Here is a 230,686-nt window from a genome sequence, read left to right on the forward strand (position 1 = left end):
GGAACCAATATCCAATCATGATGATCTATTTTAGATTAAATTACCATGATTCAAAACAAATACAAATTATTCTTGAACAATGATTGATTTTTTCCCTTTTGGCAAAAGGCGTTGAAATATTGTCAATGACAACCGATGCATACCAAAAAGTCTATTGGTTTCTTATGCTCAAATCCAGGGGCCCTGTTTGGTGACAGGAATAAAGGATTCCCCTTCCAGTCGATAAAGTCCGCCTCCACCGCCGACCCAGAATCTGCCTTTTGAATCTTCAAATATCGTTTGAACGGCTTTTATACCCAGTCCTTGCTTTTCACCATAATTCTTAAACGAATTTCCATCGTAACGGTAAACACCAAAACCTTCGGAACTTAGCCAGATATTTCCCCGCTTATCTTCATAGATGACACAAACTTCATTATTCCTTATACTATCCTGAGCAGTATAATTAGTGTAGGATCTGCCATCGTACCGACTTACGCCTCCATCCCGTGTTCCAAACCAGATATTGCCCTTACTGTCTTCCATAATATTATCTACATGTTTATTTGTCAGGCCATCTTTTTCGGCATATCGGGTAAAGGTCCGGCCATCGTATTTGAAAGCGCCAAATCCGTTGGTGGAAAACCAAATATTTCCGGCCCGGTCTTCCGTTATGGACCAGGACGTTGCTTTGGTGATGAATTCTCCGGACACCTCTTCGGGATAAGGAAGCTTGAAAGGGGCCCATTTGCCACCGTCAAATCGAAAGATTCCTGTCGCCGAACCGGCCCAGATTATCCCTTGCCGGTCTGCTAATATGCTCCAGAAATGATGTCCTCCGAAAAAGGAAGTATCCGAATAGTTGATAAATTTTTTTCCACCGTCATCCGTGGCTGACCAGTCGTATTTTACTACACCCTGATCGGTGGCGAACCAGATGTTTTTTTCCCGATCTTCAGCAATTCCTGTGATTTGCTGCCCGGCGAAACCTTGGTCATTGGAGTACCACGAGACCCTTTTTCCATCGTAGTGCGCCACGCCATATCCATTGGTACCAAACCACAGGTTACCGTTCTTATCTTCCAGTATATTGCGGATATATTCGGCTATTTGTGGCCCTTGAGGTGTATCCGGTGGTGTTTGAGGTTCCCCGGTCTGAATGACAGGTGTAGGTTTTTCCTGTCGGCTGCAGGCGGTGAACAATAAAATGGCACCTATTAGTGCAATAAAATACTTACTGTAAGAGGTTTTCATCGCTCTTTTTTTCTAGACTATAAAATTATTTGCAGGATCCTTTTTTACACCTGAACAGATGTAAACAGATGTAAACGGACTGTAAAGATTTGATGAGCTTGCGGTAATGTATAGTGGCGTTTGCCAAAAAGCTATTACCTGTCTAACATATAATTCAGTTCAGTGACCCCGGAAGCGAATTGTTGTGTATTTAAAAGGTTGAGTTTGACCTTCTCTTTGATGTCCGTAAACAAAGGGATGCCTTGCCCGAGAACAACCGGATTGACGAATAGCCAGTAACCATCAATTAAGCCGTGTTGTTGCAGGGCATGGGTGGCAGTCGGACTTCCGAAGAGCAAAATGTCGTCGCTCCCTTCATAACTGGTATTTTTTATTTCGTTGATGCTGTCTGTAAGATTATTACTTATAATCGTGGTATTTGACAAATTCTCTGCACGGATGGTTCTGGATAATACCACTTTATGAACGTTGTTGTACCACTTGGAATGCTCGATATCATGTTTGGTTGCCGACGGCCTTTTGCCTGCTTCAGGCCAGTAATTTTCCATCATCTGATACGTTACCCGTCCGTACAGTGCAGCGCCGGTTTTGCCTATCCTCTGACCAACGTGGTCAAAAAGTTGTTGATCAAGTTGAACCCAGTTGAGTTCGCCATGTGGCCCGGCTACAAACCCGTCGAGGGAGATGTGCATAAATGAAATAATGTTTTTCATTATCCTGGTTAAAGTCTTAAATTATTAAATGCTCCCGGTATGCAATCAGGAATTCCAATTGCGTTGAGCCGGTCAATGGTTTTCTCCTCACTTTATTATTGTTCTGTTCTTTCGGTAGGAATTCTTGATGGCTATTTTACCATGTTTAAATGTAAACAAATCACAGCCGGTGACTTCAACTTTGGTCCCATCTCTTTTTGTTCCCGAGAATGTCCATTCTGTCAGACCCCGGTCCCCGGAAATAATATGCCTTGGGTTGGCCCATTGAGCATCCGGGAATGTGTTAAAGACATCTTCAAATGCTTTTCTCACAGCCAGTTGTCCGACGAATTTCTCTCCGTCTGCATCCGGGCCTGCGGATGCCTCAAAAATACAGTCTTCAGTCATGTGGGACATAATTGCGTCCAGGTCATGCGCATTAAAGGCATCGGCAAAGGATTGTAGAAATTGGGTGCTGACTTCAGTGACAGATTGTGCCATAAGCGTACATTGAATCATGATCAGGGAGAAAAGCATTAATCTTTTCATAAAAAAGGTGTTGTCTGGAAGAATTCCGGTTATTAATGGTGCGTAAGGAAGGTTGCAAGGTTTTGTATTTCACCATGGAAAGTTAGTCCTAAAGCCAGTCTTCAGCAAGTGTTTTTTAGTGAGCTCAAAGAGCAGCCCTGGTTGTTTCCTTACCCCAAAAATTTATGGATTGCTTGGTACCGGGTGGAAAAAATTTGAACTTACCATTGTAAATCAGTAGAAGCAGATATGGATAATAGTACGAAACTACATGAAAGAAGGAAATCGGTGGTACCGCGAGGGGTTGGAGTATTTAACCCGGCTACGGCAGTTTCTGCCAAAAATGCCATCGTAGTCGATGCCGATGGCAGGGAGCTTATTGACTTTGCCGGAGGTATCGGTGTGCAGAATGCCGGCCATTGTCCTGAACCGGTGGTTGCAGCGATCTGTGAACAGGCCCAGAAACTCATCCATACCTGTTTCAATGTAGCAACCTATGATGTGTACATGGAGTTGGCAGAGGAACTCATATCCTTATTTCCGCACGGGGAACATACCAAAGTCATGTTGACCACCACCGGAGCAGAATCCGTGGAAAATGCAGTTAAAATAGCCCGTCAGCACACAGGCAGGAGCGCCATTGTAGCATTTACTGACGGCTTTCACGGACGCAGCATGATGGCCATGACGCTGACTTCCAAGGTTTCCTATAAGCTGGGCTGCGGTCCCTTTGCACCTGAGGTATATCATCTGCCATATCCCAACTATAACCGGTATAATGATGGTCTGGATATGGATCAATTTGTGGAGCGGGAAACACGCCGTTTGCGGGAAAGCCTGATCAACCGGATAGCCCCGAATAATGTAGCCGCGGTGATCATTGAATTGGTCCAGGGGGAAGGAGGATTTGTGGTAGCTCCGGTTGAGTATGTGCGGGAATTACGGAAAATATGTGACGAATTTGGCATCGTACTGATCATTGACGAAGTTCAATCGGGTTTTGGGCGCACCGGTAAATGGGGTGCATACCAGCACTACAACATAACTCCTGACATCTCCGTCTGGGCCAAATCGATGGGAGCCGGCATGCCGATAGGTTGTGTGATGGGTCGCGCAGACATTATGGACAGCGCGCTGCCCGGCACGATCGGGGGTACCTATCTGGGCAACCCGGTCTGTGCCGCCGCTGCCCTCGCCAATATCCGGTTTATGCAATCAATCGACATCAATGCCAGGGCCAGGCATGTTGGTGAAATTGTTCGCACCAGGTTTGAAGACATGAATTCCAGAATTCCGGCCATTGGAGATATCCGCGGATTGGGCGCGATGCTGGCATTTTCTCTCGTCAAAAACAAAAATCCGCAGGAGCCCGATGCAGACCTGACCCGTAGGTTGGTGCTGGCATGTCTGGACCGGGGCCTGATCCTTATCAGTGCCGGTGTTTATGGAAATGTCATCCGAATACTGAGTCCACTCACCATTTCCGATGATCACCTTAAGCGTGGGTTGGATATCCTGGACGAGGAGCTGGTGCGTTTGTCGGCTTGAGTTTTTTATGTCACCCCTGCGGGGTTCGATGACATATTGAAAATAGCAATGTGTTTCACCCATTTCTAAGGTGATCGCGCGCCTTCAGGGCTATCCTGGATGGCAATGTCACCCCCCTCGTAGTTTACTCTTATGGATGACTATCCACGCAAAGCCCTGAAGGGGCGACATTGGTTAGCATGGGGAACCACCCCATGCATTTATGATTCATCGGAGACAATAACCCGAGCTCTGAAAGGGCGTCATCCAGGAGCATGGGGAACCATCCTATGCAACCAATATTCATTGGAAATTCGGGCCCTGCAGGGGCGACATAAATGATGAATTATTAAGGATAAATGAATCGGAATGGTGATTTAATGATATGAATCCTGTTTGGCAACAGGTGTATGCATTCAATTTTCTATGTCACCCCTGCGGGGTTCGATGACATATTGATAATGGCAATGGGTTTCACCCATTGCTGATGTGATGACACCCCTTCGGGGTTATAAAATCATGTCTTAAACTAGTTACCAAGAGCCCTGAAAGGGCGTCATCCAGGAGCATGGGGAACCACCCCATGCATTAATTATTCAATGGAAAACCGAGTCCTGTAGGGGCGACATAAATGATGAATTATTAAGGATAAATGAATCGGAATGGTGATTTAATGATGCTAATTCTCCCTGGTGCCGTGTGTATTCATAAATTTTCTATGTCACCCCTGCGGGGTTCGACGTTACATTGAAAATGGCAATGGGTTTCACCCATTGCTGATGTGATGACACCCCTTCGGGGTTATAAAATCCCGTCTTAAACTAGTTGCCAAGAGCCCTGAAAGGGCGTCATCCAGGAGCATGGGGAACCATCCTATGCAACCAATATTCATTGGAAATTCGGGCCCTGCAGGGGCGACATAAATGATGAATTATTAAGGATAAATGAATCGGAATGGTGATTTAATGATGCTAATCCTCCTTGGTGCCGTGTGTATTCATAAAATTTTCTATGTCACCCATGCGGGGTTCGATGTTACATTGATAATGGCAATGGGTTTCACCCATTGCTGATGTGATGACACCCCTTCGGGGTTATAAAATCCTGTCTTAAACTAGTTGCCAAGAGCCCTGAAAGGGCGTCATCCAGGAGCATGGGGAACCACCCCATGCAACCAATATTCATTGGAAAACCGAGCCCTGCAGGGGCGACATAAATGATGAATTATTTATCCCAATTAAATCGGATTGGTGACATGACGGCCCTTCGGGGTTATCATGCCATCACTTTTTCCTGAGTATCAAAATAAGACGTGATCAGGAAAACAAGAATGGATGCGGTGATACCAAAAACTATTGGATCCAAACCAAATGGCAGATCTATCTTAGCTATAATCAGAATGATGGTGGTGGCGCCACCGCTGATCATCGATAATATGGCTGCCAGGGATGAGTGTTTTTTATTGATTAATAGCATTAATACCGGCACAAATATTCCGGAGACCATGAACGCATATGAATAAAGCATGATTTCCAGCACCTGCTGCATCTGCAGGGCTATGACGATGGCGATGACTCCAATAATTAACGTAAACAATTGAGATGCCCTGATGCTGTCGCCCAATTTGCTGTGAAAAGGCCGGATGATATCCGTCATGAGATTACCGGAAGCGGCCATCAAACAACTGTCCGCCGTTGACATGATCGCAGAAAAGTACGCCGACATGACCAGGCCCATCAACCCGATCGGCAGGATATGTCTCAGAAATACCGGCAAGGCAATCTCACTGTCAATGTCCCCGACCGAACTATAACCCATCCCGGCCAGAAGTCCCTGCTCCAAGGCTACGCGACCAAACAATCCCAGCAAAGTGCCCAGGAAAGCCATCACCGGCCACTCAAACAAGCCAGCAATGAGCCATGCCTTCTTGGCAGTCTTCTCATCCTTGCAGGCATAGATCCGCTGGTAGAGGGTCATGCCGATAAACCAGATGGGAACGATGGTGACCATCCAATTGATTACTTGCACGAACGAGATGTTGGTCAGGCTGAAAAAACGTGGAGGCAGGTATTTTGCAATCCCTTCCCAACCACCCAGATGGAAGTAACCGAATGGAATGCCAATCAGGATTAATCCGGACATCAGGATGATCCACTGGACCGTATCCGTGTAGACCACTGCTTTCAGCCCGCCCGCCACCGTATACACAATCGCTATAATGCCAATAATCAACACGGCTTCTGTCACCGTGATGGTCTGAAACGTAGCAGATGCCAGTTTTGCTCCGGCGAGCACCTGAGAACTGGTAAAGCCTACATACCCGATAAATGAGATTATCCCGGCGATGAATGCCGGTCTTTTGTCATAATAGTGTTCAAGCAGCTGCGGGAAGCTGAGGAAATTATGATTTTTACCATGATGGTAGACTTTTGGGATCAGAAATACTGCACTCAGCCATGCACCGATGATGCCGGTAAATAGCATCCAGCTTCCGGAAATTCCCAGTATAAAACCCAGTCCTCCCAATCCAATCGAGAATCCACCCCCCACATCGGTGGCTACTACCGACAATCCGATATGACCCGCAGACATTTCGCGTTTTCCCACATAGTAGTCCTCTTTTGATTCATTTTTACTGTAAAAGAAGAACCCTATTCCGAGCATTGAAATCAAATAAATGATGAAGATCGTAAGGTCAATCCAATGAATTTCCATAAGTCGTATCCGGCTGATTTCAAAACTGGTGAAGTTTTAAATGTATAATTTTAATTTTATTATATTGCCTCAAGTGTTAGGGATAGTACGGTGTAATATTTATTATCGGTGTTGAAGGAGCTCGTTTTCTGCGACAATATTATTCATCCTGGTAAATCCGGATTTCAATGAGTAGCCACTGCATTCAGCCTCTGCTGAATAAAAAATACCTGAAGGCAGTATCGGCTTCAGGTGTTTTCATTTATGATGAAAATGGTAAGGGTTATCTGGACGGATCTTCGGGGCCTGTGGCCTCATCCCTTGGGCATACTCACCCGGGGATGGCAGAGCATATCATCAGGCAACTCGGTAAAATTCAATTCGTCTACAGGACCCAGTTTGGGACAGAAGAAGCCGAGCAGCTGGCCTGGAAACTCGCCGAAATTTCTCCTGGCAAGCAATACGATCATACCTTTTTTGTAAACAGCGGCTCGGAGGCAACCGAAACAGCGCTGAAAATAGCAATCCAATACTGGCGCGAAAGAGGTAGAAACTCGAAGATCCAGTTCATCTCCAGGCAAAAGAGCTATCATGGGATTACCATGGGATCCCTTGCGGTATCCGGACATCAGATCAGGCGTCAGCAGTTTGAAAAAGTGCTGTGGCACAGCCCGGAGAAGTTAACCAGGGATCTGGAAACAGACTCTCTTGAGAAGCATCTGGTCGAAGTGGAAGCTATCATTCGTAAGACAGGCGCCGATCATATTGCCGGCCTGATCCTGGAGCCTATTATTGGAGCGGCAGGTACTGTTCTGGTCCCACCGGATGGCTATTACCAGGCTATGAAACAAATCTGCCGGGAACATGAAATACTTTTCATGGCGGATGAAGTGATGACCGGTCTGGGCAGGACGGGTAAGTACTTTGGACTCGACCATTGGGACACCTATGCAGATATCGTAACCATCGGTAAAAGCCTGGGGGCCGGTTATGCTCCGATAGCGGCGACCATGATGACGGATGCGATCCTGGATCCTATCCGTAAAGGAAGTGGCCTGATCATGAGTGGACATACCTACAGTGCCCATCCTCTTTCCTGTGCCACCGCGTTACAGGTGCTTAACATCATCGAACAGGATAATTTAGTGGAAAATGTAAATCGGATGGGCGGAATTCTTAAGATGGGACTTCATGCGATTAAAGACAAATTTGGTCTGGTTCAGACAGTGAGAGGGAAAGGCCTCCTGCTGGGGATGGAGTTGGATCCTGCCGTTCCGGGTCTGCAGGGAAAAATCATAGAACGTTGTTTTGAAAACGGATTGCTGGTGTATCCTTCTATGGGTGGTAAAGACGGCAATGCAGAAAACGGGTTGCTGATAGCTCCGCCTTATATCATATCTGAATCAGAAACAGAACAATTGCTGGATCTGTTGGACACATCAATCAGCCAGGTGGCTCAATCACTCTGACATGGACACTTTTAACAAAGTAGCGGATTACCAGGATGTCCAACCATTATTTTTTGACGGGATGACCCTGCTGTTTGGTGGTTTCGGAGGTGTGGGCACCCCACCTACGCTGGTGGATTGTCTGATTGAATCAGGTGTAAAAGATGTTCATTTAATTGGTAATGACGCCGGATTTCCCTGGATCGGTATCGGTAAATTTGTTTGCCTTAAGCGGGCTGTATCCCTGATCGCTTCCCATATTGGATCGAATCCCGTGGCCGGTCAGCTCATGCACGATGGAGCATTAAATGTGGAATTTTCGCCTCAGGGAATATTGAATGAAAGGATCCGCTCCGGAGGAGTTGGCCTCAATGGGTTTCTGACAGAGATCGGAAAGGGGACGGTCCTGGCGGAAAACAAGCCCATTGTAAACATCGATGGCAAGGAATATCTGTATGAATCTCCACTCACCGGAGATGTAGGAATTATCTACGCCAGGAAAGCCGATACATTCGGAAATCTGGTATTTGACAAAACAGCTCGCAATAACAACCCTCTGATTGCCATGGCTGCCAAAATCACCATCGCAGAAGTGGAGGAAATTGTCGAGATGGGAGCGCTCGACCCGGAAGAAATCATTGTTCCCGGGGCATATGTGAAATATGTCGTTCCTACCAAAGGCATCAACTGGAAATGGATATGGGAGATTCAAGGCAAATAATTGCAAAAAGAGCGGCTCAGGAAATTGTAACCGGTATGACCGTCAATCTGGGAATTGGTATCCCATCCCTGATTCCCGACTACATTGATCCGTCCACCAAAGTGTTTTTTCATGCTGAAAACGGCCTGCTCGGATTGGGTCCGACCCCGGCTGAAAATCCGGACTGGGCTCTAAGCAATGCGGCCGGGTATCCCGTCAGTATCGTGAATGGAGGAAGTTATTTTGATAGTGCCTTATCCTTTGGCATGATCAGAAGCGGACGAATCGACCTGGCTGTACTCGGCTCTCTCCAGGTCAGCCGTGATGGTGACCTGGCCAATTGGATCGTGCCGGGTAAACGCGTGCCTGGTGTGGGAGGGGCAATGGAACTGGCCTTTGGCGCGAAAAGGTTGATCGCGCTCATGCAGCACTGCGAAAAGAACGGTAAACCCAAAATTGTAACAACGTGTACGCTTCCCTTGACGGCAACCGGCTGTGTCAAACGCGTGATCACCGAAATGGCGGTTTTTGACATCGATAAAAGCGGCCTCACACTGATCGAGGTCATGCCAGGATTTACAGTTTCCGACATTCGCAATCATACAGAAGCTGATTTTAACATTGCAGAAAAAATAAAAGAGACAAATGACTGACCAGCAGAAAGTGGAAGCGTATATCGATGCCCACAAGGATGAAGCATTCGAACTCCTGGCCAGAATGGTCCAACAACCAAGTATCCAGTTGCACGAAGCAGGCGCTCAGGATGTAGTGATCAAAAAACTGCAACAGCTCGGCCTTGAGGTTGATGTGTGGGATCCGGATATCAGCGAATTGAAGAAAAACCCCTATTTCGTCTCAGCCAGGAAAAATTTTACGAATAGCCCCAATGTAGTAGGCTTAATGAAAGGGCAGGGGGGTGGACGGTCTCTGATCCTCAATGGTCATATCGACGTGGTACCGGAGGGTGATGTGACCAAATGGAAAGACGATCCCTATTCGGGAAAAATTGAAAATGGTAAAATGTATGGACGAGGCACGACCGATATGAAGGGCGGGAATGTCTCCCTGATCCTGGCTATGGAAGCCATCAAGCAGTCAGGTATCAATCTGAAAGGGGATGTGCTATTTCAGTCGGTCATTGAGGAGGAATCGGGAGGTGCTGGAACGCTGGCTACGGTGCTTCGCGGTTACCAGGCAGATGCTGCCATCATTCCTGAACCCACCAATCTCAAGTTGTTCATCAAGCAGCAGGGATCACTTTGGTTCAGGGTCACCATCGAAGGTATCTCCGCCCATGGTGGTACCCGGTACGAAGGCATTTCAGCAATTGAAAAAGCCTGGATCGTACATCAGCAGATTCTGGACCTGGAACAGCAAAGGAATGCCCGGATCAATGATCCCCTCTATGCAAAACTTCCGATACCGCTGCCCATTAACGTTGGCACGATCCATGGCGGCACCTGGCCTTCCTCAGTACCTGACCTGGTAACCATCGAAGGCAGGATCGGCGTGGGCCCCGAGGAATCCATTGAGGCTGTCAAGCAGGAATTGCAAGATTGCATCAACCGGCTCACCGAAGCGGATGAATGGTTTGGAGGCCATCCGGCCAAACTTGAATTTTTCGGAGCGCAGTGGATCCCAAACAGTGTGGCCATTGAACATCAGATTGCGGAAATCATTGAAGAAAACCACCTGCAGTTGTTTGGGAAATCCGTGATCGTAGAGGCTTCCCCCTGGGGAACAGATGCCGGTATACTTGGTGTAGTGGGAGGAATTCCGGCCATTGTCATCGGTCCGGGAGAAACCAGTGTGGCTCATTACCCCAATGAATTCATTGAGCTGGAAAAAGTTGTGAAGGCATCCAAGTTATTTGCATTAACCATCCTCAAATGGTGCGGAACGGCATAAGATGAGCCCTACTTATCAGGAGATAAATCGCCCGGATCTAACTGTGGTCTTCTGTCTTGATCCCTATAACAGGAGAGTCCGGGTGGATGAATTGCATGGTGATCTGCGATCCGGATTGGAACTTATTTTGCAGCAATCACCGGATTGGGCCGACAAGATCATCTTAAAGGCCCGCCAGGAACAAGTCGATTATTTTATTCGTCACGGGTGGACTCAGGAAGCGGGGATTCCGGGTTATTTTAACGGTGAGGACTTGTTTTTCCTGGTGCACTACAGACACAATCTCCGTTCCCATACCGAACATGCGGAAGTTGAGCTTTCAATTGCCAGGAAGATCCTGGAGATGCAAAGAAGTCCGGTACTATCAGGAGGTGAAAAAATAAAGCGATCGAACTTGGAGGATGCTGAGAAACTGGCCCTCCTTTATGATATTGTTTTTGATATTTATCCTACCCCGTTGAGCGACCCTTTCTACCTCCGCAAAACGATGGAACACGGGACAGTGTATGTGCATATGGAGCAAGAAGGCAATGTGCTGAGCGCAGCATCGGCTGAAGTAAACCGCAAGTTTGCAAATGCCGAATTGACCGACTGCGCTACCCTCCCCGCTGAAGAGGGGAAAGGTCATATGGCCGCACTATTGGCGCGACTTGAGGACATCCTTACAGATCAGGAAGTCAAATGCCTTTATACGATCTGTCGCGCGCAGTCCTTCGGGATGAACAAGGTTTTTTATAATTTGGGATTTGACTACACCGGCTGTCTGGTCAATAACTGCAATATTTATTCGGGTTTGGAAAATATGAACGTCTGGTATAAAATGGTAAAATGATGGGAGGGTTCAGGGATTTATTGATTGTATTATTCATGATTATCAGCGGCAATCTGGTCGGACAGCGGGTTCCGGTATTGCCGCAAATTGAACTGCCTCACGATTACTATTTCCGGGAATTATACCTGCCTCAACTGATGAGCGGCCCTGCTTCGCCGGACTGGTCCCCGGATGGAAAGCAGCTGGTCTTTGCGATGGGCGGAAGTCTCTGGAGGCAAGAGATCGGAAGCCAGACAGCCTGGCAGCTCACAGATGGCGAGGGTTACGATTACCAGCCCGATTGGTCTCCGGATGGTAAAGAAATCCTTTTTGCCCGCTACGATGGCAGGTCCGTGGAACTTATGCTCCTGGATGTTAATTCCGGAGTGGAAACTCCATTGACGGACAATGGTGCGGTGAACCTGGAACCCAGATGGTCACCGGATGGTAAAGCGATCGCTTATGTATCGACCGTAGGGACAGGTCATTTCCTGCTCCACAAAGCAACCATCGAAAACGGAAAACTGCAGAGCATAACCATCCTCACTCCCGACCGGGTCAGTGCCATTAAGCGTTACTATTACAGCGAATACGACCATGCCATTAATCCTGCCTGGTCACCGGATGGCAGCAGGATCCTGTTTATTTCCAACCGGGAGATAGCTCATGGCACGGGCAATATTGTATCTCTTTCTGTCAATAACCCCGGGGAGATCACCACCATCCACCAGGAAGAAACCGCCTGGAAGACGACTCCGGATATCTCGCCGGATGGCAGCAGGATGGTCTACAGCAGCTATCTGGGACGGAATTGGCAGCAGTTGTGGATCCTGCCGGCAGCGGGAGGATATCCGATTCAGATCACCTATGGAGATTTCGACAATACAGCTCCCAGGTGGTCTCCGGATGGTAAAAATATTGCCTTTATTTCTAACCGGACCGGAAATACCTCCCTGTGGATTCTGGACAGCTATTTTGGCAAACAGACACAAGTTGTTGCCTCCGATTTGCATTACCTGAAGCCAAGAAAAGAAATCGTCATCAAAACGGTGGATGAGTCCGGGGATTTCATTCCTTCGAGGGTGAGTGTCCTGGATAGCCGTGGAAAATTCTATGCTCCCCGCAATGCCTGGATACATGGTGATGATTCCAATTACCCGGACACCCAAAAGTTTGAAAGCCATTATTTTCATTCATCCGGAATAGCCCTGGTTTCATTTCCGGCTGTTGATCACCCGTCCATAACTGCCCAGAAAGGTCCTGATTTCAAAATAGAAACCCGTCAGCTTACCGCCAGTGAGGGCCTGTCTGACACAATCACATTAACACTCAAGCGATGGACGATTCCGGAGACCTTTGGAAAGTGGTGGTCCGGTGACCTGCATGTGCACATGAATTATACGGGTAACTACCGGAATACACCGCGGATCCTCCGGGAACAGGCCCAGGCTGAAAACCTGGATTTTATTTATAATTTGATTGTGAATAAAGAGCAGCGCATCCCGGATATCGATTACTATATCCCTCCGAACGGATCCAAAGTAGAAAAGGATGTGATGATCCTTCAGGGGCAGGAATACCACTCCAGTTTCTGGGGACATCTGGGACTGCTTAATTTGACCGATCACTACCTGATCCCGGATTATGTGGGGTATCCTTACACGGCGTTGGCGAGTATTTTCCCGCATAACAGCCAGATAGCGGATGCGGTGCATGCCCAAAAAGGTCTGGTCGGCTACGTGCATCCCTTCTATGACTTTCAGCTCTTCCCGAAACAGTCAGCCACGTTAACCAATGCACTTCCCATCGATGCCGCCCTGGGGAATGTGGATTATTATGAGGTGGTTGGTTTTGCCCATCACAAGGCATCAGCGGCAGTTTGGTATATGCTGTTGAATTGCGGGATCAGGATACCGGCGGGAGCAGGTACCGATGCCATGGCCAATTATTCAAGTTTGAGAGGTCCGGTAGGACTGAACCGGGTTTATGTGAAAGCAAAAGACGATTTCACCAGTGACCACATCATCGAACAGATTAAGCATGGGCGGAGCTTTGTGACCAACGGAGCCCTGCTGGATCTTAAGGTGAATGGATCAGGGCCCGGGGATACCATCGAGATCGCAGATAAAGCCACCACCCTGGACTTCCAGGCATTTATTCGCAGCTCGGTCGCGGTAGATCACCTGGAAGTTATCTGGAACGGAGAGGTCGTAAAGGAATACCAATTCAGTGGAGACCGAAATTCAGCGGATTTTAATGGAAAAATTGATGTGCAGGGCCCTGGTTGGCTTTTGTTAAGAGCCTGGAATGATAATGCCCATCCGGACATTCCGGATTACTATCCTTATGCTACGACCAGCCCCATTTATGTTACCTCATCAGGTAAGGAACTCAGGTCTCGCTCATCTGCGGTATTTTTTCTGGAATGGATCGACCGCATCGAGAAGATAGTCTCATCCCATGATGCGTACAGGACCGTAGAAGAGAAAAATTTGATCTTAAAGGATATAGCAACTGCCCGGAAATTTTATGAGAACTGTCTGAACAACCCAACTATGGAATAGGGTTATGGGGTTTTGAAATTAATAGAAATAATACCTTCTCAAAAGCAGCAACCCCACTGCAACGATGAATGCAACCAGTCCGGTTATTTGCCATTTTGTGGAAGAAGAACTGTACCGGGAAATTTCATCTTCTGTAGGATAAAGACCCAGTATTGGTTTTAATTTATACCAATCCCACGCGATTAAAATGATGCCTGCAAACAGCATCAACATCGTAATCACCCAGGTCCCCGTAAAATGCAGGCTAATGGTTATCGTGAATATGTTCATAATAATTCCAATAAAAAACAACGCACCTAATGTTGCGAATCGTTGGGTAAAAAGCAATAAGGCTGTAAGTAACTGACAAAATCCCAGAAAATTCCAGTACAGGCCTGATTGATACAGCGCATCAAAAAAGTAGCCTATTGGCGTTTCAGGACCCAGTTGGGTAAATCGTTCTCCGATTAACTTGACCAACCCGGATGGAATAAATGCAAATCCGATTAAAAACCGGATCCCAATGATCAGTAATCCGGCAATTTTATTTGTTCTTAATTTGTCATACATAAATAAGATACCTGGTGACTCTGTTTTCAGATACTAATTTATATCTGAAAATTCTGAATAATTTCAACATTTATGGTATTGGTTTCCGGATTAAAGTTTAACGAGCTTGACCTAATCTTCTTCCTTACTTACCTGCTGCAGGATTGATATTTTAACATCATCTATTTCATTTATCAGGTCTCGCAAAAGCCGGATGGATTTTAGTTCTGAAAAATTCATCCAGCCCTGGATGGCTTCCAGTGTCAATATAATTTCATTTTTGTTTTTTTCCAGATTTAAGGCTTCTTTAAGGCTTTTTTGGTTGTTTAGTCTTTTTTCCAAATCTTGTGCACCCATCAGAATACTCAGGTGCTCCGTCACATCACTTTTAGCTTTATTGTCCAGGCTTTCATCACTGGTTACTTTTTGTTGATGTCTTCTTAGATCGAGTAGTTTGTTTCTCAATTCAGGAGGTAGAAGTACTATTTCTCCACTATTCTGTAGCGACTCGAGCGTACTAATGTTGAAATTTATGGCATATGATTCTAAATTGAGAGCAAGGAGATCATTATACATTGCATTTCTTGTGTATCCAGAGTTGTCAAATCCTTCAATGTATTTATTGTAGGCTGTACGCTGCTTTTCAAATTTACTGATGATGAATTGGGCATATGCCTTGTCTTCATTCAGATCATCCAGTAATTGTTGATAATATACCTGGGTTCTTGCCTCTTGCTTTCTGCTCTCATTCCAGTTGTTTATCTGTAAGGCAATTAATATCCCTATCACGACAAGAATAATTTCACCCAAAGCATAAAATAAATAATTACTCAATCTATTTTCTGCGAAAAGCCTGCGTCTGATTGTTCTAAACAGTTTAATCATGATGGTGCCAGATGAATACAACAAATAATTGCAATGGTTGTGGGGTTGGGATTAACTAGAGTTATAATCCGGACTACACAGCACAAGCGTAGTGTGTATTTTTGACATGGTCATATATGGCTGTATTCATTATCACAGCCAGCCTTGCTTATATAGTAAACCCAATTTATTCACCGGTAAAATCTATTTTGGCCGAAATAGCTGCGAATGGGCCGTTTCATTGCATTTCCCTTTGATCACCTCAAAGATATGCTTATCCCACGAAATGGCAGTTTTCTTGCTCTTTCAGCCCTTTTTAGAAACCCTGATGAATAAATTGGGATAAACATTAACCGCCATCTTGCATCAGACCTGGATGCCGGGAATTAAAATAATTAAGCATCACAGGACTAGAGCAATCCTGCAGAAATGTAGCCGTCATATTGCAAGCCTGGTTATTGTTTTTTAATCATGTACCCGGCGGCGAATTAAAATCATTTTTCAGCGTCTGCCAACTTCTTGGTATCCACATATTGCTGAAAGGCGATTACTTTTCCTTGATTATCGAGCGTCCAAAGATGTGCGACTTGAGCATTGTATGACTTCCCGGTAGCCTTCACTTTTGCATCGTATCGCAAAGTAGCCAGGATCATGTTGTCATTCATGCCATGAATTTGAATATCCTTTAATGCAAAGTATTCGTGGTTAGCCCCAAGACGGGCAAATACACCTTGTAATACTGCATCTGGCCCTATATATGGATTGCCATCTGCGAGGGAATTGCTTTCTGCTTCGTTCCATTCGATTTCTGGGTCCATAGCTCCTAATACAGCTGGTATATCCCCATTGGCGAAGGCATTGTAGAGGGAGTCAATAATTTTAATGTTTTGTTCAGTTGTCATGATTGGTGTTTTGGTAAGTTATTAAAATCTAAATATAGTCTTATTTGGTGCCTGGATGAGCTTATTTTCAAATAAAGTTGCATTAACTGGGATCTCGTCCAAATGAAATTCATTGAATCAAGTGTATGTATACGCACCGCTGTTATACCGTTTCCTGCTACCTGATAATGTTCATGGATTTCTATTGTGATTTTCTTTTCTTGCTGGCTGTATGTCAGGTGAAGTCAATGGTGATGTGTTTATCCATCAACCTTGAATTACTGAAAGTAAAGCAGTATTAGAATATTTACCGGGATTCAACGATTGAATAACAGGAAAATACCCTGGAACAGTATAAAGGCAGTAACTCCAATTACGATGCTTTGGACGATATTTAACCGGTGAACCACCCGCACGGAGAGGGGAAAAAAGATCAGGAACAACAGGGTGTACAGCGTATATGAAATCCAGAGGAGGGTCCGGTAGATGGTCGGTTCATTCATGGCTACCTCATGCTGACTGGCATTGATGACACCGGTTGCACTGAGAAAGCTCATTGGCAGATCGTGGATCAGGCTTCCCCACATGGCCAGGCTGATGCTCAAAGCTAATACTGAAAGGGTCTGCTCGAATGTGCCGGTTCCCCGCAGAAACCTGGCTGTGATCTGGATGAAAGAAACCGCAACGACCCATCCCATTAAAATGCTGGGAGCCAGTAAGTAACGATTGATCGCATAATAATATTCTTTGGGAATATTCAGCCATGGGGTAAACACGGAAGGTGCTCCATGCGCTGCCGTCAGAAAAATGTAGACGAGCAGGTAGCCTAAAATTGGCAGTGTAATGTAAATAAAGCCACGCTGGAAATAAAGATCATTTCTCAGCAAAGCTTCCATGGATTGTTTAGGATGTAGAAGGGTCATCCAATAGTTTGGTTTTGAATTTTCCATGATCTGCATTACAGGATTTGGTTGCCGATATCATAATGTATGCCGGTTATTTCAAGCTCAAGCCAGGTCCATAATTCGTGGTCTATTCGCCAGCTGACAGACATTTTGACCGGCACCCTGATTCCATTCATGGTTTTGGACTCCAGGACATCAATAATCCATTCGAGGGGCTCTGCATTATCGTCTACATCTTTATAGCGCATGGCAGTGAATCGTTTGAATTCACCCTGGTCGGAAAAAGTAAAAGTTCCGGATCCGGTCATTCCCTGGTAAGACATGGTTGCCTGTGCTGTATGATCATCCACGGACGTCCAGGAAATACAGGGACCCCTGACAGCCCACGGAAACCACACGATTTCAGCCAGGTAGCGCTGCATGGAAGCCTGGTTGAGTTTTGGGATATTGCTGACCGAAACAATGGGTATGACTGAGCCTGCCTTAATCAGCATATCGCCCTGGCCTTTGGAAAATTGATCTCGCCCCGATAAGGAAATGATAGGATTTAATGCTATTTCTACCGCCCAGTGGAAAGCCGGAGGATCCAGCGTAAAATATTGGTCTGCGTTTCCCTGATACCACCCAGACTGACCCGGTTTTGATTTCATCCGCACTTGTTGGGTTAGATAAACCGTCTGGACCGGTTGCCGGTCTTCAATACCAGTGTATTTCAGCCATTTCTTTACCGGGTCTGGTAACTCATCTGGTATTTGCGGTGCGGATAACCTTTCTTGCACTGCAAGTAATTGCGATCTTTCTTTTTGAATCTTTAAAGCCAATTGGTGGTGAGCATAGCCGGTGATGGAGGCTATGAGGAGGATGACATTGGCCACGGTCCCGAACTTCGCATCCTGCCAGTACTGGATGATCAGGACCTGAGATACCAGCACCGCGCCCGTACCAGGTAGCCACCAGTAGTCCGGCGCGACCCACCGTAGGATTACAGCAGCGATAAACAATAAACCGGCAAGCAGCCACCAAATACCTGATATCCTGGATATGGGAAGTGTAAGCGCAGGAAATGATCCCAGCTCAAATGCTTTAAAAAATCCCATCAGGTGAATCAATCCATGGATAGTTATCAGGATGGAAAGTAAAGTTTTCATGGTCATCTGATCCGGGAGCAAATTTAGCTTGCGTGGGATGGTGAAATGCTACTATGGGTAAGTCCAACCTGTGATCTAAGTCATTGCTTTACAGGGATGTAATTCTGATTTTAATTCGATAATCAAATCATATTTAAATACTTGGATGGCTAATATCCCTTTTGTTATCAGAGATTAGGCTTTCTTTTTGAATACGATGGAATTAGTGGCTCTACCCTAATTAGAAATATTAATGATTTTATAAGCCTGCCGGAGGGTCGTTGACGTTAAAATCAAATAATAGAATCCGGAAGGGATGTCATCGGTGTTCCACACATATTCCTGGCCCGGATTTATGGATATTTTCTTTAGGATCACCCCTGACCCGGATACCAGGTTTATTTCACAAGCGTGCTCAGTGCCGGCATCCAGCTTCAGATTAATAGATTGATTAAAAGGATTGGGATAATAGCTGAATGCAGGAGTTTGTCTGAGAGGTAATATGGCGGTAAGTTCGCTTTTAAAGATCATAACCCCCGGATAGGTAGGGACGAATAACTGATTATCTGCAATAATGGGTTGCCTTAAAAAAATACGTGAGGTGTCTTCAAAGCGCAGTGTCCCGTCATAAATGTCAAATCCCTTGAGAACCGATGGAGCTCCACCGCTCACATAGACAATGCCATTGGCCCCAGCCGGATTGGAGAAGTCCCGGGAATTTGACTGGTATTCCCACAATTTTTCTCCATTGTTGGTATTAATAGCTAACAGCACTCCAACGTTTTCCTGCTTATTCAATGCCGTGAATATTAATACACTGTCCGCAAGTATGGCATTACCACCTGGAAAAAACAGGGATTGTATCCCCTCCGGTAAGGAGTAACACCAGTTTTTGTAGGCATCAAAATAATAGGAACATACAGTCGTATCATTGCAAGCGAAAATTCCTGATGGGTTGACTAATATCTGCGTGCAGGATGCATTTTGATTACGGGCCCAATTGGTCTCTCCGCTTGTTGCATCACCGGATATTATTTGTTCACTATTACCATAAAAAAGGTCACCGCCAAATAGCGTGGGAGTGCTGAAATTTCCGGTTGTACTCCAGATCGTGGTACCGTCGTATGCATTAAGGCAAAACAGGCTGTCGGTGATAATATACACTTTACCTTCTCCATCAGGGATGGGACTGTGATTGTAAAGTTCTCCTATTTCACGGGACCACCTTATTTCACCGGTGAAGCGATCCAGTGCATACAAGGCATCACCAAGTTGTCCGCCGGTATAGATCAGGTCTTCAAATATTGCCGGAACGAATCCGGCTGATCCGCCACCTTCGGGCAGGGTGAAGTGCCAGAGCTCCTGGTCCGTATCCAATGCATAAGCGTGTAGTCTGATAGAATCACCCTCGCTCATGTAGAAGAGTACGTCTTCCGCTACGATCATGGAGCTGGGAATTGCGTTCAGATCGATTAATTTATCTATTTGCAAGGGTGGTAATAAAATTTCTTCGTCCGTCAAATAGCCTGTCCGCTGAGGGTTCTGATTGATCATTGGCCAATCCTGAGCGAATAAAATGCCGTTAATCACCATCAATACGATACACATCAAATGCTTTTTCATGACTCGTGGTTTTAATTGAATGAACACGATCCAATAAAACCTTCGATAACCGCGGGTGAAGTTTTGTAATGCAGGCCGGAATTGTCATTAACCAAAAAGAGCAAATAAATACAATGATAATAATCATGGTTGATCCTGATAATAGCCTAACGGAGATGCATAAAACAGGGCTGCTATTTATCGGGCTAATCAGGGCTTGTTATTTCGCCGCATCCATGTGCCTGCTGATCAATCCGGCGAATTCGGCCCAAAGTGGTTGCGGAAAACCATGCCCCATGCCGGGATAAATGTGCAACCGGGCTCCCGGGATTGCTGCAGCGGTGGCACGTCCCCCGCTGACATCGATCATCTTATCATCGGCTCCATGAATGACCAGGGTGGGTATCCGGAGCTGACGCAATTTGCTGGTGCGATCACCGGATTTTAAAACGGCAGTCGTTTGGCGCAGTATTGCCACCGGATCTCGATCCCGGTCCCATGCCAACCCGGCATTTTCGGCAGCGGCTTTCTCATCGATGGGATAACCGGGTGATCCAACTGCCCGCAGGGAACGAATCCGCCATGCGATGTATGCCTCACGGTCATGGTAGGGTGGGCTGCCCAATCCGCTGAATACGGCAAGATCCGTTTGTCCTACATCCGGAGCACCAGTCGTGGACATGATGGAGGTGAGGCTCCGGATGCGTTCAGGGTATTCAATGGCGATGGTCTGCGCGATCATTCCGCCCATGGATGCTCCGACCAGGTGTATGCGATCCAATCCGAGCGCATCGGCAAGTCCTATGGTGTCAGCAGCCATATCGGAGAGGGTGTACGAGACCGTAGAATAATCACCGGTGAGGACAGCCGGAAAATCGGGAACCGGAGCCCCGTGCATATGGGTGGACAGTCCGGCATCACGATTATCGAAGCGGATGACGTAAAAACCGGCATCAGCCAGGAGTTCGCATAAACCCACCGGCCAGTTGATCATCTGTGCACCGGCGCCCATGATAAGCAAGACAGCCGGATTTACCGGATCGCCAAATCGTTCAAAGGCGATTTCGAGCTGATCAGGTCCTGCAATTTGAAGTTTTTCGGTTTGTATCATAACTGTGAAATTTGAATAATGGACGACCATAATCAGGGTGCATTATTTGGCGGGAGCTGTAAAGGAGCTTTAAATCACTGCGATTGTACTTTGCAATAAATGCCTCCGATTGCAAACTGCTGCAAATAGGTAAAAAATAGAATGAGTTACCAGGCGCGTCGTCATGGGTTATTAACCGCGACAAATAGGATCTGTCCCTGATCGATATTTTATAAAATAAAGTACCGGAAAGCCCTGTTGTTATCCAGTCAATTTTATCGATCGTGTTGGTGTCAGGTACGATTTTGAGGGCCTTTTGAGCTATAGATTTTTTTGAATCAGAAATCATCGTTTGCGGCAAATATTTTGGAGCGATGCAGCCAAAAGTATTGACGGTAATTGATTATTTCCTTCATTTATTACTATATTTTTTTCGTTGCAATACCGCTTGCCATCGCTGCGTTATACTCATGACAGGAAATACTTTCCGAATGTCTATTCCGCCTAAAAAATGCCTGCAAATCACTTATCTGGAAATTATTGGATTCCATTTTTTGTTACCACATTTTCCTGTTAATCTGTTGAGGCTATAGTTGATTTAATTCCCTGGCGTTCGTTTAAACGATCTGCTCATCTGGTCTTATCAGATGCTAAATCCGGCTTGCCATTGTTGCAGTTGAACAGCTAAATTAGAATTGGTTTTGCGTGGTACGCCTTCTGTGAATGAAGTGCAAGAAGACTTAATCCTTCTCCGGGGTGAAGGTCAGAAAAGCCATGATCACTTCCCTCAGCCAGGTACGATCCGGCTCCAGGCTGAAACTCTCCAGGGCTAGACTGATGCGTTCATGGCCTATCCGCTCGGAACGGTGGGTGAAGACAGCCTGATCGTAGGCTTTGGAGAATTCGGGATGCCCCTGGACACAGAAAAATTGATTACCGATCTGATACATTCCTACCGGACAATATTCATTCCCGGCAAGCACATCAGCACCCTCCGGTATAAGCTGTACCTGGTCCTGGCATAACATCAGCATGTGGAAGGAAGCTTTTTTATGCGGAATCCAGGGGGCATGTTGCAGCATGTGAAAGGTGTGCACTCCGATGAGATAACCTGCTTTGGCTTTTGCCACCCGACCACCCAGCGCCTCGGCGATAAGCTGATGTCCAAAACAGACGCCAATGCATTTTTTGCCAGAGGATTGAATACCCCGCACAAAAACTTTCAGGTCCTGGATCCAGGGAATATCGTCGTAAACGGAATATTTGGAACCGGTTATTACAAAGACATCGTAATCTCTGATGTCCGGAAAGTGGCCGTCACAAACATACCAGGAATCCATATTCAGATCGGGCAGTAATCGAGCAAACATCATCGGGTAATCCCCATGTTCCGGCACCAAATCCGGAAGAACATGATCACAAACCAGTAGGGCGGTTTTCATGATGTACGGATTTTGAGGTGGTAAGACTTGGGCCGTGTCAGATGTTCATATCCCAGTGGTGATAATGTGCATCCATAACCGGAGTCTTTGATCCCGGTCCAGGCCAGTTCAGGATCCAGGTAATCACACCGATTCATAAACCAGGTACCGGTAGCGATGCGTTCGCCGATGGAAAGGGCACGATCATGATCACGAGTCCAGATGGAGGCGGTGAGGCCGTAAGGGCTGTCGTTCATCAGCCGGATGGCTTCTTCTTCATTCTGGACCGGCATAATACCAATCACCGGGGCAAAACTCTCTTCGCGCATAATGTCCATGCTATGGCTGACACTGGTAAATACCTGAGGCGCAAGGTAAGGTAACGGCAGGGCAGGGAAGTCACCCGGAAGTATGTGGGGCCGGGCTCCCATGCGGATTGCTGCTTCCATCTGGTCCAATGCTCGCCGGGCATTGCTGATGCGTACCATCGGACCCAGGGTAGTGGCAGGATCAAGCGGGTCACCCAGGTGATATTTTTTTGTCAGGGCTACAAAATCATGCACAAAGTCAGCATAAACCTCCTGCTGGACATAGATGCGCTCGATGGCACAGCAGGATTGGCCGGAATTAAAAAATACGCCGTCGACCACATTTTCTACCGTATAATCCCATTCCGCGTCGGCACAGATGTAGGCAGGGTCTTTTCCGCCCAGTTCAAGCCCGGCCGTGATAAACCGCTTTCCGGCGGCAGCCTGGATGGCGTATCCTCCTGCTACCGATCCGGTGAAGGCCACATGGTCTATGGTTGGGTCGGCAATTATTTCCGCAACCTGGTCGTGAGTCAGGTGCAGGTATTGAAAAACGCCTGCAGGAAGTCCTGCTGCCTGAAAGGCTTCAAGATACCGCTCGGCGCACAGAGCTGTTTGCTCGGCGTGTTTCAGGATAACGGTATTGCCGGCCAGCAAGGCAGGGATGATGACGTTAACAGAGGTGAGGTAGGGGTAATTCCAGGGCGCCAGAACGAGTACCGTACCCAGAGCTTCCCGCCGGATGAATCGTTGAAATCCGTCTTTCTCCCGTGCCGGTACATCCAGCAGGGCTGATGGAGCCATCGCAATCATAGTCCGGGCGCGTTCCTGCATGCCTCCCCTTATTTCATTGGGTGTATAGCGGATGGGACGCCCCATCATCCTGGTCAGCTCCTCACCCCAGGCATCGGCATGTTCAACGAAGTAATCGATGGCGCGTATGCAAATGGCCATGCGTTCCGGCAAGGGAGTCTGACGCCAGGATTGGCGTGCTTGCTGTGCTCCATGCAAAGCCTGCCGGATCTCCGGAGCTGTAGCGTAATGCCGCTCGGCAAAGAGCATACCGTCACCGGGACTGATGATGTGAAATCCTTCTGCTCCAGCCATTATTCTGGAGTTACATAGGCGGCGGTGATGCCCCCATCGATCAATAATTCGGCGCCGGTCATGAAGGAGGAATCATCGGATGCCAGGAATAGGGCTGCTTTGGCGATTTCTTCGGCTTCACCGAATCGGCCCATTGGGATGTGAACCAACCTCCGCTGTTTCTTGGCTTCAGTGTTCAGGAATTTCATCAGTAATTCCGTGCGTAACGGACCTGGGCAAAGGGCGTTGACCCTGATGTTTTCTCGGGCATGGATAACCGCCAGCTCCCGGGTCATGGAAAGCACGGCACCTTTGCTCGTGGTGTAGGCCAGCTGAGCCGTGGCGGCACCCAGCTTAGCCACAAAAGAGGCGACATTGATGATGGATCCTCCGCCGGCGCGCCTCAGAGCAGGGATGCCATATTTGCAACCGAGCCATACGCCTTTCACATTGATGTTCATGGTGCGGTCCCAGGTCGAGACCGAAGTGGTTTCTGCGGTGTCGTCCTGGCTATCCATGATACCGGCATTGTTGAAGAGGATATCCAGTTTTCCAAATATTTCTTCGGCGGCCGCAATCATATTTTCACAGTCCTGAGGCTGGGAGACATCAGCCTTTACAAATGCAGCCTGTCCTCCTTGTTGCCGGATGACATCCACCAGTGCTTCCCCGCCGGGGGTATCGATATCGGCGATCATTACCTGCGCTCCTTCCTCAGCAAACAGGAGAGATGCGGCTTTTCCGATTCCACTGCTGCCTCCGGTGATCAGGGCTACTTTATTTTGCAATCTCATGATTTCAGTTGGCTTTGTTGGTTCTGGCTTAGTTACAAATTTAACAGATGGAACAGAAGTGGTAGATTAATTTTTTGCATCAAGGTATCAAGGTGTCGAGGTATCAGAGTGTCAGCTTCTGGATTTGTTAAAATCTGAAAACTGGAATCAAATAATCTGAAATCAATCCCGAAGCACCTGTTTTTGATATAGCCGGAGGCACAATTGAACAATTTTCCTGATTAATCTATTAGATTTGAAGTATGGCTCAGTTGATGCGAAAGATCGGTTCGCTTTTTTTGCTGTTGGTGTTCCTGTATCCGACAGTGGCTGAAGCCGTTCACACCCTTGAGCATCTTGATGATAAGCATTGTGTCGAACACAATGTGATACACGTTGAGAGCATCGAACACCACTGTTTCATATGTGATTTCGTACCGGCTCCGGTTATGAAACCCACAACCTGTGAACTGGTCGTGGTTGTGAATCATTTCACCCCGCGGGTGGTTGCTACCAATTACCACTATTTTGCTGAGACCGACTACCTGCCTGCTGATTTAAGAGGTCCACCTGTTGTTTGCTGACATTTCCGGTACTGGTTTACCAGTAAAAATGAACACAAAGCAACATCAGTAACATCTCTTAAAATCAAACGATCATGAAGCATTTAGTGCTTTACCTTTTTACAAGTATTTATTCTGTTTTGTCATTGGGAGGGACCGATGCGGTAACCTTGCAGGGAAAAGTCACCGATAAAAAAACGGGTGAGCCACTGCCAGGCGTTGAGATCTATTTTCCGGACCTGAAAAAAGGAACCACGACCGACATCGACGGCACCTATGTCATTGATAATTTGCCGGCGACAAAAGCCCTGGTTCAGGTCAGTTATATCGGCTATAAGTTAATCGCGGAGACCATTGACCTGGCTGCCACAACGACAAAAGACTTCATGCTGGAAGAAGCAGTCATGGAGTTGAATGAAGTGGTGGTGACCGGGCTGTCGAAATCCGCTGAGAAAAGACGTACTCCTACTCCGATCACGACCATTTCGCCGGCTGAACTCAAACAGTTGAATGCCTCGAATATCATTGATGCCATTGCTTCCCGTCCCGGTATCGACCAGGTGACGACCGGACCGGGTATTTCCAAACCGGTGATCCGGGGATTGGGGTACAACCGGGTTGTGGTGGTCAATGACGGGATCCGGCAGGAAGGTCAGCAATGGGGCGATGAGCACGGTATAGAAATTGACGAATACGGTGTTAACCGGGTAGAGATCCTGAAAGGGCCGGCAAGTCTGGCCTTCGGATCGGATGCCATGGCCGGTGTGATCAATTTTTTACCAGCACCGACGCTACCGAAGGGAAAGATCTCGGGTAATTTAATAGCTAATTACCAGACCAACGCCGGGCTGATCGGAGGGTCCGCTAACCTGGCTGGCAACCTGAACGATTACATCTGGGATGTGCGTTACAGTGCGAAGGAAGCGCATGCATATCAGAATGCTTACGATGGTTATGTGTTCAATTCCGGATTCAAGGAAAACAATCTCAGCGGTATACTCGGGACGATCAAATCCTGGGGTTATTCCAACATTCATTTCAGTCTGTACGATATGACACCGGGCATCGTGGAAGGGGAGCGGGACAGCGCTACCGGCCTGTTCATCAAACCGGTTGCAATCGGGGGAGAGGAGGGAGACGCTATTGTGACGGACGCAGACTTTAAGCAGTATGCCCCACAAGTGCCGTATCAGAAGATTCATCACTATAAAGCAGTTTCCAGCAGCAGTTTCGTGATGGGCAATGGTAGCCTGAAAACCATCCTGGGGTGGCAACAAAACCGCCGGCAGGAATATGGAGAGATCCTGACACCGGATCAGTACGGATTGTATTTTTTGCTGAACACGATTAATTACGATGTCCGCTATAATTTGCCCGAGCTGAATAAATGGAATATTTCGGTAGGCGCCAACGGGATGTATCAGAATTCACAGAATAAGGGCACCGAATTTCTAATTCCGGATTACCACTTGTTTGATTTCGGGATGTTTGCCCTGGCCAGAAAGACATTTGATAAATTGGACGTAGGCGGTGGATTGCGTTTCGATACCCGCAGTGAGATGGCCGATGCGTTATATCTGGACGCTTTTGGAGAACGCACCGATCACCCGGATGGAAATTCTTTTTTGCAATTTTCAGCCATTGATGCGCAATTCCAGGGTTTTTCCGGTAGCGTGGGCGCTACCTACCAAATGAACGACCAGGTATTTTCCAAGCTTAATTTATCGAAAGGATTCCGGGCGCCCAATATTGCAGAAATATCAGCAAACGGAGTTCATGAAGGAACGGTGAACTACATCATTGGTGACCCTGCGCTTAAGGCAGAAAGCAGTTGGCAGTGGGACTATGCGCTGGGCGTTAATTCGCACTACATCACCGCGGAGCTGGATTTATTTTACAACCACATCAATAATTACATTTACCTCGAAAAACTGAATAGTACGATCGGTGGCGACAGTCTGATCGACGGCTATACCACCTATAAATACACCTCTGGGGATGCACATCTTTACGGAGGCGAGCTGAGCATTGACGTGCATCCGGCACCGGTCGACTGGCTGCATTTTGAAAATGGATTTTCATGGGTTCGTGCCGTACAAGCCGACCAGCCGGACTCGACCCGTTATTTACCGTTTACTCCGGCGCCGAAACTGACATCCGAATTAAAAGCGAACGTCAAAAAACTAGGAAATAACCTGGTAAACGGATTTTTCATGATCGGCGTGGATAACTATTTTAAGCAGGACCACTTTTACTCTGCTTATGGCACCGAAACGGCTACACCCGGATATACCTTGCTTAATGTCGGGATGGGCGCTGATTTTGTTTCCAATAACCGGACATTATTTTCCCTGTTTATCAATGCCAGTAATATCACGGATGTGGCTTACCAGAATCACCTGAGCCGCCTGAAGTATGAAGCGGTCAATAATGTGACAGGCCGGATGGGCGTGTACAATATGGGCCGGAATGTCAGCCTGAAATTGATGGTTCCGATCCAGGTGAAGGGGTGAAAGGTAAAAGGTAAAAGGTAAAAGGTGAAAGGTAATAGGTACCCTCTGACCCCCTAAATAGATGGAGAAAATGCGCTTAATTTTATAACCATAAAAAAGAGTGCAAATGACTCGTCACAGAAGGAGCTTCACGGTAGCTCAGAAATTAGAAATCATACAATTTAGCAAGCGACATGGGGTAACACGAGCACGCCGGGAATATGAATTGTCGGATAGTGTGTTACGTCGGTGGATTGACCGTTATGAAAAGGATGGCTCCATCGGACTGGAGAATCGATCACCAGTGGTAAAGACCGATTTAGAAGTTGAGAATGAGCAGTTGAAACGAGAGTTAAAAGCGTATAAAGAGATGCTGGCGGAAAAAGAGCTGGCCTTGCGGATCAAAGAAGAGCTGCTAAAAAAAAGCCAAATACGCTTGAAGAACGATTGATGGTCGCAGAAATGTTCATAGCAGAGGGGCATCCGGTGCGTCTAGTATTGAAGTACACCGGTGTTGCATCGAGTACTTACTACGGCAGGAAAGCACGTAGAAATACGAACGGTAAACGTGGATGTCGGGCATCGGAACACACGATGACCTATTCGGGACAATGGGTCTGGAATGAACAGGTCGTAGAAGACATCAAATGGATCCTGGATCAAGAGTTTGTGGATTATGGATACCGAAAAGTCACGCGATGGCTGCAACAGTCCAGGCATTACATGATCAACGAAAAGAAGGTATACCGTTTGATGAAGGAGCATCAATTGGTCAACAAGAAGAAAAGGCAAGCAAGGCCCAGGGACAGGGAATGGGTCAAGGATCTGTTACCACCATGCCGTATCAGTCTGGAGTATCTGGAAATAGATATCAAATATGGCTATGTCCACGGGCAGCGTCGCAATGGATTAACGGTTACCGTGATCGATGTAGAATCCCGTTGGGTGCTGGGTCATTATATGGCCTGGTCGATTCAGAAGAGAGATATTATTAAACTGTTTGAACAGATCTTTTCGCTGTATTCACTTCCGAAGAAAATCTATGTTCGCAACGATAATGGATCCCAATTTATAGCCGCAGAAGTGCGTCAGTATTTTGCCAACCAGCAGGTCAGTCAAGAATTTATCAAACCAGCTACGCCAGAACAGAATGCTCATATTGAATCGTACCACAGCATCGTAGAAAAACTGATCTGGCAGTCTTATGATTTTGAAGACCTCGGACAGGCTTCACAAACGTATGATCGATTTATCCAGTTTTACAATTATGAGCGTATCCATTCTGGTATTGGATACACTTCACCGTACCGGTATTTGACGAAAAAGAAGATTGACTTACCGGAAAAAAACTTATTGTTGCGTACCGCTTTGTGTTGCCGAAACTTGTCCTGTGATGTAGTAGGACACCGAACGCTAAGAAGCACATTTGATTGACAATGCCCACTTAAGGTTCCGTTCGGTGGGTTTGGCAATCAAAGGTGCTGATCAAGAATCATTGCTGCCAACTAGTAAATGTCCAAACGTGGACCAACATAAAATTTTAATAAGTGTATCGTCTCCCATTTATAGGGGGTTAACCCAGGTATGGGGTATTAGGTAATGGGGTATGAGGTATGGGGTGTGAGGTATGAGATATTTTATAAAGTGTAGTGGTTTGGTATTTAATATATTACGTCTAACCTCTTTTATCTGGCACATTAAATTCTTTCAAAGTAGCGCTGGCGTTCCCAGTCGGTGACGGCGCGCCGGAAGGCTTCCAGTTCGGTTTGGTAAAAATGGGCATAATGGCTTACTACTTCATTGCCGAAGGCTTCGCGGGCAAAGGAACTTGTTTTGAATTGCTCCAGTGCGGTTTCTAAATTGCCGGGGACGGCAGGAAGGTCTTTTGCGGCATAGACATCTCCGGTAAAGCAATCCGGTGGAGCTATTTTGTCACGGATACCGCGCAGTCCGCTGGCCAGAGAGGCAGCAAATGCCAGGTAAGGGTTGCAGTCGGCGCCAGGTATCCGGCATTCGATGCGCAAGCCCGGACCTTGTCCCACCACCCGGAATCCGGCGGTGCGGTTATCGTGGCTCCAGGCCAGACGCGTAGGGGCCCAGGAAGCATCGACATACCGCTTGTACGAATTGATAGTAGGGGCGTAAAAGACCATCACTTCCGGCGCATAGTGGATCCAGCCTCCCAGGAACCAGCCAAATAATTCCGAAGCTTCTACCGGTCCGTATTTTTTCTTCCCGACGAAAGCATTGTGGCCATTCTGCCACAGACTGATGTGAATGTGACAGCTGGAACCGGCCCGGTCCTGGTGGTATTTCGCCATGAAGGTCACCGAGAGACCCATCTGGTCGGCCAGTTCCTTCAGACATTGTTTGTAAACGATGTGACGGTCAGCCATCTCCAGAATTTCGGCATAGCGGACATTGAGTTCGTGCTGTCCCAGCCCCCATTCACCCTTGGAGTTTTCCACCGGAACACCTGAGTTTTTCAAATGGCGACGGGCAGCCCCGGTGAATGCCTCGGTCCGGGAGCCCTGCATGATGTGGTAATCTTCCAGGTAATATCCGGCAGGTTTAAGATCCTGGAAATGGGTTTCAGCGGCACTCCGGTAATCGTCTTCAAAGAGGTAGTATTCCAGTTCGGAGGCAGCCATCACCGTAAATCCGGCGCTGGCGGCATGCTCGATCTGCCGGGTAAGTATGGAGCGAGGCGCTTCCTCAACCTGGTGATGTGACTTATCTGAAACGACCTGGCACAACACCAGGGCAGTGCGCTCCAGCCAGTCCGCTTGACGCATCGTCTTCAGGTCAGGAACCAGATGGAAGTCACCGTAACCCAGGGCCCAGTTGGCAAAGGCATAACCAGGGACGGGCTCCATCTCCATATCGGTGGTCAATAGATAATCGCACGCATGGGTGCCGTCGGTGAGGGCATGATCCACGAAGAATTCTGCGTCGAAACGCTTACCCATCAGGCGTCCGTAATGATCGGTGAATGCCACGATCACCGTCTCCACATCTCCCAGGGATACCATTTCTTTCAGTGCTTCAACGGTCAGCATTCCTTTAATTTTCATGATTCGCTTCTTTGTACCTGAAGGTAAACCAAATGTAGGCGACCAGCAAGATCCCTGCATAAATGAGCGCCAGCCAATGGTTGTAAATGGTTACCGATATCAGAGCAACCAGGCTGATCACCAGAGCTATAACCGGTGAAGCCGGATAAAAAGGTACCCGGAATGGGCGGACCAGGTCCGGTTGCTTCTGCCGTAACCGGATCATGGAGATCATCGAGAGGACATAAAGTGTCAGGGCGCCAAAGCAGGCAATGGTGATGATTTCGGCAGTCTTTCCGGTGAGGAGAGCGATGATTCCGATGGCGGTATTGATCAGTAAGGCATTGGCCGGAGTCTTGAACCGGGGATGGATCTTTCCAAAAACAGCCGGGGCAAAGCCCATCCGGCCAAATTCATAGGTAGCCCTGCCGGCGGCCAGGATGATGCCATGGAAGGAAGCCACCAGGCCGGAGATGCCTATGAAACTGATGATCCGATAGACCCAGTGTCCGTGTCCCATCAGATGACTGAGGGCAAGTGGAAGCGGAGAGTCCGAAACCTGGCCGGTAGAAGTATCGTAAACAACCGTTTCCCATCCGTTCACGCCGATTGAAAGGGCAAAGGTGACAATGCACAGGACCACTAGGGTCAGCAATGCCGATCCAAATCCTACCAGGATGTTTCGTTGTGGGTTGATTGTTTCTTCCGCGACATTGGCAACTCCTTCGATCGCCAGGAAAAACCAGATGGCAAAAGGTATGGCGGCAAAGACGCCGGTCCAGCCGTGTGGCAGGGCGTTGATTTTAAGATGATCCCATGAAAAGGAAGGTCCGGTGGCAAAGAAGAACAGGATAAGTCCCAACACGGCCAGGATGGTGATAAAGAGCTCAAAGGTTGCGGCGGCCTGGATGCCGTAGACATTTAGGGCGGTGAACACCAGGTATGCAATGATCGCTATGGTTAGTATTGACACCGAAGGCAGAAACAGATGCAGGTAAGCACCAATGGCGAAAGCGATGGCGGGAGGTGCAAAGATGAACTCGATGTTTTGTGCCATGCCGGCAAAAAAAGCGCCTTGTTTGCCCAGGGCCTGGTAGGCATAGTCGAAGGCTCCTCCGGCTTTGGGGATGGCACAGGCCATCTCCGTATAGCTGAAGGTGAAAGTCAGATACATGATGATCACGAAAGCGGTGGCGATGGCCAGCCCTAAGGTGCCGCCCTGTTCCAGTCCCAGGTTCCAGCCGAAATACATGCCTGAGATAACATAGCCGACGCCCAGCCCCCACAGCATGACGGGGCCCAGTTTACGTTCGAGATGAGGCGTGGTGGTTGGTGATTGCGATTCCATACCAGTAAACTAAGGAATCTGCTGGAAAATCCGGGTAATCCCCGTGTTACCAATCCATCAAATTAATACAGAACCCAAAATAGCCCCAGGCTGATGTTCAATTCTTTGTTGCGGAAGGGGTAAGGATAGGTGGGATCTCCCTGCAGTTTACCGAACAGAATCATGGTTTCCAGGGATACATGGTGGCTGAATTCAATCCCGGCACCCAGGTTATAAAGTGGCCCTTTGCCGGCCAATTGTCCGCGACGTACGCTGGCATTGTAATAACCTGCGCCGGCATGTAGGGCAAATTCAGCATGTTTATCCGGGTAAATGGCCAGGGCTCCACCCGTATACATGGAGTGGTAATAGGACAGCGTCGAGTTTCCGGGTGAATATTTGGCCGTGCCATAGATCACCAGCTGGTCATTCAATCCCCATCCACCCCGGGCATCAAAAGTGAATGCCCGGAAACCGGTATAGGTATTCCGCACACCCTGCTCGACCGTGACGTAGCTGGCGGCGTGGAGCGAATAACCGGCAAAATATCCCAGTGCACCATAAAATCCCTGATGATGGTCATTCTGCGCCAGAGGTGATGTTTTGGTGTCGAAAATATTGTCAGGTCCATTGCGGTCCTGAGCTTCCAGGCTGGAAGTAGTCAGGGTAAAAAAAATAAGCCCAATCAGGATGTCAAGGGTTGTTCTCTTCATGACAGCGATTCTGTGAAAATGCGTTCGGGGCTATTTGTCCGGCAAAATTAAAGCCTTTTGTCTAATAAATCTTCGGTGAGGTGACAATATGTCGGTTTACCTCTAGTTAACGTCTAAAGCCGGATAAATGTGTCATTACTTCATCAAGTCTTAAAAACCGGTGTGTCTTGCGATCAGGATGGCAATCGCTGCCAATACCATGATGATGAGAATTTTACGGTAGATAAACGCAAACCATTTATTATAGGAAATGCCCGCTATGGCGATGATGGCCATTAAGGTTCCATTGGTGGGTAGGATCAGATCCATCATGACGGCACCGTATTGGTATGCAAGAATGCAGACTTGCCGGGAGATGTGCAGCAGATCCGATAAAGGGATCAGAATAGGCATGGTCAGGATCGCCTGTCCTGAATAACTGGGAACCGGAAAGTGCAGGGCCGACTGCGCCAGCATCATTCCGATAGCCGACATATCGGAAGGCAGATACTTCAACGGAGTGAATAAACCGTACACGATGGTGTCGATGACCGTTCCATCCTTGAGCACTAAAGATATGCTGTTGGCGACCCCTACGACCATGCAGGCAAAGGTCATGTCTTTAAACCCCTGGATATACGCTTCACTGGTACCATTGATGCCCAGTCCTCCGATCAATCCGGCAAGAATGCCAACAAAGAAAAATTCGGCTGACATTTCCTCAAAACCCCAGTCAAGTTTGAGGAAGCCAAATACGAGCAACGCAAAGGCAATGGGTATGAGCACCAGGATCAACAGGTGGCGGTTCGATAATTTAGAAGATTGTAATACTTCCGAATCCGCTTCCGTTGCAACGGTTTTATTGCGAATGGCATACCGGATGCCGATCCACGTCCACAGGCCAAAAGCCACAATCAGGATCAGGAACCGGTAGCCGAACCCGGACAGGAAGGGCAGGTCCGCAACTTCCTGGGCGATGACTACCGAAAACGGATTCATCGGGCTGAAGGCAGCCCCGACCACGGCGGAACCGAAACTGACGGATAACATGGCCAGCGCATTGTAATTCAATTTCCGGCCCAACAGCAGGATGACGGGAATCATACCAATCAGCTCTTCCTGCATGCCCTCCACAACGCCACCAAACGTAAACACACCACTCAATGCCACCAGGGCCGCCCACTCTTTTCCGGCCACTTTTCCAGCCAGGAAGTCAATACCGGCGGCAAGGGCACCTGTCTTATCAATGACCACAAAAGCACCGCCGATGAGAAAGATGAGTACGATCAGATCGGCCCTTCCTTCGATCCCACGGGGTATGGTCAGCAAAATGTCAAATGGAGATAAGCGGTCTGCCTCGACCTGATGATAGGACCCTTCCACCACCATTTCGCGTCCTGATTCTTCATCCTTAACCCGGTCAAATTCACCCTGGGGTATCACGTAGGTCAGGATACCCGCGAACAAGACAAAACCAACGATGATAGCCAGCGCATTGGGGAATTTCATGGTTTGGAAAGTTATGGCGTTTTATTTGATCCATTTAATGTACGGTAATTCAGGGACGGTGGCAGCAATTAAGATGGAATTTAGTCTGGGGCCTGTAGTTGGAGACTTCATGGATCGGCTTGAAATCCGTGTGTTGTCCAGGAAGGACGGTTTAATTCAAAGGGTATGGTATAAAATGAAAAAGGGTTCCAGACTGTGCTGAAACCCCTTTCGATTTTTTCTATGGCCAGAAGGCCGTGTTATGTCATTCGTACTACGAGGTGTGTATGCGCGGGCGGGTTAGTGCCCGCCGCCGCCGGCAGACAAAGCAAAGTTACCGCCGCCGCCAGCACTCAAGGCTAAATTTCCACCTCCACCACCAGCGCCATCAAGTAGAGCGAAGGTGAGCAGGACCATCAGGATCCACGCTGAGATTGGTTTGGTTTTCATAGGCCAACGATTTGATTAAGCAAATAATTAAATTTACCAGGGATAACCTGATGCATTTATATAACGAGGTATTTGAATATTTGGTTCCTTGGGCAAGTTCCTGCCTGGGTTTAGCATAACGTAAAAAACAAAAAAGCACCCCGAAGAGTGCTTTAGTAGCGTGGGGGAGACTTGAACTCCCGACCTCCCGTACGGGCGCACTACCCGGTAGTATTGAGATTTAGAGAAAAATTGCTATCTAAAATACCCTTGGATACAAGCAATTGTTTTAGTGCACTACCCCCTTCAAGCGATTTAGACCAACTTTCTCTGGCCATTGCCTCTTGTTTGGAATCAAAGGATTCAAGATGGATAAGGACGAGGGGTCTTCGAAATCTGGTAGAATTTACCCCGCCGTTGAAATGTTTCAATAGTCTGAAAGGAATATCTCCGGAAAAGCCCTTGTAGAGTTTATGGTCATTCAGGCTGTATAGGACATAGAAGAAGTACATGAGCAGAAATATAAACAAAAAAAGAATCTCAAGGAGAGCTAAGTAACATGTGGCCTGATAGTTATCGGGATGAACTCCCGACCTCCCGTACGGACGCACTACGCGGCAGTATTGAGCACAGTGAATAAAACAAAAAAAGCACCCCGAGGAGTGCTTTAGTAGCGTGGGGGAGACTTGAACTCCCGACCTCCCGTACGGGCGAACTACGCGGCAGTATTGAGTACAATGTATAAAACAAAAAAGCACCCCGAAGAGTGCTTTAGTAGCGTGGGGGAGACTTGAACTCCCGACCTCCCGTACGGGCGCACTACCCGGCAGTATTGAGCACAATGCATAAAATAAAAAAGCACCCCGAGGAGTGCTTGAAATAGCGTGGGGGAGACTTGAACTCCCGACCTCCCGTACGGGCGCACAACCCGGCAGTATTGAGCACAATGAATAAAACAAAAAAGCACCCCGAAGAGTACTTAATCAGCGTGGGGGAGACTTGAACTCCCGAGCTCCCGTACGGACGCACAACCCGGCAGTATTGAGCACAATGAATAAAACAAAAAAGCACCCCGAAGAGTACTTAATCAGCGTGGGGGAGACTTGAACTCCCGAGCTCCCATACGGACGCACAACCCGGCAGTATTGAGCACAATGAATAAAACAAAAAAAGCACCCCGAAGAGTGCTTGAAGTAGCGTGGGGGAGACTTGAACTCCCGACCTCCCGTACGGGCGCACTACCCGGCAGTATTGAGCACAGTGAATAAAACAAAAAAGCACCCCGAAGAGTGCTTGAAGTAGCGTGGGGAGACTTGAACTCCCGACCTCCCGTACGGGGCGCACTACCCGGCAGTATTGAGCACAGTGAATAAAACAAAAAAAGCACCCCGAAGAGTGCTTGAAGTAGCGTGGGGGAGACTTGAACTCCCGACCTCCCGTACGGGCGCACTACCCGGCAGTATTGAGCACAGTGAATAAAACAAAAAAAGCACCCCGAAGAGTGCTTGAAGTAGCGTGGGGGAGACTTGAACTCCCGACCTCCCGTACGGGCGCACTACCCGGCAGTATTGAGCACAGTGAATAAAACAAAAAAAGCACCCCGAAGAGTGCTTGAAGTAGCGTGGGGGAGACTTGAATTCCCGACCTCCCGTACGGGCGCACTACCCGGCAGTATTGAGCACAGTGAATAAAACAAAAAAAGCACCCCGAAGAGTGCTTTAGTAGCGTGGGGGAGACTTGAACTCCCGACCTCAGGATTATGAATCCTGCGCTCTAACCTGCTGAGCTACCACGCCGTGCAACAAGTGGTGGCGAAGCGCCTGTCCCGACAGCTATCGTCGGGAAGCTACCACGCCGTAAAATTGGATCGCAAATATACACCTAATTTCTAACTTACAACCCCATTCAGCATTCAAAATTCAACCCTCAACATTCATTTCATCACCTCCCTTCCACGCGGTTTATTCCCGCCTTAGCTTTCTGGTGGAGGCCGGTCTTGTAGCTGTCGGGTTCCATGGTCAGGCAGCGTTCGTAGTAGGTGCGGGCTTCATCCCATTTTCTCTCCTGTTCGGCGATCTGACCAAGCAATAATGCGGCATTGCAGGCAAAGTATTTACCGGAGTGCGCTCCCAGCTCCAGCGTCTGCAGGTAATCTTTCCGGGCGGCTTCGACATTCCCCATGGCATGATAAATGCGGCCGCTGCGGTAGGTCTTTTCCAGCAGGAATTCGGCAGGTTGATCCGGCGCTTCCTGCACAGCTTTCAGGGCCCGCAAATAATAACCTCCGTCAAATAGCAGCTGAGCACGCAGCAGGTCAGTCTCCGGCCATTCGTTCGATCTGGCTTCCTGGTAGGCATTGGCGTCTTCATCCAGGAGTGTTGATCCCTGAGCCAGACAGGCCTGGCGATACGATTGCTGCTGTTGGGTTTGGTGATGCAGCAGGGCGTACCAGCTCAGTTTCTGGTAGGCCTCCTTGATGTACAGACGGCCGTGAAACCGGTTGACAAACTTAAGCAATGGCTGATCAGCGTCTGCATCCAGTCGGCGCAGCTTGGCCAGGCCAAGGATGAAGTCCAGGTAGTAAAAGGGGAAATAGGCAGCATCCGTGGGCTTCTTTTCCAGGAGCGCGATGGCCTCGTCGTTGCGGCCGGTATGCATGGCGATGGACGCTTTGACAAAGATCAGGAGCGGATTGGTGGTCACCCCATCCAGTCGCGTTTCCAGCAGGTTCCAGGCTTCCTCTCCTTCATTTTTCAGGTGCAGCAGGAGAAAAGCGTACTCTACCAGGGTTTCCTCCCTGAAGATGAACTGCTCTTTTTCCGAGTAGGCAAGCACTTGTTCGATCTCTTCCCGACCCTGGCGAATGGTGCCGTGCATGCCACTGAAAAAACTGAAGAGGCCCTTGAAACGGTCAGGTACCGTACCCACCAGGGCATGCAGGATGCCCAGGCTTTTCAGGTTGGCAATGAACCCCGGAAATTGTCGCTGATTGCGCTCCAGAAGGCGGTAGGCGCGCCGCACTTCGGTATAGGCGGGATAATATTCTTCGAATTTCAGACGGACAATAGCCCACTGCAGCAGCACTTCCGCCTGAATGAACTGGTGGTAGGCCGAGGCAGCATCGCCTTTGGCCAGCCGGTCCAGGCGTGCCTCCAGATGCTGGCTTCTCAGCCGGTAATCCTGGTAATCCTCCGAGATGAAAAGCGTGAAAAAATCAATGTAATTATCCAGGTAGTCAATGATGAGGTTATCCGGGTCGTCTCTTTTGATTTGTTCGAGCATTCGCTGGCCTTCCGTGAGCCGCAAGGTGGTGATGAGGTGGTAGGCCTTCTCCAGTGGCGGGGTGAAGCGGTAATCCAGGCTGCTGCCAAATCCGGCAGATGGCAGTAAAAATCCCAGCAGGAAGGGCAGTAAATACCAGCGGTATGGTTCCCAAAGGTGGTGCATTATGCGAATGTAATCCAAATAAGGCAATGGAACTCACCCGGATCCGAATTGTCCTGGATGAATGCACAGAATTCACCTTTGGTATAAGGCATAGCTTATCCGTACAAAGTTATCCTGCAAAAAATGCGGTGAGAATGGTGCTTAACCGGCAAGGTGCCCGGTAAATTACTTGACCAGTGTTTCTGCTTCTACCTCGTTGATGATCTCGTCGTCGACCAGTACGCGGCCACAATGTTCGCAAGCGATGATCTTTTTGCGCTGTCCGATCTCCAATTGAACCTGGGGCGGAATGACATTGAAGCAGCCACCGCAGGCATTACGGCGTACCGGTACGACAGCCAGACCGTTGCGGTAGGTAACGCGGATCTTCTGATAAGCGCGCAGCAGGCGGTCCTCGATGTGCTCTTTGGCATCATTGGATAATTTGGCCAGTTCTTTCTCCTCTTTCTCCGTCTTCTCAATGATCTTCTCGAGTTCAACCTTTTTTTCATCCAGGGCTTTCTGCTTCTGCTTGATGACCTCCTGAGCCTGAACCAGCATTTCCTCTTTGGCTACCAGATTTTTCTGGGTGTCTCCGATCTTCTTCTCCGATAGCTGGATTTCCAGTTTCTGCATCTCGATCTCCTTGGTCAGGGCATCGTATTCCCGGTTATTTTTTACCGTTTCCAGTTGTTTGTCGTAGCGCTGAATGAGCCCTTCCGAGTCTTTGATGTTCGCACGGTGCTGGTTCGCCTCCTTCTTGATGTCGTTGATGTTATCCTGGAGGCGGTTGATGCGGGTCTGTAAACCGGCGATTTCATCTTCCAGGTCACGTACTTCTATCGGAAGCTCTCCTTTGAAGATTTCGATCTCATCGATTTGTGAATCAATGGTTTGTAAGCGGTAGAGAAGTTTCAGTTTGTCGGCGATGGATTGCTCTTGAACTGCCATATTATATGTAGTAATTTACTGGATTCGTAATATGCTTCGTACAACGGACCGCAAAATTAGTAAATTTCTCGGTAATAATTTCGTGCAATAATTCGATCGTAAATTGTTCACTTTCAAAGTGTCCGATGTCAGCGATGACGATCTGACCATCGGCATCAAAGAATTCATGGTATTTAAAATCGGCGGTGACCAGGAAGTCGGCCTTTTCAGCTATCGCCTGCTCCAGTAGAAATCCTCCGGAGCCGCCACAGACGACAACGGTCCTTACCGGCTTATTCCGCAATTTGGTGTGACGAATGCACCGGGTCTGCATATTGGTTTTCACCTGGTCCAGGAACACAGTTTCATCCGTGGCTACTGGCAACATGCCAATCATGCCGGCGCCCACCAGAGGATCGTCAGGGCTTTTGGGAGCCAGAATGCGGGTGTCTTTCAGGCCCAGCTTTTGGGCGATCCTGGAGTTGACGCCCTGATGGTACATGTGGTCCAGATTGGTGTGGATGGCGTAAATGGCGATGTGATGCCGGATGGCCTTGAGCAGCGTTCGCTCCACATAATTCGATCCGGTCAGACTTTTGATACCCCGGAATAGGATGGGATGATGAGCAACCACCACATTGTATCCCAATGCAATGGCTTCGTCAATGACGGGTTCGATGGCATCCAGGCAGGTCAGGACCCCGGTGATCTCCTGGCCCGGATCTCCGGTGATCAGCCCGGAATTGTCGTAAGATTCCTGGTAGTGGGGAGGCGCTATGGATTCAAGGTGGTGTATCAGCGTTCTTAACTCCATCAGTCGTTCATTTTTTGTGCAATTCCGGTGGTCGAAAAGCCTGGTTGAAATGGAATGACCACTACTTCTCCACCGTATGCAGCCAGTACCTCCGCTCCGACGATCTTATCCGGCTGGTAATCACCGCCCTTAACCAGGATGTCCGGTTGCAGCAGGCGGATCAGTTCCAGCGGGGTGTCCTGACTGAACTCCACCAGTAAATCTACGGGCTCCAGGGCGCTGAGGATATATATACGGGACTGTCGGTCCAGAATAGGCCGGTTGGGTCCTTTTAATTTGCGGATGCTTTCCGGCGTGTTTACCGCCAGGATAAGCTTATCACCCAGGGCCTTAGCCCGGGTCAGCAGGTAAATGTGTCCGTAGTGCAGCAAGTCATAACAGCCATTGGTCAATACAATCCGCAGTCCCTGTCTTTTCCAGGTTTTAACCACCTCCAGGGCATGATCCCAGTCAGCCCATTTAGGAGGGTTTATGTTCGGTTTGCTGTGCTCCAATCGGCGTACGATTAATGATTGGTAATAAAAATACGGCGAGCAGTCCGAATCCTAAATTACAAATGATGCTGATGGTAAACCAAATGATGTTGGCAATAGCCAGGCCAACGGATTCACTGATGCCAAATAATAATAGTCCGGTCTGGATAAAAAACTGGTAACTGCCCATGCCTCCCGGTGTCGGAACAACCATCCCAAAGGCGCCAAACACAAATACTACAATGGTTTGGTCCCAGGTGATGTGTGCCGTAGGTGCAAATCCTTTGAAACAAAAATAGGTCATCGAGATGTACAGCAACCAGATGACCAGACTGTGGATGATCAGCCATCCCGGTTTCCTGATCTTCAGGATGCTGATCAGGCCGTCCCGGAGTCCCAGATACATGCCTTTCAGTCGGATGGCCAGATGATGTGTGCTATTGAGTATCCAGCGAATGAGTATCCAGGCTATGGCTATTCCCACCACACCGATGACCGCCAGGGGTAAGAATTGATTGCCCAGGTGATCCAGGGAGGTCAGCTCCATCAGTTTATCGAGCAACAGCCTCCCTTTTAAAACAAACCCGAGCGCCATGATGATGAACAAGCTGAGAAAATCCAGTAACCGGTCGGTCACGGTGGTGCCGACGGTACTCTCGATTGGAATTTTTTCATACCGGGTAAGTGACGCAGGCCGCAACAATTCTCCGGAACGGGGTATGCCCATATTGGCCAGATAGCCGATCATGACGGCGAGAAATGAATTGACCAGGCGCGGCTGATACCCCAGTGGTTGAAGCAGCATATTCCAGCGTACCGCACGGCTGAGGTTGCTGAGCATGAATGCCAGGCAACATAGCACCAGCCAGATGACGGGTACCGAGCGAAAATCTTCTATCGTTTCCTGGATGGTTGCCCCATTGGACCGGAAAACCCAAAACAGGATGGCAAAGCCAACCAGAAAGGACAGGGCAGATTGCAGGATAGCTTTGCGTTGGATCGCCAAAGTTTAATCGTTTAGTTGGTTCTTTTCATCCGGAAAGACAGTAGCCGGTTTGTACGTACGCGCTTCTTCGGGCGTCATCCAGGCATATGAAATGATGATGACGATATCACCAATCTCCGCTTTGCGGGCTGCGGCCCCGTTCAGACAGATCTTTCCACTACCCCGCTCACCTTTGATCACATAGGTTTCCAGCCGTTCACCATTGTTGTTGTTCACGATCTGGACGCGCTCCCCTTCCAGCAGCTGGGCGGCCTCCATGAGTGCTTCGTCGATGGTGATGCTACCCACATAGTTCAGGTTGGCTTCGGTGACCCGGGCCCGGTGAATTTTGGATTTGAATATCTGTAAGAACATGGCGGTGCAAAATTAAAGAAACCAGGGACATTCCCATAAGGGTGTCTGCGTTACTAAACAGTTAAGTAGTGGGGAAAGGTTCTGGTGGAGAGTTAATGAGTTAATGAGGGGATCAGTTTATGGGTTGAGATTTTGAATTTGGTAAGCTAACTTGATTCTAACTCTAAATTTTAATTCAGAGGTGTGCAGATTCAGCTGGTTTAGTGTCGAATATTAGTTAGGTTGGTGATCACAGTGTGCCTCTTCAAACTCCCAAATACTATCTTCCTCAGCTTTTTGCAATATGTCGTAAACCTCAATCACATTGGTTGATTTTGGAATATCAATTGAATAATATTTATCACTGGCTTGTTCATACGTGCAGCCTATGGCTTCAAGATGACCCCAAAACTTTCGAAATGCTTGTCTATTTAATGGCTCGAGTAAAAAAATACGATAGGTTGAGTGACCGGACCGTGAAACAACTGAATCGAAAATTAACTCTGCATTCTCTCCGGTTTTTACACTTACAATATCCTTAAAACTCACACCATATGCATAGAAAGGAGAGTTCTCTAGGAGATAGTTATTGTCTGAAAGTTTGGTTGCCCATAAGGATTCTGTACCGCCGTCGGGCAATTTGAACCAGATTTTTGAATCAGCTTCCAAAATAAAATAAGTTAAACATTAAAGATTCAGATAAAGGTTGTCGATGAGTCTTACATCTCCTGCCCAGGCGGCGACGCAAATGACCAGTCTTTTCGATGGTCTGGCCGGATGGGCTGCCTGCAGGGTATATCCATCGGCGATCTGAAAATATTCCGGCTCCAGTCCGGCGGCCAGGATGGTGTCTTTCGCTTCTTTTTCCAGCTGCCGGTAATCCTTATTTCCTTCCATGATCGACTCCAGGCAAGTACTCAGTGTTTGGTACAGGATGGTGGCTTTCTGACGGAATTCTGAGGTCAGGCGGCGGTTCCGCGAGCTCATGGCCAGACCGTCCGGTTCGCGTACCGTCGTACACATGACCAGTTCAATGGGTAATTGCAGCTGTTCCAGCATACTGTGGATGATCGTCCATTGCTGGTAGTCCTTTTGTCCCATGTAGAGCCGGTCCGGGCGGATAATATTCAGCAGGCGGTAGACGACCTGGGCGACACCGGCGAAATGGCCCGGACGGAATGCGCCTTCCATAACATTCGTGAGTCCTTCGAAGTCCAGCTCCGGGGTCTGGATGCCATCCGGTGGGTAGATCTCGGTGACGGTGGGTAAGAAAACCACGTCACAGGCATGATCGTACAGCAGGTCAAGGTCCTCTGCCACGGTGCGGGGGTATTTTTCCAGATCGGCAGGATCGTTGAATTGGGTGGGGTTGACGAATATGGAGCAAATGGTAATATCATTCTGCTGTTTGCTGTCATGGATCAGGGACATGTGACCGGGGTGCAGTGCTCCCATCGTAGGAGCAAACCCGATGGTCAGGCCATTGGCGCGGGCCTGGCTCAGGTATTTGTGAAGATCGATGATGCGTTTGAAATACTGCATGGACACTGACTTTGGATGCCAAGCTACAAAATAGAGCTCAGACCCATCAGGGTTGATACCAGCGGGTAATCACGTTTTGGGCAATTTTCCCCTGTGGCGTATAATCCTTATCCAGGTGGCGGTGGTGACTGTTGATCTGGGGATACCATTTCCACAGAAATCCCCCCTGCCAGTAAGGTTCCTGAGACCAGACGGTGTAGAGGGCTTCGTACGCATTGGCCTGGGCCAACTCGTTGGACCGGCAGTCGGGAAGTCGGTCTTCCAGTTCCCACGTGTTGTACGCACAGCCGTCGACACTGAGGTAGCCGTATTCGGTAAACACCACTGGTTTGCCCGTTTTCGCAGCCCAGCTGTTGATTTTCTTCCGGTAGGGTTTCCAGGCTTTGATCAGGGCGTCAACGGACGGGTTCTCGTCTCGAATGAGCGGAAAATAGGCATTGATGCCCACCAAATCCAGTGAATCCCAGAAAGGTACCCGATCGAAGTCATCCCAGTTGGCAGCATAGGTTATCGATCCATGGTAGACCTGACGTATCTGGCTGATCAGGGTTATCCAGAAGTCAGGACGGGCTGCGATGGCTTTGCGGAACTCTGTTCCCATACAAAAAAGGTCTACCTGCAGTGAGTCTGCAAGCCGCGCGAAAGTCAGAATGAAGTCGGCATACGACTGTTCCCAGGATTGCCATTGCTCCTCCTGCTTAAATTCCAGATCTCCTGTCCACATTCCGCGAATCCACAATTGTGGTTTGAGCATGACTTTTAAGTTGCGGTTGTGGGCATGTACGATGGTCTCCCGCACGCCGGCGGTGCGTTCTCCCCACCACTGGCGGTCGCTGTTGAACTGGACCTGAGCCGATTCCTGGCGGGTGAAGCCAAATGGAATGATGGCAATCCAGTTGGCATTGACCTGGGTAATCTCCGTGAGGGGACTATCCGGTGTCGGGCGGGGAGGTGCCTCGAGGGTGACCCCTTTGATGCGGATAGACCTGGGTTCACCTAAAGGAGGCACAGAGCTCTGTGAGCCCAGCCACAACCAGGCCCCTGCGATGAGAGAGATCGATAACAAGCCAATGCGATGATGCAGCGTCATACTCCTAAGGTAAAGGTTTTCTGCTTGCCATACCAATTGAAAAAATCTCAAAAATGCGGCTGTAAATTTAGTCTGTGATTACAATTGAGGCAATTATTGTTTAAATAGTTTAGAATATTATAAAAATATCAGGATATTCTTTAAATAATTTGCACGAAAAATAGCAATTGCTTTAAATTTGCATCATCAGATAAAGATCTGAAATCGGAAAGGCTATGTAAATGAAGTTGAGTCGTTGATCTTTGGCCAGATTGGAATAGTGAAGTTAATACGTAAGCCAAACTAATCAATGCATCAACACTCAACTCCATTACTTTGACACTGTAAAATGGTTAAGAAAGCAGCAGGAATTCCAGGGTAAGTATGGATGACCTGGGTGCTTAACCAGCTTGCCGTCAGGCGGGATACAATACTGTGAGGTGATGAAACTGGCAGCCATGCCCTCTTGTCTCGGGGGTGGAGACCAGCGACAAAGCGATCCTCCATGAAACAGTTCGGGAGTGCAATTCAAGCAGCTCCTGCACTCTTAACATTATTTCATGAATGATTGCCTAAGCCCTTCGTGAAGGTTCGAATCCTTCCCTCACAGCCTCTTTGAAATGATTAAATGGTTCGCCGTTAAGCTTTCAAGGTGCCTGCCGGTTGATGAACTCAACAGGCAGGTTCCGGCTTAATGGCAATTTGCCGTCAGGCAGGAACCCATTACCACACTGTGAGGTGATGAAATTGGCAGCCATGCCCTCTTGTCTCGGGGGTGAGGACCAGCAACAAACGCGAGATAGACCGAGGACAGACTTGTCTGCCGGTAGGCAGGGTTGACCACTCTCCAATTTGTCTCGTGGCTAAGCCCCTCGTGGAGGTTCGAGTCCTCCCTTCACAGCACTTTTTCCACAACTACTTTCTTTCCGGCATTCACCGGATTCCAGCGTGATCATCCATTCTCCGAAAACAACAGGTCTCTGTCCGGGTATAAGATCATTTTATAAGCCACAGGTTCTATCTTTGTTACATGGAATCACACCGCTCCGGATTTGTAAACATCATTGGTAAGCCTAACGTAGGTAAGTCGACCCTCATGAATGCATTGGTGGATGAAAAATTGTCCATCATTACTTCCAAGCCACAGACTACCAGACATCGTATTCTATCCATCCTTAGCGGAGATGATTTTCAAATCGTATTTTCCGATACCCCCGGATTGGTTGATGATCCAAATTATGGGTTACACCGGATGATGAATGCATTTTCATTGTCCACCTTCGATGATGCCGATATCATGGTACTGGTGACCGATCCCTATGATGGATATCAGGCTGAAGATCCGTTGATCCCCCTGCTGCAAAAGCTGGAAGTGCCTAAATTGCTGATCGTTAACAAGCTGGACCTGGTCCCAGCGGAGCGGATCCAGCAGGTCGTGGATAAATGGACGGAATGGGTAACCTTTGACGGCGTTTTCAGGATCTCAGCACTGGACAAGACAGGTTTGCCGGATTTGCTGGAAAAAATTAAATCACTGCTACCTGAGGGTCCCGTCTATTATCCCAAAGACCAGCTTTCCGACCGTCATGACCGTTTTTTTGTCGCAGAAATGATACGTGGGCAGATCCTTCAGTTGTATTCCAAAGAAATACCCTACGCCTGCGAAGTACAGATCGAAGCTTATGAAGAAGGTGAAACGCTGGACCGGATCCGTGCCATCATTTATGTCGCCCGGCGGACACAAAAAGCCATCGTCATCGGCAAGGATGGAGCCGCGATTAAGAAATTAGGTATTGCCGCCAGGCAGGACATTGAAGCTTATCTCGGAAAACAAGTCTACCTGGAGTTGTACGTCAAGGTGCGGGAGGACTGGCGGGATGATGAAAAGAGCCTGAAGGGTTTTGGCTACGACAACAACTGATCTATCGCTGATTCATCCTTTTTCTCCAACAGAATCCGCCGGTACTGGCCCCAGAATTCTGCCGGTGAGTCCTCGATCAGGATTATTTCATCTACCTGTGCTTCCAGCTTCTCGAACTGACAAGTCATGACACTGAAGAAAAAATTCACTGGAATGTGAGCCAGCCGGCGCACCCAGTTGATTTTCTTATTACGGGGCACCAATACATCAAAAACGGAAATCTTTCCCTGCGGTTTCAGTACGCGCACCGCCTCTCGGAGCAATTGTACCGGATCGGGGACGACGGTGACCACCAGGTGCAGAATGACGGCATCAAAGGTTTGGTCCGCGAAAGTCATCTGTTGTCCATCCATCCGCATGACCGATCCTTGGAGGCCCAGTCGAAGCATCCGAGCCTTCGTCCTGTTTAACATCGGCAGAGCCAGATCGATGGCTGTGAGGTTTACATTTTTAGGCATCCATTCCAGGTCCAGTCCGGTGCCGGCGCCAATCAGTAAAACCTTCTGGCCCGGTCTCAGGCCCAGGCTCTGGATGGCTTTACGGCGGGACCGGGTAAAGAGGCGCCCGGCCAGATCATAGACAGGTGCATAAAATCCATAGCGGATTTGATTCCAGCGGTTAAGATCCACAGCGGTGTCCAATTTTTATATTCAGCATAAAGAGATAAAGATATCTAAAGGGGAAAGGTTGTACCTTGGCGCCCGGGATTTGGAATCAAGTAACTATGATCAGTTATCGTTTGGATGATCAGCCGGCGACTTATGAGCAAATTCTGAAATTGCAGGCAATCAATGCACGTGAGTCCACGACACCGGAGGTCTGGAAAGATCAGGGATTTGTAACGGCCAGACACACACCGGAATTATTGGATCAGATCCATGGCGGCTACGGGCATCTGGTTGCATTCGCAGATGACCGGGTCGTGGGGTATGCGCTGGTGATGTTACCACAATTTGCAGAAATGATACCAGTCCTGACTCCTATGTTTGTACGCATCGAAAAAATCGCAGAAGCACAAGGGAATCCGGACTGGATGCCCTATGTAGCGATGGGGCAGGTTTGTGTGGCGGAATCCCACCGGGGCCAGGGAGTATTCCAGGGTTTGTACGATCATTACAGATTGAATCTGCAGCGGAATTTCCGGTCGGTGATCACTGAAGTCTCCTCGGAGAATCCGCGTTCGTTACGGGCGCACTACCGGCAGGGATTTGTCGTTATGGAAACCAGAACCGGCTCCAACGGAGTCTGGCAACTGGTACGCTGGGACTTTTAAATCATTCTATTTTATCCAATGAATGCTGGATATCACCCAAACCAATAGTAAAAATCACTTTTAAATCGCCCGCGGGACGGTTAGTTTCGCAAAATATTTAGCCTTTAACCAAATTGTAATTCATGGAACAAGAAGATAAAAAAAAGGAAGGGTTGCGAAAAGCAGCGCTTCATTACCACGAACACACCCGTCGTGGTAAGATAGAAGTCGTTCCTACCAAACCCTGTGTGACCCAGGAAGATCTTTCACTGGCGTATACTCCGGGGGTTGCTGAACCTTGCCTGGAGATCGCCAAAGATCCTGCATTGGCCAGAAAATATACTTCCAAGGGAAACCTTGTGGCTGTAGTCAGTAACGGTACTGCAGTCCTGGGCCTGGGAAATATTGGGGCACTGGCCGGTAAGCCGGTCATGGAAGGTAAAGGTGTCCTGTTTAAGCGGTTTGCGGACATTGACGTCTTTGATATCGAAGTAGGGTCAGAGGATCCGGAAGAAGTGATCCGTACAGTTCGCAATATAGCTCCAACCTTTGGAGGTATAAACCTGGAGGACATCAAGGCTCCGGAATGTTTCTACATTGAAGAAACCCTGAAAAAAGAACTTGACATCCCGGTATTTCATGATGACCAGCATGGTACGGCGATCATTTCCGGGGCAGCCCTGCTCAATGCGGTAGAACTGGCAGGCAAGCAAATGGCCGATGTCCGATTGGTCGTCAGTGGCGCGGGAGCAGCCGGTATTGCCTGCGCTAATTTTTACATCTCGCTGGGCGTCCGCCTGGAAAATATTCTGATGACCGACAGCAAGGGTGTCCTGTGGACAGGACGCGGTGACGAAGACCGGAATCAGTACAAGCAAAAATTTTTCCGGCAAACCGATGCCCGTGATCTGGCGGATGCCATGCGTGGCGCGGATGTCTTCTGTGGCGTCTCACAAAAAAACATTCTGACTGCGGAAATGGTCCGTACGATGGCTGATACGCCGATCATTTTTGCCATGGCGAATCCGGATCCGGAGATCAGCTATCCGCTGGCAAAAGGCACCCGTCCGGATGCCATCGTGGCAACCGGACGCAGTGACTATCCGAACCAGGTCAACAATGTCCTGGGTTTTCCATTCATCTTCCGCGGTGCACTGGACGTAGAGGCGACCACGATCAATGAAGAGATGAAACGGGCTGCTGCACAGGCACTGGCAGCGCTGGCCAAGGAAGAAGTCCCGGATAATGTCAAGCGTGCCTACAACGATTCGACGCTGACCTTCGGTCCGGAATACATCATCCCGAAACCTTTTGACCATCGGGTTCTGGTGTGGGCATCATCAGCAGTGGCAGAGGCTGCGATCCGCACCGGTGTGGCTAAGAATAAGATCAATCTGGAAGCCTACCGTGAATCATTGCGCGATAAAGTGGATTGGTCCAGGGAATTCATGCGTAATATTTACACCACGGCACAACGCAATCCCAAAAGAATTGTCTTTCCGGAAGGGGATGATCCCAAGATCATCTGGGCTGCCTGTGAGATCCTGCAGGAAGGTTATGCCAAGCCCATTCTCCTGACCGATAATAAAGAAAAGCTGATCGCTCACTTCGATGAGTTAAACCACGATGTCGAGGGCATTGAGATCATCGAACCGGAGAAATGGCCCTATCGTGACGATTACATCAAAGAATATTACCGGTTGCGCCAGCGGAAAGGAAAATCATTGCCCGGTGCCGAGATGAGTATGCGGAACAGCTTCTACTTTGCTACCATGATGGTTCATATGGGGCATGCCGACGGTATGGTCGCCGGAGAGACGGTGAGCTATCCGGAAGTTTTACGTCCTGCACTGAAGATCATTGGCCCAAAACCGGATCACAATCTGGTTGCCGGCATGTATATGCTTCAACATGAAAGACGTAACTATTTCTTCGCCGATGCCGCCGTCAACATCAATCCTACCGGTGAGGAACTTGCCCTGATCACCGTTATGGCTGCCGAAGAGATGGAACGACTGCATATGGAACCGCGGGTGGCCATGCTATCGTTCTCCAGCTTTGGCACCGTGCGCGCGCCGGAAACCGAAAAAATCAACCGGGCTGTGGAACTGGTACGGGAGATGAAACCGGGTATGCCGGTGGATGGACCGATCCAGCCTGACCTGGCACTCGATCAGGAAGCTATTTCCCAGCTTTATCCTTTTGCAGACCTGCACCGTCGTCCCAATCTGCTGATATTTCCCAATCTGGATTCCGGAAACATCAGTCTTAGATTGCTGCGTTCACTCAGTCAGGCCAAATCGATCGGGCCTTTGATTATCGGTCTCAATAAGCCCATCCATTTATTGCCACGTGGGACGGAAGTGAATAATATAGTCAACCTGGCGGCTATTGCTTGTGTGGATGCGCAGCACGTGGAAGAGGCTGCCTTGGCGAAGTCCTGATTAGCAATTATTTTGTGATGAGGAGACTAGTTTATTTGCCGTAACAATGAGCGGGTGAGACAGGTTGGACCTCCGCCCCCTTTGATGCTTATCTCGTTACCGGCATAGGTAATCACGTTGCATCCGGCGTCCGCCATTAGTTGTTGCGTGACCGGATGTCCGGCCACCATCAGGCAGATGCGGGGTGACAGCGCCAGTACGTTGCAGCCAATCCGGTTGAATTCTGTCTCGGGTACTTCAATCAAATGATAACCAATATCAAGCAGGGTCTCCCGGAAAGCAATGGGCATTAAAGGAGAGTAGACAACAGCCAGGTCTTCGGCTACGGGGCTGAGGATGGACATCAGGTGAAACACATCAGAAGGTCCCCGGAAATGAGGCAGACTGGCGACGATTACCTGTACGCCACAAGGCTCGAGCATTGATTTTAATTGCCGGATACCTTCTTCGTTGGTACGGTAAGTGCGTCCGACAGCCAGCGTGGATGGATTCAGCCACGCGACATCTCCTCCTTCCAGCGTACCAGCGCCCTCAATCCGTCCAAGGATGGGAATACCCAGAGCTGAAAATAAATTGGCTTCAGCTTCCGGTTCTCCTGACCGGGATGCTTTACCCATACGACACAGGATAGCCCCATGATCGGTCATGATTGCAGCATCGCGGCAATACATGGAATCCATTGTCAGCAAGGGGTCAGGAGGCAAATGATGGATCTCAATGTTCCATTCCGTCAGTACGGATTCAAAGGATTGATATTCGTCAAGGGCTACTATCCGGTCAGGGGGGCCCAGGAAGTTCAGTGCTTTCCATTCTTCACCGATCTTTTGATCGCTGATCAGGGCATTTGCCGCCGGTTTGATGACCACAGACTGCAATGTCCCGGTCTCTGACTGATACGTCGTTTTCACACTTTATGGATTGGATCTGGTCGCGCGGTAACGTATGTAGATGTAAAATGGGATGCCTGCCATCAGCAGGATAAAGCCCCAATAAACGGCTTCCATACCAGAGCCTGAAACAGCCCAAAGGGAATAAGCAAAGCCCAGGGTAGGAAGGATGAGGTGAAGGCTTTTGGGTCCACCAGGGTTCCATTTGCCCTGAAGGACAAACAGCGCGTAAGCTGCTGCCGCAAAAAGGTAGGGTACCAGTACAGTGGTTGTGGTAACCAGGATCAGAAACTCAAATGCCTTGACCAAACCACGTGAATAATTCATCAGCATCACCAGGGTGATTATGATGCTACCGATCATGATCGCAGCGCTGGGCATGTCAAACCGGTTGGTGCGTTTGAAGAGCGGTGGAAACAGATTATCGCGAGCAGCTGCAAAAGGGACTTGTCCCTGCACCAGGATCCATCCGTTAAGGGCTCCAAAGGTGGAGACGACAACACCCGCAGCAACCAGGTAGCGACCCGGGGCTCCCCAGATCCGTGCTGCGGCATCGGCGAAAGGGGCCTTGGATTGAGCCAGTTCTTCGGGCGACACGATACCCATAACCGCGATGGTGCCCAACAAATAAACGGCTACGGTGATCAGGGTTCCCCAGATGGTAGCCTGTGGTATGACCTTTTCCGCATTGTCAATTTTTTCAGCGGGGACGGTTGCCGACTCAAAACCCAGGAAGGCAAAGAGCGTGAGGGCTGCCGTTGCCGAGATAGCCTGAAAATTACTGCTGTCACTGACATTGAATGGGGTGAAATAATCCAGGTTGATGTAGAAAATGCCCACCAATGACATCAGTAGTAGTGGGGCAAGCTTTAAGGTAGTTGTAACCACCTGAAATCTACCGGCATTGCGTACCGGCCTGGTATTGACCCAGGTTAAAAAAGCAATGGCGAGAACACCAGCCATAGCACCGGCAAATGGATTGGTGCCCAGAACGGGGATAAAAACGCTGAGGTAGCTGACAAATGCTACGGTGATCGCCGCATTGGCAGCCCAGACACTGAGAATGTATCCCCAGGCCACTAAAAACCCGGGAAAATCACCCAGGCTTGCATGGGTATATGCATATGGACCACCCGATACATTGCGAACGATAAGACTAAGCCGGCTAAAGATGAGCGCCAGAATCAATGCCCCCGTGGAAGTAAATACCCAGCCCATGATACTGATTCCACCGTAGGCACCCAATGTCGATGGAAGGAAAAAAATGCCGGATCCGATCATGTTGCCTATAACCAATGACATGGCCATCCAGAGGCCGAGCTTGTTACCTTTACTCTTCATCCTGGTAAAATACAATAATTCATCATTTAGCCTGGCAATCCTGACAGTCACCAGCTCTGGTGATACCGGTATTTAGTACAGAGGTTTTAGGGAATCTCCCAGCTCCAGGATGGACTTCACCAGGAGATCAAAGTCTTCTTTTGTACTTCGGTGGTTGGCTATCGCAACGCGAATGCAATACAGGTCTCCAAGGGTCGTATAGCCGGGAGCTGCTGTGCCTTTTTCTTCCAGTTGCAATTTGATCTCCTGGTTCAGAGCATTCAGTGCCTCCAGAGTCATGCCGCCGGGATTGTACCGGAAGCAGACAATGTCAAGTCCTATCGGTGCAACCAGTTCCAGGTGAGGATTTTCATCGATCATCTGGCCGAGGTACCGGGCCTGATGGATGTTCTTGGTGATCATGCGTCCAAAAGCCTCAGCTCCGTGTTCTTTTAAAGACATCCAAACCTTGAGGGCACGGAAACGACGTGACAGTTGAATGCCGTATTCACTGAACCAGAGATTTCCTGCAGCCAGTCCACGGGTATTCCGGGCAAGGTAATCGGGGATCAGAGAGAATGCACCGCGGTGGTCGCGGTCATTGCGTACCAGAGTACAGGCGACTTCAAATGGCATATGCAACCATTTGTGCAGGTCGATGGTCACCGAATCTGCCCGGTCGATTCCCTTTAAGAGTGGTTTAATCAGGGGAGAAAGCATTGCAATCGAACCAATAGCCCCATCAACATGAAACCAGAGTCCTTCGGTCTTGCAGATGTCGGCGAGTGCATCGAGGTCGTCAATCGCACCGGTATTGATGGTACCTGCGGTACCGATGACTGCTATGGGGTGCAGGCCTGCTTCCCGGTCCTCCTTAATGTTATTTTGTAAGGCCTGGAGATCCATGGTGTAATCCGCCTTGACCGGTACTTTATGCAGATACTTTGATCCCATGCCCATCAGTTCGATGGCTTTCTGTACAGAAGAATGGACTTCTGAGGAGGCATATACCACCATCGGCTTGGCTCCGCTCATTCCTTCTTTTCGAATGTCAAATCCTGCCTGATGGTACCTTGCCACCGTGATCCCGACCAGGTTGGCCATCGAACCTCCGCTGACCAGCAGGCCGCTTGCATCCGGTGGGTAATTCATGATTTCCTTAAGCCAGTCGATGACCTGTGCTTCAACCAGATTGGCCGAATGATTGCCGCCACCAAGGTTCGGGTTCATGACCGAGGTCCAGAAGTCTCCGATCACCCCGGACACGGAACCGGCACCCATGTACCAGGACCAAAACCGGGGATGCACATTTCCCATGGTATAGGGCAGGATGTGTGTTTTCAGTTCCTCATCGATACGATCCGTATCCTCCGGCGCGAGGGGAAGATTGCGCTTGAAAACACGTTGACTTTCTTCCGGCATTGGTTGCCAGACCGGTCGATCTGATAAGGTGGAAAGGTAATTGATGGCATCATCTACCATCTGGTACATACGCTTTCGTGCTGCTGACCAATCGGAAGGATCCAGATTTTCGTGATCCTGCCATTCTTCGGATTGCTTCATAGCCAAGTTGTTTTGCTGGTTCTTAAATGACTCTGGTAAAAGTCTTAAAAAAGATTCGCATCTAATATTCCGTAAAGTCATACTTCCGTCAAATCCTTGTTCGATCACATGAAAGCGATAAAAGAGGAGCCGGATACGATTATTAGCGCTGCGGTCCCGGCTGCAGGTGGTCAACATTATACCCGTAGGTCTTCAATATGTACAGCTTGTACAATCGTTTAGGATTTCAAATAATTGATATTCATGCAGGCTTGTTTCTATTTCGTTTGAATTTTCTAATTTAATAGTGTACTTCTTTTCTAAAATTAACTACCCATGCGGATCCACTTATATTATGTTTATATACTTACCAATATTGGAAAAACAGTTCTGTATACAGGTGTAACCAATAATTTATCCATCCGATTAAAGCAACATGCTGCTCCTCCTGGTAATAGCGAAAAGGGCAGAGCATTTACTCATCGGTATGGGTGTAAATATTTGATATATTATGAGACATTTAAATATATAAATAATGCCATTGCCCGCGAAAAAGAAATTAAGGGCTGGCGTCGAAATCGCAAGCTGGAATTGATCCGGACAATTAACCCTGAATATCGTTTTCTCAATTATGAATTTGAATGAATTTCCTGTTATGGAGCGTTATGCTTGTACGGATTCTTCACGACGCACCGCTGGAGCATTGCTGTGCAGAATGACAGGGGATAAGGACAACACTGGGAGTCATTGTCATGCTGAGCGACCAGCGAAGCATCGGTCGGGACACGTGAACGTATTCGGATGAATAACGAAGATTGAGGCATCATCACGGTCGAACATTTAGAGGAGCATTATGCTTGTACGGATTCTTCACGACGCACCGCTGGAGCGTTGCTGTTCAGAATGACAAAGGGTGGTGAGACCACTGTTGTGTAATTAGAGGAGCGTTATGCTAATACGGATTCTTCACTATGCACCGCTGGAGTGTTGCTGTTCGGAATGACAGGGGGAAAGGACAACACCGGGAGTCATTGTCATGCTGAGCGATCAGCGAAGCATCGGTCGGGACATGTGAACGTATTCGAATGAATAACGAAGATTGAGGCAACATCACGGTCGATCATTGAGAGGAGGTTATGCTTGTACGGATTCTTTACGATGCAACACTTGAGGTGTTGCTGTTCAGAATGACAAAGGGTGTTGAGACCACTGTTGTGTAATGAGGAGCGTTATGATTGTACGGATTCTTCACGACGCACGCTGGAGCGTTGCTGTTCAGAATGACAGGGGGAAAGGACAACACTGGGAGTCATTGTCATGCTGAGCAACCAGCGAGGTATCGGTCGGGACACGTGTACGTATTCGGATGAATAACGAAGATTGAGGCATCATCACGGTCGAACATTGAGAGGAGCGTTATGCTTGTACGGATTCTTCACGATGCACCGCTGGAGTGCTGCTGTTCAGAATGACAGGGGGAAAGGACAACACCGGGAGTCATTGTCATGCTGAGCGACCAGCGAAGCATCGGTCGGGACACGTGAACGTATTCGGATGAATAACGAAGATTGAGGCATCATCACGGTCGAACATTTAGAGGAGCATTATGCTTGTACGGATTCTTCACGACGCACCGCTGGAGCGTTGCTGTTCAGAATGACAAAGGGTGGTGAGACCACTGTTGTGTAATTAGAGGAGCGTTATGCTAATACGGATTCTTCACTATGCACCGCTGGAGTGTTGCTGTTCGGAATGACAGGGGGAAAGGACAACACCGGGAGTCATTGTCATGCTGAGCGATCAGCGAAGCATCGGTCGGGACATGTGAACGTATTCGAATGAATAACGAAGATTGAGGCAACATCACGGTCGATCATTGAGAGGAGGTTATGCTTGTACGGATTCTTTACGATGCAACACTTGAGGTGTTGCTGTTCAGAATGACAAAGGGTGTTGAGACCACTGTTGTGTAATGAGGAGCGTTATGATTGTACGGATTCTTCACGACGCACGCTGGAGCGTTGCTGTTCAGAATGACAGGGGGAAAGGACAACACTGGGAGTCATTGTCATGCTGAGCAACCAGCGAGGTATCGGTCGGGACACGTGTACGTATTCGGATGAATAACGAAGATTGAGGCATCATCACGGTCGAACATTGAGAGGAGCGTTATGCTTGTACGGATTCTTCACGATGCACCGCTGGAGTGCTGCTGTTCAGAATGACAGGGGGAAAGGACAACACCGGGAGTCATTGTCATGCTGAGCGACCAGCGAAGCATCGGTCGGGACACGTGAACGTATTCGGATGAATAACGAAGATTGAGGCATCATCACGGTCGAACATTGAGAGGAGCGTTATGCTAATACGGATTCTTCACTATGCACCGCTGGAGTGCTGCTGTTCATAATGACAGGGGAAAAGGACAACACTGGGAGTCATTGTCATGCTGAGCGACCAGCGAAGCATTGGTCGGGACACGTGAACGTATTCGGATGAATAGCGAAGATTGAGGCATCATCACGGTCGGACATTGAGAGGAGCGCCGGAGCGTTGCTGTTCAGAATGACAGGGGGAAGAAAGAGCACCACTCGGTTACTCGGGGAGGTTGGTAACTCCAATATAAGTTAACCCTACCTGGATAAGCAGCAGGATCAGTATAATTAAGAAAACACTGAGGGTGTTACGGGGCCGGTACGCGCTGTTCCTGCCGATCTGCATATCCCATAGTCCCAGGATCAGCATCCCACCGATGAAATTTAATACCATATTACTCCATATTTCATTTCTGAGTGAGAGTCCTCCCGAAAAACGGGCACCCAGGATTTGATATAGGACAGCACCCAACATGGTCGGGAAAATAAATCTGCGCTGATTAACGCGGTATAAATTGATTGAATAAAGGATTGCTCCGAATGCAGTTAAAGTGATGAGTGTTATGATCATGATAGAAGACTTGCTGTATAATTCCGGTAGCTTTTCCTCCTCGATGGGATCCATCCTGTACTCGTTTTAGCGCAAGAAACAAAATTTCAGCTTTTCGGACCGGCTAATCCAAAATTTTCTGAAAGCAGCGCCGGCGTTTATGCTGCTGGTATTCGTAGTTCTTCCACAACGCCTGAACCTGACTATTGGTTTCCAGTTCGGGATTGGATTCCACCTGCCGGATGCCCTGATCAATGAACCCCTGCATGATTTTTTCAAACAGAAGGGCGGTAATTCCCTTATTGCGGTATTCATCCTTGACACCGATCAGATACAGATCCGCTCGATCGTTCTTTCTGCTGGCACGCAGAATATGCCAGATGCCGAAAGGGTAAAGTCGACCCCTGGCGCGTTGAAATGCTTTGGACATGGAAGGTATGGAAATGCCATATCCGACCATATGCTCCTGCTCATCCAAAACAATGCATATGAGATCTTTATTGATCAGGGGAAAATACTTATCCAGATAGGCGGTCGCTTTTTTCTCATCAAAAAGTACGAATCCATGCAGGTGACGGTGGGTTTCATTGATCAGGCGGAAGAGCTCCTGCCCGTAAGGTCGTAGCTCAGCAGCCTTGCGGATCTGTAAGGTTTTGACCCCATACCGTTTTTGAATGATACCGGATAATTGGGTCAGTTTCTCCGGTACTTTCTCCGGTACCGTCAGTTTATTTTCTATCCAGTCGATGGCCTTCTCATAGCCCAATTGTTCGACCCGGACCGGATAATAGGGTGGGTTATACAATTCCACAATGGTTGGCAACGCATCAAATCCTTTGATCAGCATCCCAGCCTTATCCAGGTTGGAGAACCCAAGCGGACCCTGCACGACCTGGGCATGCAATTCCCTGGCCCATGATTCGATGTTGCCCAGCAAGGACTGAAACACTGCCGGGTCATCGATGGCTTCCAGCCAGCCCCAGCGAACCCGGAGGAGGTTCCCGGCAACGTAATCGTCCGGGATCGCCATGCCAACAACCCGACCCACAATTTTTTTCCCTTGATAAGCCAGTAAAAAGCGGGTTTTTACTTGACCTTCTTCTTTCCATCTGGGATACAAAGTATTCCATTCATCCAGATCGAGAGGAGGAACCCAGATCGGGTCGTGCCGGTACAACTGATGGGGCCACCGGATGAATGTCTTCAATTCGGCTTTCGTTTGGACACACCTGACAGCACATCGCATGGCATCTTGTTAGCTCTGTAAATGTAAGGTATCCGGGACACGGAAGTTCACGGAATCGGATGATCTTATCATTTGATTCGACGAATCAGCAGACTGGATTTTCGTTCCCGATTATCGGCGTACCTTTGGCGTTAACTAAGCCGTCTATTTCATGAAGAAGTGGTTTATTTTATTACTCATTCCGTTAGCAGTGGGCCCCATCTTTAGCCAGGATCTGCGGGTAATGACCTTTAACATACGATTCGATTATCTGCCGGATACTGCCAATGCCTGGACCCGCCGGGGGCCTGACGTAGCCCGGACCATTGAGGAAGCCCATCCGGATGTGGTAGGGATGCAGGAGGTATTGCATTATCAGCTCCTTGATATCCTGAAAGAATTGCCGGGATATCAACATCTCGGGCATGGAAGGGACGATGGCCAGGAGGCGGGAGAATACAGTCCCGTCCTGTACCGGACAGACCGTTTTCAATTGATCGATCAGAATCAATTCTGGTTGTCCGAGCACCCCAATGTTCCCGGAAGCATGAGCTGGGGAACGGCCTGCACGCGCATCGCCACCTGGGCTTTACTTTTGGATCGGCAAAGTTCGGATACGGTATTGGTCATTAATACACATTTTGATCACATAAGCGAAGAAGCCAGGCAACACGGTGCCATGATGATCGATTCATTCCTGCGGCAACAGGAGGTACGTGATGTGTGGTGTATGGGAGATTTTAATGCCACGCTGTCCGATGGCGCACTTCAACCCCTGGAAAAAGATTACCAGGAAGCGCGGCAGACAGCTGCGGTTACTGAAGGACCCAGTTTTACTTTTCATGGGTTCACCGGCGCCGGTAAAGAAGGGAATATCATTGATCACATCTTTTTCCGGTGTCCGGACTGGGTGATCGAAGAATACAAAGTCATCACCCGTATGTACAAGGGAATCTACCCCAGCGATCATTTTCCAGTCCTCGCGGTATTTCGCCACCTATGAGTCAGGATCGTTACCTAACCGAATACGGCAAGTTTGTGCATGGCTATTTCCGGGCGTATGCTTCCTTCCTGATTATTGCACTGGCAGCAGCGGTGGTGATCGGAGTGGTCTGGGAACATCCGGCAGCCTTTGGTCTGAGTGGCGCCCTCGTTGCGCTGTGGCTCATTGGGTTGTTGCGGTGTATCGCATCACTCCAACGGGAGGGTAAGCATTGCCGCACATTTCCGGACCAGCTGGATCAGGATCAGATTCATCGTGAGTCGGAATACCTGAAGACCTTACGAGGGAAGATCAGGTGGGAAAAGAACTTTTTTCAATCGCTTTTCCTGGCAGGGTTAACTGGTCTGGTCGTGTTGTTATTAACCGGTCATAAAGATGGTTTGACTGGTGTTGCCCTTGGGATAGTCCTGACGACGTCGATAGAACAGATCGCCCTGGTTCTTTACGACCATGGATTGCAGGAGTTCGCCTATCAATTGGAGAAGAGAAGCTGAAACCGCATAGAATGCGGATTATTGGACCAGGGATTCACCAAAGCCTAAGGGTTCGGTGGCGTTAAGTTACGGTTAAGGTAAAGGTTGTGGTTCACAGGCCTTGATTCTGCACGTTCATAAGGAAGTACGGGTATCGGTACCGGGCGTTATTCCGTCGAAAAAATCAGTTCGTTGATGGAAGTGGCGTAACTTATTACCCTGCTTAATCGCATTTTAGCAAAGATTCAGCAAGATCTATGAAGAATAGCATTTTACTTCTGCTTAGTTTATGTTCTCCGCTCCTGATCTTCGGTCAGGGTATCCAGGGAAAAATCACCGATCACCATGGGAGTGAGTTACCATTCGCCACCATCTACGTGATAAAGTTACAGCGCGGAACTGCTTCCAATGAGGAAGGCCGTTATCAATTGGCCTTACCACGAGGTACCTATGAAGTACGTTTTCAGTTTTTAGGCTACACCACGAAGACCATGACCGTACAGGTAGGTAATGCCTGGGAACAGGTCAATGTACAGCTGGCTGAAGAGCCGATCGAACTGCAAACGATAGAGGTCCTGGACAATCGGGAGGATCCAGCCTACACGATCATGCGACGCGCCATCGGCAAGGCAAGTTACCACGCCCAGCAGTTGGATGCCTACACAGCCATCAGTTATATCAAGGGTTCCGGACGACTAAAAGGGCTACCCGGGTTATTCCGGAAGCAGATCGAAAAAGGCCTCCGTGAAGAAGGTATTGATACTTCCACCGCTTTCGTTACCGAGAGTGTCAGTGAGATTTCCTATCAAAGACCCAATCAGTTTTCGGAAAAAGTTATTTCAGTTCGTACCATCGGAGATGATAATAATACCGATCCCAACAACTTCATTAACTCCAGTTTTTACCAACCGGAAGTGAATGGTGCCGTTTCGCCCTTGTCGCCGAAGGCCTTTGCCTATTACAAATTCGAGTACCTGGGATTTTTTGCCGACCATGGTATGACGATTGACAAGATCAAGGTTACGCCCCGGAGTGCCGGCGATAAAGTATTTGAAGGCACGCTGTACATTGTAGACCAGGAATGGAGTATCCACAGTCTCGACCTGACCACCTATATCTGGGGAATCAAGTTCAACATAAACCAGGTCTACCAGCCCATTCAGGAGCACCTGTGGCTACCGGTGGATCACACTTTTTTTGTTTCCGGTTCCGTCTTTGGCTTTGACTTTGAATACACCTACTTTGCCCATATCCAGGACTATAATGTTACGCTGAATCCGGACTTGCCTGCTGAAGTGGTGGTCCTGGACGACAAAATCGAAAAGGCCAAATCCGAAGAAGCGGATAAAGCATTCCAGAAGAAAGACACCGATTCGTCCCTTGCCGCCCTCGCCTCCGGCAAAGACATCAGCCGTAAAGAATTACGCAAACTCCTGAGGGATTACGAAAAGGAAGAAATGAAAGAAGAGATGGATGAAATCCGCGACACCACGGAGGTTGACGTGGTCCAGGTTACGTCCTACACCATCGATTCCAATGCGTATAAACGCGATTCCACCTACTGGGACAATATCCGGCCCATCCCTCTCACCGATTATGAAGTTAAGGGCTATGCCCGTATGGATAGCATTTCATTGGTTGAAGCTGAGAAAAACGAAAACCAGGACAGCGTGAGCTTAACGATAGGAACCTCAGGTACAAGCTTAACGAAAAAGAAAAAGAGCACGTTTCAATTGCAGGATATCTTATTTGGGGGAAGTTATAAGGCTGGAAAAAAAGTTCGCTGGGGATGGGACTCGCCGTTGACTACACTGCATTTTAATACGGTTGAAGGATATCATCTGGCTGCTCCGTTTTTTATTCAAAATTCAAGCAAATCTTTTCGCTGGAAAATTGCCCCAACGGTCGCTTACAGCTTCGCACGTAATCGCTGGAATGGCAATCTCTCCACCACCTGGTCCGCGGGAGATCCGGCACATGCCGGCACCTTGAGAATTGAAGGTGGCCGGATGACCCGTGCATACAATCCGGATGCCATCTCACCCATCATCAATGACTTCGCCAGCCTCCTTTTTGAACGAAATTATCTCAAAGTTTACGAGCAAACCTATCTGGAAGGCCAATGGAGCAAGCGTATTAACTCCAAACATGCACTGGAGATCACCGGAGCCATCGCGGAACGAAGAGGCCTGGAGAACCAGACCCTGCAATCCTACTTTGATTCTCCGAAAAGGGCTTACACCTCCAATTTTCCGGAAAATGCGGAGTTAGGCAATACCGCTTTTGACACTTCTGCTGTAGCCACTTTCGGTATCAGCTGGAAGATGGAGCCCTGGTTAAAATACCGCCTCAGGAACAACCGTACGGAACGCATTGAGAACTCGTCCCCGCTGATCACCTTGTCCTACCGGACCGGATTGCCTGGCCTTTTCGAAGAAGGTGCCAGTTATCACCATTTTGATGTTCAGCTTGAACATGTCTGGCCGGGCATCCGTGGAGATCTGTCCTTAAAAGCCAATGTTGGGGCATTTATCAATCCACAGCATATGACCATCGTGGACCTGAAACATTTTCCCGGCAACCGCACCATATTTACGAATGCTGACCCGGTGGCGTCTTACCGGCTGCTCAATTATTACACCTTAAGCACTCAATCGGCTTATGCTGCCGTGTACACGCATTACCAATTCCGTAAACTACTGGTGACCCAGCTCCCACTCGTCCGACTGGCAGGTATCAAGGAAGCGGCATTTGTCAATGCCCTGGAGTCGAAAGGTGCCCGTCATTATGTGGAGGTAGGCTATGGCATCAACTACATCCTGCGTGTTTTCCGCATTGAAGCAGCCGCCAGTTTTCAGGATGGAAAATACCAGGACTGGGGCATCCGGATCGGGATAGCCTCCAATCTGGAGAACCTGTTTAATTGATGGCTGTCAGGCATTTAATTTAGCCTTTTGCAACTTTTCGCTTCAGGATGAGTGCACTCACCAATGCAACGATCAGCCCTACCGGCAATACTTCCAGGTAGGTCATCACCGCCACCATGAGCGGGCTGTCATACATTGACTTAAATTGATTCATTTGTTCCGTGCGGCTGGCAAGTTCAGCATCGGACGTATGACTCAGTACATGAGTGACGTAAACATCCAGGAAATCTGGAACAAACAGGTAATAATAGAACAGCCAGACTACCACATATAAGGTACAACCAAGCAATGCGATCCATATTCCGGTGGTAAGCGCTTTACCAAAGGAGATCACCCCTCCCAGGTGCTTGTTCCGGAAATCCCGCACCCCAAAAAAGATCATGGAAAACATGACCACCATCAGCGTGTAGCCTAAGACATCGTTGCCCTTAAATTCCGGGTTTGTATACATCTGATGCACCATTACGAACATATTGATGCAGAGGATGACTCCCAGGATCAAACCAAATACGATAACAGCTCTCTTCATAAATGTTTGTTTTTGTGTCGGACCAAAGTAGGTTAATGGCAAAATATCCGGTTCATACTTTGGTACCAAACAGTACGGTATTCCCGGATTTCGTACTTAAGGCTGAGCGAATGGCACAACTATACGGAGTCGTTGAGCTTTCTCGATGGCTTGGGTTCTGCTTTTGACATCCATTTTATTAAAAAGATTGGATGCATGGGTTTTGATGGTGCTTAATGACAGGCATAACTCCTGGGCGATCCGGGCATTAGAGTATCCTCGTGACATATGTTGCAGGACTTCATATTCCCGGGTGCTGAGATTAAATTTCTGAAGTTCAGCCTCATTGATAAAATTGGTGTTGTCAGGTTCGATGTAAACCTTTTTCTCAACAACGATTTTTTGAACCCGTGGAGTGTTTAATTTTCCGGCGATCCAGATTCCCAGGGCAGTGAAGAATAGAGCGATGAGTCCGATGTAAATTTCGATGGCATGATCCATGATCAGAAACTTCCATTGCAACCACTTCAGCGTGAATATCAGCAGGGTCATCAGCAGTGCATATTTGAATATGTACCGGATTTGCCCCATCAGGTTTTCGTTGAAAGTCATGGATTTGATTTTTAATTGCGACCTAGGCTTGTTTTAATTTACGGGATTTACCCAAAGCATACCCCAATGCTCCAAAGATCAGAACGATGCCGGCAAGATAAAACCAGGTCGGAGTTTTTTTGCTGGCCGGTGACTCAGTAATATTCAATAGCTGATTGGCTGCGACATCCGTAAGCATTTGCTGGTTTCCGCCGGTCCATTTAACCAGTATGGTATCGGCCTTCAGGGCATTGCCCAGGCCGAAATGTGCAATGGTAGAGTTTTGCGAGAGATGACTGGATCCGCCACCATCAATCTCGCGGATCATGTGCTGGGCTTCGGCTACCATTTCGATTCGTGAACCCAATCCATTCTTATCTGCTTGAACACCCTGTAATTTGATTTTAATCCAGTTGCCGCTGGCGCTGTCGTTCCGAAATAAGCGGGTGTACGATTCTGCCTCATAGGGCATGACCGGTACCTGATTTACCACTAAGAGGTCCAGATCTCCATCATTATCCATGTCAAAAGTGACGGAGCCCCGGCCGATGCCAGGGTCGTTTAATCCGGACCATCGGGATGATTCGGTGAAATGCCCATGATCGTTGATGAAATAAAAGTCAGGCAATGGCTGGCAGTTCGGATTGAGATCGCCATTGGAAACAAACAAATCGACATCACCATCCTGGTCGAAATCGGCAAAATTGGCTCCCCAGCTAATGGTGACATAAGAAAGGCCCAGTTCCTTGGTCAGATTTATAAACGGTTTGCCGGCACCCTGGTTAACCATCATGGCATTCAGCCGGATATTGGTGAAATAATAGTCCATCCATCCGTCGCCATTAATGTCACCAGCGGCAGTACCCATTGCATTTATTTGCAGGTTCATTGCAAGACTCTTAGCCCGATCCAGGAACCGTCGCTTGGGGTATTCATTTTCAAGTAATAGATTAGGAGTTGATTTAAAACCGAAGTCGTGGTTAATGATCAAATCCAAATCACCATCGTTATCAAAATCAGTAGGTAAACCACCGAACCCGAACCCTTTGTAATCCAGACCATAATCCTTAAACCGGTTGACCAGCTTTTTACCTTTTTGGTTGATGAGCAGATATCCCGGTGCAGTGGTATTGGACGCTACGATAACCGCGTCGTTGATTGCACTGAGTTTTCCCTCATAGCTTAAAAAATAATTGGCTACATAAAGATCCGGATAGCCGTCTTCATTGAAGTCACCGAAGCTTGGTCCGGTACTGAAGGAATACATTTGATCAAGGCCATATTCTGCGGTTATCTCACGAAATGTGCCATCACCGTTGTTTAAGAACAACAGGTTGATAGCCCTCGGAATGATATTGTTGATGCTGGAATCGTTCGAGTTAATGGTTGTGATGAAAAGATCCACCCAGCCATCACGATTAATATCAGCTCCACTAACACCCTGCGTGATGTATTTGTTAGTTAATTCCAGTCCAGAGCCTGCAAATGCATTTCTGAAAGTGCCATTCCTTTCATTATGGTAAAGCACATCTTCCAGGCGCCCGGAGGTGATGTACAGGTCTTCGTAGCCATCCTGATCATAATCCAATACGCAGGCACCTCCGCCAAGCAGCCCTTCGAAGACTTTAAACCGATGATCTATGCCGCTGCTTTTTGTAATGTCGGTAAATGGTTTCTGGGCACTCAGCATGCTGGCAATACTCAGGTAAAAGCTGGTGAACAGGGCCATATGACGAGTTGATACACCCGTTGGAAATGGCTTGAGGTTACTTTCCATATTCACTCTTTTTCCAGTGCAGGTGATTTACATTATTGGCTATGATGGCTCCCTGCTCCAATCCGGTATTGTTGTCCTGGGGGGTATGGATTCCTCCGTAAAACCGCGAATCAGCCGTTTCGATGGCTACCTGCCAGAAGCTGTCGAAGGCTTGTGGAACAAAAGCTGTTTGTCTCAATTCATCGAATGGCCGGCCATAATGCGAGCTGTCGATAAAATGAAACCGGGGACCATACAGGGTCTTGAGTATGGTCGCTGCGGTGCCGGCATTGATGGCGTGTCCGGAAGGAAAGGCCGGGAATGGCGGGTCCGGCCAAAAGGATACAAAATCCGGATCGATGTATTTCGGGATAAAGGTATTAGGCCGCTCGGAGAAATAATGGTACTTCCATTTCCAGCAATTGATAAATGCATCGGCAACGGCAATTCCTACCTGGGCAAATGTCTCCGCACAAACGATGAGTTCCGGATTCTTTGCTTTCACCACCTTGTAGGCGATGTAATACGAATGACCGGGAGGTGTAAACGTCACATCCGGATCATCGCCCCACCAGAGAGCCTGTTCTTTTTCCTGCTGGTTCAGGGCTTTATCCTGTTCATAGACCGCCAGATATTGGTTGTAATAGGGCGAGCCCGCTGTCGTATCGTAAGGGATCATGTAAGGGACGGGTAATTCACCATCCTGCTTCAGGAAAGTCCGGTTTTCGCCCCAGTGCGGATGCAGGGGGTAGTGGCTGATGGCCTGCCCGTAAAGCGGCGGCTTCCATCCTCCGGGGCGTTCAGGAAATACCATGGTCTTATCGAAGTTATGGAGGTAACCACGGTGTCCGCCATCGGTTTGCGACCAGGCAAAGATGGCGTCAGCTATTGCTTTACCATAAGCTGAAGATCGCGGACCGATGGTCTCATCATCAAGGTCAGAGGCGAAGGCATCGTACATGGTTTGCTCCAATGCATCGATTCTGGCTTTATTGGAGTCGGAGGTCTGAATGTAAATGGTACGCAGTATTTCCGCTTGCCCGGCATTCAGGGCTAACACCCAGTCATAGGTCTTTCCTGACTCTGGAAGTGGCAGGCTGTCCAACCCGTTCAGCTGGCCCGCCAGGGAATTGTATTCCGGGTAGCCATGAACAATGGATTCATACATGGTCAGGCCAATATAACCCAGGACGCGGGAGGCAAAGGTAGGCGTATTGGCAGGTGTCTTTTTAGTAATGTATAGCGTCAGATCGGCCCAGCTTAACGCCGCTTCCTGAGGCGTATAGGACCGGCTTGGCCTGGTACACATGGACCAGGTCAGAACCAGGGAAATCATCCCAGTCAAAATTCCTCCGAACCACCGGGTTTTCATAATGCTTTTTGCTTTGAATGTTTCTGATAGGTGATCACCGGCCCTCCGTTAAGTCCGAAGAGGATACGGTCGTCCAGTTGGATCACACTGCGAACATCCCCCTGAATCTTAAATCCCGATAATTCCTGGGGGACGTAGGTGAAATCACCGCTTCCGTTGCCCTGCAGGAGTACCCCATAATTGGCATCCATTTGCCCCAGCCTCAACTTTACATGGTGGTTGTTTCCTGTCAGAAGCACATCCTGATGACCATCTTGATTATAATCCAGCACCGTGATGGCATGGACCGGTGCAAACTGAACCTCGGGCGGCAGGGAAACAGCTTTTAATTTTCCGTCCGGCTGACTAAGGAAAAATGTCGTTTCTGCATGGTCCGCAACCAGATGTCCGGCAGCAGACAACTCTTCGGGTTTGAAGATCTGCTCAATGGTCACATCTGCAAAACTGGCGTAGGTGGTGAAGCGGGCCCTGAGAAAGGCCAGCTGACGTAATAATTCATCACGGGTGACATAGGGGAAGGACTGGTGCTGGATGTAAGTGCACAGGACCGGGTCCACGGATCCATTCTGATCAAAATCCCGGTAATACAATTGGGCAGGTTCTTTCACCGACATTTTTATCTGACTGTTGGTACCCCAGTTCCCGGCCAGGATGTCAGGTTTGCCATCTTCGTTTACGTCGGCAACCTGGATCGTATTCCACCATCCCCGGTACGAATCCTCGAGGTATTGGCTGGTCACCTCTTCGAGATGGCCCTGGGTCCAGTGGTAAATGGAAACGGGCATCCATTCTCCGGCCAGGATCAGCTCGTATATTTGATCACCATCAAGGTCAGCCCATGCGGCGCTGGTGACCATACCCACTTCGGCCAGGTTTGGAGCCAGTTCCGAAGTAGCATCTGTAAACATACCGTGACCGTCATTAAGTAACAAATAGCTCCGGGGCGCTTCCGGATACCTTCCCGGAACGACCCGTCCGCCAACAAACAGATCGGGATGGCCGTCCGCATTGGCATCCACTACTGTGACACATCCCGTACTGACCGGGATGGTGGGCAATGCATCTTTGCGGCAGGTAAATTTGCCGTGACCATCATTGAAATAAAGACGGTCCTGAAGATCAGTGCTGCCCGGTTCGTACAAATTGTATCCTCCGGAAGCAACATACAGGTCCGGAGCCTTATCGCCATTGGCATCAAAGAATATGGCCTCTGCGTCAATATAGTTCCGGTCGGTGATAAGGTCCGGTTCTTTGGGTTGTGCGAAACGCCCGCTCGCCTCCTGCAGAAATAGTGCACCACTTTGTCCTTCACCGCCGCCGACAAACAGATCGGTTCTTCCGTCACCATTGACATCGGCAGAAGCCATACACGGTCCTATATAGGAAGGGCTGAAGGTCAGTAAGGGCTGGCGGTCAAAGTCATTGATGGTTTGCTGATGATGTTCGAACGGAATCGGTGAAGCGGTTTCCTCATACCAGGAGGTGGGGGGCTGGTAGGGTTGTGTAGTCCTGTCAGCGGACTGCTCCTCCAGGGTAATGCGCTGATCTGGCGTAACACCGGTCAGGATTTGCATCTTTCCCGAATTCCATTGGATGGTCAGGGTGTCGATATAGGTTGCATTGCCCAGACCAAAATGGATGATGGGAGAAATGCTGCTTAAATAACCGCGGGTAGGCATCTGCTCGACGGACTGGGTACGCCCTCCGTATTGAAGCGTCACCCGGCTGCCAATACCCTGCGGGTTTTTACCCATCCCGTGCAACTCGATCTGCAGGTAATGATGATCGGGTAGATCCTGCGCGTTGTTGCGATAAATGAACGCCGGCTGATTGATGTTATTGACCACCAGGTCCAGGTCCCCGTCATTATCCAGGTCCGCATAGACGGCACCATTGCTGTTAGAGGTCTGACCCATACCCCATTGGCTGGTCTGATTGTTGAAGCGAAGGCCTCCATCGTTGGCGTACAGATAATTGGTCACATTCGATGCCGGCATATGGTTGATGATGCCGATGACATCTTCACGCAGCAGTCGTCCTTTTTCTTTGACATAGGCATCCATGTAATTGATGAAATCCAGGTTGGTATAGTCCCGCAGGTATCCATTGGTGACGAACAGGTCCTTCCATCCGTCATTGTCGTAGTCTGCCAGGAGTGCTGACCAGCTCCAGTCGGTGTTCGAAATACCGGCGATTTGGCCTATTTCACTGAAGGTGCCGTTGCCGTTGTTGAGTTGCAACATATTGCGCATATACTGGAAATGGAATCCTGAGCGGACATTCAGATCAAATTTTGCGTAGTTGTCCGGCGCCATGAGCAATTTCTGGCGATGATTGTCTTCCGGGAGCATATCCAGTGTCATGATATCTGTCCATCCGTCGTTATTGATATCCGCGATATCATTACCCATGGAAAACTGGCTGTTATGACCAATGACGTCGCCTATTTTATTGGAGAAGGTGCCATTACGGTTATTGATGTACAGGTAGTCGGGGACCGCATAGTCGTTGGATACATAAAAATCAGGCCATCCGTCCCGGTTGATATCGGTAATGCCCAGACCCAATCCATAGGTTAAGGCTGAACCACTGATACCGGTACGGGTGGTGACATCGGTAAAATGACCATTCTCCTGTTGCAAGAGCCGCACTCCCCGGTTGGGATCATCCTTTTTCAGAAACTCGGCTGTGCTTACTTCATTCAGGATGGGCAGGTTCTTTGGATTATGGTTCAGCAATAAGGCATCCAGGTCGCCATCACGGTCGTAATCAAAAAAGTAAGCCTGGTTGCTGAATGCCTGACTGGCAAGGCCATAGGCAGCCGCTTCTTCACTGAACTGCGGGATGCCCTGTTCGTTGTTGCCGGTATTGATGTAGAGTTCATTGACGCGCTTCTCGTCGGGTAAAGCCCCGGAGTAGCTCACATAGAGGTCCATCCTTCCGTCTCCGTTGATATCGACTGCAGCAACTCCCGTTTTCCACGGTCCTGGTCTCCCGGCCACTCCTGCCAGATCGGTAACCGCTTCAAATTTCCACTGGCCGCGGTTCAGGTAGAGGGCATTATCATGCATGTTGCCACTGAAATAGAGGTCAAGCATCCCATCGCCATTAAAGTCAGCGCAGGCAACCCCACCACCGTTGTAGAAGTACTCGTACATCAGGATATTGGTGTTCAATCCTTCATCCAGTTTATTTTGAAAATCCACACCGGTCTCAGCGGGAGTCAGGAGGGTAAAAAGTGTCACACCGGCTGCCGGTTTTTCTTCGGGAACACCGGTGGCTGAGTCTTTTTGTTTACAAGCGAAAAGTCCTGTCAGTACAAAGAAAGGGAGCCATTTAGCAATTTGTCGTATCACGATCTGGTGCCATGTGTTGGTGTAAAAATAAAAAAATCTATCCCCGGGGCCGGGGATAGATTTTTTATCCATTCGACGGTCCGGGATGGTTTAGTATCCCGGGTTCTGTATCAATTTATCGTTACGGTTGACTTCATCCCGGCTGATGGGGCGGAAGTACATTTTGTCGGCCCAGGTACGGGTCTCATTGGACGTGTTACTCACCACGGTATACGTGTAATCGTACACCGATTCGTCATGCCGGTAAGGCACCAAGGGCGACTTGCCTGGTTTTAACGTGGCTCTGATATCAACCTGATGGATACCGCGGCCCAACGTGGAAGGCGCAATCAGCCAGCGACGTGCATCGTGGTACCGGTGTTCTTCGTAAGCCAGTTCTACACGCCGTTCATTGCGCAAACGATCCATCAGGGCATCTCCGGCATCGGTGATGGCAGGCATACCGGCGCGGAAACGGATACGATTGATCCAGGTCCGGGCCTCATCTTCCTCACCCAGCTCGATACATGCTTCTGCATAACTCAATACCATTTCGGTATAGCGGATGAATGGCCAGGGAATCACCTGTGCATGGGACTGATCATCCGGTAAAGCAGGGTCGGCGTCAATGAATTTACGTACATAATAGTGCGTGCGGCTACCATTCCAGTTTTCGATGGGGGACTCGCGGGTATCGATTCCATTGAGGAATCCACCGCTGCCATCGTCGTAAATACCGGTCTGGATCTGATTGACCGGATCCAGTGCCGTTACGTCAGAAGGACGTGGTTTCCAACCGGCGCCATCAAAGAGGACGGTTGAATAAAAGCGTGGATCACGATTGGAGAAAGGATGTGCTGCCTCCTCCGGATTGTTCCAGTCAAAACTGGAGCCATCCATCATTTCGTAGTCGTCTACCAGCTCCTGGATCGGTGTGTTACCAGCCCAGTTGTGATAACCGTTCGGGCCATTGTTGATCCCGAAGTGAATACCACCCAAGGGCCAGTTATCCTCTACGGTGTACAGGGATGTGTGCGTACGCTGGAACAATAATTCAACGGCAGCTCCGGCATCACCGACAGCGCTACCGCCGCCCATTGCTATATTCAGATAATTGGCGCTTCCTGCTTCTGCAGTTACGGGTTCGGTCAGGTCAAGCTTATAGCCCTGTCCGGCATCCAGGACCGCTTTGGCGGCTGCTTTGGCAGCTTGCCAACGGGATTGCTGGGAACCGGAGGTATAGGCAAACAACTCCTTGTTGGCATAGGATCCCAGGACACTGGATGCTGCTGATGCTTTGGAAGCATCGTGTAAATCACTGGCGGCATACAGTAATACCCGGGCTTTCAAAGCCATAGCGGCAATTTTTGAGGTGCGCCCGGCCGTTTCCGGCTGACCGTCCAGGAAGTTGATGGCCTGATCCAGGTCGGATACAATAAAGTTGACACATTCTTCCCAGCTGTTACGGGCTACAGAATAATCATCATCCAAACCATATGGTTTGTCGATAATAGGCACTGCACCGTAATAGCGGATCAGCTGATGGTAATAATAAGCTCTCAGGAAGTGTGCCTCACCCAATAACCTGTTGCGAAGGTTATCATCCGTGAAGGTGGATGTAGGCAACCGGTCCAGGGCAATGTTTGCCTGCCGGATGGCCAGATACATGGTTCCCCACTCATACGTACCGCTGACCCAGGCCAGGTTAGACGGAGTCTCTGAACCTTCGGTGAAGGTGTTGATATTCCGACCGGCGTGTGTAAACATCGCTTCGTCTGTTAAAGCTGCCAGGGCTTGTTCTTCAAAGCCCCCATAACCCAGGAAGGAATAGATGTTAAAGATAAAGGCCTCAGACAGAGGACCGTCCCCCCAGGTGGCCTCACTGGAAATCTTGTCCAGTGGCTGTGTATTCAGAAAGTCCTTGTTGCACGAAGTTGGCATGATCAGTGCAACCAGGAACACCATTATTATGATTTTTAATGATTTCATTAGAGGCTTGTTTTAGAATGTTAAACTGGCACCAATATTCAATACCCTTTGCTGTGGATAATACTGTCCACTCTGGGATGTCGTCTCCGGATCATAAACATCATTTGCGGTGATTGTGAACAGGTTTAATGCATTCGCATATACCCGCAAATTGCTGATGTTCGCTTTGTTGAGCAATTCATTGGTGATGGTATAACCTATTTCCAGGTTTTTCAGACGGATGTAATTTTTGCTGAACAGATAATAGGTGTTGTTACCAAAATTACCTCCCGTATAATACGTATCACCCCGGCTGGCCAGGCGTGGATCGATACTGCTGGGGTTGTCTATTGACCAGCGGTGGTCGTAGCTGTATTTCAGGAAGTTACCGATATCACCAGATTCCGTTTGGATACGGATCGATGCTCCGGTAGCGCCTTGCAGCAATGCCGACAGATCGAAATTCTTGTAGGAAAGATAGGCGTTGGCTCCAAAGTTGAACGTCGGGGTGATGCTCTCATCCAGACGTACCTGGTCGTCAGCATCAATCTTGCCGTCCCCGTTATAATCCACGAATTTCATATCACCGGGGATGAGTTTACCCGTTACACCACTGTAGTCGATCTTGTTGGCTTCAATTTCTGCCTGATCTTTGAAGACGCCATCGGATTGGTAAACCAGGTAGGCTCCGATCGGTTTTCCGGTCTGATACTGGTATTCAGGAGCTCCTTTAACTTCATCCATAAAGACAATCTTGTTTTTGGCATATCCGGCATTGATTCCGGCTTGCAGACGTACACGGTTAGAGGCCGGATTGTTGTAGTTTACGGTAAACTCAAAACCTTTGTTGTCAACCTTCCCGGCATTGACCGGAGGCAACAGTGAACTGATACCTGAAGATGCTGGCGTAGAACCGGTCTTCTGGATCAGGATCTGGTCCCGCTTGTTGTAAAAGTATTCCAGAGAAACGTCGAACATGTTGTTCAGGATGGTAGCATCCAGGCCTATGTTCATGTTATTGGCACGTTCCCAGGTAAAGCTTGGGTTGGCCAGAATGGTTTCCCGCAAGGTGGTTACGACCTTACCGTCGATCGGATAACTGCCAAATCCGTATGTAGACAGATACGCATACTCTTGCAGCTGGTTATTAAAGTAAACCTGGTCGTTACCCATTTGTCCGTACGAAGCGCGCAGTTTCAGGTAATCGATGCCTGGAACATTGAAGAAATCTTCGTTGGAGATGTTCCAACCCAGCAAAAGTCCAGGGAAGAATCCGAATCGATCGGACTCAGGGAATATGTAGGAACCGTCATAACGCCAGATGAATTCTGCCAGGTATTTTTCACGGAAGTTGTATTGAACACGACCGTAATAACCCAGGCGGGCGCGTTCGTAGGCGCTACCTCCGGTATTTTGTTCCAGTGATCCTCCGGCAAAGAGCTGATCCACTGCAGCCGAGATGTAGTTTCTTCTGAACGCAAAGTAATCTGAGCCGGTGAACGTCTCACGGGTAACCCCGGCCAGCACATTCAATGAATGGTCGGTGCCCCAGCTTTTATCGTAATTCAACAATGCGGTCATGTTTGTATTGAGTGCAGTACGGTATTGCTGACGCAAACGCGGATCCTTAAAATTGGAACGTACGGCACCCACCAGCAACGGATCTCCATCCGGACCATAGGTCTGGCGGTCCCAATAGTACAACATCCATGGTGTCTGCCAGGTCTTGGTGGTACGGCTGGAATTATCGACGGATGCACTCAGGGTCAGCTTCAGGCCAGCAACCCAGGGGTTGGTGATGTCAACACCACCGTTTGCCTGGATGTAGTCGGTTGGGTCTTTAACGTATCCTGTTGCATTGGTGGTGATAACGTAAGGATTCTGACCGTTTTCGATGTCCGGTCCGGGCATTCCGTTGGGCCAGACTTCCGGTTCTGTAGGACGTCCGCGCATCAGCATCCGGAAGATAGCGCCGGCGCCTTCCGTTGGGAAGTTACGGTCTTCACGGCGTACCATGATGCCCACATTGGGCTTGATGTAGTCGCTGATGTTGGCATCCAGGTTCATCCGGAAATTGTACTGATTGTAGTACGTAGCCGAATTTTTGTAGATGGCGTCCTGGTGTACGTAACCCAGAGAGGTCATGTACCGGATTTTATCTGTTCCTCCGGAGAGTTGCAGATTGTGTCGTGACTGGGGAGCCCAGGTCCGGAACGCATCCCCAAACCAGTCCGTATCCGGATAGCCCCATTTATCAGATCCTTCACCATATAGCCTTACGGCTTCCGGGCTGTAATTCGCATTGATAGTAGCAACTCCGTCGGTGGGGGAATCATAGGTACCGGTGGTTTTCAGAGCCTGCCATGCGGCTTGCCATTCACCTTGCGGTACGTTTTTATAAATCCCGATTTCGTTCATGATGTTGGCATACTCCACCGCATTGGACATATTCGGAACAATCGTTGGCTGTGTAAAGCCCTGATTGAAATCATAAGTCAGGGTCGGCTTACCGGATGTGCCACGTTTGGTGGTGATCAGTATGGCACCGTTTGCCGCCCGGGCTCCGTAGATGGCTGCAGAGGCATCCTTAAGGACGGAGATGGACTCGATGTCCGCCGGATTAAGGCGGCCGAGACCTCCGGCGCGATCCGGAATACCATCGATAACGATCAGCGGACTGGAGTTACCGAGGGTGTTGGTACCGCGGATGGTCACGGTAGCGCCATCGTAACCGGGTTCACCGCTGGTCTGGATGACCACAACCCCGGGTAGACGGCCTGCCAGAGAGTTTGACATGTCCACCGCTGGTGACTTAACCAAATCTTTCCCCGGTAATGCGACCACGGCTCCGGTCACGGTGACTTTCTTTTGCACTCCGTAGGCTACTACCACGACTTCTTCAAGTGCTTTACCCTCTTCGAGAACCACATTGATGGTCGATGAAGTCCCAACGGTAATTTCCTGTGAGTCAAAACCGGTATAGGAAAATACCAGTACGTCGCCCATGTTGGCTTGAAGTGAATAATTGCCGTCCAGGTCGGAAGTAGTCCCGCTGGACGTGCCTTTGATCAGGATGTTCACCCCGATCAGCGGTTCTCCGTTAGAACCGGTGACTGTCCCGCTGATGTTTTGCTGACTGTACGCGGCCGTACAGAATAGCACTCCAACCAGCAGCAGCGCATTCCTTAGAACACTTTTTAGCTTCATATCCCGCATTTTGGTTTAAATTGTTGAGAAAAGTTAAATGTAAAATTTACAATTATAAGGAGCAAATAATTACGGCTGTTTCGTTCTTTTCTTGAGCATTTTTTCCATCAATGAATATAGGCTGAGTTGCAAGTACAGATAACGCCTTGAACATTATCCTTATAGTGAATATACAAAATATATATTGGCATCAAAGAAATGGGTAAAATATTTTCCTGAACCTGGTTTAGGATGACAGATTAAGTTTGGATATTAAAAAGTGGGTTCCTGGTCTGGTGGTATGCGGAGTTATCGAACCAGGGTGATATCACCGCCGGCGATGCGGATATCATCATCCAGAAAGCGAACCTGGGCGGTCCACACATAGACACCGGGCTGGGCATAGGATCCGTCTTTCACACGCCCATCCCATCCCTGGGAAGCATCGTTGATCGAAAGGCCCCTGCGTTCATAAACGATATTTCCCCAGCGATCAAAAATGCGGAATGCCTCCACCTGGTCAACACCCTTTCCAAACAGGTAGAATACATCATTATTACCATCCCCGTTAGGACTGAAGGCATTGGGAGCCAGGATATCCTTAACCTTGTTGACGCGGATCTCCAGTGAATCCATGGCGGTACATCCTGCTGCATTGGTGACGGTGAGGCGCAAGGTGGCGTCAAAAAGTGGCCGGATGGTTACATCAGCACACGTTCTGCATAAGGGAAAAGCCTTCTGGGTAGTAGCGGTCCATTCATTTACAAAGTCAATGGATGAATTCACATCCGGGATGACATGGGCTTCTTCACCCAGATCCACGACCAGGTTGTCGCCCAGATCTACAGAGATGGGAGGAGAAAACGTTACCTCTATGGTGTCGTAAAGGGTGGCACATCCGGTCTCGGCTTTCACCCAATACGTTCCCGGTTGAGAAACCGCATAGGTTGGTCCGGTAGAGGCATCATTCCACAGATAATTCACCCCGTTTTGATTACCCAGCAACAACAGAGTCTCCCCGGGGCACAGCTGTTTATTTTGATTTTCCAGATCCAGTACAAATGGGACCACATCCAGAAAGGTAGAATCTTCCGGCTTCAGGGTGGTCGGGTCATCGGATAAGGTCTGGGTGCCCAGATTGACTGCGAGACGGCTCAGCAATGCCTGATTGCCCCGGTGGCCGACCGTATTCTGGCCGACATACACTTCGATTTTTAAGGAGTCAATACCAGGGGGAACGACCATATTCTCAACGATCAACCGGTCTGGTCCTTCTGCGGAAAGCACGTCACCGCCAAATGGGTTGTCGAGGATCCGGTTGATGGTGAAATTCTGGGGTAACTGATCTTCGAGCCGAATGCCTGACTGGGTAAACCCGGTCGAATTGGCGACGATGAATGTGTATTCTACCATCGAGCACGGTACGGTTTCGCGCGGGCTGACGGTTTTTTGCAATTTCAGAGTAAACGGGCAGGAACAGGCATCGCTGCGGTTCGCTTCTTCACCATGTGTGAGGAATTCCACAATACCTTTTTCTTTATCAATCTTAAACAGGGTGTTCTGAATGCCAAATGTTTGGCCAATGGAACCGTATCCGTATAAATTGCCGAAGGCATCAAAAAATACAGAGGCTATGGAAGACGCAATCTGCCGCGTACGGCTTACAGACTGGATCTCGAAAGTCTTGAAGTTTATCGTGATCACGCGTTGATTCTGACTGTCATATCCATAGGCAATGCCTGTGAATGGATCAAAGGCAAAGTCGTAAATGGAAGCGGTAAAATTTACATTGTGAACGGTCACCGGATAAGCTGGATTTGTCAGGTCGATGAAGGCCACATAATTGGAATACACACTGAAGGGACTGCCGCCGATCAGGATCAGGTAGTGCCCGTCCGGGGTCACGTCACCTGCCGGATATTGGCCGTTAAACAACTCATCAATGACCCGTAACTCCTGGGCGGTGCCATTTTTACCGATGCGAATCAGTGTTCTGGTATCCTGCTCCAGTGTATAAATGAAATTATCGGTGGACCGGTATCCCATCCCGTTGATGTGGTATTTGGGAGGGAATCCGGGAATCGGCCGGAACCGGACTTCTTCGGTGACCGGGTCGATGATCACCTGGTTCATATTGCTGATTAAGCCGGGTCTCAGTGTCAGGTAATATTCTCCGGAACATACGAATGGCTCAATCTGGCCATAGCCTTTCATGATACCAAGGAAGGACACCGCCGCTATGGTTAACAGGATATGATGTAGCCATTTATTCAAGGTACCCTCATGATTCGTTTCTTCCACAAATAAGGTAAAGTAATATCGCTTTTATCACGAACAAAATCTACTCAACTGGTCAATTCGTCCACTGAACCTCTATTTCTACCAACAATCTGAATAGAATTGGAGTTGCTTTAAGAAGCATGTTCATGTTAAGATGTACTTACTCTTTAACAAAGAAATGCCCGAAAGGCCTCTGGATACCAGCTTCTTAACATGATGTTAAGGTTTCTGGAGAAAGAATTCTATAAAAAATTGATCAATTTCGCCATCTGAAATTTACATACATGATTCCTGTCTTAAGACTTATGTCTAAATGGTTTATTCCCGTATTCAGTTTTATGCTGCTTATGTCCTGTGGCAGTGATGAGGAAGTACCCAGTGCAGCGCCGGCTCCTACCTTTGCTCCACCAAGTGCACAGGCCATGACGGTGGAAGGATTTGTTGTCAAACCACAAACCATACAGCGGACCCTGGAGGCCACCGGCAGTCTTCTGCCCAATGAAGCGGTGCCCATCCAGTTTGAACGCAGCGGCCGGCTGGAAAAGCTTTATTTCCAGGAAGGAGCCAATGTAAAAGAAGGGCAATTACTGGCGGAGATTGATGATTCGGAGCTTTTGGCCCAGAAAAGAAAATTGGAGGTAAGCCTTGACCTGGCGGAAAAACAAGTGGCACGCGGAAAAGAGCTGGTTTCCATTCAGGCTATGAGTCAGGAAGAATACGACCGACTGCTCAATTCCATCGAATCCATCAAAGCGGATCTGGCCCTGAATGAAATACTGATCGCCAAATCGAAAATTTACGCTCCTTTCAGCGGTACACTGGGATTAAGGCAGATCAGCGAAGGTGCCTACATCGGACCCAACGATGTGATCATCGACCTCTATCAGATCCATCCCATTAAACTGGAATTTGACGTACCTGAACGATTTCTGCCGGAAATGAAAACCGGTCAGAATCTTACCTTCACGGTCGTCGGACAAACGACGCCCTACGAAGCCAGAGTTTATGCAATCGGGACAGAACTGAATCCCGATACCCGCACCGTAAAAGTCAGAGGGATCGCCAACAATCCGCAACAAGTGCTCAAACCGGGTCAGTTTGCCAAAGTGCAATTGGTGACCAGTGTGACCAAGGCCGCGGTTCTGGTACCCACGGATGCCATCGTTCCCATCCTGGACGGAAAAGAGATTTTCGTAGCCAGGGGAGGCATGGCACAGGCTGTGAATGTACGGACGGGAGAGCGGCGTGATGCTTACATCGAAGTACTTAATGGCATACAAATAGGCGATACGGTTCTCGTCAGCGGTTTGATGTCGGTCACGAATGGATCCAAGATTATCATCAACCGTTTTGTCCAACCCTAAAAATTAGTCCTTCCATGAGTCTGGCTTCCGTTTCCATTACCAGGCCCGTCCTGGCCACCGTAATTTCAATCACCATTATCTTATTTGGTGTCATCGGCTATACATACCTGGGGTTGCGCGATTATCCGGTGGTAGACCCTCCGGTCATTTCCGTCTCAACAAGTTATGTTGGTGCCAATGCGGAAATTATTGAATCACAGATCACGGAAGTGGTTGAGGAGGCAGTTAACGGTATTGCAGGTATACGCTCACTCTCTTCCACCAGCGCCGATGGCCGGAGCACCATTACCGTTGAGTTTGAGATCGGCACCAACCTCGAAGCAGCCGCAAATGACGTACGCGATAAGGTGTCCGGCGTTCAGCGCCAGCTGCCTCAGGATGCTGACCCTCCTTCCGTAACAAAAAATGATGCCAATGCCTCGACCATCCTGGCCCTGACGATTCAAAGCGACCGTCGGGACCTGATGACCCTGTCAGAAATGGCCAACAATATTTTCAAGGAGAGACTGCAGACCATCCCCGGCGTTTCCAACATCCGTATCTGGGGTGAGAAAAAATATGCGATCCGCATCCAGATGGATCCGGCCAAATTATCCGCTTACGGGCTTACGCCACTGGATGTGCGGGTAGCCCTGCAGGAACAAAACCTGGAGTTACCTTCCGGCAAGATCGAAGGAGACCGGACTGAATTGACGATCCGCACCTTCGGAAGGTTGAATACCCCGGAGGAGTTTGCCGATATGGTCATCCGTGAACAGAACGGGGTTATTGTACAATTGAAAGACATTGCCGCCGTGGAAATGCAGCCACGCAATCTGAATACGATCCTGCGTGGTTCCGGTGTCATTCCAATGGTAGGCTGTGCCATTACGCCCCTTCCCGGTGCCAATTACATTGAAATTGCAGATGAGGCTTATAAGCGGGTTGATCAGCTGAAGAAAGATCTTCCGCCGGATATTCTGGTAGGTTATGCGTTTGACCAAACCTTGTCCATCCGGAAAGCCGTCAATGAAGTTCAGGATACCATTTTGATTGCTTTCATCCTCGTGGTGATCATTATTTTTATGTTTTTGCGGGACTGGCGGACTACGTTGATCCCGATCCTGGCTATTCCGATTTCACTGATCGGTACCTTCTTTGTCATGTACATTTTCGGTTTTTCGATCAATATCCTGACGTTGCTTGGAATTGTGCTGGCCACCGGTCTGGTGGTTGACGATGCCATTGTGATGATGGAAAACATCTATCGAAGGATTGAGGACGGCGAGGAACCCCTACATGCCGGTATAGAAGGATCGAAGGAAATTTATTTTGCCATCATTGCGACGAGTATTACGCTGGTTGCGGTGTTCCTGCCCATCATCTTCCTGCAGGGTTTGACCGGTCGCTTGTTCCGGGAGTTCGGTATTGTGGTTGCCGGAGCCATCGTCATCTCGACCGTCGTTTCACTGACCCTGACACCCATGCTAAGTTCGCGGATTCTCCGGAAGAAAAAGCGGGAGTCCCTGTTGTTCCGTATGACCGAAGGATTTTTCCGGGGAATGACCAATGGTTACAATACAGGTGTAAAACATTTCGTCAAAGCACGGTGGCTGGTGGTTCCGATCCTGGCTATTTCCGGATACGGTATCTTTTACCTGGGTACCCATTTGCGGTCGGAGCTGGCACCTATGGAAGACAAAAGCGGATTTCGTATTATGTCCACCGCTCCGGAAGGAACGTCCTACGAGATGATGGACAAATATCAGCTTGAACTGCTTTCCATCGTGGACACCATACCGGAGAAACGCGCCTACATCGCAGTGACATCGCCCGGATTCGGATCCACAGCTTCGGCTAACTCGGCCTTCATTTTCTTCTCACTGGTAGACCCGAGCAAGCGGACCAGGACCCAGGACCAGATCGCTAAAATGCTGTACGGGAAGTTCAATAACCTGCCCTTTGCGCGGACCTTTGTATCCCAGGAGCAAACCATATCGGTGGGCCGTACCCTGCGGGGCATGCCGGTCCAGTACGTCATCCAGAGTCCGAATTTTGCCAAGCTGAAGGAGGCCATTCCAAAATTTATGGATGAAGTCAACAAGCGTCCTGAATTTTCCGTCACCGACCTTGATCTGAAATTCAATAAACCCGAATTGCATATCCAGATCGATCGCGATCGTGCCCGGAGTTTGGGCGTAACGGTAAGAGACATCGCCGAGACGCTGCAACTGTATTACAGCCAGCAACGCTTCGGCTATTTCATTCGCGACGGTAAACAATATGAAGTGATCGGCGAAGCTCCCCGAAGTGACCGTAATGACCCGGGCGACTTGTCCGACATCTATGTACGGAATAATAAAGGAGAACTGATCCAGATGAGTAATCTGGTCAATCAGACCGAACAATCCAACCCTCCGACACTATACCGCTATAACCGGTACATTTCCGCCACCGTATCAGCCGACCTCGCAGAAGGATACACGATTGGTGACGGAATTGCCGCCATGGACGCGGTGAAGGCCCAGGTTCTGGACGAATCCTTCAGCTCTGCATTGTCGGGTTCATCCAAAGACTTCGTGGAAAGTTCCGGAGGTTTGTATTTTGCTTTCATGCTGGCATTGGCATTGATCTATCTGGCCCTTTCTGCCCAGTTTGAAAGCTTCCTGGATCCATTGATCATCATGTTCACGGTGCCCCTGGCTCTTTTCGGAGCATTGCTGGCCCTGTGGATAGGTGGTCATACCATCAACATCTTCAGCCAGATCGGTATCATTGTTCTGGTTGGAATTGTGACAAAGAACGGGATCCTGATCGTCGAGTTTGCCAACCAGCGAAGGGAAGCCGGGCTGGATAAGTTCGCTGCGGTTATCGAAGCGGCGACCCTGCGTCTCCGTCCGATCCTGATGACCAGTATGGCCACGGTGCTGGGCGTTTTACCCATCGCGCTGGCCCTGGGTTCCGCAGCCACCTCCCGTATTTCAATGGGTGTGGCCATCATCGGCGGTCTTCTGTTTTCACTGGTATTGACATTGTTTGTCATTCCTGCCGCCTACACATTCTTTAAGCGTAAATAACATCATGGATATTCTGTTAAAAGTAAGGTTGGTTGTTTTATTCGGATTAATGGGCGGTTTGGCCTGGTCTCAACCCGTGCTTTCCCTGGAAGAAGCTGTTCAGATCGCATTGGAGAATAATTTTCAGGTTCAGATCCTGCGCAATAATGAAACGATTGCAGCTAACAGCAATACCTATGGAAATGCCGGGTACCTGCCCACGGTAAGTACCACGGGATCCGTGACCTACTCTTCGAACAATACCGAGCAGAAGTTTTTCAGTGGCGATACGCGCACTGGGGTTGGCGCCGGAAACACCTCCGCCCGGGCCGGACTGGAAGCTACCTGGACGGCATTTGACGGGTTCCGGATGTTCGCTACCAAAGAAAGGCTGGACATGCTGGAATCCAGATCTCATGTGTTGACCCAGCAGGAATTGCATGGTATTGCCACCGATGTACAATTAGCCTATTTTGAGCTGATTCGACTGCAGCAGCAGATCGGCATTACCGAGACCTCCATTGAACTCAATCAATCCTTACGCCGGCTGGCTTCGGACAAATTGCGCCTGGGCGCCAGCACGGAGCTGGAAGTACTGCAGGCCACCAATGCAGTCAATGCGGACAGCTCTGCATTGCTGAACCGGCAGGAGCAGCTCCGGCAAGCTAAAATGGCTTTTAACCTGTTGCTGGGCCGTGAATCCACCATCGCATTCCGGGTGCCAGAGACCATCGACCCGGTTGCCATGCCTACACTGGATGCTCTCACCCAGCAAGCTCTGGATCACAACTATCAGTTGAGTTTGTTAAATGTGGATGAGCGTCTGGCTGCCGTGACCATCAAAGAAGCCAAGGCGGACCTTTATCCCCGCCTTAACCTAAACCTGGGATACAGTTTTAGTTACTCCCGGGCGGAAGTGGGCTTTTTATTATCCAACCGGACTTTTGGACCGACCGGAGGTATATCGCTAAGCTACGATTTGTTTACCGGCCACAATCTGAAAAAGGATATTGCCAACGCCAACATCTATCAGGATAACATCCAGCTATCCCGCAAAGACCTGACCCTGAACATCCGTTCTACCATGTCCCAGCTGTTCCAGCAATACCAGAGTCTGCTGGAGGTTCGCGATCTGGAACTCCGTAATGTGGAGACCTCAACCCGCAATACCGAACTGGCGCGCCAGCTGTATCAGGCGGGACGGGCGACCGATTATGCGGTCCGTGAAGCCATCCTGCTGGAGACTCAGGTGAAAGACCGGTTATCCGACTATTCCTACCGGATGAAAATGGCTGAACTGCAAATGAAGAGCCTGGCCGGTATGCCCATGTATGGGGAATAATGTGTCTACGTGTTGATGTATTTACGTTTTGACGTTGTACAAGTTAGTCAGCCAATGGTCAGGCAGCATCTTCCACAATAAAGATGGCATTGTTATTCAGGTCGTAGAATCCGAATTCATGCGTTCCCCACTGCGTATTCATCCGCAATCGATCCGGTGCTACCGTGTCTCTGGCGACAAATTCGTTGAAATAGGTTTGAATATCCTGGACAAAGATACGGATCACGGATCCTCCGAGTAGCGGATCATCCGGTGTGTCGGCGTGCCATTGCAAATGAAAGGTTTGCCGGTCCCGTTTCAGGATCGCATACATCGAATCTGCCCATACCCTGACGAATCCGGTTTTTTCTTCGTACCAGGCCAGATCCCGGGCGATGTCCTGGCTTGGCAATACCGGAACCATGTCCAGCAATAAGGGTTCTTTCATACTAATGTTACTTGTTTTTTCAAGAACAGTTTTACCGGAACAATGTAATCGTGCCATGATCCACCTGCTTTCTGTCGAGGGCATTACTATCCAGGAAGTGCAGGATTACCCGATAGGAATAGACCCCCGGTGGAGATTCCATGCCGCGGAAGGTGCCATCCCATCCATCGTTTTCGTTCCGGCTGCTAAATACCATATTGCCCCAGCGGTCCATCACGGCTAATTCAAAGGCGGTGATCTGACAGCGCGGGTACACCATGAAATAGTCGTTTGATCCGTCGCCATCCGGGCTGAATGCAGTAGGCAAAAAAACCGGACAGAGTGTTTCCTCAACACCCTGGCCATTTCCGTTGGATTGACCATTGCTTCCGCCCTGGCCATTTGAGCCGTTTCCGTAAACATCACTACAATTGATGGTTGGCTGCGTGCCCGAACTAGTTTTTACAAGGGATACGCTGTCGATCATGATGTAGTTGAGGTCGTAGGATTCATCCGCAATGTCGGCCTGCAGGCGCAAAAACCGCTCCCCACAGTTGGCTTTGAAGCGGATGTTGTACGGTTGCCAGTTCTGATGATTGATGATGACCGACTGCCAGAGTAATCGGCTTTCATCACATGGTTGATTGCCAATGTAAATCCTCAATTTTGCCGACCCGATCGGGAGGGGTGCCGAGGGCTTGTGGTTCGGGTCATACATCAGGTAGATGCGGATCCGGTAATCCTGGCCCGGGATCAGCGAGTCGGCCAGTTCCTGGTATACGGCTTCCACGGTGCCATTCCATTCCGGCCTTCCTTCGGTGCGGACCCGTGCCACCAGCCCCAGATAGGTGCTGCCGGCATAGGCAGGCCGGTCACTGCTGATTGGCTGGATATCCGGCGTGCTCACGGAGTCGCATACCTGCCATTGCAGGGGTATGTGGCCATAAAACGGATCAAGCCCTTCGAAGGAACCATTGCGAATGAGGCTTTGCGCCTTCATGCCAGCAGGCATACCGGAAAACAGGACAAGGCCGACTGTCAGGAACCACCAGTGAACGATCCGTATTATCATCGTTACATTAAGGTAGCTGGAAGTGCGGACAAAAGCAAGGTTAGGCAAATTGTAGAACGGTAAATGGAGAGGAATAAAGTCACCTGAAAAAATGGGCCGTACTTACGACACTTATGAAAGATTGCATGGTGGCAGGTGAATGGAAAACCACCTCCACAGGATCGTACGCTACCAATGGCTCCAAGTGTTGTCCATTTGATGAAATTTTACAGGGCTTACATGATTGGATTATATGCGCTGACTGAAAAGACTACCCAGGAAGGAGTACTTTGGGCACGGCGCATTAAAATAAGGGTACTTACAGCTATAAAGATCACTGGCTATGATGATCAGACTCGTCAAATACAGTGGATGAGCTGATCTGCCATTTCATTATCTTTAAGGAAAGCAAAAATCCAGTGCGATGAAACATCTTGCCATAACCCTGTTAACCCTTATGCTGCTTTGGGCCGGGTGTACCCAGCCTGCAACCCATGAATCCATACCGTCCTCAGATCCTGTTCCCTCCTTTGCCGGTGCAACCGTGGCTTTGTACACCACGGCAGCCGAAACCGGTGAACGGCTGGCTTTGGGCGGTGCTGTTACTTTTGCTGAAACTCCCCAGCCACTCGAAACGGAAATAGCCGTATTTGTAGATCCATCCAAGACCTATCAGACCATGCAGGGCATCGGAGGTGCCTTAACAGATGCTTCTGCCGAAGTATTTGCCAAACTGCCGGCCGCCAAGCAGGAAGAGCTGCTACAAGCTTATTACGATCCGGAAAAAGGGATCGGGTATACGCTGGCCCGTACCAATATCCACAGCTGCGACTTCTCTTCCGAGAGCTATACCTATGTCACGGATGAAGATAAGGCACTGGGCACATTTGATATTTCCCATGACCGGCAATACCGCATTCCGATGATCAAACGGGCCATCGCTGCGGCGGGAGGCAAACTGCAGCTATTCGTCAGCCCCTGGAGTCCGCCGGCCTTTATGAAGACCAATCACGACATGTTGCATGGTGGCAAGCTGATACCAGAATACTATGATGCCTGGGCTTTGTATTACACAAAATTCATCAAAGCCTATGAAGCGGAAGGTATCCCGGTATGGGGCCTATCCATTCAAAATGAACCGATGGCAACGCAAACCTGGGAGTCCTGCATTTACACGGCTGAGGAAGAGCGTGATTTCCTTAAGGCTCACCTGGGACCTGCGTTGGATCGCGAAGGAATGGGGGATAAAAAAGTCATCGTATGGGATCATAACCGTGACTTGCTGCCACACCGTGCTTTTACCATTCTGGAGGATCCCGAAGCAGCCAAATATGTGTGGGGTGTTGGGTTCCACTGGTACGAAGTCTGGGCCGGTGGCGATCCGATGTTTGCCAATGAAGGGATCGTCAAACAAGCCTTCCCGGACAAAGAGCTGATCTTCACCGAAGGGTGTGCCGAGAGCTTTGATTCCACCCACTATCAGTACTGGCCAAATGCGGAGCGGTATGGCCGGGCGATGATCAATGATTTCAACCAGGGAACGGCCGGTTGGACCGATTGGAATGTCCTGCTTGATGAGATGGGAGGCCCAAATCATGTGGGTAACTTCTGCTTTGCACCGGTCCATGCCGATACGCGCACCGGCGCATTGATTTATACGCCGTCTTATTATTACATCGGCCACTTCTCCAAATTTATACGTCCGGGCGCAGTACGGGTGAGTACTGCAAGCAGCCGGAGTGTGTTACAAGCCACGACTTTCCGCAACACCGACGGAACCTATGTGACCGTGGTGATGAATAATACCGGTACAGCTATTGATTTTAAATTGCAGATCCTTAACCAGGCCATTATAATGTCTATCCCGGCACATGGCATGCAGAGTATAATTTATAGTGCGAAATAAATTTCAGGTAATTTTTCGGTCCCCCTGGTGTACACGCTTTTAACAGGGATGCGATGGAGATAAATGGCAATAAATGGCAATAAATCGGGTGTGATAACTTCCAGTGATTCACTTCATGCTGGCTGTTCAGCAGATTTACTGTAATTTTCAAATTCAATTCTGTTATTAATCCATACCGGACCTGACCTGGCAAAATAAATATGGAAATCAGACGAGCATCCATTGAAACCGACCTTGATGCAGTTTGGGAAATTTTTAAGAAAGTCATTTCAACCGGGGATACCTATGTATTTTCTCCCGATACGCCCAAAGATCAATTGCCTCATTATTGGTTTGCCGACCATATGGACACGTTCGTAGCAGTGAATCACGGAGAAATAGTCGGTACTTATTTTATCAAACCCAATCAAATCGGCCTGGGAAATCATATTGCAAATTGTGGTTATATGGTGAACCCAAAACACCATGGGCAAGGGACAGGTAAAGTGCTTTGTGATCACTCCATCCGATACGCAAGGGAAAAAGGTTATTCAGGCATCCAGTTCAATATGGTGGTGAGCACAAATGTAACTGCGGTCACGTTGTGGCAGAAATTTGGATTTGAGATTATCGGAACAACCCCGAATGGGTTTCGGCATATGGAACTCGGGTTTGTTGACACGTATATGATGTTTAAAGACCTGACAACGGATGATTGAAATGCATACAATCATAGAGTTCACAGATAGCCCGGATGCAAAACACGTTGTAACATTTCTTAAATTTAGAAATTGTTGCTGCTCCGGAGCCTACTGCTCAGGATGATGCCAATAAGCAATTCGTGGCCCGGGCATGCAATCGAATATTAAATAGAAAGAAATTATGAACCGGATTTCAATTTTCACACTTATCTCCAAAATGGTATTGATCGGTATCGTGTTCCTGGATCCATCGAGGGTTTTTTCTCAGGATATGAAAAAACACGAGCCCATCATCGACGTCCATGTACACGCCATGAAGATGAATCCGGGATTTGCCGGTGACTTGTGCCCGTGGTTTCTGGCCAATATGCCAGGTGGTGATCCCAATCTGCCTCCACCATCCTTTATGAGCAGTGATTGCGTTGATCCGCTGAAAGCGGCAACTTCCGACCAGGAAATGCAGGATGCCCTGGTGGACGTGTGTAAGCGCCTCAATATTACCATGGTTGCCAGCGGCGATGCGGAGGTCCTGCACCGGTGGCATGCGGCAGCGCCAGACCATTTTATTCCATCGCTATCCTTTAGTTCTGCCGGCGAGATGACCGTGGAAGCTTTTGAAGACTCTCTTTCCAATGGATTTTATAAAGTGATGGGTGAGGTGGCTCCGCAATACCAGGGTATGTCACCCAGTGACCTGTCCCTGGATGCGTATTTTGGAGTCGCAGAGAAACTGGGTATTCCGGTTGGTATCCACATGGGGACCGGAGGCAATGGCATGGCGAATATTACTGCACCCAAATACCGTGCTTCCCTGGGCAGACCCTTTTTGCTGGAAGACATGCTGGCCCGCCATCCCAAGCTTAAGATCTGGGTGATGCATGCGGGCTATCCGATGATCGATGAAATGATCGCCCTGATGGGTGCCAACGCCTACGTATATGTAGATGTGGCCGGTTTTATCTGGAGTTACCCGCTTGCGGAAGTGAATGCGTACATTCAGCGACTGGTCCAGGCTGGTTTCGGTAAGCGTATTCTCTACGGCACCGACCTGATGATCTGGCCCAAACTACTGGAGACCTCTATAGGGGTTATCCAGAATGCCGATTACCTGTCCTACGACCAGAAGAGGGATATCCTGTTTAACAATGCTGTGCGGTTTTTTAACCTCGATCCCAAGAAATTTGAATAAGAGCGGATTTACTTATTCAACATTAGCCCAAAGCATGCAAGAGAATTTTTCTATGCAATGCATTAAGAATATCCTGATTTACAGTCACTTGAATTCTTAATGTATATTAAATGAAAGGGTCTATTGCATGAGTTGGGATTAATGAGGTATCCTCCAGGAACAACCGAAGGCAAAATAATTGTAGGATGACATTAAACTAAAACCCAGGGAAAAATCCAACTGCACATTGGGAGAAACCAGGCAGGTCAGCCCGGTATCCCAGGCATGAATGTCACCCAGCGTACCAAAGGGTTCCAGGTAATATCCCAGCTTTTCTGTCAGGTTCATACTCACCGATAAGGAATAATTGTATTGTGGAGACCGGCCTTTGAGGACCTCCAAGCCTACGTTGCAGCCCACGTTAAGATAGGGGCCCAGATCGTGCGCCCAGAGTACTTTCCAGAACGCACCTACCCGGGAATCATCATCACTGGTCGGCAGGATGATGTGGGTCAACAAGGCCATGGGTGTCTTTCCCCGGACAAATTGATATTTTAACCCGACCTCCAGATCGTCAAATCCGGACTGAGGTACTTTCGTTTCATTTGGGCTGAAGTGCAGCCCCGACACGAGTCTTGCCTCCAGATGCGGTACTGGGGCATATCGCCACACGTTTTGCAGTACATTCAATGTCAGGTTGTTTCCCGTGGAAGACAGGGCGGCCCCGGTTTCGATTTGCAGCGCGTTATGCGGCACGGTCCAGGCTGACTCTGTTTGATCAGGCCGGTCCGTATTGAGGCCCTGGGCAGCAAGCGGCACACATAGCATACTTATAGCGACAATGTAAAGGCTTCGCATAACCAACGATTTAGATAAAACTAAATAAAAAATTAGACACGTCTAAATTAATTTTTAGACGTGTTGTTGAATTTGATAATGTGCCAGGTGAGTTTGGTGGCAAGCAATAGGTTACCAAACGGACAGAATACCCTATTTTTAAAGACCAATTCATGACCATGCAACGATTTACTTTTCAGCTTTTATCTACCGGGTTCGCGCTCGCCTTGTTTGTGATACCCGCTTGCCGGCAAGTACCGCAAGAGGCTGCTTCCCCTGCACTTATCCACTCTCTCCGAGAATACATTGTAGAACACGATTCTGCCTCCTGGGAGGTGGTGGACACCATACAGGGTGAGGGACAGACCACCTATGTGCTGAGGCTGGTATCCCAGCAGTGGCTGACAGAAGCTGAAGTCAAAGACCCCACCTGGTGGCACTGGATCCCTGTGGTGGTACCGGACAGTTTGCAGAGTTCTACCGCGATGCTTTTCATTGATGGAGGTACCCGTGAAGAGAAGCAGCCTGATGGAGCCGGGGAAGGATTCGTTGCGATGGCCCTGAACAGTCATTCCATCGTGGCGGACCTGCGCAATGTGCCCAACCAGCCGGTACAATTTGTGGGTGATACCTTTGGTCCGCGGGTAGAGGATGAACTGATCGCTTACGGATGGCGTAAATTTCTGGAAGGCGGTGCCAGGGATGAGGATATCCGTTGGCTGGCACGGATGCCGATGACCACGGCAGCTGTAAGGGCCATGGATGCCATCCAGGCCTTCAGCCGGAGCCTGAATAAACCGGTTCAAAAATTTGTGGTGGCCGGAGCTTCCAAGCGTGGCTGGACGACGTGGACTACCGCCATGACCGATGACCGGGTGGTGGCCATTGTTCCCATCGTGATCGACCTGCTCAATCTACAGCCTTCCTTTCAGCACCACTGGCAGGTGTATGGCCGCTGGGCCCCGGCAGTCGGCAATTATGACCAGGAAGGGATCATGGAGTGGCAGGGATCGCGCGAATATGCCCGGATGCTTGCATTGACCGAACCTTATTCCCTGCGTCATGAGCGCATCATTCCCAAACTACTCATCAATGCCACCGGAGATCAGTTCTTTTTGCCCGACTCGTGGCGATTTTACTGGGACAGCCTGCCCGGAGAAAAATATTTACGGTACGTACCAAACTCGGAGCATTCCATGCGCGAGACCGATGCATGGTCTACATTGATGGCCTATTACCGTATGATCGTTGAAGAGCAACCCAGACCGCAATTCACCTGGTCGGTCGATCAGGGCACTATCCATATCGAAACGGTACCAGGACAGGAGCCCGTGTCCTTGACGTTATGGTCCGCCCATAATCCCCGGGACCGGAATTTTCAGGTGGATAGCATTGGACGGGCGTATCAGCCTACGGCGATACCACTGCGACCCGACGGTAAATACAACATCCGGGTGGAAGCACCCCAAAAGGGTTACAGCGCTTTCTTTGTGGAATTAACGTTTGCCGCGTTCGAGAATTTACCCCTCAAGGTGACTACGGGCGTGGTCGTTACGCCGGATACCTATCCTTATGAGCCTTTCGTGAGTAAGGCGCCGCAAGGGACCAGGTGATGACAGCTTCTGCCAGCTGCAAGATTAACCACTAAGGTACAGAGATTACCAAGGAGGATGTAAGCTGTTAGTTGTTAGTTGTTAGTTGTTTGTTGTACGCACGTAAATACCTGATACGTCAACACCTCAATACGTCACATTCAGCTTCATCTCACCGACGCCGATACCTCCATCCTTGCTGCGTACCACCACCTGAATCACATAGTCACCCCGCTCGTCGGAGTGTTGATAAGTGGTGTCGAGTTTGCCGCCGGTAACCGAAAGCTGGGGATTCCAGTACGCGACTGGTCCAAGCTCAGGCGTTACCTGATCGGGGATTGCAGGTGGAATGAAGGAATTATGGGGTAACAGTCCGGAGACATTAAAAACGTCTTCCTCGTCATCCTTGGGAAGGGTTATATCCGGCAGATTGGTGTGGATGTAGACCACACCGTTGTTACCCATCAGATTGAACATTTGGCGCAGGCTTCTGGCCACATAAAACAGCTCTACCGTCTGGACAGGCTCGAGGTTAAATCGTGCAATAAAATCTGCATCGCGCGTTACTTTGCCATCGATGATGAACAGGGGATCACCTCGTAATTGTTCCCAGGCATAGACACTAACCCCGGGGTTGTACAAGCTGGCGACATAGGTCTTGCCACTTTGTTTGAAGGTCAGTGAGGTAGTGATTTCTTTGAAAAAAGCCCCGATCGTGGCGAAAGCCTGGTAGTCTTTCACTTTGTAGGTGTAATCCGGTTTCAGGACATTGGCTTCCGGTTTGGGCAAAGTGTCCGGCGCCGGATCAAAGAGTCCAAAATACTGAGCGATTTTTTTCCGTTCGCGGGATTGATCCAGATAGGAAAGGATCGCTTCAGAGTAGGGCAATGGAATGGAATCCGGAATAAATACCGGATCATTGAATACGACATGAAAATTCTTCTTGTTATCGTAAGGATGCCCGATGAACTGGAAGGACATGGAGTTGTAATAATCAGGAACGGCGATGGAAAACAATCCGGAAGTTCCCGGTGTCGCATAATAGAACGAGTTCAAAGGACGCGCGAATGCGCCCAGTGCCTCCACCGTAGAGATCATACGCCCGCTGCTCAATTGCAATTCGCCCTGCAGTAAGATGTCTGTCGCTGCATCCCGCAAGGGGGCATCCTGCGGTAAAGCCGCCTGATGGATGTTCGAGAACCGGAGATCGGTATGGGGAATCTGATTAGGGTCGAATACCGAAATGGAAAGGTCACCATCCAGCGGACGGCCATAGGAGTCTTTGATTTCAATGTGGAGGGGTATTTGATCTCCGGGATGAGGTGCTGTAGCGGTTGAACTTACGCTGACCGTTAGGTTTTGGGATGACAATTCTGCCGGTTCGCCCTTCAGGTCCTGCAGCTTGATCTTCGTGACATCCAGTTTCTCAAGGTCATTGTAAACCGGAAATGAAGCCGTGATCAACGGAATAAGATCTATCGAAAAATTATTTACAGCATAAAATGCCAGGCGGACCGGACCTGTGGTGGCATCAAATGGTATGGCATAATAGCCGCCGACCATGGATTGTCCTTCAGAACGCAGGTAATAATCATCCATAATTTCACCTTTGGCATTGACTGCGAACACTTTCAGGACATAGGACTTATCCTGTAGTTCCTGAGGCAGATACAGACTGTACCAGATCTTTTCGCCAGACACATAAAATGCTTTGTCAGTATGGAGCAAAATGTTCTGTTGAGCATCAGCAACGAACACCAGAAAAGTGCTCAGAACCAGGCTCAATAGCGTTTTATAGGTTGCATTCATCTTTTTCAAGTAAAGCGTTAAAATGAATTTCATAGGTTTCATTTATTCCAGTAGCGTGGTTTGTTATCTAAGGATTTAGGGTCTCGAGTACAATCACAACAGGATTGAGGACACGGATCCTGGATAGGTCCGGCAGGAATAAACGGGCAGCGGGTCAGCGGATTTCCCACCTCATCCGGATCAATATACCTGCGGAGTGTATCCTGCTGCGTAGCATAAAAGAAGCCAAATACGTCTTCCTGGGGATCGTCCACCCGGTGGATATTACTGCGTAGTTTGCCTACCGGCTGTTCGAACATATTGCCGGTACGGTTATTTACTGTGCTCAGATTTGCCCAATAATCATAAGCCGCGGGGGAAAGCACTTCCTGGATGGAGGTAATGTATGCACCTTCGGCGAATTGGTTGGAGACTGCCGGTTCATAGATGCGGTAATCAGCTTCCAGGGTTTTTATTGCCGTTCCATCAAGGATGCGGACGCGATTATCATTGATAAAGGTCTCAAGATAACAGACACTCCCATTGTCGTCCGAAAATGCGGACGTGTGGATGACATCCCACCGCAGGCGTACCGGACGTCTGGTTTTCGGATCCGTAGTAGGTGTGTGCGTATCAAAAAGCACATAATCCTGAAAACTTTTCGAACCGTCCTTGAAGAACAGCTCACGTGTTTCAAGTGCCAGCGACATTTTTGTCTGCACCGGTGGTGTTTCCATGGTGTCGAGCTCGGATTCGTATACATCCCCGTTTTTGCGGATGAGGCGAATGCCGTATCCTTTTCCGGCTTCTACGTGGAAGAAGGGATGATTAGCCGGGATCTTCAATTCGTAGCGGCCGATTCCTCCCGCCTCCAGTGCAATATTCTCTCCATCACTATTGAAGAGTTCAACACTTTTCAGATCCAGGGGTTCCGTAGGGGTAGGATCGTAATCCACCACACGGCCAGCGGTAATGGTGACAATGGACGGGTTGCCTTTGACCAGTTTACCATTGACGACTAGATTGCTGATCACGTCACTGGCAATATTCAAGTCGATGGAATCCACGCACTGCATCGATAGCATCCAGGTCATCAAAAAGAGTAGTAAAGGAAATTTCAGGTTTGTTTTCATTCTTTCCAGTAGTAAGGTTTAGTTGTCGTAGAACTTTGGTCCTTGCTGCAGTCACAACAATAGCTGATACAACTGCTATTCTGTCCCGATGAAGCACAATAGGGACTTATCGGATCAAAACTTGCAGGGTCAATATAAACCCGGATGGTATCCGTCTCAGTGGCGTAGAAAAATCCGAATACATCTTCTTCGGGGTCATCGATATTCCTGATGTTGCTGCGGACCTTGCCGGCAGGAATTTCAAACATGTTGCCACTGCGTGCCAGTATGGTACGGATCGATTTCCAGTATTCGTACGCTTCTGCAGATATGGACTCCTGAATGACGTGGAGATAGGATCCATGAGCATAGGATGAATAGAGGGATGATTCATAGATGGGAATGCTGGCCTGATCCGTTTTGTATTCGTAAGCATTCAGGATCCGGATCGCATTGTCATTGATAGACTGTGTCCGGTAACAAATGTGTGCTTTGGCGTCATTGAATTTGCTGGTTAGTTCGATTTGCCAATGCAGGAATGCCGGTTCTCCGGAGGTGGGATTTAAAATGTTGGTGTTCAGGTAAAAGTTGATGTAGGGCACACTGAAAAAATATCCTGCAGGATCAAGAACACTCCTGGTGGAAGCTTCATAGGTTAATCCGGTGGGAGCAGGTACAGGCTTGATGTCTTCAAGAGAAGACATGTAAACCTTGCCATTATTGGTTTCCAGCCGGATCCCGTAGGACTTGCCTGGCCTTATCTGCAGGTCAGGATCATTGGAGAGCAGGGTTTTGGCGTATTTGCTGATGCCTGTCTCAGGGATCTCCACTTCATTTCCCTGCTCATCAAACAGGTAAACGGTTTTTAAATCCACCCCGTCCGTGGGTGTAGGGTTGTAATCAAGTACCCGGCTGGCCGCAATCGTTATGGTGGATGGGTTGCTGTACACCAGTTTGCCACTTACGGTCAGGCTGCTGATCACATCGCTTTTCGGGTGAAAATCGATGGGTTCCACGCAGGAAACCAGGCTCGCAAGAATGGTTATTGTTACGAACCCTTGACAGCGTTGACTGGTGTTAAGCGGGTTCATGGATGCCAGTAATAAGGTTTAACAGTAGTGGAAGCCGGGTCGATCCTGCAATCCTGACAATAGTATATATAGGAATCCCCATTTTGGCCTGACCCGATGCAATAAGGGGTGATTCCCGGCGGAAGATCCATTGGATCCACAAAGACCCGTATGGTGTCCGCTTCGGTAGCATAGAAAAAACCAAAAATATCTTCTTCAGGGTCATCTACATTGCTTATGTTACTCCGCACCTTGCCGACAGGGTCTTCAAACATATTCCCGTTACGTGCAATCACCTTTTGAATGGATTGATAAAACGAATAGGCATTTTCAGGCAGCGACTCCTGGATCACGTGGATGTAGGAATCTCCGCTGAATCCAGAATGGGGGGGTGTTTCGTACACAAATATTTCGACCTGATCGGTGGTGAATTCATATCCGTTGATCAGCCTTATATTGTTATCATTTATTGGCTGAGTCCGGTAGCAGGTATGATGGGCAGTGTCCTGAAATTCGGTTGTTTGTTCCATAGCGAGGTGCAGAATTGAAGGCCTGCTGGAGGAAGGTTCCAAAATATTGGTCTTCAAGTAAAAGTTCAGATAGGGTACATCGTATTCCGATCCGGAGGGGTCTATCACATGTTTTATCATGGATTCATAGGTCAGGGAGATGGGTTCAGGCACCGGCAACAGCGGTTCCAGTGTTGATTCGTATTGCTTTCCTCCCTTCGTCTCCAGACGGATCCCATAGGATTTGCCTCGTTCGATCTGAATGCCTGGAAAATTTTGGGGAATGGTGAGGGCATATTTGCCGATACCAACTGCTGGTATGGAGACTTCATGGCCCGCTTCATCATAGAGCAGGACATCTTTCAAATCCAATCCTTCCGTGGGAGTCGGTGTATAATCAATGATACGGCCCGCAGTCACGGTGACGAAGGATGGGTTGCTATACACCAGTTTGCCGTTGACGGTCAGGCTGCTGATCACATCACTTTTTGGCTTGAAATCGATGGAATCCACACACGTCAAAAAGCTGCTGGCTAAAAGGGCAATCCCTGCGGCAAAAAAGAGCCGGTATCTATTGAAAGGTTTCATTTGCATGCGTTATTTGACATGGTTTGGACTTTATTTCGATTACAGCCATTCGATATTTACGCTTACAGCCGGTAATGCGGTACCTAGAATGGACAGCCTGTTGGCGGTCGGACGGACAAAGGCTCCACGGGAGAAATAGACCGAAAAGGCATTCTTCCGTGCGTAGACATTGTAGATGCTTAGCGTCCAGCTCGTACGTACGCGGCGGTCCTTGCGGTAACCCTGACCGATGGTATACGAAACATCCAGCCGGTGGTAGTCCGGAATCCGGTACTGGTTGCGTTCGGAATAGACCTGTACGACCTGTCCGTCAGGCAGTTTGTAAATCCCGATCGGTGCATTATTAGGTCTGCCGGTGCCGTAGTTGAAGTTGAAGGTAAAGGTATTCCGCTGGTTCGGCTGGTAGTTCAGGACCAGGGTTGCGTCATGTGGCTTGTCGAAATTACTGGGGTACCAGTTCCCTTTATTGATGCCGTCGATCTGCCGCAGTGACTTGGAATAGGTGTAGCTCAACCAGCCGTTCCACTCACCGCGGTTCTTTTTAATACTGACCTCAGCGCCGTAAGCCCGGCCGACACCATTCAGGATCTCGGTTTCCAGGTGCGCATTGGTATTCAATTCGGCGAAGTCTTTGTAATCAAAGAGCTGATCCACAAAGCGGCCATAGACCTCCAGGGATGTTTCCCAGGCGTTGTTCTTGAAATTATGGAAGTATCCCAGGGAGACATTATGAGAACGCACCGGTTTGATGTAGGTGGTGCTCAGCTGCCACTGGCTGTTGGGGGTAGGGGAGTCCGAGTTAAATATCTGATTGATAAATTGTCCGGTGCGGCTGTAGCCGGCTTTGACGGAGCTGGCTTCGCTGACTTTCAACCGGAAAGAAAGACGGGGCTCCAGGCTGGTATAATCCACAATGCTGCCTCCGCTGTAGTACGTGGAGTCCACCAGGCTTAATAAACTGGGGTGCTCCGGATCGGAGTATTCGAAGACTGTCTTGGGTCCAAGGAAGTTGTAGTAAGCAAATCGCAATCCACCGGATATCAGGATATTTGGCGTTGCGGACCATTCACCATTAACGAATACGGCAGATTCCAATCCTTTTTCTGGCTCCAGTTTTTTCGACACGATCTCAGATTCATCGCCGTAGGGTGCACGCGTACTCGGGTCAACCTTATACAGTATGCTTTCCAGACCGGCATCGATCTGCAGCTGGCGGTTAGCTACGTAAGATACCTGTGCCCTGCCTTTTTGATAGGCAATTCGATTGGTCAGTTCTGCGCCGTCCAGTCCTCCCAGATCAAACTGTGAGCTGTAATAGTCGCTGTTGACATAGGCCAGTTTGGTGAATACCTTATCACTGAGGATGGATCTGAAGATCACCTGGCCCATCTTGGTACCGTAGTCAAAACCAAATTCATTGTTGTAGAAGAATTCGTCCTGGGTGCCATAAGCAGAAGCGATGAGGGTGTTGCGCGCTCCGATTTTAGCCGTCAGCCGCACATTACCATCGTAAAAGAAAGTGGTGGTGTTGTGGATATTGGGCTGCTTGATGGTTTTCAGCAACCAGTTGACGTAAGAGGAACGAATCCCGGCGAGGATCGAAATTTTGTCTTTTACAATTGGTGTTTCGAGGCTCAGGCGGGAAGATATCGGACCTATGCTGGCCTTACCCTTAAATTGTTCCATGCTTCCGTCGCGCATGGTCACATCGAGGACCGAAGCGATGCGGCCGCCATACGTTGCAGGCATGTTACCCTTGTACAGCTCGACACTGCTGATCAGATTACTGTTGAATGTCGAGAAAAAGCCCAACGCATGGGATGAATTAAACAGGAAACCTTCATCCTGGACGATCAGGTTTTGATCGACATCTCCTCCTCGTACATTAAAGCCCAGGGTACCCTCTCCTACGGACGTTACTCCAGGAAACAACAGCAGGTTTTTGATCACATCGGCTTCCCCCATGATGGTTGGCACCCGTTCTATATTTTTAACATCGAGCCGGGCGATTCCCACCTGCACTTCAGCCACACTGGCGTCGGCAGCCTGGGCCCGTACGGTGACTTCATCCAGCTGGATGGCAGATTTAGCCATATTGATGGTCAGTTCTCCGGAATTGTACACTGTGAGTGACGCCTTGTATTCGTCGTAACCGATGTATTGGATCACCAGGATGTGATTGCCTACCGGTACCTCCAGATCAAAGGATCCGTCTACCTCTGTGGCCGTACCGGTACCCAGATCTTCCAGTTTCACGGTGGCGCCAATGATCGGCTCATTGGTTTCTGCATCATTGATTATACCTTGAAATCGTGCTTTACCGGAAGGGTTTATCGAGCTGGCCACACCAAGTTGCAGTTGGTTTTCCTTATTTTCCTCATCCAGTGCTTTTTGTTGTAAGTCTTGCAAAGCCTGGTAATAGTTGATGGAATAATTTTCATTAATGACGGTCTTGGGCATGATGATGTATGAATCGCCGCGATACTCCAGGAAACCGAGGAGGGTGTTTCCCAGCAGATCATTGAGCGCCTCTTCGACTGTGACACCACTCAGCTCACGGCTGTAGGACTGATCAGGCAGGTCTGCCAATTTGTAATAAAAGTGTACCGGAGCTTGTGCCTCAATCTTAACAAAGATATCCGGTAGTGACTCGTTGGTAGCCTGCACGTCAATGCGAACTGGTGTGGTCTGGGCAGTTAATCCTGTAGCAATGCATAGGAATACCATTAGGGATGCCCAAAGTGTGGTCCATTTCATAGGTACAAATAGGTGAAAACAAACTAAATCTTAGCTTTCCAGCTATTCAAAGATAAAAAAAATGGTTTCAAAAGGCCTTAAATATGCCTGATTCGCAGCACCGGTACAATACTCATAAACCGGGATTTTCAATGGTCAGGACCGGCTCACGTCCGTTTTCTTTATCCTGTTGTAAAACGATCATAAGCCTCGTTTTATCCAGCATTGAGGCCAGTTCCTCACCCAACCGGTGCATTTGATCATCTTCTGGTCACTGGAACCCTTTACGGTAATATCTTACTCCAGTGAATCAACACCGGTAGGTACCCTGTGTCCCGGGGATCAATCCTGAGCTCCGTTATTTGATACGGGATTCATCGTATTTTGTCATTCATTAAATGGAAATACCGTGCTTCAGTCACCATATGCCGGCACCAATTTTATGGCTTATTCCTGGCGGAAATTTAAGCAGCATGCGTTATTGCATGGATTAAATCTGGCGGGCACAGCGCTGGCTTTCAGTGCGCTTTTATTGCTGTTCAGTTATTTGTATCAATCGTATACGTTTGAATATTTTCACCAGAACCGGGCACGCATTTTCAGACCTACCTACCTGACAAAATCGCCTGTGTTCACTTCCCAATGGGCCCGCATACCGGTGGATTACATCAATGCATTACCGGATGAGATACCGGAAGTGGAAAAATTGATCCGCTTCCAGAATCAGGAGCAAAAATATGTCCGGGTAGGAGACAAGCGCTTTAAGCCGGCCCATGCTTACGTGACCGATGCGGAGGTATTTCAGGTGTTTACCTTTCCTTTCCTGGCCGGTGATCCGGCAACCGCCCTGGTGAATCCCCATTCGGTAGTGCTTACGGCACAGGAAGCTTTGCGCTATTTCGGCACGGTGGATGCGCTGGGTAAACAAATCCAGGTTTCAGGTGACTGGAATCCAGAAGAGATTGACTATACGGTCACCGGAATCATGCAGGACCTGCCGGCCAATACGCACTTGCCAGTCACGGAGTTTTTATCATTTGATAATCCGGAAGAGCGGTCCGGCTGGGCTTACGTTTATATCTTATTGGCAGAACATGCTTCGATTCAGCAAGTGGAAGCCAAGATGGCAGACTTTGTCTCCAGTCATGTGGAAAAGGATGCAACCCATAAAGAGGAGTTTGTTTTTCAGCCTTTGCGTACTATTCATCTGCAATCCCATCTGGCCCGAGAAATTGTTCCCAACGGTTCGAGCATCTACCTCAGTATTTTCTGGTCGGTGGGTCTGTTTATCTGGCTGATCCTGATGGTCAACTTTTCCAATTTTAACCTGGCCATGACGTTGTCCCGGATCAGGGAAACCGGAGTCCGCAAGGTTCTGGGTGCCAGCGGGGGGCAACTGATGTGGCAACGATTTCTGAGCATCTTGCTGCAGACGGCCATCTGTGGGCTGCTGGCATGGGCAGTGGCCACTATTCTTGAGCCGGAACTGAACCGGATGACCGGATATTACCAACTGGCACCCCCAGTGATCTTACTGTCTTTTCTCTCCGGATTGATACTGGTGACCGCATTATTGACATCTTTATTGCCTGTCGTATTATCCCAATCTGTCCCCGTCATTCAGGCTATCCGGCACGGTTTAAAGCCAACGCAACCAGGTAAGTTTAATCTTCGGAAAGTCTTGATCACCATCCAGTTCAGCGCAGCCACCATCCTGGTGGCCACCACCCTGATCGCTTACCGTCAGTACCAGTTTATCCGGCATACCCAACTGGGATTGCAACCGGAACAGGTTCTGGCCATTTCCAATCTGCCGGATGCAGTGGTTGGGAAATACAGCGTGTACCGGGACCGGCTTCTTGGGCTACCCGGAGTCCTGGGAGTGAGTGCCTGTATGCAGGTGCCATCAGAAGAGATCAGGGATAGCGGACCGGTGATGCTGAAGGGGACCAATCAGGAGCCGGACCAGGCGCCGCACATGGATATCCAGATTGTCGACGGTTCTTTTTTCCAGATGATGGATATGCAATTTCTGGCCGGTGACGACCACTTGATGCGAGGTCCTCTGGACCCATATCCGGAGTTTAATGCCGAACTTACCCCCGCCAGGTACCTGGCTGAAAAGAGACGTTATTATGTAATCAATGAGACTGCGATGCGCCAACTGGGGATCAAAGATGCAACAGATGCCCTGGGCCGGGAGATTAATTTTTCCATCGGCGGCTTTGACCTGGCCTATGGCCCCATCACGGGTGTGATCCGGGATTACCACCAGGAATCGCTGCGCAATAAAATCGACCCTCTGGTTATCGTGGTCGAACCGATCTGGCTGAAGACTTTCCTCGTAAAGATCCGGCCCGACCAGTTGGATCAGACCATCAGTGCAATTGAGTCCACCTGGAATGATTTATTTCCTTATGCCCTGGAGTTCCATTTCCTCGATGACCTGTTTGAACGTCTTTACCGGGAGGACCGGCTCCAGATCATACTGCTGGGATTATTGGCGATTCTGACCCTGGTTATCAGCTTTTTAGGATCGGTGAGCCTGCTGATCTATACCCTCCAGCGCCGCCAGAAAGAATTGGCCATTCGACGTGTGATCGGTGCCCGACAGGTTCAACTGTATGGTATGATCAGCCGGGAATATATGATGCTTCTGGGGCTGGCGGTCTTCCTGGGCATGCCGGTCAGCTGGTATGTAGGACGGCAGTGGCTGAACCATTTTGCCTACCGTACCAGTATCAGCCCCTGGGTTTACCTGCTTACCCTGGCGTTAACCATGAGCATTTTGTTGCTGTTGGTGTGGGTGGTGAGTTACCGGACTACCCGTCGCAATCCGGTAGCTTTTTTACATGAAGATGGTTGACGATCACTGGTTCCTGACTGCCCCGGCCAGAAGCATGGTGTTCGTAATCTCATGCGCCCAGTGTTCCAGGTCGATACCAAGTTTGCTGCGGTTGGTCCGGATCACCTGATCGGCCAGATCGCCGGGGATTTTATGGAAACCTGCAAAGGCGCCGAGTATGGCACCGGTGACCGCACCTACGGTATCATTGTCACGACCATAATTGATGACAAATTCCAGTGATTGGCGGAAATCAAAGTCACAAACCAGCATAGCGGTAAGATTGATGAGGTGAATTTCACCGGCATGGAACGGAAAATCCTCTTTCAGGCGATCCAGGCTGGCAAAGGCCTGCTTCCACCGTTCTTCAACAGGCAATGCTTTCACCTGATCTGCAATACCCAGCGCTTCCCGGTAAATGCGGTAACTGCTGCGGCCGACCAGACGGCTGGCAAAATAATGATGCGGGTCGATATCCCGCAATGTCCGTAGGATCTTCGTGGGGGTAGATTGCTCTGCCATGGCTGCCGCGACCATGGCAGCAGTCAGTCCAGTGATGTCACGGGCATATCCCAGATCAAAGAGGGCCAGCTTATAGGCTGCCTGATATGCTTGTTCCGGAGCACCGGGATATAAGGCACCTACCATGGGTGCATACAGCATGCCGGCGCAGACCATTTCCCCTCCATAGAAGCGGTGCAGGTTCTCCTCATAACCCTGCCAATCATGGTCCGCATAAGGTTTGGCTACCTGTGCCCATTCCTGAAGCCAACTGATCCGTCGCATCTGACTTTCGATGGGTGCCGGATCAAAGCTTTTAGTCTCCCTGAGCCCGGATAATTCTTTGGTGTACTGATCGACAAGATATTGTGCGAAATGCACCGGTTCCGGACCTTGCGATGCGTAAAATTCACCGGGCTTATCCAGAAAATAATCCGCCATTAAAATTTTCCAGCGCGTATCATCGGTGGTGCCGCCGGCAGGAAGATTGAAGGCCCACGTACCTTCCGGGGAAGGCTCACGCACCATGTCATCCAACGAATCGACAAAACCATATTCGGTGCGGATCTGATCCCGCGACCACATTTCGGTCGGGGCTCCCATGGCATCCCCGATGGCTGAACCGACCAGGGCTCCCAGGACTTTATCGTAGAGCTGATCGGAAGTCATGGACGAATAGGGCAGGTTGACCATGGATATCGTATCCGGGATGGGTTCAAACAAAGGAGCTTTTGATTCTACCGGACGACAACCGGCAATTGCGAGGATCACGAAGACAATGGACCAGAAATATACTTTCATCAATTGGCATTTAAGGTGCCCTGTAGAATGGATCGTATTGCTGTCTGAATAAGGGATGCTTTTTCCTGGATGCTCCATCGCAAGGGCAACTGGGCAACTCCCAGCAACCGGCGCAGGACTTCCGTACCGCAGAACCCGGCGATGAGCTGTTCATCCAGATTGCGCTGTTTCTGGCAGTTCTCAAGGATCGCATCCCTGTGGCGAACCGGCTGCCCGGACAACAGCAGATGCGCTATCAGAACTCCGAGGTCAAATTCTGCAAAGCCCCTAAAACTAAATTCCGGGTCGATGATACGGATACCGCTGTCTGTTTTCAGCCAGCTTCCCGGGAAAAAATCACCATGGATCAGGATTTCTCCTTCAGTCAGATAGATCTGTCCAAGAGCCTGGATTTTTTCTTTCAAATCCTGATGGTGTTTTACCGGGTCAGCCAGGGCCTGTAGTCCTGGTTGGATGGCATCCAGGTCGAAATGATTTTTCGGATCAAATGGAAACCGGAAGATGTGTTCGTGATTAAGTACCCGCATACTTTGATTCCAGGGATAGGAAGACTCCTGGACCTGGTGCAGAGTTTTCAGATAGTGGACCAATGCCTGCACTTCTGTGCCGGACAGAGTTCCGGATTGGTACAGAAAACTGTAATCGCTGGCCGGACCCAGATCTGACAGGATCAGAATATTATTCGCATTATCCTCGAATAATAAATCCGGTGAAAATGACGACAGCTGGCGGAATTTCTGGGTGAGTTTAAAATAGCGGGCTTCGACGGCATTACGTTCGACAGGGGCTGATATCGAGGGATATTTTTCGACCCAGGGCCGCGCCTGCTTGATGATGAATGAACGGATGTTGGTGGTGATGCGCAGAACATAATTCATGTTCCCTTCTCCTGGTTTTTCAGCCTTCAATACCAATTCCCTGGGGTCCAGGAAGAAGTGTTCCCGCAGGTAGATTTCGAGGCTTTCCAGATCCCTAGTCAGGTAATATTTGCCGGGTAGCGCTTCCGCATAGCGTGTTTCCAGTTCATTCATGTTCTATCCCAAAGTTTCTCGGTGCAAAAATACAGAAAAAGTAGACTGGATGCGGTATGGGAGGGGTTCAGGCTTACATGGCAATATAATCTGGATACATTCTCGATTATCCGCTAACGGATGATTTTGGTCATTCCGACCTGCATTGATCGATGATAAAATGGAAATGTATTTTAATTGCTTGAAATCAATTCACATTTATGATGACAAACTATAAATGGTTAAAAACGGATTGTAATTGGTCATTTAATGTCATTGGAATAATTTGCGATAAAGGAGCACCGTGCTGGGTCTATTGAATTAACAGTGAAAACTTCCTATATTAATTGTAGATACTCAATATTTCCATGCACCCGAAAACTTTTTACTCATGAGAATGGTGTTAATGCTTTTGGTGATCGTATCCTGTTTGGCCTGTTCTAATCGCGGGGTAATTTCGGATTCTGCTGATCAGGTATGGTTAGAAGACCAGGCTTATCAACTCAATAACGGTGGACAGTTAGGAGCCTACATCGTAGCCATGCTGAACCGTCAGGAAATCATTGTCGACCAGGCCAGGACAGAGACCACTGCTGACGAAGAAGGGCATCAATACCGTGCCGTGGTGAGAACATATATGCAGAATGGCACCTTGCAGTCGGTCATCATTCCGATTGAAAAGACGGACCCTACCCGATGGGTCGGAGAATGCGCCATGTTCTGCGATTGTGCAGGTGATTGCTCATCCTGTGTCATCCGCGTCATTGAAAAATGCCGGCAACTTTCCGGGGTTTGCACGTCAGGAAAAGGTGGCGCTGACATAGGAGTGGTTGTCAAGGATGGCAAGCCTTAATGGATACCTGAAATTTCCTTTAGGCAACCTTTCAGGCTTTCTTCCCAGGAAGGTATTGGCAGTTGAAACGTCTCCTTAAATCTAGTCTTATCCAGCACCGAATAAGGTGGTCGCACAGCCGGAGTCGGATATTCGGATGTCGGGATTGGGTGTACAACAACATCGAGGTGCGCTTCCCGGAAGATGGCTTTGGCAAATTCATACCAGCTGCACACGCCTTCATTGCTGTAATTGTAGATACCGGAATATTTTGATAAATCACCCGGATTTTCCTCCAGGATTTGCAGCACAGCTTGTGCGAGGTCCCGGGCCCAGGTAGGGCTCCCGATCTGGTCATCGACAACACGCAGTTCACGCCGCTCTTTACCCAACCGGAGCATGGTTTTTACAAAGTTATGTCCAAAGGCAGAATAAACCCAGGAGGTCCGGAAGATCAGACTCTCCGGCAATATCTTACTGATTGCCTGTTCACCGGCCAGTTTACTCCGGGCATAGACACTATGCGGCTGTAGCGGGTCCTCTTCACGCAAAGGTTGGTTCAGACCATTGTGGTAGACGTAATCGGTCGAAAAGTGGATCAGAAAAATGTCCTTTGCCGCACAGATCCCTGCTAATTGTCCGGGAGCTTCGGCATTGATGAGAAAGGCTAGCTCCGGCTCGGATTCCGCGCGATCCACCGCCGTATAGGCTGCAGCATTGATGATGACCTGCGGTGCCAGATCGCGGATCGTCTTCTCTAATTCTTCGGTATGGCTGAGGTCCAGTTCGGAACGGTTAAAGAAGTGGGGTTCCCAATTCCATGCCTGTAGTTCATGGAGATAGCGGAACTCACGTCCAACCTGGCCGCCGGCGCCCAGTATCATTACCCGTGGTCTAGGCATAGCGGTGTTTTCCAAAAGGCGGCAGGATCTGATCCTTTTCGGATAAGGTGATTTTATCTTCCGGAACCAACCAGTCTATGTTTAATTCCGGATCCCCGTAATGAATACCCCCTTCGGCTTGTCTCGAATAAAAGGCATCGCATTTATAGCTGAAAATGGCGGTTTCACTCAGAACCACATAGCCATGGGCAAAGCCTTTGGGGACCAGCAGCTGGCGTTTGTTTTCAGCGCTCAGCCGCACTGCAACGTGCCTGCCGTAAGTGGATGATCCGGGCCTGATATCTACGGCCACATCCAGCACCTCCCCCTGGATGACCCGCACCAGCTTGGTTTGGGACGCTTCTCCGATCTGGTAGTGCAATCCTCGTAAGACACCATATTCGGACTGTGCTTCGTTGTCCTGGCAAAAGTCGAATTGCAGTCCCTGATGATCCAGTGTCTGACGGTTGTAGCTTTCGAAGAAATAGCCGCGATGATCTGCGAAGACCCGTGGCTCCAGGATCAATACACCGGGAATATCGGTTTCGATGACTTGCATAGCCCTATTTTTCGCGGAAATAGATGGCAACCGGGACGCCGGTAAAGTTGTACCGTTTGCGCAGTTGATTTTCCAGGTAATTCTTATACGAACCTTTCACGGCAGCCGGGTAATTGCAAAAAAAGGCGAATGCGGGGTAGGCTAGAGGCAATTGGTTGCCGTATTTGATCTTGACAAATTTTCCCCGGTGGGAAGGAGGCGGATGCGCCGTGGTGACTTCCTCCAGCCAGGTGTTCAGTTCCGGTGTGCGGATCTTTTGATTGCGTCGCTCGTACACATCCATAGCGACTTCGATGGCTTTGAAAATGCGGGTTTTTTCTGTGGCTGATATAAAGACTACCGGCACGTCATTGAAGGGCGCCAGCTTTTGCTTGATGCGGTCCTCCACTTCTTTTGCGGTATTGGTTTCTTTCTCGACGAGATCCCATTTATTGACCAGGATGACCACCCCTTTCCGTCTTCTTACGGCGAGCTGAAAGATCTGCATATCCTGGGCTTCGATCCCGGTCTCCGCATCGATCATCAAAAGGCACACATCCGCTTCCTCAACGGCGCGGATGGCCCGGATCACGGAATAAAACTCCAGGTCCTCGTGCACCTTGCCCTTCTTGCGCAGACCGGCCGTATCGATCAGCAGGAATTCTTTGCCGAATTGGTTGTAATGCGAGTGGATGGAGTCACGGGTGGTACCGGCGATTTCGGTAACAATATTGCGCTCGAAGCCAAGCAGGGCATTCGTCAGTGAAGATTTACCCACATTGGGTTGACCAATGATGGCAAAGCGGGGAAGTGTTTCTTCTTCCTCAGTTTCTTCCTGAAATTCAATGCGCTCGGCGATGGCATCCAGGATCTCACCGGTACCCGATCCGGAGATGGCTGAGAGGAAAAAGGTATTCTCGAACCCCAGACTGTAGAATTCATTGGCGGCTAAAAGCCGGTTTGGATTGTCAGCCTTGTTTACAATCACGAACACATCCTTATCGGTCTTGCGCAGCATACGGGCAACCTCTTCATCCAGGTCGGTGATGCCAGTGGTCACATCAACCATAAACAGGATGATGTTGGCCTCATCAATGGCGATCTTGACCTGGTTGCGGATGGCTTTTTCAAAGACATCATCCGACCCATGGACAAAGCCACCGGTGTCGATCACGGTAAAGGTCTTGCCGTTCCACTCACAGGAACCGTATTTGCGATCCCGGGTGACGCCGCTGATGTCGTCAATGATGGCCTCCTGCTCTCCGATCAGGCGGTTGTATAAAGTTGATTTTCCTACGTTTGGTCTGCCTACGATGGCGACGATTTGAGCCATTTGGGTTCAAGTCTGGTCCAGCGCAAAGATATTCAATAAAAGTTAAGCGATGGAGTGGATACGGGATTCCCCGGCGGATTGAAGGGTGATCATCAAGTTTTCGCATTCATTGGTTGATCGCAAATAAAAAAAGCCAGTAGAAAAAGTTTTCCTACTGGCCTTGGCATCACGGGGGGTATGGTGATACCCGGTTATCTTTTTATAAACTTGGCCTGGGCCGCATATTGGTTGCCCTGGACATTGATGACATAAAATCCGGGTGCCATACTGGCTGGAAGATCCAACCGCAACACATTGTCATGATTCTGGACTTGTTGCTGCAGGTGCTGTCTGCCCTGCAAGTCGGTCACCATCAGGACCACGGGTCCCTGGACGGCTTCCGGGATACGTACCTGGATCTGACTGCTGGCCGGGTTCGGGAACAACTCAAGGCTGTTCTGTACCAGCGCATCCGGTTGGGTGGCTGTCGTGGACTGTTCGACTCTAAAGACTTCATAGGGGATGTGCTGCAGGTCTGTGTTCCGACGGATGACTTCAGAAAGACGGGTCGATTTGATGGCCGCTTTCTCATCCACACTAAGGACCGGATCGTTCTCATAGTAAAAACGGTCACCATCACGCAGATCCATAAACTGCTGCTTGATGATGTACATGGCGGTAGGGCCAAACATGGCGTCGGTCATGTGATCTTCGGCCAGCATACCTACCCAGGGATCCAGTTTGCTGATGTCTCCATACATTTCTTTCATGCTCTGCACCATGGATGCGTCGGTGGTGATCTGTTCAAAGGAAGCATAGGTCGACATTCCGAATGCAGCACGAACGCTGTTAAAGTCCGGTAATCCACGATCGCGACCACGTTCAAGGTTAATGGATACCAGGTCCAGGCCACCGGCTCCCGGAGGTCCAAACAGGAAGTTGCGCAGGTCATCGATGACCTTGCAATCCAGGTGTTGCTGTACCACGGTGGACATTCCCGAGAAATAAGACTCGATACCAACCTGCTGGTTGATGGCGCTGGGATTAAAGAAAGCATCCCGGAGTTCGATATTGCCTTCGGGGATGTATTCGAAATCATCATTCATCCGCACCAACGTCTTATTGATGGTGGTGTGTCCGTAGCGGAAGGCAGCAGCAGAGAAGACATTCATGATCTGTGGGTTTACGTCTTCTTTATATCCGGTGTAGGGAGTGACCTGCATGCCCAGCGTTGGGAGCCATTCTTCGTATACGATGGCCTGTATGATGCCGCTGACCATTTTACGGGCATACTGATACAGCTGTTCATCATTCCAGTCAGGATGTTTTGCTGCCAACTCGTCGCACTGACGGTTGTGCTCACGGACAAAAAGAGTATGGATGGAGGAGAGGAATGGATTTTCATTGGCCCGGGGGTCGCCCGCTACAAAGTAGGTATTGACACCAGGAAATGGCATATCCATGGCGGGAGCTATATAGGTTTCACCTCCGTCGATTTCGCCATTTTTCGTGTTGTAAGGTAACAGGTTCCCCGCCGAAGTCCTCAGTTTTCCCTTTAAGTAGGTCCGGAGCCACTTGGCCCGGTGCTCGTCGGATCCATAGACCCCTGAACCATCGATGTAAGCTGTGATGGCATTGACCGGTACCCGGGGATTATCGATGCTGGTGCCCGTGGCAGGATCAAAAGCCGACCTCTTGATGGAAATAGACATCTGACCGGTGCCATTGGGGTCGAACCACTTGTCGAAGGCCGGAATGGCGATGGGCAGGACTTCGTCGTGAACATCCTTAACCAGGGTTATGTCGTGATCGATAAATTGTCCCCATCCCCAGTTGAAGGCGGAAAGGTTGCGCGTATCATTGATATCACCGGTCTGGGAAAAGAGCGCATTGCTGATCATCCTTGGATTTGGGCGGTCATCACCGGAAGGTGTCGAGATGCCATCCCCATAAGCCAGAGGTACCTGGATATTAAGTTGTGATCCTACCGATCCCCAATCCCGGTGTTTCGGATTGTTGTACGATCCGTCGATAGACCGGTTGGTGTTTTGAGCACTCATGAAGGGTAATAAAAACAGTGATAGTATAGAAACGTGTAGAATTCGGTTCATAGAATTACATTGTACATTAAAACCAGGAAGGATCGATTGGATCCTTTCCATTTAGAAATGCCTTCGTTCCCAGTTTGGCGCCATAAATGTAATTGAATTGGAGATTTTAATACATTTCGATTCTTTGATTTGTTACCAGAATGTTCAAAATCATCGCTCAACGGTAATATTGGTCACAAAGCTCAGGCTTGATTAAAATTGTATATATGAGTGCATTGAACCCGGATCAGTTGATTGATTTGCTGGCTTTCGGCCAGGGCAGACGTGATGAAGCACCTAATATTGCGCTGGCCCGGCAGTTGGCGGCTGCTGAAGATGCCATTGCGATAGAGAGGCTGGCGCAATTACTGCACCACAAGAAGGCTGATATCAGGAGTGATGCCATCAAAGTGCTTTACGAAATAGGTGAGCTCAAACCTCATCTGCTTCAGCCACACCTTTCATTATTCCTGGAAATCCTGTCTGAGAAGAACAACCGGCTGCAATGGGGAGCCATGACCGCATTGCGCACCCTGACGCCGGACAATCCTGAGATGATCTATGCTAATCTGCCGGCCATTCTGGTCGCAGCCGGCCAGGGATCGGTGATCACACGTGATCAGGCAGTGATGATATTGATCGTATTGGCAGGTATTGAGAAATTTCATCAGGATGCGATGGCGCTTATCCTGGAACAATTAACGGCTGCTCCGGAAAATCAGCTGCCCATGTATGCCGAACGATGCATGCCGGTCCTGCAGAAAGCAGATTACCAGGAGTTCATCCAGGTACTCGCCATACGGCTGCCTGGGATGGAATCTGTTACCAAAAAGAAACGGGTGGAAAAGGTGATCAGTCAGGCACGTAAAAGGATGAACGGTAAATAACAAGTGCTGAGTTTTACACGCGGATTCAGGCAGGTACGCTTAACCCTGGTGACGGAACCGGGGATGATATTTGACGAGGGTCTCCCGCAAAAATTCACGGTCTAAGTGGGTATAGATCTCAGTAGTCGTGATGGACTCATGTCCCAGCATGTCCTGGACGGCACGCAGGTCTGCTCCCCCTTCTACAAGATGGGTGGCGAAAGAATGTCGAAAGGTGTGCGGACTGACAGATTTACTGATACCCGCGTCCATCACCGTATCCTTGATGATCATAAAGACCATCTCCCGGCTGAGCTTGCCGCCGCGCCGGTTGAGAAAGACAATATCCTCACAACCCTTTTTTACCGGCCCGTGCTGGCGGTAGTGGATCAGATAGTCCTGGATGTATTTTAAGGCATCGCTGCCAATGGGCACGATACGCTCCTTATTGTTTTTGCCGATCACTTTTACAAAACGAACCTCCGGAAACAGATTGGAGAGACGTAGGTTGACCAGCTCACTGACGCGCAATCCGCTGGCATACAGGGTCTCCAGCATAGCCCGGTTGCGCATGCCGTGTGAAGTGGAAATGTCGATGCTGTTGAGGATGCGGTTGATTTCATTCACCGAAAGTACATCCGGGATCTTACGGCTGAGCTTAGGGCCTTCCAGCAGTTCAGTCGGGTCAACATCCAGTGCGTCTTCCATCATCAGGTATTTGTAAAATGCCCGGATACCTGAGATCAGTCGCGCCTGAGAGCGACGGCTCAACCCCTGACTGCCCTCTTCAATGATGAAAGCTTCGAACTGATGGGGTTGCATTTGCACCGGACCGACGGGCGGATTTTGTGTCGTGGCATAATTGCCCAGCTTGCGGACATCGCGCAAATATGCGGCGATACTGTGGACTGAAAGCGACCGCTCCAATCGCAGGTAAGCTTTGAATCCCAGCAGTGCGCTGTTCCAATCCATAGTCGAATTACTATCTTTGTGGTCTGACTATGCCGGCCTGCCGGCCTACACCGAAAAAACCGAACCATGCAAATATACAGATTATATAAAGGTTATTTATTATGCATTATAATTTGTATATCAACAAGTATGTTGGCGCAGACCTATCAGCAGGTGCGCCCTTCGAATGAAAGCCCTTACCATACGATCCTGACCCATTTGTATTTCTTGCAGCGGGACTCGTACGAGCCGGCCCAGACACGCATCGCTTTTCCTGCTGACCTGGACAGTACAACAGCTGTCACCAAAGCCTTACAGATCAAGAGTATCCTGGATGCCAAAGGACTTTTTGTACAGCTGAACAAGATCTCACAGAATCCTAATTATACCGACAGCCTGACCGGACAGAGTACCTATACACTCTTCCCCGGTGAGCTGCCGCAGATTTATCTGGTGAAGGAAAATAACGGATGGGTGTATTCACCGGCTACCCTGGATGCCTTACCATCCCTGATGAAAAAAACCTTTCCGTTCGGGACAGACTTTCTGGTTAAATTATTCCCATACAAGTCATCGGCCAGTTTCTTAGGGCTGTACCTGTGGCAATATTTCGGGATATTATTGATCCTGGTGGCGTCTGGATTATGTTACTGGCTCCTCAGCCGCCTGTTTAAGTTATTGCTCCACACAGGTTTTCGTGACATCATCAGCAAGTGGAAGATCAGCGATAAGCACACCTGGCAGATAGCCCGGATCATCAGTTGGCTGGTGACCTTGTCCCTGATCGACTGGTTTGTTCCCGTACTGAAATTACCGGTAGAAGCCTCCAAGTTTGTCATTGCGGCCCTGCGCATCGCCGGTAGCTTTATGCTGGCAGTTTTGGTATGGCGTATTTTTGATGTTATTATACGACACCTGCGGGATGCCGCCACCCAGACCACCAGTAAACTGGATGACCAGTTCATCCCGATCATCGACCGGATCATCAAGATCATCCTGGTTTTGGTAGCTGCAATTTACATCTTGAACCAGCTGGATGTCAATGTTACAGCCCTCATCGCTGGAATATCCATTGGTGGTCTGGCACTTGCACTCGCCGCCCAGGATACCGTCAAAAACTTCCTGGGGTCACTGATGATCTTTATGGATCACCCATTCCAGATCGGAGACTTTGTCGAAATCGACGGCAAAACGGGTACCATTGAAGAAGTCGGATTCCGCTCTACCCGGATACGCACGGTCGATACCTCCCTGATCACCGTACCCAATGGGAACATTGCAAATTTGAGCATCAACAACATGGGTATCCGCCCCAGGCGCATGTTACAAATGCAGGTAGGGGTCACCTACGATACACCGCCCAGATACATCGAAGCCTTTGTGGCTGGGATGCGCGACATTGTCACCACCCATCCCAAATTAGCGGACGAACCCAATTATGTACACCTGTATCAATTTGATACTTCATCCATCAACATTCTCTTCCGCGCTTACATAGAGACGGCTATCTACGCCGAAGAGCTGGCCATCCGGGAAGAAGTCCTGCTGGCAATCATGCACCTCGCCGAATCCATTGGCGTCCGTTTTGCCTTCCCCTCATCAACCATCTACATCGAAGACATGCCGGGCCAGCTATCCAAAACGCCCGTCCACAATCAGTCCAAAGAAGACCTGATGCAGGCCAAGGAAGCCTGGCTGGTACAATGGCGGGCCGGGATAAAGACTGGGGATAATGGGGATTAAACACTAAGAAATGTAGTACACTAAGGGCACTAAGTATTTTAACCATTGTCTTAAATATTCAATGTATTTTAAAGAAATGATCCTTACCAAGTCCCATATCAATCAGTTAAGTTATGAAATTGTTGGTTGTGCGATTGAAGTTCATAAACAGCTCGGTCCTGGATTACTTGAAGTGGTTTATCATCAATGTATGCAATATGAATTAATGGAAAAAGGTTTTCTGGTTGAATCAGAAGTAGCAGTTCCTATTCACTATAAGAGAATGAAATTATCAAATCCGCTTAGGCTTGATTTGTTAGTTAATAGTGCAATCATTGTAGAACTAAAAGCCGTAGAAATCTTACATCCGATTTATTCAGCCCAATTATTATCGTATATGAAACTGACCCAAAAACCAAAAGGATTGTTGATCAATTTCTTTAGTGAAAATATAACCAAAAGCCTGGTTCCTTTGGTCAATGAATATTTTAATATGTTACCTGATTGATTCTAAGGCTAATTACAAAGGAGCCCCCTTTATCTCATAACTTAGTGGTCTTCATGTCCTCCTAATCTTAGTGTTTAATAATTCTACACGATTGTGGTTCCTGTTCAGGTATATACTAAAACGTCTTCCCGAACAGTTCTAACCAAGAACTTCAATTCGTTGACCATGAACAAATATTCCTTCCTTCTGCTGGCGGTGGTCGTCGCTTTGCTGCCGGCATGCAATAAAAAGAAAATCAGTGATCTCGAACGCGAGCTTGCTTTGAAGAACCAGCAGGCCGAACAACTGGACCGGCAATTGCAGACCATACAGGCGACAAATGCCTCTCTCCTGGACCGTTTGGCTGACCTCAGCGTGATCAATAAAGCGGGCGCCGAATCGATCCAGCAGTCCCTCGAAAACATCAACAAGCAATATTCCTTCATCGAAAATCTGACCAACAAGATTCAGCAGAAAGATTCGCTGAACCTGGTGCTGGTGATGAACCTCCGGCGTTCCCTGGCGGACATCTCGGATGATGACCTGCAAATCGAAGTGCGGGGAGGTATGGTCCACGTCTCCATTTCGGATAAGATGTTGTTCCGCTCGGGAAGCTTTACTTTAGGTAGTCAGGCAAAAAATATCCTTGGTAAACTGGCAGCCGTGATCAATGAACACGACGATCTGCAGATCATGGTCGAAGGGCATACCGACAACGTCCCTATGCACAATGAATGCCTGCAGGACAACTGGGATCTCAGTGCCATGCGGGCTACTTCGGTGGTCCGGTCACTGCAGCTCAATTATTACGTGGCTCCCGACCGGCTCACGGCATCCGGAAGATCCGAATACATCCCCAAAGCAGACAACAGCACGGCTGATGGCCGCGCGGAAAACCGCCGGACCGAGATCGTGATCATGCCGCGTCTGGATCAGTACTTCAAACTGCTGGAATCTCCGCAGCTGGCTGACTAATTCAAACGAAGGACCTGCTCAAGGTCGATGCAATAGATACGACCGGTCCCATGCGCCGGTTGACGGAACTCCCGGAGGATATCGGTCAGATTCTCAGGTTTGTCAAAATGAGTAGGAATCGCGCTGCGCTCGCTGGTAAAATAAAGCCGCTTTTGGCCGCATCTAACCTGCATCATACTGTTTTTTATGCATTTAACGTATGGCCAGGTCAGAGAGTCTCGAATTTATGGTTTCATTTGACCAATACCACATCGGAGAGTGCGTACATCAGCCGGTTGACATCATCGGAGTTAAGCTCCAGCTTGCCGCGGATGGTAACGGCTTCTGCAGAATATTTGATGGGCTCCTTGGCAAGCACTTCCATGACCGACTCCGGGCCGGCACCTCCGCAAAAAAAACACATGTTGTAAGGGTAGGCGGAAAAAATGAATTCGGTATGGCTTTTATACCCTTCTACCGGGATGATGTACCCCGTGACCGTCACCTCCTCACCGTTGAGCTTCTGGATGTCTTCACTGAATACCGGGCGGTCCACTTTGAAGCCCAGCAGGTCATCATACTCTTTCTTAAAAGTGATCTTCGCCAGGGTCTTCCATACATTGGCAGCATCCTGTGCCTGTGCATTTACCGCTGCGGTCATCAGACATCCCGCTAAAAATAGCCAACCGATAATTTTCATTGATTTCATTTTCTCTCTTACAAATATAAAAATGGATTGGATAGTTCAATCCATGCTGGGCTCTCACCTGAAATCCTGAGTGCTCATCGCACGATACCATAAAAAGGAGATATTGAAATGTATCGTACCTTCGGCACGCTCTATTTCCTGGGTTATCCCGGATGTGGTGGATTGAAATCCACGCCTACAAAATCTAACTGAGCCCATGGCCCTTCCATCAAATAGTAGTGGGTTCAGGGTAATTCACAATGTACTTCATCCGGATTAAGCTTCGTTTTATGTAGTATTCAGCCCCAAGAGCCATCGGCTCGATACATGTTGTAGCAGCGGATTTTAATCCGCTGAAAAGTATTATGAAAAGTACATGAGTGCTGTAGGCACGGCAGATTATAGAAGATGTTGTGTGATATGCCTTGAAGGTGGTAATCCAACCAATTATCAGCCTTCCGCCAATGTCCTGGACAATTCGGTCCGGTAAGCCTGCCAGGCGGGAATTAACGCGGCAAATAGTCCGATGACCAGGGCACCCAGCGCCAGCCATCCCTCTTCCCTGACCCACTGCCATGGATTAAACGGATAACGGTAAGCCTTTTCCAGATAATCGGTGAGAAAATACATTGCAGTATGCGCCAAAAGGATGCCCAGCAGATACCCAACAAATGCGAGCAGCAGGCCTTCCAATATAATCATCGAAAATAACTTGCCTGGTGAAGCACCCTGCACCCGCATCAGTGCCAATTCGTATTTCCGGTCTTTCAGGGAGCCATATAATGAAATGAAAATACTTAATCCCGATACGATAGCTATCAGCCATCCCAGGGTCTTCAGAGCATCCATTCCGACACCCATCAGCGAAAACAATCGGTTGATCTCGATGGCCGGGGTGGCAGCCTGCAAGTCGGTATTTTCATTGATGTTCCGCGCCATATTCAATGCCTGGTAATTCCGTGCTTTAAACCGGATCAGGAGGCTGGTGATCTCCTGGTCCGGATGTTCCAGCAACGAGGCATTGGTGTAGTGTGGTGTGCCCGCGTCAACCGGAGCTACTTCGTGGTGCGCTTCCTCCGTGGACTCGTGTTCATGGACCGCCCAGATGCTCTGGGTGTTGGTGAGTATCAGCTGGTCAGCTACCGTACCGGAAGGAGCCAGGATGCCGGTGACCCGGAATGCATGGCTCTCTTCATGCGTCAGATTCTCATCCTGCAGCAAGCCATGGGTGCTTTGAAACTGGTCGCCAATATGCAGATCCAGGCGCCGGGCAACCTCGGGCCCGATGGTGACGTCAAAATCATTTTCCCACCAGCCACCATCGGCAATATGCAAGGCATACAAGTCAACGAATGACCGGGTGGTACCTACAATGCGAAATCCTTTATAACTGTCACCTATCGACAAGGGGGTGGCATCTTTGATCAGTGGATGTTCGGTGTTAAAAAAGGCACGGATAGACTGGATGGGAATATTTCCTGTGGGAGCATCGATGTGGTACATATTGCACAGGACCAATTGCAGGGGGCTGCCTTTGGCTCCCAGGACGATGTCGATACCCGCCAGGTTCTTTTCAAATTTATCTTCGATCTGCTTATTAACCACAAACAGAAAGGCAATCAATCCCACACCCAATGCAAAAAGGACCAGCGTAAGCGCCAGGCTGAGCGGGCGGTGGATGATGTTCTTCCAGCTTAGCGTGATCAGCTTCATGCGCTCAGGTTGATGTGGTTCGCAAAATAATCCTTGAGGCGCTTGTCATGGGTGACCAGAATCAGGGCTGCATTTTCTGCATCTGCCTGGTGTTCAAGGAGCTGGATGACCTGTTCAGTATTTCGATCATCGAGTGCAGAAGTAGGCTCGTCTGCCAGGATCAGACTGGGCCGGTTGACGAGAGCCCGGGCTATCGCGATCCGTTGTTGTTCGCCGACACTGAGTTCCTGGGTTCGTTTGTGTGCTTTGTGGTCCAGCTGCAGTCGCTGCAAGATCTCATGTATCCGTTTTTTGTCGGTTGGCAAACCGGCCAGGTTTTGGGCCAGCACTAAATTTTCTTCCACCCGTAATGACCGGATGAAGTGGGACTGCTGAAAGATGATACCGATGTGTTTACCCCGGAATGCGTCCCGCTGATGACCGGAGAGCTGGTATACATTTTTATTCAGCAAGCTTACAGTTCCCTGATCCGGAGACAGGATACCGGCCAGTATATGCAGCAAGGTGGTTTTACCACAGCCGGACTGGCCCAGGATCAGGACTTTTTCGCGGTTGGATGCCACAATATCCGGGAAAGTCAGGTCCTGCCCGGGTTTGTATGCGAATCGTAATCCGGTTGCTGTCAACATCCGTGTAAGGTACAATTAAAGTAAAGCAGCTCCGAAGACGCCGGCGCTGTCACCCAGTTTGGGCCGCAGAAAGAGTGTCTCCAGGCGATGGTTGAAGACATGCTTTTCGACTTCTTTTACCCCGCGGGTGTACAATTCATCGATGTTGCCCAAACCGCCACCCAGGACGATGGCATCGGGATCAATAATATTGACGAGGTAGGCGACACCTTTGCCAAAGAAGTGGATCAGCCGGTCCATTGTAGCTACGGCATATGGGTCCGATGCTTCCCTGGCCCGGTTGATGATCTCTTTCAGTTTTCTTTTTTCTCCGGATTGGGATGCATAATAACGCTCGAGTCCAGGTCCGGATAGTACTGTTTCGACACAGCCGACTTTGCCACAATAGCAGAGGCCGCCCGATTCATCGAGATAATTGTGTCCCCATTCACCGGCAATACCTTGTTTGCCATAGATCGCTTTGCCGTCCACAACCAGGCCGCCGCCAACGCCGGTACCCATGATGATGCCAAAGACTACATCTGCATCGGGCAGCACATCTTTGACGACCCCCAGATTGGTCTCGGCAACTGCAAAACAATTGGCATCGTTAGCCATCCGGAAAGTGATACCCAAACGTTCTTCCAGATCTTTTCTTAAGGGTTTGCCCAATAGACTGGTCGTATTACAGTTTTTCATGGTTTGCGTAGAAGGTTCCAGCACGCCGGGCGTACCCATACCGATGTAGGCCGGGTTCAATCCGCTCTCTTTTTTCATTTGCTGGATCAGCTTCCCGATCTGGCTGATGATGTGATCGTAGCCTCCTTCCTGTTCGGTTGGTACCCTGAGCCGGGTAAGTTCGGTAGGACTCTTGCGCGATGCGATGATGACCCCTTCTATTTTTGTTCCGCCCAGGTCAATGCCCCATAGTGGTTCCATGCACTTCTGTTTCAGGTGATGATGTGAATTCCATAAATGTAAAAAGGTTTCAGCAGAAGTTCCCGCTCCGGAGCCAATCTTGCAGAGAAAGTTCCTGGCGGTTCAGTCCTGAGGCAGAGCAGGAACCAGAAGGGTCAGGGCTTCATTGAGGGCCCTGGAAGCAAATTTCGCTCCTTTGCTATGCCCCATCCTTACCACAACCAGGTCAAGGGACGGTGCGATGATCACATTTTGACCGCCACCTCCCATCATGGCATATGCATCTCCGGGCAGTTTGAATTTTCCATCCGTGTTCAACCAGAACATACCACCGTACACCGGGTCGACCCAGGCTGGTGCTGGCGTAGAGACAAAATCCGTAAACCCTTCGGGAAGCAGGCGTTTTCCATTCCAGACACCATCCTGCAGATAGAGCATGGCCAGCCGCCCCCAGTTACGGGCCGTGCCAAAGTCATAGCCGGTCATGATGAAATTACCCCAGCGGTCGGTCTCAAGCAACTGTTTGCGGATGCCGATCGAATCAAATAAATCTTCCTGTGGCCATGTCCAGTAGTTGCGTCCCTCCGCTTCCACGGTCATGCGGATGATGTAACCCAGTGTCAGCGGGTCGCAATTGCGGTATTGGCCGGCGCCTTTGCTGCCGGGAGCAAATTCCAGTGGCCGGTTAACGGCAAAATCAAATACGTCGACTGAGCCGGTATAGGGATAAACATGTGTAAGCTGAGCCATCGGCAGGTCACCGTCGTAGCTGGTTGATCCGGCCACCGAACGATCCCGGGTACGGCCGAATGAGGGGAAACGCAGGCCACTGCTCATCTGCATCAGGTTGCGGATGGTGATGGCTCCCCGCGGATCGCCCGGCCGTTGCCATTCCGGGATGGGAGCGGTCTCGTCAAGTGATAATTTTCCTTCCCGGATCAGTCGGCCTATCAGCGTGCCAGTGATGCTCTTGCCCATGGACCAGGACTCCAGTTGTGTATCCTTGCCAATGCCATCGGCGTAGCGCTCCAGGATGATCTGCCCGTGATGGATGACTAAAAATGCAGCCGTATGAGCAGCAGGATCAAAGGCAGCATTGGCGACCTGTGCCATCCGGTTCATGTCATAGGCCGCAGAGAGGACAGACGTCCGGTCACCCATCGGCCAGTCCATCGAGTCGGCCGGAGGCAGGGAGGAGACGACCGGGACGGGCGTAAAATGCATGCCTTTCACTACATCCAGGATACAACCCTGATCGCCGGTAAAGGTGGCCGTGCGATGTACGGTGTCCCCCAGGAAAGCCGTTACCTCATGCAGATCATAATCGATGAACCAGGTGACCTGATCTACCCAGGATTTTTCCAGGATGATACCATCGTTATTGGCCACAAACTCTTCCGGCTTCCGGCCGGAGACAAATACCGCCGTACACAGGCATTTGGCATATGGACCCAGGCCCAGGTACGCAGCGGACCCTGCCGGTTGTTGGGTCGATTCCCAGGGCTGGTAGGTTAGGGATTTTTGGACAGGGTCAGAATCTGATTGTCCAGCCTGATTTGAGCAGTTTGCCCCAAGCAGGAATATGGCGATAGAGAACCGGAAAATCGATTTATTCAACATAGATCCAGATTACGAAAGATAGCTGTGTCAGGGCACCATTTTTTCAAAAAATAGCAGGATATGAGGAATAATTAGACCAGATATTTTCGGCTGACTGCGCTGTTAATTGCCTTTCAGCGCTTTTAATTTTTCTTTGGAATAGGAGTCCGGATTTAATGCTATGGATTTTTGAAAGCTCTCCATTGCCTTTTCTTTTTTCTCCATCTGCAGATAACAATCTCCAAGAGAGTCGAATGCATTAAAGCTCTTTGGATGATTAACGGTATTCAGGAGGAAAAACTTTTCAGCTTTTCCCATTTGCTTCATGGCTAAAAATTGGTACCCGATCGAATTGATCAGACTCTCATCGGGTTTTATTTCATAGCCGAAATCTACCGAAACCTGTTCATAGTGCTTTTGTATTTTCGCTGCCAGATCCAGGTCCGGATCCATGAAATCCTCGAATGAAATCGTCACCGGATAGGATTTAAAGAAAAACCGCAGGGCATCATACGTAGCGATCAGAGGCACTGAGCCGTGGTCATCATCCGGATAAAATTTACTGTCGTATTTGAATGGACTGATCTGCAGGTGATCGTAAAACCGGTTAAGGTAGATGATGTTGCGAATGTGTTCGGTAGCAACCGTGGTGTCCCGCAGCCCGACCAAGGTATCTTTTTGGTGATCCATCGTATTCGCTATGCCAAGATATAACCAACGGTTCTGATAGCCGGGCTTATTTCCTGCCTGCTGGATTTCATGGAGTAATTGTTGGTTGTCCCACCACATGGAAGGATCCAGGGCCAGGTAGGCCTTGAATAGATCTGGCCGCTCAAATAATGTATTGATCGCTGTGAGTCCTCCAAAGCTGTGGCCGATCAACATCCGGAAAGGTGCAGTAGGGTAGTGGCTTTCAATATAGGGGATTAATTCCTTCTCCATAAAATCCATAAAAGCCTCACCGCCTCCGGAATGTGCCGCCATGGTGCTGTCGACAAATGGATGGTCTGCACTGCCTTTCGTAGGAGTCAGATCCCGGGTGCGGTCGGTATTTGGAATGCCGACTACGATCATTTTGGGACAAATGGAATTCCCATTCACGGAACTCAATTGTTCCACCATCCCAACCACTGAGGAGAAATGAGCGTCCCCATCCAGTAAATAAATGACCGGGTAGGTCGAAGGTTCATAGATATCAGATTGTGAGTCTCCCGGCACATGGACCCATATTCGGCGCGGCTCGTTCAGAATGTTGGAATAGATGCTGTCCATGTGGCCGATGTTGATCTCTCTGACCGGCTGAGCGGAGGCTGACCAATGGATGCAAACAATAAAAAAAAGGTACAGGAAATTTCTTGGAGCCATAAGACTTAAGGTTGACGAGAGCTTTAAGTTAATATTATTGCCGCAAATACCGGTAAAGGATGCGGTACCAGTTCTTCATCAGGTCTTCAAAATCATAGACACAGGTATCCATTTGTTCTTCGTCGAGATCCATTTCATCCAGCAAGTAGCCATTGTTTTCTGCATCGCTACCATAAAGCAGGCATAGAAGCCGGTACTTACGCTGAAGATCCAGGGAATGACCGTCCATCAAATCATTATCCTCAATGGCGTCATCCCGATCATAAGAGAAGGCATCATACATCAATGCAGCTGAATAGATGGTATTGGTGTACCCCAAACGCATGCACACGTACAAAGCAAATTCGTCGACAACATCTTCCTGTCTACCCACCGTTGGTAGTTGTAAAACTTCGATTAAAGCATGACCCACCTCGTGGTACAAGGTAAATTCCAGTTCTTCGTAAAGGATTTCATCCAGTTCTTCATCCGAATCTCCGTAACCGCCGGCATCCAGTATTTCGCGGTCATCGGCAGCAGTTTCATAAGGAATGGTCACGACGGGATACCCCGTTTCCGAACTGTAATAGGCTCCTTCATCACTCGAAGTGAACACGATGTAGACGTCCTGGGGCAGCGCAAACATGGCATTCAAACCATTGACCACATGGGTGAATACCTCGCTGTAATACAATTTATTGGCAATGGCTCCGGTCTCGGCGCTTGCTTTTTGCCAGACCAGTTTAAAACCCGGAACGGTGTTATTCTGACTGTGGACCTGAAGTGATGAGCAGATTATTCCGAAAAGAATAAATAAAGTAATCTTTCTCATTGGGGTTATTTTAACCCAAAATAAAAAGGAATTTCACTTGTTCGGCTTTTCTGCGAATGAAAATGGGAGGGCTGGACCAAAGTTTACAGCACGTAATGGCTGAATAACTCATCCAGGATTTGTGAAGGATCATCGCATAACCCGGGATGAACTTTTGAGGGCTGGATGATGGTACTGCGCGTAGCGGTCAGCCAGCGGAAACGGCTGGGGACATCCTGCAGTGCGATGGGGCCACAGCGGGTATTCCCCAGAGCTATACAATCCCAGGTCTCCAGGTAATCACGGATCACGGCCAGGTCTGCCTCCGGATGAAATGCCAGCATTCTTTTTTCGTCGAGGTGATAACGTACGGCCAGGTATCGCTTGGGTTTGCAATACAGGATGACACCGATATTGATGAACTCTTCCCGCTCCACCTTCGGCACATAGCGGATAAATGCATATTCATAAACCACCTTTCCGGGCATCCTGCGCTTGATTTAGGAGTGAATCAATGATTGAAAGACGGATGTTCAGGTATTCCGAATAAATGGCGCGCCGTTCGTCGGGAGTCGGACCTCCGGATCCATCATCCAGCCAAATATCCGGTATGGTCCCTGTAATATCAGCTATTTTTTCCGGTGTGAGTAACCCTTTTAGCTGACTGGTGGCCTCTTCCAGCTGGGATGCCCGGGCCAGCAAGACGTGATCCTTTACCTGTCCGAATGGCTTGCCGGCGTGGGCCCTCCAGTCGTCCATGTTGTAGTGGAAGTAAAGACTGGCGCCTTGATCGATGAGCCAGAGTTCCTTATGCCAGCTCAGCAGGTTAGGATTCTTATACGTACGGTCAATGTTGGTGATCAGGCTGTCCATCATCACCACCTTCGAAGCGGTCAAGGCATCAACCGGTGATGCCAGCGGGTCGTACATGATCGATCCCGACAGGTAATGCAAGCCCAGGTTTAAGCCGATGCTGTTGCGCAACAGGTCCTGGATCTCTTCGTCTGGTTCCGAGCGTGCGAATGATTCGTCCAGGTTCATAAATACCAGCTCCGGAACCAGGAGGCCGCAGGCTCGGGCCAATTCTCCGCCGATCAGTTCCGCAATCAGTGCTTTAGGCCCCTGTCCTGCCCCGCGAAACTTCATGACATAAAGGAAATCGTCATCGGCCTCTACCAACGCAGGGAGCGAGCCGCCTTCACGCAGCGGGGTGACATAACGGACCACATTGACGGTTCTTAAGTCAATAACCTTCATGATTGACAAGGTAATGGGTTTTTGGAAAAAATGAACGGGCAGCAATCAGAATGGATGGCCGGATTGAAGTAGCATCATGATTCTTGCCAATTGGTTATTCCGGGTGATAGCTATAGAGAGGAGAAATACAATTCCATGGGTTCAAAGTAGTAATCGATCCAACCTTGACGGTATTGCTCTCCATGTTGGGGCAGTAATGTGTGAATCAGTGTAAGCTCGGTTCCGCCTTCCGTTTCCTGCAATAGAATTTCCAGTCGTGAATCGGGCTCCTCATCGGAAAAATCTGTGGTGCGCCAGGACTGGAGAATATGCCAATAAGGCTCCAGCAGGATATTGGTCCCGGAAATGTATCCGTCCCAGGCGGTGAAAGAGGCACCTTCTTCGTCCGAAATTTCTGCGTCACTACCGGTCATCGCACAGTGGCCTTTACTGGACAGCCAGGTGTTGTAGATGGCTTCCGGAGTAGCAGCAAGAACCGTTTTAAGGGTCATTTCCATAAGGCAATGATGTCAGTTTTGATCAAACGAATTTCAGGTTTTCAGTTTGCTGATGATCCAGGCGGCTAAAAATGCCTCCAACAGACTCAGCGGTATAGCGTAGGGTAAAATACCATAAGGCAAAACGGCCATATTTCCGGTGACCAGCCACATCATCACAAAACCGGCGATCCAGGCTATGATGGTGGTTTCCCACAGGTTAAACTTGCGGGACAAAATAAAAATAACGACTGCGAATACCAGGGACCAGATTCCCCAGATGGCACCATTGATGGGTTCGGATGGAAAAGTCAAACCCAGGTTTTGGTAATGACCGGTCCAGTAAGATTTGAGCAGGTATTCATTGCGTATAAATTCCGAGATGGAGATCCAGATGGTCGCAAGCAGGATGGGTAATACGGTCGTTTTTAATTTGTTCATAGGGCCAATGATGAATACGTTCCGATAGGAAATCGCATGGATTGATTAAAATGGGACAATGATGCGATTTAATTTATCGAGAATTTCGAATTTATGGGTATTTCAAGTAAAAATGAGCAGGTAATCCGGGCAAGCTTCTATTTCAAATAGCTTTCCACAAACTTCCGTAAATCCGCTCCATGCACGTTTTTCGCAATGACCTTGCCCTGATTGTCGATGAGAAAATTGGACGGTATGGTCTGGATACGCAAAGCTTCGAACAGTGGTGCCTCATCACCCTGGAGATGGGATGACTGGACCCAGGTGGCCTGATCCTTATCGATGGCATTCTTCCAGGTTTTGTCTTCTGTTTCCAGCCCATATCCGATGATCTGTAAGCCTTTGTCCTTGTATTGCTGCCAGAGGGGCGCCAGGACTTCCCGGTTCTCATGCCGGCAGGGAATGCACCAGGAAGCCCATAAATCCAGGATATTGAGCTTACCGGTCAGCAGACTGTGTAAGGAGGTAGTATCACCTGACAGCATAGGCAGCAGGTAATCCGGTATGACATCACCTACCAGGACAGGAAGTTGCTCCCGGCTGGCCTTGGCGCATAGTTGCTGGACCAGAGGATGACCGGGATCAATGGCCTGCCATTTCTCACATTGGGAGACGATAAATTCCGGGATGCGCTCGTAATCGCCGGTGGGGCTGGCCCAGCGTATGGCCGTCAGGGCCGGTAACAGTTGATCCGTTCGGCCGGCAAAATCCATCAGTGCCTGACGATAATCGTTAAAGGCTTTCTCTTTGGCAAGGAGAGCATCTTCGGTGTGATCGGCTGTACCGCTCATGTGCTGTTCCCAGGCATTCATCCGGATATCGCGCAGTTCCAGGATGGCTTTGTTAGCCGGTGAAGTTTTCGGGAGCTGTGCGGTTTGCTGAAGATTCCCGGCTTTGGCGGTCAGTGCTATATGATCCCCCTGCTCGTAAACGATTGGCAGGTAATTAGCAGTCACCGGGTCATCCTGTTCCAGCTGGGTAGGGAAGTGTTCCCCTTTCTTCTGAATCGCTAATTCATACAGCTGCGGACCGGTGTTTTCCGGTATGGATTGAAATGCAAAATGGCCATCGTTTCCTACCACAGCTGAGTCAACCACGTTCCCCATAAAACTGGTGCCAATGGCATCAAAACTGCCGGGGTGGATAAGGTACAGGGTCGGAGACCAGTCCGCGTCCATTTCAAGGGTGCCGGACAAAGGAGCCTGGCTGCATTGATAGAATAGAACGATGCCAGGCAGCAGGATGTAACGGAGGTGTTTCATGATGTATGCTAATGCTGGGCAAAGTTAATGGTATCCAGGGAATAAGTACGCGTTGTCTATTGACGGGTGTACCATGCCTGTTTCATTGACGAAATTTCGTCGCTGACCAACTTGAACTGCACCGGATCCTGCAACAGATCGGTCAACAGGGCCGGTTTGCCGTCCACCAGCACATAGTTGTTCATCAGGCGTACGCCGTGGCTGTAATCGACATACCAGTCTGCATGTCCGCTGTATACCGGCTGGATAGGCAACCCATCGGGCTTATGCCAGCCATAGATCACCACCTTGTCCGGGTGTCCGGCTATACGGTTGGATAAGATGACGTCTTTTTTGATACCGGCTATTAATGGGCCATCCTGTCCGCCAACGCTGTCCTTTTGCATTTGAATGTGCGTATTATGTGCGATAAATTTTGCTACGGATTCGTTTTCACGACCCACGGGTGCATAGAAAAAGGGTGCCAGCCGGATGGTTGCGTTCGCATAGATCTGATCACTGATTTGCGCGGTGATCAGTGAGGCATGGAACAGGGTAGCCAGCCGCTGGGCGGTATGCGGGTTCATCGGGATCCGGCAATAGTCCGTATCGCTGCCCACGGCCAGGTAATCCGGCATCACCTGGTATTCAAGATGGTGTATCGACCCATGGGCATCAGGTACCTCTACCGTGAGGGTTACCAGCTGGCGGAGAAAGAAAGGCATATTTCCTGCTGCCAGGGCTGCGGAGATCGCTGCTTCCCGGTCGGAGAGGTCCAGATCCGCAATTCGTGCCATAAAAGCGGCGCCTCCCTCTGCAGCTGGATTCCGTGGAGGAATCTGTAATCCTGGGAAGACAGACGGATCAGAGGTAAGAAGTTTGTTATTGCAGGCTGACTGGACGACAGTCAGCAGGAATGCAAGGGTCAGGCCAGTGAGCAAACGATTAAAGGATGCAATATCGTTGACGGATCCCTGCGCCATCAATACCGGATTAGAACTTCTGAACCATTGGGCATCGGTTGTCCGAAAACGGGCCCTTTTTCATCCCAGGAGAATGGCTGGATGCTTACCTCGCGTTTCCATCCGGCACCCGGGTGTTTGGCGTGATGGTATACGATGTAATCCTGTCCCTCTATGTGCAGGAATGAACAGTGCCCCGGACTGATGATCTTTTCCGTTCCCCGGAAGACCGGCTGATCCCGCTTCTTCCACGATTCCGGTATCATCGGATCGCCGCCGGTATATTCCAGCAGCCCCAGACAATAATCGTCCGACCAGCTCCCGCTGGCCGAATAAATGATGTAGACCTGCTCCTCTTTTATTAAAACTTCGGGGCCTTCATTGATGGTTGGTAATTCAGGGCTTGAACCGCGTTTTTCCCATTCGAATTCCGGCGACGAGATCAGAACTCTTTCAGAGCTGATCGCGGCTGGACCGTCCATGTGTGCCAGATACAGATTTTGCTGACCGTTGTGGTCTCCTTCCCATCCCGACCAGATAAAATACATGTCGCCCCGGAGGGATAATACAGTTCCGTCGATAGCCCATTTATCCGTGGGGTCGGTGATTTGGCCGGTATATTGAAATTCCGAGGAGATGTTTTCACCCTCTGATGAGAGTACATGCATGCGGTGATGGGCATTTTCTCCGTCATCGGCGGCGAAATAAACAAACCACCGGCTGTCGATGTAATGCAACTCCGGAGCCCAGATCTCCTTGGAATATCCGGTCCCCTGCGGAGCCAGCCACAATACGCGTTCGGCTGCCTCTGGCAGTTCAGAGAGCTTCCGGACGGACTTAAGGCAGATCCGGTCTCCCCGGGAATAACAATAATGAAACCATTGGTCCTGCTGGATGATCCAGGGGTCGGCGCCGGACGCCAGGATTGGATTGGTAAGCCGGTCAGAGGATACCTGACAGGAACATTGTATCCAAAGGGCTGCAAAAAATAAAAAGTACAGGGCTTTCGTAACCACAAACAGTCGTTTCAGGCAATTTACCCCAAATAAGGCAGTGATTACACCATTGGGGTGAGGAGGAGCAATTTAGATGAGCGTAATGAAGGAATGGATGAATAATAGCCGGACATAATCATCGTTTGAATCCGTTTTTTTCGGTTCTCTTGTCTTGCTGTTAAAAGGGAGTACATAATAGATGGCGTTTGCGACATGAAAGTCAGGTCACCGTAATCTGAGGATTGACTTATCTTGGATATGAAATTTGCTGTTGATGGACTTTCGCCTCTGGTCGACCATTTATTTTATACTCATCGCTTTACTGAGTATAAACCTGATCATGACCGGCGAGCGGCCCACAAAAACCCTGGCATGGCTCCTGGTACTTATTTTTATGCCAATCATCGGGCCCCTGCTGTATTTTACCTTCGGGGTGAACCGGAAGCAGTATGGCTTTATCAACTTTCAGAAGAGACGCCGGGCCAAACGGTACCTGCTCCGGGCGGACCGCTATCTGCAGGAGTTATTGAAATCAGGTGATGGCGAAATAATCAATACCGAGCGACAACTTCGGAATGTAGAACAGATCAACCTGAACAGCGGTGCATTCCGGGCCAGTAAGAATAACGACATAGAAATGCTGGTGGACGGTGAAGCCACCTTTCAGGCGATCTTTCAGGCCCTGGAATCAGCCGAGCATTTTATCCACATCCAATATTACATTTTTGAAGAAGGCGAACTGGCGGACCGGTTTGCGGAGATTCTGATCCGTAAGGCTGAAAGCGGCGTTAAGGTACGATTGCTTTACGATGGGGTGGGAAGTATACGGCTGAGCCGGGACTACCTGGAACGTTTGAACCATCATGGGATCGAGACCGAGTGTTTCTTCCCGTTGTATGTAAACCGGGTTATGCGCTGGCAGATCAACTACCGCAACCACCGTAAAATTGTCGTGGTGGATGGTAAAACCGGATTTACTGGTGGCATCAATGTCTCGGATAAATACCTCCGGGAGCAGGACGAACTGGGGGTATGGCATGACCACCATTTAGAGATCTCCGGACCCGGCGTCTGGAGCTTAAATACGGTATTTTCAGTTGATTGGTACTATTGTTCCGGAAAGGAAGACGTCCTGACGGAAGAAAACTTCCTGGATCATGACCCGTCGACCGTGGGCAAAATAGCCCAGGTTATCGCCTCCGGGCCGGACAGTGCCATCCCATCCGTCCTGAACCAGATCCTGGCTATGATCAATCATGCCCAGCGATACATTTACATCATCAACCCTTACGTCATTCCGGATTCGGTGATCATCAAAGCGCTTGAAATAGCAGTGCGGGGAGGCGTGGAGGTACGCATCCTGTTGCCATCCAAATCGGATAGCCTTCTGGTCAGGTGGGCTATGCGCAGTTACCTGGAAGAATTGCTAAGCGTGGGCGTGAAGGTTATGCAATACCGGCCTCGTTTCCTGCATGGCAAGGTCATCCTGGTGGACGATGTTATGGCCTCAATCGGCACCGCCAATCTGGACATACGAAGTTTGTATCAGAATTACGAGATCAACGTGCTCGTTTATGACCGGGAATTTGCCCACAAGGTCAAAGAAGAGTTTTTCAGGTCCTGTGAAGAAGCCACGGAGATGGTCCTGACGTATTATAAGCACCTGTCAAAACTGGACAAACTGAAGTATAAATTCGGTAAAATATTAAGTCCACTGATGTGATGTAACGGGATTGTCATTCCATCTTCCAGACCATGTCCTGCAATAATCCTTCGTCTGTGGTGAGGATCTGTCCGGCATTGCCTTTCTTGTCGGTGAGGATCCGGATGCCCTGCCACTGCTCTCCGCAGCTGTTGTGCAGGTAACCACCATCCATGTAGAGGATGGCGCCGGGCAGAATGCTGATCGTCGCTCCTTTGGCCATTCCGGTACGGCAGCGAATGTCCAGGTAGCCACCGGGCTGGATGGTGATATTACCGGTCACATCCTGTTCATGATCCCAGATGACGGTATCCGTAATGGTCAGGTTGCGCGAAGTATCCAGCGCACACCAATTGGGTACCAGCAGTTTTCTCCGGGTGGAGCTGATCCTGCTCAGATTGCGGTGGACGATCCCTAACTGACACGGTGTGATGGCCTTCTGGAATGGATTGTAGTCCATCAGGTTGTTCGATATGGGGCCGTCACAGGGAGGTGTCCCGGTATTTTCCCAGCAGTTTGGATGATTGGGCGTGTCGTCACAGGCGTCACCTTGCCAGGCGTGACTGAGGCCCAGTGCGTGACCGATCTCATGATTGGTGACCCCACTGAAGTAATAGGCCGGATTGCCGCTCTCGTACAGGCCGGCAACCTTGATGCTGTTGCCCAGCGTGATCCCCGTAGGACCGTTCATGTAGGTTTCAGACCGGAGGCTGTCCGGATGATGGGGCATCAGAAAAATATTGATCACCGAGTCGGAATGCACGGCATATTTGCGGGTCACCTCTTTGCTGTAGAGATTGGCGTTGGCACCACGGTGGACATAAAAATAGAGGTCGCGGTCCGGGTGTTCAAAGATGTTGGGATGGTCAGGGTCGAGTTCGATACGGTAGCCGGTAGGCAACACCGGAGTTTGATTGCCTGCGGGGAGATTCATGGGCGCATTGGTTGTGAGATCCCGATTGATAGCATCGACCAGATCGTGAGCGTATTGGATGGCCGCCGCCCCGGCATAGTTTTCGGTACTATCCGGATTCTGCATAAAATGGATGTTGACTTTTACCAGCCGGATAGGCCGCAGATCCAGGTCATGGGGACCGGGTATGTAGGCTTCACTGTTGTAGCAGGGTATGCTGTTGGTGGAGCGGATCTCCACTTTTCCGGAGTATTTCAGATCATCGGCATTAGCCGGGCGTACCAGGTATCGGGTGTGACAACTTAAGGCGGTTACAACGATGAATAGAAAAAATAACCGGATGTTCATAAGGTAATTGATGTAGTCATGGATTAAAGGTACAACGGGATGAGGGGATGAAGAGTTTAAGGATCAGAGGAGGATTAAAATATTGCTGGCTTCAGTCCGGGTTAAATGCGAACCGGAGAAGTCATTTTTACAATCGCCATAAATGGTAGCGGAAAGAATTTGGTGTTGCCGCTGCCATTTGGGGCCATTAAATCGTTACTACGCAAAAACAAATTATTGGTGCAGGCCACATTTTCTATCCCGAAATCGTTGTATACTTGTCTTCCGAAAGGATTCAAGCTTACGAATATGAATATCATCGCCTAAATCCGTGACTTCCTGCGGGTAGTCCTTAAAGCACAGATTCCTCATCTGGAGCTTTCGCTCATTTCATTCTGTCATTTGCAATCCTTTCGTTTTGAAAAAATTTATCAACAATTTATGGATAGCCATCCGTGGCGAAGAGACGGAGTTTGTCACCGGGAGCCTTAACCGGGCCATCTTTATGCTGGCCGTGCCCATGATCCTGGAGATGTCCATGGAGTCTTTGTTCGCGGTGGTTGACGTCTTTTTTGTTTCCAAAGTAGGAGTCAATGCGGTTGCCACGGTGGGGTTCACCGAATCCGTACTGACACTGGTGTATTCCATCGCCTGGGGGCTAAGTATGGGCGCTACGGCCATGGTCTCCCGGCGTATTGGAGAACAGGATCGGGAAGGTGCTTCGTCTGCGGCTGCCCAGGCCATGTGGATCGGCATCTCACTTTCGTTGCTGCTTGGGATCCCAGGGTATTTTTATGCCGATGAGATTTTGCGCGCTATGGGTGGCAGTGAATCCCTGATACAGGAAGGTCGCTGGTACACCAAGATCTTGTTTGGGTCCAATATTGTCATCCTGCTCATTTTCCTGCTGAATGGCATCTTTCGGGGAGCGGGTAATGCTGCCATTGCAATGCGCACCCTCTGGATATCCAATGGACTCAATCTGATCCTGGATCCTTGCCTGATCTTCGGATGGGGCCCTTTCCCGGAGATGGGTGTTTCGGGAGCTGCCCTGGCGACCAGTATTGGCAGGGGCACCGGCGTGATTTTTCAGCTGTATCATTTGTTCTGGGGTAAAGACATCATCCGCATTGCCGGCCGGCATCTGAAAATACTCTGGTCGGTGATCCTGCGGTTGTTCCGGGTCAGTATCGGCGGCATGGGACAGTTCATCATCGGGTCCTCAAGCTGGATTTTTCTGATGCGCATCATTGGCTTCTTTGGTGAAGAGGTGGTAGCTGGATATACCATTGCCATCCGGGTCCTGATATTCACCCTGCTCCCGGCCTGGGGTATGGCCAATGCTGCGGCAACGCTGGTAGGTCAGAATCTAGGGGCTAATCAGCCGGACCGGGCCGAACGCAGCGTCTGGAAGACCGCACATTACACCATGCTGTTCATGCTGGGGGTGTCGATCATCTATTTCCTGTGTGCCAGGCCCATCATGCTGCTCTTTAATCCGGATCCGGTGGTGGTGGAAAACGGCATATTGAGTTTGCGGATCATCTGTGCCGGGTATTTGTTTTTTGCCTATGGCATGGTCATCAGCCAGGCATTTAATGGTGCCGGAGATACGTTTACGCCCACCGTCCTGAACCTGATTTGCTTTTGGTTCATGCAAATTCCGCTGGCTTATATCGTCGGGATCACCTGGGGATTCGGACCCAGCGGCATCTTTGCTTCGGTAGCCGTCAGTGAAAGCTTTCTGGCGGTATTGTGCGTCATCGTTTTCCGGCGGGGCCGGTGGAAGAGTGTTCGTATATAGTAATCAGTAATCAGTAATCAGTAATCAGTAGTTGGTAGTCAGTAATCAGTAATCAACATTAATCTGACTACTAGCTACTGACTACCAGGTACTAACTTTCATACCACCTGATATTGCGGGTTTGATACATGGTGATGGCCAGGATAACAGTCAGTCCGATGCTACCCATCACCAGGGCATAGTCGGCAAGTTGCAGGACGACAAATACAAATCCGTACACCGCCATCAGGATACCCAGGAGCACCAGAGCATGCCGGGGCTGTTCAAATACCGATCGTGAATAAAGATAGATCATCGCGCCAACCACCAGCGTGGAGATAAGGTATGCCCAATTGAATGGAATCTGCTCGGACAAGCTTACCAGCAAAATGTAATAAAGGACCAGGGCCAACCCTACCAACGTATACTGAAAGGGATGGATCCGCTGCCGGAAGCGGACTTCGATCAGGAAAAATACCAGAAAGGTCAGTACGATCGTAAGTAGGCCATATTTGATGGAACGCATGGATTTCTGGTATTCATCCAGTGACTGGATGAGCTCCACGCCGGAGGCTGAGGCCTGCAGCGCCTCGTGGTATTCATCGTTCAGCCAGGATTGGGGGTAATTGCGATTGATCTGCAGTATTTTCCAGGTACCGGTAAAGCCTCCAGCATCCAGGCTGCGTTCCGCTGGTAGTGTTGCACCGGTAAATTTAGGATCCTGCCAGTCTGAGGTCCAGATAACCTCGGTGTTCTTGCCGACTGGCAGGAATTGTAAAGAAATGCTGCCGTTGAAATTGATCTGTGTCCGGAAAGTGTACTGCCCGGCCAACGGATCCAGTTTTACAGGAAAGGTAATGGCTGAAGGCAGCAGTCCTGTAATCCGGCTGCCGGGTACCGCTTCGATCGTCGTATTGTTCCAGTCCAGGGATACATTGTCCCGGACGCCACGCAGATCCGATAGACCAATGCTGATGAATGCTTGGTCCCAGAGGACTTCCTGCAGCTGAGGCAGATCGACCTGGCCGGGGAGATTGAACTGGCCGCTGAGTTCCTGGTCGCTCTGGTAGACGATGATGTGGTAGATTCCCCGTTGCAGGGTCTGCGGATCAAGTTTGCCCCGGATGGTTAATTGATCGGGGAGTAAATGGTAATAAGCTGTATGTGAAATGTTGGGCTCTGTGAGATCTTTCAGGATAACCGGTATTGTAAGTATCGGGCCACCAATCGTCTGTTCACTACCCCATTTATCACTCACCTCCTGGATGGCTCCCATATTTAAGGATTGCCGGTCCCGGATGAGTTCTTTGATGAGAACCTGGGGAAGCATGAGGAGTATGGTCAAAATGAATATGACGCCAAGCTTTAACATGACCGAACGGTTCAGCCAGTCAATAATTGAGCCCGGGATAAGATTCTTGTTTTCCATGTAAATGTTTTGAAGTACTTTGAATTACAAAGTGGATGGTCAAAAAAATTTATTCCAACAGCTTTTCGATGGCACGGATATGTCTTTCGAAAGCCATTTTACCCTCATCGGTGGCCTGGTACCGGGTATTGGGTTTGCGGTCCAGAAATGTTTTGGTGAAGGAGATGTATCGTTGATTTTCCAGATAACGCAGATGCGATGCGAGGTTGCCATCGGTGACATCCAGTAGTTCTTTCAGGGTATTGAAATCAAGGTAATCGTTGACCACCAGGGCCGACATCAGGGCCAGGCGTATTTTATTTTCAAATGCTTTGTCGAGGTCTTTCAGTATCTCTTTCACGATCCGTAATTTATATACATCCGAACCCCATAGATGATGTGAAACAAGCCAAAACCGCAAGCCCAGATCCACAATCCATAACCTGGAAAAAACAGACCTGTCAGGCCCAGGATGATTTCCATTACGCCAAGGCCGAAGATATCCCGCAGGGTATATTTACTGGCGCCGACCAATGCCAGTCCATAGAAGATCAGCATCGTGGAAGGCACCAGGTACATCAGTCCGTTGAAAGCAAAGAACAGGCTTAAGATACCTCCGGAGAACAAGGGAATGGCCAACTGGATCAGAAGCTGACGAAAGTGGATATTCCAGATCGATTCTTTGTTCTTGCGGGCGCTGCGCAATGTGAACAACAGGGCTCCTGCCACCGCCAGTAATAAGGTGATGACGCCGAGTGCGATCAACTGGGTCAACTGGTCTGTTGACGAAGTTCCTGCCGCCTGCTCTCCGGGCATCAGCAGCAACGGTTCGATCCTTCCTGCCAGGTAAGCGGCCAACAGTCCAATGATGCCGGCAGTAATACCCGACAAGCCGCTCAATGATATGAACCGCGTCGATCGCTGCATGATCTCTCTGATCGCTTTCAGATCCTCGCGGTACCGGATTTGATCTTCCATTAGAAAGTACTTTGTATTTAAAAGTGAAATTACAATTATTTTGAGTCCCAAATGGAATAATGTACTTTGAAGGTGTAAAATTTTTAAGCCGGCGAGTAATCATAAGATCAGGAAATCCCTGATTTACGGACCTTGCGACGAGTTATTGTACTCCATCAGGTAAGTAGTCGGGCAATTTTGCATCATCCGGACCATAATTGCGGATCAGCTCACGGACCAGCATGCTGTACAGGCCTTCGTGTTTCATGGATACATCGTGTTCCAGGGGTACGTCCATACCGGGGATGAATCCATAAGCGCCAAAGCCCTCCACCAGTGCCTGATCCTTGCTGATAATGTGGATGGGAACAGCCGCCTCGGTAACTTTTCCGACACAGGGGTAATTCATACCCGGAGGTTGGTGGTCACCAACTAAAATGACCAGGCTATGGTCCGGAACAGTTTGCATAATGAACCGTGTAAATACTTCGATGGCGTAGCGAACACTTTCGAAATAACGTATCGACTCATGTTCGAAATCCAGGCTGCGGTCCGTGCCGGTAGGGTCGGTTTGGATGGTATCCAGCGCTTCCCATTGTTCCAGTACCGGAGGGACATGATGCCAGGGGCCGTGGGTGGTCATATTGATGCCAAAGACCAGGTAAGGCTGGTGGCTTTTGTCCAGGAAATTTTTGTCAAAATAATTCAGGGCATATTGATCCGGCATACCGCCAAAATAATCGTACTGATAGCCCTTATAAGGAATGTCTCTGTACTTTACCCAGTGATCGAAGGCATAAAACCGGTCTGCCAGTGAATAGGACAGGTCAGTGGAAGCATTTTGATTGGCCATGGTCTTGATGCGGTAGGTTTCATAGCCCTCATGTTCGAGATAGCGTACCAGATGCGGGTAATTGTATCCCGACTTAAGCAGTTTATTGAAAGTCAGGTGATTATCAATATGTAATCCGGTCAGTGCGGTTGTAAAGGATAGCCAGGAGCGGCCTCCCATGATGGGCGCTTCACTGTAGGAGGAATAGACGGTATATCCGGAATCTGCATAAATTTGACCGTATTGTTGCATCAGAGCGGTGTACAGTGGTTTCACGCGGTCCATGCATTTGGTGGTTGCCCCGTAACTTTCCACAAAAAGCAAATAGATGTTCGGGGGATGGGATAAACGGATATTATTGTACGCGTGTACCCTGGAAACGGCTTTTTCCGGGATCTGCAGACTATCCACCGGCTGCAGGCTACGGGCAATTTTTGGAGTGATCCACTGCAGGCTGCGATACCCGGCTTTGATCAGAGAGCTGTTATCGTAGTGATCGACCCCCAGGCTCATGAATAGCAGACCCACAAGGAGGGAGGAGGCTACCAGGATACGAGACCCCGGTTTTAAACGGTTCATTTGGTTTATCCAGAGGCGGAACCCTGCATAGAAGAGAGCGGCAAGCAGGACCAGTCCTAGTACAAATCCGATCATATTGCCCCAGGTGGCCAATCCAACCTGACCTAAAAAAACGGGAACTACCTCCCGGATCAGTGACAGATCATTGATCAGATTGGGATGCTCAAAGTAAAGATTGATCGAGATCGCATAATACGCCTGATAAATCCAGGTCAAGAGATACAGGATGGCTGGTATCCAGGCCAGGTATCTGATTTTCCCTGGAAGAGGTATGAGCAGCAGAGCAGCCCACAGCACGATAAATTCTCCCAGAATCCGGAACACGTCAGGATTGTCCCGGACGAAATATTGTTTGATCTCTCCCATGATGGAGGCTGGGGGCAGGGAGGATGAGGGCCAAAACGTGGCATGGGAATAATTCACCAGATAATCCGGAAGCCATAACAAACAGCTTAACACGATTCCGGTTAACCACACAATCCCCAATGAAATCCACGGTGAATACTTTTGTTTCATTCCCCTCAAGCTGATGCCAGACTCCGAATTATGGAACGGACAAACGAAAAAATAGCCAGGGCTACGACACCCGCCATCACCCCGCGGTACCAGCTAAATGCCATATAGAACGGACTGATCATCCCGATCATCAGCACCACGGCGATGGTACGGCCGACCGGATCCCTGCGCTCCGGCCTGGACCGGTCTTGGAGCCAGGGCAATGCCAGGAGAACATACAAATAACGCAGTAAACCTACGGCCAGGATCCAGGGAGGTAATAGCTGTGTATTAACCAATAACATACCGGAATACAACATAAACAATCCATCCGTTTCTTTGTCCAGATAGCCGCCGAGCAGGGAAGATTTATGGTCGATCCGGGCCCAGTAGCCATCCAGAATATCGAGTAATGCCAGGATCGTCAGGAACCCCCCCTGAAGCCAGGGATGCCAGGATGAGCCAAAAAGCAGGAGGACCGCCAGTCCGTCGTGACGCAAAAGCGTGACCCAATTGGCGCGTGAAGTCCCCCACCGGCTGTCTATCCAGAACGCATCCGGATTCCTGATAATGAGATCCAAAAAACTGACAATTCCTAATGTCACGACCGGCCATACTTTTCCACTCCAGGCGAAGAGTGTTGTTCCGGCCAGCATCATCCAGGCATGACGACGGACCCAATGATTGATGGATTCTGTAGGGTTAATGTGTAAGTCTGTTGAAATGGTTTATGATTTAATCAGGCTAATCCCGGTTGTCTGCTGGTTAAGCTATGAGTGAAAAGTCTAACTTCAGGTTCAGATTGTTTATTTTATCCATTGCGACAGCAATTGATGAAAGTGATGCACTCCTTTCTCCTGAGTTGCCGAAAACCTGCCGTATTCGTAAAGGCCGCTGTTGATACCTTGCTGGACTTTCTCCACGATGGCTTCATCCTCCAGCTCGGTCTGGTGGATTCCGGTACGGTGAAACGCCTCCGGATCGGCATCTTTCATCAGGTAGGTGTGGTAATGGATCCGCGTCAGTGTTGGCGTCTCGGGAGTCACCACATTCATGGACAGTCCCCATGGATAAAAATTGAACATCATGTTGGGAAAGACCCACCAATAAAAGGCGTAGACCTGCTTGTCTCCAAATGCATGGGAAGCCGGGATCGATAAATGAGGCTGATCCGGCCCGGCAATGCCGATCTGCAGATTGCTGTGGGGGAATAACCTGGTTTCATAGGATGGCATGTCCAGGTTGGCATTCAATCCCGGGTGGACGTAAGGCACATGAAATCCCTCCAGGTAATTATCGCAATACAAGGCCCAGTGGGCATGTACGGTATACACGGTGTGATCGTAATGGTACAATTGATCCCAGGGGTAAAAATCCATCCACTGTGCCATATCCTGAAATACGGCCTCAAAAGGATCACGGGGATTCATTGAGGTGAAAACCAGCGGGCCTACGGTACCGGAAGGTAACGGACGGAGGTGATCTTTATCGCTGGGGAAATCGGCGGTTTGTTCAAATTCCGGCATCGAGCGGTATTTCCCATCCAGGCCAAAACACCTGCCGTGGTACGGGCATTTGATCAGAGGGCCGGTCCTTGGTTCGTCAACCAGGAGGCTCGCGCGATGGGTACAGACATTCGACAGGACCTGTAGCCTGCCCTCACGTTGCGTCATGATCAGGGGAATGTCCAGGTAGCCGGGTAGGAGCTGTTCCGGGACCTGCGTATAACCGGATTGGAATCGGAGGTTATCTCCCAGCCATTGCCAGGTGTTGCGAAAGAGGTTTTTTCGCATGGTTTCAAACAAAACCTGGTCGGAATAAATGGAAGCAGGAAGGGTTTTGGCTTCCCGGATATCTGGTGCGATGCTGGTGATCATTCCCATGGTTGTTGTAGGATAGCGATACATGATTTGATCCCGTCCAGGAAATTCCCCAGACGCAGGTTTTCATTTGGGCTGTGCTGATTGTTGTCTCCGTTGACCAGGGGCACCAGCACTGCCGGGATCTTCAGGGTCTCCACGAATGGTGATATGGGCACCGACCCGCCTCCGGTCCGGATGCGTACCGGTTTTTCTCCGTGGGCCTGGGTTAGCGCGGCAGTAAGCCACAGATCGATGGGTGTGCCCAGGTCGGTGCGGAATGCATTGTATGAAATCTCACTGGAGAAGGAAACCAGTTTGCCATATTGTGCACGGTCTTCGTCGGTGGGCGGGCCGTCGCAGATGTGGTATCCCTGGTCTATGATCCACTGCCGGACCAGTCCGATCAACCGTTCCGGGTCACTTTCTTTGACCAGCCTCATGTCAAGATTTGCGGTGGCTTCAGACGGTACGATGGTCCTTGCCTGATTTCCGACCCAGCCGCAAGACATTCCGACAATATTCAGGGAAGGATATTGCAGGGCCTCCTGGAGTGTGTTTCCGACTTTATCCGGATGGGAGAATCCCAGCATGTGACCTATTTCAGCTGCATCATCCGGCGTGGCTTCCAGGTCTTTTCGTACGGCATCGGTGATCACGACACCGTCGTAATACCCGGGAATGATAACCCGCCCTTCTTTGTCCTTCATGGAAGCCAGCAATTGGGCCAGTTCGAGGGCCGGATTGGGTGCATAATTTCCATAGTGCCCGGAGTGCAGGGACATTTTGGGGCCATAGGTGGTTATATCCAGCGTAGCGATGCCCCGCGCGCCAAAGGACAGGGTCGGTTTGCCACTCGGGTGAACCGGACCATCCAGGATGATCAGGCGGTCGGCAGCAAGTTGATCCCGGTACTGGCTCACAGCTGCAGCCAGGTGGGGAGATCCCATTTCTTCCTCGGGATCCATGATGATCTTAATATTGAAAGGTATGGGCGTTCCGGATTTCTTCAAGGCGTCCATGGCATAAAAGAACATGATGCCAGGACTCTTATCATCAGAGGATGAACGTCCGAATATCCGCCATTCCGGGTCGATGTCCTGATTGAGTTGACCAATGTCCATCGTCTCCCAGCCATCGATCGTTGGCTTTTTTAAGGTTGGGGTAAATGGGTCGGACTGGTTCCATTTGCTGGGGTCAACCGGCTGACCGTCGATGTGCCAATAGACCAATAGGGTGGGTAATTTCGGGTCGTTTACCAGCGATGCGAAAACCAGGTCATGACCGGCATTGGGTAGGCGCTTTACGGTAAAGCCGCGCATTTCACATGCTTTCTGCATCCACAGGATGTTGGCTTCCATCTGCCCGGGCACATTGGCCACGTTGGGAATGGAAAGGTATTCGACGAGGGTCTGAAGGGCAGGATGGAGCTGCTGATCAGCCAGAGTCGCGATTTGTTTGGTGGACAGTGGCTGAGCCGCCAGGGACGTCATCCAAAGCAATGAAAAGGTCAATATTCGGATCTTCATTAAGAGAAAATTTTGCCATCCAAGATACAAAATCGATCAGGACTTGGGCACCTTACCCGTCCGGTGATGTTGGTCAGCCTTACAGGAGAAAGGATTGGTAAAGATGAACATCCGGTATATTCCTGTCTAAAAGAGTGCTATGGCTTGAAATACTGGCATGAAACCCATACATCCCACTAAAATGGCTTTTAACTTAGTCCTTATGATGCATCGCAATAGCTATCAGTCCGGATTGGTGTTTCTTATCTTGATGATACTGGCCAATTCATTTCTTGACGCACAGCAGCGCACGTACTGCAATCCAATGAACCTGGATTACGGATACACGCCGATACCAAATTTCAGCGAGCAGGGGCACCACCGGGCTACCGCGGATCCGGTCATTACCCGGTTTGAGGGGAAGTACTTTTTGTTTTCCACCAATCAATGGGGTTATTGGTGGAGTGACGATCTGTACCACTGGAACTTCATCCCCCGCCGCTTTCTTAAGCCGTGGCATCACGTCTACGACGAACTTTGTGCACCTGGCACGCTGGTATTGGGGGATACGCTGCTGGTCATAGGATCCACCCACGCCAAGAATTTCCCACTGTGGATGAGTACCAATCCCACCGTGGATGACTGGCATGAAGTGGTGGATTCTTTTGATGCAGGAGCCTGGGATCCCGGATTTTTCGCCGATGATGATGGCCGGGTCTACATCTATTGGGGAAGCAGTAATTTTTATCCCATGTATGGTCAGGAAATAGACCGACATACCTTCAAGCCCATAGGTGAGCGGGTGGAACTCATCCGCCTGCAGGACAGCATCCACGGATGGGAGCGGTTTGGCGAGTATGCAGACAACACCTTCCTGCGGCCATTTATGGAAGGCGCCTGGATGAACAAGCATGAGGGCAAGTATTACCTGCAATATGCCGCCCCGGGGACCGAGTTCAGCGGCTACGGCGATGGTGTCTACATCGGTGATCATCCTTTGGGTCCTTTTACCTACCAGGACCACAATCCGTTCGCTGCAAATCCCGGAGGGTTCACCCGTGGCGCCGGCCATGGTGCGACCTTTCAGGATGCTTACGGCCAATACTGGCACATCAGTACCATCATTCTGGGTGTGCGCAACAATTTTGAACGTAGGTTAGGTTTATGGCCTGCCGGATTTGATCAGGACGGCATACTGTATTGCAACACAGCTTATGGAGACTATCCCTACTACCTGCCGCAGCGTATGGATGATCATCTGAAGGGGCAGTTTACCGGCTGGATGTTATTGAATTATGGCAAGCCGGTACGGGTCTCCTCTACCCTGGGCGGGTATTATCCGAATTATGCCGTCGATGAGGACATGAAGACCTACTGGAGCGCCGTATCCGGAGCACCTGGCGAGTGGATTGAGTCGGATTTGGGAAAAGTGTGTTCCGTGCAGGCGGTACAGATCAATTATGCGGACCAGGATGTTCCCTTTCTGGGTAAACAAGACACCATTTACCACCAATATGTGCTTTCGTATTCTGTCGATGGAAATCACTGGGAGATCCTGGCGGATAAATCCGAAAACCATACGGATGTGCCACACGATTACATTGAACTGCCGGTTCCTGTCCAGGCCCGTTATTTAAGATTGTCCAATTTGCACGTTCCGGACGGTAAATTCGCCATCAGCGGTCTGCGGGCATTCGGGAAGGCGCCCGGAGCAGTACCAGACCCGGTAAAGCATTTTATTGTTTTGCGTGGTGATTCCGAGCGCCGCAACGCCTGGCTGAAGTGGCAATGGATGGATGATGCCCAGGGCTATGTGATCTATTCCGGCATTGCACCCGATAAATTGTACAACTCAGTGATGATTTACGGTAAGAACGAATATTACTTCACCGCCATGGACCGTGACCGGACCTATTATTTTGCTATTGAACCTTTTAATGAAAGCGGTATCGGACCGCGCTCGCCGGTTATTAAGGTCGAATAAGCTGAGGAAATTTTGAAGGGTGATGGCTGAGGGTTGAAGGCGCTCTGTTCCCATTCTTGGCGTTAATGCTTGTGTTCAGCATAATGCTTCCGGAGCAGGTCCTCCCCGAAGTCATTGCCTTTTTCCCGCCAGATTGAGTGGATGTGATTGGCATTGTTTTGAAATCCCACATTATCAAATTCGATGATAAAATCCGGACTATGGATGACATAATAGTGCGGCTTTTGCACCTCATAGCTGCCAACCCAGGCAAAATAGATGTTATCAACGCCGGATTTTTGCAAAAGATCAAGATAGAAATGGGCTTTCATGTGCTCCAGGTTATGGACGTATTCTCCGATCAGGTCCTCCAGTAAGGCACGTTGCACAGGCGTCAGTTCACTTCCTTTAATCCCCTGGTAGGTCGTCAATCGTTGAGGGGCATCGGGATTGGTGATGATGTCTTGTGGGGTGTCCATGCTGATGGTGGCCATCGCTTGTTGTTCGGCGGTTAGCGAATGGATCAGGTCAAAACCGTAATCTTCTTCCTTGCTCAATACCCGCAAGCCTGCATAGGTGGTTATTTCTACCTCCGCCGGATCGGTGCCGAGGAAGAGAGGCGTAACCGAATAGAAATCACCGACTACGGAAAGATTAACGGATATGTGATGTCCTTCCAGTTTAAAACCCCAAACCGTTTCAGTTGTGGGGTCACCCCAAAATGCGAGGTAATAATTGTCAAACCCCCAGTTCAGTCCTTGGATTGCTTCAATTTCAGATGCGGGTACCAGATTTCTTTTAATGGCTTCATCGTAAACCTGGTTAAGGATGTCATCCAGTCGCATGATGCTGGTGATTTTGAGATATCCCTGGGAACTTAAGAGTGTTGTGAGCAGTCTATGCAACAGGATCTTGCTTTCTTCGGATAGCGTTCCGTACTGCAAGCCGGGGCGTGGTGCCAATCCTACCGGTAGATTGGTCCATTTAACCCGTTGGGTATCGGTGAAGTGAAACTGGATGGCCGCAACCTGATCTTCAGTCAGGGAAGTTCTGAATGCCACCGAAGCAGATTGCAAATCTTCCACGGTCTGTCCATTCAGCAGGGAAATACTTGTGAATAGGCAAACCAGCCAGGTACAGGTTGATTTCATTGGTTTTTTGGTGTTTTGATTTATTATTTGAATATAATCATATTCTCCGATCGACAGAATGAGTTCCCAAGCGGATTTCAGTATAAGAAAAGAGCCGGAGGCTCGATACATCTTGTAGCGGTGGATTTTGGTTCGCCGGTTATGTGCCGATCCTATGGATCTCAAGCTTAGGAAGGTTGCTGTCCCTGGATTAAAATCCATGGCAACAAAATGAACCGTGGCTACGCCACTCGAATTAGCATCGAGAATTATTGCAATTTCAATCCTGAGAAGAGAAAGAGCCGGAGGCTCGATACATCTTGTAGCGGCGGATTTCAATCCGCTGAAATAATGAAACACCGAAGACGGAGTGCTGTAGGCATGGCAGATTTCTTTTATGCTCAGCATATTAAAATCCAGGTCAATAAAAATGAACCGTGGCTACGCCACTCAAAGGGCTGACTCGGATTTCTATACTAAGTAAGCTACAAGTTGGATTAAGGTGTTGCGATAAAGAAAATCGACTTATAGGGTGAATAATGTGAACATCAGTTCCCACGAAAGATCAGAGCCGGAGGCTCGACACATCTTGTAGCGGCGGTTTTTGTTTCACCGGTTATGTGCCGATCCTATGGATCTCAAGCTTAGGAAGGCTGCAGCCCCTGGATTAAAATCCAGGGCAACAAAATGATCCGTGGCTACGCCACTCGAGGACCTGAGAAGAGAAAGAGCCGGAGGCTCGACACATCTTGTAGCGGCGGATTTTAATCCGCTGAAAAAATGTAACAACGAAGACGGAGTGCTGTAGGCACGGCACATTTCTTTTATGCTCAGCGTATTAAAATCCAGGGCAAAAATTTGATCCGTGACTACGCCACTCGAGGACCTGAAGAGAAAGAGCCGGAGTCTCGACACTTCTTGTAACGGCGGATATTAATCCGCTAAAAAAATTCCAGGATATTTGTTTATTCTAAGTCTTTAAATAGATATTGATCATCGAAATTAATATTGAATTTTTCAAGCAAGTCTATATACTCCTCCCTGAAAGTAAAATTGCGATGATGCTCCTCCTGTCTTTTAATATATTTAATAACATCATCTATTTGAGATTTCCCATATGAAAATACTCCATAACCATTTTGCCAATTGAAGCGATGCTTTGTCAATGACTGATCATTAATAAATTTTGATGATTTGGCCTTCACTGATTTCATAAGTTCAGCTATTGAAATTGATGGCTTCAATGATAAAAAACAATGCACATGATCCTCAACACCATTAACAATTATATTTCTGCAACCACATTCATTGATTAAATTACCTATTACAGCGAATAACTGGCTTCTCCATGTCGGGTCAATAATTGCAGCTCTGTATTTTACCGCAAATACAACTTGCAAGTAAATTTGGTGGTAAGTATTAGCCATGATATTCGATTGCTTATGGGTTGATAAATGTTGCTTACTAATATAATTAATTATCGGGAATATTTATTAACAGATGTGCCGATCCGCTGGATCTCAAGCTTAGGAAGCCTGCTGTCCCTGGATTAAAATCCAGGGCAACTAAATGATCCGTGGCTACGCCACTCGAGGACCTGAAGAGAAAGAGCCAGAGGCTCGACACATCTTGTAGCGGCGGATTTCAATCCGCTGAAATAATGAAACACCGAAGACGGAGTGCTGTAGGCACGGCAGATTTCTTTTATGCTCAGCATATTAAAATCCAGGTCAATAAAATGATCCGTGGCTACGCCACTCGAATTAGCATCGTGAATTATTGCAATTTCAATCCTGAGATGGGCAAGAGCCGGAGGCTCGACACATCTTGTAGCGGCGGTTTTTGGTTCACCGGTTATGTGCCGATCCGCTGGATCTCAAGCTTAGGAAGGCTGCAGCCCCTGGATTAAAATCCAGGGCAACAAAATGTTTCCGTGGCTACGCCACTCGAGGACCTGAATAGAAAGAGCCAGAGGCTCGACACATCTTGTAGCGGCGGATTTCAATCCGCTGAAATAATGAAACACCGAAGACGGAGTGCTGTAGGCACGGCAGATTTCTTTTATGCTCAGCATATTAAAATCCAGGGCAACAAAATATTTCCGTGACTATGCCACTCGAATTAGCATTGTGAATTATTGCAATTTCAATCCTGAGATGGGCAAGAGCCGGAGGCTCGACACATCTTGTAGCGGCGGTTTTTGGTTCACCGGTTATGTGCCGATCCGCTGGATCTCAAGCTTAGGAAGGCTGCAGCCCCTGGATTAAAATCCAGGGCAACAAAATGTTTCCGTGGCTACGCCACTCAAAGGGCTGACTCGGATTTCTATACTAAGTAAGCTACAAGTTGGATTAAGGTGTTGCGATGAAGACAATCAACTTATAGGGTGAATAATATGAACATCTGTTCCCACGAAAGATCAGAGCCGGAGGCTCGACACATCTTGTAGCGGCGGATTTTAATCCGCCGAAATAATGAAACAACAAACACGGAGTGCTGTAGGCACGGCACATTTCCCTCGCAAAAAGGTTATTATCACGAGATCAAGGTAATTTGCTTCCGGTATGCATTTAGATATCCTTCGATGCCCTGAAGGCCACCGGTATGGATCAGGACAATCCTGGAATCCTCAGGGAAAAAGCCACCTTGTACCAGGTCTTCCAGGGCCAAAGCCATTTTTGCAGTATACACCGGGTCCAGAGGGGCCTGATATTGCGCTACCCACAACTTCATGATTCGGATGATTTCCGGATGGTATTTCCCAAAACCACCAAAATGATAATCATGGTTCAGTTGCCATGTTGACCGTTCAGCCAACCGGGGAAAACGACCGATCAGATCTTCTCTCATGGCCGCTGCCTTCATGGGCACCACACCGATGATCCGGACCCGCTCCGGTAGCCTCATGACCAGGCCGGCGATGGTGCCTCCACTTCCGACTGGAACCATAATATGAGTCGTCCCAGGCAATTGTTCCATAATCTCTTCCGCGAGCTCCCCGACGCCATTTAAAGCCAGCTCATCGGTTCCTCCTTCCGGGATGATCATCCATCCATCCCTGATGCCGACCAGGCGTTTTTGCACCCGGTATTCGTCTGTATTCGTGGTTTTGATCTGTACGCCCCAGCGGGTTAATGCGTCCAGGGTAGGCGTCATCGGCAGAGGATCATGGCCTCTGATGTATGCGATAAGGGGAATATCCCATTCATGACATAATGCGCCCAGTGCAAACAGGTGATTGGAGTGGATGCCTCCGTAGGAGATCATTCCGGAGAAATTTCCTGCATTGTAGACAGCCAGATGGTATTTGAGCTTGCGCCATTTATTGCCGCCCCATAGCGGATGAATCAGGTCGTCACGCTTGATGTAAATCGTACTCGATCCCGGAATCGCAATACGATCAAGGGGGCTGGGGATCCTTATACCGCCCATGGTTAAGGCGTAAGGATGATTAACTTCTTGGTGGTTATGGTTTCCCCTTGTTCGGAAAGCAAACGGTAGAAATAGGTTCCCTCAGGCAGGAAAGTCAGATCAACCGGTATGGATTTATTCTGATCCAGGTAGTAAGTCTGGGTCCAGTATTGTTTACCCAGTACATTGGTGATATTCAGTTTATAATATCCTCTGGGAAGATTGATGAAGTCAAATCGCAGCTTGCCCAGGGTAGGATTGGGATAGGCATAAATATCCGGAAGTGATTTGCTGATCCTGGACACATTATTCAGATAAGGATAGGAAGCATATTGTACTTTATTAATGCGGTTGGAAGCCGGGTTAACCCAAAATTCAGCGACGGGAACCTTGGACTCGTTGGATAAGAAGAGAATGCGTTTGGTTGAATCGGGCTGCATAAAGCGCTGCTCTTTAAAGAGGTCCGATACATTTTGCCAGGGTATTGTTTGGCTGCGTACTTCCAGTCGTTTGGTGATTTGTTCGGTGCGGGTCACCCGTAATACGGCATATGTCTGCACCTGCAGGTCGAGATAACCTTCGGCATCAACCTTGTCGGTTCGGCGGATATCCTGCACAAAACGGATGGAGTCCGGTGTGTAGGGCAATTGCCGCAGGATGGACTGAGGCACCTGGTTCCGTCCCAGCGGCATGATCAGTTGGGTGGAGTAGTCGATGGATTTTCGGTATTCCAGGGGTGTTTCGATCACCGGGTAGGGCCTGGTGTAGTAGCTGCTGGCCTTGATGCCCAGTCCGGTAAAGTCGTAACCATAATAGCCCATGATGTTCATGGCATTGGTCGTCCAGCTGTAATAGACCTCATATCCGTCGGGTGAAACCCCCATGGATTGGGCACGCCGGAAGCGGCCATATCCTTTGCCTTCACTGGGATGGCGCAGGATCATCTGGTAGATGTAGGGAGAAGAGAGGCTGCTGAAGTCCCAGCGTTGTCCCGTACCGCTTTCCTGCAGACCTCCTGTACCGGGCAGTAAATCGGTAAGGAATTCAAGGGTATCATACGGTTGCGGTACAGCCCTGGAAGTGATGATCACTTGCGCCTGGCTGTAGCCGCCAGCACCTAGCAGGATGCAGAACACCAGATAAAGGGTGTAACATTTCTTCATAGGGCCTGCAGTTGCATGAATTTTACGTATTCTCCCTGTTGATTACTCAACTCCTGATGGTTTCCCCGTTCAATAATTTTGCCATTTTTAATAACCAGAATTTCGTCCACATGTTGAATGGTACTCAGCCGGTGTGCAATAATAATGGCTGTCCGGTCCTCCAGCAGGGTCTCCATTGCCGCCTGGACCAGCCGCTCGGACTCCGCATCCAGTGCAGAGGTGGCTTCGTCAAAGATTAGGATCTGCGGATCGCTCAGAAAAGCCCGTGCAATGGTAATGCGCTGACGCTGACCACCGCTGAGTTTCGTACCGCGGTCCCCGATGACGGTCTGATAGCCGTGTTCGGTCTCCATGATAAATTCATGGGCATTGGCCATTCGTGCTGCTTGTTCTACTTGATCTGGTGTCACACCTTCTTGTCCGAATACAATGTTATTGTATATGGTATCGTGAAATAAAATGGCTTCTTGGGATACAATACCGAGTAAGGAACGAAGATCACGAATAGAATATTCTTTCAATGGAATGTCATCCAGGTAGATTTCTCCGGCATTGAGGTCGTAAAAGCGGGGAAGCAGATCAGCCAGGGTCGATTTGCCTGATCCGGAGCTTCCTACCAGCGCGATCGTTTTGCCTTTGTTCAGGGTAAATGAGACATCGTCCAGTACCCACGGTTGTTGGTCGTGGTACCTGAAAAAGATCTGATCGTAACGTACCGACCGGTTAAACTGGTTGATCCGGTGGGGATGAGTGGCTTCTTCAATGGTATTATCCGTCTGCAGGATATATTCGATGCGCTGCAGGGCGGCACGACCTTTCTGCAGATTGTAATACGCCGTGGAGAATGCTTTGGCCGGATTGATGACATTGAAGAATGCAAACAGGAATGCAATGAAGGTCTCCGGGCCAATGGTCTGATTGAAGACCTGACGTGAGCCATACCACATCAACACGGCCACGACCACAATGCCCAAAAATTCACTGAGCGGTGAGGCCAGATCCCGGCGCCATAAGATGCGGTTCATTAACCGGCGGTACTGGTTGTTTTCCTGGTTAAAGCGATCCTCCTGAAATTTTTCAGCATTGAAGGCTTTGATGATGCGCAGGCCACCCAGCGATTCCTCCACGATGGACATGATGGTGCCGAGCAGATTTTGGGCCTGTAATGATTTTTTCTTGAGGGCGCGGGATATGCCACCAATGATGAATCCCGTGAAAAGGATCAGCGCGAACACGAAAACGGTAAGGGACGGGCTGACATAAAACATAAAGAGGATACTGCCGGCGATGATGATGGGCTCGCGGAAAAAAGACTCGAGCATCGACATGATCGAGAACTCCACTTCGGAGATATCGGAGCTCATGCGGGTGAGCATATCGCCTTTGCGTTCATCGGTAAAGAAGCCCAGCGGCAGACTGATCAGTTTGCTGAAGAGCGACCGGCGCAGATCGAATACCACGCCATTGCGTACCGGCGCCAGAAAAAACAGTGACAGATAACGAAACAGATTTTTCAGCAGGAAAATGACAATAATTCCCAGACAGGCATACACCAGTGCCCGGCTGGAACCATAGCGGTCGATGACCTGGCTGAATGAATAGTTGAGATAGTCGAGTATCGCTGAAGCGGAGAATGAGAGCTCAGGCTTTGTGGTCACTCTCTCCTGCAGGTTAAACAGGACACGGAGAAAGGGAATGATGGCAGGGATGCTGACCACTGTAAAAAAAGCCATCAATACATTGCTCAGAATATTAAGCTGCACCAGCCCAAAATAGGGCTTCAGATAGGTCCACAATTTTCTTATTTCCTGCATGGTGCTTCCCGCCGGAATCAGCAATGAGGCATTCCGGAGTTAATGATTTTTTTTCTGACCGAAATCAAAGTTTTCCAGGAAGCGGGTATGGAAGTTGCCGTTACGGAAATCTTCGTTTTTCATCAGTTTCTGGTGGAATGGTACGGTTGTCTTGATACCCTCAATGATAAATTCATCGAGCGCCCGTTCCATTTTGGTGATGCATTCTTCCCGGGTCTGCGCTTTACAGATCAATTTGGCGATCATGGAGTCGTAGTAGGGTGGTACGGTATATCCGGCATAGACATGCGTGTCTACACGAACGCCATGGCCTTTGGAACTGTGAAAGCCGGTGATCTTGCCGGGACTGGGCCGGAAATCGTTGAAAGGATCCTCGGCATTGATCCGGCATTCCATGGCATGCAATTGAGGTATGTAGTTTTTACCGGAGATGGGAATCCCGGCGGCGACTTTGATTTGTTCTTTGATCAGGTCCCAGTCAATGACCTCCTCGGTCACCGGGTGTTCCACCTGGATGCGGGTATTCATTTCCATAAAATAGAAGTCCCCGTATTTGTCCACCAGGAATTCGACGGTCCCAACACCTTCGTAGTTGATGGCTTTACCGGCAGCGACGGCGGCATTTCCCATACGCTCGCGGAGCTCAGGCGTCATGAATGGCGAAGGAGACTCTTCGACCAGTTTCTGGTGGCGGCGCTGGATGCTGCAGTCGCGTTCTGAAAGGTGGGCTACCTTCCCGTATTGGTCGCCGATGATCTGGAATTCGATGTGGCGCGGTTCTTCAACGTATTTTTCGATGTACACCCCGTCGTTGCCAAAAGCGGCCTTGGCTTCCTTGCGGGCCATTTCCATCTGGGTCTCAAATTCTTTTTCGGACCAGACGACACGCATTCCTTTTCCCCCACCACCGGCAGTGGCTTTGATGATGACCGGAAATCCGATTTCCTGGCAGGTTTTCAGAGCTGATTTAACATCTTTGACCAGGCCTCCGGATCCGGGCACGGTGGGAACACCGGCTTTGATCATGGTTTCTTTGGCGGTGATCTTGTCACCCATCAGGCGTATCTGTTCCGGAGTGGGGCCGATAAACTTGATGCCGTATTCGATACACATCTCCGCGAAGTCCGAGTTTTCGGCCAGGAAGCCGTAACCGGGATGGACTGCGTCCGCGTTGGTGATCTCCACCGCTGCCATGATGCGCGGTATGCTCAGATAGGATTCGCTGGACACGGCCGGGCCGATGCATACAGCTTCGTCTGCAAATCGCACATGAAGGCTTTCTTTATCCACCGTGGAGTAAATGGCTACCGTTTTGATACCCATCTCTTTGCAGGTGCGGATGATGCGCAGGGCGATTTCCCCACGATTCGCTATCAGGATTTTTTTAAACATGTGTACCTGGTTTGTCCCCTGCGAACTAGGCATTGGGGTCTACAAGAAACAGTACTTGCTCATACTCTACGGGAGAGGCATCATCGACCATGATCTTCACCACTTTGCCTTTTACTTCCGACTCGATCTCATTGAAGAGTTTCATGGCCTCAATGATACAGACTACCTGCCCGTTGTCGATGGAGTCTCCTACTTTGATGTAGGCCGGTTTCTCCGGTGCCGGAGAGCGGTAGAAGGTCCCTACCATCGGGGATTTTATTTCAACCAGATTGGCATTGGAGGCTTCTGCCTCTGTGCCTCCCTGTGCGGCCGGTTCTGCTTTTGCCGGTTGGGCTGGCATTGGAGTCACCGGTGCTTGCTGGACGGCAGGGATGGAAGACTGGATGGGTATCATGGAAGGAACGACCTCCTTTCTGCTGGACTTTGAAAAACTTTCTGAGCGCAATGTCAGTTCAAAATCACCGTCACGGAGTTTGAATTCCGAAAGATTGTACCGGTTTACCAGCCGGATCAGTTCCTGTATGTCTTTTGTTGTCATACGACAATTATTTAGCTCGTTCGATGTAATTACCGGTTGCGGTTTCGATCTTCACCTCTTCATCCTGGTCGATGAACAGGGGTACGCGGATCTCCGCCCCGGTCTCAGTGGTTGCCGGCTTGGAGGCATTTGTTGCGGTATTGCCCTTTAAGCCGGGTTCGGTGTAGGCAATGGTTACGATGAGGTGTTGGGGCAATTCAACCGAAAGCGGCATTTCTTTTTCTGCATGAAAGAGGATCTCCACCTCACCGCCTTCTTTGAGGAAGCGGGGATAGTCGATCAATTCTTCCTGGACAGCTACCTGTTCGTACGTCTCATTATCCATAAAGTGGTATCCCAGTTCGTCTTTGTAGAGAAACTGGAATTTACGGCGTTCTACGCGAACGGGAAAGATCTGGTGCCCGGCAGAGAAAGTATTCTCCAACACTTTCCCAGTCGTCAGGTTTTTGATCTTGGTCCGGACAAATGCGTTGCCTTTTCCGGGTTTCACATGTTGAAATTCTACAATAGTATACAGTTCCCCATTCAACTCGATACACAATCCATTACGGATATCCGAAGTGTTAGCCATATACGTAGTTCATTTTTTAGCGAGGCAAAGATAAGCACTAGATATTAGATTCTTAACATCAGACTTCAGACACTGGACAATCAGGGCCGGAAAGCGCTTGATCTGACGTCGTACAATTTATGTCCAACGGCTGTTTACCACAAGAAAAAAGGCCCCTTGCCAGTAGCCAGGGACCTAAAATCTGTTTTGGGATGAGATTTTCTCTTTCGGAGAATCGGCTTAATTGGTTTATTGAACTTCGTTTTGACTTACAGTTTTGACGAATCCGTTGATCCCGGATCCTTTCACGACCGTCAGGTATTGGTCGGCGTCACCGCGGTCCGTGAATTTACCTACGACGATTTTGTAGGTTACGACGTCGGATTGCGGATCTTTCTGATTGATGACTTGAACCGGCTCGCTAAACATTTCTTTCAGTTTTTCCACCTGCTTGAACAAGTTGGTGGCATTCTGATAGACCCCTACCTGGATGGCAAAGAAAGATGAACTATTGCCGGATTCGCGGTAGGATGCATAAGACGGACGGGGAGCAGATGCTGAAGAGTTCTCGACTTGTCGTGCAGGTTGTGAGGTTGGTGTTACAGTTGCATTATCACGATGGTCTTTGAGAATCTTCAGCATTTGGCTAGCTGACAGGGACTTTTCGTGCTTTGCCAGCACTTCCCCTTCCGAATTAAATACAATGACTGTCGGTAAGTACTCGACGTTATATTTTTGTTTCAGGGCATGACCGTCAAAATCTTCGATGTTCACCCGCAGGGCGATGTATTCATCGTTGATGTAGCCGGCCAGCTTTGGATTGCTGAACGTATTTTCCTGCATCCACTGGCAAGGCTTACACCAGTCTGCATAGAATTCAATGAAGTAATACTTCTGTTCGGTACGCGCTTTTTCCTTAGCGGAGAGGAGGCTTCCTTTATAGAATTCTACCGGACCCTCCGTAGTAGTACCTGCTCGCCCCATCGTCAGGATTAAGGTGCAGGCGGTGATGATTAACGACAATTTTTTCATGGCACAAAAGATTTTATATGACAAGTTTTTTAAAAGTGTAATGCTTTGTTTTCAGATACTTTAAACATTACAAAAACAGTGCCTATTTATGCCAAAATGTAAACTTTAACTAAAAATTTTATGAGGAGAAATGGGTTGGAATTGCTATTAATATATTAAAAATCAAATAGATATACATTTAATAATACATAAATGTTAAAATAATGTAATGTATAAGCAAATTATTTGAGAACCATAAGCCATGCACACGAAGATATTGCCCCTTGAAAGAACGGGTAATTGGGAGCTTTGTAGCGGGGATGAGTAACCCCGTTGTAACCATATAACGCTGGTTGCAAGGGGCCTATTATACGTCCGGGCCAGATCTGTACCTTTCATCCACGGCAAAAACGATCCGTGTGACCGGACTTGTCATGCGACTTCATCATCAGCCATTTGGCCAGCGAATTGCCATGGGATCAATTGGAGATTTGTTACCTTTGCCCCTCGTTATAGCAGTTACGTATATGGTAGCAACTAATGCAGTGATCACCGGAGTTCAGGGTTATGTACCGGACTTCGTATTGTCCAATGCGCTCCTGGAAACCATGGTGGACACCAGTGATGAGTGGATCAAATCCCGTACCGGCATCGAAGAACGCCGGATCTTGAAAGAACCGGGCAAAGCCACCTCGGACATGGCCACCCGCGCAGTGCTAAAACTCCTTGAAAAGACCGGCACCAGTCCGGAGGAGGTCGAATTGCTGATTTGCGCCACCGTGACGGCGGATATGGTCTTCCCGGATACCGCCAATACCATCTGCGATAAGATCGGCGCCACCAAAGCCTGGGGATTCGATCTGAACGCAGCTTGTTCAGGATTCCTTTTTGCCCTCTCCACCGGCGCCTCTTTCATCGAGTCCGGACGTTACCGCAAAGTTGTGGTGGTGGGTGCCGATATGATGTCCTCGATCATCGATTATACCGACCGGACCACCTGTGTCATCTTTGGCGACGGAGCCGGCGCGGTATTGCTGGAACCAGGCACTTCCGGATTTGGCGTCATCGACTCGGTATTCCATGGGGATGGTTCCGGTCGCGAATACCTGCATATGCAGGCGGGTGGTTCTTTGCATCCCGCCAGCCATGAGACAGTGGACCAGCGGCAACACTACGTTTTCCAGGATGGCAAACCGGTCTTCAAGGCGGCCATCAAAGGCATGACCGAGACGGTACAGGAAGTGCTGCGCCGCAATAACCTGACCACAGAGGATGTGACCTGGCTGGTACCCCATCAGGCGAATAAACGCATCATCGACGGGGTCGGAAATATGCTGGGCATACCCGCCGAACGGGTGATGGTCAACATCCAGAAATACGGCAATACCACCGCGGCCACCCTGCCGCTGTGCCTGTGGGACTACGAATCCAGACTGAAACCCGGTGATAACATCATCCTGACTGCCTTCGGCGGCGGATTTACCTGGGGGGCTACATTGCTCAGGTGGGGGAAATGAGATTGGGTTAAGGGTGTGAGGTATTAGGTATGAAGTTGCGGGGTAAGAGGTATGGGGTTTGCGGTATGAGGTGTTGGGTATGGGGTATGCGGTGGATCACCATTAAACCAGCAAAAAACCACAAAACCAAAAAACCACAAAACCGCAATACCACAATACCAAAAAACCACAATACCAAAAAAACACACCACATAAACCCTTCAACACGTAAATACGTAAACACGTCCCTTAACACATTAAATTATTTCACACTGGCAATATCGCCACCCCCACGTCGTTTTTAGTTCAGATTCTTGGAATCGGATCCCCATTTTAGACAGCAGCTATTAGAACTAGAAGTTTGATATCTAATCCGAACGACTAAATTTGCATTCTTTTTTGAACAGGGAACGTATGGGAAGGAGGTACACCTTATTAGTATATGTGCTTTTCTTAAGCTTGTGGGCTAAAGCACAATTGCCAACGGTGAACATGCAGTTGGGTTGTGGCACCGTGCAGGTAGGAGATATTATCTGTATACCGGTAACGATCAGTGCCGTGGATGGCATCGTCGCATCGGAATTTACCATCGCATACAACCAACTGGAATTCGAATTTGTATCGATCAATAATCCTCATCCGGACTTTGATCAACCGCTGGTGGTCAATCCCATTCAAAGTTTCGGCCGGGTGAAAGTAGCCTGGACGGCACCCGATATCGTCAATGGCTCTACTTTTCAGAATAACGATGTCTTGTTTGAGGTTTGCCTGCGAGCCAAAGCGCCCGGATCCTATCCCATCGATTTCATCAAGAGTGGGGAACCCCTGTTTCTGGCCTATGGTCCCGCTGGGACAGAGATCATACCAATGGTCCAGGGCTGTTCCATCCAGGTTACCCCTGCCAGCACGCTGGATGCTTTTTTTCAGGCATGTTATAACACGGGTAATATGCAAGGAACTGTAACCGTAGTTGGCTTTGGAGGTACACCTCCTTATAATGTTAACTGGACTGGCCCTAAGGATAGTAGTGGTATCATAAACAACCCTGGTGATACATTGAGAATTGGTAAGTTGCCACAAGGCACTTACACCTTTCATATAGTAGATGCTTCCGGTGCAGATTCTATAAAAATCATTGACTTACCTAATCCTACTTCAGGCGGGGATTTAGAAGCAAGAATTGATGGCCATGATCCAACGTGTTTTGGAGATTCAAACGGTAGTTTGAGTCTAACAATACTTGGAGGCTCGCCTCCACAATTTTTGGTAGAATGGTCTACAGGTGAAATTAATTCAAGAAGTCTTAGTGGATTAACTGCTGGAACCTATTCAGTCACAGTGACCGACATTAATGGTTGTACAGCTTCACACTCATCTACAATTGGTAAAGATCCAATTCAATATGTCCCAATTAGAAATGATAGTGCAACATGTCTAGGCTTAAGTGATGGATATTTACAAGTTGCTGGAACTGGTGGAAATTCAACCAACGGTTTTTATGACTTTGAATGGATCGGGGGTACTCCAGTGTCCAATCCGAGGGGGTCTATAACCATTAGGGATGCTGAACCAGGATTATATAAAATTCGAATAAGTGATGGAGTATGTGAAGACACATTTGATATCAATGTCGGAGCTAAAATTGATTTTGAGCTTACTGCTATTTACGATACCATCAGTTGTTTTGGTATGGATGATGGAGGAGTAACACTAGGTTTGGTACCAATTAAAGGCACACCAACCGGCTCCATCAGTTATTTAATTAAATATCCATTAGGTCAAACTAGTACAAATAGTAACACTTTCAATAATTTATATGGTGGGACCTATGTCGCTTATGCATTTGATGATGCAGGTTGCAGGGATTCCTTAGTTTTTAACATGCCTGAACCAGCCTTCTTGGATACGACTCATGTAGATATCATAGGAGAATCTTGTACTTCTCCCGGCAACGGTGAGATTCGACTTTTTATGCAGGGTGGAACGATGCCTTATAATTACTTATGGAGTAATAATTCGACATCCATGAATGCATCAGGACTTAATGAAGGTCAATACAGTGTGACAGTTACTGATGTAAAGGGATGTGAATCCACATTTGGCCCATTTGATGTCACCAGGGACCGCGTCGATTTCACCATCGACACCACTAAAAACATATCCTGCCCCGGAGGTAATGACGGTGCCTTGGCCGTTGTCACCGGGCCGGGAGTGACCATCGATAACCTGACCTGGAATACCGGGGCCACGTCCAATACCATCCAGAACCTCACCCCTGGCACGTATCGGGTCACCGTCAATGCCGGTGGCTGCATGAGCACCGACAGTGTCTTGCTGGCGGGACCACCGATGATGAGTCACTCCTTTATCACCACCGAGCCTTCATGCGCCGGCGAGTCCAATGGCTCGCTGAGCATTCAGGTGACCGGCGGTACCGGCCCTTATTCGTATTCCTGGTCCAATCCCAATGGCACCAATAATCCGCTCCTTCCGGCTATACCGGCGGGCGCTTACACCGTATCGGTCACCGATGCCAACAACTGTCCGGTCTATACGGCGGATACCGTCCTGAGTGAGCCGGCAGCTATGATCCTCACCTTTGCGGAACCGGATAGTACGAGTTGTGCGGGAACCTTGGATGGAGGAGTGCGTGTTTTTGTAACTAATGGATTACCTGCCTATAACTATTTATGGGATAATGGTTCAACATCAGATCATCCCATGAATCTAAGCGGGGGATGGCATCGGGTAAGTATTACGGATGCAATGAATTGCAGGCAATTGGATTCATTTCAGATTCTCAGCCCGGACTCGATCCGACTGGATCTGGCCAATTCACTGATCACCGATGTCACCTGCAATGGCCTGGCTAATGGTAGCGCTACCATCGCCATCCAGGGTGGCAAACCCGGTTATTCGGTGCTGTGGCCGGCATCTTCCACCATCGGAACTTCCCTGACCAATGTGGCGGCCGGCCGCTACAAAGCGCTGGTACGCGATGCCAACGATTGCCGGGACAGCCTGTTTGTCACCATCCAGCAACCCGATTCTTTGATCGTTGGAGTTGACGCCTCGGCTACGACCGGCGAGACCTGTGCCGATCAGAATAACGGCCGCATTGCCCTGACCATCACCGGAGGTAATCCGGGTAACCGCACCATCGTTTGGAGCAACGGCCTGACCGATGCAGAAATAGCCACCGGACTGGATACCGGCCTCTATGTGGTAACGGTGACGGATTCCCGTGGATGTACGGATATGTTGTCGTATCACCTGGACGGCCCGCTTCCGTTATCCCTTGCTTTTGCTTCCATCGATTCCATACCCTGTTTTGGCGATAAGACCCTGGTCGAATTTGCCAATGTCACCGGCGGTAATGAACCCACCAATTACATGTACAGCGTCAACGGTGCGCCTCCGGTAGAAACAACGAATGGAGCCAGCCTGGGTGCCGGCACTTATTCGATCCGCGTCACCGATAAGCTGGGATGTTTCCTGGATACCACCCTGGTTTTAGTAGAGCCGGCGGAGATTCAGATCGATCATGGTGGAGACATTGTCATTGATCTTGGAGACAGCCTCGTGCTTACACCTGTCGTTACCGGCATGTTCCCCATTGTCGATTACGTCTGGGACCCGATGGATGAACTGAACTGTACCACCCAGGATTGCTCATCTGTCCTGTTGGCGCCGAGTACCAATCGCACCTATACCCTGATCGTAACCGACGCCACCGGCTGCATGCAGACCGCTTCCATTCCGGTCAGCGTCCGCCTGATCCGCCACGTATTTATTCCGAATGCCTTTTCGCCAAATGATGATGGTCGCAACGACCTGTTTCAGGTGTTCACCGGCACCGGTGTCACCGCCATCAACTCCATGCGCGTCTTCGACCGCTGGGGTAATGTCCTCTTCGACCGCGAGAACCTGACACCGAGTTTCGGCGGCACTGAAGGTTGGGATGGCCGCGTAAATAACCGTGTGATGAATCCAGGTGTTTATGTTTACGTAGTCGATGTTACCTTCCGCGACGGCGCCCGCATCAAATACCGGGGTGATGTGACGTTGATAAGGTAGAAGGGGTAAAAAGGTAGCAGAGATAGCAGAGGTAGATCCATTTACCACCAAGGCACGAAGGACACTTAGGGCCACCAGGAGTTTTGATCCATAAAAAATTGTAAGTCGGTATCAATGTTAATAGACGAGGTGCTGACAGACGAAGGAGTTTCAGTGGGTATCAGAAGTATCAGAAGTAGCAGAGGTAGATCCATTTACCACCAAGGCACGAAGGACACTTAGGGCCACCAAGAGTTTTGATGCATAAAAAATTGTAAGTCGGTATCAATGTTAATAGACGAGGTGCTAACAGACTAAGGAGTGTCAGTGGGTATCGGACGTAACAGAAGAATCAGAAGCATCAGAGGTATCAGAAGTAGCAGAAGTAGATCCATTTACCACCAAGGCACAAAGGACACTTAGGTCACTAAAGGTTTTCTACATAAACTTTATTGGGCTATCATGGAAAGAACTTACATCTGGCCGGCGTAGCTTCATATCAAAAACTCCTTAGTGTTCTGTGTGACCTCAATGCCTTAGTGTTTACCCCTACTCTGAATGCCCTGATTAACGTATTCAACCACAAACCCAGTTTTCAGCTCCAGCGAACAAATCGTGGAAAAATGACCATATTCTGAACCTGTTTGACTGGCGAAATATTTGTTTCAGACAGACGAACGGTCATATCAAAAACTCCTTAGTGTTCTGCGTGACCTCAATGCCTTAGTGTTTACCCCTACTCTGAATGCTCTGATTAACGTATTCAACCACAAACCCAGTTTTCGGCTCCAGCGAACAAATCGTGGGAAAATGACCATATTTTCAACCTGTTTGACTGGCGAAATATTTGTTTCAGACAGACGAAGGGTTCATATCAAAAACTCCTTAGTGTTCTGGGTGACCTCTGTGCCTTAGTGTTTACCCCTACTCTGAATGCCCTGATTAACGTATTCAACCACAAACCCAGTTTTCAGCTCCGGCGAACAAATCGTGGAAAAATGACCATATACTGAACCTGTTTGGCTGGCGGAATATTCGTTTCAGGCAGACGAAGCGTTCATATTCAAAACTCCTTAGTGTTCTCCGTGACCTCTATGCCTTAGTGGTTACCGAATCTCAAAAACACATTATTTCTTCTCCGCATGAATTTCTTCGAAGAAGATATCGTCATTCGGTATATCGAATTCCATGCCGTGGACTTTGCCCTGGTTATCAAGGGTAAACTGCACCGTGCCAAAGCCAAACCAGGCCTGCGGCTCATGCCAGGTGATCTGGTAGGTATTGTAATGCCAGTGTGTCAGGGTTGCATCCAGATGTGGTGCCTGACCAAAATGCAATTCCATCTCCTTTCCATCCCACGTTACCTCCAGGCTGCCATACAATTCATCCTCATATTCGCCAGCAGCGTCTTCAGGATTGAAGTCCGGTTTGGTGCCCAAAACGCGATGCTCGGTGCGTTCCGCCAGCCGGTCGGCCAGGCGTTTGCGATTGGCGGTTTCGCCCTGCAGGCCTTCCCCGATCCAGTCGTGGCCCGGTGATTCCCTGAAGAGGTCCAGCAATGCATAGCTGAGTGGATTACTGATGCCTTTCATGGTATTGGTCAGGATGACAATCCCCAGTTGCATGTCCGGCACCATCATGACTTTCGAATACATACCATCGTATCCTCCGCCGTGGCTGACCACCCAGTGCCCGGCATAATCCATCAGTCCCCATCCGAGGCCATAACCGGCATAGGTCCTCTCGGGCATGGCCTTCAGTGCGTTGGATGACAGCCGGTAGCTGTTGTTGGGCTGCATGGTTTCAGCCTGGATCGCTTCGGGATAGATTTCATGATCATGCCATTTGCCGCCCTGTAAATGCAGTTGCATCCAGCGGATCATATCGTTCGCGGAAGAGATGATGCCTCCGGCCGCGCCCATATTGTCCCAGTTGACCCAGGGAATAGCCTTATCAGGACCATCCGGTTGTGGTTTATGCGGTATGGCATAATTATTTTCGAGCATGCTGACCGACCAGATCGTCCGGTCCATGCCGATGGGTGTCCAGATCTTTTCCTGCGCCAGTTCATGCCAGGTCTTTCCGGTCACAGCCCTGATCACTTCGCCGGCGGCGATAAACATCAGGTTGGAATAACCGTAACCGTCACGGAAAGAATAAGCTGGTTCCAACGCTTTTACCCGTTTCAGAACTTCTTCGGCGGATCGTTCGGATTTGTACCAGAGGACATCCCCAGAATAAGTACCCAATCCGGCCCGGTGACAGAGCAGATCGCGGATCGTCAGCAGTTCATTGGCGGCCGGATCCTTCAGCTCAAAATAGGGGAGGTACTGACGGACCGGATCATTCCAGCTGAGCTTGTCTTCTTCGACCAGCATCCCGATCATAGTGGCAATAAACGCCTTGGTGTTGGAGGCGATCGCGAACAAGGTATTCTCATCCACTAGTCCCGGTTTTCCTTTTTCCTTTACACCATAACCTTTAGCCAGAAAGGTCTTACCCTGATAGGTGATGCCTACGGCCATGCCGGGGATATGGTATTTCTCCTGTGCATCAGCAATCAACTGGTCTATTTTTGACAGACTGGGCTGAGCGGTGAGGGTCAGGAAGGAGAAGAACAAAACCGTTAAAGTCAGAATTCGGGACATGTCTTTTGTGTTTGAGCAGGGTAAATTACTGATTTTCATCTTAATGATCTCAAACCTTCTGCACGCCAAACCGCTGCGTAAATGAATCCTGTTAAGGATAAATTGTAGGTATTTCCGAAAAAACCTATCGTTCTTTTGCTGGCTATGATGTTAGCTGGGTGTGGAAAGCGTTGGTCGTATGAATTACCCCAGCTGTTTGATGAGGCATTTACCCCACCACAAGGCACCTATAAAATGGCTTTATCTGTACAAGGTGATTTTTCTTGCCCTTTTGAACTTATCACGCAGTCGCGAGGTCGTGATTCCGACCATTTCTTTTTTGCAGGTAAGACCGATACGTTGCTTACGGGCGATTGGTATGAAGAGGAACTCTCCTTCCGGACCAGTACACCTGAATGCGTGGATCAGGATGGCACGGTAAGTATTGAATTTTATTATACCCGATAGGAATTCGGTACTGATCTGAATGATGCAGCTTGGGTTATCCAAGTAAAATTCCGGGTAACCTTATCCAACATCCCTCGTGTTTCACGGTGATACCTCCGCGGCTCTCCGTGTAACTTACCAGGTCGGGGCGATCGTGCGGTATTTCCGTTTGCCTTTGTAGTCGATGTTGATGTCCAGGTTCTTATTGGCCTCGATCAGATCGGTTAACGGAATCTCCCAGGTAACGGTGTTCTTGGAAAATGTTGCGCCAGGTACATTGACAGACCTGACCTTGCCCGGAACATGGATGATCATCCGGTACTTGCTTTCGCCCAGAAATCCTTTGGCCATCTGTTCGCCCTGTTCCAATTGCTGGCCGCCGGAGCTCAGGTCCAGGCCGCTGCGATGGATGGAGAATGAATTATCGGTGAAGGCATAGCGTGGGGCGCTGTCCTTAAATGTTTTGGCCATGTCGAGGTATTCCTGGGCCTTTCCTTCTTCGGAAGGTAAAAACTTGTTTACGAGTTCAAAGATTTTACCAAATGAGCCTGCGATCCGGTTTTCAACACTTGAAAAGGACTGGTCGGTGGTCAGGCGGAGAAGATCCTTTTCGGTATCCAGCTGAAACCGGATACGGGTTGTCAGGACCTCTTCCAGGATCTGGCCGAACATTTTTTTATCGTCACTGGAGATATCGGTAGACTGAGCCAGCTGCTCACGCATCCTGGTAATCGACATCTGGTCCTGCTTATCTTTATTCATTACCGACTTGACGAGGTCCGCTAAGATGATGGTCGTGTCGATCTTACCGCGCTCCAGGATGGATTGAGCGACCGATTTGGCCATTTTCATACCCATATTGCCGGAAGAATCGGATTTTTCATCGTCACCTCCTGATAACATGGCCAGTTGCAGCAAGGGTAACATTTCACCCATATCACGCGTAACCTGTGAACTTCCGGAGCCATCTTTATTGATCCATAATTCTTCGGTATAGTTGGAGCAGGAAGTGGCCACCAGAATGGCGATCAGAGCAAATAACCAGATTATATTTTTCATAATGCTAAAGTTGTTGGAACGCTAACCAGTCTAAATTACCAGTAGTTTGCGACTTGGACCGGTAACAATCGATGAATGTCAGAGATTCATGGAAGTTTTCAGCTTTAATGTCCATTTGATGCTGCAAGCAAAGGCCTCTTTACCACTTTATTCTTCGTATGCCAGGGTTGATAAATGGTCACGATTCATCGACCACCGAAAAGTGCACCACTGGTTTCATCTGGCGTTTATATTCACTTGGTGTTTTCCCGGTGATCCGCTGAAACTGCTTGTTGAAGTGAGCCAGGTTGTGGAATCCACAGTTCAGCGCTATCTCACTGATCAGTGCATCGGATTCCTGCAGTTGATTGCAGGCGTTACCTACTCTGAATTCATTGACAAACTGCGTAAAGGTCTGATTGGTCAGTTTTTTAAAGAAGCGGCAAAATGCAGGAACGGTAAAGTTTGTTTCCTGGGCGATCTCTTCCAGGGTGATGTTTTCCCGGAAATGCTGCTGTACGAATTTATAGACTTGCTGGATCCGCTCTTCGTCTTCAACCATGACATCGAGGGTAAAACCATTGGCGTGCAGATTCTCATAGTCATTGCTTGTCGCCAGTTCGTTCAGGATGTCCAGCAACCCGATCAATTTCTCGAACGGGGAGGCCTGAGCCAACCGGATCAGGCGTTTGCCGATCTCATGACGGATCGGGCCAAAATAAGACAGACCGCTGCGTGACCGTTCCATCAGTCGCCGGATATCCGCTAGTTCGGGCTTCTGGATAAATTGTACACCCAGAAAATCGGGCTTCATCTGCACGACCACTTCCTTATGACCATCGTGGCGCTCCTGAGTGAATCCGAAATGCGGAAGATTGGGTCCCAGGAAGATCAGGTCACCATCCTGGTAATACGAGATGTGATTACCGATGTGCCTTTTGCCTTTGCCATTGGATACATAGACGATCTCATACTCCGGGTGGAAGTGCCACACGGGGTCCTTAAACAGGAATTGGTTTTCGAACTGGCGGATGGTGAATGAGCTACCGAAGTTAGGCTCAATCTTCTCAAGTAATGCTTTCATAGGCTGTGTTCTGCAAAATTAACGCATATCCGGTTAATATCGTTTAAGCCTGGTTAAAATTGCATTACAAATGGTCAATTCTGACCTAGACCACCAGATTTAGACGAGCTTAAATTTGCAGTATCATTTAAAATTTTTGAATCATGAAATCATTTATCGGAAAAACTGCATTCATTTTAGGCCTGGTGGCTGCCTCGCTGGTAGCCCGCGCCAACAACCTGGATTCTGTCCTGGTTGTTCCCCAGCATTCCACATTTCCCGCCTTTATTCTGCAGACTCAGGAGTTGCAGGATGAAACGCAGGTGCGGATCTGGGACGCAAACGGTGGCTTGGTCTGGTCCGAAAAGGTAAGTCCGAAAGCCAATAACAAGTTGTTCAACCTGCGTCACCTGGCAGAGGGACGTTATGACGTAGAAATGGACAATGACCACGTATTTATTTCCCAGAAGCTTGAGATCTACAATGGTAAAGCTACCATCGTGAAAGGATCTACCGAGACGGTTTTGTTCCCGGAAATACTGCAAACCGGTGGCTCGATCCTGGTTGATACCCGGTTGAGCAACATTACTGCAATGAATCTGGAGATCAAAGACGATGCGAAAGCATACCTGAAGCAGGAAATCAAGCCAGGTAAAATCTACCGCTTTGTCCTTGAAGATTTCGGCAGAGGAACCTACGATGTTACTGTAGCTGCTGATGGGAAATACCGCTCGAAAACGATATACCGCTAGTTTCGCTCAGAACCAAATTTTTTTACAGTTGATTTTACTAAGGGCGTGTGCCGCAGGTTTTGCACACGCTCTTTTTTTTTGTTAGACATCAGGAACGGGATAATTGAAATCCAAAATCCAAAATCCCAAATCCGAAATCTGAAATCCCAAATCTGAAATCTCAAATCCCAAATCTCCCACCCGGATCCTACGGATTCTTCCGCTTATACCGTTTCCAGAGGGTTTTGAAATCCCTGGCGATCTTTTTAGAAGTCTCGTCATTAAAACGAATCACACCCAGGCCGTCCTCGGATGCCGGCGTGGCGCAGGCAATGCAGTCGGTCGAAGCATCATAAATTGCGGTCTCCATGATGAAAGGCACAAATTCATTGTCCGGTAAGAGCAGAAAATTTTGCTCCATCTCAGCATCGGAAACCTTATAAAGCTTCTGGTAGATCTTCATGTTTTTTTCGATGTCCTTCGATGCGGGTACGATGTAGCGGTATTTCGTTTTTTCACCGAGATTCACACTGACCAGTTCAGAGAAATCTTTGACTTCCGTATCGTAATGCAATCCGGGGCTGATGACCCACACTTCCTTGGCTTTATCTTCGAGTTTGATGAGTTGTTTAAGCGTCATGATATTTAGGTTTTAGCTCCAGGTTGTAAGATAAAGTCCTGTCCCGAGATATTCCTTCGGAAACCTGGACATTTCATTGACTGCGAATTATTCTTTGATCACTTTACCCAGGTATAGATCACTTCCCGACTCGATTTGGATGAAAAGCATGCCACCAGGCAACGCTCTTACATCCAGGCTGGCTGGAAGATATGGGTATTGTTGCTGTAAAACTTGCTGTCCCTGGGTATTCCAGATGCGGATAGCCACGGGTCCGGAGATCTTTTGATCCAGTGGCAAACGGATGAGATCTCGCACAGGGTTAGGATAAAGATCCAGGGTATAGGTGGAAATTTCATGCCGGGAACTGACGGGGCAGGCGGCTTTGTAAGCCAGCAGCAGATCCAGCGAGGTCAATCCTGAAAAGGCATTAACCTGTTCATCCGACAGACCGCATAAGGCGGTAGCAAAAAACGGTGACAGAGTCCTGGCTTGCAGGCCTAGACGGAGGTACCATTCCGTGATGTCTTCAAAATACTGCGTGTCATCGATCACCCCGGTTTCCTTCAGGTTGCTCAATGCCATGATCAACCCCTGATCCGGGGAGGCCAGCACAGCATCCATCTGCATCAGCTGGGGTACGACCAAACCAAGCAGGGTCAGTTGTTCCGGTGAAAAAGCCTCTAAAATGGTACTCCCCAGAACCTCGGGAGTGAGGGTGCCATCTGTATCGTAATCCATAAAATAAGCCCATCCCCAGAAAGGTAACAGATCCGTCCTGGTTACCGGCTCGTGAGACTGGAGAAAGGACATCAGGATAGCGGCAAAATACTGAACCCGTTCCAGGCGCTCATCGGTAAACATGCCATAAAAATTGCCCAGACGCTCGCCCAGGGTATCCGGTGTGGCAGCCATGGCCTGATCAAATGGGACAGATAAGTAATCCATTTGTGCCTGAGAAAGCTGACTTTTAAGGGTTTGCAACAAAGTCAACCGGTCAAAGGTAAGGGTACCGGCGACGATGCCGAGTTCGTAGGCGCCTTCAACGACCTGGATGGAATCCGCTACCTCGCCGGTCGTATATATCTGGTGGAGGAGCATGGCGAAAGAGCCATATTTATTGAGGTATTCCTGAGAAAATATTTCTTCGGCGTTGACCTGGGTGGCAATTTGGGTTAACTGGTCATCGGTCAGGGTATCCATGACGTAATGTGCCAGCGTGAATACCTGTTGTCTTGTGAGCGTACCCCCGGCATTGAGATCAGCCAGAAGATGAAAAGAAGATTCGTAGGGGCGCAGATAGCCTGCAGCAGCGGAAGGGATAGTCCAGGACACAAATGCCTGTGCCACCGTTTCCAGTATCACCTGTTGTGTCCGGTCATCATATTGACTTAGAAAAGTTTCTGCCGGCGTCTGACCAAATGAAAAGGTCATTGAAAGTAAAAAGACACCAAGAATGCCGAATTTTTTCATATGTTGAATATTTCTCATGTGATTTGCGAAGATAACTCTTATTTGTGTTTGAATGCAATGTCTGATCCTTGTCCCTGATGTTCGCGCTGAAATTCTGTGTCCGGAAGCCCTGGCAGCAGGTTTACGGACCTTAACCATATTCCGTATCTTTATTTATGAGTCAATTCTATTTTTAAAGTCAATTTTGAATCCTTGGTAAAGACTTTTTTCGCCAATGCCCTATGGCATCTCTCGGAAACGCATTCAGTAATGAAAGAAGAAGCGTTGCCTGAGCCCGGGCCGGATGATCTGGTGATCCAATCGTATTATTCACTCATCAGTTTCGGCACCGAATGGCTGGTGGCTACCGGCCGGGTACCAGAGACCCTCTACCAGTCCATGCGTGTGCCCTACATGGAAGGTGCATTTCCGTACCCGGTGAAGTACGGCTATTCCCTGGTCGGAAAGATCATTGCTCCTGACATGCATCGCGATCAGTGGATTTATGTCATGCATCCTCATCAGGACCAGTGTGTGGTGAACCAGGCTGATGTTAAGTTTATCCCTGCAGGGATCCACCCTCGTCGCGCCGTGTTATTCCCTACCGTGGAGACCATCGTCAATGCCATCTGGGACGGCCGGGTCACCATAGGCGACCGCGTGGTGATCCTGGGTTTCGGCTTGCTTGGTTCCATGTTGTGGCGCGTTCTTTCCCGCATCCCGGGAGTACAGGTTGCCGTGATCGAAAAGGACCCCTGGCGGCGGCAATGGGCACGCGAACATGATGTAACACTCTGGTCAGAGGACACCAAAGGCACTTTTGATGTAGCCTTTAATACAACACGTCATGGTCAGGCAATGCAAACAGGACTGGATTTGTTGGGGTTTGAGGGACGCCTGGTGGAATTGAGCTGGTATGGCATCGAACCAGTGACCCTTGACCTCGGTCATACTTTCCACAGCCACCGCAAACAAATCATTTCTTCTCAGGTTGCTCATTTGCCGGCAGACCACCTGGCCCGTTGGGATCACTCACGAAGGAGTGCTCTGGTTTGGGATCTGCTGCAGGATCCAACTCTGGACGACTACCTGACCCATGAAGTTCCTTTTGCCGGTCTGGCCGATTTATTCAATGGCTTACGGTCGGATCAAAAAGAATTCCTGACCTTTATCGTTCGCTACCGGTAGTTCATTAAAACACGAAACAAAGAAATACCATGTACCATGTTCGCATCAGGGACCACATTATGATCGCTCACTCACTGGATCATCCGGGCTTTGGTCCGGCTCAAAAAATGCATGGAGCCACCTATCTGGTCGATGTGACCTTTTATCGGTCTGCACTGGATGGGATGAATGTGGTGCTGGATATCGGGCTGGCACATCAGGTCCTCCGGGAAGTATTGGAGCCCTTGAATTACCAGAATCTGGATATGCTTCCGGAGTTTAAGAACCAGTTGACGACTACGGAGTTTTTGTCAAAAACTATTTTTGACCGGATAGCCGCAAGAATCCGGAATTCATTTAAAGGTAAAATGACCGTTACCCTGGGCGAGAGCCATGTGGCCTGGGCCGGTTACGAAGGAGTGGTGGCATGAAATGGTTGTGGGTAATCCCTGATCCGAAATCGTTTCCTTCCGGCGGAAATGTCTACAATGGGGGTTTGCTGGAGGCGATGAACCAGACCGGTGAGGAAGTGGTTATGACCCGGTGGGAAGGATGGAAAGCACATGCATTGCGCTGGGTGCCTGATTGGATCGTATTTGATTCGATCTATCTGCCGCAACTTGGTCAGGTGCATCTGGATGTCCTCTTGCCGGTGACGACCAGGACCATCCTACTGGTACATCATCTGTCCAGCCTTGAAGAAGGGATATCGGACATGCTGACCACAGAAATTACTCAATTGGCTGCGTTTGACGCCATACTTGTCACCAGTGAGTTTACCCGGAAATTCCTTGCCGGCCATGGAGTCAATAATGTCATCTGGGTGTTGGAACCACCATTGCTAATCCAGGAAGGCCAGTCCGGCCCTGCACAGCGGGCGTTGCAGCCTTATCTGCTGATGGTGGGGAACCTGATACCGCGGAAAGGAATCTTGGATTATCTGCGGGGCCTGAGCCTGACCTCGGCAGAGTTGCCGGTACAGATCGTCATCATTGGCTCCCCGGAGCTGGAGCCGGACTATGCTGCTGCCTGTAAGGCAATTGTGAATAACAATGAGATCCTGCGGGATCAGGTGCACTTTATGGGTGCGGTGCCCCACGAGGAGATTACATGTTGGCTAAAGGGGGCTGCTTTATTCGTCAGTGCCTCCTCCATGGAGACCTTTGGGATAGCCATCCAGGAAGCGCTGGCTGCCGGCGTTGGAGTATTGTGCCTGGAAGGAGGCAACGCAGGTGAGCTGGTGCAGGAGGGCGTAGACGGCTGGGTGGTCGGGGATATGGAGACCCTGGTGGAAGCGACTGAAAAATGGTGGTCTGGTCATTTGTATTTGCCGGAAGAGGGACAACGGGTACGAACGCCATCTTCTTATGAACAGCTGGCTATCCAATTGCTTCGTTTTACGGCACGATGAGCGCCACAGGTTATCAGATCGAATGGTTGCTGCATCGTTACAATTATGATGCGGAGGCACGCTGGACTGCACCACTCGAACAATGGATGAACGACCATCCCCGCGACATCTGCCGGATCGTAGATCTGGGCGCCGGGCTGGCATCCAATCTGCGCTTTTGGGTTAGCAGGATCGGTACCCCTCAGGATTGGGCGCTGGTTGAAATCGATCAGAAACTCATCCGGGAGGGAGGCTGCTGGCTGGATCAACTGCCGGCAGGTATCTCAGCCCGCTATGTGCAGCAGGACTTCATGGAATTTCTTCAGGAGCATCCGGCGCCAGATCTTTTATTGTGCAATGCCTTGCTGGATGTCCTTACCGCACACCAGATAACCGGTTTATTGGACTACCTCTGGATCCACCGGGTTCCGCTGCTCGCAAGTATAAACTATTCCGGCATGGAATTTTATCCGGCATTGCCGGAGGATCAACGATTCATTGGCGCCTACGAAGCACACATGGAAAGGGAACAACCTGCTGGCTTTGCACTGGGCCGGTCACTGGAACCATTCTTAAGCACCGTGCGCGGACCGTTTGAAGTGGTAATGCATCCGTCTCCCTGGGAGATTCCCGCCCAAGACACCCTGATGCTCCATTTTTTACTGGACTATATGGAAAAGGCTGTACCGGAGATGCTGCCTCAACATGATCATCCGGCCTTTCGTGACTGGCTCCGGGTAAGAAGAGAACAGGTGAAGGAAAGAAGGTTAAGTGCCAGGGTTCTCCACATTGATGCCTGGATACAACGAAGTGAAAAAAAAGTTGATTAAAAAAGCAGCGGGAGGGAATGGCCAGGCGTTAAATAAAAAAGCAGCCCCAATTAATTATTCTCACTAGTTGATGCGGGGCTGCGATTCCACCTATTTTCCCAATCGGTAATTTATATCAAATTGCGGTATTACACAATGGTAATACCATAAAAACTATATATATCTACGTATTATTGCTCGATTTGGTTCAATATTTTATCCAAATCTACATTCTCCTGAATCAATTCGATGGCCCGCTTGATCTTCCAGGGTGTCTGGAGGTTGATCTTCACCTCTATCCGGCTGATTTTTAATACGGAACCATAAGAATCCAATTGTGTACGCACCAGGGGAATCCGGTGCTGGAGTACGTATTTTTTTACTTTTGAATGCAACTCACCTTCTCCGGTAGCTACAATACCTGCCAGTGGACTTTCGTTGAGTTTGAGCATCTTGGAAAAGAATTCGATCTTCTTGATGGCTTTTTCAAGGGTGGTGGTAGATACCACCAGCAGCAGATTGTTCGAGCTTTTCAACTCTTTCATGTCAATCAGTGAGCCGGCGATGATGTCTTCTACCTTGTTATCCATCTGCTGGCTGTTGTAGATAACCTCCCCGTTGATGGCATCGGCTACGGATTTCATCAATGGATAAGCCAGAGAACGGTCATAGGGCATCAGGCCGAGCAGAGGCAGTCCCATCCGGTCCAGTTTTAACTGCAGGTAGTGCCGGATCTTATCCATTTTATCCGGCAGAACCTTATTGACGATCACGCCCAGTATGGGTACATTCTTTTCCCGGAAGAGGGCGAGGCACATGTTCATTTTATCGATGGTACTGCCGATGCCTCCTTCAACGATCATCACCACACCGGCATCCAGCAATTTCGCCACGTCGGCATTGGACAGGTCGGCGACGCTGCCTACCCCGGGGTGGCCGGTACCTTCGTAAATGACTACCTCATTGCTGGCACTCAGAGACCGGGAGGCATGCAATAACCGGTCCCGTAATATTTCCGGAGTTGGATGATCCAGATAGGTAGCTGTGGCTCCGGCACCCAGAATAATCGGGCTATGAAGATCCGGATTCAATTCAAAATGAATCAAATCGGCAAACAGGAGGGTATCTTTATCAACCCTCAGATTCTGGATATCGAGAAATTTCTGGCCAACCGGTTTGCAGTAACCTACATCAAGGCCTCTTTGTTTAAAGGAGGCTACGAGTCCCAGGGTACTGGTCGTTTTACCGACATGCTGACCGGTGGCAGCTACATAGATATTGCGATATTTCATCGTTGCGGCTGGACTTTACACGCAATTTATCCCATACCTTTCACTTCTGTGACCAGATCCTGCAGTCTTTTCTTCGCATCACCGAAGAGCATGCGGTTTTTCGGATGGAAGAACAAAGGGTTTTGGATACCGGCGTAACCGGCAGCCATGCTTCGTTTCATCACGATCACGTGTTGTGCATTCCAGACCTTAAGCACCGGCATACCATAGATCGGGCTGCCCGGGTCGGTCTCGGCTGCTGGGTTTACCACGTCGTTGGCGCCGATGATCACTGCCACGGTAGCCTGGTTCAGGAAGCTGTTGGCGTCGTCGAGGTCCAGCAGCTTGGGATAGGGTACATCGGCCTCAGCCAAAAGCACGTTCATATGACCCGGCATCCGTCCTGCCACCGGGTGGATGGCATAACGTACCTCAACGCCATTGGCTTCCAGCAAATCGTCCAGTTCCTTTACGGTTTTCTGTGCCTGGGCCACTGCCAGTCCGTATCCGGGGACAAATACAACCGAGTCCGCATAGTAGAGCAGTATCGCCGCGTCGTTGACGGAGATCTCACGAACCTCACCTTCGGCACTCGATGAACTGCTGCCTCCGCCGCCAAATCCTCCGATGATGACATTCCACAAACTGCGGTTCATGGCATTACACATCAGGATGGTCAGGATGGTACCAGAGGCACCCACCAGGATACCACCGATAAGCATCATCCGGTTTCCGTAGATCAGGCCCGCTGCAGCCCCGCTGAGTCCGGAGAAAGAGTTCAGCAACGAAATGACCACCGGCATGTCTGCACCACCGATCGGGGCGACAAAGGACCAGCCATAGACCAATGACCAAACGATGGAGATGGTCAATGCAGTTAAATTAAATTTATCCGGGTAGATGGTAAAATAAACCAGTCCGGCAATGGTAATCAAACCAAATGCAATGTTGATGTATGTATGTCCGGGCAAGGTTACATTCTTGTCATTCACCCGGCCGTCCAGTTTCAGGAATGCAAGCACACTACCGGTGAATGCAACACCACCGATAACCAGGGTGAGCATACCAATCAGGATGGAGCCCTGACTGAATGTATGGTTTTCATATCCGTTGTACAATTCCACCATGGCCAGGAGCACAGCACAGGCGCCTCCAAATCCATTGAACAGCGATACCAGCTGTGGCATGGCAGTCATCTGGACTTTCATGGCCATGAGCCATCCCAATATTCCACCAATGATCAACCCGCCGAAAATCCACGGGTAGTTGCCAAATCCGGTCAGCGGTTCTACCATGGCCAGAACGATGGCTATACCCATACCTGCTGCAGCCCAGAGATTACCGTTACGGGCCGTCGCCGGTGAACTTAGCTTACGCAGACCGATGATGAACAATGTTGCACCAATCAGGTATCCGAAATCAACCCACAATCCTCCCATGGTTATTCGCTTTTCTTTTTCTTAAACATTTCCAGCATCCGGTTCGTGACTGCAAAGCCACCCATGACGTTGATCATTCCCAATACGACAGCCACCAGGCCGATCGATAAGGTCAGATATTCGTCAGAGGGCGTTTCGCGTACGAGCAGTATCGCACCGATGATGACAATACCACTGATGGCGTTTGCACCGGACATCAGCGGGGTATGCAATACCGTCGGAACTTTGGCGATCACCTCAAATCCCAACAGGATGGCAAATACCAGCAACCAAATCAGTAATTGATAGTCCTGGTAAAATTGAGCAATGGATTCCAACATAAGATTTAGTTGTTTTTGGTCAGCCAGGCAGAATGGATGATCTCGTGGCTCTTGTCTTCAACCACATTTCCATCCTGAATAAATATTTTGAAAAAATTGAATATGTTATTGCTGAACAGGAAGCTGGCGTCCTGAGGCATATCGGAGGACAGACTGGAGTTCCCTACGATGGTAATGCCGTGTTTGTGGACGACTTTACCGTCTTCGGTCAGTGCACAGTTGCCACCGGTGGATGCGGCAAGGTCAACGACCACCGATCCGGGCTTCATATTCAATAAGGTTTCTTCCGGGACAAGAAGCGGAGCTTTGCGGCCGCGAACCTGGGCCGTCGTGATGATGACATCGGATTTGGAAGCCCTTTCCTGTACCAGTGCACGCTGTTTCTTCAGAAACTCTTCCGACTGTTCTACGGCATAACCTCCGGCTGCGGTATCATCTTTGGCTCCTTCGACTTCAATAAACTTGGCACCCAGGGACAACACTTCCTCTTTTGCAGCGGCACGTGTGTCAAATGCTTCTACGGCAGCGCCGAGACGACGTGCGGTAGCGATCGCCTGAAGGCCTGCCACGCCCGCGCCCAGCACCAAAACTCTGGAAGGGCGAATGGAACCGGCAGCGGTGATCAGCATCGGGAAATAACGGGGCAGGTGTTCCGCAGCTACCAATACAGCCCGGTATCCTGCGATGGAAGCCATACTGGACAGCACATCCATCGCCTGAGCCAGAGTGGTTCTGGGTATCATATCCATGCTGATGACCTCCTTACCCATGGATTTTAACTTTTGTACGTAGCTATCATCAAAGTAAGGAGCAAACATCGAGATGATCCAGGCCTTATCCTTGGTTTTTGCATAGTCTGCTTCATCGAGCGGATCGGCTGAAATAAGAATGTCTGCTTGCTTAAGCACTTCATCGCGGGAACCAAATTTAACATCCTCATACAGGGTATCGGGGAAGGAGGCTGCTTTACCGGCATCCTTTTCAATCAAAATATCCAGTCCTAAGGATTTAAATTTTACAACCATCTCCGGCACCAGCGCTACTCTGCGGTCCCGTATTTCTTTCACTATGCCAAGAATCATAAGCCTTGCGCTAATTTTGCCGAAAATTAGGAAAAAAATAATGGAAGGTCGTGGCCTTTGACCAGAATCAGTGGCGGTGATGATAAAAGTCGACCGGAGCGCTGACAACCGGTGGCTACCCGGGCGTGAAATGTGCTGGTTCTATCTACAACGGCGCCTATCCTTACCCTACTGAAAACCTTGCCGGGTTTGTTGGAAACTAATCTTATATTTATTCATAACCTCATTCTATGGAGTTCTCAGCCGTAACCCCGGGTTCAATCCTCATCACCATCGTTTATACGATTTTGCTGTTTTGGGGTGTCTGGGTCGGAGTACAGCAGATCTACCAGGGATTCCGACGCCCTCAGCAATTGCTGAATCCGCTCTTTGGCAACCGGCTGGCGATCATCATCTTTACAGCACATATTATTGTCGTCACCCTTGATCTCTTCGTTTGCGGTCCCCTCGCATTGCATTATAAAAGCAAACTGTGGTATTGGGGGGGACGTATTGCGTTGCTCACCGCTTCGTTACCGCTGGCAGCTTATTTTAACCGCAATCCGCAATCGTTTGGCAAGCTCATCGGGACCTGGGTTCGTCTCCGCAATTATTTTGAGATCACATTGCATGTGGTGGTAGCGGCCATTGCCGTCAACTGGTTCTATTATTATGGATTGCTTTACTGGCTGGTTGCTTACCGCTACCTGGATGTAGGGCCCCGCAGGCTGATTCAGTCACTTTATGATACACCGGAAAAACTGGCAAGGCGGCCGTGGGCGCCGACGCTAAACTGGGCGGTCATTGTAGCGATCTACATTCTGTCAGGTCTGGCTATTTACTATCAGCAAGTGATTTATGCAGCACCGCCTGCAGCCGGTATGACGGAACATACAGGACAGCCTTTTGAATGGGGTATCGTCATCGCGCTCAACGTAGGAATTCTCATGCTCTTTCTGACCCTGGTTCGGAAATACACGGGTCCCGGGCCGGCAGCAGAGCTGGTCTCAGAATAGCGATTATTCAGATTTAAGATTATTCGATTTGAGATTTCAGATTTGCGATTTCAGATTTGCGATTTCAGATTTTGACAAACCAATGCCTTGAATCCCTGACACCCTAATAAAACACGCCTTTCGGTTTCCGCTGGATGAGTTGCTCGACGGCGGCGACCAGGGTGGGAGGCGACATCCGACGCCAGTTGAGGTGATTGAAGGAAGGGCCCAGATGCATGTGGAAGTGCAGGTCGGTATCTTCCATCTCCGGCCAGACGTGCTCCAGGGTCTCCAGCAGACAAATCCAGCCAAAATTTTCTTCGACCTCTTCTCGCCATTCCTCATAATAGCAGTCATCGGAGCCGTGAAAATTCAGGACGTTGCCGCAGAGCAGGATGAATTTGCTTACGCCGGCATCGAGCAGCGGTTCGATGATGTTGCGCTTGAGGGTCTCAATGTCGTTGGATATGGCATCATTCCATTCGCCGATCAATTCCAGAATGGCGTACCCATCTGCATAATCGGCGTAAAGAATCTTAAGATAAAGGGTATTGGATCCGAAATCGTCCCACTGGGGATGGATGTAGTAATTGTAAATCCGGTTATGGAAAGTAAATTCGGAATACTCACGACCATAGAAGGGACTCTGCGGGTCTTCCGCAGCGGAATAAAGGTCCAGCCAGTGATAATATGGTTCAATGTCGTGCATTCGGTTCCAAATTCAAAGAGGGCAAATTAAATCCCTTAACAAACAATTCCAACACCTTTTTCCAGTGATTCATTAATTGGGCAAATTCTCTTTTCAAAGGGATTTTTTCCAGGACTTCATGCGTTATAATTCATTTTCCCCGGCAAATGGTTCCATTTCGAAGGAATCTTGCCACGGCATTCGCATAATACAGAATTTGGCTATATTTGCAGTCCCGGTAAATCGTGTCCGGGATCCACTTCAATGGAATATTTATTGGCCCAGGTGGCGGAACTGGTAGACGCGCTACTTTGAGGGGGTAGTGATCGATAGGTCGTGCAGGTTCGATTCCTGTCCTGGGCACATTTCTTAAAAATGCTATCTCGCTGAATTCCATTCTATCGGGGTTTTACGTGTACTCGGCTCCCATCCGGTCTGAAGGCCGCTCATTCCCTCCCTGCCCCTAATCGTTAGACTTTCACCATTGGATTTCGGAAAGAAATAAATGTTGGTTATAGGTTTGTAATACCGCACGGGTACCACTCAGACTGGATTCTCTCCTCATTAGACTGTATATTTGAATACATCGAAGGCAGGCTTCCGGCCATGACTCCAAATGAGTGAAAGAGCTTGTCTGCGATTAATTATATTCCATAAGCCTTATTTTGTACGCGGGTTGTCTGTTCCAGGCAGCCCTTTTTTAGGTGAATGCCCCTGACAAGATGCATGGCTGGAAATGAAATTTATCTATCTTGGTTACCCCTGAAGGATATCTGAATTAACCTCATGTATTATGAAAAATCTCTTACTTGTACTGGTCAGTGGGCTGACCATTTTCTGGGCATCGACCGGAACCGGCCAGGAAGTCCTGCCTTTGTATCCAGGAGCAGCTCCCGGATCGGAAGACTGGAATTGGGAAGAAGGCGTGAGTGAAAAGAACATGTTTCAGACGAAGGTAGTCTACAATGTGACCCATCCCACCCTTACGGTGTTTAAGGCCAATCCGGACCGGGCGACGGGAGCAGCAGTTGTCGTTTGTCCGGGTGGGGGATTTCAGACCTTATCCATCGACTCTGAAGGCAATGATGTGGCCAAATGGCTGGCCTGGCGGGGCGTCACCGCCTTTGTTCTGAAATATCGCTTGGTTCACAGCCTGACCGACGACCCGGTGCTGGAATTGATCCAGAAAATGCAGAACCCGGAAAAATTCAGGGCGGAAAACACCGCCGTTATCCCATTGGCAATCGCCGACGGTCAGGAAGCCATTCGCTATGTGCGGGCGCATGCGGCCGAATACGATATTGACCCGGATAAAATAGGTATCATGGGCTTCTCAGCCGGTGGTACGGTAACCATGGGCGCCACCCTGCATTATGATGCAGCTTCCCGCCCCGATTTTGCAGGACCGGTCTACGCTGCCATTTTTGATTCTGTCCAGGTTCCCTCCGATGCACCGCCCATGTTCGTGGTTGCAGCCACGGATGATAACCTTGGGCTTGCTCCTGCCAGCGTGCATATTTATGAAGCCTGGAGGCAAGCCGGTAAGCCGGTCGAATTGCACATGTACGAGAAAGGAGGGCATGGATTTGGCATGCGCAAACAGATGATCCCGACCGATCAGTGGATTGACAGGTTCGGCGATTGGTTGCACCTCCATAAATACCTGGATGTTGTTGACCCCAATGCACAGCGTATGCAGCAGGATTGGGCTTTTTTACATCGTTACGATAAAGACAATGCCATGCTTTCAGCCAGAGATCCCCAGCGAATCGTCCTGATGGGAAACAGCATTACAGAAGGATGGTCCAACCTTGATCCGGCATTCTTCAAGGATAAACCTTATGTGAACCGGGGCATCAGCGGACAGACCACTCCTCAGATGCTACTGCGCTTCCGTCAGGATGTTCTGGACCTTCATCCCCGGGCCGTGGTCATCCTGGCCGGTATCAACGACATCGCTGAAAACACCGGTCCGATGACGCTCGAACAGACCTTTGGCAATCTGCAGAGTATGACCGCACTTGCACAGGCAGCAGGGATCCAGGTGGTGTTGTGCAGCGTCCTGCCTGCCTTCGATTTTCCGTGGCATCCCGGACTAAGCCCATCGACCAAGGTCGTGGAGCTGAACAAAATGATCAAGGCATTTGCAGAGCAGGAACATCTGCCCTATGTTGATTATTTCACTCCGATGGTCGATCATCAGCTGGGCCTCCTGGCGGAATACACTTACGACGGTGTTCACCCCAACCAGAAGGGTTACGAAGTGATGGGTAAAATCCTCGAACAGATGTTGGCCAGGGAGCTGAAGTAGCAATTCAGCCAGCGAATAATTCCTTTTTGATCCGGATCAATCGGACACTGCACTCTCGGCCTCTTCAGCCAGTTCGGCTTTCTTTCGATTCTTGTCCACCCGGGCAGAGATGATGATGCTCACCTCGTAAAGGGCATACAGCGGTATCGAAATAAGGATCTGGGTCATAACGTCCGGAGGCGTTACAATGGCGGCAACGATCAGGATGGCCACGATGGCGTGTTTTCGGAACTTCTTCAGCGAGTCCGGATAGACCAGGCCTGCTTTAGAGAGGAAATACATGATGATGGGCAATTCAAATACCAGTCCGGTGGGCAGGGTGAACATCACCATATAATTGATCCAGGAACTCAGCGTAACGTCAAATCCGGCAACCATGTTGCTTATCGAGTAGTTCAGCAGGAAGGTGATGGCAAAGGGTCCGATGATGAAGTAGCCAAACATTACACCCAGCATAAAGAGGCCGGAACATATGGCTACGATTCCCCGGGCGGCTTTTTGTTCCTTTGGATACAAACCCGGTTTGATAAATTGCCAGATCTCCCAGAAGACATATGGAAAGGCTACAATCAGTCCCAGTAGAAAAGACACTTTGAGGTGGGTAACAAACTCCTCACCCATCTGACGCGTATAAATGTGCGGTGTGGGAGGAGACAGGCAAATTTTGATTTTACACAAGAATTTGTAAGTGATGAAATCCTGGTGTGCAGGCCCGAAAATCAGGGTGTCAAATACAAATTTCTTGGAGAAAAGCAGCACAACGGCAATAAGGGCAGTACCTCCCAGGGCACGAAGGATATGCCAGCGCAATTCCTCCAGGTGCTCCAGAAAAGACATTTCATGTTCCGCATTAGGCTTTGCCATAGACCAAATTCATATTAGGGCACTAAGATAGTATTCGGCAATGAGATGTGTGAAATTTGATCACAGTCATTAGATAGGTATCGGCGGATGCCGGATGATGTCATGGTTCAGCCGGACAAGAGAGTCCGGAGCAGAGCAGCAATCCGGCTGGCAGGTATTCCAACCGAATACCCCTCTCCATTGTTATATTTGTGCTGCCTCAGGGCGCCCGTTACCTATGGAGCTTGGAATCACTGGATATATTATCTTATTTGCGGTCAGCTTGTTTGTCTTGCTGAAAGCTTCCGATTGGTTTATCTCTGCAGCGGAAAAGATCGGCCTTGCAGCCGGTATTTCTCCATTTATCATCGGAGTGACCATCGTTGCATTCGGTACCTCGCTACCGGAACTGGCGACCTCGATCAAAGCCGTATTTGACGGCGTTTCGGGCATCGTAGCCGGTAATGTGGTGGGGTCGAACATTACCAATATCCTGCTGGTCCTGGCTTTGACGGTCATCCTGGGACGTGAGATCATCCTGGATCACGATGTGATGGACATCGACATGCCCATGTTGTTTGGGTCCAGTCTGATCCTGTATTTCGTTGCCTACGATTACCAGGTAACTTACCTGGAGGCTATTCTGCTCCTGGGAGGATTGTTTGTATTCCTGATGAGTTCATTTCAGGCCAGTCCCAAAGAAAAGAGAAAGCGTGAATCGGTTTCCATACAAACCTTTGGCCTGTTGGTGGTTGGGGCTGCTCTGGTTTATTTTGGTGCAGACTACACCATATTGTCCATCAGTGAGATTTCAACTTATGCCGGCATCGATCCTGAGGTTATCGCCCTGACCCTGGTAGCCCTGGGTACTTCGCTTCCTGAGGTGGTAGTGAGTGTGAATGCAGCCAGAAAGGGAAAAGCAGCTATCGCCGTAGGAAATGTCATCGGATCAAATATTTTTAACTCTTTTGCAGTTATTGGAATACCCAGGCTGTTCGGCAGTCTGGAGATATCGAAAAATATGGTATCCTGGAGCCTACCGTTTATGATTGCAGTGACCTTCCTCTTTGTGTTGGTGTGCATCTCAAAACGGATCTCCAGATGGGAAGGCTGGCTGATGTTATTGCTTTACACCGTATACGTCGCACAGCTTGTGGACCAGAGTTTGCATAGCTAAATGTGCCGGTCTCTGATAAATATTGTTGACTTAAACACCATTTGAAATGATTGATCAGTTATTTGGTAACCTGGAAGAACAGCAGAAACAGATGAAAGAGAACCTGCGAAAAATTCCGGTTACCGTCCAATCCGCAGATGGCGCCATCTCCATCGAGATGAACGCTGCAAGGGAGATTCGCAACGTTTCCATCTCGGAATCTGCCCTGGAAGAAAATGGCGTGGAATATGTGGAAGATATCCTGGTGACCCTGCTGAATGAAGCAATGGACAAAGTTCAGATTGAAGAATCCAATGCCATGCAAACACAAATGCAGCAACTCTTGCCCGGCGGATTGGGCGGTTTGTCTTCATTGTTTAAATAAACATTTTTCGGATGCGTTTTTTAACCATCGTATTCCTTTTCAGTTGGACGACTTTCAGTTTTGCCCAGACGACGGAAGGATTATTTGCCCATCTCACCTTCGACGGCTGTGATGCGCAGGATGAACAGGGTAATCTTACCGGAGAGGTATTCGGAAACCCCCGCTGTGAATGCGGTGTCTTCGGGCAGTCCCTCTATCTCAACGGCGTGGATGATTACCTGCAGTTTGACGGCAACCTCCAATCGGTCTTTACCGGAGATGTTACCCTCTCCTTTTATTTCCGTCCTGAACCTACAACCAATACCTACGATTTGTTTTCCTACCGGGACCAGTGCGGTTTGGACAGCCTGCTGGCCATAACCTACAATGGAATCACTGGTGATGTAGCGGTAGAATTTATCCAGAATAACAATCGCCACACCACGCTGGTAGGTAAGATCGAACCGGAAGCATGCTGGCAACACATCATCTTTGTCAAAGAGGATAAGATCGTACGGCTCTACATCAACGGCGAACTGAAATTTGAACAGCGGAATTCACAACCCATTCTCATCGTGAATGACGGATTGTTTGAAATAGCCAATAGCCCCTGCCTGGGCGGTAAGCTCGTTCGCTATCATGGATTCATCGACGACCTCCGCATTTACAGGCGTGCCTTACCCCTGCGGGAAGCCGTGGAGCTGTATGTACGGCCGGATCAGTTGCTGACCAATGACACGACCATCCTGCTGGGAGCATCGGTGCAGACTGTGATATCGCCGAGTTGTGCTACTTCCGTTAGCTGGAGTCCCTTTGCCAATGTGGCCAATCCTTCCGATGGAAATACTTCCATAACACCGCCGCAGACCACACAGTATTTCATCTCATTTCAGAATAGCGGATGCCTGACCCGCGACTCCCTGACCATCACCGTGGTGGATCCCAGCGGGCTCGATTGCAACAATCTGGCCATACCCAATGCATTCACTCCGAATGGCGACGGCCTCAACGATGAATTCAAGATATCGAATCCTTATGTTTTTGATGAGCTGATCGAATTTTCCGTGTACAGCGGATTGGGTGAAAAGTTATTCTCCACGACCAATGCCTACGAAGGGTGGAACGGATACTACCACGGCCAGGTGCTTAATCCGGGAATGTACGTCTATCGCATCGATTACCGGTGCTCCGGTCAACAGTTAAGTAAGTCGGGTGGGGTGGCCCTGATCCGTTAACTAATCGGGGAATTAAGACAGGCTGTTATTCAAAAATCAATATTTGTTGACAGAGGATGTACGAAAACTTTCCAGTTAATATCCGGGTGAAGCTTGCCGCCTTATGGACAGCGGTCATGTTTTGCTACTTGTATGGAGACTATTTTGAGCTTTATGTGCCCCAAAAGGTGGAAGGACTGGTAAATGGGGTCAATTTATTGGATACTCCCTTAAAATTATTCGTTGCGACGGTTTTGTTGACCATCCCGGCATTGATGATTTTGGTATCCATCTTTCTGAAACCGTCAATCAGCAGATTCCTGAATATGATCTGGGGAACATTTTTTACGATCATCATGCTTTTGATTGGTATCACATCCCTATCTGCATGGTACGCATTTTATGTTTTTCTTGCATTTACCGAAAGCATGATCACCGCCCTGATCGTGTGGCAAGCCTGGAATTGGCAAAAAAAGGCCTGAAAGGCCAAGTGCCCGGCGAACAACAGACCAGTTTGTTCTCAGATGAAAATTTAACCAGGAATCGCGCTCCAACAAGTTCTCACTTGCTTCTTAGACGGATCACCGGACAGACCATTTCCTCCAGGCTGATACCGCCGTGCTGGAAGGTATCCCGGTAATAATTGTTGTAATAATTGTAATTATTGGGATAGAGGAAATAGATGTCTTCTTTTGCAAAAATGAAGGTCGAGCTTACATTGGGGCTGGGCAGGCCACCGGAACGCGGATCACGCAGCTCCAGGACATCTTTGCGGTCATACTGGAGGTTTTTACCCACTTTATAACGCAGGTTGGTGGTCGTTTCGCGGTCTCCGACAACCCGTGCCGGAGTCTTGACCCGCATGGTTCCGTGATCGGTTGTGATAAAGAGCTGCACATCCTTTTCAGCCAGTTTTTGCAGAGCCTCCCATAACGGAGAATGGATAAACCACGAACGGGTCAGGCTGCGGTAAGCTTTCTCATCGGCGGCCAGTTCCTTCAGCACTTCCATCTCCGTGCGCGCATGAGATAGCATATCGATGAAGTTGTAGACGATGGCCGTCACGTCGTTGTGCATAAAGTCCAGGATGTTATCCTGCAGGTATTTGCCATCGTTCAGGTTGGTGATCTTCATGTAATCGTAGCGGATCGGTTTGCGGATCAGCCGCTTGATCTGTTCGCCCAGCAGTTCTTTTTCATACTGGTTTTTTCCGCCTTCCTCATTGTCGTTCAGCCAGTACTGGGGATAATTTTTAGAAATGTCGTAAGGCGTCATGCCGGCAAAAATCCCATTCCGGCTGTACTGGGTTGCAGTCGGAAGAATGGAATAGAAATAGTCTTCTTCCTCGACACGGTACAATTCGGATACGATGGGCTCGATCATCTTCCATTGGTCGTAACGAAGATTATCCATTAGCAGAAAGAAAGTGGGAATGTCTTTCAGATAAGGCCATACTTTCTGTCGCATGAGCTGATGGGAAAAGACCGGTGCTTCGCTCTGTCCGGACATCCAATTCTCATACTGACGAATGACGTACTTGGAGAACTCACTGTTCGCTTCCTTTTTCTGCATGGTCAGGATATCCAGCATTTCTGTGGAAGAGGAAGAATCCAGTTTGATTTCCCAGCGGATGATGTTGCGGTAGATATCCACCCATTCCTGGAAGTTGGGGCCGCTGTTGATCTGCATGAGGATCTGGCGAAACTCCTGCTGGTATTCCAGGGCTGTTTTTTCCCGTACCAGCCGTTTGTTGTCTATGATCTTCTTCAGGGTCAGGAGGATCTGGTTGGGATTGACCGGCTTGATCAGATAATCATCGATCTGCGAACCGATTGCTTCTTCCATGATATTTTCCGCTTCATTTTTGGTAATCATGACCACCGGAAGCAGCGGGTTGAGGGTTTTAAACTGGGTAAGCGTTTCCAATCCGGACAGGCCAGGCATGGATTCGTCCAGGAAGACGACATCAATGTCATTCTGGCCCTGCAATGTCTCTAAAGCATCGTAACCATTGGTGACGGTGATGACATCGTAGCCCTTATTTTCCAGGAATAACAATTGGGGTTTGAGCATATCGATCTCGTCGTCAGCCCATAAAATCTTGATGTTAGAACTCATTGGAACGGTTTAACCGGTTATCGGGAGTTTAAAATTAGGTGCTTTTAACAAACGAACTGTATTTTCGCAGTAGTATATCTCTTCATGTATAAACGCAAAATTTTCAATGATCCGGTCTACGGATTTATTTCCTTTGAATACGACCTGCTTTACGATCTGATCGAAGAACCATTATTCCAGCGATTGCGCCGGATCAAACAGTGTGGCCTCTCCGATTACGTCTATCCCGGAGCACTGCACACTCGTTTTCATCATGCGCTGGGTGCCACCCATCTGATGCAGCAAGCCATACAAGTATTACGCCAGAAAGGTGTTTCCATCAGTCACGATGAGGCAGAAGCTGTTTGCATTGCGATCCTGCTGCACGACATCGGACACGCTCCATTCTCCCATGCTCTGGAAGGCATTTTTACCAATCAGTCCCACGAGGATATCTCCCTCCGCATCTTTCACCATCTGAACGGACAATACAACGGTGCCCTGGATCTGGCCATCCGGATATTCACCGGTCAATATCCTAACCGATTTTTACATCAGTTGGTTTCAGGCCAGCTGGACATGGATCGGATGGATTATCTCAACCGCGACAGTTATTTTACCGGAGTAGCCGAGGGTATCATCGGCTATGATCGCATCATCAAGATGCTGGATGTGCGGGATGATAAGCTCGTCGTGGAAGAAAAAGGCATCTACAGCATTGAAAAATTCCTGATCGCACGAAAGATCATGTACTGGCAGGTGTATCTGCACAAGACTGTGATCGCGGCAGAACAGATGTTGCGATTGTTCATTACGGAAGCACGGTCAAGCCAGGAGATGCACCATTGGTGCGGAGATTTTAATCCGTTGATTTTCCAGGATCAAATGGATAACGCCACCTTCATGGAAAATTTCACCTCCTTTGATGACTACGACATTGTAGGCCTTCTGAAGAAAACGGCACACAAGCAAAATGACCCTCTGCTGAGCTATCTGGCAAAGGGACTGCTGGAACGTAAGCTCTTCAAGGTCATTACCAGTTTTGACTCCATAGATCCGGATTCACTTCAAACATTAAAGCAGGAAATCAGCCGCCATCTTGGTGGTGACCGCTTTGTTAAACTGGTGATTGCAGGTTCTGAAACGAATACCCTGTACCGCGAAGGAGACGATGAGATCCTGATCCTTAAAAAGTCGGGTGAAACAGAAACATTCTCCAAAGTCGCGGGGTTTAGTCATACGCCCCACGAATTGACCAAGTATTATGTATGTCACCCGCGCTTTTGACCGGTTCATTGTGCCGACTGGTGCTGGTATTTGTGCAGCCATTCATTGGTTAATTCAAAGGCCAGGACTATTTTTGCCGATCAAATACCAAAACTTGTGGATTCAACCATCTTCAATCTGATCAACCAGGAGTTGCTGCGCCAGCAGGAAGGCATAGAACTCATCGCATCCGAAAACTTTACCAGCGTTCAGGTGATGCAGGCCATGGGAACCTGCCTGACCAATAAATATGCCGAGGGATATCCCGGGAAGCGCTATTACGGAGGCTGTGAGGTGGTGGACCAGATCGAAGACATCGCCATCGAACGTGCCAAGGAGCTATTTGGTGCTGCCTATGCCAATGTCCAGCCCCATTCCGGGGCCCAGGCCAATGCAGCTGTATTCCTTGCTTTGCTGCAACCCGGCGATACCATCCTGGGATTTGATTTAGCGCATGGAGGTCATCTTTCTCATGGCTCGCCAGTGAATTACAGCGGCAAAGTCTATCGCCCCGTTTTTTATGGTGTGGATAAAGCCACCGGCCGCATTGATATGAACAAAGTGCGGGAAATAGCAATTAAGGAACAGCCTAAACTGATCGTCTGCGGCGCCTCAGCTTATGCCCGTGACTGGGATTACGCTGCCTTCCGGTCCATTGCTGATGAGGTTGGTGCCCTGCTTCTGGCAGACATCGCCCACCCGGCAGGGCTGATTGCCGCCAGGTTGCTCAATGACCCGATGCCTCATTGCCATATTGTAAGCACGACCACGCATAAAACGCTGCGTGGTCCCCGTGGTGGCCTGATCCTGATGGGCGAAAATTTTGATAACCCGTGGGGAAGGACAACCGCCAAAGGGAAGCCCATAAAAATGAATGCCATCCTGAACTCCGGCGTATTTCCCGGTATGCAGGGTGGTCCGCTGGAACATGTCATTGCAGCCAAGGCCGTCGCATTCGGTGAAGCATTGCAGCCTGAGTTTCGCACCTACGCTGGCCACGTGATCCGCAATGCTCAGCGTATGGCCCAGGAATTTCTGAATAAAGGATATCAGATCATCTCAGGTGGAACAGATAATCACCTGATGCTGATCGACCTGCGTAACAAAGGAGTGACGGGAAAACAAATTGAAGAAGCCCTGGGTTTGGCAGGCATTACCGTGAATAAAAACATGGTTCCGTTTGATACCGAGAGTCCATTCATCACCTCTGGCATTCGTATCGGTTCTGCTGCTGTTACTACCCGGGGGCTGGATGAAGCAGCCTGTGCCCGTCTCGTAGATTGGATCGACGAGGTCGTAATGAATCCGGAGGATGAATCGAAGCTCGCGGGCATTCGCGGCGACGTTAAAGACTTCATGGAGGGCTTTCCCCTTTATCCGGATCTGAAGATCAGCGTTAACGCCTGAGAACGTCAGTTTACTGGCTTCCAGGAAGCACGATGGGGATAGTCGATGCGATCCAGATACAATCCATCGGGAGGAACACTCCATGCTCTGCTCACCTGCCGTTTTTCATCGAAGCTGGCGACTACCTCATCCAGAGGTAATTTACCCTGGCCTACTTCCAGGCACATGCCAACGATCAGGCGTACCATTCCCCGCAAAAAGCGGTTTGCCTCAACATGGTACACCCAACGCTCATTATCAATTGTCCAGGATGAAGCTGACAGATCGCACAGCGTGGTCTCGGCATCATGATTGGATTTACAGAAAGGGGCATAGTCATGAAAATCGAGCAGCAGGGTGGCAGCCTCCTGCATCAGGTCCTGGTTGACCAGATGGGTGTGCGGATAATGCCAGGCCATATTAGGGCTGAATGGATCTTTTCCCAGTGAGATATAATAGCGATAACTGCGACAGGTAGCGTCAAATCGGGCATGTGCCTCAGCCGCCACTTCAAATAGGTCGTGAATAACAATATCGTGCGGCAGCATGCGATTCAGACGCTGAACCAATCGTGTTGGCAGCAGTCCCTGGAGGTCCAGATGGCCAATATAACGCCTGGCATGTACGCCGCTGTCGGTTCTGCCGCAACCTGTGATCTGAACCGGTTCCTGCATAATGAGGGCAATCGTGTCTTCCAGGACCTCCTGGATCGATACCCCGTTAGGTTGCCGCTGCCAGCCCACATAGGCGTGACCATTGTAAGATATTTCAAGGAAATAGCGCAAAACGCATCGGTTCTGTTACAAATTTCGGAGAAAATCGGTTGATTGTGGAGAATTTATGCTGCTTTAATACCCATAAATTCAGTTATCCTTCTTGAAACCTTACCCGGTGACCGCATCATCTCTGGCCAGCTTGGACGCCATCAGTGCCCCGCCGGTAAGACCAATGTCCTTGAGAAAACTATCCATTGATGCAGCCTGAATGGCCGGATCATCCGCATTCAGCAGGTTGGGAAGATGTATGGTGAGGGCAATGGTGATCAACAGAAGTGCAAGGAGGACACAGGCCAGCCTGTCGAATTTTCCAATGATCACACTGAGCGAAGCAGCGATCAGAGCAATACCTGTCACGTAAATCATCAACTCGCCTCCAACAGGGGCCATGGTTGCCATTTCTTTGGCATTCATAATATTCAGTATCCCGAACACCAGCATAGGAATGATGAAAAGGTATTTACCCAATCCGATGATACCTGCCATGACCAATAAATTTGAGATGCAACTAAATTTAATCGAAAAGTCGCGGAATCTCTAATGCAGAGGTCTAAGAAATGCCCCGGACCTGATAAATCGATGCGGGTATCTGGTTGTGTGCCCACACGCTAAGTGTCTGTCCGCACACCGAACCGGACGTTCAGCATCTCCGATTATTTATTCTTCGCGCTACGTTATTGCTGATCCTGGATGAAGCCCTCATCACAATCGGCAGGCTTGATGGTAGTCAGGTACACAATGACCGTATCGCCCATCAGGATCCGGCTATCGGGACTGGGATACTGCTTATACACATAGGCATTGTCCAGGTCTTCTGGTGCGTACTCGTATTCCTTATCCATTTTCAGGGCCAGCTGGTAACCTTTGGTGATGAAAATCGATTCGGCATAGGTCAGACAGACCAGTTTGGGTGTTTTGACAACCGCGTCGTTGGATTTACTGAGGATGAATTCCAGGGTGCCTCCTTTGTCGATCTGGGTATTGGCTCTGACCCCTTCTTTGTTGACGATCACCTGGCCATTGTACCACACTTCCAGGATGATATTCTCACCAAAGGGATCATAGCGATAGTCACGGATCCTGGCCTGGATGTGGTATCCTTTCAGCATATCCTGAATGGAGTTAAAGGCATTGCCGTAGAGCTTACCCAGGTCTTCCAGATTGATTTTATCGGGTTTGTATTTGGTGACGGTCACATAGACTTTGCGGTCTTTCTTCACCAGAGAATGGGGTGCCGGGTTTTGCTGAAGAATAATACCCCCCGGTTTTTCTACGATGTGGACGGAATCGGAAACGACAATTTCAAAGTCACGGTGTTTGGCATCCTTTTCTGCGTCCAGAAGGCTCATCTCCGTATAGTCGGGTAATTCCAGTTTTTGTCCGTGGCGGGTATAGATCTTAAGCCATCCGAATACCAGCAGGAGCATGGCCAATAGAAATGCCACGATCAGACCCAATTGCTTCAGGCAAGAGCGGCTGGTCATAATAGCCCAGTAGGACTGGAAACTGCTTGAAGTGTTATCGGATGGTTGCAACTTTTTGGCCATGGAATGCGTACTCTAAAATTTGATCGATGAATTCATAGGGCTTGTACCCGTTCAGTGCACTTTGATGAAAGATGCAGGTTGCGGGTGTCATGCCGGGCAATGAATTGACTTCAATGATGATTGTTTCGACGCGATCGTCAGGGAATATGCGGACAAAAGCGTCGATGCGGGCATAACCTTCCACACCCAGTATGCGGGCCGCACGCTCCAGGTCACTTTTTACCTGACGGGCAATACGGTCATAATGTTCCTGGTCGGGAGCAAACCGGGCCGGGGTGATGTTCTGACCTTCACCGGCCAGAAATTTTTCTTCCAGGGAAAGAACCTCTCCTCCGGAGAGGGCTTCGGATGGCTCGAATACTTCGAACTGGATCCCTTCCGGCTGGTAATGGGTGAGCATCCCTCCGGTGATCTCCATAAAGTGGGCTGCGCCTTCCGGGCCGATCAGGGTTTCGACCAGAGCCTGGGTTTTGCGTGGAAATTCTTCTTTGGGCTTAAGCTTGAGGACCCGGGCACTTTCCAGATCCAGGTTTTCTTCATCCCGGAAAAGCATGCGCAGGTAATGTGTCAGTTGTGTCTGATCCCGGATGACTTTGACTGCTGAACTGCACCCGTCATCAACCGGCTTGATAACCATCGGAAATCCGAATTGTTCGATCAGTTCTTCTTCTGCCTTAGCGGCATCCCCCAACCATGCTTCCCGGGCGACCAGTTTCTGATCGGCTGTTTTGAAGCCGGCCTGACGCAGCCGTTCCAGGGTCTCGTATTTGTTGATGGTGATCTGGGAGGAGTCGTATCCGGACCCATTGTATGGGACATGATAGCCGTCCAGATTCCGCTGAACGGTGCCATCCTCTCCGGGTCTTCCGTGAAGTGCAATGAAAGCGGCATCAAATTCCCGGGCCAGTTGTTCATAGGTAAGCGGACGTGGGACAAAGACCGTGTGCTCACTGGTATACGTATCAATCAATCCTCCGCAGGCCTCCCGGATCTGGTCGATGACCGGGTGATGCCAGGATTCCGGCGCTGTAAGGTATTCCTCGATTCGCTCACGGATATCGTCCGCATTGTCCTTGAGAAGTAAATTGATGGGAATTTGATACAGGGTATGTTGCTCCTCATTGCCCATCAGAAAGACAGGCGTCGGCTCGTATTTGTCGGAACTGGACAATTTTTCGAATACATTTCTTCCGCTCTCCACCGAGATGTGCCTTTCGAAAGAGTAACCTCCGAAGATGACCGCTATCTTCTTTTTGTGATTGACATCCTTGCGCAAATCCAGGATCGCCTCATCCAACCGGGGTAGCCATTTTTGGAATGCCGGCGGGTGCAGGCTGTGGCTTAACCGTTCGGCCAGTGATGCACGGATGATGTAGGTCAGAAACTGGGAAGGGTTCATCCCGATCTCGGCTGCCTGGTGGAAAAAGAAACTGGAGGGAAGCATTCCCGAAGTCGTATTGGGGTCATTCAGCAATATGGTCCCGTCGGATTCAATAAATCCATCGATCCGGGCATAGGTATTGAACTGAAAATAGCGATAGAGCGACTCGCAGTGCTCCCGGATGGTCTGGATGGTATCCGCAGGAAGGTCGATGGGCGTTTCTTTACGGGAAAGGCCCGGTAAATATTTTGAGCGGTAATCGAATACTTCGGATCCCTTGATGATCTCGGTAGGAGGCAGTGCTACCGGAGAACCGTCTTCGTTGCGGATGACGATGCAGGAAAACTCTCTGCCGGAAATAAACTCTTCGATGACGACCTCCTGCTCGGACCAGTAGGATTCGAGGTTTACCAGGCGGGTACCTTCTTTCCCGAGCTGGTCATTGAGGGTTTTCAACAAATCTTCCGGATGGTGGATCCAGATATCTTTAATCTTCAGCGGATAACCCAGGCCACTGCGGATGTCCGAGAGGTCCTGGATAAAGCGTACCCTTTCCTCTTCATTCAGGGGTTCCCATTCTTCCTGGGTGATGGTCAGACGGAAAAAGGCGCGGTCTACCGCGGTACGAAACAGATCGAGGTCGTTCTCCTGTACGATGGAAACCCCGATGGAGCTACCCTGATTGGCCGGGCGAACAACCAGCGGGAAACCTATTTTATGCAATGCTTGCTGAAACCAGCCGTAATGACTGCCGTAGTGCCAGTGGTCGTGCTGGATGGCAAAGAAAGGCTTTACATTGAAGCCCCCCTGCTGCATCAGATGTTTTTGAAATACCTTGTCCATTCCGATGGCACAGGCACGCACACCGCTACCACTGTAAGGGATCTCCAGGGATTCCAGCAAGCCCTGGATTTGCCCGTCTTCTCCGTACTCGCCATGCAGCGCCAGAAAAGCGAAGTCGATCAGTTCCTTTGTTTCTGCAGGACGGATTCGACGGCCTACTCGCTGTATGACGCGATCCCAATCCACAGAAGCGGGCTCCCCCAGACTTTCACTGTAAATCTGGAATCTGTGGGGAGAAGGTGGTAGTTCGGCAATGGGAGGATAGAAATCGCGGATACTGCCTTTGTAAATGTAGGTCCAGTCCAGCAGGATCCAGTTACGCCAGGAATCAATGAATATAGGCACGGGCTCGAAGATGGACTTGTTGAGATTGTCGTAGACCGTACGTCCTCCGGCAAAGGCTATCTCCCGTTCTCGGGAAGGTCCGCCAAATAATATTCCAATGCGTATCATATAATGATTCTCAGCTAAAATCGGCTCCGGAGGATTTTGGATGTTTGCAATATTAACCCTCCGGCAGGACTTTCTATTGCACAAAGGTAACATATGTGTGATTAAGTTGATAAGTTTAGCTGTAGCGGGATTATTACCCGTCAGGACGATGCGCGGTCCCGGGTCGGTGGAGCGCACCATCAAGGAACGGCAAATCAGGAGTAAGGAGTAAAAAGTATGGCAAACGAGGCTTCCATCAACCGGGAAATATTGCGTCTGGCGATACCCAATATTATCAGCAACATATCCGTCCCATTATTGTCAACCGTGGATACGGCGCTGATGGGCAGGCTCTCCGCAGCCCACATCGGAGCAGTCGGTCTGGCGTCGATGCTCTTTAATTTCATCTACTGGAATTTTGGTTTCCTGCGCATGGGAACGACCGGAATGACTGCTCAGGCCTTTGGCTCCCGGGACAGTCAGGCTATGAGCATGGTTCTCGGAAGGTCGTTGATGATTGCTCTGACGCTGGCACTGCTGGTGGTGGTATTTCAGAATGGTCTGCTGAAGGCCGGACTGCTGGGATTGCAGGTGCCGCAGGAGCAGGTCAATCTGGTCAGTCAGTATTTTGGTATCCGGATCTGGGCTGCTCCTGCGACCCTGGTTATTTATGCGTTGCTGGGCTGGTATTTCGGAATGCAGAATGCCATGTATCCTCTGATCATCACGATCGTGATCAACCTGCTCAATATGGTATTGAGCTATTCACTGGTTCACTACAGCGGATGGGCTATAAGAGGGGTAGCCTGGGGCACCTTGCTCGCCCAGTACCTGGGTGTGACCCTGGCGGTAGCCTTGCTGGTCACTAAATACGGATCGGAGCACCTGCGATTTCGATTCAGGGACCTGATCCACTGGCCGGCCTTTTCCGGATTTTTACGCATCAACGGGAATTTATTTATCCGGACCGTCTGCCTGACGTTTGCCTTTGCCTATTTCTATGCGCAGTCGGCTCATCTGGATCCTGTATTGTTAGCGGTCAATGTTATTTTACTGCAGCTGCTGAACTGGCTTTCGTATGCAGTGGACGGTTTTGCTTTTGCGGCAGAGAGCCTGGTAGGCAAGTACTATGGAGCGAAGGATAGCAATACATTGCCGCGGGTGATCTGGCTTTCATTTCTTTGGGGCGGGATCATCGCACTGGGGTTTGCACTCTTGTATGGATTGGCCGGACCGCTGATCTTCCGGATCTATACGGATCAGGTGGAGGTGCTGGCAGCCGGGCGGGAATGGCTCCTGTGGATGGCTGCACTGCCTTTGCTTAGTTTTGCCAGCTATATCTGGGATGGCATTTTCATCGGACTCACAGCCTCGCGGGCTATGCGGGACACCATGTTGCTGGCCCTGTCCTTCTTCTTACTGCTGCATCAGCTGTGGCTTAAGCAATTTGCCTGGGGCCTTTGGCTGGCTTTCCTGTTGTTTATGGTTGCCCGCGGCGCCTTTCAGACCATGGTGTATTTCCGGCAGGGTGGCCGGTTGGCCAAAATTCCCGATTAATGCCTCCAGTCTCTCCGTTCCGGTTCTGCAGGAGGGGTGCCGAAGCTGCGTAAGGTGTATACGAAGCTCAGCAGAAAATACCGTTGCAGGACATTTGTTTGCAGATCCTGGATATAGGTTTCGGTGATGGTTCTGCTGATGCTGTTGTTTTGTCCGAGCAGGTCAAAAACGCTGAGTTTAAGCTCTCCCCGGTTGTTCTTAAGGAATTTCTTACCCAGGCTCATATTCCAGAGCCAGAAGTTGATGTCAAATTCTCCTCCCAGACCCCGGTACAGCTGGTTGGTCACATCCTGGCGGAAGACCCATCCCGGTAAGAAGGTCCAAACCATACCGGCCTGGTTGATCTGATTCAGATACCGGTTGTCCAGTGATATCTGGGAAGTGTTGCGTACCCAGTTCAGGCTTGAGGTGGACGCCAGGGTGAAGTCAATTTTTTCACTGATGTTGGAGGCCAGCACCAGTCCTATTTTAGATGAATACGTATTAGAATAATTCTTAATGCCATTGATCAGTCCCGGTTGGCGCAGATAATCGCCGCCTACATTAAAATTCAGATTCGATTTCAGGAAATCCACCGGTAATCCGTAAGTGACAAATCCATTCAGGTTCATATATCCGTTGAGATTCACCGATTGGGAAAGCTGGGTACCCGGAGAGAGTGCATACTGACCACCGACGATGGTGTCCCGGGTAATAAACTGTGTACTGCGGGCGATGTAGTTTTTGCTGAAATTGGCATTGAGAAGGGCATAAAAAACGGTGGATTTTTCGACCTGGGTATTGGAATAACGCAAGAAGATTCGATGGGAGTAATAGGGATTTAATGCACTGTTTCCTATGCTGACCAGCAGCGGATTGGAGTTATCAACCACTTCCTGGAGCTGGTTGGCAGTCGGTGTGCGCACAAAAGTGCGGTAACCCATAAAGAAATAGTTTTGCTTGGTCTGCTGTATCCGAAGGAAGACATTTGGCAGCCAGTTGACAAAGTTTTTCTTGAATGCAAAGGGTTCCGGATAGACCTGGTCGGCATCCATCTGGATGGTTTGCAGACTGTTGCCCAGCGTTAAATTGGTCTTTTCTCCACGCAGCCGGTAGCGCAGGCCTATTTCATGCGAGGAGATATTATTGGTCAGGGTGCTGGACAGCGAAGCAATCGGGCTGCTTAATTGACCCTGGTCATTCAGCACGTCAAAGGTCCGCTGATCAGCATCATCCCAGTTGTAGGAATATTCGTACTCCACCTGCAGGCTTCCCTTTTTGCCCAGGGGCTCTGTATAATCAACTTCAGTGCCTACCTCCCAACCGTGGATGTAGAGATCGGTGACCTGATCCAGCGTATCGGCATATTCTTGCGGGGAATAAAAATTATTCAGGGCATAGCGGGTCTCGTCGCCATTGCGGTTGTTGTAATTATTCTTCAATTCCACGGAGAAGGTCCGGCCCGGTTTTTCCAGGCGTCTCCGCAGCAGGATGCTGTTATCCAGATTCAGGCCATGGTTGATATTGGTATTGAGCAGGTCGGTACTGTTGTTGATCGCCAGCGCGGTGGAATTAAAACCCTGAGAGGCTTCCGTCTCATTCTGTGTCTGGTAACTCAGGCGCGGACGCCACAGTATTGAGGTTTTATCATTGATCTTATATTCCATGCGCATGTTGAAGCGGTGATTGGTGCCCAGACGATCCTGCCGGCTGTTCTCGTCGTAGATCTGGTTTGTCTCCCCGATGCTGGCATAATCGCGTTGCTGGGATTGGAGGGCCAGGTTGTCGTTGGAGTTGACGAAATAACTGGCGGTCACTTCAATTTTTTCTCCCCATTTATCCGAATAATTCAGACCGAGAGCATGGGTGGTGGTGATGCCGTTTTGCTGGCCCACGATAAAACTATCGCCATCGCGACCACGGCCGCGTCCGCCGGAAGATCCGGTAAATCCGATGATGTCTTCGCTGCTGAAGTTTTGGATGTTGATGTTATTGGACATGCCCAGGATGGAAATGCGGCGATTCTTATTGAAGAAGTTAACCTGCCCGCCGGCCTGGTATTTCTCCTGGTCCCCGTAGCCGGCATAGAGGCGTCCAAACTGTCCATTGCGTTTATCGGAGCGGGTCACGATATTGATCGTCTTGATGGTTTCGCCATCATCTACCCCTGAAAATTTCGCTTGTTCGGTCTTGTCATCAAAAACCTGAATCTGATCCACAACCTCGGCAGGCAAATTTCGCAGGGCTGCATTGGCATCATTGCCAAAAAACTCCCGGCCGTCAACCAGGACCTTCTGCACTTTCTCTCCCTGGGCCTGCACCTCGCCGTTCTGGACGGTGATGCCCGGCATTTTACGTACCAGTTCTTCCGTGCTGGCGTCGCTGTTGGTCTTGTACGCATTGGCGCGGAAAGCGGTCGTGTCGCCTTTTTGGGTCGCTCTTACCGCCCGGTCGGTCACTTCGATCTGATCGAGCATTTCAGCTTCCTGTTGCATTTTCAAAGCGGGCAAAGTCATGGTTTCCTGAACCCGTACGGGCTGCCGCAGCACTCCGTAACCGAGGTAAGAAACAGCAATGCGGTAAAAGCCTGGCTTCACCTGGAGCACAAAACTTCCATCGGCTTCGGTCACCGTTGATAACGAATCAGTCCGGTTGCGCAGGACGACATGGGCACCGATCAGCGGTTCGGAGGTAAGACTGTCAATGACCGACCCGGATAAACGTACGGTTTGGGCTTGAAGGTGATTCAAGGTGAAGCCCGAGGCGAACATCAGCAGCATTGGAATGAACCAATGTAAAGTTTTACCATTCATAATGTTGTGGTTGCGAATTAAAAGGTAGACATAAATCATGGGCAAAAGTTGATGAAATCACCTTTTAAGTTTCTATTAACGTGTAATATTAGACCAAAACCTGCAGTCCATGCAGATAAACCGGAATTATGGATACATCGATCGATAAAATAGAAGTACGGACTTTAATGCTGGAAGATTATCAGGAGCTGAAGTCCGCCATGATCAAAGCCTATGAGAATTGGCCGGGCTCTTACTGGAAAGAGCATCATCTCGAGAAATTGCTGGAGCTGTTTCCTGAAGGCCAGATCGGGGTGGTGATCAATGGTAAAATCGTTGGCTGTGCGCTGTCGATCATTCTGAATTACAATGAATTGGAGGAAGATCACACGTACCGGGAGATCACCGGGAATTATACGTTTGAGACCCACAAGCCGGATGGTGATGTGCTCTATGGTATTGATGTCTTCATCCGGCCCGAATACCGGGGCATGCGCTTGGGAAGACGGTTGTACGATGCCCGGAAGGAGCTCTGCGAGAGTCTTAATCTGCGGGGGATAATCTTCGGAGGAAGGATACCGAACTACCATGAATACGACGGCAAGATGACGCCTAAAGAATACATCCAGAAAGTGAGGACCCGGGAAATATTCGATCCCGTCCTTACCTTCCAGATAGCCAATGACTTTCACGTCATCAAGGTCCTGAAAGGCTATATGCCCGGGGATGAAGAGTCGCGGGATACGGCAGTATTGCTGGAATGGGATAATATTTTTTATAAAAAATCCACCCGCCGTCCGACATTGGTCAAAAATACTGTACGGCTTGGCCTGGTCCAGTGGCAGATGCGACGCTACAAGGACTTCGAGGACCTGGTGGAACAGGTCGAGTTTTTCATTGATGCGGTGACAGCCTACAAAAGTGATTTTGTCCTTTTTCCGGAGTTTTTTAACGCCCCGTTGATGGCGGCTTACAATGATCTGTCGGAAGCACAGGCTATCCGGGAGCTCGCTGGTTTTACCGAACGGCTGAGGGATACATTCATCCAATTTGCCATCGAATACAACATCAACATCATTACCGGGAGTATGCCGTTGATGGCCGAAAACAAGCTGCTGAACATCGGTTATCTCTGTCGCCGTGACGGTACCTGGGAGCAGTACACGAAACTGCACGTGACTCCGGATGAAGCCAGGGTGTGGGGGATGGTAGGCGGCGACCAGGTTAAGGTGTTCGATACCGATTGTGGGAAGATCGGTGTACTGATCTGTTACGACGTAGAATTCCCGGAATTGCCCCGTTTGCTGAAAGAAGACGGCATGGACATCCTTTTTGTTCCGTTTCTGACGGACACCCAGAATGGATACAGCCGCGTGAGATCCTGTGCTCAGGCCCGGGCGATTGAAAATGAGTGTTACGTTGCGATCGCTGGTAGTGTGGGCAATCTGCCTAAAGTGCACAACATGGACATTCAGTTTGCTCAGTCGGTGGTCTTCACACCCTGTGATTTTGCATTTCCTACCGGAGGTATTAAGGCAGAAGCCACACCCAATACAGAAATGATCCTCATTGCTGACCTGGATATAGATTTGCTCAAGGAACTGCATCGTTATGGCAGCGTCCGCAATATGCAGGACCGGCGCCTGGATTTATATCATCTGGAGTGGAAGCGTTGATTTCCCGGATGAACAGGTCTTAAGTTAGTTTCTGAATAATTCATCGAGATATTGTGACCGGGTGGAAAGGTTGTATGCATTGCGACAGGAACCGGTGCCGCTGTGCATGATTGAGAGGCAGGTGCCGTCCGGGTTGCTCGAGTCGTCATGCTGCCGGCCAAGCAGACAGTGGCCCAGCTCATGGAAAACCAGTAATTCTTTCTCCAGATCTGTCGCACCGGACCAGTAGCCGGCATCAAATACCACAATATGGTTTTCACTTTTAGCCATATCACAATAACCCAGGACACGGCCTCCGTTGCTGCTGGAGGATAAAATATTTTCAACCCTGGCGTCCAGGCCAAAGGCATCGACATCTATATCGACCCCACGAATCTCCCCTTCCGTCAAAAAACGATCCAGATAGGGTTGTACCCGGGCATCGATCACATGGACCTCATCCTTGTGACAGGAGATGAACACACCAAGCAACAGGAAAAAGGTAAACCACTTTTGCAAAACAGCACATTTTATGAAGAACGATGGATGGCGGCTTTTGTACTCACATTTCGGACTGTGAAACGTCAGGAATGGAGGTTGAAGTTATGCAACGGAGATTAGCTGATTGAAAAAAATCGCAAAATATTTAAGAAAGAGATGAGTACATAAAGCGCTTCAGAGGATTACTAGGTAAATCATTTGTTCACTCAAATAATAAAATTAGTTATGAAGCAATTATTGGGAAGCCTGCTTGGAGTGTTTGGATTTGTGCTATTGGGACTGGTTGCCTGTCAGAAAAATAACGAAGACTTAACCGGCATTCAATACTACACCGACAATGCCATGGATAGCATTCACATGAATGGCAGCTGCGGCAGGGGCGGATGTTTTGAATTTGTATATCCGATAACCGTACAATTTCCGGATGGAAGTACACAGGAAGTCAATACGAACGAAGAATTAAGGACTTCTATCCACGACTGGAAGACATCCAATCCGGATTCTACCGGCCGGCCTGAGTTGGTATTCCCGTTAAGTGTGATTGATACATCCGGCGCCATCATTTTGGTTGAGTCGGAAGAAGATCTGAGAGCACTGGCAGCAGCCTGCATGGGACCTGGCATGGGTCATGGAGGACACGGTCATAAGGGACCAGGCGGAGAAGGACCAAATGGCCCGGGAAATGGCCATGGAGAAGCTTGCTTTACTCCGGTATTCCCGTTGACACTGGTATTTCCGGATAGTTCCACCGTGGAAGTTGCCGATCAGCAGGCCCTGCACGATGCATGGCATACCTGGCGTGATAATAATCCAGGCGTATCCGGCCACCCGGAACTGGCCTTTCCGGTTACTGTCACCCTGACCGATGGAAGCCAAACCACCATCAACAGCAAAGAAGAACTCATGGCTTTGATAGAAAGCTGTGCCAATTAAAGATTTAGAAAGTAGGTTAAGAGAAGGGTTGGCATAACAGCCCAAGATCTTCAGCAGTCATTTTGGTTTAAGTTGATTCTTGTTTTGTGGTGATGATCTCGTTCGCATTGTAAGATCTTCATCCTGGACGGGAATAACAAAAGAGAAGGACATGACAAAGGACATGTCCTTTTTCTTTTTGTGAGAACATTTTCTTTGCTTTCGCAGTTAAACATGTAAATATCACTGCTTTACAGTTGGCAATTCCTAAGGTGCATCGGTTTGATTATGATCTGGTAGAGGAGCTCTACCGGACCATGGGGAAGCATACCCGGATGAACCGGTGGAAATTTCAGGGCATTAACAGTTCGCTGCTCTGGTATGGTGGAGGACATCCACTGCTGGACCGGCTGGTCGAGCGATCGCACAAGGAGCTGCGGATCAGTTTTGAGCTGTTGCGCTTTGGCTTTATCGTCTGGATCAATGAGCACTCCACTACCTATCTGATGCCGTTGCCTTTTGAAGTCGTTAAATCCATTGAAATTCATTACGAAACGGCCCGTGTCAAGCCTGAACCCGGCACTATTTTTCACTGGTTGTTCAGCCTGGGTATCCGCCCCGACCGCATTGCCAGGTTCGCCAGGCCGCATGAATACGAAGAAGATATGGTACACGTTCATCTGATCATGGAAGATATGGCTCTGCTGTTCTGGACCCATGGACGTAGCTTTGATGAAATTTCTAACTACTTCAGGAAACCTCTGTGTTCGCTGATGCTGCCGGTCAAAGTATTTTCCGGTGATTGATGCATCTTTGCCAGGCATTGCAGAATCGATTTTGCACCCTCTGGATTACCTCTTATCTTCGGGAACTTGAAATCACACCACGACCATGGACCCAAACAAGCAGCTTACGTATGAACAGGTGGCAGGAATGATTGACCATTCCCTCCTGCAACCACAATTATCGGACGATGAAGTAGAAGCCGGATGTGCCTTAGCGGCAAAATACCGGGTGGCATCCGTTTGTGTCCGGCCCAGTGATGTCCGGAAAGCGAGCCAGCTGCTTGAGAATACCGGCGTGAAGGTTTCTACCGTGATTGGCTTTCCCCATGGCGCAAACACCACGGAAACCAAAATGGCTGAAACGCGTGAAGCCATCGAACACGGAGCTGTTGAGCTGGATGTGGTGTTACATATCGGCAAAATGAAATCCGGGGAGTTCGCCTATGTCCAGCAGGAATTGCAGCGCATTACCACCTATGCACATGCACGGGATGTGAAGATCAAGGTGATTTTTGAAAATTGCTACCTGACAGACAAGGAAAAGATCAAAGCATGCGAGATCTGTAATGAGGTAGGTGTGGACTGGGTTAAGACATCCACCGGATATGGCACCGGTGGTGCGACCGATGCGGATCTGATCCTGATGCGCAAATACGCCAAGCCCGGAATTCAAGTCAAAGCGGCGGGTGGTGTCCGGACTCTGGAACGAGCAGCCGAAGTGATCAGCCTTGGCGTTACCCGTATCGGAGCCTCGGCCACGGCAGTGATCCTCGATCCCCTGCTTGGTGTGGCTTCTGACCCGGATGATCTTACTGCACAGGATGGCAGCTATTAATCTTTAACATCAATCCATCCATCTTTTATTTGCGCATATGGTCCGAATGGCATTAAACTTGCGCTGAACCACATTAACACTTTTTTAAGATTCTAATTTGGTTAGTAAATAAAGTGGTTTATTTTCACCGCAACAATCGTCATTACTTATGTCAAACAGCAAACCACGCGTAATTAAAGAATTTGAAAAACTGGATGAGGGCACCCAGCAGCAGATCAAGCTTGCTTATCCCAACGGCTTTGCCGGGCATCTGGTCTTTTACACCAACAAAGACGGCTTGAAGGTCAGCGCATTGCCCTTTGAGACCGATGATAAATACTACCTCGTTAAAATGACTCTTGCGCAGGCTAAAGAAATCGTTCGCGAAGATGAGGACTATGACGATAGCGGCACGCTGAAATCATCAGCAAAAGAGGAATATTCTGAAAAATTTTCTGACCTGGATCATATGGCCGATTATGTCGCCGACGATAGCGGTAGCTCCGATGATGATGACGATGAAGGAGATGATCTGGGTATGAGTGACATGGGAGACGATCAGGATGACGATATGGAAGACTAGACAAGTCATTCTGATACTGAACCTTTCCTGCCTTACCTTTTTAACCTGTTTATTTTCACAGTCTGATGGTCAGGTTGTTGTTCTCGACGATTCAGTGTCGACGGCTTCCTGGAATAACTTGCTAGCCTCCCTGAAGGGAAAGCCTGTATATGTAGACCTCTGGGCTACCTGGTGCGGTCCTTGTCGTGAACAAATGCGACAAAGGAGCAATGTAGAGGCACTGGCAAGCCAATATGATGTACAATTACTGTATATTTCGTTTGATGATGCCGACCGGTATCTGGTGTGGTGGGATTACATTCACGATTTGCCGGTATTTGGGTACCATGTCCTGGGACGGGAGTCGCTGCTGTATGAATTGCGGTCCCGGTTTGGGGACAGTGAAGTGGATGGGAAACCGGCACTTTATATACCCCATTACGTCCTGGTGGATGCAAATGGTCAACTCATTACATCGTCGGCGCCGGAACCCGGCCGGAAAGGCCGGTTGCGCCGAATGTTCCGGAGGCATTTCACTTCAGGATAATCTGGATCATCTGGTTTTATGATCCTGGTCCAGCGTGATCCTTGTCACATAATGACGCCTTGGTCACATCGTAATTTTACAACAAATTAAATGACTTATGGTACCGCAATTTCTTCTTGATCTCAAGGACTGGATCAGCCAGCCCTGGCCATGGTACGTGGGAGGTCCCATGATAGCCATCATCATGTTTATCCTGCTCTGGTTCGGCCGTGAATTTGGTATCTCCGCCAATTTCCGGGTGATGTGCGCCGCCGACGGTGCAGGTGATTTTGCCGATTTCTTCAAATTTGACTGGTCATCCCAGGGCTGGAACCTGATGGTTGCCCTCGGTGCAATGTTTGGAGGTTATCTGGCATCCCATTATTTTATTCCCAATGATGGAGACATCGCACACGTCTCTGCCGCTACGGTGGCAAGTTTGCAAAAACTGGGAATGGACTACCAGGTGGGACATGTTCCCCTGGTCCCGGAGTTTTACAGCTGGGAAGCGCTCTTTAGTCTGCAAGGCATTCTGGTAATCGTCGTTGGAGGCTTTCTGGTTGGTTTCGGAGCACGGTATGCCGGTGGTTGCACTTCCGGTCATGCCATCAGCGGGATCAGCGCCCTGCAACTTCCTTCCATGGTGGCCGTCGTAGGTTTCTTTATGGGAGGACTGGTGATGATCCATTTCATTTATCCACTCATCTTTAAATAACACCTCAATCGTTTGGACCATGAAAATGTCAAGATTCATATTCGTCGGAATACTGTTTGGGATCACCCTCTATAAATCGGAAGCCGTATCCTGGTTCCGGATCTATGAGATGTTCAATTTTCAGTCATTCCACATGTACGGCATCATTTTGTCAGCCATTGCGGCCGGCATCATCGGTGTACAGATCATCAAACGCAATCACCTGAAGTCCATCGAAGGCGAGGAAATCCAGTTTCACGATAAGGACAAGACGTATCCTCGTTACATCATCGGTGGTTTTATATTCGGTTTGGGTTGGGCGCTTGCCGGTGTCTGCCCCGGGCCTATGTTCATCTTATTAGGGAGTGGTTATACCGTCCTGATTGTCTTCCTGGCGAGCGCCATGCTGGGAACTTTCGTATACGGGCTTTTGCGTAAAAGACTCCCGCACTGATTTTCTAACCAAATTAAAATCCAAAATCATGAAAAAATCAGCATATCCCGTTGTGATTATCGGTGCAGGAACTGCAGGGGTAACCGTAGCGGCTCAATTAAAAAGAAAAGACCGGAATCTGGAAGTAGCCATTATCGACCCGGCCGACACCCATTATTACCAACCGGCCTGGACCCTGGTAGCCGCCGGCACATTTAATTATGCCAAGACCGCCCGGCCTATGTCTTCAGTAATACCCAAGGGGGTAGACTGGATCAAAGAAAAAGTAGCTGACATACAGCCGGATCAGAACCAGGTCATTCTGGAAAATGGTGACAAGATCACCTACGAATACCTGGTGGCAGCCCCAGGCATCAAGATCGATCCTGCGCTGATCCCCGGGTTGGCCGAGACCATGGACAAAAATGGTGTGTGCAGCATTTATACCAACCCGAAAAAAGTATGGGAAAACCTGCAAGCCTTCAAAGGTGGAAATGCCCTTTTCACCCAGCCGGCAACACCCATAAAATGTGGGGGAGCACCGCAAAAAATCATGTATCTGTCCGATGATTATTTCCGCAGGACCGGTGTACGGGATAAAACGAATATCATCTTTGCCACGCCCGGTACCATCATCTTCGGAACACCGGAATTTGCCAAGACCCTGATGGAGGTAGTCGATCGCAAACACATCCAGCTGCGGTTCTTCCATCAGCTGATCCGCGTCGACGGACCCAATAAGAAGGCGTACTACAAGATCACTGCCAATGCCGATAACCCGGCGAAACTATACCATAACGAGTTTGACTTTGGGCAGAAGCTGATCACGGAAACAGAAGTGGAGATCCCGTTTGATCTCATGCACCTGGCACCACCACAGGCGGCTCCAGATTTCTTCCGCAAGACTAAACTGGCTAACCAGGCAGGATGGGCCAACGTTGACATCCACACCCTGCAGCATAAAGAATACGCCAATGTATTCGCACTGGGTGATGTAGCAGACCTTCCTACCGCCAAGACCGGAGCTGCCGTACGGAAACAGGCACCGGTGGTCGTCGAGAATATCAGTCGGTTGCGCGCCAGCCAGAAACAGATGACGGATGCCTATACCGGCTATTCTTCCTGTCCGCTGGTCACCGGCTACGGTAAAATGTTGCTGGCCGAATTCGGCTACGACAACATCCGTATGAGCGACCCGATGATCTCACGTTTCGTCGATACCACCAAGGAACAATATTCCATGTGGATTCTGAAGAAATATGGATTGCCTTTCATGTATTGGAATCTGATGCTGAAAGGCTTAGCATAGGTTAGACAGTAGACAGTAGACAGTAGATAGTAGTTATAAGACAGTAGAATCTAAAGTCTACCATCTAGAATCTAAAATCTAATAAAGATATACTTGGTATCATAAGCGCCCCTGTCATTCGCTGCTGAGCGTTGGCAGGGGTTTCTTTTTAAGTTGTCAGTAATCAGTAGTCGGATGGTCTGGGTACTGATTACCATCTACTGTATACTACCTATCAAAGACTCGACACCAGATAGATAAACTGTGCTTTGAGCTCTTCTCTAACGTGGTCAGCCAGGAAAGCAGCATCGAGGGCATCCAGATTGGTCTGGATAAAATCCTCCAAGGTCCAGTCAAATGCATCCCGGATCAGCAGATACTCTTTGGTCAAGGTCGTATCTGAAAGGGTGCGTCCATCGGTATTGATACAGAGGGGGATGCCGTAGCGGAACAAAGCATTTATGGGGTGGTCAGCAATCGTTGGGAAGACCTGGGTCTGAATGTTACTGGTGGGACATACTTCCAGGAAGATACGGTGTTCTTTAAGGTATCGCATCAGAGAAGGGTCTTCGATGCTGCGAACCCCATGGCCCAGGCGTTGCGGCTGAAAATCCTGGAGCGTCTCCCATACCGACTCCGGACCGCGTGCTTCTCCGGCATGTGCCGTGCAGGGAATGCCGGCTTCATGGACGATCTGAAATGCCTGAACGTGATTGTCTACCGGATAGTGTGCTTCATCCGATGCAATATCAAAAGCCACCACTCCCTGATCGTGATACTTGATCACCAGCTGCGCCGTCTGCATGCTTTGTTTCGCTGCATAGTGCCGTAAAGTGCACAGGATCAGCCCCGCACGAATGCCATACTGTGTTTGTGCCGCGTTCATGGCTTCCAGGACGGTTTCAACAACTGCTTCCGGCGACATTCCTTGCCGGAGGTGTTCCAATGGTGCAAAACGGATCTCAGCGTAGATCACCTGATCCCTGGCCAGCTGTTCAAATAGGTCTAAGGTCACCGCCTGAAGTCCTGTACGGTCCTGCATCAATTCGATACCATGGGAGGCCGTATCGATGTACTCATTAAGGTCCTGACTGGGGAATGGAGCAATAAACAAGTCCCGGTATTCCTGTTCACGGATGCCTGGACGCAATTGTTCCACCAGCCGGTAACTCAGCGAGCAGTCCAGATGTACATGCAGTTCAACTTTCGGCAGGGTGGCGATGTCCATGGAGTGAAAATAAGGATAGTATTGGGTATTGAGTATTCAGTTGACGGACAAATTCACCAGAGAAGATGCAGTGAGGCAACTCCTTGAAAATTGGTTGGTATGGCAGGAAAATCATTTCGTGAATAAATTGATCTCCTGTGATTTCAATCAGGAAGCATATCGTTTAACAATTTTTCTGCGTTCTGATGCCTGACCTATTATTTAAACAAGTACAACGATGCAACTGCTAAATCTACTTGCTCCCGGATGAAAAAGTAGCCAGACAATTAGGAACGTTCATTTACTTGAATGAGCCTGGATTTATTTGAATACAATGCAATTGTTGATTGCATTTTACCGGTAATTTCTTGCTATGACATCCATTTTGAGGCATTTCCTGTTAATGCTGCTGATCATAAGTGACCATTTTTTAAATGCACAAAACCTGGTACCGGATCCGGGTTTTGATGACCTGACGGATTGCCCCTATGAAGATAATCAGATCCATTTTGCCCGATATTGGCGATCCGCTTCCAATGGAACCCCCGATCTTTTTAATGGATGTTCTACCGGGGATTGGTTTCGGGTGCCACACGCAGGTCATTCTAAAGATAGCTATCAGGTACCCAAAAGCGGTTCCGGGTATGCGTACCTTGCCGTGTATAATGAAATTCAGTACGATCAGAATAACACGGGAAACAGTGAATACATCGAAACGCCGCTGCTTGAACCCATGAAGGCCGGGAAAGAATATTTTATCGAGTTTTATGTCTCTCCGGACTATAATGCAACCTTCAATTATGGCTATACCGATGCCATTGGTTTAGCGCTCACGGATACTTTTTATTATCAGCATCTTGATGCCCGGCAAGCTCTATCGCTCGAACCGGCGATAGAAAACCGGGGTACACTTATAAAGGACACGGCTGGCTGGACGCGTATCAGTGGATGTTATTTAGCAAAAGGAGGTGAAAATTTTGCCCTGGTCGGTAATTTCCGGGGTACAGAAGAGACCCTGGTGGAATTTGAAGAATTTACCTTTCCATTCATCAATTTCTTTTACATCAAAGATGTCCTGATCAGTGCTTTTGATCCATTACCGGATACGCTGTTACTTTGTGATGGACTTCCTGCCACGGTCAATGCAGGTTTTTTGGATGCGACCTATTTATGGAGTACGGGAGGCACGGATTCGATACTTACCATTTCAAGTCCTGGTATGTACAGTGTGGAGGCATTCATCGGGGATTGTATTCTCCATGATACCGTATTGGTGCTGGATACCAGGGAGCATACTTTTATAACCGATACGGTCATTTGCCAGGATGAATCCGTTCGGTTAATTGCTCCTCTGCCGGGTAGCACCGTTTGGTCTGACGGTCACGCTGGTAGTGAGTACCTCGTGGTGTCGCCTGGCACGTATGAATTGACTGTCACGAATACCTGTGGGAAATTTGTTTTTACTACGCAGGTAACCGTTGATGATTGTTCCTGCCACTTATATGTCCCTTCGGTTTTTACCCCTAATGGGGACGGAGTGAACGATCAATTGGAATTGTTTCTGGGTTGTGATTTCGATTATCAGGTCCGCCAATTTACAATTTATGATCGCTGGGGCAGTCCGGTATTCCAGGCAAAGGGTGTCGATCCTACCCGTTGGGATGGATATTACAAAGGCAGACCCATGCCATCGGATGTATATGTGTGGACGCTGGAATACGATATCATCCGCAATGGGTTACCGGATCACCGTATGGAGAGTGGTGATGTGTCGATTATCCGCTGACGTATTTACCGGGAAATGGACAGGATTTTAAAAATTGAGCCTGCTTCGAAAAAGGAATTAGAACCTTCGGATTAGGCTCAAAATTCAACTTTTAGTGTACAACCTACTGTTTTAGCTTTTCAAAATCGGTAGGATTCACCCAGCCGGCATCTTCAGGCTTCAATTCACCCCGCATGAACCGTTCGTAAAAATGGCGGTGGCGCTCCTCCGCGTACGGATAAGCATCAAATTGATCGCCGAGTCCATCCATCCGGGGATCGCCTTCTGCCTTCAATTCACGGGTCAACTGTTCTTCCAGTGTTCGCATGATCTCCGCGGAAGCCGGTTCGGTGGCCAGGTTTACCATACAATCCGGGTCGTTACGCAGGTCGTATAATTCCTGCTCGGGACGTAGTCCGAAACTCAGGTCCCAGAATATCGTTTGCTGGTGTTGACGGTGCAGATTCAGGATGCGCGTTTTGGTGGCTCCTCCGTCACAGTTGAGGTATCCGGTCTCCGGATTTCCGGCAGGCCATCGCTCCGGACGGTAATTGTGCAGATAAAGGTAATGGTCATTGACGATGCCACGGACCGGATAGCCTGCATCTTCAGGGCGGCCTATGTCATGTCGTTCTTTCCCAATGAGGATGTGATCATGGAAGGGGGTAGTCAAGGAGGTGTGCTGGAATAACGGGACCAGACTCTCCCCGGTAAAGCGGGCCATGCCGGAGGAAACGGTGTCAATGCCGGCGATTTCCAGAAAAGTCGGAGCAAAATCAATGAAGGAGACAAAATCATCGACTTTACGACCTGGTTGTATGATGCCTTGCGGCCATCGCATGGCCAACGGCAAATGGTTGGAAGGTTCGTAAGCCTGACCCTTGACTCGCGGAAATGGCATGCCATTGTCGGCGGTAACGATCACCAGGGTATTGTCCAGTTCACCCAGGGAATCCAGTAGGTTGAGCATAAGCTCCAGGTGCCGGTCAAAATAATTGAGTTCGTAGGCATAATCCAGCAGGTCCTGCCGGATGGTGTCTTCATCCGGCCAGAAGTCAAATACCCGGTCGATCTCTTCCGGCTTGGTGCTGCCCAGCCGGCTTCCCGATCCATATTCGTACCCCCGGTGCGGCTCATAGCTGCCGTACCAGAAGCAAAAGGGCTGGCCGGGTTCACGGTCTTTCAGAAAGGCCCTGAAATTGGCGGCATAGTCAAAAGGCGTAATGCCTGTGGTAGGAGGTGTGGTCTTGATTTCACTGTAGTTGATACCTGTCAGTTCACGCTTTTTCCTCTCGTACTCTCCCGGATCTCCGGGTGCCCAGCCTTTGGCGGTATATCCGGTGTGGTAGCCATGGTCCCGCAGGGTTTCCAGGGATGTCCTGAATTTGGCCGGGAAATAGGCAACATGATTGGCTGCTTCTTCAAGCTGCCAGCTGTTACGCCCGGTCAATATGCAGGCCCGTGATGGAGCACATTTGGCATTGGGCGTGTAGGCGCGTTCAAAGAGCAATCCTTCGTGGGCTACCCGGTCGAATGCCGGGGTATGTACCCACGGACAACCATAGGCGCCCATAAACGGGTAGGAAGCATCATCGGCGATGGCAAAAAGGATGTTGGGCCTGGAAGCATGATCAACCGGATTGGTTGGACCAGCGCAAGCCCAGGCCAGGATGATCAGGTATAGGGCTATGCAACTACCGGTTGTATAGGATGGCTTCATTCGTATGCTGTTTTGCCAAGTTAACGAAATCTTCCTACTCGATTTAGGGGGAATGAATCATACCAGGTCAATCCTTCTTGCCTGACTGTCTTTCCTTCCGGAGATGACCCGTCCGCAGAGCTTAATTTGACGAGCGGACATTCAATCATCCGATAATTCTCCACTATTTTCCTAAGTTCGTCGGAATACTTACTTCGATCTGCAAATTATGGATGTCTAAAATTTATACCATGGATACCGAACAAGTCATTGCCAAGCCCTGGTACGTTACCTTACACCAACTCGCTGATTTTTTGATTCATCGGCTAGGAGGCGGAAAGCCGGCAATTACCTTGAGTCATATCATCAATGCACACAAGGGTGGAACGCTGTTGGTGGTTCTGGGGCTGATGTATTTTTACCACAATTTTTCACTGGATGCCTGGATCTATCTGGCGCTTCATGGGAGTTACGGTATCGCTTGGGTTCTTAAGCACCTCTTTTTCCGTGATCAACGCTGGGAGCGCAGGGTCACCTGGAGCAGTGCCCTCTTCAACTGGTTTTTTCTGGCCTCCTACTGGGTTGCGCCCTGGCTGCTCATCAGTGATCCGCCAGCTGGAGCCATAAATACAGGGTTTTATGCTTTATTTATAATACTTTATGTATTAGGACTTTTTCTAATGATTTCCGCTGACGGGCAGAAACATTTTACGCTAAAATATCATCCGGGACTGATCACGTCCGGTGTGTACCGCTCGATGCGGCATCCGAATTACCTGGGTGAAATGATGGTTTATGCCAGTTTCGCACTGGTTTCGAGGCATTGGATTCCCTGGGTGATCTTATTGATCTGGTGGGTTTTATTCTTTGTCCCCAATATGCTGATGATCGAACGTTCCGTCTCACGCTATCCGGGCTGGAAGGCGTATACAAAGCAAGCCGGCTTTCTTTGGCCAAAATGGTGAAATTGCGTTCCCAGGATAAAGCGTTTGAATTTCGTAGCAGTTTCGTGCAGGTGTCCCTGGGCTAAAGTCACCGATACCTCTGCTACTTCTGCTCCCTCTGCCCCCTTTACTTCTTCAGCTCATCGTATTTTTTGATGTAATACTGGTCCAATGAATCGGAATCATGATATTTTTCCCGGATGTCTTTCAGTTTGGCCATCATGGTTTTGACAACATCCGCATAATCCGGATCGGCAAATACATTATGTAATTCCAGCGTATCCTTCTTGCGGTCATACAATTCCCACTCGTCGACATCGTAGTAAAAATGGATTAGTTTGTAATCTTCGGTAACGATGCCATAATGCCGCTTCACCATGTGGATGGCCGGATATTCGTAATAATGGTAATAAACGGCGTCACGGAAATGGGCGGTATCTCCCCGGAACAATGGTAACAGACTGACACCCTGCATATCCGTTGGAATGGGGATGCCGGCCGCCTCGAGGAAAGTAGGGGCGAAGTCCAGATTCTGGACCATTTTGCTGTCTACGGAGCCTGGCGTGATCACCCCGGGCCAACGGACCAGCAAGGGCGTCTTAAACGATTCATTGTAGATAAAACGCTTGTCGAACCATCCATGCTCCCCTAAGAAGAATCCCTGGTCGGACGTGTAAATGACAATCGTGTTGTCGGTCAGGCCATGAGCGTCGAGATAATCCAGCACACGGCCTACGCCGTCATCGACAGCGGCAATGCTACCCAGATAGTCCTGCATGTAGCGCTGATAACGCCAATGCATCAGGTCTTCCCGGGACATGGTCGGATAGCGTTTTTTAAAATCTTCGTTGATGGGGCCATAAACGGCATCCCAGGCAGCGCGCTGTTCGGCATTTTGGCGGCCAACCTCACCCTCAAAGGCGGCTTTATCCCAGTTCATCGTCTGGGGAATGCCCAGTTCGTCCATCAATTCGGGATAGATCTTGGAGTCACCGGCCCAGTTCATATTTTCCAGGATGTTCATTTCGGCTTCTTTTGCCGCGGTGCCGCGTCCGCTATAATCGTCAAAAAGGGTTGGTGGCTCGGGAAAGGTTCGTTTGGTGAACTCTTTATAATGTCTTTCCGGCGGTAGCCATTCCCGGTGTGGTGCTTTGTGTAAATACATCAGCATGAATGGTTTGGTGGTATCGCGTTCCTGATCCAGCCAATCCAGGGTCATATCGGTGATGATATCGGTGGTGTACCCTTCCACCGTGATGTTGCCTTCCTTTTTGGTAATAAAATCAGGGTTGTAATAATGCCCTTGTCCGGGTAATATCTTGAATTGATCGAATCCTTTCGGACTGTTTCCAAAATGTAATTTGCCAAACATGGCCGTCTGATAGCCGGCATCCTGCAATAATTGAGGGAACGTCATATTGGTGGTGTCGAATGGGAAATTGTTATCGATCTTACCATTCAGGTGGCTGTGTTTTCCGGTAAGGATCACTGCCCGTGATGGAGCACATAACGAATTGGTGACACAGGCATTGGTAAATAGTAGTCCGCCCTGGGCAATCCGGTCGATGTTAGGCGTTTGGATCAGCCGTTTAGAATAGGCACTGATCGCCTGGTAGCCATGGTCATCGGACATGATGAACAGGATATTCGGTCGTTTGGATTTCTGCTCTGTCCTGGCGGGGGACTGGCAGGACTCAGAAATTAAGATTGCGGTTAGGATCAGCAGTGCAATATGTATCCGGTACATGTAAAGCAATTCAATAATTGTTAATGCCTCAAAATACCGAATTCAGGCGAATGACTGGGATTTACCCCTGGGAGGATCGTTTCCTTTTGCGCAGCACAACAACCAAGAGGATGGTCTGCAGGGTCATAGCAATGGCGTTCGAAACCAATATTGCAAAAGTGTTGAAGCGGATACCGTACAGCCACCAGAAGAAAAAAATCAGAATCCACCCGATCAGATAGCCCAGAGATAGACTGCTTGGCGTCTTGATGCGCCACTCCCGTATGACTTGTAAGGCTATCATGGAGCAGGCGAACAGACCAACAAAAGTACCTACGGTCTCAAAATAACTGACGGGTATGCGGTTTAACAATTCCATGGCGTCCGGATTTAGTGCGGCAAAAATAGCACCCTCCGGAAAATTTTTTTGGATTTCTTACAACCTTGCACTTTATTATTGCATCTAAAAATATACCGGGGGTAATTGATTCTTCTTAACCCGGAACCTGAATTTTAATATTGGTATTTATACCATAGTGTTTTTTTATTCATAGGTGCTTTCTTGCTGCAATGAATATTATATTTTTTTTGTCGGGAAATGAAGTGCTTTCAAATATAAATCACAAATGACTGGCTTATATCGTTATAATTAAAATGTAACTACCGGAAAGTATATTGAAGCCTTGTACCATTCAGCTGCCAATATTTTGATAGTAGAAATTGGGGTGCATTTTTACTAATAATTATTTAATTCCTGAATTCGGTAATTATATTTTAAATCTTTATTGTTGTGGTCATTACTCAGCTTCCCATAAAATGACTGAGTAAGAAGGTTATTATTTTTTCGAATACAGCTCGCAGACATTCATTATTGTACCATTAAATAATTGACCTATGAAACGATTTGCATACAGCATCGTACTGGCATTGGTATGCCTGTATGGGAATTCCCAAAGTATAATTCAAGGAGTTGTTTATGACGGGGATTCCGGTGACCTATTGATCGGTGTAAATGTGGTACTGTTTCCTTTAAAGACCACTGCGGTAACCGGGATGGATGGCACTTACCGGTTTGAAATTCAAGATACGACACTGCCTTATGAAATTGAATTGACGTATGCGGGTTATGATTCCGAAAAATTCAAGCCTTTGATCCATGCGGTCAATAAAACGGCATTATGGATTGCGGCGCAACTGGATGAAGTGATCGTGACGGCCGCTGGTCAACGACGCAATAAATTGATGGGCAGGGTGGCCGGTATCCAGTTTTTTGACCGGTCCATTGATGAAGTGGCGGAGTCGGTCTTCCCGGAGGAATCGTATGCTGCGATTGAGGAGAACGGATTCAAACGGACGGACCAGGACCCCGTGACCACTTTCTCCATTGATGTTGACCGGGCCTCCTACGCCAATGTGAAGCGCTACCTGCAACAGCGTCAGCTTCCTCCGCCGGATGCGGTGCGCATCGAAGAAATGATCAATTATTTTTCCTATCAGTACCCGGAACCATCGGATGGAAAACCGCTTACTGTAACGACCAGTGTCGCATCATGTCCCTGGAATACCGAACATCAATTATTGCGTATTGGCTTACAAGGGAAGCGTATCGCAACAGCCGATTTGCCACCTTCCAATCTCGTGTTTCTGCTGGATGTCTCAGGATCCATGGATGAATGGAATAAGTTGCCTCTGGTCAAATCGGCCATGGAGGTCCTAGTGGACCAGTTGCGGGAAGAGGACCGGGTAGCGATTGTCGTTTATGCCGGTGCCGCCGGCGTGGTGCTGAATGCAACACCTGGAGGCGCAAAAGGCAAGATCAAAGCAGCATTGCATAACCTGGAAGCGGGGGGGGCGACCGCTGGGGGAGCAGGGATCAAACTCGCGTACCAGATCGCTCAGGAGCATTTCATTACGGATGGCAATAACCGGATCATTCTGGCCACCGACGGTGATTTTAATGTGGGAATCCAGTCTGCAGGAGAATTACAACGGCTGATTGAAGAACAGCGCGATAAAGGTGTTTACCTGACCTGTCTTGGTTTTGGGATGGGGAATCTGAAAGATAACAATCTGGAGACCCTGGCCGATCATGGCAATGGGAATTATGCTTACATCAATGACGCCCAGGAAGCCGAGAAAATATTTGTGAGGGAATTCGGCGGCACTTTGTTTACCATAGCCAAGGACGTCAAGCTCCAATTGGAATTCAACCCCCACAAGGTGCAAAGTTACCGGCTGGTCGGTTACGAAAACCGGATGCTTGAAAATGAAGCGTTTGCCAATGACAAAAAAGATGCCGGCGATCTGGGTGCCGGACATACGGTGACTGCATTGTACGAATTAGTGCCTGCAGGGGTGGATGATATCTATGCCGGAAAATCCGAGCCACTAAAATATCAGCAGGTAACCAGGGATAAATTCGTCACCGAATTGGCAACGCTGAAAGTACGATATAAAAACCCCGATGCACTTCGCAGTCAGTTGCTGGAGTACATTATTCCTTCGGATGAATCTGAAGTCTCAGCCGACGGTTCGTTTGCGTCTGCTGTTGCTTTATTTGGAATGTTGCTCAGGCATTCGGAATTTTTGCAGTCCGGCGATTATGCCCAGGTCCTGTCGCTTGCAGAACCAGGATTAAGCAACGATCCCGACGGAGAGCGCGCGGAGTTTATTCAAATGGTAAAAATCGCCCGGAAATTGAATCGGTAATTAAATAATACTACCCATTATTTCGCAATCCTATTCACAATCTGCTTCATTGAATTCATCCAACTGCTTTTTATAACTGGCGTAGAAAGCATTGTCAAAACAAGCATTGGAATTGACATAATCCTTTAATGCATTGACATAAGAAAGGCAATTTTCTTTGGTAGGCGTCTCTACGAAGGCATTAAGTGCATCCACTACCGCATTGGCTTTGGTTTCACAATTGACCGCCGGGCTGGATTTTTTGCAGCTCAGGGCTAGAAGGACAGTAAAACAACCGGTAATCATCCATGATTTCATAAGATCCAATATTAGAAGTTCAGTGTTCTTAAGTAGAACTGTGATTGCCGGCCGGCTAGTGCGACACGAGAGGTGGAAATAGTGTTAAAGTCGGAATGATGGATCAGATCGTATCCAGTTGATCCCTGGTCAGGGTATCGCGGATATTACCTGTATTGATGGTAGAGGCGGGCTCAAATAATAACACCCATACCTCTTCTTCGGCTACCGGCCGGTGCTCGACGCCATGGGGTACAATCAGAAATTCGCCGGCTTCCAGCGTGACATTGCGATCACGAAATTCCATGACAAAGCTCCCCTTAACAACCAGGAACAGTTCATCCTCCGCGTCGTGGTGATGCCACACAAAGGGCCCCTGGAATTTAACCAGTTTTACTTCCTGCCCGTTTAATTGCCCCACAATTCGGGGATTCCAGTAGTCGGAGAATAATTGAAACTTGTCATTAAGGTTTACTTTTTCCACGGTGTTGGTTTTTAGTAAAAAACGAGAAGTCCATTTTCAAAGATACTTTTTGAAATCAGTTTTTTGCTCCGGTTCATTTGCTTTCAAAAGCAGTAAACGTAATGGCGATGGCTATGATCAGCAAGAGTATCAGTCCGCTGAGAAATAGGTAATCCGCCCAGTTTTCATACCGGTTGATGCGGGTTATCGTTTTACTTCGCAGGGACAAAAAGGACAGTATGGTGCTGGCGACGAAAAGCAGGATATCCACCGCCGTGAATTCATCAATGAAAGACCCGGTGCGAAAGTTGAACACTTTGAGGGAAGTCAACACGATGAAGCATAGCCCCAACAAATTGGCGGAAGCATTAAGGATGTGCGGAGAGCGCTGATGGTTGTCACTTGACATACGTGGTTTTGGATACAATTTACCCCAAGTGACGGAAAAAATATGTTTTGATTCTAATCTCCGGGAATAGATTTTTCAGGATCTGTTAAGGTCAATCATTCCAGCCGGTATCCTGCCCCCAGTACTCAATTGCAGAAATCATCTTCCGTAGATTGGTTAAATTCTTCCTGGTAACTTTTGTAGAAGATGTCGCCGGCACAAGCATTGGAATTAACGTAATCCTTCAGTGCCTGATAATAGAGCCTGCAATTGGCCTGCGATTGATCCTGGGAATAACGGTCAGCCGCCTGGGATAAAGCTTCCAGTTTTTTAGTGCAATTTAATGGATTGCTTTTTACACAACTGCCCAGTAAAAAAAGTAGAAGAAAGAGCGGAATAAGGTTAAAATATTTCACTAAATAGGATTTTGAGGTTATTGATTAATAGGGTGGTGAATATTTAAATATAATGTAATTCCGCTGAATTTCCTGGATTTTTGCCCTGATGTCTGTCACCGGCCTGCCGTTTAACGCTTTTCCGAGCCGATCACAGGGCAAAAGCAGGAACTCTTGTCGATCGATCTTAATGGAAGCCGGTGAGTTCCTCTTCCTCCCGGTTACTTAAGGTTCTCATTTCCTCCAGGAGGCTCTGAAAATCAGAATGACTTGCCAGGTTACTTAACTCTTGGGGATCCTGCTGCAAATCATGCAAGTATTCATAGGGTGGGTTTTGTTCGTAATAGTTGGCATACACGTACCGGCTTCCCCGGTATCCTTTCCATTTTGGAATATCCGGATGATTCATACGGTGTTCACAAAAGAAGCCATCCCGCCAGGAAGTTACTTCTCCGCCCATCAATGGTACCAGGCTTTGCCCCTGGTACATTCCGGGGATGGTCACTCCGGCATAACTCAGGAGGGTGGACGGGATATCGATATTCAGGACGATACGATCGTCAGTCGCATAAGTTGATCCGGAAGGTGTTCGTGGATCGTAAATAATCAATGGCACCCGGAGGGACTCTTCGTAATGGCTCCATTTTCCCGCAAACCCTCTTTCTCCCATATAATAACCATTGTCAGCGGCAAAGACGATAATGGTATTTTTATCCAATCCCTGTTCTTGCAGAACCTCGAGAACTTGTTTGATAACCCAATCATAACCGCTGATCATCCGGAAGTAAGCCCGCATGTTGGTCTGGTACTTTGCATCCGTATCCCACCGCCAGAAATAGCGGATGCGGTTCATTGATTTTTTTAAAAAATCAGGATGCTGTTCAAAGATTTCAGGACTGGAGAGGATGGGCTTGGGCATGGTTACTCCCTCATAGAGATGATCCATGGCATCGGGATAAGGATAGTGCCCTGCTTTGCCCGGCGTCAGGTTGTTATCCACTGCATGGACCGCGTTGAAACTGATGGATAAACAAAAAGGTTGTCCGGGAGATTGCTGACGAATAAACTCGATAGCCTGCTGCCCTTTTATTTCACTGGAATGAAGCCGGCGTCCGTCAGGAAGCGTGTCAAAATAGGGCGTATTGTGCGTCGAAAGCCGGCAATAGTCAAACATTTCTTTGAGCATCGTATCCCGCTCCTCCATTTCTACACCCAATTTTCCAACAAATCCGGTGCGATAGCCTGCCTGCTTGAGAAGAAACGGATACAATTTCTCCAGGTAATCCTTTTTCAGAGGGGGTTGCCCAAACGTATACTGATGGGTGCACTCATACAATCCTGTCAGGATGGATGCCCTGCTCGCAGCACAAATGGATGTGGTGACAAAAGCATTGGTGAACCGCTTGCCTTTTTCTGCCAGCTTGTCTACGGTAGGAGTCTGCACGATGGGATTTCCGGCGCATCCCAGGATATCGTTGCGCTGGTCATCAACCAGTATAAACAGCAGGTTTGGCCTTAATTGTTCGGAAAGTGAAGACGCATGTTTGCAGCCGATTATCGATCCTGCAAGCAGGAACAAGGTTCTTGTCAATAAGCGTTTGAAATGCATTTGGTCAGAAAGACTTAATAGGAATTGTTGTTCGATTAAATATATAAAATTGCATTCTCTCCGGGCAGAATGCAATTATTACGGGAACAAAAAGGAGCAACGATCCTGCTCATGCTGAATCGAAAATCTCTCCGGTTTGCGAATATGTATTCCGGAAATAGGGCTATCGGGCAGGCTGTTAGTTGGCAATATTGGTTTGAGATTTAATTGGACCCGGCTGCCACTTTCTTGGAGACCAGGACCCGATAAGTGCAAGCTTACTTTGATTCCGGTCAGGATAATTCTGTCCTGGCGAAATAGGCCATAGCCTCCCGCATAAACGTGGCATAATCCGGTTCAGGTTTTCCATCTACCATAGTAAATCGATCGTCTTCGGTATACATTTGGCCCAATCCTGCATAAGCAGTCCCCTGCCGATCGTCCAAATGGGAAGTGCCCCAAAATTGGCGGATATATCCATAATGTAGGCGTATTTCATCCTGAACTTCCCTGCTGGTGGGGTCCGCATTTCGCAACAGAAACAGTCTGGCGGCACAAGCTTTAAAGTCCGCTTGTAATTTTTGAAATCCTTCTTTTCCCATTTTCATTAAATTTTGTTCGGCTTGCCCGACCTGATTTTCGCCGTACATTTTCCTGGCTTCATTTCGGTATTTTTCTGCGGTTTCTTTGGCTAGGCCGTGGTAAAGGTCTTCTGGCTTCATATTGTTGTTATTGTTAATGTGTTCTAATGTGTTGTCGATGGTCCGAAGGAGCGTATCGATGCGGTTTTTCCGGTTGGTGAGCTCCTGGCGATGAAAAGCCAATGCGTCAGCCGGGCTGAATTCAGGATCATCAAGGACTTCCCGGATAACCTCCAGAGGCATCTCCAGTTCACGGTAGAATAGTATTTGTTGCAAACGAAGCAACGCTTCCGGTCCATATTTCCGGTAGCCGGTATCCGTCCGCAATGAAGGCGAAAGCAGGCCAATCTGGTCGTAATAATGCAAGGTGCGAATCGTAAGGCCCGACCATTTTGCCAGCTTGGCGACCGTAACCAGTTGGTTCTGCGTGCTATTCATTGGCTTCATCCTGCAAACTTAAGCTATGACGTAACGTAAGAGTCAAGGGGCATTGATAAAAAGTTTAAAATTTATTTTCACCCGTTCAGGTGATGCGCCGAGCTGCACGGAGGCTATAGTTTTGGGGGAATATTGTTTAACCTGTAAAAGCTGCAATCATGAAAACATTCCATATTGCATTGATCCTATTCTGCTCGATTTCGATGGCACAAGGTCAAATCATCGATTCATTTCCTTGGTATAAAGCCGAATTGAATATTGTGTCACCGGCGAAACTGTCCGTTCCGATGGGATTAAAAATCGGTAAAAGCCAGATCCAGACTACTTCTGATTTTAAGTTTGTAACCACGCGGATATTTAATGATACGCTGCTCTATTTGATTCCCCGCGATTTTGATCATTCCGGCGGCCGTTTCCCAGTCAGCGCATTATCAAAAAGTGCACGGGTTGGCAAGGTGTATCTTCCTTCCTTAAAGAATACGGCTGTTTATGCCATTACCTGTCCCTCTGGTAAGATAACACGAAGTACCGATGGCCGCACGATCCAGGCTTCGTCGGACTGCACCATACAACGGACCGATGGTAAAAATTTGAAAAAAGGTTCATTTGTGGTGATTGCCCCCAACTATAGTAAACCCAACTGAATGCAACCATCATTCAACCTTCAACCCTCAACCTTCAACCTTTCTACTGGTACCCTTCTGCCTGCAGGCTGAACAACTCGGCATAGAGTTTCTTATTGGCAAGTAGTTCTTCGTGCGTACCCAGTTCAAGGATCCTGCCATCCTGCAGGACTACGATGCGGTCGGCCATACGTACGGTGCTGAAGCGGTGGGAGATGATGATGCTGGTGCGGCCTTTGGTAAGGTTTATGAAGCGCTGGAATGCTTCGTATTCGGCGCGGGCATCCAGGGCCGAGGTGGGTTCGTCCAGGATCATCACCTGTGCATCCTTCATATAAGCCCGGGCGAGGGCTATTTTTTGCCACTGTCCACCGGAAAGGTCCACGCCGCGAAAAAAACGTTTGCCCAGTTGCTGGTCGTAACCGCCGGGTAATTCTCCGACTACCTCGCTGGCCAGGCTGCGGTCCGCCGCCTCACGGATGGCATCCATGTCGAGCAGCCGGTCAATGTGACCAACTGCAATGTTTTCTTTTACGGTAAATTCATAGCGGATGAAGTCCTGAAAGATGACACCGAAAAACTCCTGGTACTGCGCTTTATCAAATCGTTTGATATTAATTCCATCCAGGAGGATCTCTCCGGCGGTAGGCTCATAAAATCGAAGCAATAATTTGATCAGCGTCGTTTTGCCGGCTCCATTTTCACCCACAAAAGCCATTTTTTCACCCGCCTGCAAATGGAAGGATACCCCTTCCAGTACGGGTTGATCGGAGCCTGGATAACTGAAATGTACATTCCTGAATTCAAATCCCGACTGAAGGGTAGCCGGCATCGGCAAGGGTTTCTCCGCTGCAACGGGCGCTTCAAAATCGATGAAGTCAAAATAGTCTTTCAGGTACAGGGCACTTTCCGAGATCCGTGTCAGCCTGCTGAAGGATGCATTCAGGTTTCCCCGCAGGCGATTGAATGAACCGGATAAAAAGGTCAGGTCTCCGATGGTGATCACCCCGGAAACAGCGCGGATGATGATGAGGACATAAGCCCCGTAATACGAGAGGACACCCAGCAGATTGAACAGGGCACCATACCAGCTGCGACGTATGGCCAGCGATTTATTGATCAGGTAATACTCATTGGCCAGTTTGCTGAAACGGCTTACGATAAAGTCCACCAGCCCAAATAATTTTACCTCCTTCGCGGTCGTATCATTGGCCCCGATGTAGCGCAGGTAATCCAGTTCGCGTCGCTCAGCTGTCCAGCTGCGGGCGATTGAATAGCGTGAAGAACTGAATCGCATTTCATTGATAAAGGAGGGAATGATACTGAGGATCAGAATGCCGATCAGGATGGGTTCAAAATACACCAAACCGGCGACCAGCGACCCGATGACAATGAGGTCCTGGAGCTGCGACAGAGTATTGGACATTAATCCCACCCGGCTATTGGTCTGTATGCGGGCCATCTCCAGCTTATCGTAAAACTCCGAGTCCTCCAGCTGGCTGATCTCCAGCGCTTTGGTTTTTCGGATGATCTTTATCGAAGAATCATTGGAATACAGATCGCCCATCAGCCCGTCGGTGAGGGTGATCAGCCGTCCAATCCAGTCGGAAAGCAATGCAAGTCCCAGCTCAAACCCTACGTACAGCCAGATCCGGTTGAATTGAGGAGCGCCGGACTGAGCCTGGTGGATGATCTCGTCGATCAATAGTTTACCCACCCATAAGGTAAGGATCGGCGTGAACGCATTGATCAGGATGGCAACCAGGTTGGTATAAAAATACAGCGGGCTGCTTTGTTTGATCTCCCGGAAAAAGCGGGGTATGTACCGCACTGCCGAAAAAGTAGCCTTCCAGTCGATGGCTTTTTGATCGGATATGGATTGTGGCATGCGGTGGATCAATGTCTTGGTGTTTTCGTGTTTATGAGATGATGTGTTTTCGAAATGCTGTGTAACATCTGTTTCCGGCACCTGAACCTCAGGTATCTTTGCGCATCAAAAAGTCGGTTTGCCGGTCCTGCCCCAGGTAAAAATCATGCATCGCAAATTTAGTAAAGCCGTGACGCTGGTAAAACCGGATTGCTCCATGGTTTTGATCCCAGACACCTAGCCACAGGTATTTTTTACCAGCTTCACGGGCGAGATCCACAGATTTTTCCAGCAGATATTTTCCGATCCCCTGGTTCTGGAACTCCGGAGCGACGTAAATCCGTTCGAGTTCCAGTGCATCAGGATCCTGCAGATCTTTCTGAGCCGTGGTTCCATTTAATTTGATGTAGCCGGCTATCAGGGTTCCGATCCGGGCAAAATAATAATAGACTTCGGGATGACTGAGCTCGGCGGCCATCTGACGGGTAGAAAAAGCTTCCGTCATGTATTCCTGCAAATCTTCCGGGGTATTATGGGCAGCAAATGCATACTCGAAAGTAGAGGCAGCAAAGGATTGGAGGCTGGACAGCTCATCAGCCTGGATACGCTGAAATTGAATGTCTTGTTTTAATACCATAAAGGCACCGTATTTATCGATACAAAATACGATGCCTTTGAAAAACGATCTATTCTAAAAACTATTTCCCGTTGGCAGCGGTGGCTTGTTTGATATCCTCCTTGCTGAATACGAGATTCAAACTCATCTGTATCCGGTTTGGTACCAGGTCGAATGGAGGAGAGGTGATGAAGAAGTCACGGGGGTTGAAGTTGAAACTGCCTTTGAACGTGATCCAGTTATCAGTATCCTCCCGTTTGTAGGTGATGGTCACCGGTTGAAAATGACCACGGAACTGAAGATTGCCTTTCACGTCGTATTTACCTTCACCCCGGTCAATGACTTTATTCGTACGAAATTCCAGATCCGGAAAAGTGATACTGTACCCCAGCCATTCGAGGTAGCCGGCGTTCTGACCAATGAATGAATTAAGAGGAACGGTGAAGTTTAATTTCTCCACAGCAGCGGTGCTGTCATTCAATTCCAGGCTGCCCTGGATCAGATTGCTGGAGGCCCAGATGGGGTAAACCGGACCAAAAGGCACCTCGTAGTGGATGCTGGTATGCAGATCAGGCTGAGCTGTGGCTGGCGCCGGTCCGGCGAACCAGGCCAGTGCCGATATGATGGCTACAATGGTGGCTTTCATGATGATTTGGTTTTGCATTTAAATAATGATGGAGTAAAGCTTGCATCATAGTTGCCACGAAGACTTATTTATAACTAAAACAGCCCCTGTGCGGGGGCTGTTCCGGGAAGGATCGGTTTAACACGATCTTAATTTGTTGAAAATTATTTATTGCTGTTCTCGATGTCGTAGAGCTTTAGGAAGGACTCCAGAGCTGCCCGGTGGGCGTTGATCTGATCTTCTGTCACGGTCTCAAAATTGTTCATTTGGTCGATCAGGTTTTCACCATCACGAACGAGTTTTTCGGCTTCAACCTGCGCTTTACCAGTCAGGAATGGTGTTGCATTTTTCACGCTTTGGATGGCTTCAACGAAATTCGGATAATAGACCGAAGGCACCGGAATGGTGGTTTTGTATTCATCCATTCCGACTACATATTGTTGTACGACAGCTACCTGGGCTTTGGCAAATGCACGCTGTAAATCAAGGGTCTGAATCGTTTCTCCCTTTTCCATCCTGGAGGCTATGGTAAAAAGGTCGATCAAAGCATCATGTAATTTTTGCTGGCCGGCAGAATTCAGAAATTTACCTTCGTTGACCAGGGCATTGGCCCCTTCGCGGACAAAATTGGCGGACTCTTTCCACGATTTACTTTCGTAGGCCTTTAGGGCTTTGTCAAAATTGATCACGGACAGGTTTCCGTGTTTTACCCGCATATTGGTAAACACATCACCGCGTTCCTGCGACACGTCTTCACCGTAAATGGATTCCTGGGTTAGGGGAGGAGTTACCTCTTCAGTAATTTGTTTTTTACATGCGGGAAATACCGACAATAACACCAACCCTGACACCATGCAAAATAACTTTTTCATGGCTATTGGTTTTGATTATAAATGGTGCAATTGACATTATGAGGAAACTATTAATCGTCTTCTTTATAACAAAATGGAAGGCTGAATAGGTTCCGGTACTATGCCCGGGAAGATTGCCTTTGATAGTATTTTTCCATTTGATTACGGCCCCGCAGCAGGCGCATTTTTACGGCTGATTCGGATAGATGGAACGTGGCGCTTAATTCTTCGATGGTTTTTCCTTCGAGGTATTTCATGCGCATTATTTTGCCGGAAGGAATTTTCGATAATGCAGCAGGGATGCCGTCGATGATCCGCTCCCATTCTTTCTTTTCTTCCAGTTCGCGATCATCGGAAACCAGGTTATTCGTGTCACTGATTTGCTCTTTGAAGACTTTATTTTGTTTTTTATGGAGGTTGGTCAGGTGATTGTGTGCAATGGTAAAGATCCAAGCCACCCATAATCCCGGATTTTTCAGAGAGTTCAGATTCTCATAGGCTTTGATAAAGATGTCCTGGGCTACGTCCTGTGCATCTTGTTCGTTGTGCAGCGCTTTGAGGCAATAGATATACATCCGGTGGTAATATTTGGTATATAGCTTCTCAAATCCTGCCTGATCACCATTCAAAAAGGCATTGACCAGGGCTACATCTTCACTTTTTTGAGAATCCAGATATGCGTGTTTCATGACTTGATCTTTTTGTTGTTTTAAAGGTATGCAGATCAGGATCCGGGTACCGGAATCTTCGTTGACTCCTGGACATGAATCGTTGAATTCCGGAATTGGATCGGTGAGCTGGAAACAAAAGTGCAGGAGGATAACTATTCCGGTCCAATTTGGACATGGGAGGTGCGTCAGGGGTGAGAAGTCAGGCCGTGGCGTCGAGGTATTCGTTGCGGATAAAGGTGCTGGAAGAGATGGCATCGTCCTGTATACGGCGATGGAGTTGATGGAGGTAGTTCAGGTCGGGATCGGGCTTGGCGGCTTCCTTCTCCATTTCCTTCAGGTCGGCTCCCAGCGTAGCGGCAAAACCCATATAGGATGCCGTGCTTTGTAATGAGTGGGCGATCCGGCTCACTGCAGGAGTATCCGGCCGGGATAACGCTTTGTCCAGCTTTTCGAGGTCTGTCTTTACCTGGTCGAGAAAGATCGCAGCCATTTCCCGCAGGGTGTCCGGATTGTGTTGTGCCAGCTCTTCCACATAATTCCGGTCAAAGCCGGTATGATCCTGGTGGACGGATTCAGAAGCTGCTGGCATTCCGTCATTATGAGTGCTTTTTCCGGTAGGGATGAATCGGTGGATCAGGCGCAGTAATTCTTCTTCACGGATGGGTTTTGAAATGTATTCATCCATGCCGTTACGGATGCATTTTTCCCGTTCGCCGGCAAAGGCATGGGCGGTAGTGGCAATGATTTTGGTGTTCAGATGCAGTTCATTGCGGATTTTCTGGGCAGTCATATGGCCATCCATTTCCGGCATCTGAATATCCATGAGGATGAGGTCAAATGGCTTTTCTCGCAGGATCTCCAAAGCCTCTCTTCCATTTTCGGCCAGGGAACATTGCAAGCCCCACCGGTTGAGCAGGATGTTGAGAATCCGCGCGTTCAGGACATTGTCTTCGACAACGAGGACATTGCCGCGGTGAAACCTTCCCGTAGCGGGGATATCCTTCCTGGCGGCTTTCTTAGGGGCATGATCGGTCGCCACTTTATAGGGTATGGTGACAATAAAAGTTGTACCGGAATGTTCCACACTTTTTAGCTCGATCGTTCCACCCTGTAGTTCAACCAATTGTTTGGAGATGGTCAGGCCCAGGCCGGTCCCTCCGAATGTGCGTGTGGTCTCGGGCGTAGCTTGAGTAAACCGCTCAAAGATGCGGTCGATTTGATCTGCCGGAATCCCAATACCGGTATCGGAAATGGTAAATACGACCTTTTGTATCTGCTGATCGCGGCCGGCATCGGCTATGTCCAGGGTCACAGCTCCCTGTTTGGTGAATTTGAAGGAATTACCCAATAAATTGATCAGGATCTGGGTGAGACGGGTCGGATCTCCCTTCAGATGGGTGGGCAAGCCGGCATCGATATGTACGGTGAATAACAGTTGATCCCGGGAGCGGAATTGAAAGAGTTGCTGGACGGCCTGGATTACTTCGGTAAGACTGAAAGGTATTTCTTCGAGCTTTAATGCACCCGCTTCAATTTTTGAGAAATCCAGGATGTCATTGACGATAGACAGCAGGTTCTCGCTGCTCATGCGGATATTCTGGATGAAATCCTGCTGATCCTTGTTGACGGGGGTATGTCCGAGTGATTCTGAAAAACCGAGGATGGCATTCAGCGGGGTCCTGATCTCATGGCTCATATTGGCCATAAATTGTTCTTTGAGCAGGCTGGATTTTTCGGCTTCCTGCCACGCTTTATTCAGTTCCGATTCCAGTTTCTTACGCTCGGTAAAATTGTAAACGGTCGAACGACTATACAAAAACTGATGGTCGCTATCGTAGACTGCTTTGGCACTGTGCAGGACAGGGATCGTATCACCGCGTTTATTGATGAGGATGCTTTCCTCGCCATTGATTTCTCCGTCCCGGATCAGCGTTTGCAGGGTTTCATTAAAATGCGGGCGGCTCTCCCGCGGTAATAGTGAAGCAAAGTTCATCTTGCCGATCACCTCATTGGCCTGATACCCGAGCCACTCTAATTCGGTGGCATTCATCTCAATGATCAATCCGTTTGCGTCGATGGAATGGTAGCCGATCGGAGCGTGATTATACAGGTCTTTGGTGTAGATGACCAGATCATCCAGTTGCTCGATCTGCCGCTTGCGCTCCTGTTCCGAAGCATGCAGTTTGGCCAGTACTTCCTGCTGTTTGCGGAGTGAATAACGCATGTACCACAGGGTGAAGAGACCCAGTGCCACGACGAAAAAAACAGCTAAGAAATTTATGGTTTGCGATTGATAGGCATTGTCCAGCAGCCGGCGGACCAGCTCGACATGACCTTCTTTGGGGTACTGCAGCAGGAAGTGCGTTACACTCCGGTCGAAGATGAATGAAATGCAAAAAACGATCAACGGGAGGGCAACTAAAACAGCCAGCAGGATAAACAGGTACCGGTTATTTTTTGGGGGAGCGAGAATGTCCTCCACCTCGTGAATAGGCTCCTGTTGCTTTGCCATTTTGGATTGTTTAGCCATGTGGTAAGCGCTGGCGGACCACGGTTTTTGGTCCATTAACAAATGCTGATCTGAATAACGAAGTAACATGGATTTGCTGAAACTCTATCCAAAAGACAAAGCATTCGTTCCAGGTCACGGTTGCCCTGCTGCCAGGCATCTTCAAGTTACAAAACATTCATCTTCTCCATCAGATCGGCCTTATAACGCTCACTGACCGGGATCAGATGTTCGTTGATCTGCAGGGAGTTTTCTTCCAGATTGGCAATCTTCGAGATCTGGACAATATAACTGCGGTGCACCCGGGTAAAAAGGTGTTCGGGAATCTTCTGTTCAATGGCTTTGAGCGTGCTGTGTACCGGCAATTTTTTTCCGGGAGTGACGATAACCACATAATCGCCCATTGCCTGTAAATAAAGGACATCATCCCAGTCAACCCGTGTAAGTTGATTGTTTACACGGGCAAAAAAGTAGTTTTTTGATTCCGGCGACCTGTGTTGTTTTGGCTCGGAGTCCTGCCATTCTTCCGCCCGTGCGACTGCCTGCAACAATCTCGGCAGGGTGATCGGTTTGACCAGATAATCGACCACCTGGAGCTGAAACCCCTGCACCGCATAGTCTGTTTTCGCCGTAATGAGAATGATCATGGGCGGATTGGTCAGGCTTTCGATCAGTTCCAGGCCGGACATGCCCGGCATCTCCACATCCAGGAGGAGCAGGTCAACGGATTCTTTTTGCAGGTGATTAAAAGCGTCGATGGCTACGGCATATTCGCCACAGATCTCCAGTTCCTTGATTTGTTTGACCATATTGCGCAACACGGTGCGCGCCATGGTATTGTCGTCCACGATCAGGCACTTCACAAATACCGGTATTAAAGTTTGGTACGCTAAATTACGAAAACAAGGACTTTGTCCTGCTGGTTCATGCCGGGCTCGTTTTTTGTCGCGATACAGGATTAAGGGTAGACTGAGATTGACGAGCAATAAAAAAGGGTGACCGGAGGGACACCCTTTTGAAATATGATAACGGACCAATAGATTCTACATGGCTTTTTCCATCCGTTTGGTCATTTCCCGGCCGCTTTCATCGATGGTTAAGTGCATTTTTTGATTGCCTTTTTTCAATTCGATGCGGTAGAATGGCCGGGTCATGTCGTTCTTGTTGATGGTGATTCGTTCGAAGTCGGAATTTACGTTCCATCCGGGGTATAGATTACCGACTGCTTTTGCCACCGCTTCAGGTAAAGGCTTGTTCTTATAATACTCCCGGGCGGAAACCAGATTGCCTTCATTGTCGTAAAGGGCGCTGGCGTTAAAATGATCGCCTTTCAGGTAGATTTGATAGGTCTGCTGATTGCCCTCATCTTCATCGCCGTTGAGTACAAAACTGCCGGCGACAATTTCACCAGGAACGGATTGAAAATGGCTCGCGATCATTTTCGGAAAATCTTTTTCGATTGCTTTTAATACTTCCTGTGGGACATCTCCTTTTTTGATTTCAGCTGTAAATAGTTGGGTATTGTTTTGAGCCAGCAGGCTCGTCATCATGGTCAGTGATAGTACTAGGAACAGAGCTGATTTTTTCATTGGATTAATAATTTGTGGATCATAAAATTTGGTCCCTGTTAATAAATGATGATTCGCAAAAATGTCCTGTAATTTGTCAGAATGAATGATTGCGAAATCTGTTTAAAGGACAACGGGAGTGGAAGCTGTCACTGATTTTAATACAATATTAACGGTGCATGAGCAGGTATTTTGGTTTAGAGAAATGGAAATATTTAATCTAATTAATAATACATTGGATGAAGACATGTCATTGATTAATCGGACCACTGCATGGGCCGGTAATAAAAAAGGACGCCTTTATTAAAAGCGTCCTTCTTCGTGATTAGTGAAGAACTGAAAAGACTACATGGTATTTATTGACTGCTTGCCTACTTCCTTGCCGTATTCATCGAAGGTAACACGGTTTTTTTCATGGCCTTTCTTTAACTGAATGCGGTAATAGGGATGCATATCGTCATTCTGATTGATTGTGATTTTCTCATAATCGGAGCTCAGTGACCAGCCCGGATACATCTGGCCGATGGCTCTGGATACCGCTTCCGGCAGTGGTTTGTTTTTCCAGAATTCTTTGGCGGATATCAGGTGCCCTTGCCCGTCATACAATGCATTTGCCTCAAATCCATTTGCTTCCAGAAAGATCTGATAGGTCTGATCATTGTACGGCATGTCATTATTATTCAGCACAAAAGTGCCGTTGATAAATTCTCCGGGAACCGACTGGAATCGCTTGGCTATCATGGTGGGAAAGTCTTTTTCCAGCGCTTTCAGGATGTCCCTGGGTAATTCACCTTTTTTGATTTCCGCAGTAAACAGTTCACTATTTTCCTGTGCCATTAGGCCGGAAAAAGCGACCATAGAAAATGCCAGAATAAATGCTAACTTTTTCATTTTAAAGAATTTAAAGGTTTCATTTTAGAAGCCGGTTTAAAAATAATTCGATCGATTACAGGAATCGATTTCTATTGAAAGGACATGCTGAATATTCATCGTCACGGATTTTAATATAACCTTAACCGGGAAAAAGGGGAAAAAGGGGAAAGGAAAAGTGGAAAAGGGGTGAAGGGGAAAGGGTGATGGGTATGGAGTGGTAAGCCTAAAAATGCAAAGCGCGCCTTCGGGCGAAGGCACGCATTTGCATAACAAAAGTTAGAACCAACAATTCAAAAATGACTGCAACTATATTTTTAGAGGCCGAGTCCGAAATAATAAGTTTCTGGACTGTTCGGATAACGTCCTTCGATGAGGACTCCTCCTTTTTTGTGATCCAGTATTTTGGTCAGGTCATCGACGCTGGTGACTGATTTACCGTCAACTTTGGTTACGATGAACCCTTCCTGGATATCGGTTTGATTGGCTAGTTTGCCATCGGTAATACCGGTTACTTTGAGGCCTCCATCCAGGTCGAGCTGCTTTGCTTCCTGCTTGCTCAGCGGCTCAAAGGATGCTCCCAGTTTGGCCATGACTTCAGATGGCGCTTCTTTTTTAATGATATCGGTATTGCCCTCACGGTTTTTCAGGGTGACTGCGATATTCTTTTCTTCCCCTTTCCGTCTGACCGTCAGATCTACTTTTTCACCCGGACGGTGACGACCGATCATCTCCAGTAATTTGGGAGAGGTAGGTGTTTGAACTCCGTCGGCAGCAATGATCACGTCGCCCACTTTGATGCCGGCTTCTTCAGCTGAAGAGTTGGCGGTCAGGCTGTCCACATAGACGCCGATGGTCGAGTTCAATCCTTTATCCTTGGCCAGATTACCGTCGATGTTGCGGATCATGGCACCAATAAATCCTCTCTGGACAACACCAAATTCTTTCAGGTCAGAGACCACCTTGCGCACGATATTGCTGGGTATGGCAAACCCATAGCCGGCATATGCTCCGGTAGGAGAGGCAATGGCGGAGTTGATTCCGACCAGTTGACCCTGCAGGTTAACCAATGCGCCGCCCGAGTTACCCGGGTTAATGGCTGCGTCGGTTTGAATGAAGGATTCGATCGGCGTCTTGTCCTGCATGATGTTGATGTTCCGTGCCTTGGCACTTACGATCCCCGCTGTAACGGTGGATTCCAGGTTGAACGGGTTACCTACGGCGACGACCCATTCACCGACCTTGATCTGATCGGAATTGAAGAAATCAATAGCCGGCAGGTCATTTGCCTTGATCTTGATTAAGGCTACATCCGTAGATGGATCGGTGCCGATCACTTCGGCATCGTAAATTTCATGGTCATTCAAGGTGACCGATAGCTCATCCGCATCTGCTACCACGTGATTATTGGTTACGATATAACCATCCGGACTGATGATCACGCCGGATCCGCTTCCCTGCTGGATCCGTTCGTCACCCTGACCGTTTGAACGATCATCCTGATCGTCTCCCTGGGGATAGCCAAAAAATTGGCGGAACGGATCGGGAAGGCCGCGAAGATCAAATCCATTGGCCATTTCACGATCCTTGACATGCATAGTGGCCTGAATGTGAACTACGCTGGGCAGGGCTTTTTCCGCAGCGAAGGAGAAATCGAAGGTGGGCGTACTGGAATTTGCATCCGACCCTGCAACCGGCATACTGGCTACCTGTGCAAAGGAATTGGATGGTATGGTTTTTATCTGTACTTCCTTGCCAAACCCGAGCAATTTTGCCCCTCCGAGGGTGACAGCACCGCCGAGTATGGCTGCAAATACATAGATTGCGAAGCGTTTCATAACTCTTTTATTTTCGTTTGAAAAAGACATTTTTGGAATGGAATTGTAAGTGAAAGAACACGAAGCATCCCCGATGTCACCTTAAGACTTGTGACTTTAAAGAAATTTTAACGGTAAACAATATGATCAAATCGTCTTCACCACTTTTCAGCATAATCGAAAGAGGCTGCTTATCTTTTGTGGATGAACAGCTATAATTTGGGGCATACATGGAGAAAAAGGCAGTAATTATCGGAGGATCGTCTGGCATAGGTAAGGCCACAGCTCAGCGTTTTGCCCGGGAAGGCTGGCAGGTCCTTATCGGAGCTCCGGCTTCATCGCTGTCTCCCGACCTCATAAAATCCATTCCCGGGGACGGACACCTGGTCGTACCATTGGATGTGACCAATGCCGGACAGCTGGAACAGTTTGAACAGGAGGTAGCTAGCCATTTCGGATCGTTTCAGGTATTGGTCAACAGCGCGGGTATCTCCTCTGACGTTCCGGTGATCGGGAGCCGGTTTGAGGATTGGGACCGGGCCTTGCAGGTCATGCTTTATGGGGCCGTGCAATGTGTACGCCGGTTGGTGCCGCTGATGGAAGATGGCGGACGCATCATCCACATCACCTCCATCCATTACCAGCGGGTAGCCCGGGGCAGTTCCGCATATGGGATGGCCAAAGCGGCGATCACCCAGCTAACTCGCTCGCTGGCTTTGGAGCTGGCACCGCGAGGGATATTGGCTAATGCCATCGCACCTGGATTCGTCGACACACCCATGTCCGTCAAAGCCGATAACCGCAATGAACTGGACAGTGAGTGGTTCTCCGATAATTACCTTCGATACGACCATCTTCCGCTAAAACGGGCTGCACATCCCGAAGAGATTGCCGGCGTCGCCTGGTTTCTGGCGGGCCCGGATGCATCCTACATAACCGGATCGGTGATCACCGTCGACGGTGGGCTGACCATCACTTTTTAGACAATTTACCCGCGCTGGTCC

195 protein-coding genes and 2 tRNA genes (1 of these 197 cut by a window edge) are annotated in these 230,686 nt (G+C 49.0%); 67 read left to right on the plus strand and 130 right to left on the minus strand.

Annotated features, from left to right (window positions below; translation table 11 throughout):
- The 4 genes from H6570_17155 to H6570_17170 form a co-directional block, all read right to left on the minus strand.
- Positions 1–19: the 5' end (the start) of a cupin domain-containing protein gene (locus tag H6570_17155; GenBank protein ID MCB9321015.1), read on the minus strand. 434 nt of this gene lie to the left of the window's left edge; 19 of the gene's 453 nt are visible here — the first part of the coding sequence; its start codon is at positions 17–19; its stop codon lies beyond the left edge, outside the window.
- 149 nt (positions 20–168) lie between these two features.
- Entirely contained in the window at positions 169–1,233 is a 1,065-nt protein-coding gene (locus H6570_17160) for a hypothetical protein (GenBank protein ID MCB9321016.1), read from the minus strand.
- Positions 1,234–1,367: 134 nt separating this feature from the next.
- The gene (locus tag H6570_17165; GenBank protein MCB9321017.1) at positions 1,368–1,946 is read right to left on the minus strand and encodes a dihydrofolate reductase family protein; all 579 of its coding nucleotides are present in this window, start codon (positions 1,944–1,946) and stop codon (positions 1,368–1,370) included.
- A gap of 87 nt (positions 1,947–2,033) precedes the next feature.
- Entirely contained in the window at positions 2,034–2,426 is a 393-nt protein-coding gene (locus H6570_17170) for a nuclear transport factor 2 family protein (GenBank protein ID MCB9321018.1), read from the minus strand.
- Between the two features lie 276 nt (positions 2,427–2,702).
- Here H6570_17170 and H6570_17175 point away from each other — a divergent pair, with 276 nt between their 5' ends.
- The gene (locus tag H6570_17175) at positions 2,703–4,001 is read left to right on the plus strand and encodes an aspartate aminotransferase family protein (protein ID MCB9321019.1); all 1,299 of its coding nucleotides are present in this window, start codon (positions 2,703–2,705) and stop codon (positions 3,999–4,001) included.
- A 1,254-nt stretch (positions 4,002–5,255) separates the two neighbouring features.
- Here H6570_17175 and H6570_17180 read toward each other — a convergent pair.
- The gene (locus H6570_17180; GenBank protein ID MCB9321020.1) at positions 5,256–6,695 is read right to left on the minus strand and encodes a sodium:solute symporter family protein; all 1,440 of its coding nucleotides are present in this window, start codon (positions 6,693–6,695) and stop codon (positions 5,256–5,258) included.
- Positions 6,696–6,862: 167 nt separating this feature from the next.
- Between H6570_17180 and H6570_17185 the strand changes: the two genes are divergently transcribed.
- The 6 genes from H6570_17185 to H6570_17210 are packed head-to-tail and all read left to right on the plus strand — an operon-like array spanning position 6,863 to position 14,105.
- Entirely contained in the window at positions 6,863–8,143 is a 1,281-nt protein-coding gene (locus tag H6570_17185; GenBank protein ID MCB9321021.1) for an aminotransferase class III-fold pyridoxal phosphate-dependent enzyme, read from the plus strand.
- Between the two features lies 1 nt (position 8,144).
- On the plus strand, positions 8,145–8,843 hold the full coding sequence (locus H6570_17190) for a CoA transferase subunit A (protein MCB9321022.1): 699 nt from the start codon (positions 8,145–8,147) through the stop codon (positions 8,841–8,843).
- Entirely contained in the window at positions 8,816–9,475 is a 660-nt protein-coding gene (locus H6570_17195; protein MCB9321023.1) for a 3-oxoacid CoA-transferase subunit B, read from the plus strand. The genes H6570_17190 and H6570_17195 overlap by 28 nt, the downstream gene beginning before the upstream one ends.
- Positions 9,468–10,730 carry a peptidase gene (locus H6570_17200; GenBank protein MCB9321024.1) on the plus strand — a complete coding sequence of 421 codons (1,263 nt, stop codon included), beginning with the start codon at positions 9,468–9,470 and terminating at the stop codon, positions 10,728–10,730. Before H6570_17195 ends, H6570_17200 begins: the two co-directional genes overlap by 8 nt.
- A 1-nt stretch (position 10,731) precedes the next feature.
- Positions 10,732–11,562, plus strand: coding sequence for a putative beta-lysine N-acetyltransferase (ablB, locus tag H6570_17205; GenBank protein ID MCB9321025.1), 831 nt, complete (start codon positions 10,732–10,734; stop codon positions 11,560–11,562).
- Positions 11,559–14,105: a CehA/McbA family metallohydrolase gene (locus H6570_17210; protein ID MCB9321026.1), complete on the plus strand. Its 2,547-nt coding sequence runs from the start codon at positions 11,559–11,561 to the stop codon at positions 14,103–14,105. The genes ablB and H6570_17210 overlap by 4 nt, the downstream gene beginning before the upstream one ends.
- A gap of 18 nt (positions 14,106–14,123) precedes the next feature.
- On the opposite strand, the gene H6570_17215 is transcribed toward H6570_17210, so the two are convergent.
- The 10 genes from H6570_17215 to H6570_17260 all read right to left on the minus strand — a co-directional run bounded on the left by H6570_17215 (position 14,124) and on the right by H6570_17260 (position 24,711).
- The gene (locus H6570_17215; GenBank protein MCB9321027.1) at positions 14,124–14,654 is read right to left on the minus strand and encodes a DoxX family protein; all 531 of its coding nucleotides are present in this window, start codon (positions 14,652–14,654) and stop codon (positions 14,124–14,126) included.
- 111 nt (positions 14,655–14,765) lie between these two features.
- Positions 14,766–15,518: a hypothetical protein gene (locus H6570_17220; GenBank protein MCB9321028.1), complete on the minus strand. Its 753-nt coding sequence runs from the start codon at positions 15,516–15,518 to the stop codon at positions 14,766–14,768.
- Positions 15,519–15,991: 473 nt separating this feature from the next.
- Complete coding sequence (locus tag H6570_17225) at positions 15,992–16,399, minus strand: nuclear transport factor 2 family protein (GenBank protein ID MCB9321029.1); 408 nt, start codon at positions 16,397–16,399, stop codon at positions 15,992–15,994.
- Positions 16,400–16,695: 296 nt separating this feature from the next.
- Positions 16,696–17,328, minus strand: coding sequence for a hypothetical protein (locus H6570_17230; protein MCB9321030.1), 633 nt, complete (start codon positions 17,326–17,328; stop codon positions 16,696–16,698).
- Between the two features lie 8 nt (positions 17,329–17,336).
- A complete protein-coding gene (locus tag H6570_17235; GenBank protein MCB9321031.1) occupies positions 17,337–18,431 on the minus strand; it encodes a hypothetical protein in 1,095 nt (364 codons plus the stop codon).
- Between the two features lie 216 nt (positions 18,432–18,647).
- Entirely contained in the window at positions 18,648–20,033 is a 1,386-nt protein-coding gene (locus H6570_17240) for a PQQ-binding-like beta-propeller repeat protein (GenBank protein MCB9321032.1), read from the minus strand.
- Between the two features lie 199 nt (positions 20,034–20,232).
- Entirely contained in the window at positions 20,233–21,123 is an 891-nt protein-coding gene (locus H6570_17245; protein ID MCB9321033.1) for an alpha/beta hydrolase, read from the minus strand.
- Positions 21,124–21,842: 719 nt separating this feature from the next.
- Entirely contained in the window at positions 21,843–22,544 is a 702-nt protein-coding gene (locus H6570_17250) for an amidotransferase (protein ID MCB9321034.1), read from the minus strand.
- Complete coding sequence (locus H6570_17255; GenBank protein MCB9321035.1) at positions 22,541–23,938, minus strand: aldehyde dehydrogenase family protein; 1,398 nt, start codon at positions 23,936–23,938, stop codon at positions 22,541–22,543. Before H6570_17255 ends, H6570_17250 begins: the two co-directional genes overlap by 4 nt.
- Entirely contained in the window at positions 23,938–24,711 is a 774-nt protein-coding gene (locus H6570_17260) for a glucose 1-dehydrogenase (protein MCB9321036.1), read from the minus strand. The genes H6570_17255 and H6570_17260 overlap by 1 nt, the downstream gene beginning before the upstream one ends.
- A 242-nt stretch (positions 24,712–24,953) precedes the next feature.
- Here H6570_17260 and H6570_17265 point away from each other — a divergent pair, with 242 nt between their 5' ends.
- From H6570_17265 to H6570_17280, 4 genes are all read left to right on the plus strand, one after another.
- Positions 24,954–25,274 (plus strand): hypothetical protein, encoded by a 321-nt coding sequence (locus H6570_17265; protein ID MCB9321037.1) that lies wholly within the window; start codon positions 24,954–24,956, stop codon positions 25,272–25,274.
- Positions 25,275–25,348: 74 nt separating this feature from the next.
- Positions 25,349–27,766 (plus strand): TonB-dependent receptor, encoded by a 2,418-nt coding sequence (locus H6570_17270; GenBank protein ID MCB9321038.1) that lies wholly within the window; start codon positions 25,349–25,351, stop codon positions 27,764–27,766.
- Between the two features lie 106 nt (positions 27,767–27,872).
- The gene (locus H6570_17275; protein ID MCB9321039.1) at positions 27,873–28,196 is read left to right on the plus strand and encodes a transposase; all 324 of its coding nucleotides are present in this window, start codon (positions 27,873–27,875) and stop codon (positions 28,194–28,196) included.
- Positions 28,196–29,179, plus strand: coding sequence for a DDE-type integrase/transposase/recombinase (locus H6570_17280; protein MCB9321040.1), 984 nt, complete (start codon positions 28,196–28,198; stop codon positions 29,177–29,179). The genes H6570_17275 and H6570_17280 overlap by 1 nt, the downstream gene beginning before the upstream one ends.
- Positions 29,180–29,442: 263 nt before the next feature.
- On the opposite strand, the gene H6570_17285 is transcribed toward H6570_17280, so the two are convergent.
- From H6570_17285 to H6570_17360, 16 genes are all read right to left on the minus strand, one after another.
- Positions 29,443–30,819, minus strand: a complete 1,377-nt coding sequence (locus H6570_17285) for a glutamine synthetase (protein MCB9321041.1) — start codon at positions 30,817–30,819, stop codon at positions 29,443–29,445.
- Positions 30,809–32,146, minus strand: coding sequence for an ethanolamine permease (gene eat / locus H6570_17290; protein MCB9321042.1), 1,338 nt, complete (start codon positions 32,144–32,146; stop codon positions 30,809–30,811). Before eat ends, H6570_17285 begins: the two co-directional genes overlap by 11 nt.
- Before the next feature lie 62 nt (positions 32,147–32,208).
- Positions 32,209–32,838 (minus strand): hypothetical protein, encoded by a 630-nt coding sequence (locus H6570_17295; GenBank protein MCB9321043.1) that lies wholly within the window; start codon positions 32,836–32,838, stop codon positions 32,209–32,211.
- Between the two features lie 150 nt (positions 32,839–32,988).
- Positions 32,989–34,326, minus strand: a complete 1,338-nt coding sequence (locus H6570_17300) for a YfcC family protein (protein ID MCB9321044.1) — start codon at positions 34,324–34,326, stop codon at positions 32,989–32,991.
- Between the two features lie 279 nt (positions 34,327–34,605).
- Complete coding sequence (locus H6570_17305) at positions 34,606–34,755, minus strand: hypothetical protein (protein MCB9321045.1); 150 nt, start codon at positions 34,753–34,755, stop codon at positions 34,606–34,608.
- 200 nt (positions 34,756–34,955) lie between these two features.
- Positions 34,956–35,246, minus strand: coding sequence for a GIY-YIG nuclease family protein (locus H6570_17310; GenBank protein ID MCB9321046.1), 291 nt, complete (start codon positions 35,244–35,246; stop codon positions 34,956–34,958).
- A 1,210-nt stretch (positions 35,247–36,456) separates the two neighbouring features.
- Positions 36,457–36,530, minus strand: a tRNA-Met gene (locus tag H6570_17315).
- A gap of 145 nt (positions 36,531–36,675) precedes the next feature.
- Positions 36,676–38,181: a tetratricopeptide repeat protein gene (locus H6570_17320; GenBank protein MCB9321047.1), complete on the minus strand. Its 1,506-nt coding sequence runs from the start codon at positions 38,179–38,181 to the stop codon at positions 36,676–36,678.
- Between the two features lie 165 nt (positions 38,182–38,346).
- The gene (locus tag H6570_17325; GenBank protein ID MCB9321048.1) at positions 38,347–39,111 is read right to left on the minus strand and encodes a hypothetical protein; all 765 of its coding nucleotides are present in this window, start codon (positions 39,109–39,111) and stop codon (positions 38,347–38,349) included.
- Between the two features lies 1 nt (position 39,112).
- Complete coding sequence (locus tag H6570_17330; GenBank protein ID MCB9321049.1) at positions 39,113–39,904, minus strand: Nif3-like dinuclear metal center hexameric protein; 792 nt, start codon at positions 39,902–39,904, stop codon at positions 39,113–39,115.
- A complete protein-coding gene (gene rfaE2, locus H6570_17335; protein MCB9321050.1) occupies positions 39,904–40,341 on the minus strand; it encodes a D-glycero-beta-D-manno-heptose 1-phosphate adenylyltransferase in 438 nt (145 codons plus the stop codon). The genes H6570_17330 and rfaE2 overlap by 1 nt, the downstream gene beginning before the upstream one ends.
- Before the next feature lie 22 nt (positions 40,342–40,363).
- Entirely contained in the window at positions 40,364–41,383 is a 1,020-nt protein-coding gene (locus H6570_17340; protein ID MCB9321051.1) for a flippase-like domain-containing protein, read from the minus strand.
- A 3-nt stretch (positions 41,384–41,386) separates the two neighbouring features.
- Positions 41,387–41,737 carry an aspartate 1-decarboxylase gene (locus H6570_17345; GenBank protein MCB9321052.1) on the minus strand — a complete coding sequence of 117 codons (351 nt, stop codon included), beginning with the start codon at positions 41,735–41,737 and terminating at the stop codon, positions 41,387–41,389.
- Positions 41,738–41,950: 213 nt separating this feature from the next.
- A complete protein-coding gene (locus H6570_17350) occupies positions 41,951–42,385 on the minus strand; it encodes a DUF4265 domain-containing protein (GenBank protein MCB9321053.1) in 435 nt (144 codons plus the stop codon).
- Positions 42,386–42,403: 18 nt separating this feature from the next.
- Positions 42,404–43,258 (minus strand): pantoate--beta-alanine ligase, encoded by an 855-nt coding sequence (locus tag H6570_17355; GenBank protein MCB9321054.1) that lies wholly within the window; start codon positions 43,256–43,258, stop codon positions 42,404–42,406.
- Between the two features lie 46 nt (positions 43,259–43,304).
- Positions 43,305–44,348, minus strand: a complete 1,044-nt coding sequence (locus H6570_17360; GenBank protein MCB9321055.1) for a hypothetical protein — start codon at positions 44,346–44,348, stop codon at positions 43,305–43,307.
- A 1,009-nt stretch (positions 44,349–45,357) separates the two neighbouring features.
- Here H6570_17360 and era point away from each other — a divergent pair.
- Complete coding sequence (gene era / locus H6570_17365; protein ID MCB9321056.1) at positions 45,358–46,248, plus strand: GTPase Era; 891 nt, start codon at positions 45,358–45,360, stop codon at positions 46,246–46,248.
- Here era and H6570_17370 read toward each other — a convergent pair.
- Complete coding sequence (locus H6570_17370) at positions 46,233–46,877, minus strand: methyltransferase domain-containing protein (GenBank protein MCB9321057.1); 645 nt, start codon at positions 46,875–46,877, stop codon at positions 46,233–46,235. The two genes, era and H6570_17370, sit on opposite strands and share 16 nt — an antisense overlap.
- A gap of 95 nt (positions 46,878–46,972) precedes the next feature.
- On the opposite strand from H6570_17370, the gene H6570_17375 reads away from it, so the two are divergent.
- Positions 46,973–47,521: a GNAT family N-acetyltransferase gene (locus H6570_17375; protein ID MCB9321058.1), complete on the plus strand. Its 549-nt coding sequence runs from the start codon at positions 46,973–46,975 to the stop codon at positions 47,519–47,521.
- Between the two features lie 122 nt (positions 47,522–47,643).
- Positions 47,644–49,944, plus strand: coding sequence for an NADP-dependent malic enzyme (locus H6570_17380; GenBank protein MCB9321059.1), 2,301 nt, complete (start codon positions 47,644–47,646; stop codon positions 49,942–49,944).
- A gap of 26 nt (positions 49,945–49,970) precedes the next feature.
- Here H6570_17380 and H6570_17385 read toward each other — a convergent pair whose 3' ends face one another.
- The 3 genes from H6570_17385 to H6570_17395 form a co-directional block, all read right to left on the minus strand.
- A complete protein-coding gene (locus H6570_17385) occupies positions 49,971–50,852 on the minus strand; it encodes a hypothetical protein (GenBank protein ID MCB9321060.1) in 882 nt (293 codons plus the stop codon).
- 3 nt (positions 50,853–50,855) lie between these two features.
- Positions 50,856–52,172, minus strand: a complete 1,317-nt coding sequence (locus tag H6570_17390) for an amino acid permease (protein ID MCB9321061.1) — start codon at positions 52,170–52,172, stop codon at positions 50,856–50,858.
- 72 nt (positions 52,173–52,244) lie between these two features.
- Positions 52,245–53,714: an aminotransferase class V-fold PLP-dependent enzyme gene (locus tag H6570_17395; protein MCB9321062.1), complete on the minus strand. Its 1,470-nt coding sequence runs from the start codon at positions 53,712–53,714 to the stop codon at positions 52,245–52,247.
- A gap of 315 nt (positions 53,715–54,029) precedes the next feature.
- Here H6570_17395 and H6570_17400 point away from each other — a divergent pair, with 315 nt between their 5' ends.
- A complete protein-coding gene (locus tag H6570_17400; GenBank protein MCB9321063.1) occupies positions 54,030–54,338 on the plus strand; it encodes a GIY-YIG nuclease family protein in 309 nt (102 codons plus the stop codon).
- A gap of 1,950 nt (positions 54,339–56,288) precedes the next feature.
- Here H6570_17400 and H6570_17405 read toward each other — a convergent pair.
- Positions 56,289–56,693 (minus strand): hypothetical protein, encoded by a 405-nt coding sequence (locus H6570_17405; protein MCB9321064.1) that lies wholly within the window; start codon positions 56,691–56,693, stop codon positions 56,289–56,291.
- 49 nt (positions 56,694–56,742) lie between these two features.
- Positions 56,743–57,825, minus strand: coding sequence for a GNAT family N-acetyltransferase (locus H6570_17410; protein MCB9321065.1), 1,083 nt, complete (start codon positions 57,823–57,825; stop codon positions 56,743–56,745).
- 190 nt (positions 57,826–58,015) lie between these two features.
- Between H6570_17410 and H6570_17415 the strand changes: the two genes are divergently transcribed.
- The 3 genes from H6570_17415 (at position 58,016) to H6570_17425 (ending at position 62,246) form a co-directional block, all read left to right on the plus strand.
- Positions 58,016–58,846: an endonuclease/exonuclease/phosphatase family protein gene (locus tag H6570_17415; protein MCB9321066.1), complete on the plus strand. Its 831-nt coding sequence runs from the start codon at positions 58,016–58,018 to the stop codon at positions 58,844–58,846.
- Positions 58,843–59,340, plus strand: a complete 498-nt coding sequence (locus H6570_17420) for a hypothetical protein (GenBank protein ID MCB9321067.1) — start codon at positions 58,843–58,845, stop codon at positions 59,338–59,340. The genes H6570_17415 and H6570_17420 overlap by 4 nt, the downstream gene beginning before the upstream one ends.
- Positions 59,341–59,576: 236 nt before the next feature.
- A complete protein-coding gene (locus H6570_17425) occupies positions 59,577–62,246 on the plus strand; it encodes a carboxypeptidase-like regulatory domain-containing protein (GenBank protein MCB9321068.1) in 2,670 nt (889 codons plus the stop codon).
- Between the two features lie 19 nt (positions 62,247–62,265).
- Here the strand turns inward: H6570_17425 and H6570_17430 are convergent, their stop codons facing one another.
- The 8 genes from H6570_17430 to H6570_17465 form a co-directional block, all read right to left on the minus strand.
- Positions 62,266–62,775, minus strand: a complete 510-nt coding sequence (locus tag H6570_17430; GenBank protein MCB9321069.1) for a DUF4199 domain-containing protein — start codon at positions 62,773–62,775, stop codon at positions 62,266–62,268.
- 96 nt (positions 62,776–62,871) lie between these two features.
- The gene (locus H6570_17435) at positions 62,872–63,345 is read right to left on the minus strand and encodes a response regulator transcription factor (protein ID MCB9321070.1); all 474 of its coding nucleotides are present in this window, start codon (positions 63,343–63,345) and stop codon (positions 62,872–62,874) included.
- Between the two features lie 43 nt (positions 63,346–63,388).
- A complete protein-coding gene (locus H6570_17440) occupies positions 63,389–65,122 on the minus strand; it encodes a CRTAC1 family protein (protein ID MCB9321071.1) in 1,734 nt (577 codons plus the stop codon).
- Complete coding sequence (locus tag H6570_17445) at positions 65,112–66,473, minus strand: vanadium-dependent haloperoxidase (protein MCB9321072.1); 1,362 nt, start codon at positions 66,471–66,473, stop codon at positions 65,112–65,114. The genes H6570_17440 and H6570_17445 overlap by 11 nt, the downstream gene beginning before the upstream one ends.
- The gene (locus H6570_17450) at positions 66,470–69,901 is read right to left on the minus strand and encodes a VCBS repeat-containing protein (protein ID MCB9321073.1); all 3,432 of its coding nucleotides are present in this window, start codon (positions 69,899–69,901) and stop codon (positions 66,470–66,472) included. Before H6570_17450 ends, H6570_17445 begins: the two co-directional genes overlap by 4 nt.
- 18 nt (positions 69,902–69,919) lie before the next feature.
- Positions 69,920–71,797, minus strand: coding sequence for a RagB/SusD family nutrient uptake outer membrane protein (locus tag H6570_17455; protein MCB9321074.1), 1,878 nt, complete (start codon positions 71,795–71,797; stop codon positions 69,920–69,922).
- A gap of 12 nt (positions 71,798–71,809) precedes the next feature.
- Entirely contained in the window at positions 71,810–74,983 is a 3,174-nt protein-coding gene (locus tag H6570_17460) for a TonB-dependent receptor (GenBank protein MCB9321075.1), read from the minus strand.
- Between the two features lie 288 nt (positions 74,984–75,271).
- The gene (locus H6570_17465) at positions 75,272–77,236 is read right to left on the minus strand and encodes a gliding motility-associated C-terminal domain-containing protein (protein ID MCB9321076.1); all 1,965 of its coding nucleotides are present in this window, start codon (positions 77,234–77,236) and stop codon (positions 75,272–75,274) included.
- A 290-nt stretch (positions 77,237–77,526) separates the two neighbouring features.
- On the opposite strand from H6570_17465, the gene H6570_17470 reads away from it, so the two are divergent.
- The 3 genes from H6570_17470 to H6570_17480 are packed head-to-tail and all read left to right on the plus strand — an operon-like array spanning position 77,527 to position 82,983.
- Entirely contained in the window at positions 77,527–78,606 is a 1,080-nt protein-coding gene (locus H6570_17470; protein ID MCB9321077.1) for an efflux RND transporter periplasmic adaptor subunit, read from the plus strand.
- A gap of 14 nt (positions 78,607–78,620) precedes the next feature.
- On the plus strand, positions 78,621–81,662 hold the full coding sequence (locus H6570_17475) for an efflux RND transporter permease subunit (protein ID MCB9321078.1): 3,042 nt from the start codon (positions 78,621–78,623) through the stop codon (positions 81,660–81,662).
- 4 nt (positions 81,663–81,666) lie between these two features.
- Complete coding sequence (locus H6570_17480; protein MCB9321079.1) at positions 81,667–82,983, plus strand: TolC family protein; 1,317 nt, start codon at positions 81,667–81,669, stop codon at positions 82,981–82,983.
- A gap of 58 nt (positions 82,984–83,041) precedes the next feature.
- Here H6570_17480 and H6570_17485 read toward each other — a convergent pair whose 3' ends face one another.
- Positions 83,042–83,410 (minus strand): glyoxalase/bleomycin resistance/extradiol dioxygenase family protein, encoded by a 369-nt coding sequence (locus H6570_17485; protein ID MCB9321080.1) that lies wholly within the window; start codon positions 83,408–83,410, stop codon positions 83,042–83,044.
- A 31-nt stretch (positions 83,411–83,441) separates the two neighbouring features.
- Positions 83,442–84,461 carry a gliding motility-associated C-terminal domain-containing protein gene (locus H6570_17490; GenBank protein ID MCB9321081.1) on the minus strand — a complete coding sequence of 340 codons (1,020 nt, stop codon included), beginning with the start codon at positions 84,459–84,461 and terminating at the stop codon, positions 83,442–83,444.
- Positions 84,462–84,897: 436 nt separating this feature from the next.
- Between H6570_17490 and H6570_17495 the strand changes: the two genes are divergently transcribed.
- The 3 genes from H6570_17495 to H6570_17505 all read left to right on the plus strand — a co-directional run bounded on the left by H6570_17495 (position 84,898) and on the right by H6570_17505 (position 88,215).
- Positions 84,898–86,346 (plus strand): glycoside hydrolase family 30 protein, encoded by a 1,449-nt coding sequence (locus tag H6570_17495; GenBank protein ID MCB9321082.1) that lies wholly within the window; start codon positions 84,898–84,900, stop codon positions 86,344–86,346.
- 200 nt (positions 86,347–86,546) lie between these two features.
- Positions 86,547–87,044 (plus strand): GNAT family N-acetyltransferase, encoded by a 498-nt coding sequence (locus tag H6570_17500; protein ID MCB9321083.1) that lies wholly within the window; start codon positions 86,547–86,549, stop codon positions 87,042–87,044.
- Between the two features lie 199 nt (positions 87,045–87,243).
- Positions 87,244–88,215, plus strand: coding sequence for an amidohydrolase family protein (locus H6570_17505; GenBank protein ID MCB9321084.1), 972 nt, complete (start codon positions 87,244–87,246; stop codon positions 88,213–88,215).
- A 138-nt stretch (positions 88,216–88,353) separates the two neighbouring features.
- Here the strand turns inward: H6570_17505 and H6570_17510 are convergent, their stop codons facing one another.
- Positions 88,354–89,052 (minus strand): transporter, encoded by a 699-nt coding sequence (locus tag H6570_17510; GenBank protein ID MCB9321085.1) that lies wholly within the window; start codon positions 89,050–89,052, stop codon positions 88,354–88,356.
- Between the two features lie 158 nt (positions 89,053–89,210).
- On the opposite strand from H6570_17510, the gene H6570_17515 reads away from it, so the two are divergent.
- Positions 89,211–90,644, plus strand: coding sequence for a PhoPQ-activated pathogenicity-like protein PqaA type (locus tag H6570_17515; protein MCB9321086.1), 1,434 nt, complete (start codon positions 89,211–89,213; stop codon positions 90,642–90,644).
- Positions 90,645–90,770: 126 nt separating this feature from the next.
- Here H6570_17515 and H6570_17520 read toward each other — a convergent pair whose 3' ends face one another.
- Genes H6570_17520 through H6570_17540 form a run of 5 tightly spaced genes read right to left on the minus strand, consistent with a single transcriptional unit; the run spans position 90,771 to position 98,447 of the window.
- Positions 90,771–92,465 (minus strand): hypothetical protein, encoded by a 1,695-nt coding sequence (locus tag H6570_17520; protein MCB9321087.1) that lies wholly within the window; start codon positions 92,463–92,465, stop codon positions 90,771–90,773.
- A 5-nt stretch (positions 92,466–92,470) separates the two neighbouring features.
- A complete protein-coding gene (locus tag H6570_17525) occupies positions 92,471–93,544 on the minus strand; it encodes a DUF4249 family protein (GenBank protein ID MCB9321088.1) in 1,074 nt (357 codons plus the stop codon).
- Positions 93,541–94,614: a DUF4249 family protein gene (locus H6570_17530; GenBank protein MCB9321089.1), complete on the minus strand. Its 1,074-nt coding sequence runs from the start codon at positions 94,612–94,614 to the stop codon at positions 93,541–93,543. The genes H6570_17525 and H6570_17530 overlap by 4 nt, the downstream gene beginning before the upstream one ends.
- Positions 94,611–95,690, minus strand: a complete 1,080-nt coding sequence (locus tag H6570_17535) for a DUF4249 family protein (protein ID MCB9321090.1) — start codon at positions 95,688–95,690, stop codon at positions 94,611–94,613. Before H6570_17535 ends, H6570_17530 begins: the two co-directional genes overlap by 4 nt.
- Before the next feature lie 39 nt (positions 95,691–95,729).
- A complete protein-coding gene (locus tag H6570_17540; GenBank protein MCB9321091.1) occupies positions 95,730–98,447 on the minus strand; it encodes a TonB-dependent receptor in 2,718 nt (905 codons plus the stop codon).
- Between the two features lie 388 nt (positions 98,448–98,835).
- On the opposite strand from H6570_17540, the gene H6570_17545 reads away from it, so the two are divergent.
- A complete protein-coding gene (locus tag H6570_17545; GenBank protein MCB9321092.1) occupies positions 98,836–101,292 on the plus strand; it encodes an ABC transporter permease in 2,457 nt (818 codons plus the stop codon).
- A gap of 3 nt (positions 101,293–101,295) precedes the next feature.
- Here H6570_17545 and H6570_17550 read toward each other — a convergent pair whose 3' ends face one another.
- Together H6570_17550 and H6570_17555 are read right to left on the minus strand one after the other, a co-directional pair.
- A complete protein-coding gene (locus H6570_17550; GenBank protein ID MCB9321093.1) occupies positions 101,296–102,573 on the minus strand; it encodes an ADP-ribosylglycohydrolase family protein in 1,278 nt (425 codons plus the stop codon).
- Positions 102,573–103,604 (minus strand): phosphotransferase, encoded by a 1,032-nt coding sequence (locus H6570_17555; protein MCB9321094.1) that lies wholly within the window; start codon positions 103,602–103,604, stop codon positions 102,573–102,575. The genes H6570_17550 and H6570_17555 overlap by 1 nt, the downstream gene beginning before the upstream one ends.
- 370 nt (positions 103,605–103,974) lie before the next feature.
- On the opposite strand from H6570_17555, the gene H6570_17560 reads away from it, so the two are divergent.
- Complete coding sequence (locus H6570_17560) at positions 103,975–104,436, plus strand: hypothetical protein (protein MCB9321095.1); 462 nt, start codon at positions 103,975–103,977, stop codon at positions 104,434–104,436.
- Here the strand turns inward: H6570_17560 and rfbD are convergent.
- The 4 genes from rfbD to H6570_17580 all read right to left on the minus strand — a co-directional run bounded on the left by rfbD (position 104,433) and on the right by H6570_17580 (position 109,257).
- Positions 104,433–105,317 (minus strand): dTDP-4-dehydrorhamnose reductase, encoded by an 885-nt coding sequence (gene rfbD, locus H6570_17565; GenBank protein ID MCB9321096.1) that lies wholly within the window; start codon positions 105,315–105,317, stop codon positions 104,433–104,435. The genes H6570_17560 and rfbD overlap by 4 nt on opposite strands.
- The gene (gene rfbC, locus H6570_17570; GenBank protein ID MCB9321097.1) at positions 105,310–105,855 is read right to left on the minus strand and encodes a dTDP-4-dehydrorhamnose 3,5-epimerase; all 546 of its coding nucleotides are present in this window, start codon (positions 105,853–105,855) and stop codon (positions 105,310–105,312) included. The genes rfbD and rfbC overlap by 8 nt, the downstream gene beginning before the upstream one ends.
- Positions 105,856–105,859: 4 nt before the next feature.
- Positions 105,860–107,167, minus strand: a complete 1,308-nt coding sequence (gene der / locus H6570_17575; GenBank protein ID MCB9321098.1) for a ribosome biogenesis GTPase Der — start codon at positions 107,165–107,167, stop codon at positions 105,860–105,862.
- A gap of 191 nt (positions 107,168–107,358) precedes the next feature.
- Positions 107,359–109,257, minus strand: a complete 1,899-nt coding sequence (locus H6570_17580; GenBank protein ID MCB9321099.1) for a T9SS type A sorting domain-containing protein — start codon at positions 109,255–109,257, stop codon at positions 107,359–107,361.
- A gap of 206 nt (positions 109,258–109,463) precedes the next feature.
- Here H6570_17580 and H6570_17585 point away from each other — a divergent pair, with 206 nt between their 5' ends.
- Positions 109,464–110,123, plus strand: a complete 660-nt coding sequence (locus H6570_17585) for a hypothetical protein (protein ID MCB9321100.1) — start codon at positions 109,464–109,466, stop codon at positions 110,121–110,123.
- Positions 110,124–110,162: 39 nt separating this feature from the next.
- Here the strand turns inward: H6570_17585 and xerD are convergent, their stop codons facing one another.
- Positions 110,163–111,074 carry a site-specific tyrosine recombinase XerD gene (xerD, locus tag H6570_17590; GenBank protein ID MCB9321101.1) on the minus strand — a complete coding sequence of 304 codons (912 nt, stop codon included), beginning with the start codon at positions 111,072–111,074 and terminating at the stop codon, positions 110,163–110,165.
- A 129-nt stretch (positions 111,075–111,203) separates the two neighbouring features.
- On the opposite strand from xerD, the gene H6570_17595 reads away from it, so the two are divergent.
- The 3 genes from H6570_17595 to H6570_17605 all read left to right on the plus strand — a co-directional run bounded on the left by H6570_17595 (position 111,204) and on the right by H6570_17605 (position 114,237).
- Entirely contained in the window at positions 111,204–112,796 is a 1,593-nt protein-coding gene (locus H6570_17595) for a mechanosensitive ion channel family protein (GenBank protein ID MCB9321102.1), read from the plus strand.
- A 76-nt stretch (positions 112,797–112,872) separates the two neighbouring features.
- A complete protein-coding gene (locus tag H6570_17600) occupies positions 112,873–113,283 on the plus strand; it encodes a GxxExxY protein (GenBank protein MCB9321103.1) in 411 nt (136 codons plus the stop codon).
- 165 nt (positions 113,284–113,448) lie between these two features.
- Positions 113,449–114,237, plus strand: a complete 789-nt coding sequence (locus tag H6570_17605) for an OmpA family protein (GenBank protein ID MCB9321104.1) — start codon at positions 113,449–113,451, stop codon at positions 114,235–114,237.
- Here the strand turns inward: H6570_17605 and H6570_17610 are convergent.
- From H6570_17610 to H6570_17680, 15 genes are all read right to left on the minus strand, one after another.
- The gene (locus tag H6570_17610; protein MCB9321105.1) at positions 114,234–114,413 is read right to left on the minus strand and encodes a hypothetical protein; all 180 of its coding nucleotides are present in this window, start codon (positions 114,411–114,413) and stop codon (positions 114,234–114,236) included. The genes H6570_17605 and H6570_17610 overlap by 4 nt on opposite strands.
- A gap of 56 nt (positions 114,414–114,469) precedes the next feature.
- Positions 114,470–114,925 carry a hypothetical protein gene (locus H6570_17615; protein ID MCB9321106.1) on the minus strand — a complete coding sequence of 152 codons (456 nt, stop codon included), beginning with the start codon at positions 114,923–114,925 and terminating at the stop codon, positions 114,470–114,472.
- A gap of 429 nt (positions 114,926–115,354) precedes the next feature.
- A complete protein-coding gene (locus tag H6570_17620) occupies positions 115,355–116,617 on the minus strand; it encodes an ABC transporter permease (GenBank protein MCB9321107.1) in 1,263 nt (420 codons plus the stop codon).
- Positions 116,614–117,246, minus strand: coding sequence for an ABC transporter ATP-binding protein (locus H6570_17625; GenBank protein MCB9321108.1), 633 nt, complete (start codon positions 117,244–117,246; stop codon positions 116,614–116,616). Before H6570_17625 ends, H6570_17620 begins: the two co-directional genes overlap by 4 nt.
- A 15-nt stretch (positions 117,247–117,261) precedes the next feature.
- Positions 117,262–118,164, minus strand: coding sequence for an ROK family protein (locus H6570_17630; GenBank protein MCB9321109.1), 903 nt, complete (start codon positions 118,162–118,164; stop codon positions 117,262–117,264).
- Positions 118,165–118,266: 102 nt separating this feature from the next.
- Positions 118,267–119,763, minus strand: a complete 1,497-nt coding sequence (locus H6570_17635; protein ID MCB9321110.1) for a serine hydrolase — start codon at positions 119,761–119,763, stop codon at positions 118,267–118,269.
- A gap of 102 nt (positions 119,764–119,865) precedes the next feature.
- Complete coding sequence (locus tag H6570_17640; GenBank protein ID MCB9321111.1) at positions 119,866–121,107, minus strand: prolyl oligopeptidase family serine peptidase; 1,242 nt, start codon at positions 121,105–121,107, stop codon at positions 119,866–119,868.
- A gap of 34 nt (positions 121,108–121,141) precedes the next feature.
- Positions 121,142–121,918 (minus strand): hypothetical protein, encoded by a 777-nt coding sequence (locus H6570_17645; protein ID MCB9321112.1) that lies wholly within the window; start codon positions 121,916–121,918, stop codon positions 121,142–121,144.
- Positions 121,919–122,001: 83 nt separating this feature from the next.
- On the minus strand, positions 122,002–122,385 hold the full coding sequence (locus H6570_17650; protein MCB9321113.1) for a DUF3037 domain-containing protein: 384 nt from the start codon (positions 122,383–122,385) through the stop codon (positions 122,002–122,004).
- Positions 122,363–123,154 carry an aminotransferase class I and II gene (locus H6570_17655; protein MCB9321114.1) on the minus strand — a complete coding sequence of 264 codons (792 nt, stop codon included), beginning with the start codon at positions 123,152–123,154 and terminating at the stop codon, positions 122,363–122,365. Before H6570_17655 ends, H6570_17650 begins: the two co-directional genes overlap by 23 nt.
- 110 nt (positions 123,155–123,264) lie before the next feature.
- A complete protein-coding gene (locus H6570_17660) occupies positions 123,265–123,651 on the minus strand; it encodes an SRPBCC domain-containing protein (protein MCB9321115.1) in 387 nt (128 codons plus the stop codon).
- A gap of 33 nt (positions 123,652–123,684) precedes the next feature.
- Positions 123,685–124,071 (minus strand): hypothetical protein, encoded by a 387-nt coding sequence (locus H6570_17665; GenBank protein ID MCB9321116.1) that lies wholly within the window; start codon positions 124,069–124,071, stop codon positions 123,685–123,687.
- A 137-nt stretch (positions 124,072–124,208) separates the two neighbouring features.
- On the minus strand, positions 124,209–125,372 hold the full coding sequence (locus H6570_17670) for a TlpA family protein disulfide reductase (protein MCB9321117.1): 1,164 nt from the start codon (positions 125,370–125,372) through the stop codon (positions 124,209–124,211).
- Positions 125,373–125,428: 56 nt separating this feature from the next.
- Positions 125,429–126,334: a hypothetical protein gene (locus H6570_17675; GenBank protein ID MCB9321118.1), complete on the minus strand. Its 906-nt coding sequence runs from the start codon at positions 126,332–126,334 to the stop codon at positions 125,429–125,431.
- Positions 126,334–127,329: a family 43 glycosylhydrolase gene (locus tag H6570_17680; protein MCB9321119.1), complete on the minus strand. Its 996-nt coding sequence runs from the start codon at positions 127,327–127,329 to the stop codon at positions 126,334–126,336. Before H6570_17680 ends, H6570_17675 begins: the two co-directional genes overlap by 1 nt.
- 253 nt (positions 127,330–127,582) lie before the next feature.
- Here H6570_17680 and cls point away from each other — a divergent pair, with 253 nt between their 5' ends.
- Positions 127,583–129,031 carry a cardiolipin synthase gene (gene cls / locus H6570_17685; GenBank protein MCB9321120.1) on the plus strand — a complete coding sequence of 483 codons (1,449 nt, stop codon included), beginning with the start codon at positions 127,583–127,585 and terminating at the stop codon, positions 129,029–129,031.
- A gap of 13 nt (positions 129,032–129,044) precedes the next feature.
- Here cls and H6570_17690 read toward each other — a convergent pair whose 3' ends face one another.
- Entirely contained in the window at positions 129,045–130,271 is a 1,227-nt protein-coding gene (locus H6570_17690) for a hypothetical protein (GenBank protein MCB9321121.1), read from the minus strand.
- Between the two features lie 484 nt (positions 130,272–130,755).
- On the opposite strand from H6570_17690, the gene H6570_17695 reads away from it, so the two are divergent.
- Positions 130,756–132,054: an MATE family efflux transporter gene (locus tag H6570_17695; GenBank protein MCB9321122.1), complete on the plus strand. Its 1,299-nt coding sequence runs from the start codon at positions 130,756–130,758 to the stop codon at positions 132,052–132,054.
- A gap of 91 nt (positions 132,055–132,145) precedes the next feature.
- Here H6570_17695 and creD read toward each other — a convergent pair whose 3' ends face one another.
- From creD to H6570_17730, 7 genes are all read right to left on the minus strand, one after another.
- A complete protein-coding gene (creD, locus tag H6570_17700) occupies positions 132,146–133,462 on the minus strand; it encodes a cell envelope integrity protein CreD (GenBank protein ID MCB9321123.1) in 1,317 nt (438 codons plus the stop codon).
- 49 nt (positions 133,463–133,511) lie between these two features.
- Entirely contained in the window at positions 133,512–133,802 is a 291-nt protein-coding gene (locus tag H6570_17705; GenBank protein MCB9321124.1) for a transcriptional regulator, read from the minus strand.
- A complete protein-coding gene (locus tag H6570_17710) occupies positions 133,799–134,419 on the minus strand; it encodes a hypothetical protein (GenBank protein ID MCB9321125.1) in 621 nt (206 codons plus the stop codon). The genes H6570_17705 and H6570_17710 overlap by 4 nt, the downstream gene beginning before the upstream one ends.
- Positions 134,420–134,561: 142 nt before the next feature.
- Positions 134,562–136,325, minus strand: coding sequence for a hypothetical protein (locus tag H6570_17715; GenBank protein MCB9321126.1), 1,764 nt, complete (start codon positions 136,323–136,325; stop codon positions 134,562–134,564).
- Between the two features lie 5 nt (positions 136,326–136,330).
- A complete protein-coding gene (locus H6570_17720; GenBank protein MCB9321127.1) occupies positions 136,331–136,960 on the minus strand; it encodes a CDP-alcohol phosphatidyltransferase family protein in 630 nt (209 codons plus the stop codon).
- Positions 136,961–137,110: 150 nt separating this feature from the next.
- On the minus strand, positions 137,111–138,211 hold the full coding sequence (locus H6570_17725; GenBank protein MCB9321128.1) for a Rieske 2Fe-2S domain-containing protein: 1,101 nt from the start codon (positions 138,209–138,211) through the stop codon (positions 137,111–137,113).
- Entirely contained in the window at positions 138,178–139,692 is a 1,515-nt protein-coding gene (locus H6570_17730; GenBank protein ID MCB9321129.1) for a M20/M25/M40 family metallo-hydrolase, read from the minus strand. Before H6570_17730 ends, H6570_17725 begins: the two co-directional genes overlap by 34 nt.
- Positions 139,693–139,894: 202 nt before the next feature.
- Between H6570_17730 and H6570_17735 the strand changes: the two genes are divergently transcribed.
- Positions 139,895–141,655 carry a family 43 glycosylhydrolase gene (locus H6570_17735; GenBank protein MCB9321130.1) on the plus strand — a complete coding sequence of 587 codons (1,761 nt, stop codon included), beginning with the start codon at positions 139,895–139,897 and terminating at the stop codon, positions 141,653–141,655.
- A gap of 62 nt (positions 141,656–141,717) precedes the next feature.
- Here the strand turns inward: H6570_17735 and H6570_17740 are convergent, their stop codons facing one another.
- Together H6570_17740 and tnpA are read right to left on the minus strand one after the other, a co-directional pair.
- The gene (locus H6570_17740) at positions 141,718–142,785 is read right to left on the minus strand and encodes a DUF3500 domain-containing protein (GenBank protein MCB9321131.1); all 1,068 of its coding nucleotides are present in this window, start codon (positions 142,783–142,785) and stop codon (positions 141,718–141,720) included.
- 944 nt (positions 142,786–143,729) lie between these two features.
- Complete coding sequence (gene tnpA / locus H6570_17745) at positions 143,730–144,191, minus strand: IS200/IS605 family transposase (protein ID MCB9321132.1); 462 nt, start codon at positions 144,189–144,191, stop codon at positions 143,730–143,732.
- Between the two features lie 233 nt (positions 144,192–144,424).
- On the opposite strand from tnpA, the gene H6570_17750 reads away from it, so the two are divergent.
- Positions 144,425–144,673 carry a hypothetical protein gene (locus H6570_17750; protein MCB9321133.1) on the plus strand — a complete coding sequence of 83 codons (249 nt, stop codon included), beginning with the start codon at positions 144,425–144,427 and terminating at the stop codon, positions 144,671–144,673.
- Between the two features lie 626 nt (positions 144,674–145,299).
- Here the strand turns inward: H6570_17750 and H6570_17755 are convergent.
- The 7 genes from H6570_17755 to H6570_17785 all read right to left on the minus strand — a co-directional run bounded on the left by H6570_17755 (position 145,300) and on the right by H6570_17785 (position 152,664).
- Entirely contained in the window at positions 145,300–146,196 is an 897-nt protein-coding gene (locus H6570_17755) for a pyridoxal-phosphate dependent enzyme (GenBank protein ID MCB9321134.1), read from the minus strand.
- Positions 146,197–146,198: 2 nt separating this feature from the next.
- Positions 146,199–147,338: a T9SS type A sorting domain-containing protein gene (locus tag H6570_17760; GenBank protein MCB9321135.1), complete on the minus strand. Its 1,140-nt coding sequence runs from the start codon at positions 147,336–147,338 to the stop codon at positions 146,199–146,201.
- Positions 147,335–149,152: an ABC transporter ATP-binding protein gene (locus tag H6570_17765; protein ID MCB9321136.1), complete on the minus strand. Its 1,818-nt coding sequence runs from the start codon at positions 149,150–149,152 to the stop codon at positions 147,335–147,337. Before H6570_17765 ends, H6570_17760 begins: the two co-directional genes overlap by 4 nt.
- A gap of 39 nt (positions 149,153–149,191) precedes the next feature.
- Positions 149,192–150,544 (minus strand): acetyl-CoA carboxylase biotin carboxylase subunit, encoded by a 1,353-nt coding sequence (accC, locus tag H6570_17770; GenBank protein ID MCB9321137.1) that lies wholly within the window; start codon positions 150,542–150,544, stop codon positions 149,192–149,194.
- 25 nt (positions 150,545–150,569) lie between these two features.
- A complete protein-coding gene (accB, locus tag H6570_17775; GenBank protein MCB9321138.1) occupies positions 150,570–151,082 on the minus strand; it encodes an acetyl-CoA carboxylase biotin carboxyl carrier protein in 513 nt (170 codons plus the stop codon).
- A 7-nt stretch (positions 151,083–151,089) separates the two neighbouring features.
- The gene (gene efp, locus H6570_17780; GenBank protein MCB9321139.1) at positions 151,090–151,653 is read right to left on the minus strand and encodes an elongation factor P; all 564 of its coding nucleotides are present in this window, start codon (positions 151,651–151,653) and stop codon (positions 151,090–151,092) included.
- Positions 151,654–151,881: 228 nt separating this feature from the next.
- Positions 151,882–152,664: a thioredoxin family protein gene (locus H6570_17785; GenBank protein MCB9321140.1), complete on the minus strand. Its 783-nt coding sequence runs from the start codon at positions 152,662–152,664 to the stop codon at positions 151,882–151,884.
- Between the two features lie 506 nt (positions 152,665–153,170).
- On the opposite strand from H6570_17785, the gene H6570_17790 reads away from it, so the two are divergent.
- Both H6570_17790 and H6570_17795 read left to right on the plus strand, forming a co-directional pair.
- Complete coding sequence (locus H6570_17790; protein ID MCB9321141.1) at positions 153,171–154,160, plus strand: ketoacyl-ACP synthase III; 990 nt, start codon at positions 153,171–153,173, stop codon at positions 154,158–154,160.
- A 393-nt stretch (positions 154,161–154,553) separates the two neighbouring features.
- Positions 154,554–158,216 carry a gliding motility-associated C-terminal domain-containing protein gene (locus tag H6570_17795; GenBank protein ID MCB9321142.1) on the plus strand — a complete coding sequence of 1,221 codons (3,663 nt, stop codon included), beginning with the start codon at positions 154,554–154,556 and terminating at the stop codon, positions 158,214–158,216.
- Between the two features lie 1,106 nt (positions 158,217–159,322).
- Here the strand turns inward: H6570_17795 and H6570_17800 are convergent.
- A complete protein-coding gene (locus tag H6570_17800) occupies positions 159,323–160,843 on the minus strand; it encodes a serine hydrolase (GenBank protein MCB9321143.1) in 1,521 nt (506 codons plus the stop codon).
- Between the two features lie 144 nt (positions 160,844–160,987).
- Here H6570_17800 and H6570_17805 point away from each other — a divergent pair, with 144 nt between their 5' ends.
- Positions 160,988–161,290 (plus strand): hypothetical protein, encoded by a 303-nt coding sequence (locus H6570_17805; GenBank protein MCB9321144.1) that lies wholly within the window; start codon positions 160,988–160,990, stop codon positions 161,288–161,290.
- Between the two features lie 114 nt (positions 161,291–161,404).
- Here H6570_17805 and H6570_17810 read toward each other — a convergent pair whose 3' ends face one another.
- Together H6570_17810 and H6570_17815 are read right to left on the minus strand one after the other, a co-directional pair.
- Positions 161,405–162,328, minus strand: a complete 924-nt coding sequence (locus tag H6570_17810; protein ID MCB9321145.1) for a hypothetical protein — start codon at positions 162,326–162,328, stop codon at positions 161,405–161,407.
- 178 nt (positions 162,329–162,506) lie between these two features.
- On the minus strand, positions 162,507–163,391 hold the full coding sequence (locus tag H6570_17815; GenBank protein ID MCB9321146.1) for a helix-turn-helix transcriptional regulator: 885 nt from the start codon (positions 163,389–163,391) through the stop codon (positions 162,507–162,509).
- Between the two features lie 143 nt (positions 163,392–163,534).
- On the opposite strand from H6570_17815, the gene H6570_17820 reads away from it, so the two are divergent.
- A complete protein-coding gene (locus tag H6570_17820) occupies positions 163,535–164,122 on the plus strand; it encodes a hypothetical protein (protein MCB9321147.1) in 588 nt (195 codons plus the stop codon).
- 187 nt (positions 164,123–164,309) lie between these two features.
- Here the strand turns inward: H6570_17820 and H6570_17825 are convergent, their stop codons facing one another.
- A complete protein-coding gene (locus tag H6570_17825; protein MCB9321148.1) occupies positions 164,310–164,741 on the minus strand; it encodes a hypothetical protein in 432 nt (143 codons plus the stop codon).
- Between the two features lie 87 nt (positions 164,742–164,828).
- Positions 164,829–166,193 carry a T9SS type A sorting domain-containing protein gene (locus H6570_17830; protein MCB9321149.1) on the minus strand — a complete coding sequence of 455 codons (1,365 nt, stop codon included), beginning with the start codon at positions 166,191–166,193 and terminating at the stop codon, positions 164,829–164,831.
- A 192-nt stretch (positions 166,194–166,385) separates the two neighbouring features.
- On the opposite strand from H6570_17830, the gene H6570_17835 reads away from it, so the two are divergent.
- The 4 genes from H6570_17835 to H6570_17850 are packed head-to-tail and all read left to right on the plus strand — an operon-like array spanning position 166,386 to position 169,559.
- Positions 166,386–167,360 carry a zinc-binding alcohol dehydrogenase gene (locus H6570_17835; GenBank protein MCB9321150.1) on the plus strand — a complete coding sequence of 325 codons (975 nt, stop codon included), beginning with the start codon at positions 166,386–166,388 and terminating at the stop codon, positions 167,358–167,360.
- 29 nt (positions 167,361–167,389) lie between these two features.
- Positions 167,390–167,770 carry a 6-carboxytetrahydropterin synthase gene (locus H6570_17840; protein MCB9321151.1) on the plus strand — a complete coding sequence of 127 codons (381 nt, stop codon included), beginning with the start codon at positions 167,390–167,392 and terminating at the stop codon, positions 167,768–167,770.
- Positions 167,767–168,750, plus strand: coding sequence for a glycosyltransferase family 4 protein (locus H6570_17845; protein MCB9321152.1), 984 nt, complete (start codon positions 167,767–167,769; stop codon positions 168,748–168,750). The genes H6570_17840 and H6570_17845 overlap by 4 nt, the downstream gene beginning before the upstream one ends.
- Positions 168,747–169,559, plus strand: a complete 813-nt coding sequence (locus H6570_17850; protein ID MCB9321153.1) for a hypothetical protein — start codon at positions 168,747–168,749, stop codon at positions 169,557–169,559. The genes H6570_17845 and H6570_17850 overlap by 4 nt, the downstream gene beginning before the upstream one ends.
- A gap of 170 nt (positions 169,560–169,729) precedes the next feature.
- Here H6570_17850 and H6570_17855 read toward each other — a convergent pair whose 3' ends face one another.
- Genes H6570_17855 through H6570_17870 form a run of 4 tightly spaced genes read right to left on the minus strand, consistent with a single transcriptional unit; the run spans position 169,730 to position 173,650 of the window.
- Positions 169,730–170,830, minus strand: a complete 1,101-nt coding sequence (locus H6570_17855; protein ID MCB9321154.1) for an AAA family ATPase — start codon at positions 170,828–170,830, stop codon at positions 169,730–169,732.
- Positions 170,831–170,856: 26 nt separating this feature from the next.
- Positions 170,857–172,248 carry an NAD(P)(+) transhydrogenase (Re/Si-specific) subunit beta gene (locus H6570_17860; GenBank protein ID MCB9321155.1) on the minus strand — a complete coding sequence of 464 codons (1,392 nt, stop codon included), beginning with the start codon at positions 172,246–172,248 and terminating at the stop codon, positions 170,857–170,859.
- A 2-nt stretch (positions 172,249–172,250) separates the two neighbouring features.
- Entirely contained in the window at positions 172,251–172,568 is a 318-nt protein-coding gene (locus H6570_17865; protein ID MCB9321156.1) for an NAD(P) transhydrogenase subunit alpha, read from the minus strand.
- Between the two features lie 5 nt (positions 172,569–172,573).
- Positions 172,574–173,650, minus strand: coding sequence for an NAD(P) transhydrogenase subunit alpha (locus tag H6570_17870; protein ID MCB9321157.1), 1,077 nt, complete (start codon positions 173,648–173,650; stop codon positions 172,574–172,576).
- A gap of 230 nt (positions 173,651–173,880) precedes the next feature.
- Between H6570_17870 and H6570_17875 the strand changes: the two genes are divergently transcribed.
- Positions 173,881–174,645 carry a hypothetical protein gene (locus H6570_17875; GenBank protein MCB9321158.1) on the plus strand — a complete coding sequence of 255 codons (765 nt, stop codon included), beginning with the start codon at positions 173,881–173,883 and terminating at the stop codon, positions 174,643–174,645.
- Positions 174,646–174,748: 103 nt separating this feature from the next.
- Here the strand turns inward: H6570_17875 and H6570_17880 are convergent, their stop codons facing one another.
- Positions 174,749–175,333: a hypothetical protein gene (locus tag H6570_17880; GenBank protein MCB9321159.1), complete on the minus strand. Its 585-nt coding sequence runs from the start codon at positions 175,331–175,333 to the stop codon at positions 174,749–174,751.
- 258 nt (positions 175,334–175,591) lie between these two features.
- Between H6570_17880 and H6570_17885 the strand changes: the two genes are divergently transcribed.
- Positions 175,592–175,675: transfer RNA gene (locus H6570_17885), tRNA-Leu, on the plus strand.
- Positions 175,676–176,105: 430 nt separating this feature from the next.
- Positions 176,106–177,623 (plus strand): alpha/beta hydrolase fold domain-containing protein, encoded by a 1,518-nt coding sequence (locus H6570_17890; protein MCB9321160.1) that lies wholly within the window; start codon positions 176,106–176,108, stop codon positions 177,621–177,623.
- Between the two features lie 36 nt (positions 177,624–177,659).
- Here H6570_17890 and tatC read toward each other — a convergent pair whose 3' ends face one another.
- Positions 177,660–178,487 carry a twin-arginine translocase subunit TatC gene (tatC, locus tag H6570_17895; protein ID MCB9321161.1) on the minus strand — a complete coding sequence of 276 codons (828 nt, stop codon included), beginning with the start codon at positions 178,485–178,487 and terminating at the stop codon, positions 177,660–177,662.
- A 217-nt stretch (positions 178,488–178,704) separates the two neighbouring features.
- Here tatC and H6570_17900 point away from each other — a divergent pair, with 217 nt between their 5' ends.
- From H6570_17900 to H6570_17915, 4 genes are read left to right on the plus strand one after another with little or no spacing between them, the layout of a single operon-like run.
- Positions 178,705–179,643 carry a calcium/sodium antiporter gene (locus tag H6570_17900; protein ID MCB9321162.1) on the plus strand — a complete coding sequence of 313 codons (939 nt, stop codon included), beginning with the start codon at positions 178,705–178,707 and terminating at the stop codon, positions 179,641–179,643.
- Between the two features lie 46 nt (positions 179,644–179,689).
- Positions 179,690–180,007 (plus strand): YbaB/EbfC family nucleoid-associated protein, encoded by a 318-nt coding sequence (locus tag H6570_17905; GenBank protein MCB9321163.1) that lies wholly within the window; start codon positions 179,690–179,692, stop codon positions 180,005–180,007.
- Positions 180,008–180,018: 11 nt separating this feature from the next.
- Positions 180,019–181,221, plus strand: a complete 1,203-nt coding sequence (locus H6570_17910; protein MCB9321164.1) for a gliding motility-associated C-terminal domain-containing protein — start codon at positions 180,019–180,021, stop codon at positions 181,219–181,221.
- A 56-nt stretch (positions 181,222–181,277) separates the two neighbouring features.
- Positions 181,278–181,682, plus strand: coding sequence for a hypothetical protein (locus H6570_17915; protein ID MCB9321165.1), 405 nt, complete (start codon positions 181,278–181,280; stop codon positions 181,680–181,682).
- Between the two features lie 79 nt (positions 181,683–181,761).
- On the opposite strand, the gene H6570_17920 is transcribed toward H6570_17915, so the two are convergent.
- The gene (locus tag H6570_17920) at positions 181,762–183,318 is read right to left on the minus strand and encodes a PglZ domain-containing protein (GenBank protein ID MCB9321166.1); all 1,557 of its coding nucleotides are present in this window, start codon (positions 183,316–183,318) and stop codon (positions 181,762–181,764) included.
- 84 nt (positions 183,319–183,402) lie between these two features.
- Here H6570_17920 and H6570_17925 point away from each other — a divergent pair, with 84 nt between their 5' ends.
- Both H6570_17925 and H6570_17930 read left to right on the plus strand, forming a co-directional pair.
- The gene (locus H6570_17925; GenBank protein ID MCB9321167.1) at positions 183,403–184,584 is read left to right on the plus strand and encodes an HD domain-containing protein; all 1,182 of its coding nucleotides are present in this window, start codon (positions 183,403–183,405) and stop codon (positions 184,582–184,584) included.
- 84 nt (positions 184,585–184,668) lie between these two features.
- Entirely contained in the window at positions 184,669–185,970 is a 1,302-nt protein-coding gene (locus H6570_17930) for a serine hydroxymethyltransferase (protein ID MCB9321168.1), read from the plus strand.
- 5 nt (positions 185,971–185,975) lie between these two features.
- Here H6570_17930 and truA read toward each other — a convergent pair whose 3' ends face one another.
- From truA to H6570_17950, 4 genes are all read right to left on the minus strand, one after another.
- Complete coding sequence (gene truA, locus H6570_17935; protein ID MCB9321169.1) at positions 185,976–186,734, minus strand: tRNA pseudouridine(38-40) synthase TruA; 759 nt, start codon at positions 186,732–186,734, stop codon at positions 185,976–185,978.
- 99 nt (positions 186,735–186,833) lie between these two features.
- Entirely contained in the window at positions 186,834–187,211 is a 378-nt protein-coding gene (locus tag H6570_17940; GenBank protein MCB9321170.1) for a DoxX family membrane protein, read from the minus strand.
- 188 nt (positions 187,212–187,399) lie between these two features.
- Positions 187,400–188,272, minus strand: a complete 873-nt coding sequence (locus H6570_17945) for a PASTA domain-containing protein (protein ID MCB9321171.1) — start codon at positions 188,270–188,272, stop codon at positions 187,400–187,402.
- Positions 188,244–190,949, minus strand: coding sequence for a D-alanine--D-alanine ligase (locus tag H6570_17950; protein ID MCB9321172.1), 2,706 nt, complete (start codon positions 190,947–190,949; stop codon positions 188,244–188,246). The genes H6570_17945 and H6570_17950 overlap by 29 nt, the downstream gene beginning before the upstream one ends.
- A 216-nt stretch (positions 190,950–191,165) precedes the next feature.
- Here H6570_17950 and H6570_17955 point away from each other — a divergent pair, with 216 nt between their 5' ends.
- A complete protein-coding gene (locus tag H6570_17955) occupies positions 191,166–192,485 on the plus strand; it encodes an MATE family efflux transporter (GenBank protein ID MCB9321173.1) in 1,320 nt (439 codons plus the stop codon).
- On the opposite strand, the gene H6570_17960 is transcribed toward H6570_17955, so the two are convergent.
- Positions 192,482–195,277 (minus strand): outer membrane beta-barrel protein, encoded by a 2,796-nt coding sequence (locus tag H6570_17960; protein MCB9321174.1) that lies wholly within the window; start codon positions 195,275–195,277, stop codon positions 192,482–192,484. The genes H6570_17955 and H6570_17960 overlap by 4 nt on opposite strands.
- Before the next feature lie 128 nt (positions 195,278–195,405).
- Between H6570_17960 and H6570_17965 the strand changes: the two genes are divergently transcribed.
- A complete protein-coding gene (locus H6570_17965; protein ID MCB9321175.1) occupies positions 195,406–196,932 on the plus strand; it encodes a bifunctional GNAT family N-acetyltransferase/carbon-nitrogen hydrolase family protein in 1,527 nt (508 codons plus the stop codon).
- Positions 196,933–196,956: 24 nt separating this feature from the next.
- Here H6570_17965 and H6570_17970 read toward each other — a convergent pair whose 3' ends face one another.
- Positions 196,957–197,430: a hypothetical protein gene (locus H6570_17970; protein ID MCB9321176.1), complete on the minus strand. Its 474-nt coding sequence runs from the start codon at positions 197,428–197,430 to the stop codon at positions 196,957–196,959.
- A gap of 207 nt (positions 197,431–197,637) precedes the next feature.
- On the opposite strand from H6570_17970, the gene H6570_17975 reads away from it, so the two are divergent.
- The 8 genes from H6570_17975 (at position 197,638) to H6570_18010 (ending at position 203,447) form a co-directional block, all read left to right on the plus strand.
- Entirely contained in the window at positions 197,638–198,345 is a 708-nt protein-coding gene (locus H6570_17975; protein ID MCB9321177.1) for a hypothetical protein, read from the plus strand.
- A 251-nt stretch (positions 198,346–198,596) separates the two neighbouring features.
- Positions 198,597–199,130 (plus strand): hypothetical protein, encoded by a 534-nt coding sequence (locus H6570_17980; GenBank protein MCB9321178.1) that lies wholly within the window; start codon positions 198,597–198,599, stop codon positions 199,128–199,130.
- An 85-nt stretch (positions 199,131–199,215) separates the two neighbouring features.
- Positions 199,216–199,944, plus strand: a complete 729-nt coding sequence (gene deoC, locus H6570_17985; GenBank protein MCB9321179.1) for a deoxyribose-phosphate aldolase — start codon at positions 199,216–199,218, stop codon at positions 199,942–199,944.
- A gap of 148 nt (positions 199,945–200,092) precedes the next feature.
- Complete coding sequence (locus tag H6570_17990; protein ID MCB9321180.1) at positions 200,093–200,506, plus strand: hypothetical protein; 414 nt, start codon at positions 200,093–200,095, stop codon at positions 200,504–200,506.
- Positions 200,487–201,032 carry a TlpA family protein disulfide reductase gene (locus H6570_17995; protein ID MCB9321181.1) on the plus strand — a complete coding sequence of 182 codons (546 nt, stop codon included), beginning with the start codon at positions 200,487–200,489 and terminating at the stop codon, positions 201,030–201,032. Before H6570_17990 ends, H6570_17995 begins: the two co-directional genes overlap by 20 nt.
- 97 nt (positions 201,033–201,129) lie before the next feature.
- Positions 201,130–201,726 (plus strand): YeeE/YedE family protein, encoded by a 597-nt coding sequence (locus H6570_18000; protein MCB9321182.1) that lies wholly within the window; start codon positions 201,130–201,132, stop codon positions 201,724–201,726.
- Between the two features lie 19 nt (positions 201,727–201,745).
- The gene (locus H6570_18005; GenBank protein ID MCB9321183.1) at positions 201,746–202,159 is read left to right on the plus strand and encodes a YeeE/YedE family protein; all 414 of its coding nucleotides are present in this window, start codon (positions 201,746–201,748) and stop codon (positions 202,157–202,159) included.
- Between the two features lie 28 nt (positions 202,160–202,187).
- Positions 202,188–203,447 (plus strand): NAD(P)/FAD-dependent oxidoreductase, encoded by a 1,260-nt coding sequence (locus H6570_18010; protein MCB9321184.1) that lies wholly within the window; start codon positions 202,188–202,190, stop codon positions 203,445–203,447.
- Positions 203,448–203,661: 214 nt separating this feature from the next.
- Here the strand turns inward: H6570_18010 and add are convergent, their stop codons facing one another.
- Positions 203,662–204,654: an adenosine deaminase gene (gene add / locus H6570_18015; GenBank protein ID MCB9321185.1), complete on the minus strand. Its 993-nt coding sequence runs from the start codon at positions 204,652–204,654 to the stop codon at positions 203,662–203,664.
- Positions 204,655–205,006: 352 nt separating this feature from the next.
- Here add and H6570_18020 point away from each other — a divergent pair, with 352 nt between their 5' ends.
- Positions 205,007–206,419: a gliding motility-associated C-terminal domain-containing protein gene (locus H6570_18020; GenBank protein ID MCB9321186.1), complete on the plus strand. Its 1,413-nt coding sequence runs from the start codon at positions 205,007–205,009 to the stop codon at positions 206,417–206,419.
- A gap of 103 nt (positions 206,420–206,522) precedes the next feature.
- Here H6570_18020 and H6570_18025 read toward each other — a convergent pair whose 3' ends face one another.
- Positions 206,523–208,118, minus strand: coding sequence for a sulfatase (locus H6570_18025; protein ID MCB9321187.1), 1,596 nt, complete (start codon positions 208,116–208,118; stop codon positions 206,523–206,525).
- A 326-nt stretch (positions 208,119–208,444) separates the two neighbouring features.
- Here H6570_18025 and H6570_18030 point away from each other — a divergent pair, with 326 nt between their 5' ends.
- Positions 208,445–209,062, plus strand: coding sequence for a DUF1295 domain-containing protein (locus H6570_18030; protein MCB9321188.1), 618 nt, complete (start codon positions 208,445–208,447; stop codon positions 209,060–209,062).
- Positions 209,063–209,168: 106 nt separating this feature from the next.
- Here the strand turns inward: H6570_18030 and H6570_18035 are convergent, their stop codons facing one another.
- Both H6570_18035 and H6570_18040 read right to left on the minus strand, forming a co-directional pair.
- Positions 209,169–210,788, minus strand: a complete 1,620-nt coding sequence (locus H6570_18035; protein ID MCB9321189.1) for a sulfatase — start codon at positions 210,786–210,788, stop codon at positions 209,169–209,171.
- A 61-nt stretch (positions 210,789–210,849) separates the two neighbouring features.
- Entirely contained in the window at positions 210,850–211,146 is a 297-nt protein-coding gene (locus H6570_18040) for a hypothetical protein (protein ID MCB9321190.1), read from the minus strand.
- A gap of 515 nt (positions 211,147–211,661) precedes the next feature.
- Here H6570_18040 and H6570_18045 point away from each other — a divergent pair.
- Positions 211,662–213,476, plus strand: a complete 1,815-nt coding sequence (locus H6570_18045; protein ID MCB9321191.1) for a von Willebrand factor type A domain-containing protein — start codon at positions 211,662–211,664, stop codon at positions 213,474–213,476.
- Positions 213,477–213,506: 30 nt separating this feature from the next.
- Here H6570_18045 and H6570_18050 read toward each other — a convergent pair whose 3' ends face one another.
- The 6 genes from H6570_18050 to H6570_18075 all read right to left on the minus strand — a co-directional run bounded on the left by H6570_18050 (position 213,507) and on the right by H6570_18075 (position 217,674).
- Positions 213,507–213,773, minus strand: coding sequence for a hypothetical protein (locus H6570_18050; protein ID MCB9321192.1), 267 nt, complete (start codon positions 213,771–213,773; stop codon positions 213,507–213,509).
- A gap of 103 nt (positions 213,774–213,876) precedes the next feature.
- Complete coding sequence (locus H6570_18055) at positions 213,877–214,236, minus strand: cupin domain-containing protein (protein ID MCB9321193.1); 360 nt, start codon at positions 214,234–214,236, stop codon at positions 213,877–213,879.
- Positions 214,237–214,309: 73 nt separating this feature from the next.
- Positions 214,310–214,624 (minus strand): hypothetical protein, encoded by a 315-nt coding sequence (locus H6570_18060; GenBank protein ID MCB9321194.1) that lies wholly within the window; start codon positions 214,622–214,624, stop codon positions 214,310–214,312.
- A 125-nt stretch (positions 214,625–214,749) separates the two neighbouring features.
- A complete protein-coding gene (locus H6570_18065; GenBank protein MCB9321195.1) occupies positions 214,750–215,019 on the minus strand; it encodes a hypothetical protein in 270 nt (89 codons plus the stop codon).
- Between the two features lie 166 nt (positions 215,020–215,185).
- Complete coding sequence (locus tag H6570_18070) at positions 215,186–216,607, minus strand: sulfatase (GenBank protein ID MCB9321196.1); 1,422 nt, start codon at positions 216,605–216,607, stop codon at positions 215,186–215,188.
- A 272-nt stretch (positions 216,608–216,879) separates the two neighbouring features.
- Positions 216,880–217,674, minus strand: a complete 795-nt coding sequence (locus H6570_18075; GenBank protein MCB9321197.1) for a MerR family transcriptional regulator — start codon at positions 217,672–217,674, stop codon at positions 216,880–216,882.
- Positions 217,675–217,823: 149 nt separating this feature from the next.
- Here H6570_18075 and H6570_18080 point away from each other — a divergent pair, with 149 nt between their 5' ends.
- Entirely contained in the window at positions 217,824–218,309 is a 486-nt protein-coding gene (locus H6570_18080) for a hypothetical protein (GenBank protein MCB9321198.1), read from the plus strand.
- Positions 218,310–218,352: 43 nt separating this feature from the next.
- Here H6570_18080 and H6570_18085 read toward each other — a convergent pair whose 3' ends face one another.
- The 10 genes from H6570_18085 to H6570_18130 form a co-directional block, all read right to left on the minus strand.
- On the minus strand, positions 218,353–220,176 hold the full coding sequence (locus tag H6570_18085) for an ABC transporter ATP-binding protein (GenBank protein MCB9321199.1): 1,824 nt from the start codon (positions 220,174–220,176) through the stop codon (positions 218,353–218,355).
- An 88-nt stretch (positions 220,177–220,264) separates the two neighbouring features.
- A complete protein-coding gene (locus H6570_18090; GenBank protein ID MCB9321200.1) occupies positions 220,265–220,792 on the minus strand; it encodes a GNAT family N-acetyltransferase in 528 nt (175 codons plus the stop codon).
- 61 nt (positions 220,793–220,853) lie between these two features.
- Positions 220,854–221,417 (minus strand): YceI family protein, encoded by a 564-nt coding sequence (locus H6570_18095; protein MCB9321201.1) that lies wholly within the window; start codon positions 221,415–221,417, stop codon positions 220,854–220,856.
- Positions 221,418–221,560: 143 nt separating this feature from the next.
- Positions 221,561–222,268 (minus strand): hypothetical protein, encoded by a 708-nt coding sequence (locus H6570_18100; GenBank protein ID MCB9321202.1) that lies wholly within the window; start codon positions 222,266–222,268, stop codon positions 221,561–221,563.
- Between the two features lie 98 nt (positions 222,269–222,366).
- The gene (locus H6570_18105; GenBank protein MCB9321203.1) at positions 222,367–222,936 is read right to left on the minus strand and encodes an RNA polymerase sigma factor; all 570 of its coding nucleotides are present in this window, start codon (positions 222,934–222,936) and stop codon (positions 222,367–222,369) included.
- Positions 222,937–223,117: 181 nt separating this feature from the next.
- Entirely contained in the window at positions 223,118–225,430 is a 2,313-nt protein-coding gene (locus H6570_18110) for a response regulator (protein ID MCB9321204.1), read from the minus strand.
- A gap of 164 nt (positions 225,431–225,594) precedes the next feature.
- The gene (locus H6570_18115; protein MCB9321205.1) at positions 225,595–226,290 is read right to left on the minus strand and encodes a response regulator transcription factor; all 696 of its coding nucleotides are present in this window, start codon (positions 226,288–226,290) and stop codon (positions 225,595–225,597) included.
- 180 nt (positions 226,291–226,470) lie between these two features.
- On the minus strand, positions 226,471–227,016 hold the full coding sequence (locus H6570_18120) for a hypothetical protein (GenBank protein ID MCB9321206.1): 546 nt from the start codon (positions 227,014–227,016) through the stop codon (positions 226,471–226,473).
- 324 nt (positions 227,017–227,340) lie between these two features.
- Positions 227,341–227,886, minus strand: a complete 546-nt coding sequence (locus H6570_18125) for a hypothetical protein (GenBank protein ID MCB9321207.1) — start codon at positions 227,884–227,886, stop codon at positions 227,341–227,343.
- A 296-nt stretch (positions 227,887–228,182) separates the two neighbouring features.
- A complete protein-coding gene (locus tag H6570_18130; GenBank protein ID MCB9321208.1) occupies positions 228,183–229,703 on the minus strand; it encodes a Do family serine endopeptidase in 1,521 nt (506 codons plus the stop codon).
- Positions 229,704–229,912: 209 nt separating this feature from the next.
- Here H6570_18130 and H6570_18135 point away from each other — a divergent pair, with 209 nt between their 5' ends.
- Entirely contained in the window at positions 229,913–230,665 is a 753-nt protein-coding gene (locus H6570_18135; protein ID MCB9321209.1) for an SDR family oxidoreductase, read from the plus strand.
- The last annotated feature ends 21 nt before the right edge of the window (positions 230,666–230,686 follow it).

The organism is Lewinellaceae bacterium, assembly GCA_020636135.1.
Lineage (GTDB): Bacteria > Bacteroidota > Bacteroidia > Chitinophagales > Saprospiraceae > JAGQXC01.

Coding starts and splice junctions, on each gene's coding strand:
- H6570_17185 (MCB9321021.1), top strand. CDS start 6,863: ATGAGTAGCCACTGCATTCAGCCTCTGCTGAATAAAAAATACCTGAAG.
- H6570_17395 (MCB9321062.1), bottom strand. CDS start 53,714: ATGAAGCAATCCGAAGAATGGCAGGATCACGAAAATCTGGATCCTTCC.
- H6570_17755 (MCB9321134.1), bottom strand. CDS start 146,196: ATGGGCGGTATAAGGATCCCCAGCCCCCTTGATCGTATTGCGATTCCG.
- H6570_17390 (MCB9321061.1), bottom strand. CDS start 52,172: ATGAAGAGTAAAGGTAACAAGCTCGGCCTCTGGATGGCCATGTCATTG.
- H6570_17690 (MCB9321121.1), bottom strand. CDS start 130,271: ATGAACATCCGGTTATTTTTTCTATTCATCGTTGTAACCGCCTTAAGT.
- H6570_17305 (MCB9321045.1), bottom strand. CDS start 34,755: ATGAAAACCAAACCAATCTCAGCGTGGATCCTGATGGTCCTGCTCACC.
- H6570_17535 (MCB9321090.1), bottom strand. CDS start 95,690: ATGAAACCTTTCAATAGATACCGGCTCTTTTTTGCCGCAGGGATTGCC.
- H6570_17265 (MCB9321037.1), top strand. CDS start 24,954: ATGGCTCAGTTGATGCGAAAGATCGGTTCGCTTTTTTTGCTGTTGGTG.
- H6570_17960 (MCB9321174.1), bottom strand. CDS start 195,277: ATGAATGGTAAAACTTTACATTGGTTCATTCCAATGCTGCTGATGTTC.
- H6570_17665 (MCB9321116.1), bottom strand. CDS start 124,071: ATGAACAAATTAAAAACGACCGTATTACCCATCCTGCTTGCGACCATC.
- H6570_17420 (MCB9321067.1), top strand. CDS start 58,843: ATGAGTCAGGATCGTTACCTAACCGAATACGGCAAGTTTGTGCATGGC.
- H6570_18080 (MCB9321198.1), top strand. CDS start 217,824: ATGAAAACATTCCATATTGCATTGATCCTATTCTGCTCGATTTCGATG.
- H6570_18075 (MCB9321197.1), bottom strand. CDS start 217,674: ATGAAGCCAATGAATAGCACGCAGAACCAACTGGTTACGGTCGCCAAG.
- H6570_17540 (MCB9321091.1), bottom strand. CDS start 98,447: ATGAAATGGACCACACTTTGGGCATCCCTAATGGTATTCCTATGCATT.
- H6570_17475 (MCB9321078.1), top strand. CDS start 78,621: ATGAGTCTGGCTTCCGTTTCCATTACCAGGCCCGTCCTGGCCACCGTA.
- H6570_18130 (MCB9321208.1), bottom strand. CDS start 229,703: ATGAAACGCTTCGCAATCTATGTATTTGCAGCCATACTCGGCGGTGCT.
- H6570_17790 (MCB9321141.1), top strand. CDS start 153,171: ATGGTAGCAACTAATGCAGTGATCACCGGAGTTCAGGGTTATGTACCG.
- accB (MCB9321138.1), bottom strand. CDS start 151,082: ATGACAACAAAAGACATACAGGAACTGATCCGGCTGGTAAACCGGTAC.
- H6570_18060 (MCB9321194.1), bottom strand. CDS start 214,624: ATGTCAAGTGACAACCATCAGCGCTCTCCGCACATCCTTAATGCTTCC.
- H6570_17905 (MCB9321163.1), top strand. CDS start 179,690: ATGATTGATCAGTTATTTGGTAACCTGGAAGAACAGCAGAAACAGATG.
- H6570_17965 (MCB9321175.1), top strand. CDS start 195,406: ATGGATACATCGATCGATAAAATAGAAGTACGGACTTTAATGCTGGAA.
- H6570_17425 (MCB9321068.1), top strand. CDS start 59,577: ATGAAGAATAGCATTTTACTTCTGCTTAGTTTATGTTCTCCGCTCCTG.
- H6570_17865 (MCB9321156.1), bottom strand. CDS start 172,568: ATGTTGGAATCCATTGCTCAATTTTACCAGGACTATCAATTACTGATT.
- H6570_18125 (MCB9321207.1), bottom strand. CDS start 227,886: ATGAAAAAGTTAGCATTTATTCTGGCATTTTCTATGGTCGCTTTTTCC.
- H6570_17860 (MCB9321155.1), bottom strand. CDS start 172,248: ATGGGAGGATTGTGGGTTGATTTCGGATACCTGATTGGTGCAACATTG.
- H6570_18110 (MCB9321204.1), bottom strand. CDS start 225,430: ATGGCAAAGCAACAGGAGCCTATTCACGAGGTGGAGGACATTCTCGCT.
- H6570_18010 (MCB9321184.1), top strand. CDS start 202,188: ATGAAAAAATCAGCATATCCCGTTGTGATTATCGGTGCAGGAACTGCA.
- H6570_17430 (MCB9321069.1), bottom strand. CDS start 62,775: ATGAAGAGAGCTGTTATCGTATTTGGTTTGATCCTGGGAGTCATCCTC.
- H6570_17840 (MCB9321151.1), top strand. CDS start 167,390: ATGTACCATGTTCGCATCAGGGACCACATTATGATCGCTCACTCACTG.
- H6570_18095 (MCB9321201.1), bottom strand. CDS start 221,417: ATGAAAGCCACCATTGTAGCCATCATATCGGCACTGGCCTGGTTCGCC.
- H6570_17845 (MCB9321152.1), top strand. CDS start 167,767: ATGAAATGGTTGTGGGTAATCCCTGATCCGAAATCGTTTCCTTCCGGC.
- H6570_18020 (MCB9321186.1), top strand. CDS start 205,007: ATGACATCCATTTTGAGGCATTTCCTGTTAATGCTGCTGATCATAAGT.
- H6570_17800 (MCB9321143.1), bottom strand. CDS start 160,843: ATGTCCCGAATTCTGACTTTAACGGTTTTGTTCTTCTCCTTCCTGACC.
- H6570_18035 (MCB9321189.1), bottom strand. CDS start 210,788: ATGTACCGGATACATATTGCACTGCTGATCCTAACCGCAATCTTAATT.
- H6570_17170 (MCB9321018.1), bottom strand. CDS start 2,426: ATGGCACAATCTGTCACTGAAGTCAGCACCCAATTTCTACAATCCTTT.
- H6570_17165 (MCB9321017.1), bottom strand. CDS start 1,946: ATGAAAAACATTATTTCATTTATGCACATCTCCCTCGACGGGTTTGTA.
- H6570_17805 (MCB9321144.1), top strand. CDS start 160,988: ATGATGTTAGCTGGGTGTGGAAAGCGTTGGTCGTATGAATTACCCCAG.
- H6570_17695 (MCB9321122.1), top strand. CDS start 130,756: ATGCTGGCCGTGCCCATGATCCTGGAGATGTCCATGGAGTCTTTGTTC.
- tnpA (MCB9321132.1), bottom strand. CDS start 144,191: ATGGCTAATACTTACCACCAAATTTACTTGCAAGTTGTATTTGCGGTA.
- H6570_17355 (MCB9321054.1), bottom strand. CDS start 43,258: ATGCAGTATTTCAAACGCATCATCGATCTTCACAAATACCTGAGCCAG.
- H6570_17345 (MCB9321052.1), bottom strand. CDS start 41,737: ATGTTCTTACAGATATTCAAATCCAAAATTCACCGGGCCCGGGTCACC.
- H6570_17330 (MCB9321049.1), bottom strand. CDS start 39,904: ATGGAGTTAAGAACGCTGATACACCACCTTGAATCCATAGCGCCTCCC.
- H6570_17850 (MCB9321153.1), top strand. CDS start 168,747: ATGAGCGCCACAGGTTATCAGATCGAATGGTTGCTGCATCGTTACAAT.
- H6570_17725 (MCB9321128.1), bottom strand. CDS start 138,211: ATGTATCGCTATCCTACAACAACCATGGGAATGATCACCAGCATCGCA.
- eat (MCB9321042.1), bottom strand. CDS start 32,146: ATGGAATCGCAATCACCAACCACCACGCCTCATCTCGAACGTAAACTG.
- H6570_17890 (MCB9321160.1), top strand. CDS start 176,106: ATGAAAAATCTCTTACTTGTACTGGTCAGTGGGCTGACCATTTTCTGG.
- H6570_18135 (MCB9321209.1), top strand. CDS start 229,913: ATGGAGAAAAAGGCAGTAATTATCGGAGGATCGTCTGGCATAGGTAAG.
- H6570_17660 (MCB9321115.1), bottom strand. CDS start 123,651: ATGGAAATGACCCTTAAAACGGTTCTTGCTGCTACTCCGGAAGCCATC.
- H6570_17245 (MCB9321033.1), bottom strand. CDS start 21,123: ATGATACAAACCGAAAAACTTCAAATTGCAGGACCTGATCAGCTCGAA.
- H6570_17435 (MCB9321070.1), bottom strand. CDS start 63,345: ATGGGGCAAATCCGGTACATATTCAAATATGCACTGCTGATGACCCTG.
- H6570_17720 (MCB9321127.1), bottom strand. CDS start 136,960: ATGCTGGCCGGAACAACACTCTTCGCCTGGAGTGGAAAAGTATGGCCG.
- H6570_17655 (MCB9321114.1), bottom strand. CDS start 123,154: ATGAAGGTTATTGACTTAAGAACCGTCAATGTGGTCCGTTATGTCACC.
- H6570_17900 (MCB9321162.1), top strand. CDS start 178,705: ATGGAGCTTGGAATCACTGGATATATTATCTTATTTGCGGTCAGCTTG.
- add (MCB9321185.1), bottom strand. CDS start 204,654: ATGGACATCGCCACCCTGCCGAAAGTTGAACTGCATGTACATCTGGAC.
- H6570_18120 (MCB9321206.1), bottom strand. CDS start 227,016: ATGAAAAAATCAGCTCTGTTCCTAGTACTATCACTGACCATGATGACG.
- H6570_17400 (MCB9321063.1), top strand. CDS start 54,030: ATGCGGATCCACTTATATTATGTTTATATACTTACCAATATTGGAAAA.
- H6570_17480 (MCB9321079.1), top strand. CDS start 81,667: ATGGATATTCTGTTAAAAGTAAGGTTGGTTGTTTTATTCGGATTAATG.
- H6570_17815 (MCB9321146.1), bottom strand. CDS start 163,391: ATGAAAGCATTACTTGAGAAGATTGAGCCTAACTTCGGTAGCTCATTC.
- H6570_17630 (MCB9321109.1), bottom strand. CDS start 118,164: ATGGAACCACTATGGGGCATTGACCTGGGCGGAACAAAAATAGAAGGG.
- era (MCB9321056.1), top strand. CDS start 45,358: ATGGAATCACACCGCTCCGGATTTGTAAACATCATTGGTAAGCCTAAC.
- H6570_17275 (MCB9321039.1), top strand. CDS start 27,873: ATGACTCGTCACAGAAGGAGCTTCACGGTAGCTCAGAAATTAGAAATC.
- H6570_17240 (MCB9321032.1), bottom strand. CDS start 20,033: ATGAAAAAGCATTTGATGTGTATCGTATTGATGGTGATTAACGGCATT.
- H6570_17230 (MCB9321030.1), bottom strand. CDS start 17,328: ATGGAAAATTCAAAACCAAACTATTGGATGACCCTTCTACATCCTAAA.
- H6570_17735 (MCB9321130.1), top strand. CDS start 139,895: ATGATGCATCGCAATAGCTATCAGTCCGGATTGGTGTTTCTTATCTTG.
- H6570_17225 (MCB9321029.1), bottom strand. CDS start 16,399: ATGACAACTGAACAAAACATTAAAATTATTGACTCCCTCTACAATGCC.
- H6570_18045 (MCB9321191.1), top strand. CDS start 211,662: ATGAAACGATTTGCATACAGCATCGTACTGGCATTGGTATGCCTGTAT.
- H6570_17940 (MCB9321170.1), bottom strand. CDS start 187,211: ATGGCAGGTATCATCGGATTGGGTAAATACCTTTTCATCATTCCTATG.
- H6570_17470 (MCB9321077.1), top strand. CDS start 77,527: ATGATTCCTGTCTTAAGACTTATGTCTAAATGGTTTATTCCCGTATTC.
- H6570_17810 (MCB9321145.1), bottom strand. CDS start 162,328: ATGAAAAATATAATCTGGTTATTTGCTCTGATCGCCATTCTGGTGGCC.
- H6570_18000 (MCB9321182.1), top strand. CDS start 201,130: ATGGTACCGCAATTTCTTCTTGATCTCAAGGACTGGATCAGCCAGCCC.
- H6570_17580 (MCB9321099.1), bottom strand. CDS start 109,257: ATGAACCGAATTCTACACGTTTCTATACTATCACTGTTTTTATTACCC.
- H6570_17310 (MCB9321046.1), bottom strand. CDS start 35,246: ATGTACTTCTTCTATGTCCTATACAGCCTGAATGACCATAAACTCTAC.
- H6570_17740 (MCB9321131.1), bottom strand. CDS start 142,785: ATGAAATCAACCTGTACCTGGCTGGTTTGCCTATTCACAAGTATTTCC.
- H6570_17195 (MCB9321023.1), top strand. CDS start 8,816: ATGGATATGGGAGATTCAAGGCAAATAATTGCAAAAAGAGCGGCTCAG.
- H6570_17525 (MCB9321088.1), bottom strand. CDS start 93,544: ATGAAAACAAACCTGAAATTTCCTTTACTACTCTTTTTGATGACCTGG.
- rfbC (MCB9321097.1), bottom strand. CDS start 105,855: ATGCAAGTCATCGAAACCGATATTCCCGGTGTATTGATCCTGGAGCCA.
- H6570_17635 (MCB9321110.1), bottom strand. CDS start 119,763: ATGTTGAATAAATCGATTTTCCGGTTCTCTATCGCCATATTCCTGCTT.
- H6570_17215 (MCB9321027.1), bottom strand. CDS start 14,654: ATGTATGACAAATTAAGAACAAATAAAATTGCCGGATTACTGATCATT.
- H6570_17375 (MCB9321058.1), top strand. CDS start 46,973: ATGATCAGTTATCGTTTGGATGATCAGCCGGCGACTTATGAGCAAATT.
- H6570_17870 (MCB9321157.1), bottom strand. CDS start 173,650: ATGATTCTTGGCATAGTGAAAGAAATACGGGACCGCAGAGTAGCGCTG.
- H6570_17670 (MCB9321117.1), bottom strand. CDS start 125,372: ATGAAACACCTCCGTTACATCCTGCTGCCTGGCATCGTTCTATTCTAT.
- H6570_17555 (MCB9321094.1), bottom strand. CDS start 103,604: ATGAATGAACTGGAAACACGCTATGCGGAAGCGCTACCCGGCAAATAT.
- H6570_18100 (MCB9321202.1), bottom strand. CDS start 222,268: ATGAAAAAGTTATTTTGCATGGTGTCAGGGTTGGTGTTATTGTCGGTA.
- H6570_17625 (MCB9321108.1), bottom strand. CDS start 117,246: ATGTTGACAGCAACCGGATTACGATTCGCATACAAACCCGGGCAGGAC.
- H6570_17560 (MCB9321095.1), top strand. CDS start 103,975: ATGAGAATGGTGTTAATGCTTTTGGTGATCGTATCCTGTTTGGCCTGT.
- H6570_17495 (MCB9321082.1), top strand. CDS start 84,898: ATGCTGCTTTGGGCCGGGTGTACCCAGCCTGCAACCCATGAATCCATA.
- H6570_17320 (MCB9321047.1), bottom strand. CDS start 38,181: ATGCACCACCTTTGGGAACCATACCGCTGGTATTTACTGCCCTTCCTG.
- H6570_17295 (MCB9321043.1), bottom strand. CDS start 32,838: ATGAAGAGAACAACCCTTGACATCCTGATTGGGCTTATTTTTTTTACC.
- H6570_17600 (MCB9321103.1), top strand. CDS start 112,873: ATGATCCTTACCAAGTCCCATATCAATCAGTTAAGTTATGAAATTGTT.
- H6570_17880 (MCB9321159.1), bottom strand. CDS start 175,333: ATGCACGACATTGAACCATATTATCACTGGCTGGACCTTTATTCCGCT.
- H6570_17220 (MCB9321028.1), bottom strand. CDS start 15,518: ATGATTAAACTGTTTAGAACAATCAGACGCAGGCTTTTCGCAGAAAAT.
- H6570_17620 (MCB9321107.1), bottom strand. CDS start 116,617: ATGAAGCTGATCACGCTAAGCTGGAAGAACATCATCCACCGCCCGCTC.
- H6570_18085 (MCB9321199.1), bottom strand. CDS start 220,176: ATGCCACAATCCATATCCGATCAAAAAGCCATCGACTGGAAGGCTACT.
- H6570_17595 (MCB9321102.1), top strand. CDS start 111,204: ATGTTGGCGCAGACCTATCAGCAGGTGCGCCCTTCGAATGAAAGCCCT.
- H6570_17715 (MCB9321126.1), bottom strand. CDS start 136,325: ATGAAACAAAAGTATTCACCGTGGATTTCATTGGGGATTGTGTGGTTA.
- H6570_17180 (MCB9321020.1), bottom strand. CDS start 6,695: ATGGAAATTCATTGGATTGACCTTACGATCTTCATCATTTATTTGATT.
- H6570_17300 (MCB9321044.1), bottom strand. CDS start 34,326: ATGAAATTCCCCAATGCGCTGGCTATCATCGTTGGTTTTGTCTTGTTC.
- H6570_18070 (MCB9321196.1), bottom strand. CDS start 216,607: ATGCATTTCAAACGCTTATTGACAAGAACCTTGTTCCTGCTTGCAGGA.
- H6570_17510 (MCB9321085.1), bottom strand. CDS start 89,052: ATGCGAAGCCTTTACATTGTCGCTATAAGTATGCTATGTGTGCCGCTT.
- H6570_17945 (MCB9321171.1), bottom strand. CDS start 188,272: ATGGCCAAAAAGTTGCAACCATCCGATAACACTTCAAGCAGTTTCCAG.
- H6570_17260 (MCB9321036.1), bottom strand. CDS start 24,711: ATGAGATTGCAAAATAAAGTAGCCCTGATCACCGGAGGCAGCAGTGGA.
- H6570_17530 (MCB9321089.1), bottom strand. CDS start 94,614: ATGAACCCGCTTAACACCAGTCAACGCTGTCAAGGGTTCGTAACAATA.
- H6570_17640 (MCB9321111.1), bottom strand. CDS start 121,107: ATGGCTCCAAGAAATTTCCTGTACCTTTTTTTTATTGTTTGCATCCAT.
- H6570_17360 (MCB9321055.1), bottom strand. CDS start 44,348: ATGACGCTGCATCATCGCATTGGCTTGTTATCGATCTCTCTCATCGCA.
- H6570_17950 (MCB9321172.1), bottom strand. CDS start 190,949: ATGATACGCATTGGAATATTATTTGGCGGACCTTCCCGAGAACGGGAG.
- H6570_17785 (MCB9321140.1), bottom strand. CDS start 152,664: ATGAAAAAATTGTCGTTAATCATCACCGCCTGCACCTTAATCCTGACG.
- tatC (MCB9321161.1), bottom strand. CDS start 178,487: ATGGCAAAGCCTAATGCGGAACATGAAATGTCTTTTCTGGAGCACCTG.
- H6570_17765 (MCB9321136.1), bottom strand. CDS start 149,152: ATGCAGGAAATAAGAAAATTGTGGACCTATCTGAAGCCCTATTTTGGG.
- H6570_17200 (MCB9321024.1), top strand. CDS start 9,468: ATGACTGACCAGCAGAAAGTGGAAGCGTATATCGATGCCCACAAGGAT.
- H6570_17485 (MCB9321080.1), bottom strand. CDS start 83,410: ATGAAAGAACCCTTATTGCTGGACATGGTTCCGGTATTGCCAAGCCAG.
- H6570_17820 (MCB9321147.1), top strand. CDS start 163,535: ATGAAATCATTTATCGGAAAAACTGCATTCATTTTAGGCCTGGTGGCT.
- H6570_17455 (MCB9321074.1), bottom strand. CDS start 71,797: ATGAAATCATTAAAAATCATAATAATGGTGTTCCTGGTTGCACTGATC.
- xerD (MCB9321101.1), bottom strand. CDS start 111,074: ATGGATTGGAACAGCGCACTGCTGGGATTCAAAGCTTACCTGCGATTG.
- H6570_17380 (MCB9321059.1), top strand. CDS start 47,644: ATGGAACAAGAAGATAAAAAAAAGGAAGGGTTGCGAAAAGCAGCGCTT.
- H6570_17445 (MCB9321072.1), bottom strand. CDS start 66,473: ATGAAAACCCGGTGGTTCGGAGGAATTTTGACTGGGATGATTTCCCTG.
- H6570_18040 (MCB9321190.1), bottom strand. CDS start 211,146: ATGGAATTGTTAAACCGCATACCCGTCAGTTATTTTGAGACCGTAGGT.
- H6570_17650 (MCB9321113.1), bottom strand. CDS start 122,385: ATGCCCGGAAAGGTGGTTTATGAATATGCATTTATCCGCTATGTGCCG.
- H6570_17760 (MCB9321135.1), bottom strand. CDS start 147,338: ATGAAGAAATGTTACACCCTTTATCTGGTGTTCTGCATCCTGCTAGGT.
- H6570_17855 (MCB9321154.1), bottom strand. CDS start 170,830: ATGAAATATCGCAATATCTATGTAGCTGCCACCGGTCAGCATGTCGGT.
- H6570_17750 (MCB9321133.1), top strand. CDS start 144,425: ATGAAACACCGAAGACGGAGTGCTGTAGGCACGGCAGATTTCTTTTAT.
- H6570_17955 (MCB9321173.1), top strand. CDS start 191,166: ATGGCAAACGAGGCTTCCATCAACCGGGAAATATTGCGTCTGGCGATA.
- H6570_17925 (MCB9321167.1), top strand. CDS start 183,403: ATGTATAAACGCAAAATTTTCAATGATCCGGTCTACGGATTTATTTCC.
- H6570_17505 (MCB9321084.1), top strand. CDS start 87,244: ATGGTATTGATCGGTATCGTGTTCCTGGATCCATCGAGGGTTTTTTCT.
- H6570_17235 (MCB9321031.1), bottom strand. CDS start 18,431: ATGAAAACTTTACTTTCCATCCTGATAACTATCCATGGATTGATTCAC.
- H6570_17875 (MCB9321158.1), top strand. CDS start 173,881: ATGGAGTTCTCAGCCGTAACCCCGGGTTCAATCCTCATCACCATCGTT.
- H6570_17515 (MCB9321086.1), top strand. CDS start 89,211: ATGCAACGATTTACTTTTCAGCTTTTATCTACCGGGTTCGCGCTCGCC.
- H6570_17250 (MCB9321034.1), bottom strand. CDS start 22,544: ATGAAAACCGCCCTACTGGTTTGTGATCATGTTCTTCCGGATTTGGTG.
- rfbD (MCB9321096.1), bottom strand. CDS start 105,317: ATGCCTAGACCACGGGTAATGATACTGGGCGCCGGCGGCCAGGTTGGA.
- ablB (MCB9321025.1), top strand. CDS start 10,732: ATGAGCCCTACTTATCAGGAGATAAATCGCCCGGATCTAACTGTGGTC.
- H6570_17915 (MCB9321165.1), top strand. CDS start 181,278: ATGTACGAAAACTTTCCAGTTAATATCCGGGTGAAGCTTGCCGCCTTA.
- H6570_17415 (MCB9321066.1), top strand. CDS start 58,016: ATGAAGAAGTGGTTTATTTTATTACTCATTCCGTTAGCAGTGGGCCCC.
- H6570_18005 (MCB9321183.1), top strand. CDS start 201,746: ATGAAAATGTCAAGATTCATATTCGTCGGAATACTGTTTGGGATCACC.
- H6570_17645 (MCB9321112.1), bottom strand. CDS start 121,918: ATGAGAAAGATTACTTTATTTATTCTTTTCGGAATAATCTGCTCATCA.
- H6570_17825 (MCB9321148.1), bottom strand. CDS start 164,741: ATGACGCTTAAACAACTCATCAAACTCGAAGATAAAGCCAAGGAAGTG.
- H6570_17490 (MCB9321081.1), bottom strand. CDS start 84,461: ATGATAATACGGATCGTTCACTGGTGGTTCCTGACAGTCGGCCTTGTC.
- H6570_17615 (MCB9321106.1), bottom strand. CDS start 114,925: ATGAAATCAATGAAAATTATCGGTTGGCTATTTTTAGCGGGATGTCTG.
- H6570_17990 (MCB9321180.1), top strand. CDS start 200,093: ATGTCAAACAGCAAACCACGCGTAATTAAAGAATTTGAAAAACTGGAT.
- cls (MCB9321120.1), top strand. CDS start 127,583: ATGGACTTTCGCCTCTGGTCGACCATTTATTTTATACTCATCGCTTTA.
- H6570_17795 (MCB9321142.1), top strand. CDS start 154,554: ATGGGAAGGAGGTACACCTTATTAGTATATGTGCTTTTCTTAAGCTTG.
- H6570_17270 (MCB9321038.1), top strand. CDS start 25,349: ATGAAGCATTTAGTGCTTTACCTTTTTACAAGTATTTATTCTGTTTTG.
- efp (MCB9321139.1), bottom strand. CDS start 151,653: ATGGCTAACACTTCGGATATCCGTAATGGATTGTGTATCGAGTTGAAT.
- H6570_17280 (MCB9321040.1), top strand. CDS start 28,196: ATGGTCGCAGAAATGTTCATAGCAGAGGGGCATCCGGTGCGTCTAGTA.
- H6570_17440 (MCB9321071.1), bottom strand. CDS start 65,122: ATGGAAAGTAACCTCAAGCCATTTCCAACGGGTGTATCAACTCGTCAT.
- H6570_17285 (MCB9321041.1), bottom strand. CDS start 30,819: ATGAAAATTAAAGGAATGCTGACCGTTGAAGCACTGAAAGAAATGGTA.
- H6570_17175 (MCB9321019.1), top strand. CDS start 2,703: ATGGATAATAGTACGAAACTACATGAAAGAAGGAAATCGGTGGTACCG.
- H6570_17405 (MCB9321064.1), bottom strand. CDS start 56,693: ATGGATCCCATCGAGGAGGAAAAGCTACCGGAATTATACAGCAAGTCT.
- H6570_17995 (MCB9321181.1), top strand. CDS start 200,487: ATGACGATATGGAAGACTAGACAAGTCATTCTGATACTGAACCTTTCC.
- H6570_17210 (MCB9321026.1), top strand. CDS start 11,559: ATGATGGGAGGGTTCAGGGATTTATTGATTGTATTATTCATGATTATC.
- H6570_17550 (MCB9321093.1), bottom strand. CDS start 102,573: ATGAAAGTATATTTCTGGTCCATTGTCTTCGTGATCCTCGCAATTGCC.
- H6570_18105 (MCB9321203.1), bottom strand. CDS start 222,936: ATGAAACACGCATATCTGGATTCTCAAAAAAGTGAAGATGTAGCCCTG.
- H6570_17585 (MCB9321100.1), top strand. CDS start 109,464: ATGAGTGCATTGAACCCGGATCAGTTGATTGATTTGCTGGCTTTCGGC.
- deoC (MCB9321179.1), top strand. CDS start 199,216: ATGGACCCAAACAAGCAGCTTACGTATGAACAGGTGGCAGGAATGATT.
- H6570_17975 (MCB9321177.1), top strand. CDS start 197,638: ATGAAGCAATTATTGGGAAGCCTGCTTGGAGTGTTTGGATTTGTGCTA.
- H6570_17830 (MCB9321149.1), bottom strand. CDS start 166,193: ATGAAAAAATTCGGCATTCTTGGTGTCTTTTTACTTTCAATGACCTTT.
- H6570_17460 (MCB9321075.1), bottom strand. CDS start 74,983: ATGAAGCTAAAAAGTGTTCTAAGGAATGCGCTGCTGCTGGTTGGAGTG.
- H6570_17675 (MCB9321118.1), bottom strand. CDS start 126,334: ATGGCGCAGGGATCCGTCAACGATATTGCATCCTTTAATCGTTTGCTC.
- H6570_18050 (MCB9321192.1), bottom strand. CDS start 213,773: ATGAAATCATGGATGATTACCGGTTGTTTTACTGTCCTTCTAGCCCTG.
- accC (MCB9321137.1), bottom strand. CDS start 150,544: ATGTTTAAAAAAATCCTGATAGCGAATCGTGGGGAAATCGCCCTGCGC.
- H6570_17500 (MCB9321083.1), top strand. CDS start 86,547: ATGGAAATCAGACGAGCATCCATTGAAACCGACCTTGATGCAGTTTGG.
- H6570_17610 (MCB9321105.1), bottom strand. CDS start 114,413: ATGATGCAGGTTAGATGCGGCCAAAAGCGGCTTTATTTTACCAGCGAG.
- H6570_17520 (MCB9321087.1), bottom strand. CDS start 92,465: ATGAAATTCATTTTAACGCTTTACTTGAAAAAGATGAATGCAACCTAT.
- H6570_17710 (MCB9321125.1), bottom strand. CDS start 134,419: ATGGAAGATCAAATCCGGTACCGCGAGGATCTGAAAGCGATCAGAGAG.
- H6570_17605 (MCB9321104.1), top strand. CDS start 113,449: ATGAACAAATATTCCTTCCTTCTGCTGGCGGTGGTCGTCGCTTTGCTG.
- H6570_17255 (MCB9321035.1), bottom strand. CDS start 23,938: ATGGCTGGAGCAGAAGGATTTCACATCATCAGTCCCGGTGACGGTATG.
- H6570_17160 (MCB9321016.1), bottom strand. CDS start 1,233: ATGAAAACCTCTTACAGTAAGTATTTTATTGCACTAATAGGTGCCATT.
- H6570_18090 (MCB9321200.1), bottom strand. CDS start 220,792: ATGGTATTAAAACAAGACATTCAATTTCAGCGTATCCAGGCTGATGAG.
- H6570_18025 (MCB9321187.1), bottom strand. CDS start 208,118: ATGAAGCCATCCTATACAACCGGTAGTTGCATAGCCCTATACCTGATC.
- H6570_17190 (MCB9321022.1), top strand. CDS start 8,145: ATGGACACTTTTAACAAAGTAGCGGATTACCAGGATGTCCAACCATTA.
- creD (MCB9321123.1), bottom strand. CDS start 133,462: ATGGAAAACAAGAATCTTATCCCGGGCTCAATTATTGACTGGCTGAAC.
- H6570_17730 (MCB9321129.1), bottom strand. CDS start 139,692: ATGAAGATCCGAATATTGACCTTTTCATTGCTTTGGATGACGTCCCTG.
- der (MCB9321098.1), bottom strand. CDS start 107,167: ATGGCTCAAATCGTCGCCATCGTAGGCAGACCAAACGTAGGAAAATCA.
- H6570_17910 (MCB9321164.1), top strand. CDS start 180,019: ATGCGTTTTTTAACCATCGTATTCCTTTTCAGTTGGACGACTTTCAGT.
- H6570_17325 (MCB9321048.1), bottom strand. CDS start 39,111: ATGGCAGTTCAAGAGCAATCCATCGCCGACAAACTGAAACTTCTCTAC.
- H6570_17450 (MCB9321073.1), bottom strand. CDS start 69,901: ATGGATAAAAAATCTATCCCCGGCCCCGGGGATAGATTTTTTTATTTT.
- H6570_17920 (MCB9321166.1), bottom strand. CDS start 183,318: ATGAGTTCTAACATCAAGATTTTATGGGCTGACGACGAGATCGATATG.